The 230686-nt window shown below is 71.5% G+C and carries 179 protein-coding genes, 1 tRNA gene and 5 pseudogenes (1 of these 185 cut by a window edge); 98 read left to right on the forward strand and 87 right to left on the reverse strand.

Annotation, left to right across the window (positions count from 1 at the left end; all coding sequences use genetic code 11):
• Window positions 1–299 precede the first annotated feature (299 nt).
• Together IE272_RS23660 and IE272_RS23665 are read left to right on the forward strand one after the other, a co-directional pair.
• Window positions 300–1133 carry an MBL fold metallo-hydrolase gene (locus tag IE272_RS23660; protein ID WP_190007867.1) on the forward strand — a complete coding sequence of 278 codons (834 nt, stop codon included), beginning with the start codon at window positions 300–302 and terminating at the stop codon, window positions 1131–1133.
• 235 nt (window positions 1134–1368) lie between these two features.
• Window positions 1369–2244 carry an oxygenase MpaB family protein gene (locus IE272_RS23665; RefSeq protein WP_190007869.1) on the forward strand — a complete coding sequence of 292 codons (876 nt, stop codon included), beginning with the start codon at window positions 1369–1371 and terminating at the stop codon, window positions 2242–2244.
• A 140-nt stretch (window positions 2245–2384) separates the two neighbouring features.
• Here IE272_RS23665 and IE272_RS23670 read toward each other — a convergent pair whose 3' ends face one another.
• The gene (locus IE272_RS23670) at window positions 2385–3938 is read right to left on the reverse strand and encodes an alkaline phosphatase D family protein (RefSeq protein WP_190007871.1); all 1554 of its coding nucleotides are present in this window, start codon (window positions 3936–3938) and stop codon (window positions 2385–2387) included.
• Entirely contained in the window at window positions 3935–4513 is a 579-nt protein-coding gene (locus IE272_RS23675; RefSeq protein ID WP_190007873.1) for a phosphoesterase, read from the reverse strand. The genes IE272_RS23670 and IE272_RS23675 overlap by 4 nt, the downstream gene beginning before the upstream one ends.
• A gap of 299 nt (window positions 4514–4812) precedes the next feature.
• Here IE272_RS23675 and IE272_RS23680 point away from each other — a divergent pair, with 299 nt between their 5' ends.
• The 5 genes from IE272_RS23680 to IE272_RS23700 all read left to right on the forward strand — a co-directional run bounded on the left by IE272_RS23680 (window position 4813) and on the right by IE272_RS23700 (window position 10163).
• Window positions 4813–5214, forward strand: a complete 402-nt coding sequence (locus IE272_RS23680; protein ID WP_229897533.1) for a hypothetical protein — start codon at window positions 4813–4815, stop codon at window positions 5212–5214.
• An 860-nt stretch (window positions 5215–6074) separates the two neighbouring features.
• Complete coding sequence (gene efeO / locus IE272_RS23685) at window positions 6075–7223, forward strand: iron uptake system protein EfeO (protein ID WP_050362899.1); 1149 nt, start codon at window positions 6075–6077, stop codon at window positions 7221–7223.
• Between the two features lie 27 nt (window positions 7224–7250).
• Window positions 7251–8525 (forward strand): iron uptake transporter deferrochelatase/peroxidase subunit, encoded by a 1275-nt coding sequence (gene efeB, locus IE272_RS23690; protein ID WP_190007875.1) that lies wholly within the window; start codon window positions 7251–7253, stop codon window positions 8523–8525.
• 19 nt (window positions 8526–8544) lie between these two features.
• Window positions 8545–9450, forward strand: coding sequence for an iron uptake transporter permease EfeU (efeU, locus tag IE272_RS23695; protein WP_056704543.1), 906 nt, complete (start codon window positions 8545–8547; stop codon window positions 9448–9450).
• A 320-nt stretch (window positions 9451–9770) separates the two neighbouring features.
• Entirely contained in the window at window positions 9771–10163 is a 393-nt protein-coding gene (locus IE272_RS23700) for a hypothetical protein (RefSeq protein WP_159103724.1), read from the forward strand.
• Between the two features lie 739 nt (window positions 10164–10902).
• On the opposite strand, the gene IE272_RS23705 is transcribed toward IE272_RS23700, so the two are convergent.
• Window positions 10903–14157: an ATP-binding protein gene (locus IE272_RS23705; RefSeq protein ID WP_190007877.1), complete on the reverse strand. Its 3255-nt coding sequence runs from the start codon at window positions 14155–14157 to the stop codon at window positions 10903–10905.
• 517 nt (window positions 14158–14674) lie between these two features.
• On the opposite strand from IE272_RS23705, the gene IE272_RS23710 reads away from it, so the two are divergent.
• Genes IE272_RS23710 through IE272_RS23730 form a run of 5 tightly spaced genes read left to right on the forward strand, consistent with a single transcriptional unit; the run spans window position 14675 to window position 39432 of the window.
• On the forward strand, window positions 14675–15550 hold the full coding sequence (locus IE272_RS23710) for an ACP S-malonyltransferase (protein WP_073959230.1): 876 nt from the start codon (window positions 14675–14677) through the stop codon (window positions 15548–15550).
• A 3-nt stretch (window positions 15551–15553) separates the two neighbouring features.
• Window positions 15554–15811, forward strand: coding sequence for an acyl carrier protein (locus IE272_RS23715; RefSeq protein ID WP_057667672.1), 258 nt, complete (start codon window positions 15554–15556; stop codon window positions 15809–15811).
• A gap of 16 nt (window positions 15812–15827) precedes the next feature.
• Complete coding sequence (gene asnB, locus IE272_RS23720; RefSeq protein ID WP_190007879.1) at window positions 15828–17864, forward strand: asparagine synthase (glutamine-hydrolyzing); 2037 nt, start codon at window positions 15828–15830, stop codon at window positions 17862–17864.
• Window positions 17861–38476 carry an SDR family NAD(P)-dependent oxidoreductase gene (locus tag IE272_RS23725; protein ID WP_190007889.1) on the forward strand — a complete coding sequence of 6872 codons (20616 nt, stop codon included), beginning with the start codon at window positions 17861–17863 and terminating at the stop codon, window positions 38474–38476. The genes asnB and IE272_RS23725 overlap by 4 nt, the downstream gene beginning before the upstream one ends.
• Complete coding sequence (locus IE272_RS23730; RefSeq protein ID WP_056704533.1) at window positions 38473–39432, forward strand: LysR family transcriptional regulator; 960 nt, start codon at window positions 38473–38475, stop codon at window positions 39430–39432. Before IE272_RS23725 ends, IE272_RS23730 begins: the two co-directional genes overlap by 4 nt.
• A gap of 457 nt (window positions 39433–39889) precedes the next feature.
• On the opposite strand, the gene IE272_RS23735 is transcribed toward IE272_RS23730, so the two are convergent.
• Window positions 39890–40984 (reverse strand): NADH:flavin oxidoreductase, encoded by a 1095-nt coding sequence (locus IE272_RS23735; RefSeq protein ID WP_056704532.1) that lies wholly within the window; start codon window positions 40982–40984, stop codon window positions 39890–39892.
• Between the two features lie 313 nt (window positions 40985–41297).
• Between IE272_RS23735 and IE272_RS23740 the strand changes: the two genes are divergently transcribed.
• The 4 genes from IE272_RS23740 to IE272_RS23755 all read left to right on the forward strand — a co-directional run bounded on the left by IE272_RS23740 (window position 41298) and on the right by IE272_RS23755 (window position 47358).
• Window positions 41298–42086 (forward strand): oxidoreductase, encoded by a 789-nt coding sequence (locus IE272_RS23740; RefSeq protein WP_190007891.1) that lies wholly within the window; start codon window positions 41298–41300, stop codon window positions 42084–42086.
• A gap of 86 nt (window positions 42087–42172) precedes the next feature.
• Complete coding sequence (locus IE272_RS23745; protein WP_050363206.1) at window positions 42173–43366, forward strand: cytochrome P450; 1194 nt, start codon at window positions 42173–42175, stop codon at window positions 43364–43366.
• A 102-nt stretch (window positions 43367–43468) separates the two neighbouring features.
• The gene (gene car / locus IE272_RS23750; protein WP_190007898.1) at window positions 43469–46915 is read left to right on the forward strand and encodes a carboxylic acid reductase; all 3447 of its coding nucleotides are present in this window, start codon (window positions 43469–43471) and stop codon (window positions 46913–46915) included.
• Window positions 46916–46968: 53 nt separating this feature from the next.
• Window positions 46969–47358 carry a nuclear transport factor 2-like protein gene (locus tag IE272_RS23755; protein WP_098892118.1) on the forward strand — a complete coding sequence of 130 codons (390 nt, stop codon included), beginning with the start codon at window positions 46969–46971 and terminating at the stop codon, window positions 47356–47358.
• 324 nt (window positions 47359–47682) lie between these two features.
• On the opposite strand, the gene IE272_RS23760 is transcribed toward IE272_RS23755, so the two are convergent.
• Window positions 47683–48576, reverse strand: coding sequence for a S1 family peptidase (locus tag IE272_RS23760; protein ID WP_190007900.1), 894 nt, complete (start codon window positions 48574–48576; stop codon window positions 47683–47685).
• 1435 nt (window positions 48577–50011) lie between these two features.
• Here IE272_RS23760 and IE272_RS23765 point away from each other — a divergent pair.
• The 3 genes from IE272_RS23765 (at window position 50012) to IE272_RS38830 (ending at window position 53618) form a co-directional block, all read left to right on the forward strand.
• Window positions 50012–50173: an SflA family class IV lanthipeptide gene (locus IE272_RS23765; RefSeq protein ID WP_190007902.1), complete on the forward strand. Its 162-nt coding sequence runs from the start codon at window positions 50012–50014 to the stop codon at window positions 50171–50173.
• Between the two features lie 22 nt (window positions 50174–50195).
• Complete coding sequence (gene lanL, locus IE272_RS23770) at window positions 50196–52943, forward strand: class IV lanthionine synthetase LanL (protein ID WP_190007904.1); 2748 nt, start codon at window positions 50196–50198, stop codon at window positions 52941–52943.
• Window positions 52944–53333: 390 nt separating this feature from the next.
• Window positions 53334–53618 (forward strand): hypothetical protein, encoded by a 285-nt coding sequence (locus IE272_RS38830; RefSeq protein ID WP_229897558.1) that lies wholly within the window; start codon window positions 53334–53336, stop codon window positions 53616–53618.
• Between the two features lie 4 nt (window positions 53619–53622).
• Here the strand turns inward: IE272_RS38830 and IE272_RS23775 are convergent, their stop codons facing one another.
• From IE272_RS23775 to IE272_RS39440, 3 genes and pseudogenes are all read right to left on the reverse strand, one after another.
• Window positions 53623–54012 (reverse strand): hypothetical protein, encoded by a 390-nt coding sequence (locus IE272_RS23775; RefSeq protein ID WP_056712070.1) that lies wholly within the window; start codon window positions 54010–54012, stop codon window positions 53623–53625.
• 152 nt (window positions 54013–54164) lie between these two features.
• Window positions 54165–54319 (reverse strand): annotated as a pseudogene (locus tag IE272_RS39435) (IS5/IS1182 family transposase); the annotation flags it as partial.
• A pseudogene (locus IE272_RS39440) lies at window positions 54319–54464 on the reverse strand (IS5/IS1182 family transposase); the annotation flags it as partial. The pseudogenes IE272_RS39440 and IE272_RS39435, both read right to left, overlap by 1 nt.
• 120 nt (window positions 54465–54584) lie before the next feature.
• Between IE272_RS39440 and IE272_RS23780 the strand changes: the two are divergent.
• The 7 genes and pseudogenes from IE272_RS23780 (at window position 54585) to IE272_RS23810 (ending at window position 62070) form a co-directional block, all read left to right on the forward strand.
• Window positions 54585–55775 (forward strand): PP2C family protein-serine/threonine phosphatase, encoded by a 1191-nt coding sequence (locus IE272_RS23780; RefSeq protein WP_050362915.1) that lies wholly within the window; start codon window positions 54585–54587, stop codon window positions 55773–55775.
• A gap of 245 nt (window positions 55776–56020) precedes the next feature.
• Window positions 56021–57607, forward strand: a complete 1587-nt coding sequence (locus tag IE272_RS23785) for a PP2C family protein-serine/threonine phosphatase (RefSeq protein ID WP_229897596.1) — start codon at window positions 56021–56023, stop codon at window positions 57605–57607.
• Window positions 57604–58701, forward strand: a complete 1098-nt coding sequence (locus IE272_RS23790; protein WP_190007906.1) for a cobalamin B12-binding domain-containing protein — start codon at window positions 57604–57606, stop codon at window positions 58699–58701. Before IE272_RS23785 ends, IE272_RS23790 begins: the two co-directional genes overlap by 4 nt.
• The gene (locus IE272_RS23795; protein WP_050362917.1) at window positions 58698–59108 is read left to right on the forward strand and encodes an STAS domain-containing protein; all 411 of its coding nucleotides are present in this window, start codon (window positions 58698–58700) and stop codon (window positions 59106–59108) included. Before IE272_RS23790 ends, IE272_RS23795 begins: the two co-directional genes overlap by 4 nt.
• Before the next feature lie 49 nt (window positions 59109–59157).
• Window positions 59158–59661, forward strand: coding sequence for a MarR family winged helix-turn-helix transcriptional regulator (locus IE272_RS23800; protein ID WP_050362918.1), 504 nt, complete (start codon window positions 59158–59160; stop codon window positions 59659–59661).
• A gap of 1552 nt (window positions 59662–61213) precedes the next feature.
• Window positions 61214–61360 (forward strand): annotated as a pseudogene (locus IE272_RS23805) (IS5/IS1182 family transposase); the annotation flags it as partial.
• A 215-nt stretch (window positions 61361–61575) separates the two neighbouring features.
• The gene (locus tag IE272_RS23810) at window positions 61576–62070 is read left to right on the forward strand and encodes an SMI1/KNR4 family protein (RefSeq protein WP_190008061.1); all 495 of its coding nucleotides are present in this window, start codon (window positions 61576–61578) and stop codon (window positions 62068–62070) included.
• 663 nt (window positions 62071–62733) lie between these two features.
• On the opposite strand, the gene IE272_RS23815 is transcribed toward IE272_RS23810, so the two are convergent.
• Entirely contained in the window at window positions 62734–63396 is a 663-nt protein-coding gene (locus IE272_RS23815; RefSeq protein ID WP_190007908.1) for a DUF998 domain-containing protein, read from the reverse strand.
• A gap of 153 nt (window positions 63397–63549) precedes the next feature.
• Between IE272_RS23815 and IE272_RS23820 the strand changes: the two genes are divergently transcribed.
• The 3 genes from IE272_RS23820 (at window position 63550) to IE272_RS23830 (ending at window position 66506) form a co-directional block, all read left to right on the forward strand.
• Complete coding sequence (locus IE272_RS23820) at window positions 63550–63873, forward strand: YciI family protein (protein WP_050362922.1); 324 nt, start codon at window positions 63550–63552, stop codon at window positions 63871–63873.
• Window positions 63874–63922: 49 nt separating this feature from the next.
• Window positions 63923–65953 (forward strand): sigma-70 family RNA polymerase sigma factor, encoded by a 2031-nt coding sequence (locus tag IE272_RS23825; RefSeq protein WP_190007910.1) that lies wholly within the window; start codon window positions 63923–63925, stop codon window positions 65951–65953.
• Between the two features lie 307 nt (window positions 65954–66260).
• On the forward strand, window positions 66261–66506 hold the full coding sequence (locus IE272_RS23830; RefSeq protein WP_143202813.1) for a hypothetical protein: 246 nt from the start codon (window positions 66261–66263) through the stop codon (window positions 66504–66506).
• 857 nt (window positions 66507–67363) lie between these two features.
• Here the strand turns inward: IE272_RS23830 and IE272_RS23835 are convergent.
• The 11 genes from IE272_RS23835 to IE272_RS23885 form a co-directional block, all read right to left on the reverse strand.
• The gene (locus tag IE272_RS23835) at window positions 67364–68803 is read right to left on the reverse strand and encodes an amino acid permease (protein WP_050362926.1); all 1440 of its coding nucleotides are present in this window, start codon (window positions 68801–68803) and stop codon (window positions 67364–67366) included.
• Window positions 68804–68851: 48 nt separating this feature from the next.
• Entirely contained in the window at window positions 68852–70630 is a 1779-nt protein-coding gene (locus tag IE272_RS23840) for an LVIVD repeat-containing protein (RefSeq protein WP_229897560.1), read from the reverse strand.
• 67 nt (window positions 70631–70697) lie between these two features.
• Window positions 70698–71933: a kynureninase gene (gene kynU, locus IE272_RS23845; protein WP_190007912.1), complete on the reverse strand. Its 1236-nt coding sequence runs from the start codon at window positions 71931–71933 to the stop codon at window positions 70698–70700.
• Window positions 71927–72991, reverse strand: coding sequence for a 4-hydroxy-2-oxovalerate aldolase (dmpG, locus tag IE272_RS23850; RefSeq protein WP_050362928.1), 1065 nt, complete (start codon window positions 72989–72991; stop codon window positions 71927–71929). The genes kynU and dmpG overlap by 7 nt, the downstream gene beginning before the upstream one ends.
• Window positions 72988–73902: an acetaldehyde dehydrogenase (acetylating) gene (locus IE272_RS23855; protein WP_056704492.1), complete on the reverse strand. Its 915-nt coding sequence runs from the start codon at window positions 73900–73902 to the stop codon at window positions 72988–72990. The genes dmpG and IE272_RS23855 overlap by 4 nt, the downstream gene beginning before the upstream one ends.
• The gene (locus IE272_RS23860) at window positions 73899–74921 is read right to left on the reverse strand and encodes an amidohydrolase family protein (RefSeq protein WP_050362930.1); all 1023 of its coding nucleotides are present in this window, start codon (window positions 74919–74921) and stop codon (window positions 73899–73901) included. Before IE272_RS23860 ends, IE272_RS23855 begins: the two co-directional genes overlap by 4 nt.
• Window positions 74918–75490 (reverse strand): 3-hydroxyanthranilate 3,4-dioxygenase, encoded by a 573-nt coding sequence (locus IE272_RS23865; protein ID WP_190007914.1) that lies wholly within the window; start codon window positions 75488–75490, stop codon window positions 74918–74920. Before IE272_RS23865 ends, IE272_RS23860 begins: the two co-directional genes overlap by 4 nt.
• Window positions 75487–75924 (reverse strand): RidA family protein, encoded by a 438-nt coding sequence (locus IE272_RS23870; RefSeq protein WP_050362932.1) that lies wholly within the window; start codon window positions 75922–75924, stop codon window positions 75487–75489. Before IE272_RS23870 ends, IE272_RS23865 begins: the two co-directional genes overlap by 4 nt.
• Entirely contained in the window at window positions 75921–76694 is a 774-nt protein-coding gene (locus IE272_RS23875; protein WP_056704491.1) for a 2-keto-4-pentenoate hydratase, read from the reverse strand. Before IE272_RS23875 ends, IE272_RS23870 begins: the two co-directional genes overlap by 4 nt.
• A complete protein-coding gene (locus IE272_RS23880) occupies window positions 76691–77536 on the reverse strand; it encodes a 2-keto-4-pentenoate hydratase (RefSeq protein WP_079045438.1) in 846 nt (281 codons plus the stop codon). Before IE272_RS23880 ends, IE272_RS23875 begins: the two co-directional genes overlap by 4 nt.
• The gene (locus IE272_RS23885; protein WP_229897562.1) at window positions 77533–78960 is read right to left on the reverse strand and encodes a 2-hydroxymuconic semialdehyde dehydrogenase; all 1428 of its coding nucleotides are present in this window, start codon (window positions 78958–78960) and stop codon (window positions 77533–77535) included. The genes IE272_RS23880 and IE272_RS23885 overlap by 4 nt, the downstream gene beginning before the upstream one ends.
• 163 nt (window positions 78961–79123) lie before the next feature.
• Here IE272_RS23885 and IE272_RS23890 point away from each other — a divergent pair, with 163 nt between their 5' ends.
• Window positions 79124–80071, forward strand: coding sequence for a LysR substrate-binding domain-containing protein (locus IE272_RS23890; RefSeq protein ID WP_056704485.1), 948 nt, complete (start codon window positions 79124–79126; stop codon window positions 80069–80071).
• A gap of 553 nt (window positions 80072–80624) precedes the next feature.
• On the opposite strand, the gene IE272_RS23895 is transcribed toward IE272_RS23890, so the two are convergent.
• A complete protein-coding gene (locus tag IE272_RS23895; protein ID WP_229897564.1) occupies window positions 80625–81164 on the reverse strand; it encodes an SMI1/KNR4 family protein in 540 nt (179 codons plus the stop codon).
• Window positions 81165–81716: 552 nt separating this feature from the next.
• Window positions 81717–82101 (reverse strand): annotated as a pseudogene (locus tag IE272_RS23900) (helix-turn-helix domain-containing protein); the annotation flags it as partial.
• 334 nt (window positions 82102–82435) lie between these two features.
• Between IE272_RS23900 and IE272_RS39350 the strand changes: the two are divergent.
• The gene (locus tag IE272_RS39350) at window positions 82436–82795 is read left to right on the forward strand and encodes a hypothetical protein (protein WP_373304187.1); all 360 of its coding nucleotides are present in this window, start codon (window positions 82436–82438) and stop codon (window positions 82793–82795) included.
• A 72-nt stretch (window positions 82796–82867) separates the two neighbouring features.
• Here IE272_RS39350 and IE272_RS23910 read toward each other — a convergent pair whose 3' ends face one another.
• The 4 genes from IE272_RS23910 to IE272_RS23925 form a co-directional block, all read right to left on the reverse strand.
• Window positions 82868–84445, reverse strand: a complete 1578-nt coding sequence (locus IE272_RS23910; RefSeq protein ID WP_190007919.1) for an MFS transporter — start codon at window positions 84443–84445, stop codon at window positions 82868–82870.
• Window positions 84446–84457: 12 nt separating this feature from the next.
• The gene (locus IE272_RS23915; RefSeq protein ID WP_190007921.1) at window positions 84458–85684 is read right to left on the reverse strand and encodes an MAB_1171c family putative transporter; all 1227 of its coding nucleotides are present in this window, start codon (window positions 85682–85684) and stop codon (window positions 84458–84460) included.
• The gene (locus IE272_RS23920; protein WP_056704479.1) at window positions 85665–86192 is read right to left on the reverse strand and encodes a hypothetical protein; all 528 of its coding nucleotides are present in this window, start codon (window positions 86190–86192) and stop codon (window positions 85665–85667) included. Before IE272_RS23920 ends, IE272_RS23915 begins: the two co-directional genes overlap by 20 nt.
• 74 nt (window positions 86193–86266) lie before the next feature.
• Window positions 86267–86785, reverse strand: coding sequence for a hypothetical protein (locus tag IE272_RS23925; RefSeq protein WP_229897567.1), 519 nt, complete (start codon window positions 86783–86785; stop codon window positions 86267–86269).
• 192 nt (window positions 86786–86977) lie between these two features.
• Here IE272_RS23925 and IE272_RS23930 point away from each other — a divergent pair, with 192 nt between their 5' ends.
• From IE272_RS23930 to IE272_RS23950, 5 genes are all read left to right on the forward strand, one after another.
• Window positions 86978–88696, forward strand: a complete 1719-nt coding sequence (locus IE272_RS23930) for a class I adenylate-forming enzyme family protein (protein ID WP_050362945.1) — start codon at window positions 86978–86980, stop codon at window positions 88694–88696.
• On the forward strand, window positions 88686–88994 hold the full coding sequence (locus IE272_RS23935; RefSeq protein WP_143202812.1) for an acyl carrier protein: 309 nt from the start codon (window positions 88686–88688) through the stop codon (window positions 88992–88994). The genes IE272_RS23930 and IE272_RS23935 overlap by 11 nt, the downstream gene beginning before the upstream one ends.
• Before the next feature lie 47 nt (window positions 88995–89041).
• On the forward strand, window positions 89042–89638 hold the full coding sequence (locus IE272_RS23940; protein ID WP_056704475.1) for an SIS domain-containing protein: 597 nt from the start codon (window positions 89042–89044) through the stop codon (window positions 89636–89638).
• Window positions 89635–90276, forward strand: a complete 642-nt coding sequence (locus IE272_RS23945; RefSeq protein ID WP_050362948.1) for a class I SAM-dependent methyltransferase — start codon at window positions 89635–89637, stop codon at window positions 90274–90276. The genes IE272_RS23940 and IE272_RS23945 overlap by 4 nt, the downstream gene beginning before the upstream one ends.
• 70 nt (window positions 90277–90346) lie before the next feature.
• Window positions 90347–91567, forward strand: coding sequence for a glycosyltransferase family 4 protein (locus IE272_RS23950; protein WP_050362949.1), 1221 nt, complete (start codon window positions 90347–90349; stop codon window positions 91565–91567).
• Here the strand turns inward: IE272_RS23950 and IE272_RS23955 are convergent.
• On the reverse strand, window positions 91557–92321 hold the full coding sequence (locus tag IE272_RS23955) for a hypothetical protein (RefSeq protein WP_190007923.1): 765 nt from the start codon (window positions 92319–92321) through the stop codon (window positions 91557–91559). The genes IE272_RS23950 and IE272_RS23955 overlap by 11 nt on opposite strands.
• Window positions 92322–92554: 233 nt before the next feature.
• On the opposite strand from IE272_RS23955, the gene IE272_RS23960 reads away from it, so the two are divergent.
• From IE272_RS23960 to IE272_RS24030, 15 genes are all read left to right on the forward strand, one after another.
• A complete protein-coding gene (locus tag IE272_RS23960; RefSeq protein ID WP_190007925.1) occupies window positions 92555–93688 on the forward strand; it encodes a DegT/DnrJ/EryC1/StrS family aminotransferase in 1134 nt (377 codons plus the stop codon).
• Window positions 93685–94308, forward strand: a complete 624-nt coding sequence (locus IE272_RS23965) for an NUDIX hydrolase (protein ID WP_078961511.1) — start codon at window positions 93685–93687, stop codon at window positions 94306–94308. Before IE272_RS23960 ends, IE272_RS23965 begins: the two co-directional genes overlap by 4 nt.
• Entirely contained in the window at window positions 94305–95054 is a 750-nt protein-coding gene (locus IE272_RS23970; protein ID WP_079045436.1) for a sugar phosphate nucleotidyltransferase, read from the forward strand. The genes IE272_RS23965 and IE272_RS23970 overlap by 4 nt, the downstream gene beginning before the upstream one ends.
• A gap of 74 nt (window positions 95055–95128) precedes the next feature.
• Window positions 95129–96397 (forward strand): B12-binding domain-containing radical SAM protein, encoded by a 1269-nt coding sequence (locus tag IE272_RS23975; protein ID WP_190007927.1) that lies wholly within the window; start codon window positions 95129–95131, stop codon window positions 96395–96397.
• Window positions 96398–96448: 51 nt separating this feature from the next.
• Complete coding sequence (locus IE272_RS23980; RefSeq protein ID WP_056704466.1) at window positions 96449–97348, forward strand: glycosyltransferase; 900 nt, start codon at window positions 96449–96451, stop codon at window positions 97346–97348.
• Window positions 97349–97350: 2 nt separating this feature from the next.
• Complete coding sequence (locus IE272_RS23985; RefSeq protein ID WP_056704464.1) at window positions 97351–99087, forward strand: alpha/beta fold hydrolase; 1737 nt, start codon at window positions 97351–97353, stop codon at window positions 99085–99087.
• Window positions 99077–99541: a ferredoxin family protein gene (locus IE272_RS23990; protein WP_107103524.1), complete on the forward strand. Its 465-nt coding sequence runs from the start codon at window positions 99077–99079 to the stop codon at window positions 99539–99541. Before IE272_RS23985 ends, IE272_RS23990 begins: the two co-directional genes overlap by 11 nt.
• A 28-nt stretch (window positions 99542–99569) precedes the next feature.
• Window positions 99570–101042 carry a phosphohexomutase domain-containing protein gene (locus IE272_RS23995; RefSeq protein WP_198958508.1) on the forward strand — a complete coding sequence of 491 codons (1473 nt, stop codon included), beginning with the start codon at window positions 99570–99572 and terminating at the stop codon, window positions 101040–101042.
• Window positions 101043–101133: 91 nt separating this feature from the next.
• Complete coding sequence (locus IE272_RS24000) at window positions 101134–102228, forward strand: methyltransferase (RefSeq protein WP_190007929.1); 1095 nt, start codon at window positions 101134–101136, stop codon at window positions 102226–102228.
• Between the two features lie 94 nt (window positions 102229–102322).
• Window positions 102323–103291, forward strand: coding sequence for an FkbM family methyltransferase (locus IE272_RS24005; RefSeq protein ID WP_050362958.1), 969 nt, complete (start codon window positions 102323–102325; stop codon window positions 103289–103291).
• 101 nt (window positions 103292–103392) lie between these two features.
• The gene (locus IE272_RS24010) at window positions 103393–104118 is read left to right on the forward strand and encodes an HAD family hydrolase (RefSeq protein WP_056704462.1); all 726 of its coding nucleotides are present in this window, start codon (window positions 103393–103395) and stop codon (window positions 104116–104118) included.
• Window positions 104119–104217: 99 nt separating this feature from the next.
• Window positions 104218–105309 (forward strand): NAD-dependent epimerase/dehydratase family protein, encoded by a 1092-nt coding sequence (locus tag IE272_RS24015; RefSeq protein WP_056704460.1) that lies wholly within the window; start codon window positions 104218–104220, stop codon window positions 105307–105309.
• Window positions 105302–105967 (forward strand): D-glycero-alpha-D-manno-heptose-1,7-bisphosphate 7-phosphatase, encoded by a 666-nt coding sequence (locus tag IE272_RS24020; protein ID WP_073959197.1) that lies wholly within the window; start codon window positions 105302–105304, stop codon window positions 105965–105967. The genes IE272_RS24015 and IE272_RS24020 overlap by 8 nt, the downstream gene beginning before the upstream one ends.
• The gene (locus tag IE272_RS24025; RefSeq protein WP_057667745.1) at window positions 105964–106995 is read left to right on the forward strand and encodes a GDP-mannose 4,6-dehydratase; all 1032 of its coding nucleotides are present in this window, start codon (window positions 105964–105966) and stop codon (window positions 106993–106995) included. Before IE272_RS24020 ends, IE272_RS24025 begins: the two co-directional genes overlap by 4 nt.
• Before the next feature lie 98 nt (window positions 106996–107093).
• Complete coding sequence (locus IE272_RS24030) at window positions 107094–108845, forward strand: ABC-F family ATP-binding cassette domain-containing protein (RefSeq protein WP_057667747.1); 1752 nt, start codon at window positions 107094–107096, stop codon at window positions 108843–108845.
• Window positions 108846–109802: 957 nt separating this feature from the next.
• Here IE272_RS24030 and adh read toward each other — a convergent pair.
• The 5 genes from adh to IE272_RS24055 form a co-directional block, all read right to left on the reverse strand.
• Window positions 109803–111326, reverse strand: coding sequence for an aldehyde dehydrogenase (adh, locus tag IE272_RS24035; protein WP_190007931.1), 1524 nt, complete (start codon window positions 111324–111326; stop codon window positions 109803–109805).
• A gap of 240 nt (window positions 111327–111566) precedes the next feature.
• Window positions 111567–112826: a GAF domain-containing protein gene (locus IE272_RS24040; protein ID WP_098892142.1), complete on the reverse strand. Its 1260-nt coding sequence runs from the start codon at window positions 112824–112826 to the stop codon at window positions 111567–111569.
• Window positions 112827–112950: 124 nt separating this feature from the next.
• Window positions 112951–113535 carry an N-acetylmuramoyl-L-alanine amidase gene (locus tag IE272_RS24045; protein WP_073959194.1) on the reverse strand — a complete coding sequence of 195 codons (585 nt, stop codon included), beginning with the start codon at window positions 113533–113535 and terminating at the stop codon, window positions 112951–112953.
• Between the two features lie 301 nt (window positions 113536–113836).
• Window positions 113837–115240 (reverse strand): SWIM zinc finger family protein, encoded by a 1404-nt coding sequence (locus IE272_RS24050; RefSeq protein WP_190007933.1) that lies wholly within the window; start codon window positions 115238–115240, stop codon window positions 113837–113839.
• Window positions 115237–118299, reverse strand: coding sequence for an SCO1167/SCO6262 family helicase (locus tag IE272_RS24055; RefSeq protein WP_190007935.1), 3063 nt, complete (start codon window positions 118297–118299; stop codon window positions 115237–115239). The genes IE272_RS24050 and IE272_RS24055 overlap by 4 nt, the downstream gene beginning before the upstream one ends.
• A gap of 257 nt (window positions 118300–118556) precedes the next feature.
• On the opposite strand from IE272_RS24055, the gene IE272_RS24060 reads away from it, so the two are divergent.
• A complete protein-coding gene (locus IE272_RS24060; RefSeq protein WP_190007937.1) occupies window positions 118557–119648 on the forward strand; it encodes a fatty acid desaturase family protein in 1092 nt (363 codons plus the stop codon).
• Between the two features lie 59 nt (window positions 119649–119707).
• Window positions 119708–119890, forward strand: a complete 183-nt coding sequence (locus IE272_RS24065) for a tail-anchor membrane protein (RefSeq protein WP_050362970.1) — start codon at window positions 119708–119710, stop codon at window positions 119888–119890.
• Window positions 119891–119901: 11 nt separating this feature from the next.
• Here the strand turns inward: IE272_RS24065 and IE272_RS24070 are convergent, their stop codons facing one another.
• A complete protein-coding gene (locus IE272_RS24070; protein ID WP_190007938.1) occupies window positions 119902–120762 on the reverse strand; it encodes a hypothetical protein in 861 nt (286 codons plus the stop codon).
• Window positions 120763–120966: 204 nt separating this feature from the next.
• Between IE272_RS24070 and IE272_RS24075 the strand changes: the two genes are divergently transcribed.
• Entirely contained in the window at window positions 120967–121872 is a 906-nt protein-coding gene (locus IE272_RS24075; RefSeq protein ID WP_056704442.1) for an oxygenase MpaB family protein, read from the forward strand.
• 87 nt (window positions 121873–121959) lie between these two features.
• Here IE272_RS24075 and IE272_RS24080 read toward each other — a convergent pair whose 3' ends face one another.
• From IE272_RS24080 to IE272_RS24100, 5 genes are all read right to left on the reverse strand, one after another.
• Complete coding sequence (locus IE272_RS24080; protein WP_190007940.1) at window positions 121960–122562, reverse strand: class I SAM-dependent methyltransferase; 603 nt, start codon at window positions 122560–122562, stop codon at window positions 121960–121962.
• A gap of 58 nt (window positions 122563–122620) precedes the next feature.
• A complete protein-coding gene (locus tag IE272_RS24085; RefSeq protein ID WP_190007942.1) occupies window positions 122621–123196 on the reverse strand; it encodes a TerD family protein in 576 nt (191 codons plus the stop codon).
• A 218-nt stretch (window positions 123197–123414) separates the two neighbouring features.
• Window positions 123415–123579 carry a Sec-independent protein translocase subunit TatA gene (gene tatA, locus IE272_RS24090; RefSeq protein ID WP_050362973.1) on the reverse strand — a complete coding sequence of 55 codons (165 nt, stop codon included), beginning with the start codon at window positions 123577–123579 and terminating at the stop codon, window positions 123415–123417.
• 89 nt (window positions 123580–123668) lie between these two features.
• A complete protein-coding gene (gene mgtA, locus IE272_RS24095) occupies window positions 123669–126479 on the reverse strand; it encodes a magnesium-translocating P-type ATPase (protein WP_190007944.1) in 2811 nt (936 codons plus the stop codon).
• The gene (locus IE272_RS24100) at window positions 126463–126828 is read right to left on the reverse strand and encodes an ArsR/SmtB family transcription factor (RefSeq protein ID WP_007459400.1); all 366 of its coding nucleotides are present in this window, start codon (window positions 126826–126828) and stop codon (window positions 126463–126465) included. Before IE272_RS24100 ends, mgtA begins: the two co-directional genes overlap by 17 nt.
• Before the next feature lie 435 nt (window positions 126829–127263).
• On the opposite strand from IE272_RS24100, the gene IE272_RS24105 reads away from it, so the two are divergent.
• Window positions 127264–127845, forward strand: a complete 582-nt coding sequence (locus IE272_RS24105; RefSeq protein ID WP_373304189.1) for a GTP-binding protein — start codon at window positions 127264–127266, stop codon at window positions 127843–127845.
• Window positions 127846–127869: 24 nt separating this feature from the next.
• Here the strand turns inward: IE272_RS24105 and IE272_RS24110 are convergent, their stop codons facing one another.
• The gene (locus IE272_RS24110; protein ID WP_056704435.1) at window positions 127870–128298 is read right to left on the reverse strand and encodes a PPOX class F420-dependent oxidoreductase; all 429 of its coding nucleotides are present in this window, start codon (window positions 128296–128298) and stop codon (window positions 127870–127872) included.
• Between the two features lie 141 nt (window positions 128299–128439).
• On the opposite strand from IE272_RS24110, the gene IE272_RS24115 reads away from it, so the two are divergent.
• The 3 genes from IE272_RS24115 (at window position 128440) to IE272_RS24125 (ending at window position 130594) form a co-directional block, all read left to right on the forward strand.
• On the forward strand, window positions 128440–128853 hold the full coding sequence (locus tag IE272_RS24115; protein WP_050362976.1) for a roadblock/LC7 domain-containing protein: 414 nt from the start codon (window positions 128440–128442) through the stop codon (window positions 128851–128853).
• A 109-nt stretch (window positions 128854–128962) separates the two neighbouring features.
• A complete protein-coding gene (locus IE272_RS24120; protein ID WP_190007948.1) occupies window positions 128963–130066 on the forward strand; it encodes a DUF6397 family protein in 1104 nt (367 codons plus the stop codon).
• Between the two features lie 39 nt (window positions 130067–130105).
• The gene (locus IE272_RS24125; protein WP_050362978.1) at window positions 130106–130594 is read left to right on the forward strand and encodes a GNAT family N-acetyltransferase; all 489 of its coding nucleotides are present in this window, start codon (window positions 130106–130108) and stop codon (window positions 130592–130594) included.
• A gap of 76 nt (window positions 130595–130670) precedes the next feature.
• Here the strand turns inward: IE272_RS24125 and IE272_RS24130 are convergent, their stop codons facing one another.
• Window positions 130671–131372, reverse strand: coding sequence for a histidine phosphatase family protein (locus tag IE272_RS24130; protein WP_050362979.1), 702 nt, complete (start codon window positions 131370–131372; stop codon window positions 130671–130673).
• Window positions 131373–131619: 247 nt separating this feature from the next.
• Here IE272_RS24130 and IE272_RS24135 point away from each other — a divergent pair, with 247 nt between their 5' ends.
• Window positions 131620–132261, forward strand: a complete 642-nt coding sequence (locus tag IE272_RS24135; RefSeq protein ID WP_190007950.1) for an LAETG motif-containing sortase-dependent surface protein — start codon at window positions 131620–131622, stop codon at window positions 132259–132261.
• Between the two features lie 72 nt (window positions 132262–132333).
• Here IE272_RS24135 and IE272_RS24140 read toward each other — a convergent pair whose 3' ends face one another.
• Window positions 132334–134466: a SpoIIE family protein phosphatase gene (locus IE272_RS24140; RefSeq protein ID WP_050362981.1), complete on the reverse strand. Its 2133-nt coding sequence runs from the start codon at window positions 134464–134466 to the stop codon at window positions 132334–132336.
• Window positions 134467–134741: 275 nt separating this feature from the next.
• Between IE272_RS24140 and IE272_RS24145 the strand changes: the two genes are divergently transcribed.
• Complete coding sequence (locus tag IE272_RS24145; RefSeq protein ID WP_190008072.1) at window positions 134742–135845, forward strand: enoyl-CoA hydratase/isomerase family protein; 1104 nt, start codon at window positions 134742–134744, stop codon at window positions 135843–135845.
• Window positions 135846–135875: 30 nt separating this feature from the next.
• Here IE272_RS24145 and IE272_RS24150 read toward each other — a convergent pair whose 3' ends face one another.
• Both IE272_RS24150 and IE272_RS24155 read right to left on the reverse strand, forming a co-directional pair.
• Window positions 135876–136103: a hypothetical protein gene (locus IE272_RS24150; protein WP_047180342.1), complete on the reverse strand. Its 228-nt coding sequence runs from the start codon at window positions 136101–136103 to the stop codon at window positions 135876–135878.
• 65 nt (window positions 136104–136168) lie between these two features.
• Complete coding sequence (locus IE272_RS24155) at window positions 136169–136663, reverse strand: hypothetical protein (RefSeq protein ID WP_050362983.1); 495 nt, start codon at window positions 136661–136663, stop codon at window positions 136169–136171.
• Window positions 136664–136872: 209 nt separating this feature from the next.
• On the opposite strand from IE272_RS24155, the gene IE272_RS24160 reads away from it, so the two are divergent.
• Window positions 136873–137715, forward strand: a complete 843-nt coding sequence (locus IE272_RS24160; protein ID WP_050362984.1) for a pentapeptide repeat-containing protein — start codon at window positions 136873–136875, stop codon at window positions 137713–137715.
• 13 nt (window positions 137716–137728) lie between these two features.
• Here IE272_RS24160 and IE272_RS24165 read toward each other — a convergent pair whose 3' ends face one another.
• Together IE272_RS24165 and IE272_RS24170 are read right to left on the reverse strand one after the other, a co-directional pair.
• Window positions 137729–138247, reverse strand: a complete 519-nt coding sequence (locus tag IE272_RS24165; protein ID WP_050362985.1) for an SRPBCC family protein — start codon at window positions 138245–138247, stop codon at window positions 137729–137731.
• A gap of 276 nt (window positions 138248–138523) precedes the next feature.
• Window positions 138524–139186 (reverse strand): annotated as a pseudogene (locus IE272_RS24170) (NADPH-dependent F420 reductase); the annotation flags it as partial.
• Window positions 139187–139544: 358 nt separating this feature from the next.
• On the opposite strand from IE272_RS24170, the gene ctaD reads away from it, so the two are divergent.
• Together ctaD and IE272_RS24180 are read left to right on the forward strand one after the other, a co-directional pair.
• The gene (ctaD, locus tag IE272_RS24175) at window positions 139545–141218 is read left to right on the forward strand and encodes an aa3-type cytochrome oxidase subunit I (RefSeq protein ID WP_098892382.1); all 1674 of its coding nucleotides are present in this window, start codon (window positions 139545–139547) and stop codon (window positions 141216–141218) included.
• A gap of 41 nt (window positions 141219–141259) precedes the next feature.
• On the forward strand, window positions 141260–141601 hold the full coding sequence (locus IE272_RS24180) for a hypothetical protein (RefSeq protein WP_050362988.1): 342 nt from the start codon (window positions 141260–141262) through the stop codon (window positions 141599–141601).
• A gap of 97 nt (window positions 141602–141698) precedes the next feature.
• Here IE272_RS24180 and IE272_RS24185 read toward each other — a convergent pair whose 3' ends face one another.
• The 6 genes from IE272_RS24185 to IE272_RS24210 form a co-directional block, all read right to left on the reverse strand.
• Window positions 141699–142076 carry a VOC family protein gene (locus tag IE272_RS24185; protein WP_050362989.1) on the reverse strand — a complete coding sequence of 126 codons (378 nt, stop codon included), beginning with the start codon at window positions 142074–142076 and terminating at the stop codon, window positions 141699–141701.
• 75 nt (window positions 142077–142151) lie between these two features.
• Entirely contained in the window at window positions 142152–143753 is a 1602-nt protein-coding gene (locus IE272_RS24190) for a sigma-70 family RNA polymerase sigma factor (RefSeq protein ID WP_050362990.1), read from the reverse strand.
• A gap of 275 nt (window positions 143754–144028) precedes the next feature.
• Entirely contained in the window at window positions 144029–144223 is a 195-nt protein-coding gene (locus tag IE272_RS24195; protein WP_047180351.1) for an antitoxin, read from the reverse strand.
• A 323-nt stretch (window positions 144224–144546) separates the two neighbouring features.
• Window positions 144547–145572 (reverse strand): MASE1 domain-containing protein, encoded by a 1026-nt coding sequence (locus IE272_RS24200; protein WP_179890775.1) that lies wholly within the window; start codon window positions 145570–145572, stop codon window positions 144547–144549.
• 64 nt (window positions 145573–145636) lie between these two features.
• Window positions 145637–146470 (reverse strand): PP2C family protein-serine/threonine phosphatase, encoded by an 834-nt coding sequence (locus IE272_RS24205; RefSeq protein ID WP_190007954.1) that lies wholly within the window; start codon window positions 146468–146470, stop codon window positions 145637–145639.
• A 100-nt stretch (window positions 146471–146570) separates the two neighbouring features.
• Window positions 146571–147191, reverse strand: a complete 621-nt coding sequence (locus tag IE272_RS24210; RefSeq protein ID WP_190007956.1) for a DinB family protein — start codon at window positions 147189–147191, stop codon at window positions 146571–146573.
• A 111-nt stretch (window positions 147192–147302) separates the two neighbouring features.
• On the opposite strand from IE272_RS24210, the gene IE272_RS24215 reads away from it, so the two are divergent.
• Window positions 147303–147572 carry a hypothetical protein gene (locus tag IE272_RS24215; RefSeq protein WP_007459351.1) on the forward strand — a complete coding sequence of 90 codons (270 nt, stop codon included), beginning with the start codon at window positions 147303–147305 and terminating at the stop codon, window positions 147570–147572.
• Between the two features lie 15 nt (window positions 147573–147587).
• On the opposite strand, the gene IE272_RS24220 is transcribed toward IE272_RS24215, so the two are convergent.
• A tRNA-Trp gene (locus IE272_RS24220) sits at window positions 147588–147663 on the reverse strand.
• A 198-nt stretch (window positions 147664–147861) separates the two neighbouring features.
• Between IE272_RS24220 and mptB the strand changes: the two genes are divergently transcribed.
• The 3 genes from mptB to IE272_RS24235 all read left to right on the forward strand — a co-directional run bounded on the left by mptB (window position 147862) and on the right by IE272_RS24235 (window position 151960).
• Window positions 147862–149367, forward strand: coding sequence for a polyprenol phosphomannose-dependent alpha 1,6 mannosyltransferase MptB (gene mptB / locus IE272_RS24225; RefSeq protein ID WP_050362993.1), 1506 nt, complete (start codon window positions 147862–147864; stop codon window positions 149365–149367).
• A gap of 311 nt (window positions 149368–149678) precedes the next feature.
• Entirely contained in the window at window positions 149679–151355 is a 1677-nt protein-coding gene (locus tag IE272_RS39445) for an ABC-F family ATP-binding cassette domain-containing protein (RefSeq protein ID WP_190007958.1), read from the forward strand.
• A 35-nt stretch (window positions 151356–151390) separates the two neighbouring features.
• Complete coding sequence (locus IE272_RS24235; RefSeq protein ID WP_190008074.1) at window positions 151391–151960, forward strand: P-loop nucleotide/nucleoside kinase family protein; 570 nt, start codon at window positions 151391–151393, stop codon at window positions 151958–151960.
• Here IE272_RS24235 and IE272_RS24240 read toward each other — a convergent pair.
• The 5 genes from IE272_RS24240 to IE272_RS24260 all read right to left on the reverse strand — a co-directional run bounded on the left by IE272_RS24240 (window position 151945) and on the right by IE272_RS24260 (window position 156078).
• Window positions 151945–152169 carry a hypothetical protein gene (locus IE272_RS24240; protein ID WP_003964170.1) on the reverse strand — a complete coding sequence of 75 codons (225 nt, stop codon included), beginning with the start codon at window positions 152167–152169 and terminating at the stop codon, window positions 151945–151947. The two genes, IE272_RS24235 and IE272_RS24240, sit on opposite strands and share 16 nt — an antisense overlap.
• 116 nt (window positions 152170–152285) lie before the next feature.
• Entirely contained in the window at window positions 152286–152906 is a 621-nt protein-coding gene (locus tag IE272_RS24245) for a hypothetical protein (protein ID WP_050362995.1), read from the reverse strand.
• A gap of 75 nt (window positions 152907–152981) precedes the next feature.
• A complete protein-coding gene (locus IE272_RS24250; protein ID WP_050362996.1) occupies window positions 152982–153602 on the reverse strand; it encodes an L-threonylcarbamoyladenylate synthase in 621 nt (206 codons plus the stop codon).
• 125 nt (window positions 153603–153727) lie between these two features.
• Complete coding sequence (locus tag IE272_RS24255; protein WP_050362997.1) at window positions 153728–154744, reverse strand: hemolysin family protein; 1017 nt, start codon at window positions 154742–154744, stop codon at window positions 153728–153730.
• Entirely contained in the window at window positions 154741–156078 is a 1338-nt protein-coding gene (locus tag IE272_RS24260; protein ID WP_050362998.1) for a hemolysin family protein, read from the reverse strand. Before IE272_RS24260 ends, IE272_RS24255 begins: the two co-directional genes overlap by 4 nt.
• A 367-nt stretch (window positions 156079–156445) precedes the next feature.
• Between IE272_RS24260 and IE272_RS24265 the strand changes: the two genes are divergently transcribed.
• Window positions 156446–157429 carry a sporulation protein gene (locus tag IE272_RS24265; RefSeq protein ID WP_050362999.1) on the forward strand — a complete coding sequence of 328 codons (984 nt, stop codon included), beginning with the start codon at window positions 156446–156448 and terminating at the stop codon, window positions 157427–157429.
• Window positions 157430–157518: 89 nt separating this feature from the next.
• On the opposite strand, the gene IE272_RS24270 is transcribed toward IE272_RS24265, so the two are convergent.
• Together IE272_RS24270 and IE272_RS24275 are read right to left on the reverse strand one after the other, a co-directional pair.
• The gene (locus IE272_RS24270) at window positions 157519–157905 is read right to left on the reverse strand and encodes a DUF4180 domain-containing protein (RefSeq protein WP_050363000.1); all 387 of its coding nucleotides are present in this window, start codon (window positions 157903–157905) and stop codon (window positions 157519–157521) included.
• Window positions 157898–158410: a helix-turn-helix domain-containing protein gene (locus tag IE272_RS24275; RefSeq protein WP_050363001.1), complete on the reverse strand. Its 513-nt coding sequence runs from the start codon at window positions 158408–158410 to the stop codon at window positions 157898–157900. The genes IE272_RS24270 and IE272_RS24275 overlap by 8 nt, the downstream gene beginning before the upstream one ends.
• 171 nt (window positions 158411–158581) lie before the next feature.
• Between IE272_RS24275 and IE272_RS24280 the strand changes: the two genes are divergently transcribed.
• Window positions 158582–159016, forward strand: a complete 435-nt coding sequence (locus tag IE272_RS24280) for a hypothetical protein (protein ID WP_050363002.1) — start codon at window positions 158582–158584, stop codon at window positions 159014–159016.
• Between the two features lie 154 nt (window positions 159017–159170).
• Window positions 159171–159341 (forward strand): DUF6381 family protein, encoded by a 171-nt coding sequence (locus IE272_RS24285; protein ID WP_007453065.1) that lies wholly within the window; start codon window positions 159171–159173, stop codon window positions 159339–159341.
• Window positions 159342–159380: 39 nt separating this feature from the next.
• Here the strand turns inward: IE272_RS24285 and IE272_RS24290 are convergent, their stop codons facing one another.
• Entirely contained in the window at window positions 159381–160889 is a 1509-nt protein-coding gene (locus IE272_RS24290) for a hypothetical protein (protein WP_050363003.1), read from the reverse strand.
• A gap of 551 nt (window positions 160890–161440) precedes the next feature.
• Here IE272_RS24290 and IE272_RS24295 point away from each other — a divergent pair.
• A complete protein-coding gene (locus IE272_RS24295) occupies window positions 161441–161941 on the forward strand; it encodes a GNAT family N-acetyltransferase (RefSeq protein ID WP_050363004.1) in 501 nt (166 codons plus the stop codon).
• Between the two features lie 120 nt (window positions 161942–162061).
• Here the strand turns inward: IE272_RS24295 and IE272_RS24300 are convergent, their stop codons facing one another.
• Window positions 162062–162805, reverse strand: coding sequence for a transporter substrate-binding domain-containing protein (locus tag IE272_RS24300; protein ID WP_050363005.1), 744 nt, complete (start codon window positions 162803–162805; stop codon window positions 162062–162064).
• Window positions 162806–162936: 131 nt separating this feature from the next.
• Window positions 162937–163449: a DinB family protein gene (locus IE272_RS24305; protein ID WP_050363006.1), complete on the reverse strand. Its 513-nt coding sequence runs from the start codon at window positions 163447–163449 to the stop codon at window positions 162937–162939.
• Window positions 163450–163544: 95 nt separating this feature from the next.
• Between IE272_RS24305 and aac(3) the strand changes: the two genes are divergently transcribed.
• Window positions 163545–164399, forward strand: a complete 855-nt coding sequence (gene aac(3), locus IE272_RS24310; protein ID WP_050363007.1) for an aminoglycoside 3-N-acetyltransferase — start codon at window positions 163545–163547, stop codon at window positions 164397–164399.
• A gap of 112 nt (window positions 164400–164511) precedes the next feature.
• On the opposite strand, the gene IE272_RS24315 is transcribed toward aac(3), so the two are convergent.
• Window positions 164512–166926 (reverse strand): polysaccharide lyase 8 family protein, encoded by a 2415-nt coding sequence (locus tag IE272_RS24315; protein ID WP_190007960.1) that lies wholly within the window; start codon window positions 166924–166926, stop codon window positions 164512–164514.
• A 399-nt stretch (window positions 166927–167325) separates the two neighbouring features.
• Between IE272_RS24315 and IE272_RS24320 the strand changes: the two genes are divergently transcribed.
• The 5 genes from IE272_RS24320 to IE272_RS24340 all read left to right on the forward strand — a co-directional run bounded on the left by IE272_RS24320 (window position 167326) and on the right by IE272_RS24340 (window position 173050).
• Window positions 167326–168474: a substrate-binding domain-containing protein gene (locus tag IE272_RS24320; protein WP_098892375.1), complete on the forward strand. Its 1149-nt coding sequence runs from the start codon at window positions 167326–167328 to the stop codon at window positions 168472–168474.
• Between the two features lie 222 nt (window positions 168475–168696).
• Window positions 168697–170004: an ABC transporter substrate-binding protein gene (locus IE272_RS24325; protein WP_190007962.1), complete on the forward strand. Its 1308-nt coding sequence runs from the start codon at window positions 168697–168699 to the stop codon at window positions 170002–170004.
• A gap of 84 nt (window positions 170005–170088) precedes the next feature.
• A complete protein-coding gene (locus tag IE272_RS24330) occupies window positions 170089–171090 on the forward strand; it encodes a carbohydrate ABC transporter permease (protein WP_179890776.1) in 1002 nt (333 codons plus the stop codon).
• Window positions 171087–172016, forward strand: coding sequence for a carbohydrate ABC transporter permease (locus IE272_RS24335; protein ID WP_056704381.1), 930 nt, complete (start codon window positions 171087–171089; stop codon window positions 172014–172016). Before IE272_RS24330 ends, IE272_RS24335 begins: the two co-directional genes overlap by 4 nt.
• A complete protein-coding gene (locus tag IE272_RS24340; RefSeq protein ID WP_078961521.1) occupies window positions 172013–173050 on the forward strand; it encodes a hydroxyacid dehydrogenase in 1038 nt (345 codons plus the stop codon). Before IE272_RS24335 ends, IE272_RS24340 begins: the two co-directional genes overlap by 4 nt.
• 75 nt (window positions 173051–173125) lie before the next feature.
• Here IE272_RS24340 and IE272_RS24345 read toward each other — a convergent pair whose 3' ends face one another.
• From IE272_RS24345 to IE272_RS24380, 8 genes are all read right to left on the reverse strand, one after another.
• Window positions 173126–173995: a class II fructose-bisphosphate aldolase gene (locus tag IE272_RS24345; RefSeq protein ID WP_057667812.1), complete on the reverse strand. Its 870-nt coding sequence runs from the start codon at window positions 173993–173995 to the stop codon at window positions 173126–173128.
• Between the two features lie 48 nt (window positions 173996–174043).
• Complete coding sequence (locus IE272_RS24350; protein WP_032792601.1) at window positions 174044–174931, reverse strand: SIS domain-containing protein; 888 nt, start codon at window positions 174929–174931, stop codon at window positions 174044–174046.
• Window positions 174932–175117: 186 nt separating this feature from the next.
• Window positions 175118–177961 carry a DUF5682 family protein gene (locus IE272_RS24355; RefSeq protein WP_190007965.1) on the reverse strand — a complete coding sequence of 948 codons (2844 nt, stop codon included), beginning with the start codon at window positions 177959–177961 and terminating at the stop codon, window positions 175118–175120.
• Window positions 177958–179088, reverse strand: a complete 1131-nt coding sequence (locus tag IE272_RS24360) for an ATP-binding protein (RefSeq protein WP_050363015.1) — start codon at window positions 179086–179088, stop codon at window positions 177958–177960. The genes IE272_RS24355 and IE272_RS24360 overlap by 4 nt, the downstream gene beginning before the upstream one ends.
• Before the next feature lie 104 nt (window positions 179089–179192).
• Window positions 179193–180575, reverse strand: coding sequence for a VWA domain-containing protein (locus IE272_RS24365; RefSeq protein ID WP_056704374.1), 1383 nt, complete (start codon window positions 180573–180575; stop codon window positions 179193–179195).
• Window positions 180572–181975 (reverse strand): hypothetical protein, encoded by a 1404-nt coding sequence (locus tag IE272_RS24370; RefSeq protein ID WP_229897573.1) that lies wholly within the window; start codon window positions 181973–181975, stop codon window positions 180572–180574. Before IE272_RS24370 ends, IE272_RS24365 begins: the two co-directional genes overlap by 4 nt.
• Window positions 181975–182493, reverse strand: coding sequence for a hypothetical protein (locus IE272_RS24375; protein WP_050987787.1), 519 nt, complete (start codon window positions 182491–182493; stop codon window positions 181975–181977). The genes IE272_RS24370 and IE272_RS24375 overlap by 1 nt, the downstream gene beginning before the upstream one ends.
• 143 nt (window positions 182494–182636) lie before the next feature.
• Window positions 182637–195464, reverse strand: coding sequence for a non-ribosomal peptide synthetase/type I polyketide synthase (locus tag IE272_RS24380; RefSeq protein WP_190007969.1), 12828 nt, complete (start codon window positions 195462–195464; stop codon window positions 182637–182639).
• 144 nt (window positions 195465–195608) lie between these two features.
• On the opposite strand from IE272_RS24380, the gene IE272_RS24385 reads away from it, so the two are divergent.
• Window positions 195609–196154, forward strand: coding sequence for an AAA family ATPase (locus IE272_RS24385; RefSeq protein ID WP_190008076.1), 546 nt, complete (start codon window positions 195609–195611; stop codon window positions 196152–196154).
• A gap of 88 nt (window positions 196155–196242) precedes the next feature.
• On the opposite strand, the gene IE272_RS24390 is transcribed toward IE272_RS24385, so the two are convergent.
• From IE272_RS24390 to IE272_RS24400, 3 genes are read right to left on the reverse strand one after another with little or no spacing between them, the layout of a single operon-like run.
• Complete coding sequence (locus IE272_RS24390; protein ID WP_047180378.1) at window positions 196243–196572, reverse strand: antibiotic biosynthesis monooxygenase family protein; 330 nt, start codon at window positions 196570–196572, stop codon at window positions 196243–196245.
• A complete protein-coding gene (locus IE272_RS24395; RefSeq protein WP_190007970.1) occupies window positions 196569–197693 on the reverse strand; it encodes a sensor histidine kinase in 1125 nt (374 codons plus the stop codon). Before IE272_RS24395 ends, IE272_RS24390 begins: the two co-directional genes overlap by 4 nt.
• Window positions 197686–198384, reverse strand: a complete 699-nt coding sequence (locus IE272_RS24400) for a response regulator transcription factor (RefSeq protein ID WP_050363066.1) — start codon at window positions 198382–198384, stop codon at window positions 197686–197688. Before IE272_RS24400 ends, IE272_RS24395 begins: the two co-directional genes overlap by 8 nt.
• A 165-nt stretch (window positions 198385–198549) precedes the next feature.
• Here IE272_RS24400 and IE272_RS24405 point away from each other — a divergent pair, with 165 nt between their 5' ends.
• From IE272_RS24405 to IE272_RS24425, 5 genes are all read left to right on the forward strand, one after another.
• A complete protein-coding gene (locus IE272_RS24405; RefSeq protein WP_073959167.1) occupies window positions 198550–199152 on the forward strand; it encodes a M15 family metallopeptidase in 603 nt (200 codons plus the stop codon).
• 23 nt (window positions 199153–199175) lie between these two features.
• Entirely contained in the window at window positions 199176–200270 is a 1095-nt protein-coding gene (locus IE272_RS24410; protein WP_190007972.1) for an endonuclease/exonuclease/phosphatase family protein, read from the forward strand.
• A gap of 336 nt (window positions 200271–200606) precedes the next feature.
• A complete protein-coding gene (locus IE272_RS24415) occupies window positions 200607–201716 on the forward strand; it encodes a FecCD family ABC transporter permease (RefSeq protein WP_057667851.1) in 1110 nt (369 codons plus the stop codon).
• On the forward strand, window positions 201716–202498 hold the full coding sequence (locus IE272_RS24420) for an ABC transporter ATP-binding protein (protein ID WP_190007974.1): 783 nt from the start codon (window positions 201716–201718) through the stop codon (window positions 202496–202498). Before IE272_RS24415 ends, IE272_RS24420 begins: the two co-directional genes overlap by 1 nt.
• 16 nt (window positions 202499–202514) lie before the next feature.
• Window positions 202515–203537, forward strand: a complete 1023-nt coding sequence (locus tag IE272_RS24425) for an ABC transporter substrate-binding protein (RefSeq protein ID WP_050363073.1) — start codon at window positions 202515–202517, stop codon at window positions 203535–203537.
• A 12-nt stretch (window positions 203538–203549) separates the two neighbouring features.
• Here the strand turns inward: IE272_RS24425 and IE272_RS24430 are convergent, their stop codons facing one another.
• On the reverse strand, window positions 203550–204449 hold the full coding sequence (locus tag IE272_RS24430) for an NAD-dependent protein deacetylase (RefSeq protein WP_050363074.1): 900 nt from the start codon (window positions 204447–204449) through the stop codon (window positions 203550–203552).
• A gap of 288 nt (window positions 204450–204737) precedes the next feature.
• Between IE272_RS24430 and IE272_RS24435 the strand changes: the two genes are divergently transcribed.
• Window positions 204738–205316, forward strand: a complete 579-nt coding sequence (locus IE272_RS24435) for a snapalysin family zinc-dependent metalloprotease (protein ID WP_050363075.1) — start codon at window positions 204738–204740, stop codon at window positions 205314–205316.
• A gap of 202 nt (window positions 205317–205518) precedes the next feature.
• Here the strand turns inward: IE272_RS24435 and IE272_RS24440 are convergent, their stop codons facing one another.
• Window positions 205519–206703: a GDSL-type esterase/lipase family protein gene (locus IE272_RS24440; RefSeq protein WP_190007976.1), complete on the reverse strand. Its 1185-nt coding sequence runs from the start codon at window positions 206701–206703 to the stop codon at window positions 205519–205521.
• Between the two features lie 40 nt (window positions 206704–206743).
• Window positions 206744–207316, reverse strand: coding sequence for a TetR/AcrR family transcriptional regulator (locus IE272_RS24445; RefSeq protein ID WP_190007978.1), 573 nt, complete (start codon window positions 207314–207316; stop codon window positions 206744–206746).
• A gap of 82 nt (window positions 207317–207398) precedes the next feature.
• Here IE272_RS24445 and IE272_RS24450 point away from each other — a divergent pair, with 82 nt between their 5' ends.
• The 3 genes from IE272_RS24450 to IE272_RS24460 all read left to right on the forward strand — a co-directional run bounded on the left by IE272_RS24450 (window position 207399) and on the right by IE272_RS24460 (window position 209689).
• Window positions 207399–207890 (forward strand): FBP domain-containing protein, encoded by a 492-nt coding sequence (locus tag IE272_RS24450; RefSeq protein WP_050363078.1) that lies wholly within the window; start codon window positions 207399–207401, stop codon window positions 207888–207890.
• Window positions 207891–208235: 345 nt separating this feature from the next.
• Window positions 208236–209486, forward strand: a complete 1251-nt coding sequence (locus IE272_RS24455; RefSeq protein WP_073959163.1) for a cytochrome P450 — start codon at window positions 208236–208238, stop codon at window positions 209484–209486.
• Between the two features lie 5 nt (window positions 209487–209491).
• Window positions 209492–209689, forward strand: a complete 198-nt coding sequence (locus tag IE272_RS24460) for a ferredoxin (RefSeq protein WP_050363220.1) — start codon at window positions 209492–209494, stop codon at window positions 209687–209689.
• A 73-nt stretch (window positions 209690–209762) separates the two neighbouring features.
• On the opposite strand, the gene IE272_RS24465 is transcribed toward IE272_RS24460, so the two are convergent.
• The 5 genes from IE272_RS24465 to IE272_RS24485 form a co-directional block, all read right to left on the reverse strand.
• Window positions 209763–210317, reverse strand: a complete 555-nt coding sequence (locus tag IE272_RS24465) for a tellurite resistance TerB family protein (protein ID WP_190007980.1) — start codon at window positions 210315–210317, stop codon at window positions 209763–209765.
• Between the two features lie 147 nt (window positions 210318–210464).
• Window positions 210465–211121, reverse strand: a complete 657-nt coding sequence (locus tag IE272_RS24470) for a DedA family protein (protein WP_190007982.1) — start codon at window positions 211119–211121, stop codon at window positions 210465–210467.
• A gap of 332 nt (window positions 211122–211453) precedes the next feature.
• Complete coding sequence (locus tag IE272_RS24475) at window positions 211454–211795, reverse strand: hypothetical protein (protein WP_229897575.1); 342 nt, start codon at window positions 211793–211795, stop codon at window positions 211454–211456.
• 206 nt (window positions 211796–212001) lie between these two features.
• Window positions 212002–212547, reverse strand: coding sequence for an MOSC domain-containing protein (locus tag IE272_RS24480; RefSeq protein WP_073959162.1), 546 nt, complete (start codon window positions 212545–212547; stop codon window positions 212002–212004).
• A 70-nt stretch (window positions 212548–212617) separates the two neighbouring features.
• Window positions 212618–213235, reverse strand: coding sequence for a TetR/AcrR family transcriptional regulator (locus IE272_RS24485; RefSeq protein WP_056709156.1), 618 nt, complete (start codon window positions 213233–213235; stop codon window positions 212618–212620).
• A gap of 380 nt (window positions 213236–213615) precedes the next feature.
• Here IE272_RS24485 and IE272_RS24490 point away from each other — a divergent pair, with 380 nt between their 5' ends.
• Together IE272_RS24490 and IE272_RS24495 are read left to right on the forward strand one after the other, a co-directional pair.
• Window positions 213616–215004: a lipase family protein gene (locus IE272_RS24490; RefSeq protein ID WP_073959161.1), complete on the forward strand. Its 1389-nt coding sequence runs from the start codon at window positions 213616–213618 to the stop codon at window positions 215002–215004.
• A gap of 249 nt (window positions 215005–215253) precedes the next feature.
• Window positions 215254–216081: a class I SAM-dependent methyltransferase gene (locus IE272_RS24495; RefSeq protein ID WP_190007984.1), complete on the forward strand. Its 828-nt coding sequence runs from the start codon at window positions 215254–215256 to the stop codon at window positions 216079–216081.
• Between the two features lie 88 nt (window positions 216082–216169).
• Here the strand turns inward: IE272_RS24495 and IE272_RS24500 are convergent, their stop codons facing one another.
• Window positions 216170–216988 carry an APH(3'') family aminoglycoside O-phosphotransferase gene (locus IE272_RS24500; RefSeq protein WP_190007986.1) on the reverse strand — a complete coding sequence of 273 codons (819 nt, stop codon included), beginning with the start codon at window positions 216986–216988 and terminating at the stop codon, window positions 216170–216172.
• Between the two features lie 116 nt (window positions 216989–217104).
• On the opposite strand from IE272_RS24500, the gene IE272_RS24505 reads away from it, so the two are divergent.
• The 4 genes from IE272_RS24505 (at window position 217105) to IE272_RS24520 (ending at window position 220572) form a co-directional block, all read left to right on the forward strand.
• Complete coding sequence (locus IE272_RS24505) at window positions 217105–217728, forward strand: class I SAM-dependent methyltransferase (protein WP_057667865.1); 624 nt, start codon at window positions 217105–217107, stop codon at window positions 217726–217728.
• A 98-nt stretch (window positions 217729–217826) separates the two neighbouring features.
• Complete coding sequence (locus IE272_RS24510; protein ID WP_050363088.1) at window positions 217827–218510, forward strand: response regulator; 684 nt, start codon at window positions 217827–217829, stop codon at window positions 218508–218510.
• Complete coding sequence (locus IE272_RS24515) at window positions 218507–219979, forward strand: ATP-binding protein (RefSeq protein WP_190007987.1); 1473 nt, start codon at window positions 218507–218509, stop codon at window positions 219977–219979. The genes IE272_RS24510 and IE272_RS24515 overlap by 4 nt, the downstream gene beginning before the upstream one ends.
• The gene (locus tag IE272_RS24520; RefSeq protein ID WP_057667870.1) at window positions 219976–220572 is read left to right on the forward strand and encodes a hypothetical protein; all 597 of its coding nucleotides are present in this window, start codon (window positions 219976–219978) and stop codon (window positions 220570–220572) included. Before IE272_RS24515 ends, IE272_RS24520 begins: the two co-directional genes overlap by 4 nt.
• A gap of 138 nt (window positions 220573–220710) precedes the next feature.
• On the opposite strand, the gene IE272_RS24525 is transcribed toward IE272_RS24520, so the two are convergent.
• A complete protein-coding gene (locus IE272_RS24525; protein WP_190007989.1) occupies window positions 220711–224055 on the reverse strand; it encodes a S8 family peptidase in 3345 nt (1114 codons plus the stop codon).
• A 153-nt stretch (window positions 224056–224208) separates the two neighbouring features.
• Window positions 224209–224784, reverse strand: a complete 576-nt coding sequence (locus tag IE272_RS24530; RefSeq protein WP_190007991.1) for a GNAT family N-acetyltransferase — start codon at window positions 224782–224784, stop codon at window positions 224209–224211.
• Between the two features lie 120 nt (window positions 224785–224904).
• On the opposite strand from IE272_RS24530, the gene IE272_RS24535 reads away from it, so the two are divergent.
• Window positions 224905–225351, forward strand: a complete 447-nt coding sequence (locus IE272_RS24535; protein WP_050363093.1) for a TIGR03618 family F420-dependent PPOX class oxidoreductase — start codon at window positions 224905–224907, stop codon at window positions 225349–225351.
• A gap of 88 nt (window positions 225352–225439) precedes the next feature.
• On the opposite strand, the gene IE272_RS24540 is transcribed toward IE272_RS24535, so the two are convergent.
• Together IE272_RS24540 and IE272_RS24545 are read right to left on the reverse strand one after the other, a co-directional pair.
• Window positions 225440–226378, reverse strand: a complete 939-nt coding sequence (locus IE272_RS24540) for a sigma-70 family RNA polymerase sigma factor (protein ID WP_190007993.1) — start codon at window positions 226376–226378, stop codon at window positions 225440–225442.
• Window positions 226379–226388: 10 nt separating this feature from the next.
• A complete protein-coding gene (locus tag IE272_RS24545) occupies window positions 226389–227579 on the reverse strand; it encodes an NAD(P)/FAD-dependent oxidoreductase (protein ID WP_056709063.1) in 1191 nt (396 codons plus the stop codon).
• Window positions 227580–228106: 527 nt separating this feature from the next.
• Between IE272_RS24545 and IE272_RS24550 the strand changes: the two genes are divergently transcribed.
• The 4 genes in view from IE272_RS24550 to IE272_RS24565 are tightly spaced (each overlapping or abutting the next) and all read left to right on the forward strand, a layout consistent with a single transcriptional unit that may run on beyond the window.
• Complete coding sequence (locus tag IE272_RS24550; protein WP_087763719.1) at window positions 228107–228409, forward strand: urease subunit gamma; 303 nt, start codon at window positions 228107–228109, stop codon at window positions 228407–228409.
• A complete protein-coding gene (ureB, locus tag IE272_RS24555) occupies window positions 228406–228762 on the forward strand; it encodes an urease subunit beta (protein WP_078961525.1) in 357 nt (118 codons plus the stop codon). Before IE272_RS24550 ends, ureB begins: the two co-directional genes overlap by 4 nt.
• On the forward strand, window positions 228750–230453 hold the full coding sequence (locus IE272_RS24560; RefSeq protein ID WP_050363097.1) for an urease subunit alpha: 1704 nt from the start codon (window positions 228750–228752) through the stop codon (window positions 230451–230453). The genes ureB and IE272_RS24560 overlap by 13 nt, the downstream gene beginning before the upstream one ends.
• Window positions 230453–230686 carry the start of an urease accessory protein UreF gene (locus tag IE272_RS24565; RefSeq protein ID WP_056709057.1) on the forward strand. The gene runs 432 nt beyond the window's last position, so the window shows 234 of its 666 coding nt (coding positions 1–234); it begins with the start codon at window positions 230453–230455; the stop codon falls past the right edge of the window. Before IE272_RS24560 ends, IE272_RS24565 begins: the two co-directional genes overlap by 1 nt.

The raw sequence follows: 230686 nt of genomic DNA on the forward strand, positions 1-230686 counted from the left end.
GATGGGCCCCAACTCCTGGCGCGGCTTCAGCCGCTTCATCAACGCAGACGCCTGGGACCGGGTCGGCTAGGCGATTTCCTCCGGATCAGCTGGTCGTTGGTCCGGAGGTGCCGTCGATCGATGCGCGGTGGGCGTGGATCGAGCTGCTGCTTCCGTACCGGACGCAGAAGCGGGGAGGCCGCTGGAAGGGCAGGGGGCACAGGGAGGTGCCCGACACGATCGCCTTCAAGTCCCGGGCCGGTACTCGGTGGGACGACCCGTCTGGTCGTGGGCTACCCGCTGGTGGCACCATCTCTGGGATGCCCCCTTCCGTTCAGGTCGGCCCGTACACCGTCATCGCGCTCGCCGATGGTGAGGGCCCCTTCTTCTCTCCCAGGTCGGAGGCGTTCCCCGGCGCCACCACCGAGCAGTGGGCGGCGGCCGACCGGCTCGATCCCGGCGCGCTCGATGCCGAAGGTCGCTGGCGGCTCCAGTTCCGCGCGTTCGCGATCCGCAGCGACCGGGGTGTGACGCTGGTCGACGCGGGGATCGGCCCGGCCGACAGCCCGGCGGCCTCGTGGGCGCCCGTGCCCGGGGCACTCCCGGCATCACTGGCCGCCGCGGGCATCGACCCGTCCGACGTGGACACCGTGGTGCTCACGCATCTGCACACCGACCACGTGGGCTGGGCCGTCGTGGGCGGAGAGCAGATGCGGCCGTTCTTCCCCAACGCCGCATACCTATTGCAGCAGGCGGAAGTCGAAGCGATCGAGAGGATCAACCCGCAGCTGCGATCCAGGGTGATCGAGCCGCTCAGGGAGACCGATCAGCTGCGGCTGCTCGACGGCGACACCCCGCTGCGCGCGGGCGAGCGTGTATGCGCCACACCCGGTCACACCCCCGGACACCAGAGCGTGCTGGTCACGTCCGGGCCCGACCTGGTCGTCGTCACCGGTGACCTGCTCGTGCACGCGATCCAACTGCTTCACCCCGAACTCGCCTACGCCCACGAGATGGACCCCGAGCAGGCAAGAGCATCGAGGGAACAGGTGCTCCGCAGCCGAACCGCCGGCACCCTCCACCTCGCGACCCCGCACCTGACCGAGCCGTTCGTGCCACGCCTACCCACCCGGCGGGGCCGGCCGGGCCCGTAAGCGCGCGCAGCCGCTCGGCCGTCCGTGCCCCATCGAGCAGAGCCGCCGCCATGGTCACGCCGGATCGCCGCGTACAGCTCCGTCGTCGACGGGCATGCGCCCGGAGGCACGCCGTCGAGGTTCACGACCTGCGCCGCTCAGGAAGCAGCCGCCACACATCCCAGCTGCTCCGGAGTGGAAGCCCAGGTGTCGAGCAGCCCGGCCCGCGCGGACCCGCCCCGGCATACTGGATTGCATGGATAGGGTGACGCCAGGCCACGGAGTACGGGAACGGCTCGGCCGGATTCTGTTCTCCCGGGTGGCGGGGCCCGACGGACCGGAGAACCGGGCCCGTATTCACGGAACCCCAGGCCCCCGCTGGTTCGGCCCGGACCGGCCGGTGCGCCGGGTGCACGGGGACGCGTCCATGTTCATCGGCGGCTTGCGCGCCCTGCTCCTCCAGTCGCTGCATCCGCTGGCGATGGCCGCCGTCGCGGGCCACTCGGGCTTCCGGGGCGATCCGTGGGGGCGGCTCCAGCGGACCAGCACGTTCCTGGCGGTGACCACTTTCGCCACTGCCGAGCACGCCCAGGAAGCGGTCGACCACGTACGCTCCGTGCACGAGGGGGTGAGCGGATTCGCGCCCTCCGGCGAGCATTACCACGCGGCCGACCCGCACCTGTTGTGCTGGGTGCACATCGCCGAGGTGGACAGCTTCCTCCGCGCCCACCAGCGGTACGGGGCGCGGCCGCTGGACGGGGCCGGGTGCGACGGGTACATCGACGACATGGCCAGGGTGGCCGACGCCCTCGGCGTTCCCGACCCGCCGCACGACCGCGCGGAGCTGGCCGAACGCATCGCCGCTTACCGCCCGGAACTGCGAGCAACCCAGGATGCCCTGGACGCTGCCCGCTTCATCCTGCTGCACCCGCCACTGCCCTGGCCGGCCCGTCCCCCGTACGCCGTGCTCGCCGCCAACGCCGTGTCCGCGCTCCCGCCGTGGGCCCGCGAGCCACTGAGGCTGCCCCGGGCGCCGAGAATCGAGGAACTCTGCGTACGCCCCGCCGGGAAGGCCCTGACCAGCACCATCCGGTGGGCCATGAGCCCGCCGCCCGCACCTGCGAAGACCTGAATGCGGTGTCTTCGGGCCGGGCGACGCCGCCATGCTCGTCGGGCGGCCGTGAGGCCGAAGCAGGGCGCGTACGGGACGCGGCGGAACCGCACAACGGCGTGACACGCGCCGCGCCCCTACCTGCGCCAGGAGCCCGGCGGTCAGTCCCTCCGGTACTGCGCGGGTGACTTCTTCGTCGCCGGGTCCTCGTACGAGCCGACCGCCCCCCGGTCCACGTGGAAGGTGGTCAGGGTCGAGACGGGCGAGTGCGGGTCCCTGCGGTCCTCGATGACCCGCATGTGGGTGGTGAACCGCTCCGGTGTGACCTCGTACACGTCGTAGCCGTAGCGGTTGCCCTCGAAGTACTTGAGGTGCGGGTTGGCCTTGCCCATCAGCGGGCCATTGGCGGCGTTCCACTCTGCGGAGTACGCCCCCGATGTGACCGAGTGGGCGGTGAACTCCGTACCGACCACCGGCGATGCGGTGTCGTCGAAGTCCGTCCTGATGTCGTCGACGAACGCGGAGTGCCAGTCACCGGTGATCACCACCAGGTCCTCGAGGCCGCTCTTGTGCACATGGTCGAGCACCTCCTTGCGCTCGGCGAGGAAGCCGTCCCACTGGTCGGTGAACATGTACCCGCCACCGGGCCGGCCCCGCAGCTGGCTGAGCATGATCGAGTTGGCCCAGACGTGCCAGGCGTCCGGCGCCCGGTCGACGTTCTGCTTGAGCCATGCCTTCTGGTCGGCGCCGAGGATCGTCCCTCCGGGCAGGTTCTGCGCCGACCGGTACGAGCGCAGGTCCAGGACGCTGAGTTCGAGCAGGTCGCCCCAGCGGCGGTTGCGGTGGATCACCGGGTCGGGCAGCGCGGACTCGCCCCCGTCCCGGTGCGGCATGTGCTCGTACCAGGCCTGGTAGGCGGCAGCCCGGCGCTGCATCATGGGCGCGCCGCCGCCGGTGCCCGAGTAGTCGTTGACCACCTCGTGGTCGTCCCAGGTCAGAAACCACGGGTGGGCCGCGTGGGCCTCGCGCAGCGAGGCGTCGCCCTTGTAGAGCGCGTGCCTGCGGCGGTAGTCGGTGAGAGTGAGGATCTCGGGGGAGTCGTGGTCACGGACGTGGTCGCCGCCGACCGGGCCGTGCTCGTAGATGTAGTCGCCGAGGTGGACGACGAAGTCGACGTCCTCCCGGGCGATGGCGCGGTGCGCGCCGTAGTAACCGTCGTGGAAAGCCTGACAGTTGGCTGCGGCGAACCTGACCCTGCTGATCCTTCCCGAGGGAGCCGTCCTGGTCCGCCCTACCCGGCTGGTCTTCCCCAGGGCCCGGAACGCGTAGTAGTAGTGCGTGCCCGCCCGGAGCCCGCCGACGGGCACATGGACGCTGTGGCCGAGTGTCGCGGAGGCCGGTGCCTTGCCGCGCGCCACGACCCGCCGCAGCCCCCGGTCCGTGGCGACGACCCACTCCACCTCGACGACCTCGGGCAGTGGCTGCTCGGGGGCGAGAGGGTCGGGCGCGATCCTGGTCCACAGCACGACGCTCGTGGTCAGGGGATCACCGGAGGCGACTCCGAGGGTGAAGGGCGCCGGGTCGAACTGTGCGCCGAGGGCCTCGGCGGCCTCCCGGGCCTGCGCGGGCGAGAGCCCGGCGCTCAGCGGCCAGACGACGTTGAGCGCGCCGACCGCGCTCGCGGCCTTGAGGAGGTCTCGGCGGTTGAGTTTCATGACCAGTCTCCAGCGGTGCTCAGAGTGAGGGAGATGGCGTCCGCGTAACCATCGTTGGAGGTGCCGCTCCCGGTCCGGGTGAAGACCAGCAGCAGCCGTGCCGACCGGGCTCCGGGCGGCACGGCTGCCTCCCCGTCGCGCTCGACCAGTCCAGTACGTCCGCCCCGCTCGCCCGCTGTCACGGGTCCGAGCACGGTCAGCGCGACCGGCGTCCCCCTGCGGTCCCGGAACTCCACGGAGAGCCGTGCGCCGTCCTCCTGGGCGGCGTATCCGCCGAGCCAGGCACCGACGGTGTATCTGACCCGCCCCGCGTCGACAGCGGCCTGCCCGGTGGGCCCCTTACGGGGCAGCTGAACGTCCTGCATCAGCGCCGTCCGCTCGCTGGTGCCCCCGGAGAAGAACCGGCTGCCGCGCCGGGCGGGCCCGGGGTCGGACGGGGTCGGATAGCCGCCGCCCACGTCGTAGCCGACCAGAGCGGGGGCGCCCTGGGTGACCTTCCAGCCCGTGACCGACTCCACCGGCTCGGCGGTTCCGCCCGGCCCGGCCTCGGCGTCTCCGTTGACGACCAGATTCACAAGCGCCTCCTGGTTGGGGAATGTTCAGCGCTGGGAATCTCAGCAGTCCCGTATGAACCGCAGGTACCTGCTGGCCGAATATCGTGCAGAGCGTCCAAGTGCCCGGCACGAAAGTCCAATTCGGGCGGGCTCGTGAACCCAGGCCCGGCGGGCTCGTGCACCCGAGTCCGGTGGGTCCGTGAAAGCGAAGCGGGGGTGGCTCCAGCAGATTCGACGGACGAAAGTTGAACAACACGGTAAAGAGCGTTCTGTCCTGGCGGGAGTGTTCGGGAACGCAGTGCTGCGTGGATGATTGCGGGATGTTGGTCCAGGTGGAGGCGGTGGGGCAGGTCGCAGACGGGCGCGCGACGGTTCGGGTGCGCTCGGAGGTGGGTGCCACTACGGCGTTCTGGTGCGGCGATCCGACGGGAGTGGGGCGCGAGCATCATGTGGAGTGGACTGTTGACGAGGACGTGGCCTGGGGCGGCAACACTCGACCGGCCATTTTGTTCTCCCCCGGGGTGGCCGAGGTGGAAGGCGATCGGATTGCCTTTCGGGGGCGGCTGGGCCTGACGGGCGATGGCGGGGCGGTTCTGGAAGTAGCTGGAACCCGCATCCTGTTCGACCTCGCCGACCCGCCGCCATCGCCTGCTGTCGATGGGACGTGGGTCGAGGTTCGTGTGGAGCGCAACAGTGTCAGCGTGTGGCCCTACCTGCTGTGATTCACGGAAGTCCGATGGGCACCGCTGGTGCGGCTCCGCACGAGGCGCGCCTGGCCGGCGGCCTCCTCAATGCCGGGCGCCAGTGCGGTGGCAGCGTCGGTCCTGCCGCCCTCTCGACCATCGCGGTAGCCGTCACTGGCACGGCTGAGTCTTCCGGCGCCCCGAACGGCCGCCGCACTGGCGGAGGGGTACGGGCGTGCCTTCACGGTCACAGGCGGCCTCCTGCTGACCGCGGCGCTGTTCACTGCCGTCGCCGTCTCCCGGGTGCGCCCTCAGGACACGATGAAGCCGGTGTCCTGGCGGAGCAGGCCCGTCGCCCACGGGTTCGCCTCCCTCCTCGCCCCCGCCGGGGCGCAGATGTACTGGAAAGCTGAACGGCGTATGGCAAAACCTTCCTCAAGCGTAAGTCACGGGCGTCTTAGGTTTACCTAACCTCATGGTCAACTCTTGCTCGGCTTCCGATACGCAAACGGGATCGATGGCCTGTTGACGGGGCTGGAAGGCCGTGGATGCGGCGATGGGGAACCGGCCCACCGGCAGTGCGACCACAGGTGTGGCGCTGCCCCCCGGGGGTGACCCATGCGCTTCGGTCATCGGCCAGGTCCGAGCGCATTTTCGGGCACATCGCGTCGGGCGCGGGCGGGGCGGACGGCGGAAGTGAAGACGTGTCCGGAGCCCACCAGGAAGGCGACGCACTCCGTCTCGGGACGAGAGTGAGCGGGGCCGGGGCGACCGCACGGCGTGCCATCCGAACGACCGACGGCCTCCGGCGGCCGGGCTCTCCGTCAGGTAAGGGTCGGCTAAATTGAGCTCGCCTCGTCCGAGGTCAGAGCCCCTACTCACCATTTTCCGGAGTCCGTATGCGCCCCGTCCGCTTCTCCGCCGTCGCCACCGTGGCGGCCGTGACTGCCCTGACCGCTGTGACGGGGTGCGCCGAGAAAGCCGACGCCGGCGGCGACGGCGCGGTGAAGGTCACCGCCACCGACACCTCCTGCGAGGTCTCGAAGAGGACGTTCCCCTCCGGCCATCTCCAGCTCGCAGTCGAGAACAAGGGTTCGAAGGTCACCGAGGTCTATGTGCTCTACCCGGACGACCGCATAGTCACCGAGCGCGAGAACATCGGTCCCGGTACGAAGGCGAACATTACGGCAGAGATCAAGGCCGGTTCGTACGAGATCGCCTGCAAGCCCGGCATGAAGGGTGACGGAATCCGGCAGAAGGTCGAGGCGACCGGTGGCAAGGCCGTCAAGCGCGACCCCGAGCTGGACGCCGCGGTCGCGGCGTACCGCCAGTACACGCTCGATCAGGCGGAGGAGACCCTCCCCAAGGCCAAGGTGTTCGCCGACGCGGTCAAGGCCGGAGACGTCGAGGCCGCGAAGAAGGCCTACGCGGAATCGCGCATCGGCTGGGAACGCACCGAGCCCGTCGCGGAATCGTTCGGTGACATCGACCCGAAGGTCGACCTCCGCGAGGACGGGCTGGAGGAGGGCCAGGACCTGGAGAAGGACTGGACCGGCTGGCACCGCCTGGAGCGGTCCCTGTGGCAGGACAAGAAGATCACCGCGCGCGACAAGGAACTCGCCGACCTGCTCATCAAGGACCTGACCGTCTGGCAGAAGAAGGTCGGCACGGCGGAGATCACCCCGACGTCGATGGCCAACGGCGCCAAGGAACTTCTCGACGAGGTCGCCACGGGCAAGGTCACCGGCGAGGAGGAGCGCTACAGCCACACCGACCTGGTCGACTTCAAGGCGAACGTGGAGGGCGCGCAGAAGTCCTACGAGCTGCTGAAGCCGGTCGCCTCGAAGAACGACGCGGCGCTCACCGGGGAACTGGACACCCGGTTCGCCGAGCTGAACACGCTTCTGGACAAGTATCGCGCGGACAAGAGCAGTTACGTCTTCACCTCGTACGACAAGGTCGGCAAGGCGGAGCGCAAGGAGCTGTCCGACGGCGTCAACGCGCTCGCCGAGCCGCTGTCGAAGCTCGCCGCCGCTGTGGCGAAGTAACCGGCCGGCGAGAGCGGAGCAACGGGAATGACGGACACGTCGCACGGTGCCGCCGACGTCGGTCGTCCGACCGGGACGGGGCGCCCCTCACGGCGGTCGCTGATCGGCTGGGGCGGTGCCGGGCTCGTGCTGGGCGCGGGAGCCGCGGGCGGAACCGCGATGACGCTCGCCGGAGGCCCGGAGCCGGCCGAAGAGGCCGGTGCCGCGGTGCCGTTCCACGGCCAGCACCAGGCGGGAATCGCGACCGCAGTTCCCGACCGGCTCCACTTCGCGGCCTTCGACGTCACGACCCGGGACCGGGCCGCGCTCGTCCAGCTCCTCAAGGACTGGACGGCCGCTGCCGCCCGGATGACCCAAGGGCACGCGGTCGGCGACGGAGCTTTCGGGGGCCTGCCGGAAGCGCCCCCGGACGACACGGGCGAAGCCCTGGGCCTCAAGCCGTCCCGTCTCACCCTGACCGTGGGCTTCGGCCCCTCCCTGTTCGCCGCGGGCCGCTTCGGCCTGGAGCGCCGCAGGCCCGGAGCACTGGTCGAGCTGCCCAAGTTCCCCGGCGACAACCTCGACGCCGCACGCAGCGCAGGAGACCTGTGCGTCCAGGCATGCGCCAACGACCCCCAGGTCGCGGTGCACGCCATCCGCAACCTCGCCCGCATCGGCTTCGGCAGGGTCGCGGTCCGCTGGTCGCAGCTCGGCTTCGGCAAGACCTCCTCGACCACACCCGACGCCCAGACGCCGCGCAACCTCTTCGGATTCAAGGACGGAACCAGCAACATCTCGGGCACCGATCGGGCGATGCTGGAGCGCCATGTCTGGGTGCCCCCGGCCGACGGCCCCGACTGGATGGCGAAAGGGTCCTATCTCGTGGCGCGCCGGATCCGGATGCACATCGAGACCTGGGACCGCACCTCCTTGCAGGAACAGGAGGACGTCATCGGCAGGGACAAGGGCGAAGGCGCACCCGCGGGCAAGGCGCGTGAACACGACGCCCCGTTCCTCAAGGCCATGCTGCCCACCGCGCATGTGCGCCTCTCGCACCCGGACTCCAACGGAGGGGCGAGGATGCTGCGCCGCGGCTACTCCTTCACCGACGGGACCGACGGCCTCGGACGCCTGGACGCCGGCCTGTTCTTCCTGGCCTACCAGCGCGACGTGCGGGACGCGTTCATCCCCGTACAGCGGAACCTGGCGCGCAACGACGCGCTCAACGAGTACATCCAGCACGTGGGTTCGGCCGTCTTCGCGATACCCCCGGGCGTCCTGGACGAGGACGACTGGTGGGGCCGCGGGCTGTTCTCCACATGAACACAGCGGAGGGACCGACATGTTCGGCAACTATCTGATCGGCTTGCGCGAGGGGCTGGAGGCGAGCCTCGTCGTCTGCATCCTCGTCGCCTACCTGGTCAAGACCGAGCGTCGGGACGCGCTGAAGCCGGTATGGGCCGGCATCGGCGTCGCGTGCGCGATCTCGCTGGCCTTCGGCGCGGTACTGGAGTTCGGCTCCCAGGAACTGACTTTCGAGGCACAGGAGTTGCTCGGCGGATCCCTGTCGATCATCGCGGTGGGCCTGGTCACCTGGATGGTCTTCTGGATGCGGCGCACCGCCCGTCACCTCAAGGCGGACCTTCATGGGAAGCTGGACGCCGCGCTGCAGATGGGAGCGGGGGCCCTGGTCGCGACGGCCCTGCTCGCCGTGGGGCGCGAGGGTCTGGAAACCGCCCTGTTCGTCTGGGCCTCGGTCCGCGCCAGCGGTGAAGGTACTTCGGCACCGCTCATCGGTGTGCTGCTGGGCATCGCGACGGCGATCGTGCTGGGCTACCTGTTCTACCGGGGTGCGCTCAAGATCAATCTGGCGAAGTTCTTCACCTGGACCGGCGGCATGCTCGTGATCGTCGCCGCGGGTGTACTCGCCTACGGCGTCCACGACCTGCAGGAGGCACGTTTCCTGGGCGGGCTGGCCGACAAGGCGTTCGACGTCAGCGCCACGATTCCGCCCGACAGCTGGTACGGCACGCTGCTCAAGGGCGTTTTCAACTTCCAGCCGGACCCGACCGTTCTCCAGGTCGTGGTGTGGTCTCTGTATCTGGTGGTGACCATGTCCTTCTTCCTCGCGCCGCAGCGGCCCTCGGCGGGGAAGGCGCCCTCGACCGGGCCGACTTCGGTGGGGGAGCGCTCGATGCCGTCCCGTGTGACGTCGGGCGACGGGCCGATGGCCGACGGGAAGAACTGACGCCTTCGAATTGCTGCTCGGGCGGGGAGGAGAGCCAGGCCGGCTCTCCTCCCCGCCGCTTCTCTTGCCGTCTCCCGCGCTTGCACGCCCGGAGGTTCCTCGGACAGGAGCCACAGGGAGTGGCCGGAGGCGCTGCCGGAGATGGTCAACACCATCAACCACCAAAGCAACTTCGGCGGATCTCCCCTTCGCTCACCTCGGCCTGAAGCCGAAACCAGCTGTCACCCGACTCCCCGGCTCAGGAACCGCCGAGGCATCTCTCGTACCGGTCGACCTCACCCTGGGTGTGCTGCTCGGTGTCCTCCGGTTGGTGGCGGCCGGTGTCGCAGCCCGGTTCCATCCGAGCCCGGATTCCCGCACAGGCCGGGGACCGGGAGATCGTCATCGCTGGGCCGAGGGCGGCCGCCCGGCCGGCCCTCGTCTTCCTCGTCATCAATTGGGCGGTGAACAATCTCGCGGCACTGCTGGCCTTCCTCCCGATGATGTTCGCGGTGGTGGTCCGCACCGCGGGACGGCGGATCACCGGCAACCACACATGGTGGCTGACCGCCGCCCCTATCGCCGCGAGCGTTGTCCCGGTGGTTGCGGCGCTGCTGCTGACCGGCCTCGTCCCGTCGAAAGGCATCGCTCCGATCCCCTACTTCCAGGACACGCCGGGCCGTCTCTTTCGGATCATGCCTAGGCGTCCTCCCACTCTGCTTGCAGCCAGCTGAGTTGCGCCTTGCTGAGCGAAGGCTCAAAGCCTTTGGGGAACATGAGCGAGAGCGGCTGCGGCCACATGCTTTCGGGCCCATGCTCCTCACAGTGCAGAGCTACGAGATGCGGCCCTTCCCCGCACGTCTCGCGCCCGTAGAAGCGGTCATGCGTCTGACAGAAGTACGAGAACGTCGTGCAGTCGTCCTCGTCAGCCGGTTCGTGGAAACCGGGGTCCCGGACGATCAGCGTCACCGGTTCTTGGGGGTCGAACTGGGGGATGGGCCGAGGATCGCACCACAGCAGTCGAGGAGGAAGCACGCGATCATTCTGCGCCCGGAGCGGCTCCGAGTCAGCTTGCGGACCAGATGAAGATGCCCGCGGGATGGAGTGCACTCGAAGCCGCAGGCGCGGAGCGGGTGGGCGGACTTCCTCCTGACCCGCGGCGACGTCGCCCGAACCGCAGCGCCGGAGGCCCCGCCCGCGCCTCCGCGCGCGTACCGGGACGAACGGGTGACGGCCCTGCTGCACGACTGCGCGAACGGGGCCCTCGACGCGGACCGGACCGTCGAGGCGATCCGCGCCCTCGCCCGACGGGCACCGTGTGCGCCGCACGGCCGCAGGGCCGCAGGGCCGCAGGGCCAGCGTGCGAACACGTGGACGCCTCCCGACCTGCCCGTGTGCCGGGACCGCAGCGGTCGCATTCCACCGTCCGCCCCATGACCACCACGAGGAACCTCCTGGCTCCACGCCGACCGTCTACTCGACCGCACCTACGGCTTCACGCGTCTCCTTGCCGAGAAGTTCGTCGAGTAGAAGTGTGGAGGGCAGGGCGGAGTTGAGATACACGTACTCGCGGTGGTGCTCGACGACCGCGAGCAGGGTGCGCAGCGTGTCCACGGCGCCCTCCCGCTGCTCGGCGAGATGCTGGGCCTGGGCCAGCAGGCCCAGATGGAGGGGGAGGTGGATTCGCGTCCGGGACAGCCGCATCTCGGTCAGCGCGTTCATCATCTTCGGGATGCCCTCCCGCTGCCCCGCGTGCGTGAGGGCCCAGCCGAGCGGGACGTTCAGCATCGCCGACCAGGAGGACAGGCCGTGCTTGACGGAGAGTTCGACGCCCTGCGCACCGAAGTTTCCGGCCGCGTCCGGATCGCCCTCCCAAGCGGCCACTATCGCGTTGACGTAGAGGGCGTGGACCCGGTCCCAGGGCTTGTCGCCCCACTGCGTCAGCCTCAGGAGGCGCCGGCCCTGCTCGGCGGCGGCCGCGCGTTCGCTCATCAGCCAGCGGGCGAAGACGTCGTGGGCGCGGAAGTAGACGCGTGGATCGGAGCGGTACATTCCGTCCGGCAGCCGACCCTCGCGCGCCAGCCGTTCGGACAGTTCCACGCCGTGCTCGAACGACCGCAGCGCGTCGGGCAGCCGGTCGCGGATGAACATGGTCATCCCCTCGCCGTACACCGCGCCCAGCCGGGCCGCGGGATCCCCGGTGCGTGCGGCGATGGTCTTCAGCCGGTCGGTGAGCCGCCCCGACTCGTCGTAGCGTCCGCGGACGAGGAGCGACACACTCAGCATCGACAGGACCGCCGGGTCGTCGGACCGGTGCGGCGGCGTGCCGGGTGTGTACCCCCGGATGATCTCCGTCTCTGCCTCGGTGTCGCCGAATCCGCGTACGTGGCACAGCAGATGGGCCAGTTCACCGTGGAGTCGGGACATCAGCCCCCGGGCGGCCGAACCGTCGGGCAGCGAGCCGGTGACCGAGATGGCACGGCGCAGCCACATCTGGCGGTCGTTCGAGGCCAGGCGCGACCCGGCGTTCTCGGCCGCGCTCAGGAGCCAGGGAAGCGCCCGCTCCGGCGGCATGGCGCCTCCGGCGCGCCAGACGTGGTGGGCGATGCGGTCGCTCCGCTCCGGGGTGCCCTCCCCGGCGAAGCGCGGGGACAGGGCGTGCGCGTACGCGGCGTGCAGCCGCTGGCTCTCCTCGCCGGTGAGGTCGCCCACGAGCACCTCCCGGGCGCGTGGTGGGGTGAGCCGGGGGCGGCCGGCGGGCCGCGGGCCGGAGACGAGCAGCCCGTGCCGGACCGCCGACTCCACGATCGCCACGGCGCCGTCGCCGCCCGCGGCCCGGCACAGGGAGTCCAGTTCGATATCGGGTGCGGCGATGGCACAGAGCCGCAGTAGTCGCAGGACCGGTCCCGGCAGTTCGGCGAACTCCTGGCGGAGGACCTTGCGCGCGCACGGGACGACGAGGCCGATCAACTCGTCCGCGGTGCCGGGGTCCCGGAGGTCGCCGGCCTCGCGGAGGAGGGAGAGCATCTGGAGCACGAAGGAGGGGCTGCCCACGGACTGCCTGTGGAGCGCTTCCACGACACGACGGTCGACGCCAGGCCCGGAGTGCGCTTCGGCCAGGGCGGTGAGGTCGGGGAGAGTCAGGGCCCCGAGCCGCAGGATCTGCGTGTTGGGGCCCCTGAGTATCCCGGTCATCGTCGAATACCGGGAGCTGTCGGGCCAGGTCTCCAGGTCCCAGCCGGTCAGCACGATGCCGAGCGGATGCCCCTGGCGGCGGTTGGCCAGCAGACGGAGCACGTCCAGTGACGCCGTGTCCGCCCGGTGCACGTCCTCCAGCAGCAGCACCAGAGGTCGCCGCGCCGCCAGGTCGAGCAGGATCTCGCAGAGCGCGTCGTGGGTCCGGAAGGGGTTCTGCGGGTCGCCGGGCCCGGCGTCGCCACCCGGGCCCGGCTGCCACCCGGGCAGCAGCGGCGCCAGCAGCGCGCCGAACGGTGCGGCGGCCGACCGGAAGGCATCGGGCCGTGCTGTCGAGAGCCGGCGCAGCACCTGCGTCCACAGCCAGTAGGGCGGAACTCCCTCGCCGGAGAAACTGGTGCTCCGGATCGTTTCGATGTTCTCGTCCCGTACCCGAAGACGGTGGACCAGTTCCATCACGAGATGCGTTTTCCCGAGTCCGGAAAAACCGAGTACGCACGCGAGATGTCCGTGACCGGCAGCCGTTTCGGCCATGGCGGCCACAAGAAGATTCACCTCCCGTTCGCGGCCTATTAATGGAGGGGCGATCCCCGGTTCGTCGGGTGTGGGCAAAGGGACGGTGGATGCGGCGGGCGTCCCGCGTTCCCGACCGTCCGGCACCTCCTGGGCACCTACCGCCGGTCCTGCCGGTCCCGCCGGTGCGGAGGTGCGCGCGACCGTGCTGGACATCGTTGTCCGGACCTGCCGCGGGAACGCGGTCGCTCCCGGACGGGCAGGACCGCCGGTCGCGCCGCGTGTGCGCCCGCCCAGTTCCTGCCGGAGGAGAGCGGTGTGGAGCTTCTGGAGATCGGCGCTCGTGTCCACCCCGAACTCCTCGACCAGATAGCTCCGGGTGTACGCGTACAGCTCCAGCGCCTCGGCCTGCCGGCCGGACCGGAACAGTGCGGTCATCAGGTGGCCCACCATGCGTTCCCTGGCCGGGTGCTGACGGACCTCGCGCTCCAGTTCGGCGACCACCTCGGCGGTCCGCCCCAGGAGGAGACCTGCCTCAGCGGAGGATTCGAGGGCGGTGAGCCGCATCTGTTCGAGACGGGCGCTCTCGTCGGCGATCGACGGGTGGGTGTGGAACTCCGCGTACGGTGCGCCGTGCCACAGGGTGAGAGCCCGGGTGAGGTGGTCCCGGGCCGCCGGAGGGTTCTGGCCCGCGAGCAGTCGGCGGCCGGTGGAGATGAGCTGCTCGAAGCGGTACGCGTCCACCTGGTCCGACGCGAGCCGGAGGACGTATCCCGGGGCCTGGTGGCACAGGATCGCGGACCTGCCGGGGCCGGCCGCGGGGGTCAGGGCCCTGCGCAGGTGGGAGATATGGCTCTGCAGGGTGGCGACAGCCTGCTGGGGGCGGGCGTCCCGCCACAGCTCCTCGATGAGCACCGTTGTGGGGACGACGCGGCCCAGTCTGATGAGGAGGAGGGCCAGGAGCGCCCGGCGGCGCGGTGGTCCGAGGGGGACGTCGCGGCTCTCGTACCGGGCCGACATGGGCCCCAGCACCTGAAGTGCCGGCCCGGAGGGTGCGGGCGGTGATGAGGGCGGCGACGCTCCCTCGGCCTGATGCACGAACATATTCTCCTGCCCCATTCGTTCTCACGCCTAAGACTTCATCGGTGAATACACCTTAGAACAGTGATCTCATCCGCGGGGATTTTCCGGTTGGCCATGGGCGGCGGGTGCCATAGAGCGAAACGTGCGCGGATGTCAACGGCGCAGATTCGCCGGGTGAGGCGAAACCGGCCATGCGCATGGTGAATTCCCTAGGGATACGCGGAGAGCCCCAGGCATCCCGGATCCCCCCGCACGGGCCTTTGGCCGCACCCTTCGGGAACGCCCGGCGCGGTGCATCGGCAAGCGAACGGCAGGGATGTGGGCAAGCCCTTGCGCCGGGGTGTCAGCGAATCGGCCAGCGTCCAGCAAGGGGGATGGGCCAACATGATCGAAACCGGAATTTTTCGAGTGGCCCGAGCCAATCGCTCGGCGCGGATCCAGGAGGCGTCACACGGTGTTCGCGATTCTTTTTCCTGGTCAGGGCTCGCAGTTCCGGGGCATGGGCGCAGATGTTTTCGGCCACTACCCGGGCATCACCCGATTCGCCTGCGATCTCCTCGGATACGACCTCCCGGCACGCTGCCGCGACAACCAGGACGACGTGCTCTCCCGTACGGAGTGCACGCAGCCGGCTCTCTTCACCGTCAACGCGCTGCACGCCTTCGAGCGGGAACGCCGGGAGGGCCGGCCCGCCGACTGCTACCTCGGGCACAGCCTGGGGGAGTACAACGCGCTCCTCGCCGCAGGGGTCTTCGACTTCGAGACCGGTCTCCGGATCGTCCAGAGGCGCGGCGAGTTGATGGCCGCGGCTTCGGGCGGCGGCATGACCGCGGTCATGAACACCCCGGCCGACAGGCTCCTGGAGGTGCTGGGCGCCGATGGCGTCGAGGGCATGGAGGTGGCGGCCCACAACACCGACACCCAGGTCGTGATCGCCGGCGCCGACGGCGCTCTCCGGGCCGCCCACGCCTCCCTGCGGGCACGGGGCATCCGCTTCGCCCCATTGCGGGTCGGGGCGGCCTTCCACTCGCGCGCCATGGAGCCGGCGCGCACCGAGTTCGAGGTATTTCTCCGCCAATTCACCTTCGCGGAACCCTCGGTGACGGTGATATCCAACGCGAGTGCACGCCCCTACGAGGGGAGCATGATTCCGGAGATGCTGTGCCGGCAGATCGTCGAACCCGTTCGATGGGTCGAAAGCGTCCGACACCTCCTCGACCGTGACGGCTCCCTGGAGTACGAGGAGATCGGCGGCACATCGCTGCTCCGCATGGTGAAAAGCATCGAGAAAACCAGTCCTCGGGGCACTCTGACGAAAAGCGGGGTATGAGACATGGGGCGAACCCAGCGCCTGCGGAACATGATCGAGGAACAGTTTCTCGTTGAATTCGATGAAGAACTGACCGATCAGAGTGACCTCTTCAAGGCCGGAGTGATCGATTCCTTCGGATATGTCCAGCTCCTTGGTTCCATCGAGGAGGAGTTCTCGATCCAGCTGAAGGACGAGGACTTCCTCAAGGACATTCTCACCTCGCTGGAATCCATCGACGCCTTCGTGGCGAAGAAGATCGCCGAGCGCGGCGACCGCTGAAGCAAGGAGACCCCGCATGTGCGGAATCGCAGGCTTCGTCTCGCCCTCGCTCGACGCCGGGGCCACGCCCGAGGTCATGGCCTCGATGCTGTCGCTCATCCGCCACCGCGGCCCGGACGAGGCGGGCTACTACCTGGATGACGGGGTGGCCATGGGCACGGTCAGGCTGTCGGTCATCGACCTCGCCACGGGCGCCCAGCCCATGGCGGACCCGTCCGACCGCTACTGGATCTGCTTCAACGGCGAGTTGTACAACCACATCGAACTCCGCCGGGAGCTGCGAGGGCTCGGCCGGCGGTTCCGCACCCGCTCGGACACCGAAGTGGTTCTCCAGGCGTGGGCCCAATGGGGAGCAGGCTGTCTGCCCCGTTTCAACGGCGCGTTCGCCTTCGCCATCCGGGACGCGGTGTCCGGGGACCTCTTCCTGGCCCGCGACAGGTACGGCAAGCGCCCGCTCTTCTACAGTGGCCGGGGGAGCGGCACGGGCCGGGACGGGGATTTCCTCTTCGCCTCGGAGATGAAGGCGTTCCAGGCATTCCCCGGATTCCGCTTCGAACTGGACCCCGGAGAACTCGCCTCCGCTTTCGCGGTGTGGACCCCGTTGCCCGACCGGACCCCCTTCCGGCACATCCGCCAACTGCCCATGGGGAGCTTCCTGACCGTGCGCGGCGGACGCATGGATCTGACCACGTACGCCGAACTCGAAATCGATACCGACCCGTTCACCGGTTCCGCCCCGGAAGCGGTCGCATTCGTCCGCGACACCCTCCGCGAAAGCGTCGCGATGCGGCTGCGGAGCGACGTCGAGGTCGGTGTCTACCTGAGCGGAGGCCTCGACTCGTCCATCGTCACCGCACTGGCGACCGAACTCTCCCCGCACGCGGTCCGCACGTTCTCGGTCGAGTTCGACGAGGCGGCTTTCGACGAATCCGGCAGCCAGCACGTCGTCGCCTCGCACCTCGGGACGCTCCACTCGTCCATCGCCGTGCGCGGCGCGGACATCGCCGCGAATTTCCCGTCCGCCGTGTACCACGCCGAAGTCCCCGCGTTCCGTACGGCGTTCGTGCCCATGTACCTGCTCTCCCGTCATGTACGCGACGCCGGCATCAAGGTGATCCTCAGCGGCGAGGGCGCCGACGAGGCGTTCCTCGGCTACTCGCTCTTCCGCGAGACCCTGCTGCGCGCCGCGTGGCACGACCTCTCCGACGACGAACGCATGGCCGGGATCGGGCGCCTCCACCCGGAGCTGAGCCACTTCGGTCCCGCGAACCGGGCCCGGCTGAAGGGCCTGTTCGAGCAGTTCGCCGTCGAACGGCTCCCCGGTCTCTTCTCGCACGAACTCCGCTACCAGAACGGCCGCTTCGCCGCACGCCTGCTGAAGGAACGGGGTGATCCGTTCGCGGATCTCCTGGCGCTGACCGCATCGACGCCCGGATACGCCGCACTGAGCCCCGTGCAGAAGGCCCAGTGGCTCGAGTTCAAGACCCTGCTGCCCGGCTACCTGCTCTCCACCCAGGGGGAGCGCATGAGCCTCGCCCACGGCATCGAGAACCGCTGCCCGTTCCTCGATCCCGCGGTGGTCCGTGCGGCGGCCTCGGTCAATCTGCGGTTCGACGACGGCTCCGAGGAGAAGGCCATCCTGAAGGAGGCCTTCCGGGGCGAGCTGCCGGAATCGAGCCTCGCCCGGCGCAAGCAGCCCTACCGCGCCCCCGGCGCGGCCGTCTTCAAGGAGCACCGGCCCGACTACTTGGAGCTGCTGCTCTCGGACACGGAGCTGCGGAAGATCGACGGCCTCGACCCGGTGTTCGCGAGAAGGCTCGTGGCGAAGATCATGGCGACACCCAGCGAGGGGATCAGCACGAAGGAGGACCAGGCCTTCGTCTACCTGCTCTCGACGGCCGTCCTCCACCAGCAGTTCGCGGGCGGCCGGGACCGGGGGAAGGACGGCCCCCCGGAAGCGGAGCTGAAGGCGGGAACGATCGTCGATCTCCGGGGCTCCCGGGGAGCGTGGCCGGCCGCGCACGCCCTCCACGGGGCAGGAGGCCCCCGATGAGCGCGGTCGCACCGCAGCCGGCGGCGGACGACGTCGCCATCATCGGACTCGCTCTGCGCTTCCCCGGCGCCGAGACACTGGAGGAACTCGCCGGACACCTTCTTGCGGGCCGGTCGCTCATCTCGGAGGTACCGCCCGAACGCTGGTCCAAGGAAGCGTACTTCGGCGATCCCCGGCGCGGGGCGCAGAAGACCAACAGCGTCTGGGGCGGTTTCGTCGAGCACGCGGACCGCTTCGACGCCGACTTCTTCGCCATATCGCCGCGCGAGGCCGAGAGCATGGACCCGCAGCAGCGGATGGCGCTCGAACTCGCCTGGCGGGCAGTGGAGAACGCGGGGTACGCGGCGGGCGATCTGGCCGGTACCGCGACGGGCGTCTTCATGGGCGTCTGCCACGCGGACTACGCGGAGATGATGGAACGCGAAGGGGTGCGGACGGACGCCTACTTCCCCACCGGTACCGCTTACTCGATCATCGCGAACCGGATCTCCTACCAGTTCGACCTCCAGGGTCCGAGCATCACCAACGACACCGCGTGCTCCAGCTCGCTGGTGGCGGTGTACGAAGCGGTCCGCGCACTGGGTCACGGAGAGTGCGGCCTCGCCCTGGCCGGCGGGGTCAACCTGATCTGGTCGCCCAAGCACTTCGTCGCCTTCAGCCAGGCGAGCATGCTGTCGCGGACCGGCCGTGCGAGCGCCTTCGACCAGGGCGCCGACGGCTACGTACGCGGCGAGGGCGGAGCGGTGCTCCTGCTGAAACCCCTCGCACGGGCCGTCGCGGACGGCGACCCCGTCCACGCGGTCATCAAGGGGGTCGCCACGAACCACGGCGGCCGGACCAGCTCCCTGACCGTGACCAGTCCGACCGCGCAGGCGGACCTGATCGAAGGGCTCTACACCCGCACCGGAATCCGCCCGGAAACCGTCAGCTACATCGAGGCGCACGGCCCGGGCACGCCCGTCGGCGACCCGATCGAGGTCATGGCGCTCAAGACCGCGTTTCGGAACCTCCACGCGGCGCAGGGCACCGTCGCCCGGCCGGCGAGCTGCGGGATCGGGTCGGTCAAGACCAATATCGGGCATCTGGAAGGGGCCGCCGGGGTCGCGGGGATCGCCAAGGTGATCGCCTCCCTGGCACACCGGTCGCTGCCCGCCACTGTCAACTTCCGCAAGCAGAACCGGCTCATCAGCTTCGACGACAGCCCCTTCCACGTCGTCCGCGAGACCCGGCCCTGGGAGGCGCCGCCCGCAGGCCCGGACGGCAGCGTCCCGCCACGCCGGGCCGGGGTGAGCTCCTTCGGGTTCGGCGGCACGAACGCGCACGTCGTGCTGGAGGAGCACCTCGCTGACGAGACGCGCCGGACGGACCCGCCCGGCCCACATCTCGTGCCTCTCTCGGCGAGAACACCGGAGCGGCTGCGTGAGGTCGCCCGCACGCTGCTCACCCATCTGTGCGAGCAGCCCGCGCAGGCACTCGCCGACATCGCGTACACCCTCCGGATCGGCCGCGACCCGATGCGGGAGCGGGTTGCGTTCATCGCCGCGGACCGTGCCGAACTCGTCGCTCTGCTGGTGGCGTTCGCGGACGGTGAGCGGGCCGGGGGAGAGGTCCACCTGGGTGCGGCGGTGCGTGCCGACGCCGCGGACGCGACCGGCCTGAGGACGGCCGCGACGCTCTGGGCGGCCGGCGGGACGGCGAACTGGGCGGAGCGGCCCGGTGACGGCGACCCCGCGGCGGCCCCGCGACGCGTGCGCCTCCCCGGATATCCGTTCGCCCGCGAGCGCCACTGGTTCAGGGTTCCGCCGAAGGAAGGCGACGCGGGGAGGCCGAAGGAGGGGGATGCGGGCAGAGCGACGGCGAATCGTTCGTCCGCGCAGACCGCGCAGACCGCGCAGACCGCGCAGACCGCGCAGACCGCGCAGACCGCGCAGACCGCGCAGACCGCGCGCACGGAGCCGCCCCGGACGGGCGCGGAGAGGACGCGGACGGAGCCGGGAGCCGAGTCCCGGTCCGCGGTGCCGCACCCCCTCCTCCACGCCGCCGTCCCCGGCTCCGGAGGACAGCGCTTCACCTCGACCTTCACCGGGGAGGAGCCGTTCCTCGCCGCGCACCGGGTGCGCGGCACTCCCGTGTTCCCGGCGGCGGCGCAGGTGGAGATGGTGCGTGCGGCGGTGGCCCGTGCGGCGGGGCGGGAGGCCGGGGCGCCCCCGGCCGTCCGCCTCCGCACCATGGGGTGGTCGCGCCCGCTGGTCGTGCGGGACGGGCCGGCCGAGGTCCGGGTGGGCCTCACCCCGCGTGACGCCGGCGCGCTCGCCTTCGAGATCTCCACCGGAACGGCCCCCGGCACCGTGCACAGCTCGGGCCTGGCCGAGACCGTCGGGTCCGGGGAACCGGCCCGGCTCGACCTCGCCGGGTTGCTGGCGGCGTGCCCCCGCGAGCGCGGGCACGCGCAGGTGTACGCGGAGTTCCGCGACCGGGGGCTCGACTACGGGCCCGCCATGCGCGGGCTGAGGGAACTGCGACTGGGGCAGGGGGAGCTGGTCGCACGCATCGTCGAACCCGAAGCGGGTGGGGCCGGGGACACCGGATACGTCCTGCCGCCGAGCGTGCTGGACGCGGCCTTCCAGGCCTCCGTCGTCCTCCTGGCGGACACCTCGCCGGCCACCGGTGGCGGCCGGTCCGCCCCCGCACTGCCCTTCGCGTTCGAGGAACTCACGGTCCACGGTCCCTGCGCGCCCGAGACCTGGGCATGGGTGCGGCGGCGCGAGGGCCGAGGCCCGCTCGACATGTTCGACATCGATCTCTGTGACGGGAAGGGCACGATGAGCGTCAGTCTGCGCGGACTGGTCCAGCGGACGGAACCGGCCGGGGCGGCCCCCGGAACCGGCCCGGAAACGGGCGGGAACACCGTGACCGCCGCCGTCTCCTGGGTGCCGGCCCCCCTCGGCGCACCCGATGACGGGACCGGACCCGAACCCGTCGCACGGGGGTATCTCGGGGGACGCGCCGCCCGGCACACCGCCGACGTGGCGGACCGCACCGGATTCACCGTCGCACGGCTCCCCGACGTCGAACCCGGCCGCGTCGCCGAGGGCGCGGGGGCTGCGCTGGACCTGGCCTTCCGGGACGTGGCCGACGTCGTGCGGTCGAAGCCCGCAGGGCCCCGGCGGTTCGTCGTACTCGTGGACGACCGGCCGCCCCGGCACTATCACGCGCCCCTCACCGGCCTGTTCCGGACCGTCGTCCAGGAGAACCCGCGCGTCTCGGGCCGGGTCGTGCGGGTCGCTGACCTCGACGCCGCGCCGCCGGAGCGGATCGCCGAGATCCTGCGGGCGGAGGCCGCGGACCCGTCGGCCGACTGCGACATCCGGTACGGGGCCGACGGCACACGCCACGCGTCACGGCCCGGGGAACTGCACCTGGGCGACGGGGCCGAGGTCCCGCCGCTGAAGGAGGGCGGGGTCTACTGGATCACGGGCGGCCTCGGCGGGATCGGCCGGCACGTCGCCCGCTACTTCGGCCGGTACCCCGGCATCACCGTGGTCCTGAGCGGACGGTCGGAGCACGGAGCCGCGAGCGAGGCGGCCCTGCGGGAGCTGCGGGACGCGGGAGTCGACGCTCACCACGTCCCCGTGGACGTGGTCTCGCGCACCGACGTGGACCGGGCGGTCCGCGCCATCACCGAGGCCCACGGAACCATCGACGGCATCGTCCACGCGGCGGGCGTCCTCCGCGACGCGTACGTCTTCACCAAGGACGCCTCCGACCTGCGGGCGGTGCTGGCGCCGAAGGTCGACGGGGTCCTTCACCTCGACGCCGCGTCGCGCGGCCTCACGCTCGACTTCTTCGTCGCCTTCTCCTCGGTGGCGGGCGTGTTCGGCAACGCGGGTCAGTCGGACTACGCGGCGGCCAACGCCTTCCTGGACGCCTTCGCCCACCACCGCCAAGCGCTCGTCGACATCGGCGAGCGGACCGGCAGGACCCGCGCGGTGAGCTGGCCACTGTGGGCCGACGGCGGGATGTCCGTGGACGCGGTCACGCTGAGGACGATGCGACGGGACCGGGGCTGGGAACCCCTCCCCACCGAGGACGGCCTGCGGCTCCTGGGCCGCGTCCTGGGCGACGCGCCCCCGCACGTCGTGGTGGCGCACGGCGCCGCCGCGACGCTCACGGCCGCGCCGACGCCCCCGGAAGCGCCGGCCACCGGCCCCGTGGACTCCGCTCCCGCCGACTCCGCTCCCTCGGACACGGCCTCCACCGTCGCCGACGAAGAGCTGACGGAGCGTGCGACGGCCCTGCTGCGCCGGGTCGTGGGCGAGGCGCTCCACCGTGATCCCGGGACGCTGGAGGAGACGGTCGACCTCATCGAGTACGGCATCGACTCGCTCGCCATCCTCGACACGACCGCGGCGCTCGAAGAACTCTTCGGCCCGCTGCCCAAGACGATCTTCTTCGAGTACACCGACATCGCGGGCGTCGCCGGATACTTCGTCGCGGAGCACGCCGGGGTGCTGCGGTCCGTCCCCGACGCCGGAGCCCCGCACCGGGCCACCGCCGGTCAGGCGGCCGACGCCGCGGACACGGTCGCCGCGCCGGCCACGGCCGACCTTCCGGCCGCACCTGACGTTCCGGTCGCGGCCGGTCCTCCCGCCACGGCCGAACGTCCGGTGGCGGAAGAGGCCCCCTTGTCCGCGCGCAGCCGCAGCGAGGCCCCGGGCGCGCGCGACGACTACCACGACATCGCGATCATCGGCGTCTCCGGCAGTTACCCCGGCGCCGACACCCTGGACGAACTCTGGACGGTACTCGAAGAGGGCCGCCACGAGTTCCGCGAGGTGCCGCGCGAGCGCTGGGACCACGACGCGATCTACAGCCGCGACCGCGGCGTCCTCGGCAAGAGCACCATCCGTACCGGAACGTTCCTCTCGGACATCGACACGTTCGACCCCCGCTACTTCCGCATCTCCAAGCGCGAGGCCGAGAACATGTCGCCCGAGGTCCGGCTGTTCCTGCGGGCCGGGGTCGAGGCACTGGAGGACGCGGGCTACTCGCGCGAGACGCTACGCCGGAAGTACGACGGGGACGTCGGTGTGCTCGCCGGATCCATGAGCAACCACTACGGCCTCTACGGATTCGAGAACGGCCTCACCCGGGGGTCCGCAGCGAGCGGCAGCTACACGGGAACGCTGCCCAACATGCTGTCGTACTTCTACGGCTTCACGGGACCCTCCCTCTTCGTGGACACCATGTGCTCGGGATCCTCCACCTGCGTCCACCAGGCCGTGCAGATGCTCCGGGCGCGCGAGTGCTCGATGGCGGTCGCGGGCGGGGTGAACCTGCTCCTGCACCCGTACAACCTCATCAGCTCGTCCCAGGAACACTTCACGACGGCCACCTCGGAGGTGATCCGGAGCTTCGGTCTCGGGGCGGACGGGACGATCCTCGGCGAGGGCGTCGGAGCCCTGGTCCTCAAGCCGCTCGTCGAGGCCGAGCGCGACGGCGACCACGTGTACGCCGTCATCAAGGGGACGGCCCTCGCCAACGCCGGGGTGCGCAACGGGTTCACCGTCCCCAGCCCCCGGATGCAGGCGCGCGCGATCGAGAAGGCGATCGACGACGCGGGGGTCGACCCGCGGACCATCAGCTACGTGGAGGCGCACGGCTCGGGGACGTCGCTGGGCGACCCGATCGAGGTCAAGGCGCTGACCACCGCCTTTCGGAAGTACACCCCGGAGACCGGGTTCTGTGCGATCGGCTCGGTGAAGTCGAACATGGGCCATCTGCTGCACGCCGCCGGAATGATCGGCATCGCCAAGGTCCTCCTCCAGTTCCAGCGGGGACAGCTCGTCCCCTCGCTGCACAGCTCGGTGATCAACCCGGACATCGACTTCTCCCGTACCCCCTTCCGGGTGCAGCAGGAGCTCACCGCCTGGAAGCCGGCCGTCACCACCGTCGACGGACGCGAGATCACCCATCCGCGCCGGGCCGGGATCACCTCGATCGGCGCGGGCGGGATGAACTCCCACATGATCCTGGAGGAGTACCCGCGCCACGACGGCGCAGCGCGCGGCAGCGCACCCGGCGGGCGGGATGAGCTCCTCGTCTTCTCGGCGATGAACGACGCCGCGCTGCTGGCCTACCTCACCCGGTTCCGCGCCTTCCTCGCCGGGGCCGCGGCGCCGGACCTCCCCTCGGTCGCCCACACCCTCCGCGTCGGCAAGAACGAACTCCCGCACCGGTGGGCCTTCCTCGCGCGGACCGGGGACGAGGCGCTGGCCGCCGTCGACCGTCGACTGGCGGGCGACAGCGACCTCGGTGCCGCGCTCGCGGGCGGCGGCGCCCGCGCCGCGGACCTGCGCGACCTGGCGACCGCCTGGGTGGGCGGGAGCAGCGTCGACTGGCAGCGGGCCGACGCGCAGGACGCGCCCGCGCCCCGCCGCGTCTCCCTTCCCGCGTACCCCTTCGAGCGCGTACGGTGCTGGGTCGCGCGGGAGGACGGCGCGCCGTCCGTGACCGCGCCGCTCGCCCTGCGGGAGAAGCTGCACCCGTTCCTCGGCAGGAACGCGTCGGACGTCACCGGGCTGCGGTACGTCCTCGACGTGCACCTGGACGATCTCCTGGACTACGGCCGCACCCTGGGCGAGCGGCAGGACAGGACCCGCGGCATCGTTCCCACCTTCGCCGTCGACCTGGCGATCGCGGCCGCGAAGGTCTCCGGCTTCTCCGACGGGGCGGTCGTGCGCGGACTGCGTCTCCTCGGCCCGGTCGACTGGACGGCCGCGGCGCGCCTGGTGACGGTCCTGGACGCCGCCGGGGGGAAGCCGGCGGCGGGAGCCGTGCACACGGAGGACGCGTCGGGGCGACGGACGGCCGTGGCGGAGTTCGGCCTGCCGGCGGACGGGGGCGGCGGGACGCGGCCGTCCGGGCACGCCGACGCCGGACCCTTCGTCGGCCTGCTCCCCGGGGCGCTGGCACCGGACCTGGCCGAACCGCTCTCCCCGGCCGCCTTCCTCGCGGAACTGGCCGAGGGCGGAGTCGGGTACGCCCCCGAACTCGGCGGTGTCGAGGAGGTGTTCCGCCTGCGCGACGGACGCCTCGCGCTGCGGATCGGCACGCCCGAGCTCCAGCACGACCGGGTGAAGCCCGGTGTCACGCTCGCTCCGGAGGTGCTCCAGGCCGTCGCGCAGGGACTGCAGTTCGAGGCGAAGCGCACGGGTGACCCCCGGTGGGCGCGGAGCGCACCGCACCGGATCGACGAGATCCGGATCTTCGCCGACGGGGCGGACGGCCGGGTCCCGGTGGCGTACGCCGTCTTCGACGTGACCGGGTCCGGCGAGGGCATCGGGGGATCGGTCGGGCTGCTGGACCGGAACGGCGACGTGGTCGGTGTCCTCGCCGGCCTCTGGTGCGGCGACGACGAAGGGCCGAGGGAGGACCCGGAGGTGACCGCACGGACATCGGGCACGACCGCAGCAGGCGCTGGCGGCGGCAGCGGGGAAGCGAACGACGGGACACCGGGGGAGACCGGGCGGCTGCTGGCCTTCGCGGTCGACGAACTGCGCGGACTGGCGTCCGGCATCCTCAAGTTCGACCCCGACGAACTCGACGCCCGCACCGGCTTCGACGCCTTCGGCTTCGACTCGATCTCGCTCGTCGCCCTGGCGTCGCAGGCGAGCGAGCGGCTCGGCGTCGAGCTGACTCCCGCGATCTTCTTCGACCGCAACACCTTCGCGTCGCTGGGGGAACACCTGGTCGCCGAGCACGCGGCCACCCTGCACACGGCGTACGAACAGTCCACCGGGACTCCGGCCCGCGCCGATACCCCTGCCAGGGCGGCCCGGCCCTCCGAGACCTCTGCCAGGACCCCCGGGGACCGGGACGGCCGGGAGGAGGCCCGGATCCCCGACGCCGCCCCACGCCCGGCGGGCACGGACGGCGCCTTCCCGATCGCCGTCATCGGAGCGAGCGGCCGTTTCCCCGGCGCCCCCGACCTGGACGCGTACTGGGCCAATCTGGCGGCCGGGACCGACCAGGTGACGGCCTTCCCGGTCGACCGGTACGACGAGGAGTACGCGCGGATCGTGGAGGCGTCCGACTTCCCGCGCCACGCGGGCGTCCTCGACGGGGTGGACGCCTTCGACGCCGCCTTCTTCCGCATCCTGCCGCGCGAGGCCGAACTGATGGACCCGCAGCACCGGCTGGCACTGCAGACCGTCTGGAACGCGGTGGAGAACAGCGGGTACGCCCCCGCGGGCCTGCCGGCGAGCACCGGGCTGTTCTTCGGCGTCTCGGGCACCGACTACGCGACGCTGCTCGCCGCCCACGGCACCCCGCCGGACGCCTTCACCTCCACGGGAAACGCCCACTCCATGCTCGCCAACCGCATCTCGTACGTCCTCGACATCCACGGTCCGAGCGAGCCGGTCGACACGGCCTGCTCCAGCTCGCTCGTCGCCGTCCACCGAGCCGTCGAAGCGCTCCGGTCCGGGGCCTGCGACGCCGCGATAGCGGGCGGGGTGAACCTGCTCCTCAGCGTCGACACGTTCGTCAGCGCCGCACAGGCGGGCATGCTGAGCCCGGACGGACGGTGCAAGACCTTCGCGAGCGACGCGAACGGCTACGTACGGGGCGAGGGCGTCGGCGCGGTCGTGCTGAAGCCGCTCGCCGCCGCCGAGCGCGACGGGGACGCGATCCTCGCCGTGATCGTGGGGAGCGCCGAGAACCACGGTGGCCGGGCGAACTCCCTCACCGCGCCGAACGGGGCCGCCCAGGCGGACCTCGTGGTGCGGGCGATGGAGGGCATCGACCCCCGCACCATCGGCTATCTGGAGGCCCACGGCACCGGCACGCCCCTGGGCGACCCCGTCGAGGTGCAGGCGCTGCGGAGCGCGTTCCGGCGGCTGGGGAGCGACGGCGGAGGAACCTGCGCACTCGGCTCGGTGAAGGCCAACATCGGCCATCTCGAAGCCGCGGCCGGTATCGCGGGCCTGCTCAAGACGGTCCTCGCGATGGAGCACGGCACGCTGCCGCCCTCCCGGAACTGCGACGAGATCAACCCGTACATACAGCTCGACGGCAGCCCGTTCCGCATGGTCCGTGCGTGCGAACCCTGGGAACGGGCGACCGGCCCGCACGGTGCGCCCGTTCCCCGGCGCGCCGGGGTCAGCAGCTTCGGCTTCGGCGGTGCGAACTGCCACGTCGTCCTGGAGGAGTACCCGGGCAGTGCCCAGGAGGCGGCACCGGACCTGGACGTCACCGGGGGCCGCCGGGCCGCCGTGCCTCTCTCGGCGCGTACGGAGCGGGAACTGCGCGAGCGGGCACGGGGCCTGCTCGCACACCTGGAGGACGCCCGGCACACCGACTCGCTCCGTTCGATCGCGTGGACGCTCCAGACCGGACGGGAGGCCATGGCCGAACGAGTCGGCTGGGCCGTCTCCTCCCGCGGCGAACTCATCTCCCGGCTTGGGGAGTTCATCAGCGGCTCGGGGAGCGGACCGGATCCGGCCCCCGGTCAGGACCGGGACGGCCTCACCGGGATGATCGCCCGCTGGTGCGGCGGGGGCGAGGCCGAGTGGCGCCGGCTGTACGGGCCCGACGGCTCCGGAACGCCGAGGCGTGCGCACCTCCCGGCCTATCCGTTCGCACGCGACCGGTACTGGATTCCCCGGAGCCCGGCGCTGCCCGCACCCACCCCGGCCCCCGCCGCCGGCCTGGAGCGCCCCGAGGTCTCCGCGCCCACGGGGGGAGCCGCCCCCGTTCCGGCCTCGGCGACGACGCTGTTCGTGCCCCGGTGGACGCCGAGGGCCGCCACCGGGGCCCCGCGCCCCGCCGACGGCTCCCCGTACCGGCGTCACGTGGTCGTCCTGTGCGGAACACCCGCATCCCTGCGGGACGGCGTCGAGCGCCTGCTGCCCGGGGTGCTCTGCCACGCCGTCACGACGGCCGGGCAGCGCCCGGAGACCCGCTTCACCGACCTGTCACGGCAGGTCTTCGAGCTCGTCCGGACGCTCGTGGGGGAGGCGCACGACGGGACCACGCTGCTGCAGGTGGTGACGTCGGGCACCGAGGACGAGGAGGCTGCTCCGGCCCTCTCGGCGCTCCTGCGCACGACGGCCCTGGAGAACCCGCGGATCACCGGGCAGGTCCTCGTCCTCGACGGGGCGAGCGACCGCAGCCGGATCGCGGACGCGGTCCTGGAGAACGCACGGCACGCCGACGACCCGCTCGTTCGCCACCGGGACGCCGAACGCCTCGTCCGGACCTGGACCCCCCGCACGGCCGTCGGCGCGGGCACGCCGTGGCGTTCGGGAGGCACCTACCTGATCACCGGCGGCGTCGGCGGCATCGGAGCCGTCGTCGCCCGCCGCATCGCACGGGACACCGACCACGCGGAGCTCGTCCTCGTCGGCCGGTCGGCACCCGGCCCCCGTACGGACCGGCTCCTCGCCGAACTCCGGGAGGCGGGAGCGGAGGCCCGGTACGCCGTCGCGGACGTCTCCCGCTGGGAGGAGGTGCGCCATCTCGTCGCGGAGGTACGGGAGCGGAGCGGCGCCGTCCACGGCGTCATCCACGCCGCGGGCGTGATCCAGGACGCGTACGTCAAGGAGAAGACCCCGGAGGAATGGGAGCGGGTCCTGGCGCCGAAGGTCGACGGCGCGGTCCACCTGGACCGGGCCACGGCGGACCTGCCGCTGGAATCCTTCCTCCTCTTCTCGTCCGGCGCCGCCGTCACGGGCAACCCCGGTCAGTCCGACTACGCCACGGCCAACGCCCACCTCGGCACGTTCGCCGTCCGTCGCAACGCGCGCGTCGCCGCGGGCGGACGATCGGGCCGCACGGTCTCGATCGCGTGGCCGCTCTGGAAGGACGGCGGGATGGCGGTCGACGACGCGACCCGCGCGTACCTCCGGCGACACCGCGGCCTCGTCCCCATGGATTCGGACGCCGGGCTCGACGCCCTCCTGGACGCCTGGCGCCTCGGCGAGGCCGGCGAGGACCAGATCTGGGTGCACCACGGAGACCCGGAGAAGGCCGAGCCCGACCCGGCGGCGGCCCCCGCACACCGGTCCGCGCCCGCCCCTGCCGCCGTGGCGGAGACCGTGCCCGCGCCCGCCCCGGCGTCCGTACCGGACGCGGTGAACGGTGTGGCCCCCGGCCGGGACACGCTCCGGTCGGTGCTCGGGATCTTCGCGCGGGTCACGAAACTGCCCCCGCACGCCATCGACCTCGACCGGCCGCTCGACGAACTGGCCCTCGACTCCGTCATGGTCGTCCAGCTCAACCGGGAGCTGTACACCGTGTTCGGGGAGACCTCGACGACGCTCTTCTACGAAGCACCGACCCTGCGCGCCGTCGCGGACCACCTCGAGGGCCCGCCGATCCGGACCGGCCGGGAGACCGCCACGGCTCCCGGCGCCCCCGAAGCTCCCCGGGCCGCGCCCGCACCGTCCGGCGCGCCCGACCGGGACGACGCCATCGCGATCATCGGGATGAGCGGACGCTATCCGGGCGCACGGAACCCCGACGAGTTCTGGCAGAACCTCACGGCCGGACGCGACCGCATCACCGAGATCCCCGGGGACCGGTGGCCGCTGGACGGCTTCTACGAGCCGGACCGCGCCACCGCCGTGGCCGACGGGCTCAGCTACAGCAAGTGGGGCGGATTCCTGGAGGACTTCGACGCGTTCGACCCGCACTTCTTCCGGATCGCACCGCGCGACGCGTACGCCATGGACCCGCAGGAGCGCCTCTTCCTCCAGGCATCCTGGGAGGTGATCGAGGACGCGGGCTACACCCGCGAGGAGCTGGCCCGCCGCCATCAGCGGCGCGTCGGCGTCTTCGCCGGAGTGACCAAGTCCGGCCACGCACGGCACGGCGAGGCCCGGTTGCCGTCCGGCGAGCGGATCGCGCCCGCGCTCTCCTTCGCCTCGCTCAGCGCCCGTACCTCCTACGTCCTCGACCTGCGGGGCCCCAGCCTGACGATCGACACCATGTGCTCGTCCTCGCTCACGGCGATCCACGAAGCCTGCGAGCACCTGCGCCGGGGCTCCTGCGAGCTGGCTGTCGCCGGTGGCGTGAACCTGTACCTGCACCCGTCCGACTACGTTGAACTCTGCCGTTCCGGCATGCTGTCCTCGCAGTCGCGGGTGCGGAGTTTCGGCAGGGGCGCCGATGGGTTCGTCCCCGGTGAGGGCGTCGGCGCGGTGCTGCTGAAGCCGCTGGCGCGCGCGCTCGCGGACGGGGACCGGGTGCTCGCCGTGATCCGGGGGACGAGCATCAACCACGGGGGCCGGTCCAACGGCTACACGGTGCCCAGCCCGGCCGCCCAGGCGGAACTGATCGGCGAAGCGCTGACCCGGGCCGGGATCTCGGCGCGCGAGGTCGGCTACGTCGAGGCGCACGGCACCGGCACCGAACTCGGCGATCCGATCGAGGTGAAGGGGCTCTCGCTGGCCTTCGAGAAGTTCACCGGGGACCGCCAGTTCTGCGCGATCGGCTCCGTGAAGTCGGTGATCGGGCACCTGGAGGCCGCCGCGGGCATCGCCGGTGTCACCAAGGCCGTGCTCCAGCTCCGGCACCGCACCCTCGTCCCGAGCCTGCACGCCGAGGAACCGAACCCCGGCATCAGGTTCGAGGAGACGCCGTTCCGGCTCCAGCGGACCCTCGCGCCCTGGGAGTCCCCACGGCCACGCGTCACGGCGGTCTCGTCCTTCGGGGCCGGCGGCTCGAACGCGCACGTGATCATCGAGGAGTACGTGTCCGACGCCCCCGTCGACCGGTCCGCCGACGACGGCGAGCAGCTCGTCGTGCTGTCGGCACGGACCTCCAAGGGGCTGCGGCACTCCGCCGCGCGCCTGGCGGCGTTCCTCGAACGGGAGGAGGCGCACGGGCGGACGGTCCGCCTGGCGGACCTCGCGTTCACCCTGCGGTCCGGACGCGAGGCGATGAAGGAGCGCCTGGCGGTGACAGTGTTCTCGGTGCCGGAACTCCGTCGGGCGCTGGGCACGTTCGCGGAGACGGGCGACGGGACGGCGGTCCCGGGCCTGCACCGGGGCAGCACCGGGCAGGACCGGGGCGCGGCCGCCGGGATCTGGGCCGACGACGACCTCCGGGAACTGCTTGCCGAACGGTGGGGCCGCGAGGGCAAGTACGGCAAACTGGCCGCCCTCTGGGCGGACGGGATGGACCTGGACTGGCGGGCACTGCCCGGGGCGGTGCCGCCGCCCCGCCGGATCTCCCTGCCGACCTACCCGTTCGCGAGGGACCGGTTCTGGATCGGGGACCTGGAACCTGCCGGGCAGGCGACCGACACCGGTGCCCGCGCCGATGCCGACACCGGTCCCGGTGCCCGTACGGTCGCGGTCACCGGCACACCGGCCGGCGCCCCCGACGCCGTCACGCCGCACACCGCGCCCGGAGACCCGGCGGCCGTCGAGCCGCGCACCGCGGAGGAGCCCCGGGACCCGGCCGGCACCGCCCCCGGCGAACGGCTCGCGCGGCTGGTGCGCGCGAAGATCGCCGACGTCCTGGTCATGACGCAGGACGAGATCGAGGGCGGGCTCGCGTTCGCCGACTACGGCCTCGACTCCATCCTCGCCGTCCGTCTCGTCCATGTGCTCAACGAGGAGCTGGGAACCGACCTCTCGACCGATGTCGTCTTCGACCACAGCTCCGCCGACCGCCTCGCCGCGCACCTGCTCGCGGAGTACGGGCCCTCGGCGGCCCCCGCACCCGTCCCCCCGCCCCCCGCGCCCCCGGCCCACGGCCCCGCCCCGACGCGCCGCGGCATCACCGCCCCCCGCCCGGCAACCGCCGACGGCTCCGTTCCCGCCGGACCGCCGACCGGCCCTGAACCGATCGCCGTCATCGGGATGAGCGGGCGCTTCGCCGGTTCCGACACCCTCGACGCGCTGTGGACCCATCTGGCGAACGGCGACGACCTCATCACCGAAGCGACCCGCTGGGACCTCCCGGCCACCGGACCCGACGGGTCCGCGCGCTGCACGCAGGGGGGATTCCTCGACGGCATCGACCGGTTCGACCCGCTCTTCTTCGGAATCTCGGGCGTCGAGGCCGCCGTCATGGACCCCCAGCAGCGGCTGCTCCTGGAAGAGGCGTGGAAGGCCCTGGAGGACGCGGGCCACGCCGGACGGCACCTCAGCGGGTCCCGCTGCGGGGTGTACGCGGGCTGCTGGAACGGCGACTACCACGAGCTGGTCGGGGAGAACAGCCCGGCCCAGGCCTTCTGGGGGAACATGGCATCCCTGATCCCGGCCCGCATCTCCTACGTACTCGACCTGAAGGGTCCCGCGCTGGCGGTCGACACGGCGTGCTCCAGTTCGCTCGTCGCGATCGACCTCGCCTGCCGGGGGCTCCGGTCGGGCGAGACGGACATGGCACTGGCGGGCGGTGTCTTCGTCCAGACGACCCCCCGCCTCTACGAGCTGGCCGGGCGGGCCGGGATGCTCTCGCCGACGGGCCGCTGCCACACCTTCGACCACCGCGCAGACGGCTTCGTCCCCGGCGAGGGTGTCGGCGTCCTCGTGCTCAAGCGGCTCCGCGACGCGATCGCCGACGGGGACCATGTCCACGGCGTCATCCGCGCCACGGGCAGCAACCACGACGGTGCGACCAACGGCATCACCGCGCCCAGCTCCGTCTCGCAGGAGGCCCTGCTCCGCGAGGTCCACGCGTCCTGCGGCATCGACGCCGGGTCCATCCAGCTCCTGGAGGCGCACGGAACCGGCACCCCGCTCGGGGACCCCATCGAGTTCTCGGCGCTCAGCAGGGTGTTCCGGGCCGGCACGGAGAGGACCGGCTTCTGCGCACTGGGCTCCGTCAAGTCGAGCCTCGGGCACACCCAGTTCGCCGCAGGCATCGCGGGGGTCTTCAAGATCCTCCTCGCGATGAGGCACCGGCAGATCCCGGCCTCGCCGCACTTCGAGAAGCCCAACGGCGCCATCGACCTCGACACCAGCCCCTTCTACCTGAGCACGCGCCACCACGCGTGGGAGCCTCCGTCCGACGGCGGGCCGCGCCGGGGCGCCGTCAGCTCCTTCGGGGCCAGCGGCACCAACGCCCACCTCGTCATCGAGGAGGCACCGGACACCACGCGGACCCGCCCCCGTACCCCCGGGCCCGTGCGGCTGGTCGTCCTCTCGGCGCACTCGCGGGAGCAACTGGCCGAACAGGTCTCCCGGTTGGCCGAACACATCCGCCACGGGGACGCCCCGGACCTCGGCGACCTCGCGTACACGCTCACGGTCGGAAGGGACCGCTTCCCCCACCGGTTCGCCTGCGTGGCGCGGGACCGCGCCGAGCTGCTGAGGATCCTCGACGCGGGGCTCGACGGAACGGAGGCGTTCACCGGCCGGGCGGCGCCGGAGGGCGATGGCCGGCCGGGCGCGGACCCGAGCCGGGGCGAAGCGTGCCTGGAGCGCCGCGCGCGATGCGCCGCCGCCGCGACGGAAGCGGAGAAGCACGGCGCGCGGCCCGCCGACGTCCGGGCGGGCGCGCCCCGGGCCGGTGCCGAGCACCGCGGCGCGGATGTCGGCACGTACCGCGCGGACACCGACGCCTGCCGTGCGGACCTCACCGTCCTCGCCGATTGCTTCGTCCGGGGCGCCGCCCTCGACTACGGTGCGCTCTTCCCGGCCGGATCCCACCGGCGGGTCCCTCTGCCCACCTACCCGTTCGCCCGCGAGAGCCACTGGGCCGGCCCGCCGCCCCCCGCGCCGCGGCCCGTCCCCGGCACCCCCGGGAAACGCCCGGCGGCGGGCCACCCGCTGATCCACCGGACGTCGGAGGCACCGGACTCTCCCGGCGCACTGCGCGCCTCCGCGGTGTTCACGGACGCCGATCCCGTCCTGCGCGACCACACGGTGCGCGGACAGCACGTCCTTCCCGGCGTCGTCCACCTCGAACTGGCGCGGGAGACCGCTGTCCGGCTCTGGGGCGCGGACGCGACGGCCCCCCTGCTGATGCGCGACATCACCTGGGTACGGCCGGCCACCGCCGGAGACGGAGGGCCCCTGGACATCGACGTCCTGGTGAAGCCCGGCGAAGACGACCGGCTCACCTTCGAGATCACCACGCGTGCGGACCGGGGCACCGGCCCCACCGTCCTCTCCACCGGACAGGTGTCCCGCACCGGTACGACCCGTCCCGGCCGCGTCGACCTCACGTCACTCCGCGCGACCTGCACGACGACCGTGTCCGCGACGCGCGTCCGCGAGGCGCTCGCGTCGATGGGCATCGTCCACGGGCCGTCGCTCCGGGCCGTCCGCGAGGCGTACGTCGACACCGGCACCGGCACCGTCCTCGCCGAGCTGGAACTCCCGGCCGGCGCGGACCCCGCCGACAGCGGCGCCGTTCTTCCCCCGGCGCTGCTGGACTCCGCCATCCAGGCGTCCATCGCGCTGCACCTCGGCGACGGACCGGCCGACCTGGAGACCGCGGTGCCCTTCGCGCTCGACCGGTTCGAACTCCTCGCCCCGTGCCCGTCCTCGGCGCGGGCCGTCGTCCGCGTCGCCGAGGGGACCGGACCCGCGACCGCGCTGAGCCGGCTCGACGTGGACATCACCGACGTCCACGGCCGGGTCTGCGTACGGATGACCGGCTACACCTCGCGCCGCCTCAAGCAGCCGGTGCCCTCCCTGTTCGCACCCGTGTGGGAATCCGTGGCCGCGTACACCCCGGACGGACACGCCCCGGACCTCGCGGACCACGTGCTCGTGGTGGGAGGCACGGCCGAACAGCGGGCCGCGCTCGTCGGCCGGCACCCGGGCGCCACCCCGTGGGACCTCGCCCCCGGCACGACGACCGAGGAGATCGCGGCCCGGCTCCGGTCCGCGGGTCCGGTCGGACACCTCGTCTGGATCGCGCCCGGTCCCGGGCCGGACGACGGGCCGGCCCTCCTGCCGACCGACACCGCCGGCTTCGGCGCGGCTCAGGAGGACGGTGTGGTCGCGGCCTTCCGCACGGCCAAGGCCCTCGTCCGCACCGGACACGACGCACGCCCGCTCCGCATCACCCTGGTCACCCGGCGCGCCCTCGCCACGTACGACGACGAGCCGACCGCACCCGCCCACGCCGGGCTGCACGGCTTCTTCGGGTCGCTCGCACAGGAGTACGCGAACTGGTCCGTCCGCCGGGCCGACCTCGACACCGCCGAGCTGCCCGACGACCTCCTGGCGCCCCCCGGCCGTACCGGCGACGACCCCCTGGCGCACCGCGCGGGCCAGTGGCTGGCGCGCCGCTGGGCGCCGAACGAGCCCGGCGACACACAGCCCGTCCCGTACCGGCAGGGCGGCGTCTACGTCGTGATCGGCGGCGCGGGCGGACTCGGCACCCAGTGGACCCGGCATGTCGTACGGAACCACGACGCCCACGTGATCTGGATCGGCCGGCGACCGCGGGACGCGTCGATCGACGCACGGCTGGCCGAGGCCGGCGGCCGGGTGAGCTATCTGTCGGCCGATGCCGCCGACCCCGCGTCACTGCGCCTCGCCCACAAGGAGGTCAAGCGCCGCCACCCGCGCATCCACGGCATCGTCCAGGCGGCGCTCGACCTGCGGGACCAGAGCCTGGCGCGGATGGACGAGGCGACCCTGCGGGCGAGCCTCGCCGCGAAGGTCGACGTCGGGGTGGCCATGGCAGAGGTCTTCGCGGACGAGGCGCTGGACTTCGCCCTGTTCTTCTCGTCCGTCCAGTCGTTCACGACGGCGGCGGGCCAGAGCAACTACGCGGCGGGCTGCACCTTCGGCGACGCCTACGCCCATTTCCTCGACCGGCACTGGCCGTGCCCGGTCAAGGTGATGAACTGGGGATGGTGGGGGAGCGTCGGCAGTGCCTCGACCGAGCGGCACAAGGAACACATGGCGCGCTGGGGCCTCCTCTCGATCGAGGCGCCGGAGGCGATGGACGCCCTCGACACCCTGCTCGGCGGCCCCCAGCGCCAGTTGAGCTTCATCAGACTGAAGGACCTCGACGCCATCGAGGCGCTCGACCCGACGACGCGGGTCACCGTCCACCCCAGGGCGCGGACCCGCGTGGCGCCCGCCCTCGTCGCGTCGGCCGCGGCCCTGCCCGCCGCGTGGGAGTCGATGCGCGCGATCGCCGCGTGGCGGGCGGACGAACGCGACCCGCTGCTGGCGAGGATGGTCCGCGGCCACCTGCAAGCGCTCGGCGGGCTGAGCGGCCCCGGGGCTCCCACGTCCCCCGACGACATCGACCGGCTCCGCCGGCGCGCCGGGATCACGGACAGGTACGCGACCTGGCTCGACCACGCGCTCCGCTTCGTGCCGGATACGGCCCCGTCGCTGGACGCCCTCGTACGCGAGTGGGACGAGTGCCGCGCCCGGTGGTCCACCGACCCCGACAAGGCGGCCGAACTCACCTTGCTCGACGCCACGCTCCGGGCCCTGCCCGGCATCCTCACGGGTGCGACCAGGCCGACCGACATCCTGTTCCCGCGCGGCTCCGTCGAACTCGTCGAAGGCACCTACCGCGACAACCGGGTCGCCGATCTGTACAACCGCGCCATGGCCGACGCCGCGGTCTCCGTCGTCGCGGAACGGCTGCGCCTGGACCCCTCGGCACGAATCCGCATCCTGGAGATCGGCGCCGGCACGGGCGGAACGAGCGTCGGCATGTTCGCCGCGCTGCGCCCCTTCCAGGAACACATCGAGACCTACACGTACACCGACCTTTCGAAGGCGTTCCTGAACCACGCCCGTACCGCGTATGGACCCGACGTGCCGTACCTCTCCTACGCCCGCTTCGACGCCGAGCAACCGCTGGCCGGGCAGCAGGGGGTGGAGAGCGGGAGCTACGACCTGGTCGTCGCCGCCAACGTGCTGCACGCGACGCGCGACACCCGGAACACGATCCGCAACGCGAAGGCGGCCCTGCGCGACGGCGGGTGGCTCCTGCTCAACGAACTCGCGGCGTTCGACGTCTCCAGCCACCTCACGTTCGGCCTGCTGGAGGGCTGGTGGCTCTTCGAGGACGACGCGCTCCGCGTACCGGGTTCGCCGGCACTGTCGCCCGAGAACTGGCGGAAGGTGCTGGAGAGCGAAGGGTTCTCGGCGGTCGTGCCCGTCCTGCCGGAGGCACGGGAGCTCGGACAGCAGATCATCGCAGCCGAGAGCGACGGGCTGGCCCGGCAGGCGGTGGCCCGGCGGACCGACCGCGGGCCCGCGGCCCGGAAGCCCGAGCGGAGGCGGCCGGCCGGCCGGGAAGCCACGGGCACGCAGCCGGCCGACCGGGAAGCCGGTCACCGGCCTCCGGCCCACCGGGAAGCCGTGGCCTCGGTAGCGGTGGACTCCCCGTCGTCCCCGGCCGGCACGGGTACCGTCCCGCAGCGCCCCGCCCCCGTCCCCGCCTTCGTCCAGGTCCCCGCGCACCCCCTGGACGCCGGGGGAGCGGTCGCCCCGTCCGCCGCCGGCACGGGGAGCCGGACCGAGGTCCTGGCCGGGTACCTCCGTGACCGGGCCGCGGAGACCCTCGGCATTCCGGCGGACCGGATCGACCTCTCCACCCCGCTCAGCGACTACGGCATGGACTCCATCCTCGTGCTCCAGTTGACGAACGCCCTGCGGGAGGACCTCGGAGAGGTCTCGTCCACCCTGCTCTTCGACGCCGAGTCCGTCGGGGAGCTCGCCGACCACTTCGCTACGAGCGGCGGCCCGCGGGTGGACGCCCTCGTGGCGCGCCTGAACCCGGATGCGGGGGAGCGGCTCGTCCCCGGGCCCGCGCCGCGGCCGTCGGAGGATTCCCCCCGCTCGGTGGCCGCCCTGTTCCGCACGGTGCTGGAGACCGGCACCCCGCAGCAGGCGGGCGACCTGCTGTCGATGGCCGCCCGGCTCCGGCCGGTCTTCGCGTCCGGAGCGGGCGACGAGCCGGAGTTGCTGAGGCTGTCGGACGGCCGACGGGAGCCCGACCTGGTCTGCCTGCCGTCGCTGATCGCCCCCACCGGGGCTCACCAGTACGTGAACTTCGCCGGTGCGCTCCGGGGCCGCCGCCAGGTCTGGGCCGCCTCCCTTCCGGGCTACCGCCCCGGCGAGCCGCTGCCCGCGGACCTGGAGGCGGCGGCGGAACGGCTGGCAGCCACCCTGCTCCGACGTTTCGGGGGCGGCGGGTTCGCCCTCGCGGGCTACTCCTCCGGCGGCTGGCTGGCCCACGAGGTGGTGCGTCGGCTGGAGGCGGAGGGCGCACCCCCCGCCGGGCTGGTGCTGCTCGACACCCCCCGGACGACCGGAGCGGCGATGCTCGGGGGCATGACCGTGATCACACGGCGGCTGCTCGACCGGTTCCCGCGCCTGCTCCTCGCCGACGAACAGGTGACGGCGATGGCACGGTACGGGGAACTGCTCGACGACTGGCGACCGCTGCCGGTAACCACCCCGACCCTGCTGGTGGGAGCCGCGCAGGAAGGGCCCCTGCTGGAACTGCTCGGCGAGGACGCGCGGTCCGGCTGGCCGCTGGAGCACCGGCGGACCGACCTGGCGGGAGACCACTTCTCCCTGCTGGAGGAAGACGCGGCGGCGACCGCGCTCACGGTCGACCGCTGGCTGGACACCCTGCGGGCCCGGGCCGGAGGCACGCGATGAGCGACGGCCTGGGCTTCAGCCTCGCGCAACTGCGGTACTTCGTCGTCTCCGCCGAAGTGGGCAACATATCGGAGGCGGCGGAGCAGTTGTGCGCCTCGCAGTCGACGGTCTCCTCGGCGGTGATGAGGCTGGAACGCCAACTCGGCGTTCAACTCCTCCTGCGGCATCACGCCCGGGGGGTCTCCCTCACCCCGAGCGGCCGCCATCTGCTGCGGGAGGCCCGGGACCTGTTGGGGCGGGCCAGGAATCTCAAGGCGCGTGGCGACGCCCTGGCGGGGGGCGCCGTCGGCCGGCTAGACGTCGGTTTCCTCGCGTCACTCGCACCGTTCCTGCTGCCCGGCGTCCACCAGCTCACCCGGCAGCGTTACGCCGACCTCCGCTTGACCGTCCACGAGGAGCCGGCCGACCGGCTGGCGGCCCTCCTGGGCGAAGGGCGCTGCGAACTGGCGGTCACGTACGACTTCCTGGCCGGGGACGCCCGGTTCCACGCCCTGGCCGAACTGCCCGTCCACGCCGTGCTGGCCGACGGCGACCCGCTGGGCGGGAGCGGGCCGGTGGAGCTGGCCGAGCTGGCCGCCCGCCCTCTGGTCACCCTGAACACGCCCGACGACATCCGCCACGCCGAGAAGCTGTTCGCCAACGCGGGAGTCCCCTTGCCGCGGGTGATCGGGGCGGCGAGCGTGGAGACGGTGCGCGGTCTCGTGGCGGCCGGCTCCGGATTCGCGCTGATGTACCAGCGCAGCCGGGCGACGACGACCCTCGACGGGGGGAGGGTCCGCAGGGTCGGGATCGCCGGCGACCTGCCTCCCGCCTCCCTCGGCGTGGCCATGATGCCCGGCCTGGCGATGAGCGGCCGCGGCATGGCCTTCCTGGAGGTGCTCGGGTCGACGGTGCGGGCGAGCCGGAGCGGACCCGCCGAACCGGCGCACCCGGCCCTGGGCCGAGCGGGCCCGTGACGGCAGGACGGGCACGGGCTGCGGGGGACCGCCCACCGCGGGTCGGCGGCGCCGAGCAGACCGTCGTTCTCACGGTGGGGCTCCGGGAAACGAGCACGGAGCGTTTTCTCCGGCAGGGGTTCTCCCGGGCGCTCGGAGAGGATAATGGACCGCCGGCAGGGGAACCAAGACCCTCGGATTCCTTTCCGTGCGCCGGTGAGATCGCCCTGTTCGGGATATCCGTCGTCCGGGTGCGAGGAAAAGTATTTCTCGGTCCCGCCGCGAATGTATTCCACCCGCGAATGTATTCCACCGGGCCGCCGTACCGGGCGTGGCGGACATCCGGGACGCGGCCGTGCGGCACGTGTCCTGGGGAAACGAGGAGCGCGGGCACGGCAGCGGGTGCCTGCGCCGCCTGCCGCGACGCCTCGGGCCCGGTGGTGCGGCTCTCCACCGGGCCCCTCGGCCCCACCGCTGCTCAGGCCAGGGTCCGCAGGACGGACGGGTCGTAGGGGACGGCCCGGTCCAGCTCCCCCCGGAGCGCCAGCGCCGCCCAGTCCGGGTTGGCCAGCAACGACCGGCCCACGGCGACCAGATCGAACTCGTCACGGTCCAGGCGGGCCACCAGCTCATCGATACCCGTCACACCGGACGGCCCCGTGAAGCCCTGGGAGAAGTCGCCCTCGCCGTACTGCTGGTCCATTCCGACCGAGCCGACCGCCACGGTGGGCCTGCCGGTGAGCTTGCGTATCCAGCCGGCCAGGTTGAGCGTGCTGTCGCTGTCCTCGAACTCCGGCAGCCAGTAGCGCCGGGTCGAGGCGTGGAACACGTCGACACCGGCCGAGGCCAGGGGCTCCAGCAGCAGGCGCAGCTCGTCCGGGCTCGTCGCGGTGCGCGCCCCGTATTCGCCGAGCTTCCACTGGGAGAAACGGAAGAAGACGGGGAACCGCGGACCGACGGCCGCGCGGACCGCCCGCACGACCTCGGCGCCGAACCGGGCCCGGGAGGCCGGGTCGCCGCCGTAGCGGTCGGTGCGCCGGTTGGTCCCGGTCCACAGGAAGTCATCGATCAGATAGCCGTGCGCGCCGTGCAGCTCGACCCCGTCGAACCCCAGTCGCGCGGCGTTCGCGGCGGCCACCGCGAACGCCTCCACCGAGGCGTCGATGTCCTTCCGCGTCATGGCCCGCCCCGCCGGGGCGCCGTCCAGCCCGATTCCTGACGGGCCCTCGGCGGGCGGGTCGGTCGCGGTGCGCGCGGCCCCCGTGTGCCAGAGCTGCGGAATGATCCGGCCGCCCTCCTCGTGCACCCGGCGCAGCACATGGGCCCAGCCGGCGAGGGCCTGTTCGCCGTGGAACTCGGGCACGCCGTCGTACGCGGGGGCGGAGGGGTGGCCGATGTAGGTGCCCTCGGTGATGATCAGCCCGACGCGGTGGGCCGCCCGGCGCGCGTAGTACTCCGCCACGTCCGGACCGGGCACGCCGCCGGGAGACGCCGTCCTCGTCATCGGGGCCATCACGATCCGGTTGGGGAGCGTGAGGCCGCCCACGGTGAACGGTTCATCCAGCCTGGCCATGATGTCCTCCCGATTCGAGGGAGCCGTGGGAACGGCTTCCCGCACGTCTATTGATGACCTGTTCGACAGGGAATTCTCAAGCGATACGGGGAATGGTTCGGTCGCCCGACGATTGTGCACGACCACCGGCCTTGTTGACCACAGTTCCGCTGTATCGCAGAAGGCGATCCAATGCATCGGCAGAATGAATTTGACCGGGTTGAACGGACCAGGAATATTTGGGCCGGTGGCACAGCGTCATTCGGGCAGCGGAGCATAACGCCCAGTCCATTCCGGTCGTATGACGGCCCGTAAGGGAAAGTGGTGGAGCCCCATGGCGACGGAGAACAGCCGCACCCCCGCACCGTCCGGCGAGCTGGCGGGCCTCCGGGCCGTGGTCACCGGCGGCAGCCGCGGGATCGGCGCCGCCGTCGCGCGCAACTTGCTCGACGCCGGCGCGAACGTCGTCATCTCGGCCCGCCGCGGGGCCCCGGACGCCCCGCCCGGCGCCGCGTTCGTCCCGGCCGACCTCAGCACCCCCGACGGCGTGCGGCACTTCGCCGACACCGCACGGGAGCTGCTGGGCGGGGTGGACATCATCGTCAACAACGCCGGCGGTTGCCGTTCGTTCCAGAGCGTGCTGGAGCTGGAGAACGACTGGCAGTACACGATGGACATCAACTTCCTCGCCGCCGTCCGGCTCAACGCGGCCCTCGTGCCCGCCATGCGCGAGCACGGCGGGGTCATCGTCCATGTGTCGTCGATCGCGACCGTCGCGGCCTACCCGAACCTCCTGCACTACGCCGCCGCCAAGTCGGCGCTGGAGACCTACAGCAAGGGCCTGTCCGCCGAGCTCGCGCCGGACGGCATCCGGGTCGTCTCCGTCTGCCTGGGCAACGTGGAGACACCGGCGTCGGAGACGGCCCGCACCCGGATCGTCGAACTCCACGGCGGGGATCCCGACGACCTCACCGGACAGTGGGCCGCCGAGATCCCGCTCGGGCGGCTCGGCGAGCCCCGGGACATCGCCCACGCGGTGCGCTTCCTGGTCTCTCCCCGCGCGTCCTGGATCACCGGGAGCAACATCGTCATCGACGGCGGGAAGACCGCGAGCCTGTGCTGAGACCCGGCACCGAGGCCCCCGGCACCCGACGGCACGCCACCGAACACCCGCGGCACACCGCTCTGCAGCCCGAAAGGACGGACACGATGACCGCCGCAGGACACGAGATACGCGACTACCCGTTCGGCCCGGTGGACCGGCTCGACCTGGACCCCGCACTGTTCGAGGTCTGCGGCGAACACCCCGTGCTCCGGGTGCGCCTGCCCTTCGGCGGCGACGGCTGGCTCGTCACCCGGTACGCCGACGTCAGAACCGTCCTGTCGGACCCCCGCTTCAGCCGCTCGGCCGCCGCCGGCGACCATGTGCCCCGTACGGTGGCCGTCGCCCCGCCCCCGACCTCCATCATGGGCATGGACCCGCCGGACCACACCCGGCTGCGACGCCGGGTGATGCGCGCGTTCACCGTGCGCAGCATCGACGCGCTCCGCCCGCGGATCGCGGAGATCGTCAACGACCTGGTCGACACCATGACGGAAGGGGACGGCCCCGCGGACCTGGCGGCGGTCCTCACCTGGCCGCTGCCGATCACGGTGATCTGCGAGATGCTCGGCGTGCCGCGCGCCGACCAGGACCGGTTCACCGAGTGGGTGGACGGCCTGCTGATCCTCGACGACCCCGAGCAGTCCGCACACGCCCGCCGACAGCTCGGGGACTACCTCGCGGCCCTGATCGCGCGGCGCCGCGCCGAGCCCACCGACGACCTCCTGGGCGAGCTGGCCGCCGACAGCGGGAAGGACCCGCTCAGCGAGGAGGAGCTGGTCGGACTCGGCGTCAGCCTGCTGTCCGCCGGCCAGGAGGCCACGGCCAACCAGATCGGCAACTTCGTCTACACCCTGCTGACCCGGCCCGCCCTCTGGCGGGAACTCGTCGCCGATCCCTCGATCGTCCCCCGAGCGGTCGAGGAACTCTCCCGGTTCATCCCGATCAGCGCCACCGCCGGCTTCACCCGCGTCGCCACCGAGGACCTCGAACTGGGCGGACAGCTCATCCGCGCCGGGGACGCGGTGGTGGCCGAACTGGGAATGGCCAACCACGACTCCGAGGTGTTCGACCGGCCCGAGGAGATCGACTTCCACCGCGAACAGATCCCGCACGTCACCTTCGGGTACGGCATCCACCACTGCCTCGGCGCACAACTGGCCAGGGTCGAACTGCGCGTCGTCCTCGAAACCCTCGTCACCCGCCTGCCCGGCCTGCGCCTCGCCGTCCCCGCCGACCAGCTCGCTTGGCGGACCGAACGCCTCATCCGCGGCGTGGCCGCGCTGCCGGTCAGCTGGTGACGTCCGCACCTCCCCAGGGCTGACCGCCGGGCCGACGCGCGCACGAGCGGCCCGCCCACCCCGTACCGACCCCACCACGGAACCGCCACCGGAGGATCCATCATGGCCGAACCGCTGGACGCCGCCGCCGTGCCGGCGCACGATCCGGGCCAGGGGCTCGCCGAGGCCCTGGCCTCCGTCGAACCGGGCCGGGCGCTCGCCGAGGTCATGGCGTCCGTCCTGGAGAGCCACGGGGATCGGCCCGCCCTCGGCGAACGCGCCCGGGACCCGGAGACCGGGCGTCTCCTCCCGCACTTCGACACCATCAGCTACCGCGAACTGTGGTCCCGGGTCCGTGCGCTGGCCGGCCGGTGGCACCACGACCCGGCGTACCCCCTGGGCCCCGGCGACCGGATCTGCACCCTCGGCTTCACCAGCACCGACTACGCGACGCTCGACCTGGCGTGCATCCACCTGGGGGCCGTGCCCGTGCCCCTGCAGTCCAACGCCGCGCTGCCCCGGCTGGCGCCGATCGTCGAGGAGTCCGGGCCGACGGTGCTGGCCGCGAGCGTCGACCGGCTGGACACCGCCGTCGACGTCGTCCTCGCGTCGAGAACGATCCGCCGCCTCCTCGTCTTCGACGACGGCCCCGGGACCACCCGCCCGAGCGGGGCACTGGCGGCCGCCCGCGAACGCCTGGCCGGCAGCCCGGTCACCGTCGACACCCTGGCCGAACTCATCGACCGGGGCAGAGACCTGCCGCCCCCGCCCCTGTACACCCCGGACCCGGGGGAGGACCCGCTCGCCCTGCTCATCTACACCTCCGGCAGCACCGGCGCGCCCAAGGGCGCCATGTACACCCAACGGCTCCTGGGCACCGCGTGGTACGGGTTCAGCTACGGGGCGGCCGACACTCCCGCGATCAGCGTCCTCTACCTGCCGCAGAGCCATCTCGCGGGCCGCTACGCGGTGATGGGCTCGCTCGTGAAGGGGGGCACCGGCTACTTCACCGCCGCCGACGACCTGTCCACCCTGTTCGAGGACATCGCCCTGGTCCGCCCCACGGAGCTGACCATGGTCCCGCGCCTGTGCGACATGCTCCTCCAGCACTACCGGAGCGAGCTGGAGCGCCGGTCCGACGAGCCGGGCGACATCGAAGCGGCGGTCAGGAAGGCGGTGCGGGAGGACTTCCTGGGAGGGCGCGTCGCCAAGGCGTTCGTCGGCACCGCCCCGCTCTCCGCCGAACTCACGGCGTTCGTCGAGTCCGTCCTCGGCTTCCACCTCTACACCGGCTACGGCTCCACCGAAGCCGGTGGAGTGCTGCTGGACACGGTGGTGCAGCGCCCCCCGGTCACCGACTACAAGCTGGTGGACGTCCCCGAACTGGGCTACTACGCGACCGACCTGCCTCATCCGCGCGGCGAACTGCTGCTGAAGTCGCACACGCTCATCCCCGGCTACTACCGGCGCCCCGACCTCACCGCCACGATCTTCGACGCGGACGGCTACTACCGCACCGGTGACGTCTTCGCCGAGACCGGACCCGACCGGCTTGTCTACGTCGACCGCACGAAGGACACCCTGAAGCTCTCCCAGGGCGAGTTCGTGGCCGTGTCCCGCCTGGAGACCGTCCTCCTCGACAGCCCTCTGGTCCAGCACCTCTACCTGTACGGCAACAGCGAGCGCGCCTACCTGCTCGCGGTGGTGGTGCCCACCCCGGCCGCGCTGGCCGGGTCCGGCGGGGACACCGAAGCGCTCAGGCCGCTGCTCATGGAATCCCTCCGGAGCGTCGCCAGGAGGGCCGGGCTCAACGCGTACGAGATCCCGCGCGGCATCCTCGTCGAGCCGGAGCCCTTCAGCGCCGGGAACGGCCTCTTCACCGAGAGCCACAAACTGCTGCGCCCCCGGCTCAAGGAGCGCTACGGGCCCGTTCTGGAGCTGCTGTACGACCAACTGGCCGACGGACAGGACCGCCGGCTGCGCGAGTTGCGGCGTACCGGTGCGGACCGGCCGGTGCCGGAGACGGTCGTCCGGGCCGCCCAGGCCCTGCTGGGATGCCTGAGCTCCGACCTCCGGCCCGGCGCGCACTTCACCGACCTCGGCGGGGACTCCCTCTCCGCCGTGTCGTTCTCCGAGCTGTTGAAGGAGATCTTCCACGTTGACGTCCCGGTCGGTGTGATCATCGGCCCGGCCGCTGACCTGGCGGAGGTGGCGCGGTACATCACGGCGGCCCGCCGGCCGACCGGGATACGGCGGCCCACGTTCGCCTCCGTGCACGGGGAGCACCTCACCGAAGTCCGCGCCGGGGACCTCGTCCCGGAGAAATTCCTCGACGCGCCCACGCTCGCCGCCGCTCCGGGGCTGCCCCGCCCCGACGGAGACGTCCGGACGGTCCTGCTGACCGGGGCCACCGGCTACCTCGGCCGGTTCCTCTGCCTGGAGTGGCTGGAACGGCTGGCGCCCTCGGGCGGACGGCTGATCTGCCTCGTCCGCGGCAGCGACGCGACCGTCGCGACGAGGCGGCTGGAGGCAGCCTTCGACAGCGGCGACGCCGCCCTGCTCCGGCGCTACCGGAAGGCGGCCGCGAAGACCCTGGAGGTGGTCGCGGGAGACATCGGCGAACCGCTGCTGGGCCTGGCGGAGGACACCTGGCGGGAACTGGCCGGCACCGTGGACCTGATCGTGCACCCGGCCGCGCTGGTCAACCACCTGCTGCCGTACGGCGAACTGTTCGGCCCCAACGTCGTCGGCACCGCCGAAGTGATCCGGCTGGCGCTCACCGCGCGGCTGAAGCCCGTCAACCACGTCTCGACCGTCGCCGTCTGCCTCGGAACCCCCGCCGAGACGGCCGACGAGAACGCCGACATCCGCGCCACCGTCCCGGTACGGACCATCGGCCAGGGGTACGCCGACGGATACGCGACCAGCAAATGGGCCGGGGAGGTCCTCCTGCGTGAGGCGCACGAGCGCTACGGCCTGCCGGTCGCAGTCTTCCGGTCCGACATGGTCCTGGCGCACCGCACCTACGCCGGACAGGTCAACGTGCCCGACGTCCTCACCCGGCTGCTGCTCAGCCTGGTCAACACCGGCATCGCACCCGGCTCGTTCTACCGCACGGACACCCGCGCCCACTACGACGGCCTGCCGGTCGACTTCACCGCGGAGGCCGTCGTCGCGCTCGGCGCACGGGTCACGGAGGGCCACCGGACCTTCAACGTGCTGAACCCGCACGACGACGGCGTCTGCCTGGACACCTTCGTCGACTGGCTCATCGAGGCCGGCCACCCGATCCGGCGGATCGACGACCACGGCGCCTGGCTGACCCGCTTCACCGCGGCGCTCCGCGCGCTGCCGGAGAAGCACCGGCAGCACTCCCTGCTCCCGCTGATCGGCGCCTGGGCGGAACCCGACGAAGGAGCCCCGGGGCCGCTGCTCCCCGCCGAACGCTTCCACGCCGCCGTACGGGCGGCGGGGGTCGGCCCCGAGCGGGACATTCCCCGGGTGTCGCCGGACCTCATCCGCAAGTACGTCACCGACCTGCGCGCACTCGGGCTCCTCGTCGACCCCTGACCGGGCCGCGACCCTGCCGCGTCCTCGTCACCACATCAGGAAGGACAACCGCCATGGCGCACGACATCGACGACCGGGTGAACCTGTTTCTGCGGAGTCTGGAGGCGTTCGACTTCACCGTCGCCCGGGCGATGTGCACCGAGGCCGCCACGGTGCGGCAGAATGACGGCCGGGGCGAACTGCCGATCGGGGAGAGCCTGGACCGGCTGCGGTCCTTCACCGCCGACGTCGACTTGCTGCGCTACGACGTGATCCGACGGTTCCGCAACCCCGACGAGGTGCTCCAGCAGCACGTGCTCCACCTGACCGGGGCCGACGGGTCCCGCACCGATGTCCACGCCGCGGTCTACTTCCGGTTCCAGGACAGTCTCATCGACCGGATCGAGGAGTACGTCTACGCCGAACCGGCTCTGACGGGGGCCCGGCCGGACGACCCGGCGTAGTCGTCCGCACCGGCCGTGGAGATATCGGGAGTAGCCTCGTAGCCCGACCCGCGCCTGGCAGAGGATCGCGTACCCACACCATCGAGTGACCGGGTTCATCACGTGCTGCCCAGGGCCGAGGATGGTCGTTCACGCTGACCATCGCCGGCTTCCCGTCCGTGGGCGCGAATCCGGTCAACGCGCCCACGACTCATGCGACATGCCTCGGTGAGGTTCGCGGCACGACGAGGGCGGACCGCGCGAGAGCACGGTCCGCCGGGGTGGGTCGTTGCGCTGGGCCTCGGGCGCCCGGTCGGCCGTCAGCCGAGGACCCGGTGGCAACAGCTACAGGACTGTCGCCCCGTAAGCGCTCAGCGCCTCGGTGACGGGCTGGTAGAACGTCGTGCCGCCGGTCCGGCAGTTGCCACTGCCGCCGGAGGTGAGACCCAGAGCGGTGCTGCCTGCGAAGAGCGCGCCACCACTGTCGCCGGGCTCGGCACAGACGTTGGTCTGGATCATGCCGTACACGATCCCGCTGGAACCGTAGTTGACCGTGGCGTTGAGGCCGGTGACCGTGCCGCTCCGCAGCCCGGTCGTGCTGCCGCTGCGCTGGACGGACTGGCCCACGGAGGCGTTGCCCGCCGTCGTGATGTCCTGGTAGGAGCCGTTGTACAGGTAGACCCGGCCGTCGGCCGCCGCCGGGTTCGAGTGGCGGATGATGCCGTAGTCGTTGTTCGGGAAGCTGGTTCCGGTGCGCGTACCGATGGACCAGCTGGCGCTGATGTTGGTGCAGTGGCCGGCGGTGAGCGCGTGCGCGACGCCGTTGACCGACACGTTGAAGCCGAGAGAACAGCGGCTGCCACCGGTGGTGATGGCCTCGCCGCCGGCGATCAGCGGGGTGAACTTGCCTTCGGCGCGCTTGACCGTCAGCTCCGCCTTGGAGTTCGCCAGAGCATTGCCGATCTCGGCCAGTTCGGCCTTCGATACGGTGCTGTCAGCGGTGAGCACGATCGTGCCCGTGCTCGCCTCCGTGTACCAGGCGGTGCCCGCCACATCGGCGGCGAGGACGGCGGAGCTGGCGTCGGCGAGCTGCGAAACGGTCGCCTTGGACTCCGCCTCAGGAGCGGCGACGGCAGAGGGGGCGGCCAGGGCCACGGCGGCCACCAGGCCGGACGCCACGGCGAGGAGCCGTGCGTGTCGTGACGTGCTGCTGATCGGCGAGAAGCGCTTGAAGGTCACGAGATCCTCCGAGGTATGGGGGACAGCCTTGTTCGGGTGAGGTGGGGCTGTTGGTGCGCGAGGCCCCCACCCAGTGGGGTCTGGGCGTGAACCTGTCAAGCTGCACATGGGAATCGTTGACGGCGGCGGCTCCTGACGCAAGGCCGGATTCACGCCCGCGAGCCCGGAATGAGATGGAGGCCGACGAGGGGGCGGTGGGCCTTATCCATCTCGCGCAAGTGCCCCCAAAGGGGAATTTGGGCCATATGTGAAGGAATTCGTCGGACGGGCGTCGCTTTCGGATGCGGTACGAGGCCGCGGCGAGTTTCGAGCCGTGCCGAATTTGTCATTTCTTTACATTCTATTACTTTCAGTTACGCTATGGTTGCTTCGGATTCATTCCCCGCGGGGAGTCTCGCGGATGGCGTGCGTGAACCATCAAGGCGCATTGGCTACCAGCTTCCTTGGCAAAGTTATCGGGGAGATATGGTGATGAATTGCGCATTTGCTGCACCCTTTGAGTGGCTGAATGCTTGCCTCCGCCTGGGAGGAACTGGCACGCCGGTCCAAATACGTCCGGAGGCGCCCTCTTGTGGACCGGTCCGGCGTGTGCAGCCGGTCCCCGCTGACGGCCGTTCAGGCGTGCGCGGCATTGATCGGCGAGCTTGTCGAATCCGGTCGAGGACGTGCGGAACTACTTGAGGCTGGCGAAGCATCGTTCGACCCTTTGCGGTCGCGGTACGGACGTGAATCGCCCGACAGGCAGGCGCACCCGCCGAGCCCGTCCGCGACCGCGGACGGCGACCCCGTCGGGACGGGGCGACGCGACGGTGGTCGGTAGTGGCCGCGCCGGACAATCGCAGTGAGGGCGAAGCGCCGGGCCGAGGTTCCGGCGCCGGTGTGAGGGAGGGGTGAGGTGTTCCGTTCGAGAGAGAAGCGCAGGGCGTCTCTCGACGATCTGTCAACGGGAATCCACGCGTGGTCCTGATGTTCGACGTGGAGATCGCCGGCGGCATCTCGTTCCGCGGTATCGCAGACGAGGACCTCACGATCGTCGAGCTCACCCGACTCGCCCCGGGGCAGACGTTGCCCGTGAGCCGACCTGACCCGAAGCCGTCGGGAGTTCGAGGTGAGCTCACGTAGCCCGGCCGTCGTGGTCATGCTGCCACGAGGTGACCAGACTGCCGCCGTTGGGTGCCGGTCCCGAAGATGGCGGCCTGCATACGGGCGCTCGTTCATACACGCCCCGGCAGGCCCGCTGCAGGTTCCGCGAAGTTGCGGATACTTCGGCGTAATAACACGCAATGGTGACGATCGGTGATAGTGGGCATCACCCGAATGGCGGAGTCGGAAACGGCCGCCCGGTTCTACGCTGGTCGGTCGTGGTGGTGGGGGGTCGGTACTCGCCGACAGGACGGAACACCCACCTTCCTTCTTCGCAGAGGAAAGGACCGTCATGAGCTCTCTTGCAGTGCACATACGCGACGCCGGCCCGCTCGACGTGGCCGTGGAGGAAGAAGAGATCCCGTTCGAGGACCAGGCCGACCCCGGCCGCGGTGTCGAGGCGTGTCTGCCCGAGCCGTTCCCGACCGCGACGACCCGCGTTGGCTGCGACTAGGCGGGGACAGCGCACGTCGCCCGTGCCCGCCCTCGCCGGGGCGGGCACGGGCGACGTGCGCACGGCCTCGTCACACGGTGCTGTCGAGCCCGGCGGCAACCGCGGCGTCGGACAGCGGATCGAGATGTTGCTCGCCGACCGCGAGCGGCGACTCGTCATGGACGGTCAGTGGCTCTGCCTGTTCGCCCCGCGCCCTCTCGGGGATGAGATCCCGGGCCACGGCTGGAAGCTGCACATCTCCGCCCGCCCGAACGACCTGCCGTCACTTGTGGATCTGGTCGTTCCCGTGCTGCTGCGTTACCTCTGCGACGCCAAGTTCGCCCGTGATACCGAAGTGCTGGGTGCCATGAACAGCGGTGATCGGGACCCCGCGCTCGTCGGGAAGGCGATCACCGTCTATCCGCGCGTGGAGGATGTGACGGTACTCGGCACTGAACTGGCCGACCTGCTGTCCGGGCGGCCCGGCCCCCGCGTACTCAGTGACCGGCGGATCCGGCCCGACGCTCCCGTCTATTACCGCTACGGTCCGTTCCGGGCCACAGGTGTCGACGATGCCGCGCTTGCCATGACCGGCCCCGACGGATCGCGTTTTCCCGGGCGCGCTGGTACCCGCTACCGTCAGCCACCGTGGGCCGCCGACCCGTTCCGTCCTGCCGCCCCGCCCCCCGGCGGCCCCGCCCGTCTGATCGGCGGGCGGTACCGGCTCACCACGGGCATCACCCGTTCCGCGCACGGCGACGTCTACCGCGCGGTGGACATCGCAACCCGCGAGCATCTGATCGTCAAACAGGCCAGAGCCCACGCCGGTGAGGACACGAACGGTGTCGATGCCCGCGGCCGCCTGCGCCACGAGCACGCAGTCCTGGCGGCCCTGGCCGGCGTCGACGGCGTCCCCGAGGTCCGCGAACAGCTCCGGCACGGTGACGACGAGTACCTGGTCACCACCGACTGCGGTCCCCGCGACCTGCGCCGCGACGTACTGGCCCACGGCCCTTTCCCATCAGGTGCCGCCATGCTGTCTGCGGGCTCAGAACCCGCCGACAGGATCGCGACCGGCCGCGGAATCAACGCGCTGGCACGCCGTCTGCTGGGCATACTCGACAGCGTGCATGCCCGAGGCGTCTTGGTCGGCGATCTCAAACCCTCCAACGTCGTGCTCGGCGACAACGGTGCCGCGCACCTCGTGGACTTCGGCGTCAGCGCACTGCACGGCGACCGGCCCACCGGTGCGACCCCGGGCTACTCGATGCCGGTGTACCGCACAGACATGCCAGCCGAACCGGCCGACGACCTGTACGCGCTCGGAGCGACCCTGCACTTCGCTCTGACCGGCATGGATCCGGTAGTCGTCGACTGTGATGACGACGTCAACCGCGACCGCACCTTCACCTGTCTGGCTGCCGCACTCCCGGGCGCCGGGCACCGGCCGGTACGCGAACTGGTCGCCGGGCTCATGCACCCCGACGCGGCACAGCGCGCAGCCTGCGTGCAACGGTGGCGTGCGGAGGCACATCCCTTGGCCCCTGAGCGCAGGATTCCACGCCCGAGGGTGACTCCAGGCATGCTGGACGACCTGATCGCACACACCGTGGCGACCTGTGTGAGCGCCGTGGCCGAACTCCCCACAGGATCAGCCCGAGACGGGCAGCAAGGCTTCGGAGTGACGCTCTACGACGGAGCGGCAGGCGTGGGCCTGGAACTCCTGCACCACACGCAGCAGCCAGGCGTGCCCCAGGCGGTGGTGGACCTCGCCCACCGGACCGCGCACCACCCCACGCTGGCGACATTGACTGCCGCGCTCCACATCGGCCGTACCGGAGTCGACCTCTTCCTCGACTCCGCCACCATGCTGAACGACGCACCGGCACCTGCCACTCCGCAGAGCGTGCTCCCCTACGACGACACCGGTGATCAGATCAGTGGCGCGGCCGGTGCCGGGACCGGACTGCTGACGTTGGCCCAGCGCGCCCGGACGGCAGGTCGCGAAGAAGAGGCACGCGCGCGATTGGCCGCAGCGGAAGAGTGCGTCCGAGGACTGCTGGCCGCGCGGGCCGGGAGGGCGCGCGCCGAACCGCAGAGTTCGGCGGCGGACTCCGAAGCGGCGTTCACGTTGGGTTTTGCCCACGGCCGCGCGGGTGTCATCCACTTCCTGCACGCCTACCACCGCTTCACCGGCGATCCGGCCGCCGGTGCGGCCGCACGCCAGGATCTGGCCGAACTGATCTCGCACACCCCGAGGTTGCTGGCGCTGGCTGCCCGTCCCCAAGCCCACCGGCGCTATGGATCCTGGTGCCGCGGGCTCGCAGGTATCGGCACCCTGCTGATCGAGACGGGCAGGCATGAGGGGGACCTGCCCACAACGGATCTGGGCGTACGGTGCGCCTGGGCATGCCGTGATCTCGCACCCCGGATGAGCCCTGTCTCCCAGTGCTGCGGACTGTCCGGTGTCGGTGAGCTACTCATCGACGCTGCGGCCGTCACTGGCGATGAACGGTTGCACCGAGCCGCCGAGGACGTGGCAGGGCTGATCCTGGCCCGCAGTGGTGGCACCATGCGGAAGCCGCTGTTTCCCGACAACACCCTTGCGGCATCAGGACCGGGCTGGGCGACCGGAAGCGCGGGCGTCCTCTCTTTCCTGCGTCGTCTGCGCGATCGGGGCGGCCCGCGGCTGTGGACCGACACGTCGGCGGAAGCGCCTTCCCGGCCCGGCATCGGTCCGGTCGGCCGGCACGTCCTGGAAAGCACCCCCGCAGCACGCCACCGCACCTAGACCCGGCGCGAGGCGGGCCGTGGGCGGGTACGCCATGGAGAGCCGTGACGCGGGCGGTAGCCCCCGGCTCGCACCGACAGGGACACCGGCGGTAGACCCGCCCGTGCGGCAGTACGATGCATAGCCCTGACCGGCAGTCAAGGTCACCCGGGGCCCGGAGCTACGCTCCCTTCATACCGGTGCCGGTACGAGGGCGTGGCGGACGGGACCGCTCCCAGGAATACGTCTGCCGGGTCGCGATGCGCACCGACCTGGCCGCCAAAGCTGGGGACCAACTTTCACGCAGCGAGGCCAACCAGATCGAGGCAGGGAAGGCCCGCATGCGGCGCGAGCGAAAGACGGCAGCACCCGAAGAACGCGCGCAGCCCGGCGGCCGCCGCCGATGAGGTGGTGCACGGCCTGGTCGTGCAGTCGGCCGACCGGCGGCAGTCGATCGGCGAGCTGGGCCGCGCGCTCACCACGGCAACTGAAGCCCGGCCGCTACCCGGTTGGCCCACCGACGCCGGCCGCACCGAGAAGCTCGGGTGGTGCCAGGCCCGCACCACGCTGCTAGAGGCGGTCGTACGCCACCACCTCGCTCACCTGCTCGCCGCCATTGTCGAGCTCGGCGGTGAGCTGGAGCTCCCAGATACTCGTAGGGGGCGGTTCAGGCGCGCGGTCGTCCCGGAAGGCTGAGCGGTCAGCGTCGGCCGCCGCCGATGCGGCGGTCGTCGGCCAGTCCGGTAAGCGGGCCGAACTCGCAGGCAAGCTGGTTCCACGTCAGAACCTCGCCACAGCGGGCCGGGAACTCCTTCGGGTCGAACTCGGGCATGGTCCAGGTGCCGGTGCCCCGGTCCCGCAGCCACAGGTCCCCGTCACCGTCGACCACGGTCGGCGGGACCGGTACGGGCTCGGCCTGATCGGTGGGCTCCCAGGTGACCCGGCCAGGGTGGGAAACGCGGCGCAGCTCGGTCGTGGCCAGCCGCGCGGCCAAGTCACGGGTGGACTCTTCGGCCTCCTTGACCGACGCGAGTCGGAACGCGTCGTCAAGTACGGGCAGGGCTGGATTCTTGCTGCGCTTTGAACTCATACGCTGACTACCTCCGGTAGGGGGCGTCACATCCGTTATGGCACCCCGCAGAGGAACACGGTATCCGAGGCGGGAGCCGGGCCGGCTACGACCACTGTCCAGGTGGAGGCACTGGCACTCCGGGCGGCGGGGCTGGGTTCTCTCGTCAACTGTCACGCCCGGATCAGGAGTGATGCGAGGATGACGGCCGTTTCGTAGGACTGGGCGGCCTTGTCGTAGCGGTAGCGATGCCGCGCCACTGTTTCAGGCGGTTGGAGCAGCGTTCCACGACGTTGCGGTGCTTGCAGACCTCTCGGTCGAAGGCGGGCGACTGTCGGAGGCCAGGTGGATCTTGCTGGTCAGACCACCGCTGGACCGGCCGAGGGTCGGGTCGCGGAGCCCCCTTTTCGGGCCCTCACCGCATGCTGGTGGGCCCGGCCGATCGTGGAATCGACGGACACCAGCCACTCGATCGGAGGGAGCGAGGCTGCGTGCATGTGAAACTTCCGTGTGGGCTCTGTTGCCTGTTCCGGCTGGTCGGTGGTGACAGTCGCTTTGATGGCAGTTTGCGAAGGAAAGTTGGTTTGTTACCGGTGGACAGACCCAGCGCGGTCGAGCGTTCTCTGCGCGAGGCCGCGCCTCATGAGATCTTCGATGTGATCCGTTCCCTGATCGAGGGCCGCCACGGCGCCCTGGCGGTTGATCTTTTGTTGGTCGACTACGCCATGACGAGGTTGCAGCCCGTTGGGGTCCTGCCGTACACCCGCCCTCCGGTGCCGGTGTACGACAGTGCCCCTGGCCGTGCGTTCGGTTCCCAGGAAGTGCACTGCGTCCACGACCCCTCGGCATCAACGGCGGCGGTCTACCTGCCGGTCAGCGTCCGCGGTGATCGGCTCGGCATCCTCGGCGTCACCCTTCGGGTGGGCCAGGATCAGGAACTTGACGCAGCGGTGCTGGAGGATCTGCAAGAGTGCGCCGATGCGCTGGCGCACGAGGTGGTGGTCGCGGAGAGGGACACCGACCTCTTTTTGCAGGCCCGTAGGGCGGAACGTCTGACGTTGGCGGCCGAGATGCAGTGGCAGCTGCTGCCTGGGCGCTCATGTTCCCGCCCTGAGTACAGCCTGGGAGCCCAGCTGGAGCCCGCCTACGCTATTTTCGGCGACTGCTTCGACTGGTCGGCTTCTGCCGATGATCTGTACGTGACTGTCAGCAACGGCATGGGTGAGGGCATCGACGCCGCACTGCTGACCAACCTCTGCATCAATGCGCTGCGCAATGCTCGCCGAGCCGGCCTGAGCCTGAGTGACCAGGCGTTTCTGGCCGATCAGGCGGTGTACGGGCAACACGGGGGAGAGCGGTACCTTTCGACGCTGCTGTTCCGTTTCCACCTTCCGACCGGGGAGGTGGAGATCATCGATGCCGGGTCGCCCCGGGTGTGGCGGGTGCGTGAGGGGGTCGTCGAGCCGATCGAGCTGGAGGCGCAGATGCCTCTGGGGATGTTCGAGGACACCGTCTACGTTCCGCAGCACTTCCGGGTCGAACCCGGTGACCGTCTGCTGTTCATCAGCGACGGCGTCTACGATGCCCTGTCCCCGGGCGGTGAGAAGTACAGTCTTCGCGCACTGGCGTCGTCGATCAGCAGTACGCGTTTGCTGCCCGCCCCGCAGGTGCCGAGGGTGATGTTGCAGGAGTTGCTGGGGCACCGCGGCTCCGGTCCGGCGGTCGACGACTCCCTCGTGATGTGCCTGGACTGGCACGGCCGTTCTTCGATCCGCGACCGCTAGCCCTGCAGAACCGGGGTATGTGGTTCTCACGTGAAGAAACTGCAACCTTCTCCGCGCGGGGCCCGGGCAGAGGGGGTGGCAGGTTGTCAGGCAGCGACAGCATGAGTGATGGTTGCCTTCAGGCAATCGTCTAGTTGATGAGGTGAGGGGTCCGCCCAGCGGATCCTCAATATTTGGCTTCCACTCAAGCGCGAACCGTCGCGGACACGCGGCCGGACTCCCTGTGGGGCAGGGCCCCGTATCCGGTGCTGGTCGCTGACCTCCGGGGTGTGGTGGTGCGGTGCAACGACGCTGCCGGCCTCATTCTGCCCGCCGCGGCCCCGGGGGCATCCCTGACCGATGTGGCTCCGGCGTGGCTCTGTGCCGCCCACACCAGGATCGGCTCTCCCGGCCCCCATGCGGTCCCGGCGGACACCGAAGAGGCACTGCGCGGCACCATCGCCGGGCGCCGTTTCGAGGCGCACCCCACAGCACTGGGTGACGGCTCGGTGGCGTGGTGGCTGGTGGATGACACCGACCACCAGCTCGCCCGGGAAGCCCTGCTCATGGAGCGGGAGCGGACCGCGTTTCTCGCGAAGGCGTCCAACGTTCTGCTCTCCTCCCTCAACCTGGGGCGCTGCATGGATGTGACCGCGCAGTTGGCGGCCGAGAGTCTCGCGGACGTGGCGCTGGCCATCGCGCCCAGCCGCAGCAGCCGGCTCCCGGTGGTGACCTGTCTGCGCGGCGGTACGCCTGTCCTGGCGGACATGAGCGTGGACCCCGACGATGTGCCGGGCCTGGGGGAGGCTCTGCGCGGGTTTCCGCCGGTGCCCTCCCGCTGGATCGACCCGGCAGCAGCCCCCGCGTGGCTGGTGCCCGAAGGATTCGGGCCGGTCGGCTCGATCGTGATCACCCCGCTGCCCGGGCATGGCGTCCCGGCCGGGGCCCTGGTCCTGCTGAGGAAAGCGCAGACGGCCTCGTTCAGCTCCGAGGAGGAAGTCTTCGCCCGCCTGTTCGCCGCCCGGGCCGGCGCGGCGATGTCCGCCGCCCGCCTCTACGCGGAGCAGACCGCGATCACCGATGTCCTGATGCGCGAACTCATGCCCCCGGCCCTCCACCAGATCTCCGGAGTGGATTTCGCCGGCGGCTACCGGCCCTCCGCGGACCACGAGCGCATCGGCGGAGACTTCTACGACGTCCACCCAGCCACCGTCGAGGGCGAAGCGTCCCTGGTCTCGCTCGGGGACGTGTGCGGCAAGGGCCTGGAAGCCGCCGTTCTGACGGGCAAGATCCGAAACACCCTGCACGCCCTGCTCCCGCTGGCCGACGACCACTCACGGATGCTCGGCCTGCTGAACACCGCGCTCCTGAACTCCCACCACGCCCGGTTCGTGACCCTGGTCCTGGCCTCCGCCCGGCGCCGAGGCAACCAGGTGGACCTCGCGCTGACCAGCGCCGGCCACCCCAGTCCGTTGATCATCCGCGCGGACGGCACCGTCCACGAAGCCGACACCCGCGGCACCCTCATCGGCGCTCTCCCCGCCATCACCGCCGTCACCATCACCGAATCCCTGGCTCCCGGGGAGTCCTGCGTCCTGTACACCGACGGCATCACCGAGGCCAAGGGCGGTCCTATGGGCGATGACCTGTTCGGCGACGAGCGCCTCAAGCGCGCGCTCGCGGGCTGCGTGGGAATGCCGGCCGAGGGCATCGTCGAACACGTGCAGATGCTGGCCGCCCAGTGGCTGGGCAACCGCCGTCACGACGACATGGCCGTCGTCGTGATCTCCGCACCCCGCACCCACCACCTGAGCGCGGTGAACGGACACACCCGGGGCAGGTTCACCGCATGAGAACCAGTGCATCGCCCCGCCTCCCTCGGAGCGCGCCCCTGGACCAGCTCGCGGAGCAGCTGTGGGAGGCGGTCTCGTCCGCGGACGAGTACACCGCCACCGAGCTCGTGCTGCGCATGCTCGACGACGGCGCCGACCCGGAGGCGGTCCTGCTGGATGTGGTCGCCAAGGTGCAGAGCCGCGTCGGCGAGGAATGGGCGGCCAACCGGATCAGCGTCGCCCAGGAGCACGCGGCCACCGCCATCAACGAACGGGCCGTCGCAGCGGTCAGCGTGCACCCCGCCGCCCGCACCGCTGCCACCCGGGGCCGGATCACCGTGGCCTGTGTGGACGGTGAATGGCACGGACTGCCCGCGCGCCTGCTGGCCGAAGTTCTGAAGCTGCGGGGCTGGCGGGTGGACTACCTCGGCGCTCAGGTCCCCACCCCGCACCTGATCACCCACCTCCACAACACCCGGGCCGACGCGGTCGCGCTCTCCAGCTCGATCGCCACCCGGCTGCCCACCGCGCACGCCGCGATCACCGCCTGCCAGGCCATCGGCGTCCCCGTCCTCGTCGGCGGCGCGGCCTTCGGACCTCAGGGCCGCTACGCGAAACTGCTGGGCGCCGAGGCGTGGGCACCCGACGCCCGCGCCGCCGCCGACCACCTCGCCCAAGGGCCACTGCCCAGGCCACAGGCCGACCACCAGCAATTCGACGACCTGCCCCATCTGAGCGACCAGGAGTACACCATGGTCGCCCGCAACAGCACCTCCCTCGTGCGCCACGTCTTCACCGCACTGGAGGACGCCTGTCCCGCGATGCGCTCCTACAGCGACCTCCAGCGCGAGCGCACCGCGGAAGACCTCAAGCACATCGTGGACTTCCTCGCCACCGCCCTCTACCTCGACGACGAGGAACTCTTCACGTGGTTCATCACCTGGACCGCGCAGATTCTCCAAGCGCGAGGCGTCCCCGAAATGAGTGTGCCGCCGGCGCTGGTCCTTCTGGCCCGCGAGTTGGGTGACTTCCCCCGCGCCGCCCGCATCCTCCACGCCGCAACCCGCACCCTCGTCACCGACCCCACCACCACCGCCGCCGGGAACGCCGTATGACCACACACCCTCACCAGCTGCGCGTTACCACGCTCGAGACCCAGGACAGCGTCCGAGTAGAGGTCCACGGAGACCTCGACTACGACAACGCCGACCTCCTCGTCCACGAGGTCACTGCCCAGCTCACCGCCCGGCCGGGCCTGACCGACCTGCATCTGCACTGCGCTGAAATCGGAGCAGTCGACTCCATGGGCCTGTGCGCCTTGCTGATGATCAGCCGTCACACCGCCGCAGCAGGGGTGCGGCTGCACCTGGACGAGCGGTCCGCGAAACTCGACCGGCTCCTGGATCTCACCGGTACCCTTGACCACCTCACGGCCCCGCCCCCGACCGGAACCGTGAGGTCCTCAATGACGGGGGAGAGTACCACGGCTATCCGCCCTACCGAGCCGGACGGCCTCACCTGAGCCACTTCCCGGCTGTTCTCCGGGCAGAAGCACACACCGACGGGCAATCATGAGCGCATCAGATGCAGCCCCCAGCAGAATCCGGCAGGAGGCCACCCACTCGGCGAGCTCCATCATCGAACTCCTCGACGTCATGTGGGACCACGCCAGAAACGCCACCAAGGGCATGACGGCACCCGGCTCCACATCCCAGCTCCGCTTGATGTATGTCGTCGACCGCGAAGACGGCATCCGGATGCGCACCGTGTGCCAACGCCTCGCCTCCGCAGCTCCGACCGTGACCCGCATGTGCGACCGCCTGCAAGCCATCGGCTTCCTCGAACGCCTACCGAGCCCGGACAACGGCCGCGAGATCACCCTCCAGCTCACGCCCACCGGCAAGGAGCACCTGCAGCGCATTCGGGAACAACGCGACTCCATGCTCCATCAGGCCATCGGCAACATGCCAGCGGCTGAACGCCGTGCCCTGGCCCTGGGACTCGCGGGAATGCAGAAACAGCTCGACACCACCCACGGCGACGCACAGGCACCTGGCAGCCACACCGCAGCCTGAGCAACAGGAGCCACACCAGCGGCGACGAGCGCACACATCAATGAATACTGCTGTTCAGCGACGTTGAGCGCGTGGTGCCCCCAGCCCTGACCGGAAGCCGTCGAGCTGTGTTTTCCCCTACGTCGACGGGGCGCGCCGAGCGTGGCGACGTGGGCGAGGTCGCCGCCCCCACAGCCGCGAGGACGGTCATGGGTGTCGGCTGCGGGTCGGACCAGCTCGACGGAGACGAGCGAGTTGTCGTACGCGTGGAACGTCTCGCGCGGCCGCTGCTCGCGGTGCACGGTCGTGGGGGTGATGCCGAGCGACACGGGTCGTTCGCGTCGGGTGGTCCGGGCGACGAGTGCTGGGAACAGGGGCCGGAGGGGCTGGCACCGGCGGAGCCCGGACGTGTGAGCCACCCACGGCACGGTCCAGGTCCAACGAGTCTGCGCGGATCTGACGTTTTCGACCAGCTGCCCGAAAGGTGCACCGCGGAGCACGACGGTGAGGTCGTTGCGTTCGACGAGCAAGGCCGGAGCGATTTCGTGGAGGGTCCACGGCGACCGCACGGCTTACGGCGCGTGACCCATCGGGCACCGGTCGCTCCCTCGCCCCGGGCGGGCACCCCTCGGTCTGGCATGCACCTGTACGGCGGGAAGCGTCCCTGTCACGCTGAAAAGTCGGAGGCAGGTCTCGCCCGGCAGCTCTGACTGCCGGAATGGATCGCAGGGGGACGGTAGATGCCGGGCTTTCTATCCGATGTGCCGACGTTCTGGGCCTTCGCGGCAGTATGGGTCGGCGCTGTCACGATGTTCATGGTGTTCTCGTTGGTCCGCCTCCGCTTGGTGCTCCGGCGCGACCGGCAGGCCATCGGCCGCTTCTTCGAGGCCGGTGGCGCGATGCCCGTTCTCGCCCTGTATCACCTTGGGGGAGAGCGGGCAGCGACGTACGCGGGGATGCAGCTGCTCGCGGCCGGGCCCCGCTCACGGGCGACCGCCCATGCGGAAGTGCAAGAACATCCCCTGCTGGCATCACTGCGGACGGCTGCCGATAGCGCCCGAGGGAGCGGCACTCTGGAGGAGGTGAGAGCGTCGTCCCGCTTTCCGGCCTTCCGCTCCGAGCTGCGGCGGGCAGCGCGGCGTGGACTTCCCGCTCACCGGACACGCGGCGTGCCCGGTGTAAGGGAGGGCTGGGCAGCGGTGTGCGGTCTGGTCGCCGTCCTAGCCCTCGGCGTGGGCTTCTACGGCCGCCAGGCCGGCGGGAGCGGGCTGTGGTTCATGATCGCCCTGGCGGTACATGTGCCGGTGGCGGTCTGGCTCTTCGTGGCGGACGGACGGAGAGAGCCGGATCAGTGGCCCGAGTTCACGGCGCTGTGCCAGCGTTGCGCCACCGAGGCGGGCGTTCGTGCTTCTGGACCGGAGCGGGCCGCCGGTACGGGCTCCACGGCCGCCTCCGGCTGGGCCGGCGACGGCGGCGTTGGCGCGTCCGGGTCATGCGGCGGAGGATGCGGCGGAGGGACTTGAGCCGGTCCACGCGCGGTCGGCGGCACGACCTGCTGAGGCTGGATGACCTCGACCGCGCGTACGACCACGACATCTACCGCGATCAGGTTCGGCAACGCTCCATCGTCCCGGCAATCGCCCGCCGCGGCAGCCTCCATGGCGCCGGACTGGGCAAATACCGCTGGGTCGTCGAACGCGGCTTCGTCCGGCTGCGGCTCGGCCTGATGGTGCCTGTACTGAGGAGCTCTGTTGGTTCCCCGGTGCCTGGTCCTCGTGGGTCGCCTGTTTTCCCGCGGTAGTGGTCGACGACTGTGCGCGCGTAGTGGAATTCGTGGTCGAAGGGGATGGGAGGTCCCGTGCGGTCTCCTGCGCTGAGCGTTCCGTCGATGGTGTCGGCCATCCTGGGTGATCTGTCCAGAAGTGGGCAGATCTTCTGGACGAGGTTCAGCTGGGGGCTCTGGGTCGAGGGGAGCGGGTTGAGTCGTGGCTGGGTGAAGCCCCCGCTCGTGAGGAAGCTCTGGTCGCATCTGAGGAGCGGCTCGGAGCGTGGTTCCCACCCGGCCTGAGGGGGCTCTTCCTCGCGAGCGATGGGTGGAGGCATCTGGACGACTGCGTGGAAGACGTCCATCCGTGCGGCCGCGTCGTGTGGATGCGGGACAGTGATGTCGGTACGCGCGTGATCGAAACCTACGACTCGATACCCGGCAACGAGGACGATGTTCAGCTGTTCCGCCGGCCCATCGAGATCGCGCGGGGAGAGGACTTCAGGCTGCTCGATCCGACTGGCGTCGGGCCGGACGGGGAGTGGGCCGCCTATGAGTTCGCACCGAAGTACGGCGACACGACGAAGTACCCCAGCTTCTCGGCGCTGTTTCACTCCGCGTACGCGGACATGGGGGAAGACCAGGACGAGGAGGACATGGACTGAGTTGGTTCGTGAGCTTTCACGCGCATATCGCCCACCATCGCGTGTACGGTGCCGTCGGCTGCTGTTGATTGGTGCATACCAAGTCCTCCATCGTTGCCCCTCAGGTCTGTTCCGCGCTGACCGCCGTCCGTCAGGGGCGGTCCATGCCTTCCCGCAGGTCGAGGGCCCACCTGGCCCTTGAAGGGTGAGTCTCCGACGATTTCCGCGGTAGGCCCGTGGTGGCTGGCCACGGGCGGGAGCGCTCGGTGGTGGCGAAGCTGAGGACGATGTCGCGGATCCGGGGGCGCTCTGCCTGTTCGGCGCTGCGGCCCGGCGGTTTCTGGCAGACGAGGACGTTCATCTCTGAGCCGTGGACGGCAGGTTCGCCCTCTGCGTGGCCGATAACCAGGTGGTGAGCGTTGCCGCCTGCGTGGCGTGGGCCAGGGCGGCAAGGGGCAGCCCGCCGCGACCGCTACCCGAACGGCTGGTTTCGCTGTCACGTGTTGTTTCGTCCGCGTCCTGCCCGCCTTCCTGCTGCCACCTCCGTGGCCGCCTTCGGAGCGGCAGCGGCCACTATGGGCGGGGCTTGGGCATACGCCCGCCCGCGCGAGGTGGCCGTTCTTGTCGTAGCGGGGGCGCACGACGCGGTTGCGCGGCATCAGGAGCTCGGACCCGGCGGGGTGTTCAGGCTTCGCGGGACCGGTAGCGTGCCGCTACGGCGGAGATCCACATCATCGAGGTGATCGCGCCGATCGCCAGTGTCAGGGTCCCTGCAGCGCCTCCGCTCATCGCCCAGCCGTTGCCGAGCAACAGTGCGGTCGCGGCGACGCGGGAGCCGATTGCCCGTCCCCGCTCTGCGGTGCGGGAGAAATGCCGGCCGAGCACGTAGTTGGCGGCGATCAGCGAGGTGAAGGTCAGCGTTCCGGCGGCCATGTGCGCATAGCTCGGCCAGGTGAGCTCGGTGGGCGTTCCCAGCGGGGTGCCTGTCGGGAAGCCGTCCGCCGGGTCCATCACGAAGGCTCCGGCCGCTATCAGGCCGATTCCGCTGAGCAGGGTCAGCCGGGGTGCCCATACCCCTCCTGGGGTGCCCCGCAGGACCCGGCGGAGTCCGATCGAGCCGATGACGGTCAGGACCCCGGTGAGCAGGAAGGTGCTGATCTGGATCCAGCCCAGCGGGCCGTTGCTGAGGATGCTCAGTGGATGGCGGAGGAGGCTGAACCCTTCCCGGGTCGCCGCCTGGGTGAGGGAGAGCACGGCCCAGAGGGGGGCTGCTGCGGCGGCGGATCCCAGAAGGGCCCGGGTGGAGATACGGGCGTTCACGGTGGTGGTGTGTGCGGCGGTGGTCATAGGGGCGGGTTCCTCGTCCGTTCGATGGGTGATCGCTTGTTCTGCCTTCACGTCGATGAAGGCGATGTGACAGGGAATTCCGCCGTTCCCTGTCACATAGGATCTTCGACGTAGGGGCAGGACAGCGATCACCCCCGAGCAGACGGAGATCCCATGCGCTACCTGATGACGACCAAGCCGACCGATGTCGCCCCCGACGAGAACCTGTTCGCCGCGATGGGCGCGTTCGTGGAGGAGCTGACCGCCTCCGGTGTCCTGCTGGCCACTGGCGGGCTCGCCCCGAACGGAGTGCGCCTGGTCTCTTCCGGCGACGAGATCACCGTCACCGACGGCCCCTTCGCCGAGGCCAAGGAAGCCGTGGCGGGGTTCGCGCTGATCGAGGTCCGCTCCGAGGAAGAAGCCGTCGAACTGGCCCGCCGCTTCCGCCGGATCGTCGGCGACGGCGAAAGCGTGATCCAGCAGGTCTTCGGCCCGTGACCACGCAGTCCCCGCCCGCGGAAACCCGAGCGCGACGGATCTGCGCTCCATGAGTGAAAGCATCCTCCCGGCCGGTGTCCAGCCGGCGGAAGCCGGCCATCGGGACGATCCGCACCGAACCGTCGACGCGGTCTGGAAACGGGAGTCCGCCAAGATCATCGGCGGACTCACCCGGATGGTCCGCGATGTCGGCCTCGCCGAAGAACTGGCACAGGACGCGCTAGTCGCCGCACTAGAACAGTGGCCCCGGTCAGGCGTCCCGGAAAGCCCGGGCGCCTGGCTGACGGCCATCGCCAAACGCCGTGCCGTCGACCACATCCGCCGGGCCCGCCGCCTGGACGAGAAGCACCACCAACTCGCCCACGAACAGGACCAGAAGGAGCAGCGGGGCCGGTTCGCGGAGGAACCGGACCAGGACGACGCCCTGCGGCTGATGTTCCTGTCCTGTCACCCGGTGCTGCCGACCCCCGCCAGGGTCGCCCTCACCCTTCGCCTCCTCGGAGGCCTCACCGCGGGGGAGATCGCCCGGGCCTTCCTCCTCCCCGAGACCGCGATCACCCGTCGCATCGCCGACGCCAAACGCGGGCTCGCCGAGGCCCGCGTCCCGTTTGAACTCCCCGACGACAGCGCGGAACTGGCTGACCGGCTCTCCTCGGTCCTCGAAGTCATCTACCTGATCTTCAACGAGGGGTACTCGGCCACGTCCGGCGACGACCTGCTGCGCCCCGGACTCACCCTGGAGGCTCTGCGCCTGGGCCGTCTGCTCGCCGAGCTCGCTCCCGATGAGCCCGAGGCCCATGCCCTGGCCGCTCTGATGGAGATCCAGGAATCCCGGTCGGCCGCCCGGACCAGCCCCTCCGGCGAGCCGGTCCGCCTCCACGAACAGAGCCGGGGCCGCTGGGATCCGCTTCTGATCCGCCGGGGCTTCGCCGCCATGCTCCGGGCCCGCGACACCCAGCACGGCCGCCCGCCGGGCCCGTACCTCCTCCAGGCGGCGATCGCCGTCACCCACGCACAGGCGCGCACCGCCGAGGACACCGACTGGCCACAGATCACCGCGCTCTACGAAGCGCTGGAACGACTGATCCCCTCCCCGGTCGTCCGCCTCAACCGAGCGGTGGCTCTCTCCATGGCCCGGGGGCCCGAGGCGGGGCTCACCCTGCTGGACACCCTCACCACCGACCCGGCACTGCGTGACTACCATCTGCTGCCCGCCGCCCGGGGCGATCTCCTCGCGAAATTGGGGCGGTACGGGGAGGCCCGCCCCGAATTCGACCGCGCGGCGGCCCTCACCCGCAACTCCGCCGAACGCGCGTTCCTGAGCCGCCGCGCGCAGGAACTCGCCCCGGCCGAGCCTGAGGGCCCCACCCTGGGCGAAGCGGCGACCGCGTTCCTGGCCCGGGACGGTCTGGACGCCTCCACCGTTCGCGCATACGGCCAGACCCTGCGCCGTCTGTGTACCTCCTTCGGAGACCGGTACCCCGTGGCCGATCTCACCGCCGACCAGATCACCCGAACGTTCACCACCGCCTGGGGCGGTGCCGCCGCCACCACCTGGAACCGCCATCGCTCCGCCGCCCGGTCCTTCGCTCGCTGGGCCTCGCTGGGCGACCTGGCGGCCGGGCTGGAACGACGCACCGAACCCCCCTCGCGTACGCTCCCGATCCCCCCGGATCAACTCGCCGAGCTCTGGTCCCGACCAGGGCTCCCGCTGCGGGAGCACTCCCTCTGGCGCCTGCTTCATGAATCGGGTGCCACGGTGAAGGCCGTGCTGTTGCTGGACGTCGAGGACGTGGACCTCGACGACCGCCGTGCCCGCACCCCGGACGGGTGGGTGACCTGGCGGTCGGGCACGGCCCGTCTGCTGCCGATGCTGATCGCGGACCGCACCCGGGGCCCGCTTTTCCTCACCGACCGGCGGCCCGGCCCGGCCCGCCGCCCGCGCGACACCGATCTGGACCCGGAAACAGGCCGGGTCCGGCTCTCCTACGAACGCGCCGAGTACGTGTTCAAGCGGACCACCACCTCGCTCGACCCAGCGGGCGACGGCTGGACGCTGAGCCGGCTCGGAACCTGGTGACCGGGCACGTGTGGACGTGCAGCGAAAACAGCAATCGGCATTCATCCCTTCGATGGAGGAGAAGGACCGGGCCGGACAGGACGGGGAGCAGGCACCCGTGCCGACCGAGCTCCGTCCCGTCTGCTGCGCCCATGGATGGGGACCGGCTATGGGGCGGTTTCATACTCGACGACGGAGTCCGCGCACGGCTCGGCGAGTTCGAGGAGTGCGGTCTTCTCGGAGTCGTCCATGGGCAGGGCCCAGCGGAGTCTGGTGGCGGTCCAGTCGACGAGGTCTTTAGGAGTGTCCGGCGGACTTCGGTCTGTCCGTGCATGAAGACAGGGCCTCTGAGGTCGTGCGCGAAGCCGCCGTCATCACCGCGCTCATCCTCGCCGTGCACGCGCGCGCCGTCCTGGACACCAGCAGCGACGGCCAGCCCCAACCGGACCGCCAGACACCCGTCCCCAGCATCGGCCTCGTTCGGACGCACCTCGAACAGGCCCCGGAAACGCCAGGATCCCGCCCGATCAATCAGATCGGACGGGATCTCGTGAACTCTTCGTCAGCTAACTGAAGAACAGTCGCCGGCGCGGACGGGAGGGGGGTTCAGCCGCTCGGCCGTTCCAGGAGACCGCTCCCCGCCGAGCGCGACAGCGTGCGCGAGCGTCCGGGCCGGGAGAACGACCCGTGCCCCGTGCAGCAGGCGCCCCACCGTTTCCGGACGGATCCGCAAGGCCTCGGCGATCTCCGCTTGCCTGCGGCCCCGGGCGAAGAGGCGGAGCATGGCGAGTTCGTGATCGGTCAGCAGCCCTCCTGCCACGCCGGAATGCCCTGACCCGCACGGAACTTGCCTCCGGCCTGGCCAAGCGGCCCTACGGCCTCCCGCACGCCGGGATCTCGTTCTGGTTGTCTTCCGGAGCGGACCCGGCCGAACGCGCCCGCCGCGCGGGCCGGAGCACCGGGGTTCTCTTCCGCCACTACGCCAAGTTCCTGGATGGGCGGAGCTGGCGCTGCCGAGCCTGCTGACCCCGCTCGGCACCATTGGCAGAACCGACCTCGCCGGCCGAGCGGGGCAGCGGGACGAGCGGGTCGCACTTTCTCGACACGCTGGCGGAGTACCAGTGGGCGCGCGCGACGCAGCCGGGCGGATGCCATCCACGATCGACCAGCTGGTCAAGCCAGTGCTGGTGATCTACGAGCACTATGACCTCCTGCCGTGGCAGCTCTCTTCGACGATGCTGGACCGCTACTTCGCGGGACCGGGGAAGGCTACTTCCCGGGCTCCTTGCGTGGGTTCCATCCGGCTGCGTGATCGGCCCGGACGACCCGCGGGGCGCCGCCGGGGAACAGCGACGCCCTGCGGAGGCGAGACGCGTACCGTGCAGCTATCGAGGGGTGGATGAGTGGGGGTAGTGCCCTATGGGCGGGCCCCTACTTCTGCCGTGTCCGGCGCAAGGTGAGCAGGCCGTGGCAAGCGAAGAGCACCGCGGTGAAGGCAAGGCCGATACCGGCGGCCTGGCGCATGTCGGGGACCTCCACCGCCGTGGCGGCGACGGTCAGCACCCCGACCACGGCCACGACCGCCAGCTTTCCACCGCCCGGAACGCTGAATCCGGTGAACTCCCCGGGGTTCGCCTTGCGGTGGCGTCGGAAGGCGATGTATGAGGCGACGATCAGCAGCCATACCAGGAGGACGGCGAAGATGGCGATCGACATCATGATGGTGAAGAGGCCGCTGACGTCGTAGAAGGCCAGCAAGGCGGCGACGGCGATACCCAGGGACGAGACGGCCAGGGCGATCGCGGGGACGCCGCGCTTGCTCAATTTGGCAGTCGGTGCCGGAGCCAGGCCGTCGTCTCCGAGCGAGTGCAGCAGCCGGGAGGCGCCGTACAGGTGGGCGTTGGCGGCCGACATGGCCGCGATGAGCACGACCGCGTTGGTGAGGGTCGCCGCGGCCGGCACGCCGACCTCGGAGAAGACCCGCACGAAGGGGCTCGCCTCGACGCTCCCGTCACCCTCCGCCAGCTTGCGCCACGGGATCAGCGCGAGGACCAGGGTGATGGCGAGAAGGTAGAAGAAGCTCAGCCGCCAGGCCAGCTGGCGCATCGCGGTACGGATGGTGCGCTGCGGGTCGACCGCTTCCGCGGAGGCGATGGCGACGACCTCGAACCCGGCGTACGCGAACATCACCACGGACATGGCCAGCCAGATGGATTCCAGGCCGTGCGGCATGAAGCCACCGTCATCGGAGAGGTTGGCGAAGCCGGAAGCCTCCGTGTCGGGCAGACCGAAGAAGACCAGCAGTGCGGCGCAGAGGATGAACACGCAAAGCGCGACCACCTTGATGCTGGAGAGCCAGAACTCCGTGGTGCCGAAGGACTTCACACTGATGATGTTGACCGCGAGGACGATCGCGGCGATCACCAGGATCGCCGCGGACATCGGCACCTCGGGCCACCACCAGCGGATGTAGAGCGCGGAGGCGACGACCTCCGTCCCGATGACGACGACGGCGCTGAACCAGTACAGGTAACGGCTGAGGAACCCGGCCCACGGGCCGAGGTAACGGTGCGCGATGGTGCCGAAGGAGCCCTGGACCGGGTGGGCGGCGGACATCTCGCCGAGCAGGACGGCGATGATGGCGACCAGGACTGCGCCGATCGCATACGCGATGATCACGGCGGGGCCGGCCACGGATATCGCGGTGCTGGAGCCGAGGAAGAGTCCGGTGCCGAGCGCGGAGCCCAGCCCGATCATGGTGGTCTGCCGGTGGGTGAGGGAGCGGACCAGCCCTCCACCGGCGGGCGACGGTCTGGCGCCGTCGGCTTCGGAGGGCGGGGCGAGCGGTGCGGAGTCGCTGGGTGCGGCCATGGCGGTGGGGCCCTTCTGGAAGGTGACGGGGGTGGGAGGGGAAGCGACTCAGAACTCGCTGGTGCGGAACGGCTTCGCCGGGGCGTTCAGGTCCGGCTTGCCCAGGACCTTCGGCGAGGACAGTGCGTAGATGCCGTGGTTGGTCAGCGTCCATGCGATGTTGCGGTCCCACTCCACGTACACGCCGTGGGTCTGGTTGCCGTACGCGTAGTCCGCGGTGGAGGGGCCGTACGCCTTCGGGACGAAGTACGCCGATATCTCCGGCGACGCGGGCTTGGAGACGTCGAAGAACTGCACGCCCGCGTTGTAGAAGCCGTAGCTCAGGACACCGGAGGTGTGTCGGCCCGGGTTGGTGTAGTAGCCGGTGCGCTTGGGGCCGAAGCTGCCGCGGCGCTGGCAGTAGTCGTCGATGCCGGCGGCCTTCGGCGGGGTCGGGCGGGGGAGGACGCCGACGACGCGGGGCTTCTTCGGGTCCCGTGCGTCGATCTGGTAGATGTCCTTGTAGGGCTCGTAGCAGTCCTCGGTGAGCGGGTAGCCGGAGTAGTAGATCATTCCGGTCTTCTCGTACTGGGAGACGTCGATGTTGTCACCCTCCGTGCCCGCGACGGAGGCCGGCAGGTCCAGGTGGCTGACGGTCTTCATGTTCGAGGGGTTCGAGACGTCCAGTACCGTCAGGCCGTAGCCGCCCATGGCGGCGAAGGCGTAGCGTCCGCCCTTCTCGACCGGCTTGGGGAGGAAGAGCGGCATCCGGGCGCCCATCCAACTGGTCCGGTTCCCGCAGCGCGGGTTGTTCCGGTACGCGGCCTCCTCGCCGGTGCGCTGGCCCGGCAGGTGCCAGGTGTCGAGGAGCTTCGGGCGGGCCGGGTCGGACATGTCCCAGGACTGGTAGCCCGCCGAGTGCAGATTGGTGGGGTACTCGGTGCCGGAGTAGGAATCGTTCGGCGCCGCGGCGATGAACATGTACTTCTCGCCGGTCCAGTGCGGCACGTCGATCGAGCCGGAGCCCTGCTGTGCCGTGGCCGGGTCGGTGTTCAGAGGGTCGGCCTGCGTGGAGTCGGTGGAGACCGTCGTCAGCAGCTTCCAGTCCTTCTTGCGGGGGCCGTCCAGGCGGAACACCTTGAAGCCCTTGAGCCCCGGCTTGGCCCGCAGCTTCGCGACGCCCTCCGGGTTGTTGTACTTGTCCTTGGGCGGGTGGTCGGAGAGTTCCGAGATCTGGCGCCTGCTCTCGAAGCTCTGGACCATGACGTACGCGTTCAGCTTGTTGTTCCACTGGATGGTGGACGCGCCCCAGTAGTCGTGCGCCGCCCAGTCGCCGTTCGCCCGGGTCTCGTCGCCGCCCACGTCCTCGCGGCTCATCCTCTCGACCACCTTGACCTTCTTGACGTCGGTGATGTCGTAGACGCGGCCGTCGGAGCGGCTGTACTGGAAGAGGTAGCGGCGGCCGTCGAAGTCGACGATGTTCTGCCAGGTGTGGAAGTAGTCGGGGGTGAAGTCGGCGCCCTCGTAGGCGGCTTCGACCTTCATGTTCTTGATGTACGAACGGGTGTCGTACTTCTCGTTGCGGCCCGGGAAGGGGTGTTCGTTCTCCTCGTCGACCGGGGTGAGCGCGGGGTGCCGGAAGCTGCCGTCCAGTTGCATGCCGTACGAGCCGGGATCGGCCGGCCCGGGGCGGCGGTCCTCGCACGCGGCGAGGATGTCGGGGTCGGTGGCGGGGGTGGTCGTGGCGCTGGTGGTGTCCGCGCCGGAGACACCGGGAGCGAGGAGTGTGGCCGTGGTGGCGGCGGCGACCACCGCGGCGAGGGCGGCTTTTCTGCGGAGGGGACGCATCTGACGGTCCAATCGGAGCAGGAAGGGAGCGGGGTGTGCCGTGTGCCCCTGGGGCGGGCGGGCCGAATCAGGTGACGGTGGGGCGTTGCCGGAATTCGGGGCTGTGGTGCTCGCCGTCGGTCACGACGGCGAGCAGCGCGCGGACGGCGTGCAGGACGTCCGCGTGGGTGACGTAGAGGGCGTTGAATCCGAACCGGAGCAGGTCCGGGGCACGCATGTCGCCGATCACACCGCGGGCGGTGAGCGCGGCCACCAGCGGGTACGCCTCCGGGTGGCGCAGGGCGACCTGGCTGCCGCGGCGGGCCGGGTCGCGCGGGGTGGCCATGGTGAAGCCGAGGCCGTCGAGGAGTTCGTCGGCGCACTCCTGGAAGAACCCGGTCAGGGAGAGGTTCTTCTCCCGTACGGCCGTCATATCCACACCGTCGAAGGCCGTCAGCGCGGCTTCGAGGGCGAGGAGCGACAGCAGCGGCGGAGTGCTGATCCGGGCCCGGCTGATGTGTGCCCCTGGGGTGTACGTACCCGCCATGGCGAACGGCTCCGCGTGTCCGTGCCAGCCGGTGAGGGGGTGGTCGAAGTCCGACTGGTGCCGCTGGGCGACATAGGCGAACGCGGGCGCCCCGGGGCCGCCGGAGAGGTACTTGTAGCCGCAACCGACCGCGAAGTCCGCCTCGATGAAGTCGAGTTCGACAGGGAGGGCGCCCGCCGCGTGGCACAGGTCCCAGTGCATCAGGGCACCGGCGGCGTGCGCGGCGGCGGTGAGCGCGGCCATGTCGTACAGCTCGCCGGTGCGGTAGTCCACCGGGGCGTAGGCGGCCACGGCGACGTTCCCGGCTTCGGCGGCCAGCACCGCGGCAGCCTCGCGGGCCGGCACCCGGCGGACGTCGAGCCCGAGGAGTCGGCCCACCGAGTCGGCGATGTACTGGTCGGTGGGGAAGTGGTCGGGATCGGTCAGCAGCAGTCGGCGTCCGGGGCGCATCCGGGCAGCGGCCAGCAGGGTGTTGAAGAGCTGGACACTGGTGGAGTCCCCGACGACCGTCTGCCCGGACGCCGCGCCGATCAGTCGGCCGAGTGTGTCGCCGGTCCGGATCGGCGCCTCCCACCAGCCGTTGCCGTTCCAGGAACGGATCAGGTCGGTGCCCCACTGACGGTGCACGGCTTCCTCGACGACTGCCGGGACGGCGGCGGGAAGTGCGCCCAGGGAGTTGCCGTCGAGGTAGACGACGCCTTCGGGGAGGAGGAAGCGTGCGCGGACGTGGGCGAGGGGGTCGGTGGCGTCGAGTGCGGTGGCGCGTTCGGTCAGCATGGAGTGTCTCCGTCGTCGTGTGAGGGGGCGCGCCCGGGGGCAGGGGCGGCTTCGCGGTCCCTGGCGAGATCGAGCGCGATGTCCGTGAGCAGGTCCTCCTGCCCGCCGACCAGCCGCCGCCGTCCGGCCTCGACCAGCAGGTCGCGGGTGTCGAGCCGGTGGCGGAGGGCCGTGTTCTCGGCGTGCCGCAGGAAGCTGGAGTACACCCCGGCGTACCCGAGAGTGAGGGTCTCGCGGTCGACCCGCACGGGCCGGTCCTGGGTCGGTCGTACGAGTTCTTCGGCGGCGTCCATGAGCGGGAACAGCGCGCAGCCGTGTTCCCAACCCATGAGATCGAACACCGCCACCGTCGGCTCCAAAGGCGCGTTGCCGGCGCCGGCGCCCTGCCCGGCGAGGGAGGCGTCGACGCGGTACGCCCCCGCTTCCACCGCCACGATGCTGTTGGCCACGCCCAGGCCGAGGTTGTGGTGGGCGTGGATGCCGATCTCGGTGGCCGGGTCGAGGGCGTCGCGGTAGGCGAGGACCCGGTCCCGTACGCCGTCCATGGTCAACCGGCCGCCGGAGTCGGTGACGTAGACGCAGTGTGCGCCGTACGACTCCATGAGGCGGGCCTGTGCGGCCAGTTCGGCGGGCGGGGCCAGGTGGGACATCATCAGGAAGCCCGACACGTCCATGCCCAGTTCGCGGGCCAGGCCGATGTGCTGGGCGGAGATGTCCGCCTCGGTGCAGTGGGTGGCGACGCGCACGGAGGTGACGCCGAGGGAGTGGGCACGGCGCAGATCGTCGGCGGTGCCGATGCCGGGCAGCAGCAGGGTGGTGAGCCTGGCGCGGTCGAGCACGTCGGCCGCGGCTTCCAGCCACTCCGCGTCGGTGTGTGCGCCGGGGCCGTAGGTGACGGACGAGCCGGACAGGCCGTCGCCGTGGGCGACTTCGATGGCGTCGACACCGGCTGCTTCGAGGGCGGCGGCGATCGTCCGGACCTGTTCGAGGGTGTAGCGGTGCGACACGGCGTGCATGCCATCCCGCAGGGTGACGTCCTGGACGTAGACCTTGGTCATCGGGCCCGGTTCCGTTCGGCCAGGCGCTCGGCGGTGCGCAGCGCGGCGGAGGTCATGATGTCGAGGTTCCCGGCGTAGGCCGGGAGGTGGTGGGCGGCGCCCTCGACCTCCAGGTAGACGGAGACGAGGAGCCGCCCGCCGAGCCCGAGTGCCGTCAGTGGATCGTCGGACGCCAGGACGCGGAACTGCGGCTCCTGCTTGAGCCGGTAGCCGGGCACGTATGCGGCGACGGAGTCGACTATCGCGTGAATGGAGGCGGCCACCCGCTGCGGGTCGCAGTCGTCGACGACGCAGTGGACGGTGTCGCGCATCAACAGCGGTGGTTCGGCGGGGTTGAGCACGATGATCGCCTTGCCACGGGTCGCGCCGCCCACCTGTTCGAGGGCGCGGGAGGTGGTCTCGGTGAACTCGTCGATGTTGGCGCGGGTGCCCGGGCCGGCCGACCGGGAGGAGATCGAGGCGACGATCTCCGCGTAGTGGACCGGTGCCACCGCCGATACGGCGGCAACGATGGGAACGGTGGCCTGGCCGCCGCAGGTGACCATGTTGACGTTGGGTGCGTCGAGGTGCTCGTCGAGGTTGACGGACGGTACGACGTACGGGCCGATCGCCGCGGGGGTCAGGTCGACGATCGTCTTGCCGTACGGCGCGAGGGCCGCGGCGTTGCGGTGGTGGGCGGCGGCGGACGTGGCGTCGAAGATCACGTCGATCTCGTCGAATCCGTCGAGGGCCAGGAGCCCGGCCACTCCGTCCGCGCTGGTGGGCACGGAGAGGCGGCGGGCCCGTGCGAGCCCTTCCGACTCCGGGTCGATGCCGATCATCGCGGCGGCGGTGACGTTCCCCGACCCTCTGATGATCTTGATGAGGAGATCGGTGCCGATGTTGCCCGATCCGATCACGGCTGCCTTCATCGGACGGCCTCCTTCGCCAGCGGTGCCAGACCGAAGAAGCGGATGGCGTTGCCGCCGAGGACGGCGGTCCGCTCCGCCGGGGAGAGTTCGCTCTCCCGCACGAGCCGGCCGATCTCCTCCTCACCGAGCGGGAAGGGGTGGTCGGATCCGAGCAGCACCTGCTCCACTCCCATCACGTCCACGAGGAGCCGTAGCGCGCCGAGGTCGAAGACGGCCGAGTCCACGGAGAAGCGGTCGGTGTAGGACGAGGGCGGGTGCGGACTGTCGGCGCGTACGAGGTCCCGGCGGCGCCAGGCGTTGTCGGCCCGTCCCAGGAGGTACGGGAAGCTGCCGCCGCCGTGGGCGAACATCAGCCGGAGCGAGGCCGGGAGGCGCTCGAAGGCGCCGGACAGGATCAGCGAAAGGATGGTCAGATGGGTCTCGCCGGCCATGCCCGCGAGCCAGGCCAGCATGTACCGGGAGAACCTCGGCCCGGACGGCAGGTCCCAGGGGTGGACCAGGACGGCCGCGTCCTCTTCGGCGCAGTGGGCGAGAAACTCGACCAGCGCGCCGTGGTCGAGGTCGTGATCGCCGAGGTGGTTGCCGATGTGGACGCCGCGGAAGCCCTGTCCCATGGCGTCGCTGACCATCGCACAGGCGGCTTCGGTGTCCTGGAGGGGCACCTGGCAGAGCGGGGCCAGCCGGTCCGGGGCGTGCGCGGCGTATCGCAGCAGATGCGCGTTGACCGTCCGGCACCACTCGACGGCGCGCTCGGGTTCGAGGTCGTAGCCGAACAACATGGGGGTACTGGACAGCACCTGGACGTCCACGCCGAGCCGGTCCAGGTCGGCGACGCGCTCCGCCGGGTCCCACAGGGTGCGGCTCACCGGCCGGTACTCGGTGGAACCGGCCATCATCATGCCGGTGCCCGGTCCGTCCGTGGTGCGCAGCCAGGGGCCGTCGTCGGAGCCGGTGAGCAGCCGGGATTCGGCGCGCCCTATCTCCGGGAAGACGTGGGCGTGCACGTCGACGACGGTCACGCTCCTGCCTCCTCGTCGCGGCGGGTGCGTGGACGCAGCCGTTCGGGCCAGTCCCGGCCGGGGTGCACGGCGGCGCAGTGGGGGCAGGTGCGTGCGGCCGTGTCGGCGTAGAAGGCGCCGAACACCGGAGGCAGGTCGTCGACGATCGAGGTGAGCTGGACCTCGCTGCGGTGCACCAAGTGATGGCACTCCATGCAGTACCACTCGAACGCGTCGAGGTGCCCTTGCGGTCGGGCGAACTCTACGACGAGACCGATGCTGTCCTCCTCCGGCCGCTGCGGGGAGTGGCGCAGGTGCACCGGTGCGAGGAACACGTCCCCCTCGCGGATGTGGATGTCGCGCGGCGGCTGTCCGTCCTCCTCCATGACGCGGAGCACCATGTCGCCCTTGAGCTGGTAGAAGAACTCCTCGATGGGGTCGTCGTGGAAGTCGGTGCGCCGGTTGGGTCCGCCCACGACCGTCACCATCAGATCGGCGTCCTGCCAGATCTGGACATTGCCCACCGGTGGCTTGAGCAGGTGCCGGTTCTCCGCGATCCAGGACTGGAGGTTGAACGGTCTCATGGTCATCGGTGCTGTTCCTCGCTCTGGTGGAGGTGGCCGCCCCGGGGGAGGTGGGCCACGCCGCTGATCTCGATCAGGAGGTGGGGATGGGGCAACTGGTGGACGGCGACGGTGGTGCGGGTCGGCCCGTGCTCGTCGAAGTACTCGGCGTAGACGTCGTTGTAGCCTCCGAAGTCGTTCATGCTGACGAGGTACGTGGTGACCGACACCAGGTCGTCGAGGCCGCCGCCGGCCGCGGCGAGCAACGCCGCGATGTTGTCGAGCACGGCCCGGGTCTGGGCCCGGACGTCGAGGTCGGTCACGCCCATCGGGTCGACGTTCGCGCCGACGAAGGTGCCGTCGGGGCGCCGGGAGCTGGTGCCGGAGACGAAGACGAAGTCGCCCGCGCGCCTCAGGTGCGGGAAACGGCCGCGGGGCGGCGCGGCGCCGCGGACGATCACGCGTCCTCCTCGGTGATGGTCGGAGCGGTGGTGGCGGTGAACTGGACGGCACCGAGTCCTGTGACCGACGCCCGTACGTGTGCACCGGGGGGCAGCGGTACGGCGGCGGTCGCCGCCCCGGCGAGGATCACGGTGCCCGCTTCCAGCGAACCGGCGAGCCGGGCCGCCGCCGCGAGGGCGCGCAGCGGATGTCCGAGGATCGCCGCGGTGGAACCGGTCTCCACCGGGCGGCCGTCGAGTTCCAGCAGGACACCCAGGTTTCCCAGTCCGCTCGCGGCACCCGGTTCTCCCCAGGCCCCCACGGCGTAGGCCGCAGCCGAGGTGTTGTCGGCGATTACCTCGGGCAGGGAGAACCGGAATCCGTCGTACCGGGAGTCGATGACCTCCAGCGCGGGCGCCACGGCCGCGACGGCCGCCAACGGATCGGCGCCCGGACGCAGGGTGCTCCCCAGGAGGAACGCCACTTCCGGCTCGACCCGCGGATGGATCAGCCCCGAGATGTCGTACTGTCCCCCGTCGGGGATCTCCATCCGATCCGTCAGCCGTCCGTGGATCAGATCCGCAACGCCCATCTGCCGCATCTTGGCGAGGCTGGTGAAGCCGAGCTTGAAGCCGGTGAGCCGCTCACCGCGGTCCAGACACCGCACGATCAGGGCGTCCTGAACGGCGTACGCCTCGGCGGTGTCGGCCAGTCCGGTGGCACCGCCCGGCAGCGGACGCGCGTCCAATGCCGCACGGTCGAGGGACTCGGCCAGAGCCGTGATATTCATCGGACCGCCCCTTCCGTGTCGACGCGCCCGAAGGCCGCGCGCACCGATCCGAGCCCGTCGATCCGGGCCTCGAACACATCACCAGGCTCGACGACGGCCATGGGACCGAGCGCGCCGGTGAGCACCGTGTCCCCGGCCCGCAGCGGACTGCCGAGCCGGACGAGTGTGTCCGCCAGCCAGATGGCCGCGTGCAGTGGGTTACCGAGGCAGGCGACACCCACACCGGTGGAGACGGGCTCGCCGCGGCGCTCCAACACCATGCCGGCGGACCGCAGATCGAGGTCCCGAAGGAGTACGGGCCGCGTGCCCAGCACGTACGCACCGCTGGAGGCGTTGTCGGCGACGGTGTCCACGGCGGAGATGTCCCAGTCGCGGATCCGGCTGCCGACCACCTCGACGGCGGGGAGCACGAAAGCGGTCGCGCGGATCACATCGGCCACCGTGTGCCGCTCCTGTACGAGGTCACTTTCGAGGACCAGGGCGACCTCGGCCTCTGCCCTGGGCTGGAGCACCGAGCCCCAGGGGATCTCGGCGCCGTCCGGTACGGCGGTGTCGTCGAGGAGGGCACCGAAGTCCGGTGTTTCGACGCCTAGTTGTCGCTGCACCGCGGTTGATGTGAGACCGATCTTCCAACCCGTGATGCGCCGGCCCAGGGCGAGGCGTCTTTCGGTCAGGAGGGACTGGACGGCGTAGGCGGTTTCCAGGTCACCGGGCGGCAGGAGGTCGCGGACCGGTGCACACGGAACGCCTGTGCGGTGCGCCTCGTCGAGCCGCTCGGCGGCCCCCGTCACCGGGTCGGGTGGGGTGCCCGTCCCTGGCACGGTGTTGTCCGTCGTACTCACAGCTTCACGCACACATTCATCGGTTCGGAGAAGAAGTCGAGGGAGTGGTCGCCGCCCTCACGGCCGATCCCGGAAGCCTTCACACCGCCGAAGGGCGTACGGAGGTCACGCAGGTTCCAGGTGTTGACCCAGGCTGTGCCGACCTCCAGGGCGGGGGCGACGCGGTGGGCGCGGCTCACGTCACCGGTCCACACCGTGGCGGCCAGTCCGTACGGGCCGGCGTTGGCGAGGGCCAATGCCTCGTCCTCGGTGTCGAACGGCGCGAGGTGTACGACCGGGCCGAAGATCTCGTCCCGTACCGCCGGGTGGTCCTCTGGTAGTCCGGCCAGCACGGTGGGTTCCACCCAGAAGCCGCCGTCCCGTTCGTCCCCGAAGCGCGGAACCCCGCCGCCCGCCAGGACGTCCCCGTCGGTGGCGGCCCTCTCCAGGTGGCCCAGGACCTTGTCCCGGTGGGCGGCGGAGACCATTGGGCCGTAGCCGGAAAGTTCCTTCGCACCTGTGGCGAGCGCGGCGGCGAACGCGTCGAAGACGGGCCGTTGCACGTACAACCGCTCGGTGCACAGACAGACCTGCCCGCTGTGGGTGAAGGCGGAGCGGAGGGTGCCGGCGACCGCCTGCTCAAGATCCGCGTCGTCGAAGACGAGTCCGGCGTTCTTGCCGCCCAGTTCGAAGGAGACCGGCGCCAATCGCTCCGCAGCCGCGCGCATGATCATCGATCCGGTGCGCGACTCGCCTGTGAAGGCGACGGCGTCCACCCCGGGGTGCTCGGTGAGCCACTGACCGGCCGCGTCCGCGCCCGGGCCGTGCACGAGGTTGAAGACTCCTGGCGGAACCTCCGCCTCGGCCAGCACCTCGGCCAGCAGACAGGCTGTGCCGGGGGTGAGTTCGGACGGCTTGGCCACCACCGTGTTGCCGGTCGCGAGGGCGGGCGCGACCTTCCAGCTGAGCAGGAGCAGCGGCAGGTTCCACGGCGAGATCACCGCGACGACGCCGAGCGGCTTGTGGACGGTGTAGTTCAGCGCGCCGCGGCCGTCCGGGGTGGCGGTGTGCCAGGACCGTTCGCCGCGCCCGGCCAGGAGCTCCGCGTAGGAGCGAAAGTTGGCCACGGCCCGGGGGATGTCGACCGTCGAGGCCAACGCCCGCGGCTTGCCGGTGTCGGCGCACTCGGCCGCGACGAACTCCTCGAAGCGCCGCTCGATCCCGTCGGCGATCCGGTGCAGCAACCGCGACCGCTCGGCCGGGCTCCATACCGCCCACGTCCCGCGCAGCGCCTCCCGGGCCGCACGAACCGCCCGGTCTACCACCTCCCGGGACGCCTGCGGTACCTCGCCGGCAACACGCCCGGTGACCGGATCGACGAGCGGGATCGGCGCGCCGGACGCGTCGAACCCGCCTCCTACGTAATGCCGTACGGGTGAACTCACGCTGTGAACCTCCGTCATCCAGCCGGGGCATGTCCGAAACTCGCCCTCGGGTGTGCCGGTATAGTGCACCCACCCAGCTATGCCGATCCAATGCCAATCGGCGCGTCAGCTATAACAATCCTGGTATGGAACAGCCCTCCGTACCCGGAAGGAGCCCGTCGCGATGGACCTCCTGGACGGCCGGTTGAAGTTCCGGCACCTGATTCTGCTCATCGCGGTGTACGAGCGCGGGAGCGTCGTACGGGCCGCGGAATCGCTGCACCTCACCCAGCCGGCCGCGACCCGCACCCTTCGTGAGCTGGAAGCCCTCGCGGACCTGCCGCTCTTCGTCCGTGTACCGCGCGGGATGCGGCCCACCGTCTACGGCGAAGCCCTGACGGAGCACGCCCGCGCCGTGGTCGCCGAGATTCGCCGGGCCGGGGACCACCTCACCGGACTCCGTCAGGGACGGGACGGCACCGTGACCGTGGGCACCCTGCTGGCCGGAGCCAATGTGCTCCTGCCCCGGGCGGTCGCAGGGCTCAAACGGGAACGGCCCCGACTCACCGTCGTCGTTCGGGAGGGGACCCCGGACGTCCTCCACCCGGCACTGCTGGCAGGCGAACTGGACGTCATCGTGGGACGGGTGGGATCGACCCCCTCGCAAGGGGACGGGCTGCGCCAACGGAAGCTCTACCGGGAGCCGATCCGGCTCGCCGTCCGCTCGGGCCACCCGCTCCTCGACACCGCGGACGTCACACTCGCGGACACTCTCGGATTCCCGTGGATCCTGCCCGTCGAGCAGACCGCCCTGCGCCAGGAACTCGGTGCCGTCTTCGTCGACCGGGGCCTCACGCCGCCGGCGGACCGCATCGAGTGCACGTCCATCCTCACCATGCGGGCGCTGCTGCTCCAGACGGACATGGTGGCGCTCCTGCCCGAACTGGTCCTGCGCGAGGACGAGCACCTCGCCGCGCTCCCGGTCGAACTCCCTTCGGTGGGGCGTACGGTGGGCACCACCGAAGCAGCCCACCGGACACGCACCCCCGCTCTCCAAGCGCTGCTCCACCACCTCGACCAGGAAGCGGTCCTGCTGCGCGAGACGCTCGATGGAACGCCGGTGGTTGGTTAGCGGTGGTTTTCACCTTTTCCGTCCGCTTGCAGGTCGATTCTCGGAGCGTCGGGCTGCGGTACAGACGGGGCCGTCGTGGCGGGCGATGCCTGCAGGCCGGGTGGGGGGTTGCAGATGGGGCGGAAGGCTACGTGGGCTCAGATCGTGCGGCTGGGTTCAGGATCGCGGCGCATCGCGCAGGCGGCTGGTGTGCGCCGTTCCGGGTCCGCAGTGTCTGCGCTCGCCCTGGGAGCCGTCCAATGGCTGGCGGGCTTTCTGACTCGGGGCCGTTCCCCGGGTGGCATCCTCGCCGTCGCCGCGGTGGGCGGTGACCCCTTCCACGGCGGGGCACTGCCCGCCGTGTGCCTTCGACGGCACGTCCGTGCTGCCGTCGCTGATCAGCACCGATGCCGATTTCGCCCTGGAGGACAGGCTCTCAGAAATCACTACACACGGCGTGGTCAATCGTTCGCGGGACAGGTCGGGCGAACCCGCCCCGCACCCGGCACCATCCAGCCAAATCTCCACGCTCAAGCCCGTTGAGCAGGAAATACACCAAAGTCCGGTTGCAGTACTAGGAGTGCACTGCTTCCCGCGCCATGGCCGCGAAGTCGTGGTGAGGGTCGGGGGCGTCACCGTCACCGGGCCACCACACATACGCGGTCCACTCGCCGTTTTCCGCGATGCTGTCGGCGTGCAGCAGCCAGTAGCAGCCGCTGCCGCCGTCGTCTTGGCCGATCAGCAGGCAGCGCTTGAGCACGGCGAGCTGGTCCACGAAGGAGTCGCTGTCCGACCACGCTTCAATGAGGTCGGCGTCCAGGTCAGCGAACCAGCCGATGTCCCCGACCTGGAACAGATCGACGGCCCCGATGTCCTCCCAGCCGTCACTGACGTGGAGGAAGTTTCGGTACGAGACAGGAAGCCTCATCCCGAGCCGCTCCTCGGCGGCCACGATCGCCTTTTCGCCCGCCGGTTCGGTGCCGGCCCACCCGGCCTCCAGCCGCTCCTTGCTGATGACATGGCGCTGGTCCTCAATGGCCTCACGGACCTCGTCAGAATTGATGTGCCTGGTGTTGAAGTCGCTGAGGAACGCCCGCCATTCTGCGACCGTCAAGGGCGAAGGGGGCGTCGTCATTCCAGAACTCCGATGATGAGTAAGGTGGGTCCCGGACATGGTCCGCCACGGCCGCCCGGTACTGCTCGGGGACCGGTTGGAGCGCGGCGATGACGGCTTGAGCGATCGGACCCGGTTGGGGCGGGGCCTCCGTCATGGCGACGATCACGTCGATGCCCTGTTCGGTCGCCGCTACCGTGATCGCTTTGCTCACCGCAGACCAGAGAGAGCACACGTCCTCCAGGATGGTTAGTGACGGAGGTCTGGCCGACCGGAATCCCAGTCGCAACGGCCGCTCGGCGAGGACGTCGACGGAGGCTTCTCCGCCACCTGGGGTGAGGGCGGAAAGCGCGGCGTCGAGCACTGCTCGCGCCCGACCGGAGATGGGGACAGGAGGAAGCGACGGCAGGGTCTCCATCCGGCCCCGGTGAAGGATCCGCCAGTCGTCGGCGAGATCGGGCAGATGTCGGGATCGTCGGAGCCGAGACATCGGTAGACGTCGCACAACTGCGTCCCGCAGATGGCTGCCGGGTTGCAGGGGAAGGCCGAGGTTCAATCGATAGTTCTTCGACTGCGCGGCCACCGTGCGGTCGCGAGTGGGGACCAGGGTTCCGTCCACGATCAGCACCGTGTTCTTGCGGAACCGCTTGCGCGGCCGGAGCGCGAGCAAGGCGCCGAGGTGTCTGATGACTCGGTCGGCCGCGGACTTCGATAACCCGAAGAGCGGGGCAAGCCGGCGCAGCGTCACGTTTGTCCGTCAGTACGTCGTGACCAGCAGCACTCGGTCCTCCAGTGGCAGTCCCCACGGCCGGCCCCGCCGCACCTCGTCGGCCCCCTCACTGCGCAGCGCAGTTACCAGCTTGCCGAAACAGCGCAGGCTCAGCCCAGTGAAGGAGGCTGTCCAGGACGGGGCCGACGCCGTGATCACTCCAGTCACAGCAAGATCATGAAGCCGAGCCGGGGCCCTGCGGCACCATACCGTCACGGGCCGCCTGGTCAGGGCCTCGCCCAAGGCCGCACCATGCTCAAAGCACGCCAGGGCCGGCGCGACGATCTGATGAGGAGCAGGACGTGGGAAGTCTGTTGAAGGGCGTTTCCGGGGTCCGCTGGGGAGAACTACGCGACGCGACGGGTGCCACCGCCGGCGGTGGCACCCTCTCCTGTCCCGGATCGCATACCGGGATGAGGATACGGCTCGCATCGCCATTGATGACCTGGGCGATGCCCTATGTTCGCTGGGGTTCGTCGTTGGCGAGGTGACAGCTCCCACGGTGCCGTTCCTTCTTGAACTGGCCGGGTCTCCGTACGTGGCTTGCAAGGCTGAGTTACTGGACCTGCTGGGAAGCATCTGCCGGGCCGACCAGTGGCATTCTGCCGCTGCTGCAGTGCAGGACCGCAAGCACGGCGCGAGCTATCAGCAGCCACCCGGCTGGGAGGCAGCAGCAAGGACGGCTCTGTACGCAGGCCGGTCAGTCATCGAGGGCGCTGACCGGGTGGCGTTGGCAGGCATCATCTACGTGCTGCGCAGGGACGTGGCCTGGCGTGACGTTGCCGGGGTCTGGCCGGCCCTGCACCCGGCCCTGCTGACTGAGCTGCGCGCTGCAGATTCGTTCGCGGCGTTGTGGAGGTAGCTGTAGCCGCCGCCGTCCCTCGTGGCCACCCGGTGAGGGGTCGACTGCTGATGCCGTGCGTCGACCCCGGTTTCATGCCCCGTTCTGCGGCACGCCCGACTGCTCCGCGGCCTGCTCGGCGGCGCGTTCAGTCTCTGTGCTCGTCGGCAGGTGGCGCAGCCGTACCCCAGCGAGCACAGCGGCGGCCAGGACGATGACGACGGCCACCGCCGAGGTCTGGCCGAGGCCACTGGCGAAGGCCCCGCGGGTCGCCGCGAGGAGCGGCTCGGCGAGGTGCCGCGGAAGATCGGCGGCGGCTTCCGAGGCGCCGCCGAGAGTGGAGCGCGCGGCGTCCGCCGTCGCTGCGGGCAGTCCGTCGGGCAGGTGGTCGGTGAGGTGGGACCGGTACACGGCGGTGCCGAAGGTGCCGAGCAGCGCGACACCCAGAGCCACCCCCAGTTCTCCGCTGCTCTCCGACAGCGCGGAGGCCGCACCGGCCCGTTCGGGCGGTGCGGTACTGATCACGAAGTCGGCACAGAGCGCGATCATGGGGCTCAGTCCCAGGGCCACGAGTTCATAGCCGATGATGAGCAACGCCAGGTCGTCCGGGCCGACCTGGGAGAGGGCGGCGAACCCGAGCGCCGCGACGGTGAGGCTGCCGGTGATGACCTTCCCGGGGCGCAGGCGGCGGGCGAGCAGCGGGGCGAGCAAGGAGCCGACGATGGTGCCCGCGGCTGCGGGCACCATCCAGGCACCGGCCAAGAACGGCGACAGGTCGAGGACCTCCTGCAGGTACAGGGCGATGAACAACTGGGTGCCCCCCATGGCGAACAGGCCCAACAAGTAGGTGCCCAGCGAGGTGTTGATGACCCGGTCGCGGAGCAGAGAAAGGTCGAGCAGCGGGTCGTCCAGGTGGTTCTGACGGCGTACGAAGAGCAGGCCGAGGGTCACTCCGAGCAGGAGGGTGAGGGCGAAGACCAGGTCCGGGCGCGCTGTGCTGACGTGCTTGATCGCGTAGACGACGCCCAACACCGCGGCCAGGGCGAGCGCGGTGCTGGGCAGGTCGATGCGGCCGGCCCCCGGGTCGCGGTACTCGGGCAGGAGCGCGGGCCCGACTGCGAGCAGCAGCAGCATCACCGGAACACCCAAGAGGAAGACCGAGCCCCACCAGAAGTGTTCAAGGAGCATGCCACCGATCAGGGGCCCGGCAGCGGTGCCGACGGAGAAGCTCGTCATGATGACGGCCACGGCGAAGCTGCGCTGGGTCCCGCGATGGAACATCACGCGGGTCAGGGACAGCGCCGAGGGCATCAGGGTGGCACCGGCGATGCCGAGGAGAGCGCGGGAGGTGACGAGCATCGCCGCGCTGTCCGCGTAGGCGGCGATAACCGAAGCCACGCCGAAGAGGGCGGCGCCGATGAGCAGGATGCGTTTGCGTCCGATGCGGTCGCCGAGCGCGCCGGCGGGCACCAGCGCGCCGGCGATCAGGAACCCGTAGATGTCCATGATCCACAGGAGTTCCGTGGAACTCGGCTCCAGATCACTGCTCAGATGAGGTACGGCCAGGTACAGGACCGTCATGTCCATGGAGATCAGCAGCGTCGGCAGGGCCAGGACGACGAGTCCGATCCACTCCCGCCGGCTGGCTCGGGGCGGGGTTGCGGTGGTCATTGTGGTGCTTCCTCACTTGCGGGGTTGTGCGTGCGGGTGGACGGGCAAGGGTGCCGAGCGGTAGATCCGGGTCACTGTGATCAGGAACGCGGTCTCCTCGGGCAGCGTGTCGGCGCCGATCTGCGCGATGGGAAGCGCGACATGCTGAGGTTCGGCGCCGGACATTCGGGCCGCGCGGGCCCCCTTCAGGAGGACGGCGAGTTCCGCGGCCGGGAAGGCCCCGGCCGCGTCCGAGGCGTGGCGGCACGGATCGGGTCCGCTCGGGGTGCTTGCACTGCCGTCCTGGTTTTCGGCGAATTCACGCGCGTACTGGTGCAGTTCGGTCGTTGCATAGGGAGAGAGCGTGAGGATGGCGTCGCGGATCTCCATGAGCCGGCGGTACAGCAGGAGCCTGGGAGGACCCAGAGGTCGCAGGATTCCCCGGCCGCGCCGGGGAATGAGCAGCACGTGTGGACACGCCTCCACCAGGTCGCGCCACAGGGGCCGGATCCGCCACCAGTTCCTGACGTCGCGGAAGGTGCGGTGGGCTGCGGCTGTGGTGGGTAGGGCCAGCGTGGCGGCGATGAGGAGTCCGTGCAGCGCGAGGGCGAACGGCTGGGCGGTCCCACCCCGAGTGTGGCCGAGGAGGTGGGAGAGCGAGTTGAGCCAGAAGACGCCGGCCATGGCCGTACCGGAACCGAGCAGAAGCAGACCCGCTCTCAGGGATCGGTCGGCGCAATGCCGTCCCCGGCTCAGGCAGACGAGAAGGCACAGGGCGTTGGCGGCCAGATGTGTGGTGATGATGACAAGCCAGTACGGGGCGGGCGGTGTGGGTGACGCCGCGCCGTCCTGGATGAGGTGCCGCCCATGCGGGCCGTACAGCGCGTCCAGGGCGGGGAGGCCTGCCACTACGCAGCAGGCGGCGACCCGTAACCACACCAGCAGCGCCCGGCGTCGGGTGCCGGTGTTCAGGGAGAGGACCAGTTCGAGCAGGGCGAAGGCCGAGATGATGCCGCAGATGTTGCGGATCAGGTCCATGCTGTGCAGGCTGCCGAAGGTCCGGTCGAAGAGGGCGCCGACGCTGTCCAGGTCGAGGGTGTTCGCGGCGGCGGCGGCGAGGCAGGCCAGCCAGAGCTCGCGCTGCTGCCGCGAGCCGACGGTGTGCGGCAGACGCAGCAGGACGGCGGCCCACATGCACAGGGTGCCCAAGGTCTGCGCGGTGGCGCCCAGCGCGCCGACGTCAGCGGTCGCCGAGAACATGGAGGCCAAAAGCCCTTTCGAGGGCTTGTGTCGTGCCGTGTGTGGAGTGGCGGGCCCGGTGCAGAGTCTTGCTGAGGATCAGACTGGCCAGCATCTCGGCATCCTGCTCCTGCCGCGTGGTATGGGCGGCGCGGCGCAGCAGACGCCGAATCAGTTGCGGATCGAGGTCGGGCAGGACCGCTCGCGCCGGGCTGGTCTCGTCCGTGACGGGATGCTGGTGGTCGAGAAGCATGTGGCTGATCTCGTGCAGGATGATGTGGTCCTGGTGGGGGCGGGTGGTCCCCAGCTCGAAGAAGACGTGGTCGTGTGTGTCGGTGGCGAGCCATGCACCGCAGGCGCCACCGACGCGGCCCTCGGCCGGCAGCGGGTGCAGATGGATCGGGCGACCGCGCCGACGTGCAACGTGCCGGCACAGCTGGTGCACCGAGTCGGACCGGGGGAGCGCGAGTTCGTCGAGGACCGCTTCACAGCGCTGGCGTAAGGTGCGGTAAGGGAACAGCAAGTTCATGCGTCCTTCGGTGAGCGGCGGATCGTACGGACCGAGGCGCTCTTGGCTGCTGCGGTGAAGTTCTCTGCATGGCGTCAGGACTCCCCGTCGGCCGGGATGCGCTCATGGTCGGTTGGGGCAGGTGCCGCCGCGTCGTACGGCGGTGTCTCCTCGATGTCCGGCAGGTGGTGCAGCCTGCGGGCCTGGTCGACCATGGCGAGCAGTGCGTCCAGGGTCTCGCCGGAGAGTCCTTCGGCACGCAGCGCCAGAGAGCGGACCTTGTTGTCGCGCAGCGCGGTGGCGAGGCGCAGTTGGGTGTTGACGCGGTCGGCTACCTCTGCGCTGAAGAAGTACTCGGGAGGCACACCGAAGTACTGCGCGAGTACGCCGAGTTGATCGACGGTGACGTTGTGCTTCTTGCCGGTGGCCAGCTCCCACAGGTACGTGCCGGAGAGTGTGCCCCCGGTCGCCTCCCGGATGTCCTTGGCCAGGCGCGCGTAGCCCGGCCTGGTGCGCTCGTCGGGGTGGAGCGTGGTGATGAGATGCGTCAGACATTCGCTGATCGGCTTCGCCGACCGACGGTTCGGTGTCCGTCTGTCGTGGCTGTCCGTCATTCAGTGCCTCCGTGTCCGAACGCTTCACTCGTGAGCGGGCGACCTCCTGTCCGCTACAGCGGACGAGTCTAGCGGTGCGGGCTCGATCTGTGTCCGCGACTGTTGACAGACTGCGACAGCTTCAGCGTAAGCTGCGCGGCATGGCTATCCGCTTTAGCGGATGATCTGTCCAGTCGTGGAGGTGAACCACCTGTGGACACCGGAGAGTTGGTTCCGTCCGACACCGACGCGCCACCGTTGACGATCCCTTCCTCCTTCGCGCATTCCGCGACCGTGGCGCCACTCGCGCCCGCGCTCACCGATGGCCTGCTGTGTCTGACATACCGGCAGCTCCAGGGCGAGGTGAGTGATCTCTCCCACGCCCTCGCGCCCCTGGTGAGCGCGGGTGACCGCGTGGCATTGCAACTTCCGCGCAGCGCGGAGTACGTGGTTCTCTACCTCGCCGTCCTCTCGCTCGGTGCCGTCGTCGTCCCGCTCTCCCCTGATCTCAGCGCGCACGAGACCGGCGGTGAACTCCTGCTCTGCGAGCCGGTGTTGCTGCTGTGTGAACCAAGGGCCCCGGACGCCCGTCCCGGTCGGCGCGCCGATGCGACGGACCGGGTCGGCGGAACACCGGCCGCGGCGGCGCCCGCGGTCGTGTACGTCCCGGTGCGCGCCCGCGCCGACGGAGCCTTGACGGAGCTGCGGACCGCCTGCGGGGCGGTAGCGGTGGGGTGCGCTCCGCAACGCCGCGTGGACCCGGCGGCGGCCGCCGTGCTGCTTGCCACCTCCGGCTCGTACGGCCTGCCCAAGAGGGTCGTGCTCTCTCACACCGCCCTGCTCGCGAGCGCGCGGGCCCACCGGGCGTCGCTCGGTCTCACGGGGGGCCACGAGGTCGCGCTCGCCGTAGTGCCATTGAACTTCGGCTACTGCAACACCGTCCAACTCGTCGGCCAGTTCGACAGCGGCGGCCATCTCGTGCTGCTCGACGGCGACTTCCTGCCCAGCCGCTTCGGGCGGCTCGTCGAGCGGCACGGTGTCACCTCGACCCTGCTCGTGCCCGCCATGCTCCGCCTCCTCACCCTGGGCGACTGGGATCGGGCGTACGACCTGCATTCGCTGCGGCACATCGTGTACGGCGGCGCCGCCACCTCGCAGGAGATACTCGACCGCATCGAAGAGCGGCTGCCCGGTGTGGAACTGGTGGAAACGTACGGCCAGACCGAGGCCGGGCCGAGGGTGACCACGATGCGCCGCCGCGACCGCCACGACCGCCCCGGATCCGTCGGCCGCGCCCTACCCGGCATCGAAGTGAGCGTACGTGACGAGGAGTTCGGTGTCCTCCCCGCGGGCCGGAGCGGAGAGATCGCGGTCCGTGGCCCCGGGGTGATGACCGGCTACTACGACCGTCCGGAGGAGAGCGCGCAGGTGCTGCGCGACGGTTGGCTGCGTACCGGAGATCTCGGCCGCCTCGACGAGGACGGCTTCCTGTATCTGCGCGGCAGGCTACGCAACATCGCGATCGTCAGCGGGATGAACGTTTCCCTTGAAGAGGTCGAAGCCGCTCTCACCGCACACCCCGCGGTGGCCGAGGCCGTGTGTGCGGTGCGCGCCGACGCCCGGGCAGGGGAGACGCTGGTGGCATGGGTACGCCTCGCTCCCGACGCGCACGGCGCCTGCGGTCGTGCACCGGAGGCAGGTGCACCTGATCGGCAAGCCACCGTGCTGAAGGAGGTGATCGGCTTCTGCCGAGACCGACTCAGTGCCCACAAGCGTCCGCGGCGCATCGAGGCGGTGGCGGAGTTCCCGCGTACGCGTACCGGCAAGATCGACCGATCGGCGTTGCACACCCTCAGCCGGGATTCCCCGGCCGGGAGCGACGTACCGGCCCGGACGTGTCCCAAGTCGAGGAGGCAGGCCGTTGACGACTAACGAAGTACAGGACGAAGCCGCCGCCCGGATGAACGGCGGGCAGGAAGCGGATCGCGTGGCTGCCTGGGCGGTGCGGAAGCTGGCCGTGCTGAGTATCCCGCCGCGGCCCGAAGAGGAGATCGCACCCGGGCAGTCCCTCGCCGAGGATCTCGGGGTCGACTCGCTGGCCTTCATCGAGGCTCTGGTCTCCTTCGAGGAGGAGTTCGGTGTGCGCCTCGACGAGGACCGGCTGCTGCTCTCCTCGTACGACACGGTCCAGGACCTCTGCGACCATCTGCGTGCCACCCGCATCCGTTGACGACCGGCCGGGGAGCCCGGAGCCCCTCGGCGGAACCGGAGTACTCAGTGGAACCGGACAGTTATCTCAAGGCCCTCGCCGACGCCGCGCGCGGTCTCGACCCGGACGAGGTCACCGCGGCCGCCGACCGGATCGAAGCCGCCTGGGCCCGCGGCGCCACCGTCTTCGTTGTCGGGAACGGCGGTAGCGCTGCCACGGCCTCGCACATGGCGTGCGACCTGGCGAAGTCCGCTACGCCGGGCCTCGCGGCTGGGAACAGAGTGGTCCCGCTGCTCGACACCTCGGTGCTGACCGCCTGGGCCAACGACGTCTCCTACGAGGCGGTCTTCGCCGCCCAGCTCGCCACCCAGGCCCGGGCCGGCGACATCCTGATCGTGGTCACCGCCAGCGGAAACTCGCCCAGCATCGTGCAGGCGCTGACCACGGCGCGCACCCGCCGGGTGGAGACCATCGCTCTGCTTGGCTTCGACGGTGGCAGGGCGCGTTCCCTCGCCGACGACGTGATCATGGTGCCCGCGGACCACTACGGAGTCGTCGAGGACCTGCACCTCGCGGTCAACCATATGATCACCGAGCTGCTCGGCGCCCGCGCCCTCGCCTCGTCGTCGGTCGCGGCCTCGCCGACCGTGGGCGGTACGCGGTGAACCGGGGCGCGGCCGCTGGGGCGGACATCTGGGACGAGCGGGCGCGCCGGCCGGGCCTGCACGCCGTGCTCTCCGGGCGTTGGACGCCCGAGCAGTGCGCCGAGGTCGACCGCGAGCAGAAGGAGCTGATCGCGCGTCTCCTGCCCGACCTGACCCGGGACCGGGTGCTCGACCTCGGCTGTGGCGTCGGACGGCTCACCGCCTGGCTGAGTGCCCGTGCCCGCTGGACGGTGGGAGTCGACCGGTCGGCGGAGATGGTACGCAGGGCGGCCCGCGCCCTCGATGGCAGGTCGGCTCTCGCGATCCGCTCCGGCATTGACGAACTGCCCTTCGCCGACGGGTCCTTCCACACCGTCTTGGCTGTCTTCACGTTGCAGCACCTCACCGACGACGCGGTGTTCCGGTCCTCCGTGCGGGAGATGGGTCGGGTGGTGACGCCGCGCGGAGGCCGCGTTCTCATCGTGGATGGCCACAACCCGTCAGCCGTCCCGCGTGACGTCTCCAGTGCCACCACCTCCACCGTGACCCGGCCGATCCCCGCCTACGGCGACCTGGCGGCGGTCGCCGAGCTCACGCACGTGGAGGAGCTTACGTACGCCGGAGACCGCTATCACGTCCAGCTCTGGCGGACCACCTGACCCCCCGGCTCGCGACCGCCCATCGCCCAGCTCCGGCGGACACCCCTGCCCGCCGCAAGAAGGGAGCGCCGTGCGCATCTGGTTCCTCACCCCCACCTTCCCGCCTGTCCACGGCGGGTCGGAGACACAGATCTACACCCTCGCCGCGGGCCTGGTTCGGCGCGGCCACCAAGTCGATGTCCTCACCGAACGTTACGCGCAGACCGAGGCGCAGGAGGAAATGCTCGGCGTGCGCGTACACCGTGTGCGCACCGACGCCGCACGCTGGTCGGAGCCTGACCGGGTGCCGTGGGAGGAGCGGCTCTTCGGGCTGCTCGGCGACGCCGAACGCGTCATCGGCTCCAGCGGCGTCGACATCCTGCAGACCTTCTGCCAGGTCGGCGCCGTCCTCGGCGCGATGATGCGGGGCGGTCTCGACTGTCCGCTGGTTGTGACGATGAACGAGACCACCCCCGACGTCGACCCGTTCGGCGCCTCCCGCTCCCGCCTGGTCTTCGGGCAACTGCCTTACGACGCCATGGTGGTGGGCAGCCGTGCCTACCACGACCAGGCCATCGGCTACGGCGCGGCTCCGGACCACGTGCACCTTGTGCGCTACGGCATCGAGGCCGGCCTGTACGGCGGCGCCCACGAGCGGGAGATCCAGGACGCCCGCTCCTGGCTCGGCGTCGAGCCCGACGACCCGCTGGTACTGCTCGTGGGCCGGTACAAGGAACGCAAGGGCCAGCGCGAGCTGGTGCGGGCGATGGCCGACATCGTCGCCAGGCACCCCCGGGCCCGGGCCGTCCTGGTGGGCTCCCTGAACTCCGCGTCGGCCACCTACTTGCGGTGGTTGGAGGACGACATCGACGCGCTGGGGCTGCGCGGGCATGTGCTTCTGCGTGGTTCTGACCGGCCGTTCGGGGCGATGCGCGCGATCTACGGCGCTGCGGACGTGGTGGTGCAGCCCAGCCACGCCGAGGGCCTCTGCCTGTCCGCCATCGAGGCAGTCGCAGCGGGCCGTCCCCTGGTGGCCGCGTCGGTTTCCGGCCTGTCCGAGGTCCTTGAGTGCTGCCCGGGCACGGTCCCGGTGCCGCCGCACGACCCCACCGCGCTGGCCGACGCGGTCTGCGCCCTGCTCGACGCCCCGGAACGGGCGGCGGCTGACGCCCGCCGCGCCCAAGAGGCAGGGCGGCGGGAGTTCGCCGCCGAGGCTATGGTCGACGGATATCTGAAGGTCTACGAGCGGCTTCGCGCCGCCCCCGCGAGAACGACCCAAGGGACGGCGCGCACCGGGAGGGTCAGCCCGTGACCGTCAGGCCGGGAATGCCGCGCAGCTCGGGCAGGCCGCTGACGATGGCGGCCAGCTCGGGCGAAGCGAGCACGACACAGCCGCGCCGGTACCCGGTCTCCTCCCGCCCGGGGCAGCTCGGCCACAGAACACGGCTCTCGCCCAGAGCCGAGCTTCCCAGATATTCCACGGTCAGTTCGGTTCGGCCGTACGCGTCGAATCCGTAGCCGTCGTCGTCTGGGACTTTGAAATCGTCGATGACGATGACTGAGAGGGGCCAGTTCTGCAGAATGAAGGCCACTTCGTGGCGTAGTGGTAGATCAGCGTTCCAGTGCGCGTCCAAGTAGCACAGGAAAGGCTCTGAAGATGGAACGTGTTCACCTTGTCGCAGCATTAGCAGCGCGTCTCGTGAATCGCGATTGATAACTTTGATTTCGGGTACGTGGCGAAACTCCCGGGCTACGTAGCGGGCGAAGCCAGGGTTCTTCTCGGCGGTGTATACGGGTTTTCCCGAGACCTGCCACAGGAAGCGTGTCGATGCGCCCCGATAGCTGCCCGATTCGTAGAGGGCAGCCGGGCGCACTGCGCTGACCAGGGAGCGGAACATGTCCTGTCGGGCCCGCTGGCCGTTGAACGGCTCCAGCCAGGGGCCATCGACGGCGGGAATGTTCCGGCCGATGAGCTCGGCGACGGCAGGGTGCAGGGGACGGGACAGCGAGTCGTAACTCCTGGCCAGAAAAGCGGTGGCCTGTTGGGTTATGCGGTTGATCGCCATGGAACTCCACCTCCGAAGCGGACGGGCGCCAGTGTCCTGGCCCATTCTGCATTGATAAGAGATTGCGGGAGGAGTCGTCAAGTCCGCAAGAGGTGAATGAACTTCGAGCGGGGGTGTTGTCTGTTCGAAATTAGCTGCTACATTACTCAACCTGGACCCGGAACGTGACATGGGCACGTATTCCTGGCGCGGTGTTTCTCCGAGGTTTCGTGCATTCGAGAGGGGTTGGCAGCATGCCGTTGGTCCCGGCCGTCGAGATCGAGATCTCCGACGACGAGCGTCACGAGGTGCTCGCCGAGGTCGACCGGCTGCTGCGGTCCGGCAGGTTCTCCCAGGGGCGCAATGTCGAGGCGTTCGAGGAGGAGTTCGCGGCGTACACGAGGACGGCGAGCGCCCTTGCCGTCTCCAGCGGCACCACCGCCCTGGAGCTGATCTTCCGAGCCCTGGGTGTGGAGGGCCGTGAAATCGTCGTGCCGGCGGCCACCAACTTCGCGACGTACATCGCCGCCGAACGCGCGGGGGCCACCGTGCGCCTCGCCGACGTCGACCCGACCACCTTGGCCCCCACCCTCGAACAGGTGCGCGCGGTGTGCACCCCGCGTACGGCGGCGGTGACGGTCGTGCACACCGGCGGCCTGATCGGCCCCGAGACCGAGGCTGTCGCGGCCTGGTGCGAGCAGCGCGGACTCGCGCTGGTCGAGGACTGCGCCCATGCCCACGGCAGCGAGCGTGGTGGGCGCCACGCGGGCACGTTCGGCGTCGCGGGCGCCTTCTCGTTCTTCGCCACCAAGGTCATGACGACCGGGGAGGGGGGCATGGTGGTCACTGGAGACGGTCGACTGGCCGACGAGATCAGGCTGTTGCGCAATCTCGGCAAGCCCGAGGTGTGGGTGAGCACCCACACACGTCCCGGCTGGAACGCTCGCCTGCCCGAGTTCGCCGCAGTCCTGGGACGCGCCCAACTCCGGCGACTGCCAGAGGTGCTGGAGGCCCGCCGGGCGGTCGCCGTCGGTTACGCCGACGCCCTGCGCGGCCTGCCCGTCGGGGACTTCCTGCTGCCCGACCACTCCTACAGCGGGTACAAGGCGATGCTGATGCTCCCACCGGGCACCGACCGCGACGCCCTCAAGGAGCGGTTGCGCGAACGCTCCGTACAGGCGGCGGGGGAGGTGTACGCGATGCCGCTGCACCACCAGCCGGTGCTCGCCGGCCGGCACGCCGGTTTGCGGCTGCCCGGTGCCGAGCGGGCCTGCGCCGGGCAACTGTGCCTGCCCATCTACCCCGGCCTGGACGACGAGCGACAGGCGCACGTGGTGCGCGCGCTCTGCAACTCACTGACCGAACTCACGGAGGAAGGCGCACGATGACGGCGAGGCCCCGACCGAAGCGCGCGCCCGCCGAGGCACCGCGGGAGACCGCCCGCGCGCGCGTTGCGTTCCGCACCCCCTGGATAGTTGTTCGCGAGGCCCACGAGCCCGAACCCGAAGGGCCCGGGCGCAGTTGGCACTACCTGGACCATCCAGGCTGCGCCCTCGTGCTGCCGCTGACCGCCGACGGCACCCTGCTGCTCATCCGGTCCTGGCGAGTCGCGGTGGGCGGGTGGTGCCTGGAGGCCCCGGCCGGACGGTGCGAGCCGGGGGAGAGCCCGTGCGGGACCGCCCGCCGAGAACTGTCCGAAGAGACCGGTGCACGCGCCGGAGTCCTGCACCCCCTTGGCACTGTCCGGCCCTCCAGCGGCTCCTCCAATGAGGAGGTCCACCTGTTCCTGGCCCCCGACGTCCGGCCCGGCTCTCCCCACCACGACGACGGAGAGGTCATCCGCCCCTGCCCGCTCCCGGCGGCCGAAGCTCTCGAGCTCGCCACATCGGGCGAGCTCCAGGACGCCCCCACTGCCCTGGCCCTGCTCCGCGCCCACCGGCTCGGCCTGCTGCCCACCGTGAGCCCGGCGTCCACCGCCGCACCGACGGTCCTCGGGCAGCAGCGATGAGCGCCGTGTCCGCCCGGGACCGCGGTGTCCCCGCCGATGCCGCACACGGGATCCAGGTCGTCGTTCTGGCCGGCGGGTTGGGCACCCGGCTCGGCGACCTCGGCACCCGGCTGCCGAAGGTCTTGCTGCCCGTCGCCGGCCGCCCCTTCCTCGACCTGCTGCTCGCCCCGCTCATGGATGCCGGGCTGCGCCGCTTCCACTTCTGCCTCGGACACCTGGCGCAGCCCGTGCTCGAACACCTCCGCCGAGTGGCCGCGCCCATCGAGGTGACCTCGCACGTCGACACCGCCCAGCGCGGCACCGCCGGAGCGCTGCGCGCGGCCGAGCGGCACCTGGATGAGGTGTTTCTGCTGGTCCTCGGGGACACTCTGCTGGACCTTCCCTACGCCGACGCGCCCCACTGGCTGCACGACACCCGGGACGAGGCTGCCATGGTCGTGACCTCCGCGTACTCCGGCGTACGCCCCAATACCCGCGTCGAGGAGGGCCGGGTGACCGGATACGACAAGGACGCCACAGCGGACACCCGCACGCTCTGGACGGACACCGGCGTCTGTGTCCTGCGCCGCCGGGCCCTGCGGCGTCTGGGGGCCGAGCAGGACCCGGTGGACCTCGGCGTGCTGTTCCGCGCGCTCATCCGCCGCCGTTCGCTCGCGGCCCACCTGGTCGATCAACCGTTCACCGACATCGGCACACCCGAACGCTACAGCCGTTTCGTCGCCGTACCCGAAGACCGCACGTCCTGACACTCCGTACAGCGAACCACCTGCACAGCGAGCCACCGCACCGCCCGATGATTCCCAGAGACCCGAGGAGTCCCGTGCGTATTCTGCTGGTCGAACCCGCCGTCTACACCCCGGACGGCCTGGACAAACGCGAGATGCGGCCCTCGCAGCTGATTTCCCTCACGCTGCCCTACCTGGCCGCCATGGTGCCGCCCGACTGGGAGGTCGACCTGGTCTACGAGGTCTGCGAGGACCTGGAACGGGACTACGACCTCGCTTCCTACGACCTCGTAGGCATCACCACCCAGACCATCCAGCTCAAGCGGACCCTGGAACTCGCCCGCATGATCCGCAGGCAGGGTCCCCGCGTCGTCATCGGAGGCCCCGCCACCGTCGAGGACAACCACAGCCTGGTCCCGGTGATCAGCCGTTTCTGCGACTCCGTCGTCGTCGGTGAGGCCGACGTGCTGTGGCGTCACCTGATCGCCGACCTGGCCAGGGGTGAACTCAAGGAGATCTACCAGAGCCATGAGCCGGTGCCGATGGCGGGACACCCGCTTCCCCGCTTCGACCTGGTCGACTTCAACAAGATCGCGACGCCGCACGTGCTGCCGTCGTTTACCGCGCGCGGCTGCCCACGGCGGTGCACGTTCTGCAGCGAGGTTCTCTACAGCAAGTGGCGCTACCGTCCCGTCGACGACGTGCACCAGGAACTCCTCGCCTACCGCGACCGGTTCGGCATACCCCGCGTGGTGTTCCGCGACGACGACTTCCTGGTCTTCCCCAAGCGCTCCAAGGAACTCCTCGGCCGCCTGGCGGGGGAAGGCATCGAGTGGGGATGCCAGACCGACTTCAACCTCGCCCGCCACCCCGACGTCGTACAGTCGGCGCTCGACGGCGGCATGCGGGTGGCCTCTTTCGGCGTGGAGAGCGTCCGGGAGAAGAACCGCGAGTTCACCGAGAAGACCTTCTTCACCATCCCCGAGGCCGAGGAGCTGCTCCTGCGGCTGCACGAGGCCGGAGTGGAGACACAGGTCAATGTCATCTTCGGCTTCGACTGGGACGACCCCGACGTCTTCGAGGAGACCTACGAGTTCGCCCTGCGCACCAAGGTCTCCCGGCTGTTCCTGAGCGTCCTCTACCCGATCCCCGGCACCCCGCTCTACGAGCACCTCGCGCGGGAGGGACGACTGCTCGAAAAGCGTCCCCAGGGCATTGACGACCCGCTGGCCGTGACCTTCACCCCCAAGCTGTTGACGCCGGACCAGCTCGTCGAGGGCTATCTCGACGTCGAACGGCGCTTCGCCGAGACCGATCTGACCGGCCGCAACTACTGGCTCGGCAAGGACCTCGTCGTCGTCTGACCCCGTGCCGCGGAGCGCGTGCGCCCGAACCCTTTGAACGTGAGGAGATTCATGACTGCCGTCAGTGTGGTCGTGCCCACCCGTGACCAGGCGTCCCGCCTGGAGGCGACGCTGCACGCGTTCACCCGCCAGGATGCACCGCCCGGCGGCTGGGAAATCGTCGTGGTGAACGACGGTTCGAGCGACACCACCGCCGACGTGCTGCGGGCCGCCGCCCGGCACCTGCCGCTGCGCGCGGTCCACACCTCCGGCGAAGGCCGGGCCGCCGCCAGGAACACCGGCGTGCGGACCGCCGAGGGAGAGGTCGTCGTCTTCTGCGACGGGGACCGCGCACCGGTACCCGGCTACGTGCGTGCGCATGCTCACGCCCACGTCGACGGGGGACGGCGGGTCGTGGTCGGCGACGTCAAGGAGCTGTACCTCAGCGGCTTCGAAGAACGCCTTGCCGAGATCAAGGAATTGCTCACGGTCGACGGGGAGGCGCTGCGGCGCCGCTCCCGCACTCCCATGTTCGTGAAGAAGGTCTGCGACGTCTACGACACCTCAGGACGGACCGTGTCGCCGGTGCGCTGGCTCAGCTTCCTGTCCGGCAACGTCTCGCTGCGCCGCGACCTCTATGACCGGGTCGGTGGATTCGACGAGAGCTTCAGCGGCTGGGGTCTCGAACACCTGGAGCTCGGCTACCGCCTCGTCGCGCACGGCGCCGCGTTCCTGCACTGCGCCGCCGCCCGCAACGACCACTTCGCGCACGGCAGACCCGTCGGGTTCTACCGCGCGTCCCTGGAGAGCTCGGCCGCGCGGTTCGAGCGCAAGCACCCAGAGGTACCGGCGCGGCTGCTGCTCGCACTGACGCTGGACGGGATGTCCCTGACGGAGTTCGAGAAGGCAGTGACGGAGTTCGCGGAGCCTGCGTCCGTCCACGAGGACGAGCCGGCACGAGAGGAGCGGTGAGTATGCGGCAACGGCTGAGCCAGTACTTCCTGACGGCGCACGAACCCGCCGACCCGGTGTGCGTGGTGCGCCACCACCACGACGACGCCGCTCCCACTGTCGTACTCCTGACCGGACTCGCCCTGTCGATGAGCGAGCCGCGCTACCTGTGGTCGATCCTGGCCCGCAGACTGCGCGCACGCGGCCTCAACGTCGTGCAGTACGACCATCCGGGCCACGCGGACAGCGCGGCCACCGGCCGCCCGGCCACCTGGCCCGGGGTACGGCACGCGGCCCGCGCCGTCGTTGCACACGCCCGCGCGACCGGTGCCGGACCCGTGTCCGTGATCGGCTGCGGACTCGGCAACGTGCTGGCCGCCGAGCTGCTCACGACCGGCGAGGCCGCCTCGGGACTGCTCGTCTGTCCCGACCTCGCGCTGTGGCGGACCGGCACCGACGCCGCTCCCGGGGAACTCGCAGCTCTCGCCGCCCGGGGCCGTGCGGCTCCCGACGAACTCCAGGACAGTTTTGTCGCCGCGGCGCTCCTCGACGCGGCCGTGGGGGAGCCCTACCAGCCGCCGCAACCCGCGGGACCGGTCGACGCCGCACTCCTCGCGGCGGCGGCTCCCGCGGCGTGGACCGCCTTTGCGGCCCTGCCCGGCACCCGCACCCTGGTCGTCGCGGCCACCCCCGAGGACCAGCAGTGGACCCGCGCCGCCGGTCTGCCGCTGCGGGAGATCGTCCACCGGCCGGACAAGTGGGCCCCGAGCTGGCACTGGGAACACGAGCCGCGCGAGACGGTGATGACGGCCGCGGTGGACTTCCTGACCGACGGCGCCGCCGGACCCGTACCGGCCGAGGCTCCTGCCTCCGGACCAGCTGCCGCCGACCGCACCCCCTACACCGGCCGTACCGCCGACTCCGTTCCCGGACCCGGGAGTTCCGTCATCAGCTCGGTGCACTTCGGCTCCGACGGCGACGAACTCCTCGGCATCCTGCACACACCCGATCTCGGCGCGGCCTCCGGACCCTGGCCGATCTGCCTGATCTACGAACCCGGCAACCCCGGCCAGCGCGTCGACATCCACGAGTGCGGCACCCTCCTCGCACACGCGGGTGCCGAGCGCGGACTGCCTGTCTTCCGGTACGACAGCCGGGGTACCGGCGTCAGCGACGGCACCTTCACGCATACCACCTGGAGCCGCCGCCTGGCGGACCTGCGCGCGGCCGTGGGCCAGCTGCGCACCCAAGGGGTCGCCGAACGGTTCGTCGTCGTCGGCAACAGCGCGGGAGCCAGGCTCGCCGCGATGGCCGCGCACGCCTTGCCCGAGGTTGACGGCGTCGTGCTGTGGGGACCGATCCTCGACGAGGAGGACGGCGAGGGACCCGCTCCCCGGCTGCACCGCGTCGACGGCACCCTCGCCGCCGCCTGGTGCGGCCTGTGGCTGGGTGTCGCCTACACCCGCGACGACCGCGGCCGTGACTACCCCGCGCTGCTGCGCGACAGCGGCGTACCGGTGTGCGTCGTCTACGGCACCGAGGAACTGGACCACCCCGACGGCACCACCCGCCTCATGCTCGACGGGACCGGGACCCGTCCCGACTGGCAACTGCACGTCGTCGACGGCAGCCACGGCTTCTCCGCGAGCGGCCTGGCCACGGCCGTGGCGGCCACCACCGCGTGGACGGCCACCGCCTTTGCACCCGCCCGACCGGCCGGCGCCGAAACCGTGTTGGAGGTACCGACCCATGACCGATGACCACGCCGCGCAACACCACGAAGGGATCTCTGAACAGAACCCTGAACGGAGCCAAGAACGAAGTTCGTCGACCGGCCCGAAACAGGCCAGCGAAACCCCCCGCGGCCAGCGCGCCGTCGACCGCACCCGTCCGCCCCAGTGGCGCCAGGACCCGCTGCGCATCGAGCAGACCGAGTGCATCAGCTGCGACGCCTGCGTCGAGGCCTGCCCGTCCCAGTTCGGCGCCGTCTTCAACCTGGGTCGCGGCGGCATGGCGATCCTGCCCGAACTCTGCTCCGGCTGCGGCAAGTGCCTGCCTCCGGTGTGTCCCGTGGACTGCATCTACCCGGACGAGGAATGGCAGCCCGCTCCCGAACAGTGGTGGCAGGAGCCGTTCGGCCCGCACGACCCCTACGTGCTGGAGGACGGCACCCGCCGTCCCCCCGTACAACCGACCCGGATCCGGCGCTGGTGAGCGCGGCAGGGACAGCGATGAGGAGGCGATGATGCGCGACCCGGCCGCCGTGGTGAGGGCCTACGACATCCGTGGAGTGGTGGACGAGGAACTGGACGAAGAACTGGCCGAAAGATTCGGTGCGGGTTTCGTCGGCCTGGTGGACGAACCCGAGGTGGTCGTCGGACATGACATGCGCCACTCCTCACCCCGCCTAGCTGAGGCGTTCGTACGAGGTGTGCTGGGCCAGGGCCGCGACGTCGTACGCATCGGCCTGGCCAGCACCGACATGCTCTCCTACGCCTCGGCGGCCCTGGGCCGTCCCGGCGCGATGATCACCGCGAGCCATAACCCGCCCGAGTACAACGGCATCAAGCTGTGCCGCGCGCACGCCGCTCCCGTCGGCTGGGGCACCGGCCTTCGCACCCTGCTCGACGCCGCGCGCACTCCACCCCCGGCGCCCGCAGCCCGCACCGGCACCGTCCGGGACCGGCCGATGCTCGCCGCGTACGGTGACCATCTCCTCTCCCTCGCCGCGCCGGACGGGGTGCCGGTGCGGCGGGTGACGGCCGTGGTCGAGGCCGGCGGCGGCATGGCGGGACTCACCGTCCCCGCCGTCCTCGGCGGGTTGTCCGTCGACGTGATCCCGCTGAACTTCACCGTGGACGGGACCTTCCCGCACCCTGACGCCGACCCCATGAAACCTCGGTACACGGCGGCGCTGCGCGCCCGCGTCCGCGAGGCCCGCGCCGATGTTGGCTTCGCCTTCGACGGGGACGCGGACCGCTGCGTGGTCGTCGACGAGCACGGCGAGACGGTGCCCGCGAGTGCAGTCGGCACGCTCCTCGCCGGACGCGCACTAGCCCGGCAACCAGGCGCCGCCGTCGTGCACAGCGTGGTCACGTCCCGCTCCCTCGCCGAGGAGGTGACCGTGCTCGGCGGCCGTCCGGTGCGCTCCCGCGTCGGCCACTCGTACATGAAACGGGAGATGGCACGGCACCGAGCCGTGCTCGGCGTTGAGCACTCCGCGCACTACTACTTTGGCGACTTCTGGAACGCGGACTCCGGACTCCTCGCGGCGCTGCACGTCCTCGCCGCCCTGAGCGCCACCCCCGCGCCGGTGTCCACGCTCATCGACCGCCGCACCCGCTACACCACCCTGCCGGAGACCACGATCGGCGTCGCCGACCCCGACGAGCGGCTGCGTGAGGTCGCCCGCGTGGCCTCGATCCTTCCCGGCAACGTCTGCGACTGGCTCGACGGACTCACGGTGCACCGTCCGGACGGCGCCTGGTTCAACCTCAGACCCTCCAACACCGAGTCCCGAGGCCTGCTGCGGCTCAACGTGGAGGCTCCCGACGCGTCGGCCGCCAGATCGCTGCGAGCCGAGGTCCTCGCGCTCGTCGAGGCCGAGGCGACACCACCCGCGGCACCCGACCCTTCGGCGTCCCCGGCGCCACGCGCACCCTCCGCCTCGGTTTCCCTGACCGCTCCTGCTTCCCGGCTTCCCCGGCTTCCCTGACCACCTTGATCGCCCTGATCGACTCGTTCACCCCACCCGCCCCGCCGTCCGCGTCCGCGGCCCCGGCACAGCCAAGGAGTGCGATCACCTCGTGACCACGACCGACGGACCCACCACACCCGCGCAGTCCGGCACCCCGCAGGGTGAGGACGAGTCGACGGCCCGCCTGTGGCAGCTGGCCTTCGGCTCCATGCCCGCTCAGATCATCCATGCCGCCGTACGCCTCGGCCTGCCCGACCAGCTGGCCGAAGGACCCCGCACCTGCGCCGAACTCGCCCGTGCCTGCGGCGCCGACGAGACGGCACTGCGCCGCCTGCTGCGCGGCATGGCCGGCACCGGCATCGTCACACCCGACGGCGGACCCGACCGCTACGTCCTCACCCCGATGGGCCGACCGCTCCGCTCCGACGTACCCGACTCGCTGTGCGCCATGGTGCTGCTCTTCGCCGGTGAAGCCATGTGGCGCAGCTGGGGTGACCTCGCCGAGACAGTACGCACCGGCAGCAACGGCTTCGAGCGCATCCACGGCGTGCCCTACTTCACGTACTACACCCAGAACCCCGACGAGGACGCCATGTTCAACGCCGCGATGGGAGAGGACACCAAAGCGGTGGGCCCGGCCCTCGCCCAGGGATACGACTTCTCCTGGTGCGACACCGTCGTGGACATCGGCGGCGGTAACGGCGCCCTGCTCAGTCGGATCCTTGAAGCCCACCCCCGCCTGAAGGGCATTGTGTTCGACCGGCCCGAAGTCCTGCCGCAGACCCGGAAACTGATCGCCGACGCAGGCCTATCCGACCGCTGCACGGTCGTCGGCGGCGACGCCTTCGAAGCGGTGGTGCCTGGCGGCGACCTGTACGTGATCAAGAGCGTGCTGCACGACTGGGACGATGACTACGTGCTCAAGCTGCTGCGCAACTGCCGTGACGTCATCGCGGACGACGGCCGCATCCTCGTCATGGAGCCGTTGATGCCGCCCCGCACCGATGACCTCGGACCCGCCCACGGCATCGTCACCACCGACATGGACCTCCTGGTGACCACACGGGGACGGGTACGCACCGAGAGCGAGTTCGCGGAGCTCTTCGAGGCCGCCGGGTTCCGGCACACGATGACCCGCAAACTCGCCGACCACGGCCACCTCGAAGCCCAATACCACAGCGTCGTGGAAGGCAAACCCGCCTGAACACCGACTCCTCCCTGGACGGAACCCGCCCGCAGACCCCGCGGAACCCGTCCGGAACACCCCGCAGACCCCTGGAGAAAGGACGCGCATCCGCATGCCCGAAACCGGAAACCACGCACCCTACGGCGGACCCTCACCCGCGGACTTCGCGCTGACGGTGCAGCGCACCACCGCCGCCGCGATCGCCACCCTTACGAACGGCAGCGCGGCACCGGACGCGCAGGCGGCGGGCGAGGCCACCGCCCGGCTGTGGCGGCCTCTCGTCGGCGCGGCCGTCGCCGCACCCGGCACCCCGACTCCGCAGTGGCGGCTGCCCGCCCACGTCGACACCGACGTCGGCGTCCTCCAGATCGAGGGCGGCGACACCATCATCCGACCCGAACTCGCCGAGACCCGCCGCTGGGAGGCCGACGAGGACGCGGCGATCCGCAAGACCGTCACCGCCGGTACCACCGTCCTGGACATCGGTGCGCACATCGGCTACTTCAGCCTCCTGATGTCCCAGCTCGTGCAGTCCCACGGCCGGGTCATCGCCGTCGAGGCCGACGCCTGGAACCACCAGATGCTCGTACAGAACCTGGTGCGCAACAACGCGTCCAACGTCATCCCGGTGTTCGCCGCGGCCGGCTACCGGCCCGGCATCGCCCACCTGCGCCGTGACAAGGACGGCAACACCGGTGACCACCGGGTCCTCGACGAGCCCAGCGAACTCGGCCACCCGGTACCCGTGATCGCCCTGGACGACATCCTCGACGACGTCCCCGAGATCGACTTCATCAAGGTCGACCTGCAAGGCGGCGACCACCTCGCGATCCAGGGAATGCAGCGCACCCTGCGACGCTGCCGGCCCACCCTGCTCGTCGAGTTCTGGCCGCCCGGCATCCGCGAGCGCGGCGCCGACCCGGTGGAAGTGCTGCGGATCTACTCCGGCCTCGGCTTCACCCGCGACATCGTCGACGACCTTGACATTGATCCCGCCCTGCCCGACGAAGAGTTCGTACGCGCCGCGGAGGAGACGGAACGCGAGTTCGTGAACCTCTTCCTGACACCCGGCCCGCAGTAACCCCCGGTGCCACACGCGACCGCCGTCCCGCACCCCGGCGGCGGTCGCACCCGGATCTTCGGCCCGAGCCACGCTCAGGACCCTCGTGGAAGGGGAGCACTATGAGCACCAACCAGTCCCGCACCCCGCACCCCCGCATCGGCACCAGGCAACCCGAACCCACCCGCACCGGCACCCGTCCCCCGGCGCTGCTCCTGGACTCCGGAGGAGTGCTGATCCTGCTCGACGGAGAGGTCCTCGCCCACCACGGCAAGCGCCTCGGACTGCGCCTCGACGCCGTCACCGCACAGCACGCCGTGGCCCTCGCCGCCCGCGACCAGGACCTGGAGGACGAACCGGCCTCCGGCCCACGTCCATTCACCCACCGCTGGGCCGAACACGCCGGCTGCTCACCCGACGCCGCCGAAGCACTGTGGCGCACCGTGCGACACGAAGTGGACGACACAGTGCTGTGGAGTGTCGTCAACCCTGAGGCCGTGCCCTTCCTCGACGCCCTCCCCAGCCGCGTACAGCGCTACGTCGTCAGCAACGCCGACGGCCACGCCCACGCCGAACTCGCCAGAGCGGGACTGCTCGACCGCCTCGACGGCGTCCTCGACTCGTGTGCCGTCGGCATCGCCAAACCCGACCCGAGGATCTTCAGGATGGCCGCCGTTGCCCTGGGCCGACCCATGGAGCAGTGCCGCTACGTCGGCGACACCCTCGACGGCGCCCCCCACCTCCTGCCCGCCACGGTCCTCTACGACCCCCTCGGCATCTACCCCGACAACAGCGCGGGCTACGCCCGCATCCGCAAACTCTCCGAACTCCTCGACACCCTCGACTGATCCCTCCTCCGCCCCCGCGACCAGTTCGCCCGCCGACCCCACGGCGGGCGCCTGCCAACCGGACACCCCACCAGTCAAGGAAAGAAGGCCGGAACAGACATGAGCACACCAGAAGACATCCCCGGCGACACACCGCACGCCGTCGTCACCGGAGCCGCCGGGTTCATCGGATCGCACCTCGTGACCAGACTGCTCGCCACCGGACACCAGGTCACGGCGGTGGACGTCGCCCCCTGGCCCACGGCCCACCGGCTGCGCGCCGCCGCCCCTCACCCTGACCTGCGCTACCACGAAGCCGACCTCCGCGACACCCGCACCCTGCGACAGCTCACCCGCGGAGCACGCCGGGTCTTCCACCTCGGAGCCAACACCGAGAACCGCGCGGACCGATCCGGCCGAGCCGACCTGGACACCACGGTCGCAGGCACCGTGGCCCTCCTCGAAGCCCTCGCCGAACACCCCCCGCAGTGCGTCGTCATGACCTCAAGCCAACTCGTCTACGGTGACAGGGCCGCACACGACACACCACAGACGGAACGTCCGCCACGCCCCACCACCCGGTTCGGCGCGGGCAAAGCAGCCGCCGAGGCCTTCCTGAGCGCCGCCGCCCACGAGACCGGCTTCCGCGCCGTGTCCGCCCGGCTCTCCAACATCGTCGGCGCCGGCATGCGGCGCGGCATCACCCACGACTTCGTCAACCGGCTTCGCCAGGACCCGACACGGCTCACCGTCCTCGGCGACGGCAGCCAGACCCGCAGCTACCTGCACGCCGCCGACTGCGCCGCCGCACTGACCACCCTCGCAGAAGCATCCGGCGACCCGCGCTCCGCCACCTGGGAAGCATTCGAACCGTTCGACGTGTGCAACACCGACGCCACCTCGGCCGCCGACGTCGCCCGCATCGCCCTCGCCGAATTCCCCGGCACGGACGGACAAATCACCTTCGGTGCCGGACAGCGCGGCTGGAACGGAGACATCCCCACCCTCCGCGTACAGCCGAACCGGCTCCTCGCACTCGGCTGGCAGCCACACCTCACCTCGGCACAGGCCGTACGCAGGACAGTCCGCGAACTCATCGCCGAAGGCCCGCCCGAGCCACTCGAGCCGCTCACCGCACCGGCACCGTCCCGACCCGAACCGCCCACACACCGGCACGGTTCCTCCGCCTACCTCGGCCAGCACCATGGCTGACCCCCGGCCCAACCCGACCGCACGCACGGAACGGACACCACAACTACGAGTCGTCCTCCTCGACCGCGACGGCGTCCTCAACGTCAACCGACCCGACCACGTGACCCGCGCCGAACAGTGGCGATGGCTGCCCGGCGCCCTCGACGCCTGCGCCCGGCTCACTGGCCTTGGCCTGCACCTGGCCGTCGTCACCAACCAAGCGGCCATCGGCCGCGGCCTGCTCACCGCATACGAGCTTGACCGCATCCACGACCGCATGGTCGCGGATCTCGCGGCCGTCGGCGTGCCACGTCCGGTCATCCTGCACTGCCCGCACCCACCCGCCGTCGGCTGCTCCTGCCGCAAACCACGCCCAGGACTCCTCACCGGCGCACTGGAACAGCTCCAGGCCCTCCCGGCCCAAGCCCTGCTCGTCGGGGACCACGACAGTGACCTGATGGCCGCCGCCGCAGCCGGCTGCTGGTCGCTGCACGTACGCAGCGGCCGCGGCAGACCACCCGCCGCCCACCCCGGCTGCCTCGGGAGCGTGCCCGGACTCGCCGAGGCGGCAGAGCTGATCACGACACTCACCGCGACGGACTGGCGGCGCTCGCCGCTGCCCCGCGCCGAGGGGCGGCACCCCGGCACCACTCGGCCGAGGGAAGGGGCCCGACCGTGAAACGCGCACTGATCACCGGCGTCACCGGCCAGGACGGCTCCTACCTCGCCGAGCACCTCCTGGAGTGCGGATACGAGGTATGGGGACTGCTGCGAGGCCAGTCCAACCCGCACCGCCGCCGCATTGAGCGACTCGCCGCCGACCTGCGGTTCGTCGAGGGCGACCTGCTCGACCAGAGCAGCCTCGTCGCCGCGGTCGACCGCGTCCAGCCCGACGAGGTCTACAACCTCGCGGCGATCTCCTATGTCCCCATGTCATGGCAGCAGACCGAACTTACCGGCGAGGTCACGGGAATGGGCGTGCTGCGGATGCTGGAGGCCATTCGTATCGTCAGCGGCCTCAGCAGGTCCGGCGCCGTTTCTCCCGGCGCCATCCGCTTCTACCAGGCGTCGTCGTCCGAGATATTCGGCAAGGTCTCCGAGGTGCCGCAGGACGAGAACACCGTGCCGTGGCCCCGCAGCCCGTACGGCGTCGCCAAGACGTACGGGCACCTCATCACCCGCAACTACCGTGAGTCCTACGGGATGTTCGCCGCCTGCGGGATCCTCTTCAACCACGAATCCCCGCGGCGTGGGAAGGAGTTCGTCACCCGCAAGATCTCCCGGGCGGCGGCCCGGATCAGTCTGGGACTCCAGCACGAGCTCAGCCTGGGCAACCTCGACGCCGTCCGGGACTGGGGCTTCGCGGGGGACTACGTGCGCGCCATGCGCCTGATGCTGGCCCAGCCGGCACCGGGTGACTACGTGGTGGGTACCGGGCACATGCACTCCGTGCGCGACGCGGTGCGGGTCGCCTTCGAGGCGGTGGACCTGGACTGGCAGGCACACGTCGTCATCGACACCCGCCTGACCCGCCCCGCCGAGGTGGATCTGCTGTGTGCGGACCCTAAGAAGGCCCGTACCGAGTTGGGCTGGGAACCCGAGGTCGACTTCGAGCAGCTGATCCGGATGATGGTCGAGGCCGACCTGGAGCGGATACACGCCGAGTTGGGCCGCGGTTCGGCTGCGGGAGGCATTCAGGACTGGTGACCCCGCCGCCGAACCGCCGTTGCTTGCACATGCCAAGGGACGACCCGCCCGGCACATCCGCCACCGCTGCCGCATCTGCCCTTTCCGATACTGGAGCCATGGAACACCCCCAGCCCTTGCCGGCCACACAACCTCCCGACAGCCGCGACATCCTGGCAGGCAGCCGTGGCGCCGCCCACCTGGCGGTCGAGGGCGTATCCCACAGCCTGGGAGAGCGTCCCGTCCTGCGCGATATCTCCCTGACCGTCGCGGCGGCCGAACGGATCGGCCTCATCGGGGAGAACGGGCTCGGCAAATCCACGCTGCTGCGCGTCCTCGCCCGGGACCTGGTCCCCGAGCGGGGCGACGTGGTGCGCGCCGTCATCGGACACGTCGGCTTCCTGCCGCAGGAGCCCGGTTTCCCTGACGCCTGGACCATCACCGACGTCCTCGACCGCGCCTACGCCGAACTCGACGCGATCGCCGCGCACCTCACCTACCTCGAACAGCGCCTGGCAGACGCCGAAGGGAACCGGACCGCCGAACTCACCGCGCTCCTCGCCGACTACGGCCGCGCCCAGGAAGCCTTCGCCGCCCGCGGCGGCTGGCAGCGAGAGGCCCGCACCGGGGAGGTGCTCGCCGTCTTCGGCCTCAGCGGCGTGCCCTCGGCGCACCCGGTGTCCCAGCTCTCCAGTGGCCAGCGGGCCCGGCTCGCGCTGGCCGAACTCGTGCTCGCCGAACCGTCCGCGCTGCTCCTCGACGAACCCACCAACCACCTCGACGACCGGGCCGCGGACTGGCTTACCGACTGGCTGCGCCGCTACCGGGGCCCCTGCGTCGTCGCCTCCCACGACCGGAGCCTGCTCGCCACCGCCGTCACCGCCGTCGTCGACCTGGACGGGCCACGCGGCTCCGCCGTACGCCACGGCGGCGACTACCGCGAGTACCTCGCCGAGCGGCGTGCCGCCCGTGCTCGCTGGGAACGGCAGTACGCACAGTGGTGCGAGGAGATCGCCCGTACGCGCGAACGCCTCGCCCGGGCAGGCACCGGCGCAGACGGCGGCGGCCCGAAGCGGGACCACGAGAAGATGGGTTACGACCGCACGGGCGGCAAGGTCCAGAGCGCCGCCGCCCGCAGGACCCGCGCCGCCCGCCTGGAACTGCAACGCCTCCTGGACGCCTCCGTACCGCGCCCACCCGAGCCGCTCCGATTCCATGTCGGTGCCGAGGATCCCGGGAGAACCACCGCATCGCAGCACGATGAGGCCTCGGCGGGGCCTCGTCCACCCCTGCTGCACGCTACCGGCATCGCCTTCGCCGACGTGCTGCGAGACGTTGAACTCAGCCTCCGACCAGGTGACCTCACGGTGATCGTCGGCCCCAACGGTGCGGGCAAGTCCACACTTCTGCGCATCCTTGCCGGAGTCCTGCCCGCCGACCACGGCACCCTCACTCTCCGCGACGGGACACACGTGGGATACCTGCCCCAGGAGACGACGTACGAGGACGGTCACCGAAGCCTCCTGGAGGTCTACGCGAGCCGCCGCCACCAAGGCCACGAGACCGCGGAGGCCGAACTGCGCCGCTTCGGGCTCTTCCGGCGCGGAGACCTCGCGGTGCCGGTGGACCGCCTCTCCACGGGCCAGCGCCGCCGCCTCAGCATCGCGGAACTCTTCGCGGCCAGCCCCGACGTGCTGCTTCTGGACGAGCCGACCAACCACCTCAGCCTGCCGCTGGTCGAACAACTCCAGGAGGCCATCGAGGAGTTCACCGGACCGACGGTCCTGGTGACCCACGACCGCACGCTGCGGGAACGGTACGCGGAAAACGTGGTGGAACTGACGGACGGTGTCCTGCGCCGCCCAGGCTGAGAGCGATCCCCTCGCCGTCCACCGGGATCACTTCGCGGTCTGTGCACGGCTGGGTGCACCGGTCCTAGCGTGCCGGACACCGCATTAGTCCGTCCTGCTGACCGGGTGTAGTGCCCGGAAAGGTCGGCGAAACCGTTGTGGCTGCCGAGACGGCGGTAGCCGGGCCCTGCCCGCCCGGCAGCAGTCGGTGATCACTTCTCGCGCAGCGGGACCGAGAGATGACTCGGATCCGTTCCGGGCGAAGAGAAGGTCAGCTGCGCGCCGGTCGGGTTGGCCTCAGTTGGCTTGGCCTAGCTCTTGGTGCGACACCAGCCTTATCGCGCTGAGTGCTAAGAACGCGTTGTCCGTGCAGGTCCCATCGGAAAGCGTGACATTTTCGCCAACGATGCGCCTGTGTGTCTGCGCGGTTCGGCGAGAACCCGATTCAGCGCGAGGATCACCTTGATCGGGCGATCGTCTTGCACGTGGTAAACCTTCCAGAAGCTAAATCATGTGCAATCGCAGATGTAGATGGCCTACCGGACCGGCTGGCTTCCGAGAGGCGCAGGAAATGTGCAAGGCCGTGGCCTTGGCTGCTGACCGAGTCGGCGCCGGGACTCTCGTTGCTGCCCGGTGCCCGTCCCGCCCGTACTCGTCCGTATGTTGCGCGAGCACATAGAACGCTTCGGTGTCGCGCCTGACGGACGTCTGTTTCGCAACGCGGAGGGAAACTACATCGAGGCTGCGGTGTACGGCATCACATAGGGACGGGCGCGTGACGCCACACTCACCCTCGACGAGCACGCCCTTTCCCTGGCGAAGAGCCCCTACGACCTGCGCCACGCGCGCCCGAGTCGGACCTTGGCCCGGAAATGCCCCGTAACAGCTGGTCACTCGTAATTCGACCCACGGGTCCAATGTGCGCAACGATGGGCGCCTGCCAGGGAAATCCCCTGGTCAGGCGCCCTTCTGCGGTGTCTAGAAGAAGCCCAGCTTCTTCGGCGAGTACGACACCAGGAGGTTCTTCGTCTGCTGGTAGTGCTCCAGCATCATCTTGTGGTTCTCCCTGCCGATGCCCGACTGCTTGTAGCCGCCGAATGCCGCATGCGCCGGGTAGGCGTGGTAGCAGTTCGTCCAGACCCTGCCCGCCTTGATCCCGCGCCCCGCCCGGTAGGCCGTGTTGACGTCGCGGGTCCAGACTCCGGCCCCCAGCCCGTACAGGGTGTCGTTCGCCGTGCTGATGGCGTCGTCGAAGTCGGTGAAGGACGTCACGGCCACGACCGGACCGAAGATCTCCTCCTGGAAGACCCGCATCCGGTTGTTGCCCTCGAAGATCGTCGGCTGGACGTAGTAGCCGCCCGCCAGCTCGCCGCCGTGCTCGATGCGCCGGCCACCCGTCAGGATCTTCGCTCCCTCCTGCTGCCCGATGTCCAGGTACGAAAGGATCTTCTGCAGCTGGTCGTTGGAGGCCTGGGCGCCGATCATCGTGTCGGTGTCCAGGGGGTGACCCGGCACGATCTGTTCCGTGCGGGCGATGGCCGCCTCCAGGAACGCGCCGTAGTGGCCGCGCTGAATGAGAGCGCGCGACGGGCACGTGCACACCTCGCCCTGGTTGAGGGCGAACATGGTGAAACCTTCGAGAGCCTTGTCGAGGAAGTCGTCGTCGGCGCGCGAGACGTCGTCGAAGAAGATGTTCGGCGACTTGCCGCCCAGCTCCAACGTCACCGGCTTGATGTTCTCGGAGGCGTACTGCATGATCAGCCGCCCCGTCGTGGTCTCGCCCGTGAAGGCGATCTTCGCGACGCGCGGGCTGGAGGCGAGCGGCTTCCCGGCTTCCACTCCGAAGCCGTTGACGATGTTGACGACGCCGGGCGGAAGCAGATCCGCCACCAGATTCAGCCAGTAGTGGATCGAGGCGGGCGTCTGCTCGGCCGGCTTGAGCACCACCGCGTTGCCCGCGGCGAGCGCCGGGGCCAGCTTCCAGGTGGCCATCAGGATGGGGAAGTTCCACGGGATGATCTGGCCGACCACCCCCAGCGGCTCGTGGAAGTGGTACGCGACGGTGTCGTCGTCGATCTCGCTGAGCGAGCCCTCCTGGGCGCGCAGAGCCCCCGCGAAGTAGCGGAAGTGGTCGATGGCCAGCGGAATGTCGGCCGCCAGCGTCTCCCGCACCGGCTTGCCGTTCTCCCAGCTCTCGGCGACCGCCAGCTCCTCGAGGTGGGCCTCCATCCGGTCGGCGATCCTGTTCAGCACCGAGGCCCGGTCCCCGGCGGATGTGGCGCCCCAGCCCGGAGCCGCCGCATGGGCGGCGTCCAGGGCCAGTTCGATGTCCTCGGACGTGCCGCGCGCGATCTCGGTGAACGGGCGGCCGTTGACAGGGCTCGGGTTCTCGAAGTACTGGCCCCGGGCCGGCGGGACGTACGCGCCGCCGATCCAGTGGTCGTAGCGGGACGCGTACGTGACGATCGCGCCCTCGGTACCCGGCGCAGCGTAGCGGGTCATCTCAGTGGCCTCCCGGATCCGGTGCCGCCCGACGTTGGACGGCCCTCGGCGCGAGGCTAGGGACGGGGACGTTGCAAGGGCGTTGCAACGGCGTCGCGGAGGGGCCCTTCACCGGTCGTCTGTCGTCACAGTCCCGTGGTGGTCCGTCGTCACAGTCCCGTCGCGGCCGGGCGACGACAGGTCCCGGGGCGTGTTTCGAAAGTCCCGTCTGCTCGGCGACGCCTGGCACGCCCGCACGCCCTAGCCTCGCTGCTCGGCGTCCAGCCCCCGTACCCGGGCCAGCAACGCCGCCCGCTGGTCCACCGGAACCGCCCCGGCCAACGCCCGCCACACGGGCAGATCCTCCTCGCCCCACGGGCTGTAGGCCCAGTCGGCCAGCAACCCCGGATCACCCCGGGCGATCAGCGCCGCCCGCAACTGGTCCGAGATCCGCTGCCGCAGGCGTACGACCGCGGGGGCCCGGGAACCCGGCAGCAGCGGGCCCGCGTACGCGCCCAGCGCCGCCGCCACCGCGCCCGAACCCAGCCGGCGTGTCACCGTGTCGAAATCGGCGTCCACCGGGACGGCCAGCCGGTACGGGCGCGAGTCCAGCAGATCGGGACCCAACAGCCTCCGGAGCCGTGAGAGTTCGGCCCGCAGCGTCACCGGGGTCACCGACTCGTCCTCGTACAGCTCGACCAGCAGCTCGTCCCCGCTCAGGCCCTCCGGCCGGCGGGTCAGGGCCACCAGGATCTCGCTGTGCCGCCGGCTGAGCCGCAGCCGGCGCCCGTGCGTCACCAGCAGGGCCTCGTCCTTGCCCAGCGCGGTCAGCCGCACCGACTCGACGTCCGACTCGGACGCCGGCGTCAGCAGGGCGAGCTGCGACTCGGCGGCCCGGGCCACCGCCTGGACGAACGCCAGACTGTGCGGGTGGGCGAGCCGGTCGCCGCCCGTGATGTCCACGGCTCCCAGCACCCGGCCCGTACGGGGATCGTGCAACGGCGCTGCCGCGCAGGTCCACTGCTGGACCGGTCTCAGGAAGTGCTCGGCGGCGAAGACCTGGACCGGACGGTCCACCGCGATGGCCGTTCCCGGCGCGTTCGTCCCGGCGACGGACTCGGCCCAGCGGGCGCCCTCCACGAAGTTCATCAGGCCCGCCCGCCGCCGCGCCGCCGTATGCCCCTCGACCCACAGGAGGCGTCCGTGGGCGTCGCAGACGGCCAGCAGGTGTTCCCCGTCCGTCGCGTACGCACCCATCAGCTCGCGGATCACGGGCATCGCGCGGGCCAGCGGATGCGCCGCCCGGTACGGGCCCAGCTCGTCCGGGCCGAGTTCCACCGCGGGGGCGTGGTCCGGGCTGACCCTCGCCCGCGCCGAGCGTCGCCAGGACGCGCCGACCACCGCACGGACCGGGCGCTCCAGGCGTCCCGCCGAGGTGAACACGTCATGGGCGCGGCGCAGCACGCCGCTCCGTTCGCCGGGATCGGCGTCCGCCGCCAGGGCCACCCAGGGATCCGTCAACTCACCCTCCCGTCCAGGGCCGTCGTGCCCTCCCATCGTCGTCGCCGTCGGCCTCCGCGACAACCTGTGTGCGGAGAGTCATCACCACGGGGAGTCATCACCACGGGGTGGCGGGGGAGGTTGCTCAGGCGGTGTCGACGACGAGCCGGAGGTAGCGTTCCCAGTCCCAGTGGACTCCCGGGTCGGTGTGGTCGCTGCCCGGTACCTCGTGGTGGCCGACGATGTGCTCCCGGTCCTTGGGGATGCCGTGGCGGTCGCAGATGTCCGCGGTGAGCCTGGCGGACCGGAGGTACATGACGTCCGTGAAGAACTCCGGGCGGTCCACCCATCCTTCGTGCTCGATACCGATGCTCCGGGTGTTCCAGCTCCAGTTGCCCGCGTGCCAGGCGATGTCCTTCTCGCGTACGCACTGGGCGACATGGCCGTCTCCGGAACGCACGACGTAGTGGGCCGACACCTGCTTGGAGGGGTTGCGGAAGATGCCCGCGGTCGGCGTGAACAACTGTTGGGCGACATGGATGACGACGCGGTCGACCCGGCGCTCGGAGGGGTGGGAAGGGACCGTGTAGTTGGCGGGGGCGGCCGGAGCCCACAGGGCCGTCGCGTAGTCGGTGGGGCCCTTCGGTGCCGCCACGGCCCGCGCGGAGGCCGGCAGGACGGCCGCCGCCATCGTCGCGGCGGCGCACTGAATGATCCTTCTGCGGTGCAACGGCACTCCTGAGGCCGGGGCCAGGGGCCGAGGCACGGACGAGAACGGGAACGGAAGCGGGGCGGGAACGGAAGCGGGGTGGGGGAGGGAACAAGGACGGGGGCGGGGACGGGGGCGGGGGCGTACGGAGCTGAGCCGGAGCGGCCCCCCTCCCGGCTCGTGGATCCCCCGCCGATGCAGATGACGAGCCCGCCGGACATCCGGTTCCCCGCAGTAGGTGTCCGTCCCCGCCTCGGTTCCCGCACGTGCGACATCTGCGCCCCCGCCCCCGGCCCGGCCTCCGCCCCCAGGTCCGGACGGTTCAGACAGCCGCGTCCGGCGTCCCGCCGGCGGCCCCCGCCAGTGCTCCCGCCGGGTCGTCGTCCGCCGGTCCGGCAGGCACCCAACGACCGTGCTCCTTGCGGTAGGGCCACCACCGTCCGTTCCGGTCCAACCGGAGCTGGAGGTCGGCGCCCGCGACGGTCCAGCGGGCCCGCCCGCTCGCCCGCAGCGTCGGCCGCTCGCCCGCCTCCCACGCCTCGCCGAGCCGGGTGCGGGCCCGCTCCAGGTGCTCCGGGTCCGGCGTCCACTCCTCGTCCAGCACGGCGAGTGCCGCGACCCCGCCGTACCGCCAGGCGCGTACCGCCGCGTCCAGGTCCGCGGGCGGGCGGCCGGACCCCGTGGCCAGCCGGGCCCCGATCCGCTGCTCCGGCCGGGTGTCCGCGGCCAGCCGTACCGCGTCCTGCCGCGGAGTCAGCCCGACCGGGAGGGGCTGTCCTTCGTGCCCCGGGGCCAGCGCGTCCAGCAGCATCCGGTGGGCCCGCACCGCGCTGTCGGCCGCGAGCACCTCCAGTGCCGACGGGTCGATCCCGGGCGCGGGCTCGGTCTCCGTGTCCAGGGAAGGCCCGAGCCCCGGTTCATCGGGGACCGGCGGGGGAGTGGGGAGCGGCGGCAGGATCCCGGCCGCCGCGAACGCCTCGTCGGCCGGGACTCCGCGAACCTCCCGCTCCGCGTCGTCGGCGCCCTCCCGTGCCCCGGCGCCGCCCGCCCGGACCGCTCGGGCGGCGCTGCGCACCTGGAGTTCGTCCAGCAGCCGGCGTTCTTCGCGCCCCCGCATCAACAGCAGGACGAAGGGGTCCTCGTCCAGCAGGCGCGCCACCTGGTAGCAGAGTGCGCCCGAATGCGGGCAGTGGTCCCAGGCCTCACAGGTGCACTCCGGTTCCAGATCACCGATGCCGGGGAGGAGATCGACCCCGGCGCCCGCCGCGTCCTCCACCAGATGCGGCGGCATCTCCCGGTCCAACAGCGCCGCGATGTGCCCGGCCCGGTCCACGGCCATGTCCAGGAACCGGTCCCAGGCGCCCGCGCCGAGCTGCTGGAGCAGGACGTCGCTGCGGTAGGCCGTGCCGTCGCGGTCCCGCACCACGGCCGTGATCCGCCCAGGTCGTACGGAGACCGCCCCGACCCTGCCCTCCCGGGCCAGCCGCCGGCCCTGCTTGAGCTGCTGGCCGTCCAGCGCGGTGTCCTCCAGGGCCTTGAGCCACGCCAGTCCCCACCAGGACGTGGCGAAACCCCGGCCCTGCGCGGGGGGAAGCGCCGCGAACACACGCTCCGCTCCGCGCCCGCCGTCCCGCGACGCCCCGTCGTCGCCCCTGTCGGAGGCGTCCGCGTCGCCCGTCCCGTACTCCGCCCCGTACGTGTAGTCGTCCTCGTAGTCATCGCTCATCGTGCGCCCCCTCGCAGCTCGACCAGGTCGGCCAGTTCCGCATCGGTCAGTTCGGTCAGTGCCGCCTCGCCCGAGCCGAGCACCGCGTCCGCGAGGCCCTGTTTGCGGGTGAGCATCTCGGCGATCCGGTCCTCGATCGTGCCCTCGGCGATCAGCCGGTGCACCTGCACCGGCTGCGTCTGGCCGATCCGGTACGCCCGGTCCGTCGCCTGCGCCTCGACCGCCGGATTCCACCAGCGGTCGAAGTGCACGACATGACCGGCCCGGGTGAGGTTGAGCCCGGTGCCCGCCGCCTTGAGGGACAGCAGGAACACCGGTGCCTCGCCCGCCTGGAAGCGCGCCACCATCTCCTCGCGCCGGGCCACCGGCGTACCGCCGTGCAGGAACTGCGTGTCCACCCCGCGCGCGGCCAGGTGTGCCTCCAGCAACCGGGCCATCTGCACGTACTGCGTGAAGACCAGCACCGAACCCCGCTCCGCCAGGATCGTGTCCAGGAGTTCGTCCAGCAGCTCGACCTTCCCCGAGCGGTCCGTGATCCGGGGCTGCTCCTCCTTGAGGTACTGCGCCGGGTGGTTGCAGATCTGCTTGAGCGCCGTCAGCAGCTTCATCACGAGGCCCCGCCGCTCGAAGCCGTCGGCGGCGGAGATCTCCGCGAGGGTCTCGCGGACCACCGCCTCGTACAGGCCGGCCTGTTCCGGCGTCAGCGACACGGCGCGGTCGGTCTCGGTCTTCGGCGGCAGTTCCGGCGCGATGCCCGGGTCGGACTTCCGCCGGCGCAGCAGGAACGGCCGCACCAGCGCGGCGAGCCGCTCGGCGGCGCCCGGATCGTTGCCGCCCTCGACCGCTGCCGCGTACCGCGTACGGAAGGTGCTGAGCCGCCCGAGCAGTCCGGGCGTCGTCCAGTCCAGGATCGCCCACAGTTCGGAGAGGTTGTTCTCCACGGGCGTGCCGGTGAGCGCGACGCGGGCACGGGCCCCGAGGGTGCGCAACTGCTTGGCCGTCGCCGAGTGCGGGTTCTTCACGTGCTGCGCCTCGTCGATGACGACCATGCCCCAGGACACGGCGGCGAGCCGGGGGGCGTCGAGGCGCATCGTGCCGTACGTCGTCAGCACGAACTCGCCGTCCACCAGGCCTTCCAGGGAACGCGACGCGCCGTGGAAGCGGCGCACGGGGGTGCCCGGAGCGAACCGTTCGATCTCCCGCTGCCAGTTGCCCATCAACGACGTCGGGCACACCACCAGCGTCGGGCCGGCCGCGTCCCGGTCGCTCTGCCGGTGCAGATGCAGCGCGATGAGCGTGATCGTCTTGCCGAGGCCCATGTCGTCGGCGAGGCAGGCGCCGAGGCCGAGCGAGGTCATCGTGTTCAGCCAGTTCAGACCGCGCAGCTGGTAGTCGCGCAAGGTCGCGGTGAGCGCTTCGGGCTGTCCGGTCGACTGCTGGGCGGCGGCCTCCGGATCGGCCAGCCGGTCCCGCAACTGCCGGAGCCAGCCGGTCGCCGCCACCTCGACGCGGCGGCCGTCCACCTCCGTCGAACCGGTCAGCACCGCGCCGAGAGCGTCGATCGGGGTGACCTTGCGGTCCTGGGTCGCCCGGGCCCGGCGGGCCTCCTCGGGGTCGATGAGCACCCACTGGTCGCGCAGCCGCACGATGGGCCTGGTGGACTCGGCGAGCCGGTCCAGCTCCTCGCGGGTCAGCTTCTGGTCGCCGAGCGCGAACCGCCAGTCGAAGGACAGCAGGGCATCGGCGGAGAGGAACGAGGGCGCGTCCGCGGCGATGCGTTCCCGCGCCCCGGCCGTCCGCCCGTCGCCCTCCCGGTCCATGAAGTCCGGGTCCGTGGAGTCCCGGTCGTCCGGGCCGATCACGGCGCGCGCGGTGAGCTTCCTGGCGAGCTCCTTGGGCCAGTGCACCTGCACACCGGTGGCGGCCAGGGCACGCGAGGCCGATCCCAGCAGCTCGGCGATCTCCTCGTCGGCCGGCTCCACCGAGTCCGGCACCGCGGCGGACAGCAACGGCGCCAGCGGCGGCCACGCGCGGGCGGCCCGCCGCAGGGTGAGGAGGGCGTCCATCCGGGCCCGCGGCCCGAACGCGGCGGCGGTGCGCGAGTCGCCCGCCCACACCTCGGCCGCGTCGGCGACCAGGGAGGGATCGCTGACACTGTGGATCTGCAGTACGGCGCGGAACGACGGCGTGGCCGGCTCCGGACCGGACCCCGGCCCGACGGCATCGTGAGCGGCCCCGGGGCCCGCATCCGTGCCGCTGCGCGACGAGGTCACACCCGCGACCTCGATACGCAACGAGAGCCGTACGCCCGCGTCGTGACCGGCCGCCACATCGGCCGCCCAGGCCCGTCCCTCGGGCAGGTGCTGCGGCTGCTGGGCGGCGAACGCGGGACCGGCGGCGGCGAACCCGGCGGCCGGTGTACGGGGCATCGCGTCGGCCACGGCGTCGAGGAACGCACGCAGCAGGCGCTCCGGTTCGGGCAGCAACGTTTCGCCGACGGCGCCGTCGGCCGCGTTCCGCTCCCGCGTTCCGCCCGGCCCACCCGCGCCGTCCGTGGTGCCCGGCCCGCCGGGCCCGTCCGGCTGCTCGGCGCCCTCGTCCGGAACGGGGGTCGCGTGCGCGGTCGGCGGCATCGACGCCGCCAGCTCCCGGATCCGTCCGAGGTCCTCCGCGCTCAACGGCCCGATCCGCCAGGCGTCGTGGTCGGTCCTGCTCAGCCCCGGCAGCAGGAGGCCGCGGGCGACGAGCTGGAGAGCGAGCAGCGCGGCGGCGCCCCAGAAAGCGGTGGCGGGTGAGGCGTCCGCGACGGCGCGTGCCCGGGTCAGGACCGGCAGAGCGTCCCGTACGGGGAGGCACAGCGCCGTGACCGTACGGGGCCGCAGGTCGGTTCCGACGACGGTCAGCTCCGACAAGGTGCCGGGAGCGTCGGAAGGGGTGCTACCGTCCGGATTCCAGAACGCGATCCTGCCGGTACGGGCTGGATCCGCGGGGACGAAGACCGCGGAGCAGCGGGACAGTTCGGCGATCTCGGAGGGCGTTGCCGCAGGGTGCCTGTGCACAGCGATGTCAGATTCCTCAAATTTGACTAGTGAGCGGAGTCGCCGAGGGTACCCCATTTCGAGCGACGACAGGCCGTGGGTCTATGTGACGTGTGTCACTTCTTCTCTTTGCCCGGTCCCGATGGTGCAGCCAGCCCCACCATCGGGACCGGGGGTCTGCCCCAGGGGAACCAGGGTGGTGGCCTCATGGTCCCCACCGACCCCCGGTCCGTACGTTCGATGAGGTCAGCGCATATGTTCCAGAGACCGGAGACGTCATGCCCCAGGCGAAAGCCACTGTTGCGGATCCCGCCGACGAAAGCAGTCCGGACCTTCCGGCCGACGCCCGCGGGGCGGCGGCCGGAAGCGACTTCGCACCGCTGCTGCGTGTAGTGCGGGACCAGGGCCTGCTGGAGCGTCGCACCGACCGGTATGTGCTCGGCATCGCCGTCAACCTGGCGGCCCTGGGCGCGGTGCTCACCGGCTTCGTCCTGCTGGGCGACACCTGGTGGAGCCTGCTCCTCACCCTGCCGCTGGCGGTCCTGTGGACCCGTACGGCCTTCGTCGCCCATGACGCGGGGCATGCGCAGATATCCGGCGACCGCAGGACGAGCCGGCTGATCGGTCTCGTCCACGCCAACCTGCTCCTCGGTATGAACGAGGCGTGGTGGAACGACAAGCACGTACGCCACCACGCCAACCCGAACCACATCGACAAGGACCCCGATGTCGGTGTCGGCGCCCTGGTCTGGACCCAGAAGCAGGCGGCGCAGCGTGAGGGATTCGCCCGCTGGCTGACCAGGAACCAGGCCCGGCTGTTCTTCCCGATGCTGTTGCTCGAAGGCATCGCGCTGAAGATCTACGGATTTCAGTTCCTGCGCCGTCAGCCCCTGCGGGAGCGGGCCGTCTCGGCGCTGCTGCTGACCGCGCACTTCGCCCTCTACGCGACGCTGCTGCTCAGCACACTGTCCCCGGGCAAGGCGATCGTCTTCGCCCTGGTGCTGCACGCGCTGTTCGGACTCCACCTGGGTATGGCCTTCGCCCCGAACCACAAGGGGATGGAGATGCCCGACCCCGACGGCGAGCGCTGGGGTCACCTCCAGCGGCAGGTCCTGACCTCGCGCAACGTACGCGGCGCCGTCGTGACGGACTGGTTCCTCGGCGGGCTGAACTACCAGATCGAGCACCACCTCTTCCCGAGCATGCCCCGCCCCAACCTGCGCCTCGCCCAGCCCCTGGTCAAGGCGCACTGCTCCGGCATAGGCATGCCCTACGCGGAGACCGGACTGATCGAGTCCTACCGGCAGGCGCTGTCGCACATGCACGAGGTCGGAGAGCCGCTGCGACAGCGCGGCCCACGGGGAACGTAAGGACGCGCGGACGCGTTCACACAACAGGAGCGGCGCCGGCCGCGAAGGAGGCGTGGACCATGTCGAATGGTGCGAAGGTCGCTATCGGGGGAGTGCTCGCGGCAGCCATCCTGTGGCCCCTGATCGGATTCTGGTGGGCGTTGCTGATCGTGATCGGCGTTCCCGTGGCGGGCTATCTGCTGCTGGACCCGTCCCAGCGGCGCAGGCTCCGCAGGATCAACCGCAAGGAGATCGGTCGCTGAGCACGAGGGCGTCACGTGGGCTGGGCGGCCAGTCCGTCCAGCGCCGTGAGCAGGCCGGGCAGCGCGGCGCCACGGCCGACCGGAATCACCGTGCCCGGCTCCTCGTCCAGCAGGAACAGGGCGATGTCGTCCGTCCGGGCCACCATCGACCACCCCGGACCGTCGACGCGCAGGGTGCGTGCGTCGGCCGAGGCGTACGAAGAACGGATCCGGCCGGGCGGCGGCGGGGCCTTCGTATAGGCGGTCGCCTCGGACAGCGCCCTGCGCACACCGGGGTGCCGGGGGGACGAGGAGGGGTCGTTCTGCGGCTCGCCCTCAACGCCGTTCTCCGGCTCTCCCTCGTCGCCCGGCCGTGAGAACCGCACGTCGTCGAGCTGCTCGCGCCACACCGACCACTGTGCGGCGATCTCGTCCGCCCCCAGCCGCCGCTGAGCCGGGCCCCAGGCCTCCGTATCGGGAGGGGTCAGCGGAGCAGGGCCCTCCCCGTCCGTCTCCGGGTCGTGCGGTTCCGGCACGCCGGGCGCGGAGACGGCCAGGTCCATCGGCCAGCCCGGCAGCGCACACACCATGGAACGCTCGTCGGGGGAGAGGTCGTGCTCCATGCCGCAGTCCCAGGCGGCGATGGCGACGGCCACCTGGGCGGCGTCCTCGACGACCACGGTCCACCGAGCCCCCTCGCCGTCCTGACCGAGGACGAGCCCGTAGCCCTCCTCGTACGGTTCGAGCGCGAGAGCGCCGCACGCCGCCACGTAGTCGTCCCCCAGCACGCCGGGAAACCGGGCGGGCGTCAGCAGCATCGCGGTCAGCACCAGCAGCGCGTCGTCGGCGACCGCATCGTCCGCACCGGCCACGGTGTCCTCCCCATCGCTCATCGCCCGCCCGCCCATCGCTCGGTCCTGCGTCCCGTGGTCCGTCGGCGCACCCTAACTACTCGGTAACCCCCTCGTCGAGGCCCCGGCAGGCACGAGCGAACCGGAGCCTCGCCCACCCTGTTCGGGTGCGGGGAAGCCGAAGGCCCGGGCGCGGGGGAGGCCTCCGCGTAAGGTTGGACGTCCGGCCGAACGAGGGGGAACAGCGTGGTGAAGCGGTACGACCGGCTGAAGGAGATTCAGCGACTGGACCCCGAACGGGACTTCCTGGAGATCTACCGTCTCACCGTCACCCACGAGTTCCCCTGGGACATCACCCGTGCCCTCGAACTGGCCCTCTACCGCACCTATGCCGTGCCCAGCATCGGTCGACTCCTCGATGAGACGGCGGAGTTGACGGAGCGTTCCCAGAAACGCTACGACGACACCGCCCTGCTGCTCGACACGGTGGTGGAGCACGGCTTCGACACCGACGACGGCCGCACGGCCGTCCGCCGGATCAACCACATGCACCGCAGCTACGACATCAGCAACGACGACATGCGCTACGTCCTGTGCACGTTCGTCGTCACCCCGAAGCGCTGGCTGGACGGTTTCGGCTGGCGGCGCCTGTGCTGCCACGAGCGGCGCGCCTTCGCCGCCTACTACCGCACGCTCGGCGCCCGCATGGGAATCAAGGATGTTCCGGAGACCTACGAGGACTTCGAGCGGACTCTCGACGCCTACGAGGACGAGCATTTCGGCTGGGACGAAGGGGGCCGTCGGGTATCCGACGCCACCCTGGCGCTGATGGGATCCTGGTACCCGGCGCCCCTCGCCCCGCTGGTGCGCGGCGCCAGCCTCGCGCTCCTGGACGACTCGTTGCTCAGGGCGTTCCGCTACCCCCGGCCGGGTCCGGTGGCCCGCGGAGTGACCAGGGGCGCCCTCCGGCTCCGGGCCCGTGCCGTCCGGCTCCTGCCGCCCCGGCGAACGCCCCACTACGCGCGCCAGAACCCCGAGATCAAGGGATATCCGAACGGGTACGAGATCGCGGAGCTCGGTACGTTCCCCACGCCGGGCATCCGTGGCTGCCCGGTGCCCGGCCGTCGGCCGTCGCAGTCGTCCGCCGAGTGACGCGCCGGGCCCCGAGCGGTCCAGGCGCCGGGCCCCTACGGCTCGGATGCCTTCTGTACGGCGGCGGGCCCGGCCGCGCCCGCCGCCTCAGGCCTGCCTGGCGGCGAGGGCGAGAAAGCGGTCGTCCTCGTCGGTGTAGGACTCCAGCTCCCACCCCGCACTGGCCAGCAGCGCGCGCAGCCGGGGCTCGGCCCGCAGGTCCTCGTCGGTGACGGTGCGTCCCTGGCGCGCGGCGAGGGCGGCCCGGCCGATCGGGTGGAACAGCGCCAGGACTCCGCCCGGCCGGACCACGCGGGCGAGTTCCGCCGCATCGGCCTCGGGGCGGGCCAGATGCGAGATCAGCCCCGCTCCGAACACCGCGTCCAGCGCTCCGTCCCGCAGCGGCAGCCGCGCGACGTCGGCACGGACGAGTGCCCCGCTGTCCCCCCGTCCCGCCCGCACCGCTGCCTCCAGCATGGCCGGAGTGAGGTCGACGCCCAGCACCGTGCCCTCCGGCCCGACCACCGCCCGCAGCGCGGGCAACGCACGCCCCGTCCCGCAGCCCGCGTCGAGCACGGCATCGCCGGGACGTAGCCCGAGCAGCCCGGCCGCGGCGGTGTAGGCGGGGCCGTCGTCGGGGAACCGGCTGTCCCAGCCGGCCGCACGCGGGGTGAAGAAGTCCAGGACGTGATGGGTGTGCTCGTCGGCCATGGAGACATGATCGCCCAACCGGAACGGGCCGGCCATCACCGGAACCCGACCTGTCCGGTCAGACGTTGACGCCGTAGTCCGAGGCGATGCCCGCCAGGCCGGAGGCGTAACCCTGGCCGACAGCCCGGAACTTCCACTCGGGCCCGTGCCGATACAACTCGCCGAAGACCATCGCGGTCTCGGTGGAGGCGTCCTCGCTCAGGTCGTAACGGGCGAGCTCGACGCCGTTGGCCCGGTTCACCACGCGGATGAACGCGTTGCGCACCTGACCGAAGCTCTGGCCCCGGCTCTGGGCGTCGTGGATCGAGACGGGGAACACGATCTTCGCGATCTCGGCGGGGACCGACGACAGGTCGACCTCGACCGACTCGTCGTCCCCCTCACCCTCACCCGTCAGGTTGTCACCGGTGTGGCGGACGGAACCATCGGGGCTGTTGAGGTTGTTGTAGAAGACGAAGTGGCTGTCGGAGAGGACCTTGCCCGCCTCGGAGCACAGCAGCGCACTGGCGTCCAGGTCATGATCGGCTCCGGTCGTGGTCCGTACGTCCCAGCCGAGCCCGACCGTCACGGCGGTCAGCCCGGGAGCCTCCTTCGACAGGGAGACGTTTCCGCCCTTGGCCAGGGTCACACCCATGAATTTCCTCCAGTGTTCTGTCGGTCCGCACGTTCGATCCGGGCTCTGCGGCATCCCCGCGTCCGGGCCCGGTGACCGGTGCTGTCGTGCTGTCACTCTTGTGGCCGCTACCTGTACAAACGCTCCGCGCGACATCCCGGGTTCCCGGATTGCGCAAGCCTTGAAGTGAGCGGCGGCGGGAAGAGGTGGGCTGCCGCCCTGCCTTCCCCGTAACGCGGTCAGTGGGCGCTCTCGTCCTTCATCGCCTTGGCCTCGCTCTTGAGGATGCGCAGGGACTTCCCCAGTGCGCGGGCGGTGTCCGGCAGCTTCTTCGAGCCGAAGACGACGATCACGATGATCGCCAGGATCAGCAGGTGCCAGGGTTCCAGTCCGTTGCGCAACATGCTGGTCCCGCCTCTCTCTCCGTCGCGCGGCAACAGTTGCCGCTTTGCGCAACTGTACAACTGTCGCATCGCGTCGGAACGGGCGCCCCTCAACGTCCGGCGCGCTCTTCCTCGTCCTCCCGTACGAGGTCCTCCCGTACGGGGTCGGCGTCCGGCAGGTGACGGCGCTCGTAGCGGCGGCGGGCCGCCGTGAGCCCGATCGCGTACAGGCCCAGGACCGAGGCGAGCAGCAGGTAGTAGAGGGGCGGCAGGGCGCTCATGCCCAGCAGCGGCCCGAGCGGGGTGAGCGGGAGGACGACGCCGACCGCGGCGAGACCCGCCGCGGCGGTCCGCAGAGGCCCACCCGCCCTGCGTTCGGCGGCCGTGCGACCGGTCCGCAACAGGATCATGACGAGTGCCTGGGTGAGCAGGTTCTCCGTGAACCAACCGGCGTGGAACGCCGTCTCCCCGCCGTCCCCGGGCGCGTTGTGGAGGGCGAGCGCGAGCACCCCGAAGGTGGCGAGGTCGGCGGCCGCGTTGAGCAGACCGAAACCCGTGATGAAGCGCAGGAAGTCGCGCGGACGCAGCACGGTCGGGCGGCGCACGACCGACGCCGCCGGGCGCTCGAACGCGAACGCAAGCTGCGCCGCGTCGAAGCAGAGGTTCTGCACCAGCACCTGCGCGGGGAGCATGGGAAGGAAGGGCAGCATCAACCCGGCCGTCAGCATGGCGATGACATTGCCGAGATTCGACGAAAGGGTGATCCGCAGATAGGTGGCGATGTTCCCGCTGCTGCGCCGGCCCGCCAGCACCGCACGGTCGATCGCAGTGAGGTCCTTCTCCGCCAGGACGACGTCCGCCGCCTCCCGGGCCACGTCCACGGCATTGCGCGGGCAGATGCCGACGTCGGCGGCGTGCAGGGCGGGCAGGTCGTTGACGCCGTCGCCGAGGAAGCCCGTCGTGTGACCGCCGGCGCGCAGGGCCATGACGATCCGCGCCTTGTGCTCGGGGGTGCAGCGCGCGAACACCGAGGCCCGGTCCGCCACCCGGACCAGCTCCTTGTCCGACAAGGCGTCCACCAGGTCGGCCGTCACCACATCGTCGGGGCCGGGGCGCCCCTCCGGGCGCAGACCGAGGTCCGCGCACACCCGGGCGGCCGTGCCCGGATGGTCGCCGGTGAGCACCTTGACGCTCACACCCCGCCGCGCGAGCACCCCCAGCGCGTCGGCGGCGCTGGGGGCCGGGACGTCCCGCAGCGCCACCAGGCCCACGAAGGTCAGCCCCCGCTCGTCCGCCGGGGTGTACGCACCGGCCCGGGCGACCCGGTCGGCACGGGCCACGGCCACCAGGCGCAGCCCCGTCTCCGCTTTCCGGTCCGCCAGGGCGAGCAGCCGGTCGCGCTCCTCCCGGCCCACGACGCACCGGTCGAGCACGGCCTCGACGGCGCCCTTGGTGACCAGGGTGTGGACGCCGAGCCGTCCGGGCCGTCTGACCACGGCCGTCGCGACGCGGCGCACCGGGTCGAAGGGCAGCACCGCGACCCCCTCGTACGCCTCCGGATCCACCTCCCCGGCGGCGGACGGACCGCACTCCTCGGCGGCGTCCAGCACCGCTTCGTCGAGCGCGTCGGCCGAGGGCAGCTCCGCCAGCCGGAGCGTCCACAGCGCACTGACGGCCGCCCACCGCAGCACGTCGGGGTCGGGCCGGTCCATGCCGTCGGTCGCCTCCGCGACGACGGGCCGGTCCTCGGTCAGCGTGCCGGTCTTGTCCAGGCACAGCACATCGACCGCCCCCAGGTCGTGCAGCGCCGGGAGCCGTTTGACGATCACTCCGCTCGTACGCGCCAGTCGGGCGGCTCCCCGCGCGAGTGTCGTCGTCACGATGACCGGCAGCATCTCCGGGGTGAGCCCCACGGCGACGGCCACGGCGAACGGCAGCGTCTCCAGGCCCCGGCCGCGCAGCGCCGCATTCGCCATCAGCACCAGGGGCGGGGTCAGGAGCATGAAACGGATCAGAGTCCAGGAGATGCCCTGGACCGACCGGTCGAAGGCGCTCGTGCCCCGTTGCCCGGCCCTGCCGTCGTGGGCGGCGGCGAACCGGGTCGCCCCACCGGTGGCCACGATCACCGCCGTGCCGCTGCCGGAAGTGACACTGCTGCCCTGGAAGCACCACTGCGGCTGTGCGAACGGTCCGGCCCCGGACAGGGCGGGATCGGGGACGTCGAGGGCCCGCTTGGCCACCGGCGCCGACTCCCCGGTCAGTGCCGACTGATGCACGGTGAGGCCGTCGCGCAGCAGCTGCACATCGGCGGGGACGAGATCGCCCGGCCGCAGCCGGATCACGTCCCCCGGCACCAGGTCGGCGACCGGCGCCTCCCGTTCCAGCGGCGGGGCGTCGTCCGAGGCGCGACGCACCACGGTCGCCGTGGTCGCCACCAGTTCGCGCAGCGCGGCGGCCGACCGGTCGGCGCGGTGCTCCTCGGCCGAACGCAGTAGGCAGCTCACGCCGACGAGGGCCAGGATGACGCCCGCGGTGCCCCAGGCGGAGACGAGTGCCGACACCAGGCCGAGACAGAGCAGCACGGAGGTGAAGGGGTCCCGAAGGCTGCGCAGGAAACGGCGGGGCCAGGGCACGGGCCGCCGGGCCGGCAGGACGTTCTCGCCCGTCCGGCCGAGCCGGATCTCGGCCTCCGACTCCAGCAGGCCGCGCGGTCCGCTGTCGAGAGCGCGCAGCGTCTGCAGGGAAGTGGGCCCGGTGCCGGGCGCCGGAGCTGCGCTCGTACGGTCTCCACCGGGCCCTGCCACGGCAGCCGTGCCGCCATCGGCGACCGTGCCGGGAAACGGTGTGACGGAGGCCGGTGGGCCGGCGGTGACGTGTCCTCCGGGGCCCGCGGCCGAACTGCTCTCAGGCACCGAGCTCACGCAGGCGGACCGGCGTCCGGGCGGAGTGCCCGGCGCGCTCTGCCAACTGTCCGACCATGAGCCGGACGACCGTCACGACATCGGGATCGTCGACCAGATAGACCTGCCGACGGCCTTCACGGCGTGACCGTACGAGACCGGCCAGCTTCAGCTTCGTCAGATGCTGGCTGACCGAGGGAAGCGTCCCGCCCACCCGCTCGGCGAGCCCCGTCACATCGCTCTCGCCCTGGGCCAGCGCCCATACGATGTGCAGCCGCGCCGGTGTCGCCAGGAGCCCGAACGCCGCCGCGGCCTCCGCCAGCACCTCCGCGGGCGGATCCTGGAAACCGCCGCCGGAACCTGTCGACACCCTCGTATCTCCTCGTCCCCGGGCCGCCTGCGCGGACCCGGCACCGCCGCCCGTTCCGGACAGCCGAAAAGAACCAGTGTAGGGGCAGTGCCGGTAGGGCCCGAGGTCCGCGCGGGGCATCCGACCCGACCGAGGGAGTCGCAATGAGGTCGGGATGCAGCAAGGAGCGACTGCGGCGAAGCCACATCGGTCAAGAACGATCAACCCGCTCGAACGAAGTGGACCGGTTGCCATGCTGTCGGCCCATAGCGATGCGCGAGACGCGAGGAGATTTCCACGATCCCTGCGATCCCCGCGATCCCTGAAGTGTGCCCGCGATCCCCGCGATCCCCGCGATTCCTGAAGAGAGAGAAGGGACGCATGCTGCCCGAGCACATCGACAGCGACGAGAGCACCCGCGCCGACCGCCGCACCTCCGGGAGCGTCGGCAGGAGCATGATCGGGGAGGACATCGCGCTCACCCTGAAGATCGTTGTGGCCGGCGGCTTCGGGGCCGGGAAGACGACCCTGGTCGGCTCGGTCAGCGAGATCCGCCCGCTGTACGCGGAGGAGACGCTGAGCGAGAGCGGGCGGGGTCAGGACGACATCGACGGGGTGGCGGGGAAGGCCACCACGACCGTAGCGATGGATTTCGGCCGTATCACCGTCCACTCCGGCCTGACGCTCCACCTGTTCGGCACGCCGGGCCAGGACCGCTTCCGGTTCCTCTGGGACGACCTGTGCGAGGGCGCCCTCGCGGCGATCGTGCTCGCGGACACCCGGCGGCTCGAGGACTGCTTCGCCGCCGTCGACTACTTCGAGCGCGGGCGGATCCCGTTCGTCGTCGCCGTCAACCGGTTCCCCGGCGCTCCTGACCATACGGAGCACGACGTCGCCCGGGCCCTCGACCTCGACCGGGGCACGCCGGTCGTGCCGTGCGACGCCCGCGACCGGGCATCCGGAAAAGAAGTCCTGATCCGTACGGTCGAGTACGCCGGGCGCATGCACACCGCCCGGCTCCTCGCCGCCGTCGGCTGACGTCCCGGCATCGCGGTCCGTCCGTCAGCCGACCATGTCGGCCATCGCGACCACCTTGTCGATCCGCACGCGCACGACCAGTTCGCCGGGCACGCCGTTGCGCCGACCGAACTCCTCGGCGGCATCGGCCTCCACATATCGGTGGGCGATCAGCGTCGCCCACCTCAGGAGTTCCCCGGGGTCCTCGCTCAGCTCGGCATGCCCCTGCACCACCGCGAACGCGTACGGAGGCCGGTCGTCGTCGACGCAGAGGGCGACCCGCCCGTCACGTGCGAGGTTGCGCCCCTTCACGCTCTCCTTGCCGGTGTTGAAGACCACCGAGTCGCCGTCCAGAAGGAACCAGACGGGTGCGATGTGCGGACTGCCGTCGGCCCGCACCGTCGAAACCTTCGCCGTGCGCGTGCCCTTCGAGAGGAAGGCCCGCCATTCTTCTTCGGTCATGTGGTGTGCCATGGGCGCCATCCTCGGCCCGATCCCCGCATGGCGCGAAGCGGCGCCCCGAGAGGTGAGGGGCGCTTGCCCCCACGGGGCCGTTGCGCGAGGCTTACGCGCGTAGCGGGGTACGGGGAACGAGGGTACGGGGAGGACGAGCACATGCCGCTTGACCGGGGACTTGACTGGCTCCTTGACGATCTCACCAGCAGGGTGCAATTCATACGGCACGCCTTGGTGCTGTCGAACGACGGACTGGTCACCGGGGCCAGCACCGGGCTCGCCCGCGAGGACGCGGAGCATCTGGCGGCGGTCTCCTCCGGTCTGCAGAGTCTGGCGCGCGGCTCGGGGCGCCACTTCCGGGCGGGCCGGGCACGCCAGACCATGGTCGAGTTCGACGAGGCGTTGCTCTTCGTGACGGCCGCGGGCGACGGCAGCTGCCTGTGCGTGCTGACCGCGGCCGAAGCCGATGTCGGCCAGGTCGCCTACGAGATGACCCTGCTCGTCAACCGGGTCGGCGAACACCTCGGAGTCTCCGTTCGCCAAGGCGGGCCCGAGGATGTCGGACCCTTCTGACCTGCACTTCTCGTCGCCGGTGAAGAGTTATCCACAGGGGTGACGGGCGATGACTCCCTCGGGCTACCGTGATCACGGAGAGTATTCGAGCCGACGGGGGAGGACAATCATGACGGTCAAGGAAGTGCTCCGAGCGCACGCCGGGCACCAGGCCGTGCACGCCGGGACTCAGGGCGCGCGGGCCGAGTGCGGGAACGTCCGGGCCGACGCCCGGGCAGAGGACGTCAGCACGCGGGTGGAGGGCGACGGTGGGCCCACCTCGTCCGCCGCCCCGGCGGCGACGGTCGCGGCCGGGCGTGCGGCCCAGGAGCTGGGTATCCGGCGTGCTGAGTTCGAGCTCGCGGTGCACCTGGGGCTGATCGCCGTCGTCGGCGCACCGGGCGGCGGGCGGCCACGGGTGCACGAGGAGGAGATCGCGCGCCTGCGGGAGCAGCCGGGCTTCCCCGATGGTCTGGCGGAGCGGGTCCGCACCGTCGGCACAGCGGAAGGAGCGGCCCTGCTGGACATCGCTCCGGCACGGTTCACCCGGCTGGCCCGGGCGGGCTGCGTCTCACCGGTCACGTTCTATCTGAACAGGTATCGCGCGGTGGTCTGGCTCTATCTCGCGGACGAGCTTGCCGCCTTCGCGTCCCGGGAACCGGAGTTGCTTGCCGGACGGACGCCCTTGGGGATGCGCACGATGCTTGAGTCGGGCGCCGACTGGCGGCCGCGCAACTGGCGCTCGCAACGCATCGACCGGTTGCTGAACCGCACGAGGGACCCCTGGGTGCGAACGGCGGTTCAGGCGTCGGCACTGGACCCGGTGCAACTGGCGGAAGTGGTGGACGACCCCTACGAACGCGCCTACCTCGTACGGGTCAGGCCGGAGCCGGTCTTCGGACGTCCGGGGTCCATGGCGGCGAGGGAGGCGATGGGGGAGTTGATGCTGGCCGATGATCCCGACGAAATCCTCTGGCGGCGGGTCAACCTGACTCTGGAGCTGGACGGGGCACGCGAGGACCGGCCGGCGCCGCGCCCCGGGGACGACGGAGGAATCCGAACGCCGCCGACGGCCGGGGCCGGGTCCCGCACCGGGACCGTGATTCCGGCACCCGTCGCCGAGCCGGCGCCGCCGTCCTTCCGCCCCGGGGCGTCAGGCTCCCCTGCGGCGGGCGTGCCGACGGGGAAGGGGCTGCTCGCCAGGCTGGGGTGGCGGGGGCGGGGCGCCGGATAAGTTTTCGCGCCGATCGTTCGGATAAGCCATCCTGTCCGCATGTTGATCAGGGAAGCAACCCCCGAGGACTGGCCCGCCATCTGGCCGTTCTTCCATGCGATCGTCTCCGCGGGCGAGACGCTCACCTATCCGCTCGATCTCGGTGAGGAGGACGCCGAAGGCTGGTGGTTCGTCGCAGCGCCGAGCCGAGTCGTCGTTGCCGTGGACGATGACGGGACCGTGCTCGGCACGGCGAAGATGAACCGCAACCACATGGGCAACGGGTCGCACATAGCCAGTGCCACGTACATGGTCGACCCCGCTCGCTCCGGCCGGGGAGTGGGGCGGGCACTGTGCGAGTACTCGGTCGACTGGGCGCGCGCCGAAGGGTATCGGGCCATGCAGTTCAACGCGGTGGTCGAGTCCAACACCCATGCGGTCAAGCTGTACCGCTCGATCGGCTTCGATGTGATCGGCACCCTTCCGGAGGGCTTCAACCACCCGACCCAGGGCTATGTGGGGCTTCACATCATGCATAAGGCCCTGTGATGAGAGGGCGATGACTGGGCGATGACAGGGCGTCCTCACGTCGCCATGACCCCACCGGCGGGAGCGGGTGCGGCGATCAGCCGAAGGGATGATCCGCACTCGGTCCCAGCTCCGGGCCCGACAGCGTGCGCCCTGCCGGTCCACCGTCCGCCGCGCCGCTCGCGGTGACCTCCGGGACGACGGTCCCGGCCCAGGAGAGAGCCGTCCATCCCGCGTCCGGTGAGCCCTCGACCACGACCACGCCCGTGTTGTCCAGGCTGTGTTCGGCGGCGAATCCGACCGTGACGTTCCGTGCGCGGGCCGCTGTCCACACACGGATAGCGGCACCATGACTGACGAGCGCCACGGTCCCGGGCTCCCCGGCCCCCGCTGCCTCGGCCACCACGGAGTCGAAGCGGGCGAGCGCCTCCGTCCCGCTCTCGCCGCCGGGCATCCGGCGGGCGACGTCCCCGGCGGACCAGGCGAAGGCGGTCGTCAGGTACTGCCGCGCGGCATCCTCGTCGGCCCGCATCTCCAGGTCACCGGCCGACACTTCGCGGATCCCGTCCCGGATCCGGACCTCGATGCCCCGCTCTGCGGCGAGGGGTGCGGCCGTGAGTTGCGTACGGGTCAGGGTGGAGGCGTACAACGCGGCGATGTCCTCCCCGGCGAGGGCACCGGGGAGGGCGGCTGCCTGCCGCAGTCCCAGGTCGGTGAGCCCGGGGCCGGGCCGCGCGGTGTCCAGGAAGTGACCGACGTTGGACGGTGTCTGGCCGTGGCGGATCAGCAGCAATCGCATAGAACGGGTCATGCTCCAGGCTCAGGCGCGCAGGCGGCGGGAGATAGATGCACAACCCATCCTCTCATTCGGCCATCCTGGAGGACAGTACGACGTGAGGTCTGTCCGCATGGCCGGAAGTGGCGGGTCTGTGCCCTGAGTTGGTGCGACGGGTTACGCATGGGGCGACTGCGCCGTTCCTGGGCGATGGCAGTACTGTGCGCCCCACCGCCATTCGGGCGATGAGACGTATCTGGAGGAAGAATCCATGACCATACCCAGGAGATCGTGGCGTGGCGCGGGAGCACTCGTGGCCGCTGCGGTCGTCGGTCTGACCGGAGGCGTCATCTCCGCCGGTCCGGCCGCGGCTCACACCCCCACCTGGGCCGTGACCTGCTCCGAGGTGACTGTTGACCTCGCCAACTACACGAGTGACGTCCCCAATACGGTGACTGTCACGGTGGACGGCAAGGGCCTGCTGCCCACCGAGACGTTCGGCCGTGAGTTCCACAAGAAGCTGACGCTTCCCGAGCACGACGAGCCGGTGACCGTCCGACTGGTCGTCAAGGACGCCGACGGCGAAGGCAAGCACTCCATCGACGAGTCGAAGACGGCGGAGGTGTGCGACGAGGAGCCCAGCCCCACGCCGACCCCGACCGAGTCGGTCCCGAGCGAGCCGACTCCGTCGGAGACGCCGTCCACCGGGACGCCCGAGCCGAGCGCCACCCCCAGTGAGCAGCCTTCGGAGTCGGCGCCCGCCGTGCCCGCCCCGAGCCCGAGCTCGCCGGACCTGGCCGAGACCGGCTCGTCGTCGTCGACGCCGGTCATCGGCGGCGCCGCTGTCGCGGTGCTGCTGGCCGGTGGTGGCATCCTGTGGGCCGTCCGCAAGCGGCGTACCGCTCAGAACTGACGCTCCCGCGGTCGAGGGGTGTGCAGCAGCACCGCGTCACCGCGGTGCTGCTGCACACCCCCGTCTCGTCCGTCACCCTGCCGCGACCGTCGGTGGCGGCAGGGTGGCAGGCGGGGGAGCGGGGCCGATCTCGCACCAGACGGCCTTGCCCTCACCCCGGGGCTCGATCCCCCAGCGCGTGGCGACCGCGTCGAGCAGGAGCAGTCCCCGGCCGGAGGTGGACGTCTCGCCCGGCGTACGCCGTCGGGGCCAGGCGCTGGACCGGTCCTGGACCGACAGCCGGATCCGCCGTACCGGTTCGGGCAGCACTTCCAGCGTCAGGACGGCTCCGCCCTCCGTGTGCAGGAGCACGTTCACCAGCAACTCGCCCGTGACGAGCTCGGCGTCGTCGGCGAATTCGGCCATGTCCCAGTCGGCGAGGGCCTGGCGCACGATCGCGCGGGCGTCCGAGAGTCCTTCCGGGTCCGCCTGGTGAATGTACTGGTGCAGCCGAGGCGCGTGCGACGAACCCACGTCCGGGCTCCGGCGCAGGACGAGGAGGGCCACATCGTCCCCCGACCCCCACCGTTCCCACAGCCGTTCCGACAGGTGATCGGCCAGCGCCTCGGCCCCTGCGGGCCCGGTGCTCACCTCGTTGCGCAGCGCGTCGATCCCGGTGTCGAGGTCGGCTCCGGGCTCCTCCACCAGCCCGTCCGTGTACAGGACGAACGTCTCACCGGGCACCAGGTCCAGCCGGGTCTCCGGGTACTCCTCGTCCTGGAGGTCCGTTGACGTGCCCAGCGGCAGCCCGCCGCGCACCTGCGGGCTGCCGACCCGCCCGTCGAGGTGGCGGATCAAGGGGCCGAGGTGTCCGGCCCGTACCACTTGCACCGCTCCGGACGCCAGGTCGACCTGGGCGTAGGTGCAGGTGGCGAAGCGGTCGGTGTCCAGTTCGGCGAGGAAGCGGGAGGCCCGAGCCAGCACGGTGGCCGGCGGGTGCCCCTCGGCAGCGTACGCGCGCAGAGCGATACGCAACTGGCCCATGATCGCGGCCGCGTGGGTGTCGTGCCCCTGAACGTCCCCCACGACCAGCCCGTAACGGTTCTTGGGCAGGGTGATCACGTCGTACCAGTCGCCACCGACCTGTCGGCCGCTCCACGCGGCGTGGTACCGGACCGCGATCTCGCCGCCCTCGACGTCCTGTATCCGGGGCGGGAGCATCGCGGACTGGAGCTGGGTGGCGAATTCCCGCTCCTCGTCGAAGAGCATCGCCCGTTGCAGGGACTGGGCCACGATGGCGGCGAGGCCCAGGCACAGAATGCGCTCGTCCGCGTTGAATACCGTGCGCTCGCGGTAGAAGAGGGCCAGGCCGCCTAGCGACCGGGCCTGGGCCACCAGCGGAAGATACGCCGCCGCCCGGAACCTCAGCTTCCCCAGATGCGGCTCCAGCTCCGGGTAGCGACGGGCCAGCGCGGCGAGGGAGGTGATGAACCGGGGGCGTCCGCTGCGGATGGTGTCCGCGAGGGGGAGGTTGCGGTCGAGGCCACCGGAGCCGAGCCCGTCGAGCACCTCCAGCGACTCGCCGCTCAGCGCGACGATGTTCAGCGCGGAATTCTCCACGAGCCCGAGGGCGAGACCGTCGGCGCCGAGCCGGGCCAGCCCGCCGGGCCCGGTGAGGGCGGCCGTCACGTCGTCCACGGTCACCGCACGGGACATGGCGCTCGTTGTTCGTTCAACGATATTGGTCTGGCGCTGCCGCCGCTTTTCCAGATCGAGAACGAAGGCCGAATGGGTGACCTCCGCCGTCGCGTCCCGGACGACCCCCACGATCCGGTGGGCCCTGCCGTCCTTCGAGCGCAGAATGCGAGCCTGGACATGGGTCCACTGTGTGGTCCCGTCGTCCAGCGGCACACGGAAGTGCACGCTGTAGGAATTGTTGCCGCCGGTGATGGCCTCGTCGATCGTGACGTCGAGCCGGGCCCGTTCCGCCGGTTCCAGGTGCTCCAGCAGCGCGCCCGGGCGTGCGTCGAACGTCGCCGGATCCACGCCGAACACCATCAGCCCGGCCTCGTCGATGTCCAGGGTCCGGGCGTCCAGGTCCCAGTCGAAGCTGCCGGTCCCGTTCATGGCGAGGCGTTCCGTCGGCCGGATCTCACCGTTGGTCTTCCGGTCGATCCGGCGGAGCGGAGAGGCCTCGGCGTCCTGCCGCCGTTCGTCGTCGGTCATGCCAGCTCCGGAGGTCGTCCGGCGGGGCCGCACGTCGGCGGACCCCGTAGGCCTCAATTGTCGAGCCGCAACCATCGGAGTGCCACAGCGGCTCGCCCGCAGCCCTTGCACCCCGAGCCCCACGCTCCCGCACGCCCCTGCTGCCGCATGCCTCTGCGCCCGTATGCCTCTGTTTCCGTATGTCCCCAAGCCCGATCCGGGGGGCGCGGATCGGCAGCCGGGGACCGTCCGCGACCATGGACGTGTCCCACGAGTCCAGCGAGCGGAGCGCACGCATGAACGACGACCGGCCCGTCCTGCTGGAGACGAGGGGCACATGCCTGCACCTCACACTGAACCGCCCCCGGGCGCTCAACGCGCTCAGCCACACCATGGTGCGGCTGCTCGACGAGGCGCTGTCCCGCGCCGAGCGGGACGAATCGATCGGATCGGTACTGCTGTCCGGGGCCGGCGACCGGGGCCTGTGCGCCGGGGGTGACATTCGCGCCCTGCACGACGACGCACGGGCCTCGGGACGTGCGTCCTTGGAGTTCTGGCGCGACGAGTACCGCCTCAACGTCCGTATCGCCCGATTCCCCAAGCCGTACGTGGCACTGATGGACGGCATCGTGATGGGCGGGGGAGTCGGGGTGTCGGCACACTCCGGAATCCGTGTCGTCACCGAGCGCTCGCGCGTCGCCATGCCCGAGACCGCGATCGGCTTCGTGCCCGATGTCGGGGGTACCCGCCTGCTGGCCTCCGCCCCCGGCGAACTGGGCACACATCTGGCGCTCACGGGACGTTCCGTCGGGGCCGCCGACGCCGTTCTCTGCGGTCTGGCCGATCACCACGTCCCTGCCCGCCTCCTGCCCGCCCTGATCGAAGCGCTGGGCGAGCCGGCCGGCCAGGACGCGTCCGTGGCGGGCATCGTCCAGCGGTTCGCCACGGAGCCGCCTGCCGGAGAGCTCGCAGCGCAACGCGACTGGATCGATAGCTGCTACGCGGCCGACAGCGTGGAGGAGATCCTCCGACAGCTGCGCGGGAGCGGCGTTCCCGAGGCGGAAGCGGCGGCGGACGAATTCCTGACCAAGTCGCCGCTCGCGCTCAAGGTGACGCTCGCCGCTGTCCGCCGGGCAGCCCGGCTCGACAGTCTGGAGGCTGTCCTCGACCAGGAGTTCCGTGTCTCCAGCCGGGCGTTCGAGCACCCTGATTTCGTGGAAGGCGTGCGAGCCCGGATCATCGACAAGGACAACGAACCGCAGTGGAAGCCGGGCTCCCTCGCCGAGGTCGACGACCAGGAGGTCGCCCGCTTCTTCGCACCGCTCGGCCCCGGCGAGCAGGAGCTCGGACTCGCTCCTGGGCCCACGCACACCCCCGTCGACGAGGGGCAGGCCGGCTAGAACGTACCGGCGCGTGCCCCTCCGCCCCACCTATCTGTCGCTGCCGGAAAGACTCGGCTGCAGTGCCCGTACGAGAGCGAACAGCCGGTCCTCGTTGCCCGTCAGCCCAGCGCTGCGCAGGGCATGGTCGGCCTCCCGCATCGGGGAGGTGAGCAGCGGCAGGTAGACCGGTGCGTCGTCGGGGTCCGCGAGCGCTGCCCGGGTGGCTTCCAGCAGGCGGACGTACGCCTGCGCCGCGGCGAGCTCGTCGTTGTCCATCTCAGCATCTCCTCCTCAGAGCTGTCGGACCGTCAAGCATCCCCCATGGGTCTGACAACGCCGCCTCAGGCCCGGCCGCGCCCGCCCGACAGCCCGCTCGGCGGCTCCACCTCCAGGTAGCGCCGTCTGCGGGGCCCCCGGTAGAGCAGCACCGTCCAGCCCAGTTCCCGCAAGGCCGAAGCGCAGCCGGCCAGCGCCTCCTCCTCGTCGTGAGCGGCGCCACTGCCGGGCGGACCGGTCCACTCGACCCGTACCGAACCCGCCGACTCCCCGCTGCTCACCCGGTATCCGGCCGAAACACGGCGCCCCGACGGATCGACGGCAGACGGTACGGCCCCCGACCTCTCCAAGGCCAACGCGACCGCCCTGACCGGGCGGTTCACTTCCCACGGAGCAGGCGCGGCCACCGGGTCGGGACGCCCGGCGCCGGTGAGCCGACGGATCTGCAGCAGCCCCTCGAACGCGGTCCGCACCGAAGCGGCCCGTGCCGCCGCGGGCTCGGCGGCCGGTGGGCCGTCGCCGGTCGCGGGCTCGAATCCGGTGCTCTCCTCGGTGCTCATGCGTCCCCCTCGTGATCCCTACCGTGCCCAGTGTGCACCGGCAGTGGCCGGCAGCATCCGACAGGAGCCGCAGTGGCCGAGAGAGGAGCCGACAGGAGCTGACAGAGGGCAACGGGGCCGATGGGGCGTCGCTCTCCGGCCCCTCGGTAGACTCGTGTGCTCTGCACCCGTTGTTTCCGCAGCACCATCCACGCGAGGACCCGCCGCCCGTGCCCGACAAAGAACCGACCACCGTGCCCGGCGACGGACGGGAGACCCTGCGTGCGGACTGCGCGAACTGTTTCGCTCTCTGCTGCGTCGCCCTCACGCTGACGGCCTCGTCGGACTTCGCCATCGACAAGGACGCCGGGCGGCCCTGCCCCAACCTTCAGGACGACTTCCGCTGCGGCATCCACACCCGGCTGCGTCCGAAGGGTTTCTCCGGCTGCACCGTGTACGACTGCTTCGGCGCCGGGCAGAAGGTCTCCCAGGAGACCTACGGGGGCCGCGACTGGCGATCGTCACCCGACCTTGCCGCGCAGATGTTCCAGGTCTTCCCGGTCATGCGTCAGCTCCACGAACTGCTCTGGTATCTCACCGAGGCCCTGACCCTGCCGGACGCACGTCCCCTGCACGCTGAGATCCGCCGGGCCCTGGAAGCGACGGAACGGCACACCACGCGCCCGGCCGTCGACTTCGCGGAACTGGACGTCGCCGGTCACCGGGACCGGGTCGCCGGTCTGCTCCAGCGCACCAGCGAACTCGTCCGGGCCGCCGCGCCCCGCCGCAAGAAGCGCAACCACCGCGGCGCCGATCTCATCGGGGCCCGTCTGCGTGGCGCCGACCTGCGTGCGGCGGATCTCCGAGGGGCCTATCTGATCGCCGCCGATCTCACCGGCGCGGACCTCCGGCTGGCCGACCTCATCGGTGCGGACTTCCGTGACGCCGACCTCTCGGGCGCCGACCTCACGGGAAGCCTGTTCCTCACCCAGGCCCAGCTCAACGCCGCCAAGGGCAACGCGAGAACAGCCCTTCCCGCATCCCTGAGCCGCCCTCCGCACTGGGCGGCCTGACCGGCCGGCCCGCCTACCGTCCGGTGCCCCGGACGTCCTCCTCCAGCACCGCCTTGAGACGCTGGAGCGTCGTACGGATGTTGCCGCCCTGGAACTGCGCGAAGGTCTTCCCACCCGTCGCGACGCGGTCGAAGGCGTTGGCGAGGAAATCGGGCCAGCGACGCCGGTCGTCGGTCCAGGTCTCGGTGACCCGGGTCGCGCCGTCCACCGGCTCGAACCGGTAGTCCCACGTGGCGATCGGCCCCGGCAGCAGAGGGCGCCGCAGACCGATCGCGTGAACCCGGAAGGCGAAGCGCTCGCCGGGGTCGGCCGCCGTCACCGTGCACCGTGTCGTCCAGCGCGCTGCACCGCGTTTGTTCCGGCCGTCGAAGACCATGCCGACGTACGCACCACGCCGATCGCCGCGCACGGTCGCGCCACGGTTCTCGGGACTCCAACGCCCCATCGCCGTCGGGTCGCTGAGCTGTTCGTAGACCTGCGCCGGGGTGGCGTCGATGACGATGCTGTCCGCTACGGACATGGTGCGGGTCATGGCGCGACTCCCTTGTCCACGGCCGTCTACGGATCACACCCGGGCGCCGTACGGGCCGTGGGCCGGCATCCCGGAGCCACACCTTACTCGTGAGTAGATTCGAGGGGGAAGCGGGTGGACGAAGGTCCGGAGCGTCGAGGAGCCGGTGGTCTCGGCGCTCCGGACCTTCGTGACGGGTGTGGTCCGGGGGAGGCCGACGCTCCGGCCGGGCGGGTACCCCCGTTTCCCGCCCGGCCGGAATCGTCGACCGGCCGTTCCTCCCGCGTGACGCCCCTGTCAGGCGCGCCACTCCGCCGTGCGCTCCCGCGATGCGTCCGAGAGCGCCTTCACGATGGCGTCGACATCGCCCTGGCTGCCGTACACCGGCGTACCGGGCTGCTGGCGCCATGAATCGTCCAGGCCGCCGCTGTCGACCGTGTCGAAGCCCAACTCGTCGATGAGGTCGCGCACCGCCTGCTTGGCCCTCGGGTCGTCGCCCGCCACCGGGAGCGCCTGTCGGCCCGGAGTGCCCTGCGGACGGCCCCGGTCCAGGATGTCCTGGGCGTACGTGCCGTTGAACGCCTTGATCACGGGGTGGCCGATCTGCTGCTCCGTCCACCGGCTCTCGGGCAGCCCGTCCTCGATGGCGGCGATGCGGCCGTCGCGCTGCTGCGGGTAGTAGTTGCCCGTGTCGATGACCGCGGCGCCCTCCGCCGCACCGTCGAGAAATCCGGCGGGCAGGTCGGGCACGGCCTTCAGCGGCACGGTGACGACGACCACCTGGGCGCCCCGCGCGGCCTCCGACGCGTGCACCGGCTTCGCCCCGGTCTCTTCGGCGAGGGCGGTGAGCGTGTGCGGGCCGCGGGAGTTGGCGACCGCGACCTCGTGGCCGAGGGCGGTCAGGCGCCGCGTCAGGTTGCCGCCGATGTTGCCCGCGCCGATGATGCCGATCTTCATGGATCCGACCTTCCGAAGCTTGCCGAGTGGTGAGGAGTGGAGAGAGAAGTGGGTTCTGTCGGTTCACCAACTCCGGTGGCGGAGAAGCTATTCCGATCCCGGCGAGGGAATATCCGATCGGCTCCCTGACGTTGACACCCGCTTTCGGTCCCACCGATCGGGGGCGGAGCGTTCGATGTAGGCCATTTGAGTGTCCTTGTCGGCCGCTCGCCCCGGACGGGGAAGGATGTCCCACCGCACCGATCTCCGCGGGTCCATTCTGGTCGCCGAGTCCACACGGGCCGTCGACCGAAGGAGCGTCGTAGTGACGACGAGGGGCATCCCGCAACCGGTGGAGACCGATACCGCCGACCAGGACGAAATGCCGGTACGGCGCGGCGAACCCGGCAACGTGGTCATCAAGTGGATGACCACGACGGACCACAAGACGATTGGCACGCTCTATCTCGTCACCTCCTTCGCGTTCTTCTGCGTGGGAGGGCTCCTGGCGCTGGTGATGCGGGCCGAGTTGGCCCGGCCCGGTATCCAGCTGATCTCGAACGAGCAGTTCAACCAGGCGTTCACGATGCACGGCACGATCATGCTGCTGATGTTCGCGACGCCGTTGTTCGCCGGATTCGCGAACTGGATCATGCCGCTGCAGATCGGCGCGCCCGACGTGGCGTTTCCCCGGCTGAACATGTTCGCGTACTGGCTGTACCTCTTCGGCTCGCTCATCGCCGTGGCGGGCTTCCTGACCCCGCAGGGCGCCGCGGACTTCGGCTGGTTCGCCTACGCGCCGCTCAACGACGCGGTCCGCTCGCCGGGCATCGGCGCCGACATGTGGATCATGGGCCTCGCGTTCTCCGGCTTCGGCACGATCCTCGGCTCGGTCAACTTCATCACCACGATCATCTGCATGCGCGCACCCGGTATGACGATGTTCCGCATGCCGATCTTCGTCTGGAACGTCCTGCTGACCGGTGTTCTGGTCCTGCTGGCCTTCCCGGTCCTCGCCGCGGCCCTGCTGGCGCTGGAGGCCGACCGCAAGTTCGGCGCGCACGTCTTCGACGCGGCCAACGGCGGCGCCCTGCTGTGGCAGCACCTGTTCTGGTTCTTCGGCCACCCCGAGGTCTACATCATCGCCCTGCCGTTCTTCGGCATCGTCACCGAGATCTTCCCGGTCTTCAGCCGCAAACCGGTCTTCGGCTATATCGGTCTGGTCGCGGCCACCATCGCCATCGCGGGCCTGTCCGCGACCGTATGGGCGCACCACATGTTCGTCACGGGCGGGGTCCTGCTGCCGTTCTTCTCGTTCATGACCTTCCTCATCGCCGTGCCGACCGGCGTGAAGTTCTTCAACTGGATCGGCACGATGTGGAAGGGATCGCTCTCCCTGGAGACCCCGATGCTGTGGGCCGTCGGGTTTCTGGTCACCTTCCTCTTCGGCGGTCTGACCGGGATCATCCTCGCCTCACCGCCCCTGGACTTCCATGTCTCCGACTCGTACTTCGTCGTCGCCCACTTCCACTACGTGGTATTCGGGACCGTGGTGTTCGCGATGTTCGCCGGATTTCATTTCTGGTGGCCGAAATTCACCGGGAAAATGCTGGACGAACGACTCGGGAAGATGACGTTCTGGACGCTCTTCGTCGGATTCCACGGGACGTTCCTCGTACAGCACTGGCTCGGCGCCGAGGGCATGCCGCGCCGTTACGCCGACTATCTCGACGCCGACGGATTCACCGCGCTGAACACGATCTCCACCATTTCCTCCTTCCTCCTAGGCCTGTCGCTCCTGCCGTTCTTCTACAACATCTGGAAGACCGCCAAGTACGGCAGGAAGGTCGAGGTCGACGACCCGTGGGGCTACGGCCGTTCGCTGGAATGGGCCACCTCCTGCCCGCCGCCCCGGCACAACTTCGTCACCCTGCCGCGGATCCGTTCCGAGTCCCCGGCGTTCGACCTGCACCACCCGTCGGTCCGCTCCCTGGAGGAAGCCACCAACCGCCCCCAGAACTCGACCTTCGTCGCCCCGGGGGACAAGCACGAGTGAAGTCCGCCCGGCCATGACGACACGACGGAGAGGAGGTCGGAGTGAAACCCGACAAGGACTGCGCCCGGGGCCTTGCGCAACTGGAGGGCTTTCTGCTGTGGAACGCCGAGGTCGAGCGGGCGCGACGACAGGCGCGGCGATTCACCGACAGGCTGCCCTGGCTGACCACGGCGCAGCGTGAGGACGTCGAGCGGGTGTTCATCGCCGAACGCGTCGCCGCCTCCCGGGAGTCGCTCACCCGCATCCGCGACCGCACGGACGAACTGCGCGAGGAGTACACCGGGCGCTACGTCCGGCTAAGGGCCCGTTGCGTCGCCGTCTCGGCCGGCGCGGTGGGCGCGGCGACCTGCCTCGGCACGGCGCTGACGTTGGTCCTGCGCTGACGTCGGTCCTGCGCCGACCCGGTGGGATCCGGTGGGATCCGGTGCGGCCGGTCGCCGGCCGCACCGGAGGGGCCCGGGGCGCGCGGAGCCGGAACGGTCAGTGCCGTACCAGGCAGAACGGGTGCCCGGCGGGATCGGCGTACACACGCCAACTGCGCCCCCCGTCCCCGGCGTCGAGCAGCGACGCCCCGCACGCCAGGACCTCGTCGTGCGCCCGTTCCTGGTCGGTGACGCCGAAGTCCAGGTGGAACTGCTGGGGCGGGTCCTGGCCGGGCCAGCGAGGCGGCCGGTGGTCGGCCACCCGCTGAAAGGCGAGGACGAGTCCACCGGGCGTGTGGAGCGTGGACCAGTCCGCGTCGCACTCCCACCGCCGGTCGGGGCGGTCGACGTCGCCCCCGAGCAGCGACGCGTAGAAGCCGGCCAGTTCCCTCGGGTCCGGGCAGTCCAGGACCACGCACTCCAGTTCAGCGATCATGACCGCATCCTAGGACGTGTTTGGAAAGCCCCGCCCGCTCGGCGACGCCTGGTCGCGGCCACCGCCCGCGTGGACTCAGCGGGCCCCGAACACCTGCGTCCACACCGGACCGCCGCCGGAATCCTGCTTCCCCACGCCGATCTCCTTGAAGGAGCAGTTGAGGATGTTCGCGCGGTGCCCCGGACTGTCCATCCAGGACCGCATCACGTCGGCCGGGGTCCGCTGGCCCTTGGCGATGTTCTCGCCGTAGGTGGACCACTGATAGCCGGCGGCGGTGATCCGGTCGCCGGGGTCCCTGCCGTCCTGCGAGGTGTGCGAGAAGTAGTCCTTGGCCTCCATGTCGGCGGAGTGCCGTTGCGCGGCCGTGTTGAGCTGATCGTTCACGGTCACCGGACCGCAGCCCTCCTTGGCCCGCTCCGTGTTGACCAGTGCGGTGACCTGTCCGGCGGTCCCCGAGGGTGCGGGCGGCGCGGGTGCGGGCGGTTCCGGCTTCGGGGCCGGGGCGGCGGTGGTGGGCGAGGGCGGTGGCGGGGTGCTCTTCTTCGGCTTGGCCTTGGGCGTACGCGAGGGGCTCGGCGACGGGGAGGCGCTGGGCGACGCGGACGCGGAGGCCGAGGGAGACGGGGACGACGTCGGTGCGGCCGATGTGGGCAGTTCGGAGCGGGGGGCCGGAGCGTCGGCCGTGACGGTCGACGCGTCCCGGTCGTCGCCGTCGGTGTAGAGGTGCACCGCCGCGCCGCCCGTGCCCAACGCGGCTACCGCGACCACGGCGGCGACGGCCGAGTTGCGACGGCGCCGCCGGGCCTGCACCCGTCTGCGCTCCGCGCGCCCCGCACCGGCGCCGTGCGAGCCGGGACCGGGCGCTTGGAGGTGCGCGGCCGTGGTGAGCAGTTCGGGAGCGGCCCCCGCCCCCGCCGCGGCCACCGGGACCAGTGCGAGACCCACCAGCAGCCCTTCGGCGGGCACGAGCCCCGAGCGGTGCCCCGAGCACACCGTGCATTCGCGGGCGTGGCGGGCCAGCCGCTTGCGCCACAGGGCGGAGGGGACGCCGTCCCAGCCGGCGGCGATGTCCTCCAGCAGCACGCACGGAGGTTCGGCCGCCAGCGCGCCCACCACGACCCTCGCCGCCTCCAGCTGGGCCTTCATCCGCTGCACCCGTACGGCGGTGTGCTGCGGGGAGAGTTCGAGAGCGGCGGCGACCTCGGTGCGGGACAGATGCCCGGCGGTCTCCAGCCACCACAGCGAAAGCAGGGCGCGGTCGTCCTCGTCCAGCCAGCGTGTCGCCTCCGCGACCTGACGGCGCTGGCCGGTCAGGCCGAGCTCCAGGATCGTCAGCTCGACGAAGTCCGCCCGGGGATCCGGCAGGTCGTACGCGGCGTCCAGCCGGTCCGCCGGTATCGCACCCGACTGCCTCTCACGCCAGTGCGTGCGTATCTCGTTCATGGCTATCGCCACCAGCCAGGAACGGAAACGCTCCGGGTCGCGCAGTTCGGGCAGGCCCCGGAGCATCCGCAGCACCGTCTCCTGCACCACGTCGTCCACGTCCGCATGACCGTCCAGCGCGCGTCCGACGACGTTGTACAGCAGCGGCAGGTACGCCGAGACGAGCTGGTCCTTGGCCTGCTGGTCGCCGCCCTGCGCCGCGGCGATCAAGACCGTCGGGTGATCCTTGCCCATGCTGTGCTCACTCTTCCGGGGTCCGGTGCTGTCACTTCCCACACTCGGGAGATGGGGTGCGGGCGGGACGATAACAAGAATCCGGCGGGCAACCCCGGAAACCTTCGCCGCCGCCCTACGGCACCGGGCCCCGTCGGGCCCCCTGGCGGCATGGTGCGCGGTGGTTCCGGCGTACTCCACGCACCGGTCCGTGCCACGGAAAGTGATCCGTGGCACGGACCGGTGCACGGGAGTGGTGGCGGCCGGACGGTGACTGCCCGGTCACCGGCGGTGGCTCAGGCGCGAGGCGGACCGTCCTGGTCGCGCTCCGTCCCGAACTGCTGCCTGAGCTTGTCCTGGGCGGTGTCGACGTGGCCCTTGTACTTGCCCTTCGTACGGTCGTCGACCATGTCGCCGGCCTTGTCGATGCCCTTGCCGACATGCTCCTCGTGGCCCTTGAGCATCTTCTTGATCTTGTCCAGTGCGGACATATGTCCTCCTCGTCGACTCTGCGCCCCCTGTCAAGGGTCACCGCACCGGGCACCGCCCGCATCCGCGCCGGAAGAAGGCGAGGACGCCGACAGGTGGGACGGGGGAGGGCGGGAAGTGTGAAGCCGCGCCCACTGGGCACATACCGGTTGACCAGGAGGAGGTGGTGGCAATGGGCCGCATCCGAGTCGTCGTCCGTCGTCCCCCGCCCCCTTCGGGGCCCCCGCCGCTGGATCTGCGCACCCCGTCCGGCCGCCCCCTGCCGTACTGACCGCCGGGACGCCTCCGCCCTTCGGGGTTCTGGCTACGCCCTACGCACCGCGTGTCAGCGGTGATCCGGGTGGGGACCGCCGTCGAGCGGGCCGTGCCGCCGCGGTCTGTTTTCGTACCGTGCCGCGGCCGGCCCCGACATCGGCGCCAGTTGCTCCACCAGGGCCTCCAACTCCTCGACGGCGTATTCCGTCTCGCGGCGGATGTTCTTGTGCTCCGCGACGACGGCCCCGAGCAGCAGCGCGGTGAGCGCGACGCTTCCGTTGAGCAGCGAGAGATTGGCCATGATCTCCATCAGGCTGTGCCCCGCGAACGGCCCCAGGGCATCCGTACCGGCGATGATGGCGAGCACCGAGACGACCAGGGCGCACGGAGCGCTGCCGGGCAACTGGAAGCGCAGGGCCGCCCAGATGATCACCGGGAACACCAGATAGATCATCGACAGCGAGCTGCGCGTGGCGATCAGCGACGACGCGACCACGACGACCGCGAGGATCGATGCCTCCAGCCACCGGTCGGACGCGCGGGGCCACCGCACCCTGCGCAGGACCAGCAGCACGGGGGTGACCACCAGGACCCCCATCGCGTCCCCCGCCCACCAGGACGACCAGACCAGCCAGAATCGGCCCGGCGGAACCTTGCCGTCGAGCAGCAGCGTGAAACTCCCGATGGAGGCGCTGATCAGCATCCCCGCGAACGCGCCGAGGAAGACCAGACAGACCCCGTCCCGCAGCCGGACCAGCTCACTGCGGAAGCCGGCCCACCGCAGCAGGGCGTACGAGGCGAGCGGGGCGACCGTGTTGCCGAACATGATGGCCAGACGGCTCACGGTGAACGCGTCGCCGATCTCGACGACCGTGAGCAGTGTGCCCAGCGCGATGCCCGGCCAGACGCGGACGCCCAGGTACAGCAGTGCGGCCAGCGCGATGCCGGTGGGCGGCCACAGAGGCGTGACGACCGCGCCGTCCACGACGACCTGGCGCATCAACCCGAGATGCCCCGCCAGGTAGTAGGCGCCGGCCACGCCCAGGATCTGCGCCACGTACACGGCCCGACGTCTGGCTTTTTCGGTGCGGATCACACCACTCATCAGACACCGACCGCGGCGGGACCAGGCAGGTGACACGCTGCGGTACGGTCCGGCGTCACCGCGGTCCGAGGCGGGCGGCCGCATGCCGCAGGACCAGGACGGCGGCGTCGTCCTCGTGTCCTGTCACCTCCGTCGCGCCCAGGACCTCGTCGGCCAGCCGCGCCGCGCTCGCCCCGACATGCGCGGCGACCAGCTGCCGGACCCGCTCCAGGCCGTCCTCGATCAGCAGCGACGGTCCCTCGACGACCCCGTCGGTGAGCAGCACGATCGCCCCGTCGGAGTCGAGGGTGCGCCGGGTGACGGGATAGCTTTCGCCGGGCTCGATGCCCAGCGGCATGCCGCCCGGGTCCTCCGTGACACCGGACCGTCCCTCCGTGGTGGCCCACACACACGCCACATGCCCGGCCCGCGCGCTGTGCAGCTCCCAGGTCGTCGGGTCCAGCCGCATGAAGGTGCAGGTGGCGAAGAGGCCCGAGTCCACGGACACCAGCAGATCGTTCGTCCGGCCCAGGACCTCGCCCGGATCGGACGCCGTGCCCGCGATGGCCCGCATCGCGATACGGACCTGCCCCATGAAGGCGGCGGCCTCGACGTCATGACCCTGTACGTCGCCGATGGCGAAGCCGAGGGCCCCGTCCGCGAGGGGGAAACCGTCGTACCAGTCGCCGCCGATGTCCAGACCGTGGCGGGCGGGCGCGTAGCGTGCGGCGGCCTGGAGGCCGGGGATGGTGGGCAGCGCCGCCGGGAGCATGTCGCGTTGGAGCGCCTGCGCGAGTTCCACCCTGGCCTGGTGGAACTCCACCTCGCGCCGAGCGCGGGCGGTGAGGTTCTGCAGGGTGTTGAGCAGGTCTTCGGCGCTAGCTGAGCGGGAAGTCCGACGCCGGTTCATGTGCCGCTCCGCGGTGCGTTATGTCCCTGAATCATATGGCGGGCGGCCCCGAGTGGCGACTGCGGGCGCTTCCGCGTGCCCGCAGTCCCCTGGGTGCCGCTCAGGACGGGCGAGCGCGGTACAGATCGCGGAGCAGGGCGATCTCGGCACCGTGGTGCAGTACCTCCTGGTTGACCCACCAGACGATGTCGACGAAGGGATCCTCGGCGTCGCTGCCGTTCGGATACGTGCTGTACCCGACGGTGTCCAGGGCCGCGTCGTCGGCGGTGAGCAGGGCTTCGCGCCAGGCGGCGGACGCGGTCTCGAAGGCGGCCACCGCCCCGGTCGCGTCCCCCGGAGTGCGGTAGCCGTCGCGCGTGAGCGCCCTGCTGCCACAGGTGTGGTCGGCACGGAGGGTGAGCATTTCGGCGAGATGGCTCAAACGCCACGCGATGGTGGTGAACGGGGGAGGGAACGGATGCGGGGAGTCCGCCGAGTCCCGCCCCCAGTCCCCGGCACCCGCGAGAGCGGTCGCCCGCGCCCCGGGGCCGTCACCGCGAGGGCGTACGGACCAGCAGTCGGGCACCGGTTCCCAGAGGTGTTCGTCGTCGCCCAGCGGCGTGACGCCGATGTCGACGCCGTTGCCGCTGTCCATGACGGGACCGGCCAGGCGGGCGAGGAGCCGCTCGCAGGCGAAGTCGAACTGCTCAAGCAGCGGGATCAGACGTGGTGGGAGGGCCATCGGTGGAGCGTGTCACGGCCGACGGGCGGACGCGCGCCCATTTCCGGCGGACGCTGGCCGGATGGACCCTCGTACCGAGCCGTTGTCAGTGCTCGGTGGGATGCTGCCCGCATGGACGAGCTGATGAGGCAGCGACGGGTGTACGGCACCGACCACGACGACCCCCGCCCCGGGCCGAGGCCGGGGCACGACTACCGGGAGCTGGTCGGCGGCCCGCTCGACGGGCTGCTGCTCGACGTCACCGGCTGGGGCGAGGCGGAGCTGCGCGACGGCGTCGGGCTGGTCACCGAGATCGGCGCCTACGGGCCCGGCGGACGTGCCGAGTACGGTCCGCGGTCGCCGGACAGTCACCAGTGGGACTGGCGGGGCGACGTGCGGTGAAAGGCCGGGTGGTGATGGCAAGGGCGGCAGGAATCGAACCTGCGACATACGATTTTGGAGACCGCCGCTCTGGCCGCTGAGCTACGCCCCTTGGTGATGGGTGAAGCCTGGCACGTGCGCGCCCGGGCGCCAACAGATTTACGCGGCCGCGTCGTTGCACCGTGTCGCGCGGACGGACCCACGGTCGGCCGGGAGCCGACGCGGCGCGGTGCCGCCCCGTGCGGAATGCCGGGCAGGCCGGGGGAGGGGGCCGCGGGCCGGGCCCGGCCGTCCGATAGGTTGGCCGGTCATGTGGGCTTTGAGCGCGGTCGGGCACCGTCGGCTGGGTGCGGCAGGATCTCTGGCGATCGTCGGCGGCGGCTGGTTCGCCGGAAAGCTGCCGGTCCACGACCCCTGGGGCCTGTGGACCGACCACGGGTCCGCCACGAAGGCGGCGGCGGCCGTGCTCGCCTACGTCGGACTGACCGTGCTCGTCGTGGCCTGGTGGCAGTACGGCAAGAACGCCTCCACCGTCCGCGAGACCCTCGTCACCCTCGCCTGGTGGACGGTCCCGTTCCTGCTCGCGCCCCCGCTCTACAGCGCCGACGTCTACAGCTACATCGCCCAGGGCTCGATGGTCGTCGAAGGGCACGACGTCTACACCGTCGGCCCCTCCGCCCTGGACCCCGGCGGAATCGGCGGCGACGCCGCCGCGAGCGTCGGCAACCACTGGCGTGACACCCCGGCCCCGTACGGACCGCTCTTCCTGCTCCTCTCCGCGGCCGTCGCCTGGATCACCGGCGGAACGATCGTCCCCGCCGTCCTGGCGATGCGGATCGTCGCGCTCGTCTCCCTCGCCCTGATCGTCTGGTCCCTGCGCCGGCTGGCGCGCGAACACGGCCGCAGCGAGAGCCGCGCCCTGTGGCTGGGAGCCCTCAACCCGCTGCTGCTGATCCACGTGGTCGGCGGCGTGCACAACGACGGGCTGATGATCGGCCTGATGCTCGCCGGCCTGGTGCTCGCCCTGCGCGGCAGATGGATCGCGGGCAGCGCCCTGGTCGGCCTCGCCATGATGGTGAAGTCACCGGCGGCCGTGGCGCTGCTGTTCATCGGGGTCCTCGTGCACGCCTCCGCGACCGGCCCCCAGTGGCGCCGCTGGGCCAAGGGGCTGCTCGCGCCCGGCCTGGTCGCCTGCGCGGTCGCCGGAGGGGCCACGCTGGTGAGCGGGACCGGATTCGGCTGGCTCCACACCCAGGGCGTCGCCGCGAACATCCACACCGCGCTCTCCGTCACCAGCGACATCGGCCTCGGTCTGGGAGAGCTGGCCCATCTGCTCCTGGGCGTCGACGCGGAGCCGGTCAAGTCCGCCGTCCAGACCCTGGGCCTCGCGGCGGCGCTCGGCGTGATCGTCGTGCTGGCCCGGCGTGCGATGCGGGGCAGCATGACACCGGCCCACGCCCTGGGCCTCTCGCTGCTCGTCCTGGTAGCCCTCTCGCCCATGGTCCAGCCCTGGTACCTGCTGTGGGGCATGGCCGTCGTCGCCGCGACCGAACAGTACGGCCGCCTCTCCGCCGTCCTGATCGTGCTCTCGGCGGCGCTGGTGTACGAGACCCACCCCATGGGCGCCACCCCGCCCTACGGATTCGTGCTGGCCGGGCTCGCCGCGGTCCTCGGCACCCTCGCGCTGCGGCGTACCCCCGTCGTGCCGCCAGGCGTACGGCTGCCCGGCCGGCGGGACCCCGCGGACCCGGCGGAGAACCAGGAAACCCCCGCGTCCACCACGTCCCCTGCCCCGGCCCCGCAGAACGCTCCCTGAACCAATCCCCTCGACGCCCGGCAAGATCCTCGGCTACGCTGAGCGGGTCCTGTTGTCTCCGATAGAGGTGGACGTTGCGCATCTGAGGTCCGCGATCATCGCGCGGTACGGCCCTGGCCCGTACATGGTCACGACGCTGTCGGCATCTCTGCCGCCCGTGACTTCCGCGTGGATGCGACCTCGGTGCTGAGCCGTCCCTCACCTTCGCAGGACTGTTCTTCCCACCACTTTCCGGCCCCCGGGGCCGGGTCGCCGCGTGCTGTTCGCATACGAAGCCCCCCGATCCTCCCGCTTCCGACTGCGAGAACCACATGAGCCATCCCACCGCGCCCAGCGCCTCCGTGGCAGCCTCCAACCTCACCTTCCGGTGGCCCGACGGCACGAACCTCTTCGACGGTCTCTCCCTCACCGTCCCCCGGGGCCGCACCGGTCTGGCCGGAGCCAACGGCGCCGGCAAGTCGACCCTGCTGCGCCTGTTCGCCGGACTGCTGCGCCCCGCCGAGGGGTCCGTCACGGTCGGCGGAAACCTTGCCCACCTGCCCCAGAACATCACCCTGGACACCTCCCTGCGCGTCGACGCGGCCCTCGGCATCGACGCGCGCCGGGCCGCCCTGCGTGCCATCGAGTCCGGAGACGTACGGGAGGAGCACTTCGAGACCATCGGCGACGACTGGGACGTCGAGGAGCGCGCCCTGGCCACCCTCGGCTCCCTCGGGCTCGGCGCCGTCGAACTGGACCGCACCGTCGGGCAGTTGTCCGGCGGCGAGACCGTCCTGCTGCGCCTGGCCGCGCTGCTCCTGGAACGCCCGGACGTCCTCCTCCTCGACGAGCCGACCAACAACCTGGACCTGTTCGCCCGCCGCAGGCTCTACGACGCCGTCGACTCCTGGCGCACCGGGATCCTGATCGTCGTCAGCCACGACCGGGACCTGCTGGAGCGGGTCGACCGCATCGCCGAACTGCGATCGGGCTCGGTCAGCTGGTACGGGGGCGGCTGGTCCGCCTACCAGGAGGCCCTCGCCACCCAGCAGGAGGCCGCCGGGCGGATGCTGCGCGCCGCCGACGCCGACGTACGCCGCCAGCAGCGCGAACTGGAGGAGACCCGGATCAAGGTGGCCCGCCGCCAGCGCCACGACAAGAAGCTGGACGGCCAGCGGAAGGCCCCGCGCATCGTCGCCGGGGAACGCAAGCGCTCGGCCCAGGAGTCCGGGGACCGGCTGCGCGGCCTGCACGAGGACCGCCTCGACGAGGCCCGCGAGCGCAGGGAGGAGGCCGCCGAAGCCATTCGCCGGGACGCCGAGATCAAGGTGAGCCTGCCCCACACCGCCGTACCTGCGGGCCGCACCGTCCTGACCGTACGCGACCTGAGCCTCCCCTACGGACGGCTGCGCGAGGGCAGCCTCCAGGTGAAGGGACCCGAACGCATCGCCCTGGTCGGCCGCAACGGGGCCGGTAAGACGACCCTGCTGCGGGCGCTCACCGGGGAGCTCGCACCGAGCACCGGGGAGGCCACGGCGGCGGTGCCGCTGAAGTTCCTCCCGCAGCGGCTGGACGTCCTCGACGACGCGCTGAGCGTCGCCGACAACGTCGCCCGCACCGCCCCGGGCACCACCGACAACCAGATCCGCTCCCAGCTCGCCCGGTTCCTCTTCAAGGGGGCCCGCGCGGAGCAGCCGGCGGGCACCCTGTCGGGCGGCGAACGCTTCCGGGCCGCCCTCGCGGCGACGATGCTCGCCGCCCCCGCCCCGCAACTGCTGCTGCTGGACGAGCCGACGAACAACCTCGACCTGGCCAGCGTGCGGCAGCTGACGAGTGCCCTGGAGTCCTACAAGGGCGCGCTCGTCATCGCCAGCCACGATCTGCCGTTCCTGGAATCCGTGGGCATCACCCGCTGGATCCTGCTGGACGACACGCTGCGGGAGACCGACGCCGAGGAAGTCCGCGAACTGTTCGGGAGCCCGGAGTCCACCCCGGCGGGCACGGCGTGACACCGACCGCACGATCGAACGAGGAGGAGATCCGGATAGGCGCCGACCTCGGCCCCTGCGTCGTACTGATCACCGGAGTGATGGCCGCGGGAAAGTCCACCGTCGCCCAGCTCCTGGCGGAGAGCCTGCCACGAGCGGTCCATGTGCGCGGAGACGTCTTCCGCCGCATGATCGTCTCCGGCCGCGCGGAGATGACACCCGACGAGGCCGAGGAGGCACGGAACCAGCTCGACCTGCGCCAGCGGATCTCGGCACAGGTGGCCGACGCCTACGCGGACGACGGATGGACCGCCGTCGTCCAGGACATCGTCCTCGGCGACGACCTGCCCCGCTACATCGGCAGGGTCCGCACCCGTCCGCTCCACGTCGTCGTGCTCGCCCCCTCGCCCGGGACCGTGCGCGAGCGGGAGGAGGCACGGGCGAAGACGGGGTACGGGGAGTGGACGGTCGACGTGTTCGACGCGTATCTGCGGAGCGGGACGCCGCGTATCGGCCTGTGGCTGGACACATCCGGTCAGACGCCCGAGGAGACGGTTTCGGCCATCCTCGACGGGCTGCGCGGAGCGGGAGGTGTGGACGGTGCGGCCCCTCAGGCCGCCTCGTAGTGGTGGGCCCGCCCGCCCCGCCACTCCACCCAGACCGGGTTGTCGAGGATCCGGTCCGCTTCTTCGAGGCCGGCCTCGTTCAGGAACACGATCACGTCGTGGTCGCTGTGGGCCAGCCCGAGTATCTCGTCCCGGCCCTCGTAGTGCACGGTCACCCGGCGGCCGCCCGAGGGGGTCGGACGGTGGATGACGATCGGGGGATTTGCCATGGGTCCACCCTGCGACGCGCCCCGCACCCTCGCATCCCCGGCCCGCCCCCTCCGGCGGTGGGCCGAAGCCGCCCCGGAAAAGGCTCCCGCGCCCTCCCCGGGGGCCGGGGCGGGCCTCACCGCTCGGCGGATCCGAGTTCCACCGTTGTGGTGACACGCACCAGGCAGGGGCCGCGCGGGGCGGAACCGAACCCGAAGGCGACGGGCGGATCGAGCGGGGAGAGCGGCCCCAGATCCGCCCCGCCCAGCACGGCGTCGGCGGCGACGACCGGCCGCAGCCCCCGCGCCCCGTACCACTCCCGCCGCCCCGGACCCGCGCGGCCCAGGGTGCGTACGCCGGGCATCAGCAACCGGGCCGGCACATCGCACAGCGCGGCCCAGACCGGGCTGCGGGCGAGCGGGGCCGGGACCGCGGACAGCAGCACGCCGAGGGCGGAGCGGCGGCCTGTCCGCAGCCGCAGACGCAGCGGCCCCGCCTCGACGAGCCAGGTGTCACCGGCGACGGTGACGGTCACGGGCACCACCTCGATCCGGTCGAAGCGGTACGTGGCGGCCACGAAGTCCGCGATCCGCCGGGACGGGGCCAGCAGGACTCGTTCGCCGTCGCCATGCTCGACCATGACGTCGCTGAACGCCCCGAACGGCGAACGCGGCCAGTGGCCGACCACCAGCCGGGTGCCCGAGGCGGTCCCCACACCGGCGATCCAGCCGTCGAACCGCAGTCGCTCACGTGTCACGCCCGCCAGTCTCCCCCGTCACGGGCCGCGGGGGAGGACCGGCTGGCGGCGCGGCGGGCCCCGTCGCCGTACGGGCTACTCGAAGCGGGACGTGTCCCCGGCCCCGCGGCGTACGATCTCGGGCTCGTCGCCGGAGAAGTCGATGACCGTGGTCAGCTCGGTCCCGCAGTCGCCCGAGTCGATGACGGCGTCCACCTCGTGCTCCAGTCGCTCCTTGATCTCCCAGCCCTGCGTCAGCGGCTCCTCCTCGTCCGGCAGCAGCAGGGTGCTGGAGAGCAGCGGCTCGCCGAGCTCGGCGACCAGCGCCTGGGTCACGACGTGGTCGGGGATGCGTACGCCGACCGTCTTCTTCTTCGGGTGCAGCAACTGGCGGGGAACCTCCTTCGTCGCCGGGAGGATGAAGGTGTAGCTGCCGGGAGTCGCCGCCTTGATCGCCCGGAACACGTCGTTGTCCACGCGGACGAACTGCGACAGCTGCGCGAAGTCGTGGCACACCAGCGTGAAGTGGTGCTTGTCGTCGAGGTTCCGGATCGACCGGATCCGGCCCAGGGCGTCACGGTTGCCCAACTGGCAGCCCAGTGCGTAGCACGAGTCGGTCGGGTACGCGACGAGCGCACCTGACCGGATGCTGTCGACCACCGTGCTGATGGTGCGGGGCTGGGGATTTGCGGGGTGCACGTCGAAGTACTTGGCCATTCGCCGAGCTTACGCGCTCGGGCGGGACCGGTAGAGCCCTCCGCCGGGAAGCGTCGGAGGCGGCCCGTCGTGCGACGGGCCGCCTCTTCTTCCGCTTCGCGCGGTGGTGTTCACCGCCGGGCCGGTCAGAGCGCGGCGGCCCCCACCAGCTCGTCCAGTACGTCCTCCATGGTCACGAAGCCGATGACCGTGCCCTTGTCCCCGGCGACCGCCGCGAGGTGCGTACCGGCGGCACGCATCGCGGTGAGGGTGTCGTCGAGCGGGGTGTCGATCTCGACCCGGATGACGGGGTGGAGAGCGCTCGTGGGCAGCGCCTCGGTGCGCTCCGCGACGCCGAGGGCGTCCTTGATGTGGAAGTAGCCCAGCAGCCCGTCGTCGGGTCCGGTGACCGGCAGCCGGGAGAAGCCCGAGGCGACGGCGGCCCGCTCCAGACCCTGCGGGGTGATGCCCAGGTCGACGGTGACGGTCCGGTTCAGCGGGACCATCACCTCGCCGACCGGCCGGGTCCCGAGCTCCAGCGCGTCCCGCAGCCGCTCCCCGTCGGCCGGGGCCAGCAGCCCCGCGTCGCTGGAGTCCTTGACCAGCCGCACGAGCTCGTCGTCGGTGAACACCGAGGCGACCTCGTCCTTGGGGTCGACCTTGAGCAGCCGCAGCAGCATGTTGGCGAAGGCGTTGATGCCGAAGATGACCGGCCGCAGCGCCCGGGTCAGGCCGACCAGGGGCGGTCCCAGCGCCAGCGCGGTGGCGACGGGGGCGGCCAGCGCGATGTTCTTCGGGATCATCTCGCCGATGAGCATGTGCAGATACGTCGCCAGCGTCAGCGCGATCACAAAGGCGATCGGGTGGACCAGCGCCTCCGGCACGCCGACCGCGTCGAACGGCGGCTCCAGCAGATGGGCGATGGCCGGTTCCGCCACGGCGCCCAGCACCAAGGAGGAGATGGTGATGCCGAGTTGCGCGGTGGCCATGGCGGCCGACAGGTGTTCGAGGCCCCACAGGGCGCTCTTCGCGCGTCGGCTGCCCCGCATGGCCTGCGGTTCGATCTGACTGCGGCGGACCGAGATGAGGGCGAACTCCGCGCCGACGAAGAACGCGTTGGTGAGGAGGGTGAGCGCGCCGATGGCGAGCTGTACGGCGGTCATCGGGCGTCCTCCTCCACGAGGGCCGGCGCCGGTGCGGGCGCGCTGATCCGGACCCGGTCGGCCCGGTGGTGCTCGATGTCGAGCACGTCGAACTGCCAGCCGTCGACCTCCACCCGGTCCGTACGGACCGGGATGCGGGCCAGCTGGTTGGCGAGCAGCCCGGCGAGCGTCTCGTAGGGGCCTTCCGGCGCGCCGAATCCGATCCGGTCGAGCTGGTCCAGCCGGATGCTGCCCTCGGCCTCCCAGACCGGGCGCCCGTCGCCGAGCGGCTCGGCCGGTGCGAGGTCGGGGCGCTCATGGGGGTCGTGCTCGTCGCGGACCTCGCCGACGACCTCCTCGACGATGTCCTCGACGGTGGCGACCCCCGCCGTACCGCCGTACTCGTCGATCACCACCGCCATCGTCCGGCGCTTGCGCAACTGCGCGAGCAGCCGGTCCACGGGCAGCGAGTCGGGGACGAGGAGCGGCTCGGTCGCCAGGGCCGTGACGGGGGTCCCGGCCCGCTCGGACTCGTCCAGGGCGAGCACATCGCGGATGTGGACGGTGCCGATGACCTCGTCCAGGCTGTCCCGGTAGACCGGGAAGCGGGACAGGCCGGTGGCCAGCGTGAGGTTGGCGGCGTCGGCGGCGGTGGCGTGCGCCTCCAGCGCCCGTACGTCGACGCGCGGCGTCATCACGTTCTCGGCGGACAGCTCCGCCAGGTGCAGGGTGCGGACGAACAGCTCGGCCGAGTCCTGCTCGATGGCGCCCTCGCGGGCGGAGTGCTGGGCGAGCGCGATCAGTTCCTGCGGCGTACGGGCGGAGGCCAGCTCCTCGGCCGGCTCCAGGCCCAGGCGGCGCACGAAACGGTTCGCGGTGTTGTTGAGGTGCCGGATCAGCGGAGCGAAGCAGGCCGTGAAGGCCCGCTGCGGGGTCGAGACGACCTTGGCCACCGTGAGCGGGCTGGAGATCGCCCAGTTCTTCGGGACCAGCTCACCGACGACCATGAGGACCACGGTGGAGACGGCCACGCCGAGGAGGGTGGCGACCGTGGACACGGCGCCGGCCGGAAGCCCCGCACCCTCCAGCGGGCCGCGCAGCAGCACCGCGAGGGACGGCTCGGCCAGCATGCCGATGACCAGCGAGGTCACGGTGATGCCGAGCTGGGCGCCGGAGAGCTGGAAGGTGAGCCGCTTGGCTGCCTTGAGCGCGCTCTCGGCACCACGCTCCCCGGCCTTCACAGCGCGTTCGAGCTCGCTGCGCTCGATGGTCGTGAGCGAGAACTCGGCGGCGACGAACACGGCACAGGCCAGTGTCAGCGCGAGGGCGAGGAGGAGAAGGGCCACTTCGCTCACCGTGTCACCTCCGTCCCCCGGTGCGTGGGGTCGGGGATGACACGGTTCGTACTGGGAGGCTCACCCATTGCGGTGCGCAGCTCCTTCTCTGTTCGGGTCGTCGGGATCGACGGTGGAAGACGGGTGTGAACCCGCCCCATAGATAGTAAAGGGAACGCAAAGCAAACGGGAGTGGCGGGTGTCACACGGAGTGCGGCCCCGGGGTGGTCACGCCATCCGCGATCTTGATGGCCGGAACTGAGCGTAGTGGTCGCGGGCTTGGGAAAGTCTTTGCTTCTCGGGAGGTTCTGCCCGGCGAGGTGGCTCACGCACCCTCGATCACCCATCCGTAGAGATCGCCCATCCACAGAAGGAGCGGACGCCGCAAATGGTGTTCAAGAAGTTGCTCGGAGCCCTCGGGGTCGGTGGCCCCTCCGTCGACACCGTTCTGGAGCCCGGCCCTGCCCTGCCCGGCGGTCTCGTCACCGGAGAGGTCCGCCTGCGGGGCGGCGGATCGGACGTGACGGTCGACCGGATCTCGCTTCTCCTCGTCGCCCGGGTCGAGATGGAGGGCCAGGACGAGGAGCACGAGGGCACGGTCGTCCTCGAACGGTTCACCGTCGGCGGCGGGTTCCGGCTGGCGGAGGAGGCCGAGCACACGGTGCCGTTCACCGTCACCCTGCCGTGGGAGACGCCGATCACCGAGCTCCACGGCCAGCACCTCGGCCCCGTGCTCGGCATCCGGACGGAGCTGGAAGTCGCGGGAGCGCGCGACAAGGGCGACCTCGACGCGCTCGCGGTGGGACCGCTGCCCGCGCAGGAAGCGATCCTGGAGGCCTTCGGGCAGCTCGGTTACGCGTTCAGGTCGGCCGACCTGGAGCTCGGACACATCCGGGGCACCGGTCAGCAGCTGCCCTGCTACCAGGAGATCGAGATCCTCCCGCCGGCCGGCCACGCGCACGCCGTCAACGAGATCGAGGTGACCTTCATCGCCACTCCGGGCGGTCTGGAGATCGTGATCGAGGCGGACAAGCGCGCCGGACTGTTCTCCGACGGCCACGACACGGTCCACCGCTTCACCGCCTCGCACCACGCGGTCCCGCACACCGACTGGAACGCCCAGGTCGACGCCTGGCTGAAGGAGGTCATCGCCGGTCACGAGGCCCGTGCGACGCCGCCCTCGGGCGTCGAGCACCACGGTGACCAGCACCGGTCGGGTCCCAGCACGGGTGCGGTGGTCGCCGGGGTCGCGGCGGGCGTGGCCGTCGGCGTCGTCGGCGGCATGGTCGCCGCCGAAGTCGTCGACGAGATCGGCGACGCCTTCGAGGACGAGGAGGGCGACGAGGACGCGGGGGGCGACGACGAGGGCTGACCCTTCCGGCCGCGTGCGGTCCGGCGCGACGGGCGGGACGTCTTCCGCCCGCCGCGCCGCGGGTCCTCGCCGCCCCGGAGACGGCGGCCTCAGCCGGACGACCGTCCGACCACGTTCGGAGCCAGCCGTTCGGCGAGAGCGTCCAGATCCGGGACGAACCAGATGTCCCGGCCCCGGTTGGCCTCACGGACGAGGTCGGGGAGGGCCGAACTGGCCGACAGGTGATGGCTGATGTCCCCGAGGACGACGAGGCGGAGCCGGTAGTTCGCGAACTTCTGCAGGATGGCTCCGGCGAGTCCGGTGCTCAGGTCGAAGAAGCGGTCGTCCAGCCGTGCGGACGGCACCGCGACCACCTCCGCACACGCGAACGCGGCACCGATCAGATGGTCGAGTGCGTCCTGGACGTCGGCGATGGCGATCCCGTCGGCCTCGCACACCAGGACCGGAACGCCGTGGTGCTCGACCACCTCAGGCACGGTCCGCCCCCTGCGTGGAGGCGGAGGTGGAGGTGGAGACGGAGGCGGAGGTGAACAGGCCGCTGTCCGGGCCCAGCAGGCCGTCGATCATGTGGAGCAGATCGGCGGTGGCGGCGGCGCCGCCGAGAATGACGATCTTCATCCGGGTTCGCTCCTTGTCGTAGACCGTCTGGATGCGCAGGGGGTCCGACGCGTCCCGCGCGGACTGCGCGCCCGCCGTGACGAACGTGCTCAGCCGGTGCGCGGCGTCCGGACCGAGCGCATCGATCTGCACGATGCTGGACACCTCGACGTGTCCCGGCGCGGAGGTCGGTTCCGGGCCCGTGTCGTCGGTCGGCCGACCGGTCAGGGCGGCCAGATCCTTCTTGGCGATCCGGTACTGCTTGCCGATCCGGACGGCCTTGAGCCGGCCGTCGTGCACGTAGTTCCGGACGGTCCGCACATGCAGCCCCAGCAGCTCGGCCACCTCGCCGACCGAGTAGAGCTCCCGCTCGTCATTCCCCATAATTCCGCATCCTACGCTAAACAACTCCCACGGGACTCTGATGCACGAAGATAGTGTTGTTTGAGGAATGCCGCAGCTGGTGATCACCCGGCCCGGACGTACTCGACGGGTGCGACGAAGCCCCGGGTAGCAAGGTGGGAAACGAACGGCCGCCCACGGACAAGGAACCCCATGAAACCGGAATCCCGGCCGCCCGATTCGCGGCACCATCGACCCGAAGGCGTGAGCGACACGACCGTCGAGGCGCTCGGGGCCCTGTCGAAGGCGCTGGAGACCGCCGAGCGTGCCCGCGGCGCCCTCTACGACTTCCATCAGCTCACCGGGAGCGCCGATCTCGCGCTCGACGACGCCGTACGACTGCTCCGCGCCGCGGGGCACGGACCGCACGCCGATCTGGTCGAACGCGAGATCCTCGGCCGCAACGTGATTCCCGGGCACTGGACGTTCCAGATCGTCGAGGAGTACAACGCCACCTACTACGACGTGTTCCGGACGATCGAACGGCAGATCAGGCAGGAGCTCGCCGAGGGCCGCGACCACCTCTACGAGGCCGAGATGAAGGCGGTCCGGCGGACCGAGGGGCATCCGGACCACACCGCCGAGTGACGGGCGGTCGCCGTCGTCCCGGAACCCGCCTCCTCCCGCCGTCACCGAACGTAGCCGCACGAGATGCGGACCGGACCGACTCCGGTGACGCTGGGGCTCCGGTCGCGCACGCAACGGGTGTTGCCGACGGAGGGCCGATGACGGAGGACATCCCATGAACCTGTACGACACCCCGGTGGAGCGAGCCCGCCGCACCCGTGAACGCGCCGAGGAACTGGGCCGCGCCGCCGACCGGGCCACCGACCCCGAGCACCGGCAGCGGCTGCGGGAGAAGGCCCTGCGCCTGCTGCGCGAGGACCCCGCGGCCGACACCCGCCCCTCCTGAAGTGTGTTGCAGCGGTCGCGCCCGAAAGATGGCGACGTCCTAATCCCTGACTTTGAGGAAGCGCATCCGGGTCGCGCCGTTGCTGTCGGTGCCGCCGGCCTCGGCGTCGGAGATCTTGCCGCCGGTGAGGACGAACATCAGGTGCAGGCGTACCGTCCGGGGGCCGGAGGCGACCGCGTACTCGGTCATGATGTGCGTGGTTCCGCCTTGCTGCTCCTGCCTCGTCGCGTTGATCGCCGCGATCTGGGTGAAGCTCGTCAGGAGGGTGTCCGTGGTCTCGTCCCTGAGCCAGCCGATGATGTAGCCGCTGCCGCCGGTGGCGGAACCGAGCGCGTACCGCACGTCGCTGTCGATGTGGTAGACGCCGGGTTCCGGGAGCACGATGTCGGACTCGGGGATCGGCACGTCGGTACCGGCCCGGGCCAGGAGGTCGGCGTGCTGCCGCTCGGCGTTGAGGAACGCGCTCACCGGGGTGAGACGGGCGCCGATCGCCCACCTCTCGGGGCAGCCGGGCGTCCCGGTGACATCGATGTCCACCGACCGTTCGATGCCGCTGTTGCCGCCAGGAGCGAGGCCCGTCAGGTCGATTCTCGGCACGAGCAGCCCACCGGTCGTGTTCCGTGCGGCGTTGCACGGGGACGGATCAAGAGCAGGCGTGTCGGGCGCGTACAGACACCCGTCGCTGCCCCGGGTGACGGCGTTGCCCCGGTCGGTGGAGATGCACGGCGGGCGGGCGGTGGCGCAGCCGTCCCGGCAGGAGTCGACCGGGATGACCGGGGGGACCGGGGCGTAGGTGGTCGAGCCGTCGAGGGTGTCGGTCGTGCAGGTGACCGCGCCGTCGCAGTTGCGGCAGGTCGTGCGGAGGAACGGTCGGCCGCAGCCCGGGGCGGACGCCTGGACGGTGAGGACGAAGCTGTCGACGGTCCACTGCTTGGGGCCGACTCGGCAGGTGTCGTCGTTGCCCGTCTCCAGGTTGAGCTCGACGACGACCTTTCCCGCGAGGACGTCCGCGAGGGGCACGGTGGTCGGTGGGATGACGCCGTGGTCGTCTCCACCCGCCGGCAGATCGGGTGGGCCCAGGAGGTCGGTGCGGACCGGGGTCGTGCCGTTCCACAGGGCGAAGCGGCCGTAGAGTCGACAGGCGGTGCTCCTGCCGTCGTTGTGGACATGGACCGAGGCGCTGATCGTGACGTCGGTGGGGTTGCCGCGCAGGGACGCGGGGTCGATGTGCACGACGCCGGCGAGCCAGGTGTGCTGGCCGTTGTGCGTCCCGTCGTCGGCCGGGAACGTGCCTGTGCCGCTGTTCAGGATGGTCCGCGCGGCGGCGGGGTCCAGTGCGGCGTGCGTGTTGGCGATGGTGTAGTAAGGCGTCGGGTCGGTGCTGGTCGCGGTCGCCGCGACCCGGTACGGCGCGGAGTCGCGCAGGGGGGTCGTCTCGCAGTGCTCGCACGGCTTGGAGCCGGGGCAAGCGACGGGAGGGCAGGCCGGCTTGGAGGGCTGACAGCCGCCGATGGTGATCGGGGACTGCCCGCAGCCGCATCCGCTCATGAGTCAACTCCGTGAAGAAGATGGGGTGTTGGAAGTGCTCCTGCGCTCCGTGCCGCTGCTGCGCGGGTGGGCCACGAGGGGAGGGTGCGCCGGCTCGTCGGACGGAACGGAAGGGGATCGAGCTGAGGCAGGCCCATGGAAGGACCGGCGGAGGTGAAGCCGGCGGACCTGAAGCCGGCCGCCCGGCCGAGAAGTGGCGGAAGACCGTCCGGCGACCTTTCGCCGGGGTGCTTCTGACCTGATGTCGACCGCTATCCGGCTACGTCTTGCCGCGGCCGGTCATGTCCTTGGGGTGGGAAGCAGAAGCGGCCATGTCGGCCCGACTCCGCGATTCCGCTCCTGGGCGAACCGCGTTGGGCGCTCGGGCATGGGCCTATCTGAAGCTCAGTCACTTGTCTTCTTCGTTGCCGTCCCTAATGTACTATCCCGCGATCTGTCGGGCATTACCTCGTTAGAGTGGCTGATTCCCCCGCAGAGGTGACAGAGCGCTCGCGGGTCTGCTGGAAATGTCGATTGCCCGGGCGGTTGTCGCCCGGGTAGCGTCACGCGCCGTGACCCCGACGCTGCGTACCGAGAGGCTCCTGCTGGAGCGCTATGTCCCCGAGGACGAAGAGGCCTTCGTCGCTCTGTTCCAGGACGCCGAGGTGTCCCGTTGGATGGGTGACGGGCCTTCCTCCGAGGCGGAGGACCGGGCTCTGTTCGGGCGGGTCTTCACCAAGGTCTACGCCCAGGACCTGTTCGCCGTCTGGGCCGTCCGGCGCGACGGACTCCTCGTCGGGCACGCAGAGATCAAGCGGACCGACGCCGTCGACGGCCACGAGATCATCTACGCCCTGACGCCCACGGCGTGGGGGACGGGCCTGGGGACCGAGCTGGCACAGGCCGTCATCGCCCACGGCTTCGGGGCCCTCGGGCTGACCGAGGTCCACGCCACGGTCGCGGCGGCGAACGAGGCCTCGCTTACCCTGCTGGGCAGAATCGGCTTCGAGCACACGAGGGACATCGAGGAGGACGACGGCAGCACCACCCGCGTGCTGACCCGTCGCCGCTGAGGCGAAGAACGCGCCCTTCACCCGGCCGTTCCGCCGAGCCGCCTGAAGTCGCCCCCCGGCCGACCCGACGTCGGCCTCCCCGTCGCCACGCCCACGATCGACGGCCGCCCGGCGGGGGGTTCAGCCCGCGGGCGCCACGATCGCACCTTCGACGCCATGACGCTTCAGGGCATCGGCGACGAAGCCGACCGCCTTCATCTCCTCCACGAACGACGCCAGCAGCTCCTGTGCCGCGGCCCCTCGCCCGGCCGGCACCCCCATGGCCTGCCGGATCACCATGAACCGTCCCGGCAGCACCCGTACGCCTTCGGCCCGCGCGGCCTCGGCCTCCAGCAACTGCCGGATCCCGGCGGCCACCTCGACCTCACCGGCCCGCAGGGCCGCGAGCGCGCGAGGGGCGCCCTCCAGCCGGACGATCTCGGCCTCGCGGATCTCACGGGTGAGGAAGAGGTCGTACGCGGACCCGGCCCCGACCGAGATCCGGGTGCCCTCGCGGTCCACCTGGCCGTTCTCGGAGACCGGGGACGCCTGCGGCACCAGATACGCGCCCTCGATGAGGACGTACGGGGCGGTGAACCGCAGTCCCTCGCCCCGGGCGGGATCGACCGCGAAGAAGCCGATGTCCGCCCGCTCGGCCCGCACCGCGTCGACCGAGAGCGCGGCCCTCTCGAAGGCCACCAGCTCGACGGGCACCCCGAGCCGCCGCCCGAACTCCCGCGCGAGATCGACGGAGACTCCGGCCGGCTCGCCGCTCGCCGGATCCCGGTGGGCCAGGATCGGATTGCCGAGGTTGATCGAGGCACGCAGGGCGCCGCCGGGCGCGAAGGCGGGGGCGAGGTCGGGGGACGCGGGCTGCTGAGTCATGGCGCCGAGTCTACGAGCGCGTCGGCCGCGGTCGATGAGCGTACGGGACGGCCGCCCCTCGGCCTCGATGGACAGGGAGCCGCCCCTCGGCCTCGGTGGACAGGGAAGCGAGGCGGCCGCCATCCGCGCTCTCAGGCCCCCACCGTGCCGTCCACCCCTTCTCGCAGCAGGTCGGCGTGACCGTTGTGGCGGCCGTACTCCAGCAGGACGTGCACCATGACCATCCGCAGCGAGACATCCTTCTCCCAGCGCGGCTGACGCCCCACCAGATCCAGTGAGTCCGCCTCCCGTTCGATCCGGCGCGAGGTCTCCACCTCCGCCTCCCAGGCGGCGAACGCCTCTTCCCGGGTCGAGGTGCTCGCGTCGTACGCCGCCTGGAAGTCGAAGGCCTTCTCCGACCACACCATCGGGGCCTCCGCGTCCTCGAACACCCGCCGGAACCAGGCGCGTTCCACCTCGGCCAGGTGCCGCACCAGAGCCAGCAGAGACAAGGTGGACGGAGGCATCGACCGCTCGCGCAACTCCTCGTCGCCCAGCCCCGCGCACTTCATGGCCAGGGTCTCCCGCTGGTAGTCGAGAAAGGCCCGCAGCGTCTCGCGCTCGCTCCCCAGCAGCGGGGGCCCGATCCGGTCGTCGTTCGTCATGTGATGTTCCCCAGTCCGTGTGCCGGCCGACAGTATGACCGGCACACGTCCGCCCGGTCAGGCGGGTTTCCTCCGGACATCTAGGGTGGTGAGGCATGGACGAGAGGGAACTGCTGCGACGCTCCGACGGGCCGGTGACCCGGGACCGGATCCGGGACGACCTGGCCGGACTCGGCCTCGCCCCGGGCGACACCGTGATGTTCCATACGCGGCTGTCCGCGATCGGCTACGTCCCCGGCGGCCCCCAGACCGTCATCGACGCGTTGCTGGACGTGGTGGGACCGACCGGCACCCTGCTGGTCACCTGCGGCTGGAACGACGCCCCGCCCTACGGCTTCACCGGCTGGCCCCGCGCCTGGCAGGAGGCCGTGCGCGCCCACCACCCTGCGTTCGACCCGGAGACGAGCGAGGCCGAGCACGCCAACGGCCGGCTCCCGGAGGCTCTGCGCCGCAGGCCCGGGGCCGTGCGCAGCCGTCACCCCGACGTGAGTCTCGCGGCGCTCGGCGCCTCGGCCGCCGCCCTGACGGAAGCCCACCCGTGGGACGACCCGCACGGTCCCGGCAGCCCGCTGGCACGCCTGGTGGCCCTCGGCGGCCGGGTGCTTCTCCTCGGCGCGCCCCGGGAGTCGATGACGCTGCTGCACCACGCGGAGGCGCTGGCACAGGCCCCCGGCAAACGGTTCGTGACGTACGAACAGCCCATCGAGGTGCAGGGCGAGCGGGTCTGGCGCACCTTCCACGACATCGACTCCGAGAACGGCGCGTTCGACTACTCATCGGCCGTTCCCGAGGGGCAGGACCCCTTCGCGGCGATCGTCGGGAGCATGCTGGCGGCGGGCATCGGGCGGGAGGGCTTCGTCGGGGCGGCCGGGAGCCACCTGTTCGACGCGGGCCCGGCCGTGGAGTTCGGCGTCCGCTGGATCGAGGAGCATCTGAACCAGGCCTCCTGAACCGGGCAGCGTGCACCGGACGCCTGAACCGGGCCTCCTGACGTCCGGCTGCCGGAGAAGTCCCGTCCGGCGGGTCGCGCAGGGCGTGCGCCGCGCGGCCCGCCGGCGCGGCTCAGGACAGCCGTACCTTGATCGTCTGCGTCGCCCCGCGCGTCCCGGAGAGGTCGCCGAAGACGAGGCGCAGCGACGCCCCCGCGGTCGCCGACGTCACCGTCGCCGGCTTCGACACGACCGAGGCGACGGCCCGGTTCCACGTGAGGGTCAGGCTCGTCCGCATCCGCATGGGGTCGCTGACACACACCGTCGCCGTCCCGTCGGCGTGCTCGGTGACCATCACCGAGCACGGGGCGTCCGCAACCAGCGGCCCGACGCTCCCGCCGAACCAGAAGTTGACGGCGGTCAGCCCGAGCGAGTCCACCGCCACCCCCTGCTGGTCGTCGGTGTTGGCGAGCACGCGCAGCCAGCCGCCGTCCGCCGCCCGCGCCGCCGTGCGCTGCTCGGACGCGCCGGGCAGGAGCTGGTACGCGTACGTGGCGTCCGACGGGTCCTTCCCGTGGTCGAACCAGAGCGTGAGGTACTTCCGGGAGACCGGATCCGTGGAGCCCGCCGTGTTGATGTCGCGCCAGCGGCCCGTCCGGTCCTCCCGCAGCGCCTTCACGGTGGCCCCGCCCGGGAAGACGTAACCGCCGTGCCCGGCGAGATGCGCCCAGGACGTGCCGGTCAGCGTCGCCGACCAGGGGAACGTGAGCGGTTCGAGCGAGCCGTCGACGGTGAACGGGGCGTTGCCCGTCGGCCCGAGGTTGCGGTTGTCGACGGTGGTCTCCACGGCCGCGCCGTCGCGGCTGTGGATGCCCGCGCCCAGGCACACGACGGTGTCGTCGAGGAAGAACCAGGACTTCTTCGCCATCAGCGTGCTGGACAGCCCCTTGAGGTACTGCCCCACGGCGGCCCGCTTCCTGTCGGTGACCCCGCCGACCCAGTTCACATCGGGGAGCGATGTGCCCCAGTCGCCGCCCGCCCCGTCGGCGAGGACCTTGCGCGAGGCCGTGGTGCCGGGCAGCCGGTACGGGTCGACGGTGGGCCAGAAGGCGTCGCTGTACTGGCCGTTGGCGAAGGTGTCGCCCCACCAGTAGAGCATCCCCGACCCGGTGTGCCAGCCGCGCAGATTCTCGCCGTTGCCGACCTCGTAGTAGGTGATCCGCCGGTCCGCCATGCTCAGCGACGCCGCCCAGCCCGGACGGCGGTGCGTGGCCCGCGCCATGTCGGGGAACAGCCGGTGGCCGTCGGGCTCGGGGACCGGGGTGAGCGAGGTGTCGTCCAGTACGGACTTGAGGCGGGCCAGGGCGGTGAGCCCGAGCGAGGGGTTGCTCAGCGGCGGGCTGTAGTAGTCACGCTGCGCCCAGCCCTTGACGAGCGCCCGCCACCGCGCGTTCTCGGCGGCCGACGCGCCGCGCCCGAGCAGCACGACGGAGGCGAGGATGGGGTGCCCGCGCCGGTGGTCGTCGACCTCGCCCCGGCTGATCGCGCGCCCCGCGACGGAGTCCATGACGAGGCCGTTGAAGAGGAACGGCGCCCAGGCGTTCTCCACCGCGTCGAACACCACTTGCCGCTTGGGGTCGGTGACCTCCCAGGTGCTCTCCTTCAGCAGCGCGAACAGCAGGCCGAGCCCGCCGAGCATCACCGATCCGTAGCTGCCGGTGTACGGCACGGTGGTGTGCTGGATGAACGAGCCGTCGGCGTACAGGCCGTCGCCCTTGGTCACCAGCGGGAAGACGGGGGAGAGGGCGTCCCGGGCCAGCGCGATCTTCGCCGCGCTCCCTCCGACGACCCCGCGCAGGGCCAGCACCCGGCACAGGTCGACCCGGTTCGCCCCGGTGCTGGTCCCGGTGTACGAGGCGACGGCGGAGTCCGGTACGAAGTGGTCGACGGCGGCGCAGTAGCGCGCGCGCCGCTCCGGGGCGATGGCGTCGTACATCAGCACGCACACGTCCAGCAGGGCCTGCGGCGCGCCGATCTGCCAGCTGTACCAGTTGCCGTACCGGGTCTGGCCGTCGTTGTAGACCTGGGTGTTGAGATGCTCCAGGCCATTGAGCACCGCATCGCGCAGTCCGGCGTTCCCGGTGAGGCCGGTGCCCTGCTGGCGGTAGGCCTGGGCCATGGTGTTCAGGCGGATGAAGCTGTCGGCCATGCGTCCGGAGAGGACGTACGACTCGGCGTCCGTGTCCGGGTCCGGATCCGCGAACACCGCGTCGGGCCAGAGCGAGCCCTCCGCCGGCGCCATGGTCTCCAGCCATCGCGAGGCCTTCACGCCGAGATCGGCCAGCCGGCTCCTGAAGGGTTCGGCGGTCGGGCTGAACCCCTCGCCGAGGATCAGCGTGCTCCAGGTGGTGCGGAGCGCGGCGTACGGATCGTCCTCGGGAGCGGCGGAGGCGGCGCCGGGCGCGGCGAGCGTCAGCGCTCCGCCGCCCGCGGCGGTGAGCGCCGCGGAGGTGGCCAGGAAGGTACGGCGGGACCAGGCAGAAGTCATGGGGAGCTCCGGGTCGGTGACGTGTCTCCGCCGGGAACCCCGGGCGCAGGGTGCTGAGCTGTTCCCGGGATCCGACTGTTCTGAGCGGGCGGGCACTTTCTAGCAGCCGCCAGACGACTCGCTCAATGACTTTGGCCGAATTGATCGTATCGATCGTTTCTCGGGGTGTGTATGTCTGATCCGGGCGCGAACCGGCGTGCGCCCGTCGCACCGGGGCAAAACCCCGCTCGGATCGTTTCGAGCGGAAGTGATCGATATGGTTGAGGCATGCCGGACGGGTCCCGGGAGGCAGCCGCGCGGGAACCGTGTCCGAGCGGTTCCGTCGCCCGGGCGGCGGCCGATCGGCCGCCGGAACACCGTCGGGCCACTGCCCAGCCGTCTCCGAGTCCAGGGGGATCCATGCGACTGCACGTCGACCAGCGCCACGAGCGGGTGCTCGAGCTCGTCCGCGAGCGCGGCAGCCTGCGCGTCGCCGAACTCGCCGAGGAACTCGGCATGTCCGCCGTCACCCTGCGCCGGGACGTCGAGGCGCTGGCGGCCCAGGGCCTCGTGGAGCGGCTGCACGGCGCGGTGGTGTGGCCCACCGGGCAGTCCCGGCCCGCCCCCGCCGCCGCACCCCCCGCCGAAGGGCTGGTGGTGGGCATGGTGGTGCCGACCACCGAGTACTACTACGCCGACGTGGTGCGCGGCGCCCGGCAGACCGTCGAGGCCGCGGGCGCCCGGCTGACGATCGGGCTCTCCCGCTACCTCCCGGACGAGGACGCCGCCCAGGCCCGCCGGCTGCTGTCCACCGGCGCCGACGGACTCCTGCTGACGCCGAGCTGGGAGCGCGGCTGCCCGGAGCGGGGCGAGGGGCTGTGGACGGCGGAGCAGGAGGTCCCGGTCGTCCTGGTGGAGCGCTCGGCGCCCCTCGGCCATCCTGCGGCGGGCCTGGACCGGGTGCGCTCGGACCACGCGCACGGAGCCGCCGAGGCGGTGGCGCATCTGGCCGGGCTGGGGCACCGGGCGATCGCGCTCGCCGTGCAGGACAGCCCGACCGCTCCCCGGCTCCGGGTCGGATACCGGGCCGCCGTGGAGGCGCTGGGGCTGACCCCGGTGTCGGCCGCGCCGCTGGACGACGCCCCGTCGCGGTCGGAGGCGAAGCGTTTCGAGCGGACGCTGGAGTATCTGTGCCAGGCCGTGGCGAGCGGCAACGTGACCGCCGCGATCGTGCACAGCGACGCGGACGCGATCGTCCTCATCCCACGGCTCCAGGCCCGGGGCGTGCGGGTGCCCGAGGACCTCGCGGTGATCGCGTACGACGACGAGGTCGCCGGACTCGCCGACCTGCCGCTCACCGCCGTGGCCCCGGACAAGCACGCCGTCGGGGCGGCCGCCGCCCGGCTCCTGCTGGACCGGCTGGGCGTGGCGGAACCCGGTGGGACGGTCGCGGGTGCGGTGACGGGCGCGGGGGAGGTGGGCCGGGGTGCCGCCGCCCGCAGGCACCTGGACATCCTGCCCACCCTGCGGATCCGGGTCTCCTGCGGGGCGGTCGCCGCCGCCCCCTGACGGAAGAAGTGCCGCGCGAGGAGCCGTGCCCGGGTCAACAGGCCCTGCGGGAACGGCTCTTCGCATGCCCGGGGCTCGATGGCGCCAGGGACGGCTCCCGATCCATAGATGATCGATTTGATTGAATTGGTCATTTGCTCTTGACGGCGATCGCTTCCGCGCAAAATGATGTGTGCCGTTCACCTCATCTCCCGCAGTTCGAGGTCCCGTAGGAGCCGGCCCATGCCCTGTACCGCCCGCACGTCCCGTCTCGCCCTCGCGGCGTCCGCCGCCTCACTCGCCCTGCTCGCCACCGCCTGCGGCGGTGGATCGGGTTCGGACGCCTCGGGCCCCGGCGACGGCAAGCCCGTCACGCTCACCTTCTGGTCGTCCGCCCTGGGCGCCAAGGAGACGGCCGACGCGTTCAACAAGACGCAGACCGGCATCAAGATCAAGTTCTCCTTGGTCCCCGCGGGCCCCGAGGGCGTCACCAAGCTGTCCAACGCGGTCAAGGGCGGCAACGCCCCCGACGTGGCCACCATGGACTACTCCGCCCTGCCCGAGTACGCCAGCGAGGGCAACCTGGTGGACCTCACGCCCAGCTCCGGCGAACTGGTGAAGAAGGAGTTCCCCGAGGCGCTCCAGTCCCTGGTCAACCTCGGCGGCTCCACCTGGGCGGTGCCGTTCGACGTCACGCCCATCCAGCTCTTCTACCGCAAGGACCTGTTCAAGAAGCACGGCGTCGAGGTGCCGACGACCTGGGCCGAATACCGCACGGCCGCCGAGAAGATCCACCGGGCCGACCCCGACGTCACCATCACCAACTTCGGCGGCGGCGACCCCGCCCTGCTCTCCGGACTCGCCTGGCAGGCCGGCGCCCAGTGGTACGGCACCAACGGCGACGCCTGGAAGGTGAACATCGACGACCCGGCGTCCCGCAAGGTCGCCGCCTACTGGGACGACCTCCTCGCGGACGGCCTCGCCTCCAGGACCCCGCTCTGGGGCGAGGGCGAGGCCAAGGAGCGCTCCACCGGCAAGGTCGCCACCGTCATCGGCGCCGCCTGGAGCGCCGGCACCTTCCCCGTCAGCTACCCCGACAGCAAAGGCAAGTGGGGCATAGCCCCCCTGCCCACCTGGGACGGCAAGCCGAGCACCGGCATGTACGGCGGAACCTCCTACATCGTGCCCAAGGGCAGCGAACACACCGATGCGGCCGCCGAGTTCATCAAGTGGGTCACCACCGACCCCGCGGCCATGACCGCCCGCCTCAGCTCCCTCAAGGCCCCCAGCAGCGCCCTGCCCGCCAACGAGGGCATGCGCGCCGCGGCGGCGAAGGAGTTCGACACCTCCTACTTCGCCGGCCAGGACGTCTACGCCGTGGCCGGCGAGGCCGCCGACACCATCGTGCCCGGCTGGACCTGGGGCCCGGTGCAGCAGCAGGTCGTCTCGGCGCAGATGGCCGCGGGCAGCGACCACACGAAGATGCTCACCTCCGGTCAGGCGAAGGGCGAGACCGCGGTCACCGACCGCGGCCTGAAGCTCGACAAGTAGCCGCACGGCTGCCCGGGACACACCGTGCCGGGCAGCCCGCCTCCCCTCCCTCCCGCCCACCCCAACCAGCCGAAGGAGCATCAGGTGGCAGCCCCACTCGCCCGGCCGGCCAAGACCCCGGCACCCCAGGTAGCGCCGCCGCCCGCGGGGCCCGCCGGTCCGGCCGTTTCCGCCGGACCGGGAAAGCCGGGCGGCCCCGGCACCCGAAGCGGACAGCGCCGGGCCGTCGCCCTGTTCACGATCCCGTTCTTCGCGCTCTTCACCGCCGTCACCGTCCTGCCGATGTTCTACGCGGCCTGGATGAGCCTCTACCGGGAGGAGTCCTCGGGCCTGGGATTCGGCGGCACGGAGCGCGTCTTCGCCGGATTCGGCAACTTCACCGAAGCCCTGGGCAACGAGGCGTTCCTCCGTTCGTTCGGGAACATCGCTCTCTACTGCGCGCTCTACATCCCCGCGATGGTCGGCGGAGCACTCGTCCTGGCCCTGCTCGTCGACTCGACCATGGCCAGAGCCCGGCGCTTCTTCCAGATCGCCTACTTCCTGCCGCACGCGGTACCCGGCCTGATCGCCTCGCTGATCTGGCTCTACCTCTACACACCGGGGCTCAGCCCGATCACCGACGCCCTCGACGCGCTCGGCGCCCAGTGGAACTTCTTCGGCCAGGATGAGGCGATCCTCTCGGTCGTCAACATCTCCGCCTGGCAGTGGACCGGCTACAACATGATCATCTTCTACGCGGGTCTCCAGGCCGTTCCCCGCGAGGTCCTCGAAGCGGCGACCGTCGACGGGGCCGGGGCCCTGCGCACCGCCCTCCAGGTCAAGATCCCCATGATCCGGCCCACCGTCGTCCTGACCCTGCTGTTCACCTGCGTCGGCGCCATCCAGCTCTTCGACGCCCCCAAACTCGTCCAGCTGCGGGCCAACACCATGGGCGAGGACTGGTCGCCGACCATGTTCATCTACACCGCGGCCTTCAAGGGCCACGACTACGGCCTGGCCGCCGCGAGCTCCCTCCTGCTCGCCCTCGTCGCCGGCCTGCTGTCCTTCGTCGTCACCAAGCTCGGCAACCGGTGGAAGGCCTCATGAGCACCCAGACAGCCACCCCCGACGCACCGCCCGCACCCACGCCGCCCCGCCGCGCCGGACGCCGCTCCGCACCGCCGCCCGACCGCCGCGGCCGGGGGATCACCTCCCGCGTCGTGGTGAACGGCATCCTCGCCGTCGTCGCCGTCTACACCCTGATGCCGCTGACCTGGCTGCTCATCGCCTCCACCAAGAGCTACCGGGACCTGTTCGCCACCAACCCGTTCAGCCTCGGCGACTTCCGGTTCCTGGCCAACCTGACCGCCCTCCTCGACTACAACGACGGGGTCTTCGTCCGCTGGCTGCTCAACAGCCTCCTGTACACCGTCGTCGCGTCCGGGCTCTCCACCCTCATCTCGGTGGCCTGCGGCTACGCCTTCGACAAGTACGCCTTCCGCGGCCGGGAGAAGTGGTTCGGGATCGTCCTCGTCGGCGTCCTCATCCCCTCGACCGTCGTCCAGCTGCCGCTCTACCTGATGGCCTCCGAACTGGGCCTCGTCAACACCTACTGGGCCGTCCTGATCCCCAGCCTGGTGAACCCGTTCGGGGTCTACCTGGCCCGCGTCTTCTCCGAGGGGTACGTACCGGGCGAGGTCCTGGAAGCGGCCCGGATGGACGGGGCGGGAGAGGTGCGGACCTTCGTGAAGGTGGCCCTGCCGATGCTGGCGCCCGGCTTCGTGACCATCTTCCTGTTCTCCTTCACCGCGAGCTGGAACAACTTCTACGGCGCGCTCATGATGCTCAACGACGACCGGCTCTACCCGGTCAACCTGGGCCTGTACATGTGGAACCAGAACGTCTACCAGCAGCCGGAGCTCTACCCGCTGGTCATCATCGGCTCGCTCGTCGCCGTCGTCCCCCTGATCGTCGCCTTCCTCTGCCTCCAGCGCTTCTGGCGCTCGGGCCTCACCGCAGGAGCCGTCAAGTGAGCCACTCCGCCGCGCCCCAGCGGACCCGCCCCCGCACCGTCCTGGCGATGAGCGGCGAGACCCGTGCGGCGATCCTGGCCCCCGAAGCCCTCGACCGGCTCACCCGCGTCGCCGACCTCGTCCCCGGCCTCCTCGTCACCGACTTCGGCGCCGACGACCCCGCCCAGCGCACCGGGCTCCACGAGGCCGAGGTCCTGTTCACCGGCTGGGGCTGCCCGCCGCTCGGCCCGGCGGCCCTGAGCGCCATGCCCCGGCTACGGGCGGTCGTCCACGCCGCCGGCTCCGTCAAGCACCACATCACCCAGGACGTCTGGGACCGGGGCATCGCCGTCAGCACCGCCGCCACGGCCAACGCCTTCCCGGTCGCCGAATACACGGTCGCGGCGATCCTCTTCGCCAACAAGCAGATCCTGGAGAGCGCCCGCGTCTACCGCGAGGCCCGCTCCCGGGTGGACCTCCTGAGGCGGTTCCCCGCCGTCGGCAACTACCGCCGCACCGTGGGCATCGTCGGCGCCTCCCGCATCGGACGCCGCGTCGTCGAACTGCTGCGCCCCTACGATCTGCGCGTCCTGGTGCATGACCCGTACCTGGACGAGGACGGCGCCCGGACCCTGGGCGTGGAGCGGGCGGGCCTCGACGCCCTGGCGGCACGGAGCGACGTCGTCAGCATCCACGCCCCCGAACTCCCGGCGACCCGGCATCTGTTCGACGCCGGGCGTCTCGCCCTGATGAGGGACGGGGCGACCCTCGTCAACACCGCACGCGGCTCCCTGGTGGACACCGACGCGCTCGTGAAGGAGCTGGTCGCCGGGCGCCTGAACGCCGTGCTCGACCACACGGAACCGGAAGTCCTGCCCGCCGACTCACCCCTCTACGACCTGCCGAACGTCCTTCTCACCCCGCATATCGCCGGGTCCCAGGGCGGCGAACTCCACCGGCTCGCGGACGCGGCGGTCGACGAACTCGAACGCTACGCGCACGGCCTGCCGTTCGCCCACGCCGTGGACCCCCGCACCCTGCACCAGCAGGCCTGACCCCGTACCCGTACATCCGTTCCGCCCGCCGGCACGCTGCGCCGGGACGCCCCGTCGGGACGCCCCGGCGCAGCGTCACGCGGCGTGCGCCCGCCCGGCGGGCAGGACCGAGATCATCCGGGCCACCGTGCGGGCCATCGCGTCCCGGCCGTCCGCCAGATAGCGGCGCGGATCCACGCCCCGGTCGTCCCGGGCCAGCCGCTCCCGTATCGCGCCGGTCATCGCGATGTTGAGCGCGGTACCGATGTTGACCTTGCGGATCCCGCCCGCCACCGCGCGGGCCAGTTCCTCGTCGGAGGCGCCGGACGAACCGTGCAGCACCAGAGGAACCGGCACGGCCTCCCGCAGCCTGCCCAGCAGACCGTGGTCGATGACGGCGTCCCGCGAGGTCATCGCGTGCGAGGTGCCGACCGCCACGGCCAGCGCGTCGACGCCGGTGGCCGCGACGAACGACCGTGCCTCGTCGGGATCCGTACGGGCCCCGGGCGCATGGGCGTCGAGCGCAGGCTCCCCGTTCTTCCCGCCGACCTGCCCGAGTTCGGCCTCCAGCCACAGGCCCCGCTCGTGCGCCCATACGACGGCGGCGCGGGTGGCCGCCAGGTTCTCCGTGTACGGCAGCCGGGCTGCGTCGAACATCGCCGAACTGAAACCGCAGTCCGCCGCCCGGTGCAGCAGCTCGGTCGACTGCACATGATCGAGGTGCAGGGAGACGGGGACGGCGGCCTGGTCGGCCACCTCCGCCGCGGCGCGCGAGAGCGGACGGGGCCGGCCCCGGTGGTAGGCGACGGCGTTCTCGCTGATCTGCAGGATCACCGGCGCCCCCGCCGCCTCCGCGCCCTCGGCGACGGCTTCCGCGTGTTCCAGGGTGATGACGTTGAACGCGGCGACCGCACGGTGCTGTGCGGCGGCCTCGGCGATCAGATCGCCGGTTGCGGCGATGGACATGGCGACTCCGGGGTGAGGGACCGTCGGGCGGGAGGGGCGTCCGGGCCGTCAGGCCGTGCTGCTGAGGATGACCGAGCGGGTGAGGTGGCGCGGCCGGTCCGGGTCGAGACCGCGGGCGTTCGCGATGGCCAGCGCCAGACGCTGCACCCGGACCAGCTCCGCCAGCGGGTCGAGGCCGCCGGCCACCCACCGGGCGCCGGTCGCGTGCACCTCGTCCATCAGCCCGGACGGGGCCTCGCCGAGCATCCAGGTCGCGGTGGAGCGGGTGGAGATGCTGATCGGGCCGTGCCGGTACTCCATCGCCGGGTACGCCTCGGTCCAGGCGAGCGCGGCCTCGCGCATCTTCAGCGCGGCCTCGTTGGCGAGACCCACGCTCCACCCCTGCCCGAGGAAGGTGAACTGGCTGCACTCCACAAGACCCGTGGGCAGCGGCTCGGCGAGCGCGACCTGGGCGTCCTCGACGACCGCGTCGGTGTGCAGGCCCAGATGGGCGCGGAGCAGGGTCAGCGCCGAGGTGGCGAAGCGGGTTTGCACGACGGACTTCTCGTCGGCGAACTCGAGCACGATCGTGTCGTCGGCCATCGCCGCCATCGGGGTGTCGGGGTCGCCGATGACCACTGTGCGGCGGGTCGTGTCACCGATCTTCCCGAGAAGCCCGAGCACCTCCGTCGTGGTGCCGGAGCGGCTCAGCGCCACGACCCGGTCGTAGGGGCGGCCCGCCGGGAACTCCGAAGCGGCGAAGGCGTCGGTCTCGCCCTGGCCGCTGCCCTCCCGAAGCGCCGCGTAGGCCTGGGCCATGAAGTACGACGTACCGCAGCCGACCACGGCGATGCGCTCGCCGGCCGCCGGAAGCCGGTGGGCGAGCCCGTCCGCCATGCCGGCGGCCACCTGCCAGCAGTCGGGCTGACTGGCCAGCTCCTGAGCCACGTGCGTCATCTGTGCTCCCTGTTCCCGGCGATCGATGCTCGAAGCTGCATATTAGGCAAGCATTTCAAGCAATATCAAGCAGACGGGTGCCGGGTGTCCGTGCAATCCGCCGGGCGATGCCGCAGGCGAGGGGAACCGAGAGGCCGGGGGGCGCGGCGCCGGGGCGGGACCGGCCCCCGGCGCCGCGCCCCTCCCTCACGCGCCCGCGAGCAGCGACTCCCACGCGGTCGCGGAGTCCGGATGACGGGCCATCAGCGCGGCGCCGCCCGGACCCGCCGGACCCTCGCCGGGCGGGGCCCACGTGCCGTCGCAGCCGAGCAGCTCCGCGACCGCGTCGAGCGTCCGCGGGTGCGTGAAGAGCAGCGCGGCGCCTCGGTCCCCGCCGCCGGCCGGCTGCGTACCGCCGAGGACGGGCGCACCGGCTTCCGGCGCCTCGCGCCACGGCGGCACCCACGCGTCCAGCGCCGCGAGCCGGGCCGGGAAGATCCGCCCCGCCTCACGGATCAACAACGGGGCCAGGTCCGCCGCGCCGCCGCGCAGCGTCGTGATCAGGGTCGGCAGCCATGGCAGCAGCACCGGATCCGGCAGCCGCCCGAACGCGTTCGACACGGCCTCCACCACCACGTCCGCCAGCCCCGGCACCGGCACCAACGCGTGCACGAAGCCGCTGAGATAGCGCGGATACGCGGGCACCACCATCGGGTTCGCCAGCAGCTCGCCGCAGCGCTCCCGCAGCTCGGCCCGGGACAGGGCGCCGAGCTGCACCTGCGCCGCCCACAGGAGCGCCGTCCGCTCCGGGTCCGTGGGACGCGACTGGGCGACGGCCAGCTCCAGCTGCGCCCGGTCGCAGCCCAGGGACAGCGCCAGGCCCTCCATGCTGAACAGGAAGCCCAGCATCGCCGCCACCTGCCCAGCGGTGACGTCCTCGTCGGTGAACGCCGTCGGCAGCAAGGTGCAGTAATGCGCGTAACCGGCCTTGACGAACGACTCCACCCACGGCGGCAGGACCGGCTCGCCGGTCCGGTAGTACGCCAGCAGCCCCCGCACCCGGCGCAGCACCTCCGGGGCCCCGTCCACGGTGCGCTCGGCGGTGAGGACCTCCAGGGCGCGGGTGCCCAGCTCGTCGGCGAGACGGCGACTGCGGAGATACAGCGTCGCGTCCTCGACGGCGGCGAGGACGACCGCCGTCGTCGCCCTCGGCCCGTACGCGTCGCGGCGCAGCCGCTGTTCCAGGACCTGCTCGATGCTCACGCCCTCGTACCCGAGCTCGATCAGCGCCCGCTGATGGGTGCCCAGCGCCAGGTCCCACGACTCCTGGATCGAACGCTCGCCGAGCTTCCGCTCACCCATGATCGGCCGGGCCGCGCCGTGCGGCATCAGACGGCGGAGCATCCACAGCACGTCGGAGCAGGCCCCGAGCTCCGGGCGTGAGCTCATGTCCAGCAGGGCACGCTGCACACCACGCTGCTGGAGCTTCAGCTCCAGCGGCGCGAGCCGGTCGTGCACATCGCGGGCCAGCGGCGGCAGCGCGTCGTAGCCGACCCGGCCGATCCTGTCGCCGCCCATCATGATCTCGACGAGCCGGCGCACGTCACGCCGTCCCGGCACCGAGTCCTTCTCGATGCAGGTGATCGCCGCGTCCTGGAAGTCGTACGGAGTGGGCTTGGCCCGGTCCCGCATCCCGGCGAGCAGGATCGACGTCTCGAACACCGCGATGGCGTCGGCGGTGGACGCCAGATAGCCGCTGCGCCGCGCCGCGCGCACGATGTCCACCGACCAGCCGAGCAACTCGGCCTCGTCCAGCGTGTCGAGGACCGGCGGCCGGCGCAGAAACCCGGAGAGCCGGTCCGCTGCGGCCTCCGACGGGGGCGCGGGGGAGGCCGGGGCGGCCTTCTTCGCCGTGCGCGGCTTCTTCGCACCGTCCTGGCCGGCCAGCCGGTACGGCTGGACCCGGGTGCGCTTGAGGTTCTTCGCCCACTGGGTCGCCGCGATCGACACCGACCCGGAGGCCAGCCCGAACTGTGCCTCGATCGCCGCATGGCTGGACGGGATCAGCCCGTACTGCCAGGTGGTGGCGGAGCGCGGGGAGATGTCGAACGACCCGCCGCCCGCCACCCCGAACTCGTCGACCCGGCTGGCCGCGTGGAAGGCTCCGCACACATACAGGCAGTCCTCGGGGTCCGCCCCGCTCGCCGCCAGATGCTCGCGCATCCGGGTCCACATGTACCGCTCGCGGTCCTCGTCCACCCGGACCCGTTCCCCGTCGCCGGGGGCGAGCCGCCGGAAGAGGCTGCCGACGAGGAACATGACCTGGCGGTAGGCGGCGTGGTCGCTGTCGCCGAGCGGGACCTCGACGTACTGGTGCCACCACTCCGACCAGTGCCGTACCTTGCCGTGGCGCAGCAGATGTTCCTCCAGCTCCGCGAAGCGGGGCCGCAGGTCGCCGATCTCCACGCCGACGGCCTCACCGTGCAGCGCGGCTTCGGACTCCGGAGCCGGCTCCGCAGCACCGGCCGCCGCCTCCGGGGTGCGCTCACCGTGCCGGCTGTCCCCTTGGAAAACGTGGTCGGAGGACCGGTCGACGAGGACCAGCTCGACGCCCGGGGTGTCGAGGGCGTACGCGATGGCCTGGTACTCGGCGGAGGCCTCGGTGATCGGGGCGACGACCGACAGCGGGGCCCACTCGGCGGGAAACCCGTCGATGTCGCTCGCGAACGCCTGGACCGCCACCGGCAGGCGGCAGTTGCGCAGCTCGCCGAGGAGCGGCGCCATGTCCTCGCACAGCTCCAGATAGACGACCTTGGGCTGCTTCTCGCGCAGCCGGCGGGCCATGGCGAGGGCGGAGGCGGGCGAGTGGTGGCAGACCGGGAAGATCTCCAGGGGCTCGCGCACCGCACGGTCGACGTCGTCGACCATGCCGAGGAGGATGCCCTCCAGCGCGTCGGGCCCGTCGGCGAAAGCGGTGGCGGCCTCGTGCAGCTGCCCGCGCAGCGCCGCGAACGACGTTTCCCCGGGGCCGTTCGTGGGGGACCCGCTCATGACAGCGTGGCGATCGTGTCGCGGCCGCCGTCCAGGAACTCCGGCCAGGAGCCGCCCTCCTCCTTGCTGCGCGGCTCGACGACACCGTGCAGGTACTTGTTGAAGATGGCCAGGTCCTCCGGATCACGCCGGGCGAGCGAGCCGACGAGCGAGGAGGCGAGGGCCCGGGCGGTCAGTGTGCTCTCGCCGAAGAAGTTGCTGTGCAGGACGGCGTCCTCCAGCACGCCGATCTGCTCCGCCGTCGACAGCGCGGACTCCAGCTTCTCGTCGTCGCTCCCCGCGGCGGCGGCCGAGGCCCGCAGATCGGCGAAGCTCTGGAGAAGGATGTCGAGGAGCGTCGGCGGCACGTCCAGGTCGATCGCGTGGCGGCGCAGCAGTTCCTCCGTGCGGAAGCGGACGATCTCCGCCTCGCTCTTCCTGTTCGTCACGACCGGGATGCGCACGAAGTTGAAGCGGCGCTTCAGCGCGGACGACAGGTCGTTGACGCCCCGGTCGCGGCTGTTGGCGGTCGCGATGATCGAGAAGCCCGGCCTGGCGAAGACGATGTTGTCGCCCGCGTCCCCACCGTCGCTCTGCAGCTCGGGGACGGAGATGTACTTCTCCGAGAGGATCGAGATCAGCGCGTCCTGGACGTCGCTGGTGGAACGGGTCAGTTCCTCGAAGCGGCCGATGGCGCCCGTCTCCATCGCGGTCATGATCGGCGACGGGATCATCGACTCACGCGACTGCCCCTTGGCGATGACCATGGACACGTTCCACGCGTACTTGATGTGATCCTCGGTCGTACCGGCCGTACCCTGCACCACCAGCGTGGAGTTGCGGGAGATCGCGGCGGACAGCAGCTCCGCCAGCCAGCTCTTGCCGGTGCCGGGGTCTCCTATCAGCAGCAGACCTCGGTCCGAGGCGAGCGTGACGATCGAGCGCTCGACGAAGCTCCGGTCGCCGAACCACTTCTGTGAGATCTCGCGGTCCAGGCCGTCGGCGCGCTCGGACCCCAGGATGAACAGCCGGACCATCTTCGGGGACAGCCGCCAGGAGAACGGCTTGGGGCTGTCGTCGATCGACTCCAGCCAGTCGAGCTCCTCCGCGTACTTGGTCTCGGCGGGGGCGCGCAACACGTCGGACATCAGAAGGCCTTTCTGAACAGGCGGAAAAGTGCGGAAGGAGAAGGAGGGAGGCGTGCAAGGGGAGAGGGCGTGCCTGCGAGTGGGACGCCCCGTCCCGCAGGGCCTCAGGTCAGGAACGTCTTCAGTTCGTGGACGAGCTTGTTCACGTGCCCGGAGACCACGGGCGTGCCCAGGGCCTTGAACCGCTCCCGGAACCAGGGATTGACCTCCTGGCGTCCGGAGCTGGTCACCGAGCCGACGGGAATGAACTTCACCCCGGAACGGTGAACCGCCTCGATACCTTCGAACAGCGGCTGGGAGCGGTCGAACTCGTAGAAGTCCGAGATCCACACCATGACGGTGTTCTTCGGCTCGGCTATCTTCGGCCGGGCCATCGCCATCGCGACGGGGCCGTCGTTCCCACCGCCGAGATTCGTGCGCAGCAGCACGTCGAACGGGTCGTGCACCCACGGCGTGAGGTCGATCGAGCGGGTGTCGTAGGCGATGAGATGGACGTCCACCTTCGGCAGCCCGGCGAAGATGGACGCGAGGACGGTGCAGTTCACCATCGAGTCGACCATGGAGCCGGACTGGTCCACCACGACGATCAGCCGCTGCGGCGTCGTCCTGCGGACGGTGTGCCGGTAGTAGAGGCGGTCGACGTAGAGGCGCTCCTCCTCCGGACTCCAGTTGGTGAGGTTCTTCCAGATCGTGCGGTCCAGGTCGAGATTGCGGAAGACGCGCTTGGGCGGCACCGAACGGTCCAGCTCGCCGACGGTGGCCTTCTCCACCTGCGTACGCAGCACCTCGGCCACCTCGTCGACGTAACGGCGGATGAGCGACTTGGCGTTGGCGAGGGCCACACCCGACAGATTGCCCTTGTCCCGCAGCAGCTGCTCGATCAGCGACATGCTGGGCGTCAGCCGCGCGGCGAGCGCCGGGTCGGCCAGCACCTCCCGCAGCCGCATGCGCCCCACGAGATCCGCCTCGATCGCCGCCAGCTCGGGCCCCAGGCCGCCGGCGTCCAGCCCCGCGCCCGCCGCCCGCCCGCCGCGGAGCCCGCCGGGCCGGCCGCCCAGCGCACGCTCCAGCCAGCCGGCGTCGGACTGCCAGCGAGCCAGCTGCTCGGCGGTGACCGTGCTCGAACCGGTCGCGAAGACATTGAGCAGCACCTTCGAGACCAGCGCGGCACGCCGCACCTCCGCCGCCCGGTCGCGGGACCCGGCCGCATCGTCGTCCGGGGTCATCAGACCGTCGAACTCGTCGGCCAGCTCCGGATGGCGCTGCACGACCGAGTCGAGCGACGTCCCCGGATCCAGCAGCGCGGACGGCAGCCCGATGTCCTCGACCACCCCCAGGCTCGCCGACTCCAGGGCGGGCTGCTCCTCACCGTCGAAGAGACGGGCCAGGAGCCGCCAGTACAGCACCTGGCGGCGGTTGTCGTACGGGTCGGGCCCGGCCGGAGACGGGTCGGGACCGGGCGGCTGCCCGGTGAGGTCCTCGGTCATTTCCGCAACAGCCTTCCGGCGCGCTCGCGCAGCACGGCGACGGCGTCGGTGGCAGCCTTCTCCGCCCGGACCCCGGCCTTGTCGGTGGTACCGCCCGCCCACGCCCCGGCGTGGGCGGCGACGGCCTTCTTCCGTACGGTCGCCTCGACCGCGAGCGGCTGGAGCAGGAACTCCCCGGCATCCCAGCGCAGCAGCCCGACGCAGGCGTGGGAGGCCGCGACGGCCTCGGGCGTCAGCGGACCGGCGGCGGGCACCCGGTCGGTGTCGACGGCCAGAAGCTGCCCGGCCAGGTCGAACACGAGCCGGCCCTCCTCGCTCCGGGCGGTGTACCCCTCCAGCAGCACCGGCACGGCGATCCGGACGGGATGCCGGTCCAGCGGCGCGACGCGGGCGGCGGTCGCGGTGGACAGCATCACCCGCGCCGTGGCGAAGGCGTCGGCGGGCTCACCCGGGCGGGCACGCTCGTCGTCCCAGAGCAGATCGCCCTCGGCGGTCACCGGCATGGCGTCCAGCTCCATCGAGCGCCCTTCGCTCACGGCGCCGAGCAACGACATGCGGGGACGCAGCAGCTGCCACAGGCCGGCCCCGACGACCGTGTCGGGCTTGGGCGCCGAAACCCCGGCCCGCACCAGACGGGGCGCGCCCCCGTCCGCCGGCTCGAACACGGCGTGGATCTGGGCCTGTACGGCCGTCGCGTGCTCCTGCACATCGACGCCGAGGGGCAACAGGCGACCGGTCACCGCGGCGGCGGAACGGTCCCCGGCGGAGCCGGGCACCGTCAACAGCAGTGCGCGCGACCACAGATCGGCCCAGCGGCGCACCGGCACGCGCTCCAGGGTCGCCCCCGGGCAGGACGCCGCGAGCTCGGCGGCGAACCCGTCGAGCAGCGTCGCCCGACGACGCAGGCCCGGATCGGGCAGCATCGCGGAGACCACCGGTACGGCACCGGCGACGAGCTCGTGGTCGATGCCCCGCCAGCCGCCGCGCGCGAGGTCGCACAGCCAACTACGGGCCGCCGCGAGGAGGTTCGTCCCGGGGTCCGCCGCGGCGGCCCCCGGTCCGGCCCCCGCCGCCCCGTCCTCGGCGGCCGGCCGGCCGACGGCCTCGTCGATCCGCAGCGTCAGGGCGTCGTGCACGGAGCCGAGCAGCGCGCAGCGGGCGGCTGCGAGCGCCACGTAGTGATCTTCACCGGCGGCTCCGGCCGACGCCCGGCCGGCCGCCTCCGCGACCCGCGAGGCCAGCGGGGTCCCGGCGACGGCGTCGGCGAGCCCGGCAACCGCTGCGGCCTGGGCGGGCCCCGGTCGCAGCAGACCGGCCACCAACGCCTCGTCGAAGGCGTCCACGGCGGCGAGCGCCTCGTCGAGCCCTTCGACCGGATCGGACAACAGGTCGCCACGCATCAGGCCACCGCCCGCGTCGGCGGGAACCACTGCATCTCGGGCAACGGCGCGGTGACCGCGTCCAGTTCGAGATAGGCCAGCTGCCGCAGGAACCGGCTGAACACCTGGGCTGCCGCCGATGAGTCGCCCAGCACCGGCCGCGCGGCGGTCATGACGGCGGTGAGGGACCGCGCGTCGGGCTCCCCGTCCGGGGTCTCCACCGCGAGATAGCGGGCGACGCGCTCCGCACCGTACTGCAGCACCGCCTCACCGACGAGCGCCTGGATGTGCTTGCAGAACATGCCGCGCGCGCCGCCGCAGGGCCGGTTGTTGTTGGTGCTGCAGGCGAACGCGTACGTCCGGGCCGCCACGGACGACACGTACACCCGGCCGATGTCCGATCCGCTGGAGACGACTCCCTGCAACCGTCCGTCGGCCAGTTCGACGAACGGCACCTTGGCCAGCTTTCGCGGGCGCGCGGGCGGCATCACCCGCGCCGTACTCGATTTCTCCCAGACCGACAACGCGCCAACTCCCATGCATGCGAAAGGGGGACGTCCGCGCCGTCGCGGCGGGACAGGAACGAACTTAATCCCGACCACTGACAACGCGGTCGACAGCCCGTGACGCCCCGGCACCCGGCCCGCTCCGGCCCGCCCACGGCATCCCGTACAGGAGAGGGTCATGAACTCCAGGGGTGTCGCGTGAACATGTCCGGGTCGATGGTGCGGGTGAGCAGGTGCAGGGGTGCGGCGCGGATGCCGGTCGCCTCCGCCGCTTCCCAGTAGGCCAGTCCGGTGGCCGCGTCGACCGGACCGTGGACGAGCGGCACATCGGCCCCCGAGGCGTGGAGCAAGGACTCCAGCCGGCAGGACGCGATGGTGTCCGGCACCATCGGCTGTGCGAGGTATCCGGCCGCCGCGGCGGCCGGGAGCCCCTCCGCCACCCGCCGTTCCGTGGTGCCTACGCTCAGCAGCCCGCCGCCCACGACCAGGACGTCCTTCGCCCGTTCCATCCGGCCGATGGCGCGGGACGTGTCGAAGCAGTGCGGGAACGAGTCGTCGACCACCGTCGTACCCGGCGCGAGGCGGTCGATGTCCAGGAGTGCGCCGCCCCCGCTGACCGCCGCGACGATCAGGCGGGCGTCGTACACGGCGTCGGGCAGCCCCTGGCCGGACTCGACCACCTCCACGCTCTCGACGAGGCCGCGTTCCAGGAGGTCTTCCGCCAGTTCCTTCAGCCGTGGCCCGCTGCCCGGTACGTCACAGAGCAGCAGCCGGGCCGGCGGCTGCTGGGCCCGGGTGAGCAGCAACTCCAGCGAGGAGGAGCCGATCGAGCCGAGCCCCACGAACGCGACGGTGAGAGCGCCCAGTTGCTGCCCCGTCGCGTCGAGAGCCGCGTGCACGGTCCGGACGACGGACACGACCGTCGCCGCGTGACCGGTGGTGACGACGGGCGTGGCGGGGGCAGCGGATCCGGTGTGATCAGCAGGGCCGGTGGGCACAGTGGTGACGGCTCCGGTCGTGCCGACGGCCCGCAGGACGTCGAAGCCGTAGCCGGTGAGCGAGGGGATCATGCCCGCGAGGGACACGGCCCGCGCACCGAGCGAAGAGGCGAGCTCCACTCCCCGCGTGGTGTGCCCGAGCAGGTCGTCGCCGGGGGCGAGTTCGTCCGCGAACAGCGGGACGCACACGAAGCCCGAACGGCCCAGCGGCGTACTCAGCGTCTCCAGCAGCCGTGGCCGCCCGCCCGGAAACAACAGGGTCCGCACCTGCTCGCGCGGCAGCGCCTCCTCCGGCAGACCCGCCAGCCGGGCGAGGTCGGCCGGCGACGGCAGATAGCCGACCAGCGCGGCATCCAACCGCTGATCGCGGCCGGGGCGGCCCGTGCCGACGGGGCGGCCGGGGCCGGGCACGGCCGAGGCCGCCGCGTGCGCCAGACCGTCGCGCACCGAGTCCGCGAACGCGGCGAGCGCCTCCGGGGCGAACGCCGACGCCGCCGCCCGGACGGTGATCCGCAGCCGCCCGCCGTCCGGACCGGCGGCGAGGAACACATCCGTACCGGACGGGGGCGGTGTGTACACGCTGTCGCCGCCCTCCCGGGTGACCGTCAGCGTCCTGCCGCTCTCCGGGCCCAGGGCGGAGAAGTCCAGATAGGTGAAGAAGAACTGCCCCGTCATGGGCAGCCCGTTGGACAACAGGGGCAGGGGCCCCTCGTAGGCCCGCGCCTCGGCGGCCTCGGCGGCGACGCGCCGCAGATCGTCCTCGAAACCCGTGCCGTCGGAACGCCCGGACGCCGGACCCGCCGGACGCAGGGGAACCGCCGTGGCGAAGGGACCGAACACCCGGTGTGCGTCGGGCAGGGAATGGTCCCGGCCGCTCACCGCGAGACCGAGCACCAGATCCGCCCGGCCGGTGGCGGCCGCGAGCGCCCGGTAGTAGGCGGTGAGCACCGGGGCGTGGAGGGTGGATCCGGTGCGTGCGGCGAGCCTGCGCAGCGCCTCCACCTGGTCGGCTTCGACCGTGAACCCGCGGGTGTGGAAGAGCGGGTCGCCGGCGCTGCCGGGAGGCGTGCCGGTGGCGGGCGTACCGGCGGTGAGTACGGGCGGCCGGTAGGGCGCACTCAGCCGAGCCCACCGGTCCTCGCCGGCCGGGGCTCCCGGCCGAGGCGGAGCGGCCGACGTGACGGAGCCCGTCCCGCGGATGGTCCCAGGGGCGGCCCCGGGGATCGCCGCGGAGGGCGCGGTGGCCGTGTCCGCGCGCTCCGCCAGTTGGAGGGCGTGGTCGCGGAAGGTGCCGCGCAGGGGGACCGGCGCCGGTTCTTCACCGCGGGGCAGGGCGTCGTACACGGTCGTCAGCTCCCGCACCAGGAGCGCGGCGCTGTAGCCGTCGCCGATGATGTGGTGGGCGTGTGCCACCAGGACGTGTTCGTCGGGAGCGACCGTGAGCACCCGCAGGCGCAGCAGGGGCCAGGCCCAGGGTTCGAAACGGCGCGCACGTTCGGCGGTGATCCGCTCCTCCACCTGCCCCGGGTCGGTGAGGACCTCGAAGTCGACCGGCAGGCGCAGCGAGGCCGGAAGTTCCTGCTGGACGGCCGGGCGTGCCCCGGCGGGGAAGACGGTGCGCAGCATCGGGTGGCGCCCGACGAGCATGTCCACCGCGCTCTGGAAGCGGGCGGTGTCGAGGCGGCCCTGCAGACGCAGCCGCGTGAGCCAGGACGATGTCGCGCCCGGTGCGATGGCCTCGGCCAGCAGGAAACCCCGCTGAGTGGGTGTGAGCGGGAAGGGCGGGGGAGTGACGGCGGGATCGAGCGTCCCGGGGAGGTCGCCCACCGCATCGCGTTCCGGGGCCGACGGGTCCGCCGAGGCGTCAACGGCCTTGACGGTGGCGTCGGCGAGGCCGATTCCGGCGCCCGCCGCCGCGGCGTCCACGGCGGAGGCGAGGGCGGCGAGGGTGCGACTGCGGTAGATGACGGTCGGCCGGGGCAGCGGCCCGCCCTGCTTCTCCAGCCGGGCGAACACTTCCAGCACGAGCAGGGAGTCGCCGCCCAGAACGAAGAAGTCGTCCTCGCGGGACACGTCGTCGGCCTGGAGCAGGGCGGACCAGACGGCGGCCAGCCGGACTTCGGTGGGAGTGCGGGGCGGTGTACGGACGTCGCCCGTACGCGCGCCGCTGCCGGCGTCCGTGTCCGCCCCGGACGGTTCGGTCGCTTCCCGGAGGGCCGGAAGCCCACGGCGGTCGATCTTGCCGGTGCTCGTGAGCGGCATCCTGCCGACACGGGTGATCCGGGACGGAAGCATGTACGCGGGCAGTGACTCCGCGAGATGGCGCCGGAGCGCCACGGCGTCCGCGCCGGAAGACCCGGGCCCCGGCGTCACGAAGGCGGTGAGACGTCCGTCCTCGGCGAGGACCACGGCGTGGGCGACGTCCGGATGGGTCTGGAGCACCGCCTCGATCTCGCCCGGCTCGACCCGGTTGCCCCGGATCTTCACCTGGTCGTCCAGCCGCCCGAGGAATTCCAGGACGCCGTCCTCGGAACACCGCACCCGGTCGCCGCTGCGGTACCAACGGCGTCCGTGCCGGAGCGTGAACGCGGCCTCGGTGAGGGCCGGTTCGCCGAGGTAGCCCGGAGTCAGGCCGACTCCGGAGATGAGGAGCTCGCCGGCCTCGCCGGGCCGCCTGGGCTCCCCGTCGGGGCCGACGACCTCCACCTCCGTGCCCGAAACGGGGCGGCCGATGGGAATCCGCCGCACCTCGTCGCCGGGCCGGACCCGGATGATGTGGCAGCTCGTGTTGATGGTGGCCTCGGTCGGGCCGTACAGGTTGGCGATGTGCTGGCCGTCGCCGAAGAGGTCGAACCAGCGGCGTACATGGGCGGGTGACAGGGCCTCGCCGCCGACATGGATCCACCGGAGCGCGGACAGGTCCGGCGGTGGTGCGCCGTGCCGCACGCGTTGCTCGGAAGCGCTGAGGAGTTGTTCCCAGAGCGTGGGAACGGAGCTCCAGACGGTGATGCGGCCGCGTTCGACCTGGGACAGCAGCCGGTCGGGATCGCGCAGCAGGTCCCAGGCCACGGTGACCACGGTGGCGCCGACGAGCAGGGGGGCGAGGAGCTGGCGGACGGAGGCGTCGAAGCAGGGCGACGCGGTCTGGGCGAGCCGGTCGTGCTCGTCGTATCCGAAGGTGTCGATCGCCCAGTCGAGGTAGTTCTCCATCGACCGGTGGGTGATGGGGACGGCCTTGGGCCGGCCGGTGGATCCGGAAGTGAAGATCACATAGGCGACGTCGTCGGCGTCGACCGGGCCGTCGGGTGCGGGGATCGCGTCCGGGGACCGGACGGAACCGGCGGCGACACGGTCCGGGCCCGCGGCGGGCCCCGGAATCGCACTCCGGGAGGGCGGCGCCGAACCGTCGACGGAGACCAGGGCGACGTCGCCGAGCGCTTCTCCCACCGCCCGGGTGGCGGCGTGGCAGAGCACCGTACGGGCTCCCGAGCGCGTGAGCTGGTCCGTCAGCCGCGCGGTCGGGTGGCCGGCGTCCAGCGGAACCCAGCCCGCCCCGGCGCGCAGGGCCGCGACGACCGAGACGACGGTGTCGGCGCCGGGTTCGGTGAGAAGCCCGACGAGGCTTCCCGGGGTGATGCCGCGGGCCAGGAGAGAGGTCGCGAGGGCGTGGGAGGCACGGTCGAGTTCGGCGTACGTCAGGGTGGCGGCGCCGGTGTCGACGGCGACCGCGTCCGGGGCGGCCCGGAACCGCTCGACCAGTCGACGCACGATCGTGGCGGACCGGGATGGGGATCCGGATGGGGATCGGGATGTGGATCCCTGGAACCCCGCGCAGGTCGACCCGGTGTCCTGGCTCGGCCTGGACTCCGTGACCACCGGTGCGGCGGCACCGGGCCCACTCCGGACGACGGTCCCGGCAGCGGAACGCTGCCGATCCGGCCCGCCGGGCCGGGTCCGGGCCCCGGGAACATCCGGGACGCCGGACCGAGCCTCGACGAGCGCGGCCAACTCGTCGTGGAAGTCCCGGTCCAGGCGGGCCACCGTCGCCGGTTCGAAGAGCCGGGCGGGGAAGTTCCACGAGAAGCGCAGCACCGCCTCGTCCTGCCAGCACAGCAGGCTCAGGCGGGTCGCGGCGGTGGCGGTGCCGGCAGCGGTCGGCCGCACGCTCACCGGACAACGCCCGTCGAGAGCGGCGGGGAAGCGCGAGAAACTGAAGCCTGCCGGGCTCACCGTCCGGGGACCTGCCCCGGCCGGGTCCGCCGGCAGCAGCCGTGCCAGGTCCAGGCCGGTGAGGCTCGCGTGCTGCTCGCTTTCCAACCAGATCGCCGCCAGCCGCTCGGCCAGGGCCCCCAGCGACTCGTCCGGGTCCGTCCCGCACAGCAGGGGAAGGGTGTCGGCGAGCGGCCCCACGAGCCGGTCCAGGCCCGTCAGGCGGTCGTCCCGCCGGGCGCGGGCGACGTTCACCGCGATCTCCCGCTGTCCGCTCCACCGGGCCAGACAGCGCACGTGCACGGCGAGCAGCAGCTGGAACAGGCTCACCCCGTGAGCGGCGGCCAGCTGCTCCAACGCGGCGGTCAGCACCGGGTCGAGGGCGCTCTGGTGTGTGGCCATCGGCGCCGCGGGCAGGGCGGACGGATCACCGTCGTACGGCAGCCGCAGGGGCGCGCCCCGGGAGTCCAGCCGCCCCGCCCAGTACAGCCGGTCGGCGGCGAGGGCCCTCACACCGTCGGCCGAGGACCGCTCGGCGGCGGCGGCGGTCGCGTACCGCGCGAAGTCGGTGCCGAGCGCGGGCAGCGTCGGTGTGCGCCCGTCGACGAGGGCGGTGTAGAGCGACCAGAGCTCTCCGGCGAGGACGTTGAGGCTGTATCCGTCACCGGCCGCATGGTGGATCACCAGCACCAGATGGGACAGCTCCGGGCTCTCCCGGGCGAGGACCGCGCGCACGGGAGGCTCGGCGGAGAGGTCGAACGGCCGGTTGCACAGGGCCGTTTCGAGCTCCTCCACGCGGCCGGCCAGCTCACGGACCTCGTACCAGGCGGACAGCGCGGCGGGCGGCGCGACGTACTGCGTCGGCACCGCCGAGCCGATCGCGTCGCCGGTGTTTCCGGTGCTCCCGGTGTCCCGGGTGCTCCCGGTGCTCTCGATGCGGATCCGGAGCATGGTGTGCCGGTCGGCGAGCGCGGCGAGCGCCCGGCCCAGGAGCCGGGTGTCCAGGGGGCCCCGCACCGTCTGGCGGACGTAACCGTGAGCCGGGACGTCCGGGTGGAGCCGACTGCTGGTGTGCAGGGCCAGTTGGACAGGGGTGAGGGGAAATCCGGTCCCCTCCGGTACGGGAGGCGGGGCGGGCGAGAGGGTGCGGGAGGAGGCGGTCGGAGGTGCGGGGGAGGGCGTGGTGTCGAGGTGCGCGGCCAGTTCGGCGACCGTCCGGTACTCGAAGAAGAGCGTGGCGGGAAGAGGCCTGCCCAGCTCCCGTTCGAGCTGCCTGACGAGGTCGACGGCGGCGAGCGAGTCGAGGCCGAGGGCGAGAAACGGTTCGTCGTCGGCAATCCCGGCGTCGGGCAGGGACAACGCCGAGGCCAGCAGCCGCCGAAGCAATGCGGCCGTACCGGTGCGCGGCCCGGTCCCCGCGCGCGAACCCCTGCTCACACTCACACGCGTGCCGGAGTCGGCTGCCCGGTCCGGGGTCGCCGGTTCTGTTCCGGTTTCCGTGCCGGGGCGCGGTCCCCTGCCTTCCGCCCGCGAGGTCGGGTCCGCCACGACCGAGGACTCAGGGGACGGCGTCAGGTCGGCGATGAGCAGCTGCGCCGCGTCGACGCCGCACGCCGTACGGAGCGCAGCCAGCGCGGGAGCGAGGGCCACGGGCCGGCCCCCGGCGCTCCGTACGGTGGTGGAGCCCCCTCCCGCCCCGGTTCCGAGGGCCGCAGCCATGCCCGTCCCGGCGAGGGCTGCGAGGTTCACCGACTGCCACGGCCTGCCCGCGTGCCGCTCCGACGCGGCGAAGGCGTCGAGGAAGGCGTTCGCGCCGGCGTAGTCGCCCAGCGCGCCGGCCAGGCCGGGCAGCACGGCGCTGACGGAGGAGAACGCGACACGGACCGCCGGGTCGAGCCCGTGCCGGCGCAGGGCCAGCGAGAGCAGCAGACTGCCCCGGGTCTTGGCTGCCAGGGCGTCCGCCGTCTCCTCCGCGCGCCTGTTGCGCAGAGTGCCGGGTCGCACGGCTCCCGCGGCGTGGAAGAGACCGTCGAGGCGGGGCAGCCCGGCGATGAGCGCGTCGACGTCCCCCTCCACCGAGACGTCGGCCACGCGGTAGTGGACGGTGGCGCCCAGCGAGCGGAGTTCCTCGGCCAGCCCCACCGGAGGACGGGGGGAGCGCCCGGCGAGCACGAGGGTGGGGCGGCCCGGTCCGGCGAGGTCCCTGGCGAGCGCGGCGCCGATTCCGCCACCGCCCCCGGTGATGAGGAAGGTGCCGTCGGGCGGCAGCGGTGACCGCGTCGCCCCGGCCGGTGCTGTGGAGCCGCCCGTCAGCGGTGCGAAGCGGCGGATGAGCCTGCGCCCCGCGCGCCAGGCGACCTGGGCGGACCCGCCCGGGGTGCTGCCGCCCGGCGTCGGTCCGGCGAGTGCGGCCAGTTCGGCCAGCACGGCGGTCAGACGCTGGGACGGGGTGTCCAGCGAGCAGAGGTCGAGGGCGGTGGCCGAGGCGCCAGGAGTCTCCTGCGGCAGCGCCAGCAGCATGCCGCCGAGGACGGCGTGGGCAGGCCGCGGCCTTTCCCGTACGGTCCCCGTGGCGTGGACGTCCTCGGTCAGCACCAGCAGCCGGTCCGCGCCTGCCTCGTCGAACCGTGCGAGGGCTTCACCGAAGGCGGCCAGCGCGGCGTCCTGGGCCCGGCCGAGCGCGTCGGCGGTGTCCTGACCGGGAGCGGGACCCGCCACCAGGACCACGGCGTCCGGCGGCCCGTCACCCGTTACGTGCATCCGGACGCCCTCGGCGGAGAGCTGCGAGGCGAGCCGGTCGACGTACGCGGAGTCGGGCCCTGTCAGCAGCACCGACCGCCCGGCCGGCCCTGTCTTCCCGGGCAGCGCGGTCTCCTCCCACCGGACCCGGTGCAGCAGCGGGCTCGCGGGGGGACCGGCCCAGTAGCGGCGGCGCTGGAAGGGGTAGGTGGGCAGAGGAATCCCTCGGTGCGCCGCGTCGAGCGCCGTACGGTCGAGCGGCACGCCCAGCGACCACAGGCGGCCGATGGTTCCCAGCAGGGCCCTGCGCCCGCCGTGCCCGTCATCGGGGAGCCGTTCCGCATCTGTGCGGCCGTCGGAACGTCCCGGCAGGGCACACAACACGGTTGTCGCGCCACCGGATCCGCTGGGGTCGCCCGTCGCTCCGGATGTTCCGGCCCCGTCGGCGAGTGCCACCGGCGCGCCGGTCGCGTACGCCTGCGTCGTCGCGCGGACCGCGCCCGACAGGGTCGCACCGTGGCCGACCTCCACGAACGTGTCGTACCCCTCCCGGGCCAGGCGTTCCACGGCCGCCCCGAACAGCACCGGGCGCTCGGCGTGTTCACGCAGGTACTCCGGGCCGAGGACCGGCTGCCACTCGGCGGTGACGGTGCTCATGAGGGGGATAGACGGGTCCTGCGGGGCCAGCGCACGGGCCGCGTCGGCGAGCCGGTCGGCGACCGGCCGCATCAGCGGTGAGTGGAAGGCCCGGGAGACCCGCAGCCGACGCGTGGGGATGCCCAGGGCTTCGAGGCCGACGGCGGCGCGCTCCACGGCACGGACGCCCCCGGAGAGGACCTGGAGCCCGGGACCGTTGAACGCGGCCACGGCGAGCGCCCCTTCGGACCCCGCCACCGCCGCCGCGACGGCCTCCTCACCCCCGCGGACGGCGATCATGGCACCGGGTTCGGTGAACGCGCCCATGAGACGGCCGCGTTCGGCCGCGAACCGCACCGCCTCCCGAAGGGTCAGGACCCCGCCGACACAGGCGGCGGTGATCTCCCCGACGCTGTGCCCGGCGACCGCGTCGGGCTCCACACCCCAGGTACGCAACTGGCGGGCGAGCGCCACCCCGGAGGCGACGAGGAGCGGCTGCGCCACCTCCGTCGCGGCCTGCGCGGCCGGGTCAGCCTCCGGATCCAGCGCCCAGTCCAGCAGGGGCCGCCCGCACACCGGGCCGAGGAGCGCGGACGCCTCGTCGAACGTGTCCCGGAACACCTGCGCCGTCCGGTACAGCGCCCCGTCCTGGCCGGGGAACTGCGAACCCTGCCCCGGGAACAGGAAGGCCACGCGCGGCCGGGACCGGACGAAGCTGCCGACCTGCCCGCCCGCTTCATCCGCCCCGGCGGCGGCGATGGCGGCGAGCTGCTCCCGTAGATCACCGGCGGCGACGACGGCGAGCCGGTGGGGTCCCTCGTCCCGGGACGTGCTCGCCGTCCGGCAGACGTCGCCTTCGTGCAGACGCGGACGGCTTTCGAGGTGCGCGGCGAGCTGGGCGGCCGCGTCCCGCAGCGCGCCCGCACCGCGCGCCGCCAGGGTCAGCAAGTGGGGCCCACCGAACGCGACTTCGCGCGCGGCGCCCGGCGCCGGCGATTCCGGAGCGGTCGGGGACGGCGGCGGGGCCTGTTCGAGAACGGCATGGGCGTTGGTGCCGCCGAATCCGAACGCGTTGATCCCCGCGACGAGAGGCCCGGTGGACGTCCAGTCCCGGGCCTCGGCCACCACGGTGAAACCGGCGGGGGCGAGGCCCGGCGAGGCCGGGGCGTGGTGCAGCGAGGGCGGCAGCCTGCGGTGGCCCAGGGCCAGCACGACCTTCACCAGCGCGGGCAGTGCGGCGGCGTTCAGGAGATGCCCGATGTTGGTCTTCACCGATCCGACCAACCGGGGTTCGCCGTCGGGCCGTTCGGGAAAAGCGTGGTTCAGCGAACGCAGCTCGATCGGGTCCCCCACGGCCGTGCCGGTCCCATGAGCCTCCACATAGGTCACCGAGGCGGGATCGACCCCCGCCGCCTCGTACGCCCGGGTGATGACCTCGCGCTGCCGCAACGGATTGGGCGCCATGAGGCTCATCGACCGGCCGTCGTTGTTGACGGCCGTGCCCCGGACCACCGCGAGCACCGGATCGTTCGCGAGCCGGGCCGCGTCGAGGCGTGTCAGGACGACGGCCGCGCCGCCCTCGCCGGGCACGAAGCCGTCGGCGGCGGCGCTGAACGCGCGGCTGCGCCCGGTGGGGGACAGGGCCCCCGCCTGCTCCAGCAGCCGGTGCGGTGCCGAGGTCAGGTGGAGGTTGACCCCGCCGACGACGGCGAGGTCGCACTCGCCGTCCAGGAGGCTGCGGCGGGCCAGGTGCAGAGCCACCAGGCCCGACGAGCAGGCGGTGTCCACGGCGAGTGCGGGACCGTCGAGATCGAGGCTCTGGGAGACCCGGGCGGCGACGAGGGCGGGCAGGTTCCCGGTGAGCGCGGCGGGCAGCGGGGAGCCGTCGGCCGCGGCCCGCTCCAGGATCCCCCGGTAGCCGCTGTCCCCGACCGCGGCGAACACCCCGATCCTGCGACCGCGCCGGCGGGGGCCCGCGTATCCGGCACGTTCGAGTGCCTCGTGCGCGAGTTCCAGGAAGAGCCGGGCCTGCGGGTCGAGTGCGCGTGCCTCGTCCTCGCCGATGCCGAAGTAGCCGGCGTCGAAAGCGGCCGGATCCTCCAGCAGTGCGGCCCACCGCTTCCGGGGAACTGCCGGAACCGCATCGGCCGCCGTCCGAGCCCCCGGAAGTTCGTGGCCGTCGTCCCATCGTCCGTGCGGTACGGGGGTGACGGCGTCGTGCCCGTCGACGAGCAGGTCCCAGAAGGCCTCGGGGGTGTCGGCGCCGGGGAACCGGCAGGCCATCCCGATGACGGCCGCAGCGGTGGCGGCACCGACGGGGGCGTTGCCGTCGGGCCCGGTCGGGTCCACCGCGGTCGTTCCTCCGGTGCGTGGCTCAGCGCTCTCCACGGCTTCCGGGCCGGACGGCCCCGGACCGGGCGCCACGGTCAGAAGGTGACCGGCGAGAGCGGTCACCGTGCCGTGGTCGCGGATGACCGCCGGCGGCAGCGTCACACCGAAGGCCTCCTCCAGTTCCGCCAGCACCTCCATGGCCTTGAGCGACGTCCCCCCGAGGCTCCCGAACGGCGCGTCCGCCCCGATCGAATCGGCGGGCCGGGCCAGGACCCGCGCCCACACCTCCCGCACGACCTCGACGGTCGCCGCCCGGGCCCGGGGCGCCTTCGTGAGAGGTTCCGCCGCAGGCTGTGCGGCTTCCGCCCGACCGGGTACGGCAGCCGGGAGCCCACCGCCGTCACCCGCCGCGACCTCACCGGCCCCCGGCTCACCGGCCCGCCGCTCGCCCGGAGCGAAGGCACCCTCCTCGAACGCACCCTCCTCGAAACGCTCCCGCAGCCGCCGGCGCTGCAGCTTGCCACTCGTCGTACGGGGGAACGCCCCCGGAGGCAGGGCCAGCACCCGCACATCGTCATGGAGCAGCGCCTCGCGCACCCGGGCCGCGACGCGTTCGAGCACCTCCGCCGCACCGCGCGGAGGCCGAGCCCAGGGGACGAACACCACGACGCGCTCCGCACCGGTGACCGGGTCGGTCGAACCGACCACCGCCGGGGCGCCGGGAGGCAGCCCGGGTGTCGCGGCCGCGACCTCTTCCATGTCCGTGGCGTGGAAGGTGCGGCCGTTGAGGAACAGCACGTCCTTGTGCCGGCCCGTGACGCACAGCCGGCCGTTCCGCAGGAACCCGAGGTCACCGGTGCGGAGCCAGCCCCCGGCGAACACCTCCGCGCTGACGTCGGGAAGGCGGTGGTAGCCACGGGCCAGTTGGGGGCCGCTCACCATGATGTGCCCGGTCCGCCGGTCCCCGAGGACGGTGCCCGCGTCGTCGACGATGCGCACGGCGCAGCCGGCCACCGGCAGCCCGACGTCCATCAACTCGACGGCCGATGCGCCCGGATCGGCGTCCACCGCCACTCCACGGCTCAACGACGCCCGGTCCAGGACCAGGGGCTCGGCCACCTCCCCGGGCGGCGGGAAGGTCACCGCCAGCGTCGCCTCCGCCAGACCGTAGACCGGCTGGGCCGCCGCGGGATCCAGCCCCGAGGGCCGGGCCTTGTCGGCGAAGGCACGCCACACCGCGGGCGCGATCGGCTCCGCCCCGACCAGGATCAGCCGCACGGCCGAGAGGTCCAGCCCGGCCAGCGCCTCGTCGGGAACACGGCGTACGGTCAGCGCCAGGGCGAAGTTGGCCGCGGACAGCACCGTGGCACGATGCCGGGCCGCCACCTCGAACCACAGAAGGGGCCGCTTGGCGAACGACAGCGGACCGATCTTGACCTGCCTGGCCCGGGCGGCCAGCGGAGCGAGATGGGTGCCGATGAGCCCCATGTCGTGGAAGTACGGCATCCAGCTGACCACCACGTCGTCGGGGCCCAGCGCCGATGCGGCCCGTATCTGCTCCAGATTGGCCAGCACCGCGCCGTGCGTCACCTCCACCCCCTTGGGCGCACCGGTGCTTCCCGAGGAGAACTGCACGAACGCGACGTCGTCACGCCCTGCGGCGGAAGGCTCCCGCAGTGCCGGTCCCTCCCGCAGGTCATCGAGGGTCAGGGTGCGCACGGCGCCCGGGAGTTCACCGGACAGCGACGCGGTCGAGGCGTCCACGACGACGGGCGGCCGCCCCAGGTGCTCCCAGACCGGGAGCACCCGACGGGCGTCCGGCGCCAGCGGAACCGGAACGAGACCGGCCGCCACCGCACCCCAGAACATCGGCTGGAAGTCCTCGCTGCGGTCGGCGAGCAACGGCACGCGGGTCCCGGGCGCCACCCCCGCCTCCCGGAAGCCTCCGGCCACCCGCAGGGAATCGTCCAGGAGCTCGCGCAGGCCGACCGTCAGCTCGCTGCCGTCGCCGCGGACATGTACGACGACCTGCCCGGGAGCCTCACGGACCGCGTCCAGCAGTACATCCAGCAGTGTCATGTCGTGTCCCACCGGTCCGTCGGTCCGTTCCTCGGAGAATGATCTTAAAAACGCGCGGGTCGCGGGCGAATCAGCCGCCGGGAGGAGAACGCGTGCACCCTGGGGGTGAGCCGATGGGATGGGTCCGGCCGAGGGGCGGGCCCGGCAGCGGCTAGCCTGTCCACCGTGAACGTGGGGACCCGGGAGACCCGGCTGATCGTCCTGCGCGGCAACAGCGCGTCGGGGAAGTCGAGCGTGGCGGCCGGTCTCCGCGACAGATTCGGCCGGGGACTGGCCGTGGTCGGCCAGGACAACCTCCGCCGCACCGTGCTGCGCGAACGCGACCGGCCCGGGGCGGCGAACATCGGTCTGATCGACCTGACGGCCCGCTACGCCCTGGACGCCGGCTACCACGTGGTGGTCGAGGGCATCCTCTACGCCGACCACTACGGCGACATGCTCGCCCGGCTGCGCGCCGACCACCGGGGCCCGACCCACGGGTACTACCTGGACGTCCCGTTCGCCGAGACCGTGGCCCGGCACGCCACCAAGCCGATCGCCGACACGGTCGACGAGAACCGACTGCGGGACTGGTACCGCCCCCGCGATGTGCTGCCCGACGGTGTCGAGACCGTGATCGGTGCCGACAGCGTCCTGGCCGGGACCGTCGACCGCATCATGCGCGACACCGGCCTGTCCCGGATGCCCCCGGTCGACCGCTGACCTGCCCGGCACCCCGGCAGACGGCAGAGACCTGCCCGGCCGGCCACGTGGGCCGGACCGGGCAGGTCACCCATCTCCGCTCGCTCGGCTACGCGCCGGTCGGGGCGGCCTGCTGCACGACCTCGAAGGACCACACCGTGGACCCGCTCGCCGCCGGCTTGGGGCGCTCGGCGTTCCCGGCGTCGCCGCCCTGATGGGCCGACTTCATCGGACCCTCCATCCACGCCTGGAAGGAGGCCTCGTCACGCCAGCGGGTGTAGACGAGGTAGTCGTCCGTGCCCTCGACGGGCCGGAGCAGCTCGAACCACTCGAATCCGTCGGAGCCCTCCACGGCATGGGCCCGGGAGGCGAAGCGCTTCTCCAGCGTCTCGCGTTGTTCCTGGGGGACGGTCAGCACATTGATCTTGACTACGCTCATGACTCCATCCTGCCGTACGACGTCCGGACTCCGTCGGCGGGCGGGTCCGTCGCGGGGAGTTCCACCGTGATGAGGATGCCGCCGTCCGGGCGCGGGGCGAGGGTGAGCGTTCCGTCGTGTGCGCGGGTGATGGTCTTGACGATGGCCAGGCCGAGGCCGACTCCGGCGTGGTGGGTGCGCAACCGTTCGGCTCCGCGACGGAACGGTTCGGTGAGCGTCGCGACCAGCTGCGGGGTGACCTTCGCACCGGTGTTCTCGACCGTGAGCACCACGGTCTCCCGGCGCACGCCGGTGGTGACCCGGACGGTGCCCTGTTCGGGCAGATTGTGGACGATCGCGTTGTGCACGAGGTTCGTGGTCAGCTGCAGCAGCAGCGCAGGCGACCCGGTCGCGCGGGCGATCTCGCCGCGTGTCTCGACGGTGACACCATGTTCCTCCGCGAGAGGGAGGAGGGTCTCGGCGGCCTCTTCCGCCAGCAGCGACAGGTCGACACGTTCTCGGGTGAAGGAACGCCGGTCGGCACGGCTGAGCACGAGCAGCGCCTCAGTGAGATCGATCGCCCGGCCGTTGACGGCGTACAGACGGTCGATGATCTCGTCGGTGTCACGGTTCGGATCGGTCCGGGCCACTTCGAGAAGCGTCTTCGAGATCGCCAGCGGGGTGCGCAGCTCATGGGAGGCGTTGGCCGCGAACCTCTCCTGTTCGGCGACGTGCGCTTCGAGCCGGGCGAGCATCGTGTCGAAGGCGTCGGCGAGTTCCCGGAACTCGTCCCGGCGGCCCGGCAGCCGGATCCGGTGGGAGAGCGACCCGTGCGTGGCCGCGCGGGTGGCTTCGGTGATCCGGGTCAGAGGGGCGAGCATACGGCCGGCGAGGACCCAGCCGCCCAGGAGACCGAAGACGAGAAGGACCGCCAGTACGGTGGCCGCCGCCGGGGCGAACGTGTACGCGAGGAGCTGACGGTTGGGATTCTCGTGGAGCATCCGCTTGTCCCAGTCGTCGGGAACGTACTCCAGGAGGAACACCCACACCGCTGTGAGCAGCAGGATGCCGGCGACCATGAGGAATCCGGCGTAGCTGAGGGTGAGTTTGAGGCGGACGCTCAGCCCGGGCCGCCTAGCCACGGTCCCCTCCGTCGCCGTGACCGCTGCCGGACGCCGTGCCGATGCGGTAGCCGACGCCCGGCACGGTGGCGATGATCCACGGTTCGCCGAGGCGCTTGCGCAGAGCCGAGACGGTGATGCGTACGGCGTTGGTGAACGGGTCGGCGTTCTCGTCCCACGCGCGTTCCAGGAGCTCTTCGGCGCTGACGACACCGCCGTCGGCGGCGACGAGGACGTCGAGTACCGCGAACTGCTTTCTGGTCAGCGCGACGTAGCGGCCGTCCCGGTAGACCTCTCTGCGGAACGTGTCCAGCCGCAGACCCGCGATCTCCCGCACGGGGGGTCTGCTGTGGGCGCGTCTGCGGTCGAGCGCTCTGAGCCTGAGCACGAGTTCCCGGAGATCGAAGGGCTTCGTGAGGTAGTCGTCGGCGCCGAGCCCGAATCCGGAGGCCTTGTCGTCGAGGCGGTCGGCCGCCGTGAGCATGAGGATCGGCATGCCACTGCCGGAGGCGACGATGTGTTCGGCGATCTCGTCGCCGGACGGCCCGGGGACGTCGCGGTCCAGGACGGCGATGTCGTAGGTGTTGACGCTCAGCAGCTCCAGGGCGGTGTCGCCGTCACCCGCGATGTCCGCCGCGATCGCTTCGAGGCGCAGGCCGTCGCGGACGGCTTCTGCCAGATACGGTTCGTCCTCGACGATCAGCACGCGCATGGTCCGATGCTACGAGTCGGCACATATCGTCGGCGTATCGAAAACCGCATACGTGCCGGCAACACCGCACTGCCTTGACTCGGCGGTATGACTCGACCACCGCCGTCAGTGCGAACGACACCCCGCCGGACGCGCAGGCCCCTTGTCGTCGGCGCGGTAGCCGTCATGGCAGCGATCGCGGCAGCCCTCGGCCACGCCCTGCTGAACGCTTCGCCGGCACCGTCGCCCTGGGCCTCGCCGCGCTCCCCGTCCGCCGCGCCCTCCCAGGCGCCGGCACCCTTGCCCCCTCTTCACCGTGAACTCCGTGGAACGCCGGGAGAGGCCGACGGGGTCGTCCCCGACGGCGTGACGGTGCTCGACGACGGGATCCCGGCCGTCGCCAACCTCGAAGCGAACCTGCTCGAAGCCCTCCGCCGGGCGGCACGGGAGGGAGCGGACGACGGCGTCGAGCTCTCCGTCAACAGCGGCTGGCGATCACCGGAGTATCAGAATCAGCTGCTCCGCAAGGCGGTCGCGAAGTACGGGTCCGAGGCCGAGGCCGCCCGATGGGTGGCCACCGCGAAGACCTCTCCGCACGTGTCGGGGGACGCGGTCGACATCGGGCCGGCCGACGCGGCGGAGTGGCTGTCCGAGCACGGCGCCGGATACGGACTGTGCCAGATCTACCGGAACGAACCCTGGCACTACGAGCTGCGCACGGAAGCGATCGACCGGGGCTGTCCGCGCAGGTACGCCGACCCCACCCAGGACCCGAGGATGCGACCGTGACCGGCAGCGAGCGAGGACAGACGATGACACAGGTGGACACGGCCGGGACCGCACAGGGCGATCTGGACACGGCCGGGACCGCGCAGGGCGGCGCCGGCCTCCCGGATGCGGGCCCCGGGGAGAACGGCCCCGGGCGCACCGGCGCGCGGACGGGCCCCTGGAAGCGTGGCCGGGTGCTCGCGGCGGTGGCGTTGCTGCTGGGCCTGTTCCTGCTGCTGCACGCGAGCATCCCGAACCGGGTCGGGAACCTCGGCAGCCTGGTGGAGACCTTCCTCCCGTGGTTCGGCCTGGCCATCCCGGTACTGCTGGCCGGTGCGCTGCTGCGCCGCTCCGTCCTCGCGGTCGTCGCGCTGCTGCTGCCGGCCGTCGTATGGCTGAACCTCTTCGGCGGGCTGCTCACCGACAAGTCCCACCCGGGCGGCGACCTCACCGTGGTCAGCCACAACGTCGGCGCCGACAACCCCGACGCGGTGGGCACCGCCCGCGCCCTGGCCGCCTCCGGTGCGGACGTGCTGGCACTCGAAGAGCTGGACCCGCGGGCTCTGCGAACGTACGAGAAGGAGCTGGCGGCGGCGTACCCCCACCACGAGGTGCTGGGCACGGTCGGGGTGTGGAGCAGGCTGCCGCTGTCGGACACCCGGACGGTCGACGTCGAGATGGACGCGGGGCCGCTGGGGGACGCGAAGCCCGCCGACGTCAAGCTGGGGTACAACCGGGGGCTGCGAACCACGGTGGCCACGGACCACGGGCCCCTGGCGGTGTACGTGGCGCACCTCGGGTCCGTACGGGTGAACCCCAGGGCGGGCCTCTCCTCGGGCCGGCGGGACGCCGGCGCACAGGCGCTCGGCCGGGCCGTCGCCGCCGAGCGGAACGAGCGGGTGGTGCTGCTCGGCGATCTGAACGGCACGGTGGACGACCGCGCGTACAAGGACATCACCTCGCGGATGCGCTCGGCGCAGGAGGCGGCCGGCGACGGGTTCGGCTTCAGCTGGCCCGCCACGTTCCCGGTGGTGCGGATCGACCAGATCCTGGTCCGGGGCGTGGAGCCGGAGAGCTCATGGGTACTGCCCGCGACCGGCAGCGACCACCTCCCGGTCGCGGCCCGCATCAGCTGGTGATCACCGCGGAGGGCTCCGGACCCGTCCGGAGCCCTCCCGCTCCGCATCGGGCCGGGCGACCGGACCCTCCGCGTCCTGCTGCCGTTCACCCTCCGCCGGGGGAGGGTGAACGCACGCGCTAGGCTGCGTTCCGCCACGGGGGAAGTCCGGTCGAATTCCGGCGCTGACCCGCAACGGTAGACGGAGCCTTTTGGGTTCCGTGAGCCCGATCACCCGCGGCGGAGAAGGCTCCTGACGATTCGCCGTGGACTGCGAACGGGCGCTGCGCGGGGCGGCCGCCGTCCGGGGCCGCTCCTCATCGCGCGACGCACGGCCCGAGGCGAAAGCGACCGGCCTGTGGCCACGTCTCTCGACCGCATACCCTCCAAGCCGTCGCGCCCCGCGCCGGGTGGCACCGGACCTGCGCCACCCCGGCGCGTGCCCCTGCCGTTGCTCCTGGCCGGCCTGTGTCTGGCCCTGCCCCTCTCGCTCGTCTGCGGGGCGGCACTCGGGGCGTCGGGGCTCTCCTGGGCGGAGGTGACGCGCTACCTGTGGGCAGGGCTGACCGGCGGAGCCATCGGCCCCGACGAGGTCCCGGCCTACACCATCGTCTGGGAACTACGCCTGCCACGAGCCGTGCTGGCCGCCGTCGTCGGGGCCGGCCTGTCCGCCATCGGCGTCGCCGTCCAGGCCATGGTGCGCAACGCGCTCGCCGACCCGTTCGTGCTCGGCATCTCCTCGGGCGCGGCGGTCGGCGCCAACGCCGTCCTCATCTTCGGGGCCATGGGGGCGCTGGGCATCTGGGCCCTGTCCACGGCGGCGTTCCTCTCCGCACTCCTGGCCATGCTGCTCGTGTACGCGGTCGCCCGCACCGAACGCGGACTGACCCCGCTGCGGCTCGTCCTGACGGGGACCGCGATGTACTACGGCTTCTCGGCCGTCACCACGTTCATGGTGTTCGCGGCCGAGCGCGGGGAAGCGGCCCGCTCCGCGATGATGTGGCTGCTCGGCAGCCTGAGCGGAGCCAACTGGGCGGCCGTGCCGATCGCCGCCGGTGCCGTTCTCGCCGGCCTCGCACACCTCGGCTGGTCGGCACGGCGCCTGAACGCCCTCGCCATGGGGGACGAGACCGCCGCCGCGCTCGGGGTCGATCCCGGAAGACTGCGCAAGGAGCTCTTCCTCGTCTCCGCGGCCGTCACCGGAGCGGTCGTCGCGGTGAGCGGGGCGATCGGCTTCGTCGGCCTGATGGTCCCTCATGCCGCGCGGATGCTGGTCGGCGCCGACCACCGACGGCTCCTGGCCGTCGCCCCCCTCGCGGGAGCCGTCCTGCTGATCTGGGTCGACATTCTCTCGCGCGTGGTGCTGGCACCGGCCGAGCTGCCGGTGGGCGTCCTCACCGCGGTCATCGGCGTTCCCTGCTTCCTCCTCCTCATGCGCAGGCGCGCCTACTCCTTCGGAGGCATCTGATGCGGATCGACATCGACGCGCTCACCGTCGAGATCGCCGGTGCACGGCTGGTGGACCAGGTCACCCTGGGCGCGGCCGACGGGCAGCTCGTCGGCCTGGTCGGTCCCAACGGCAGCGGGAAGTCGACCCTGTTGCGCTGCGTCTACCGGGCCCTGCGCCCCTCGGCCGGCGCCGTCAGGATCGGCGGTGAGGACCTCCACTCCCTCAGCGCCCGGGAAGGCGCCCGGCGACTGGCCGCACTTCCGCAGGACGCGGTCGCCGAATTCGACTTCACCGTCGCCGAGATCGTGGCCATGGGACGTCTGCCGCACCAGGGACCGGTGGCCCGGACATCCGACGAGGACCGCCGCCTCTGCGACGAGGCGCTGGCGGGGGTCGGAGCGGGACACCTGGCCGAACGCGGCTTCCTCACCCTCTCCGGCGGCGAGCGGCAGCGCGTCCTGATCGCCCGCGCCCTCGCCCAGCAGCCCCGGGTCCTCGTGCTCGACGAGCCCACCAACCACCTCGACATCGCCCACCAGTTGGAAGTCCTCGCCCTGGTCCGCGACAGCGGCCTGACCGTGCTCACCGCCCTGCACGACCTGAATCTGGCCGCCCTGCACTGCGACCTGGTCCATGTCATCGACGGCGGCCGGATCGTCGCCTCCGGGGCCCCGCACACCGTCCTGACCACCGAACTGCTGGCCGACGTCTTCGGCGTACGGGCGCACCGCGTCGCGCACCCGGAGACCGGGGCGCTCCAACTGCTCTTCGACCTCCCCCCTGCCCGCCCCACCTCCTGAAGGAGCCCCGACCACCATGCTCAACCTCCTGCGTCCCGCAGCCCTCGTGCTCGCGGCCGCCGTGGCCCTCACCGGCTGCGGAGCGGACGTCACCTCACAGGCCGACGGGAAGGACCGCACGTCCGAGGACGACCGCCACTACCCGGTGACCGTGGAGAACTGCGGGGAGAAGAAGACGTACGACAAGGCCCCGCAGCGCGTCGTCACCAACGACACGGGCATCACCGAGATCATGTTCGCCCTCGGACTCGAGGACCACATGGCCGGGTACGTCATGCCCGACGACAAGGGCGACATGACGTCCGTCCCCTGGAAGGACGGCTACAAGAAGACCAAGTGGCTCTCCAAGGAGCGGATCAACAAGGAACTGGTCCTCGACGCCCGCGCCGACCTGGTCTTCGCCGGCTGGAACTACGGATTCAACGAGGGGGAGGGCTTCACCCCCGCCGAACTGGAGCGCGTGGGCATCGACTCGTACCTGCTCAGCGAGTCGTGCCGCAACGGGCAGGGCAAGGCCCGCGGAGTCATGCCCCCGCTCGAAGCGCTCTACACCGACCTGCGGAACCTCGGAGAGATCTTCGACGTCGAGGACCGGGCGGACACCCTCATCACGTCGTTCCGCAAGGAGGTCGCCGACGCACGGGCGAAGGCGGCCGAGGGCGGCGACCGCCTCCGTGTCTTCCTGTACGACGACGGGAAGGACAAACCGCTGACCTCGGGCGCGTACGCCGGACCGCACGACATCATCACCAAGGCCGGCGGCGACCACATCATGAAGGACCTCAAGGACAGCTGGACGACGGTGGGCTGGGAGACCGTGGTCGACCGGGATCCCGAGGTCATCGTCATCAACAACTACGGTGACACCGGAGCGGACGAGAAGCGGAGGTTCCTGAAGTCCTACAAGCCGCTCGCCGGCGTATCCGCGATTCGGAATGATCGGATCGTCGTTCTCGACTACGTGGATCTGGTCGAGAGCCCGCGCAATCCCGCGGCCATCAGCTCGCTGGCGGAGGACCTGAGGAAGTTCGCCCGGTAGCGCCCCGCCGGCTCACCCGGGCCCGGTCGTCCCGTCGTCGACGGGAACGCCGAGCCGGCCGGCCGCGGCGGTGAGGGCGTCACCCAGCGGGAGGCCGATACGGGTCAGGGCGTGCCGGTCGCCGCGGGTGGGGTCCCGGTTGACGATCAGCACCGGCACTCCGGCCCGGTCGGCCTGGCGGACGAACCGGAGCCCGGACATCACCGTCAACGAGGAGCCCAGGACCAGCAGGGTGCGCGCCCCGCGGACCAGTTCGCGGCAGTGCTCGACCCGCTGCGGGGGCACGGCCTCGCCGAAGAACACCACGTCCGGTTTGAGGACGCCGCCGCAGACCGCGCAGGGCACCACGCGGAAGTCCCCGACCTGCTCGTCGGTGAGGTCGGCGTCGCCGTCCGGGTTCATCGCGGCGGCCACCGGCGCGAACCCCTCGTTGGCCTCCTCCAGCCGCAGCGCCAGCTCGGGGCGCGGGCTGAAGGCGCCGCAGGACAGACAGACGACCCGGTCCAGCCGCCCATGGAGGTCCACGACGTCCGCGCTGCCGGCGGCCTGGTGCAGGCCGTCGACGTTCTGGGTGATTACACCCGAGAGCAGACCCCGCCGCCCGAACCCGGCCACGGCCCGGTGCCCGGCGTTGGGCCGGGCGCGGCCGAACGTGCGCCAGCCGAGATGGCTGCGCGCCCAGTACCGGCGACGGGCCGAGGCGTCGGCGGTGAAGTCCTGGTAGGTCATCGGGGTGTGGCGGCTCAGGCTCCCGCCCTCGCCCCGGTAGTCGGGGATGCCCGACTCCGTGGAGATGCCCGCACCGCTCAGGACCAGGACACCGCCACCGCGCAGCGCCTCGACGACCGGCTCCAGGTCCGTGGTGGCCGGCGGTGGCTCCTCGGCGGAGGTCCAGCTCAGGGTGGGTCGCATGCGCATGCCCTCAGGGTACGGAACACGCCCCCGATGGCGACGATGCCCGGCGGCAGGGCCGCGGGGGCGACCCGATGGGGCGAAGGCCCCGGGTCCAAGATCCCGGCAGGGTGCGTTTCCGGCCTCATTTGAATGACAGGGGCATGATCAAGCCGCGATCGCGGCATAGGTTCTGCGGCCCCGGGAGGATCGGCAACCGGCCCTTGCGTCCGTACGGTTCGCGGTGACCGTCCTCCCACTCCCTCGGTTCCGCGCGGAGCCGAGCCCCCCATGAGTGAAGGGACAGCAATGCTGGAATCCAGATGGCTCAAGGCAGTCGGTGTCGCCGCGGCGATCACCCTGGCCACAGCTACGGCGGCGCAGGCCGCCCCCGCGCCGAACCCGGCGGCGGAGGGTGCGTCGGCGGTGGTGACGCTCCGGTACGACGACAGCCGGGCCGGCGGCTGGGAGGCGGAGATCGCGGCCGGGGTCGCCTCGTGGAACTCCACCGTCGACAACGTCAAGCTGGTCGAGGCCGCACCCGGCACGCGTGCCGAGATACAGATCGTGGCCACCAGCGGCTGGCCGCAGGCCACCCTCGGCCCGGTCCGGCCCGGCGGCCAGGTCAGGGTGGAACTGGGCAGCCAGGCGGTCGCCCAGGGCCACGACAAGACCCGGATCGCCGCTCATGAGATCGGCCACAGCCTGGGGCTGCCGGACACCAAGCCCGGCCCCTGCTCCCAGCTGATGTCGGGATCCAGCGCCGGTATCAGCTGCAAGAACGCCCTGCCGAACGCGGCCGAGCAGTCCCGCGTCGAGTCCGCCTACGCGGGCGGCCTCGCCCCGCGCGTGCCGGCCGACGGGCGCGTCCTGGTGGACGCCCCGTAACCGGTCGTACGGGACACACGAGGTGCCGGCCTCGTCCTGAACCGGCGCTCGGTCACCCCGTTCCCGGCCGGCCCGCCGCCGGAACCCGGGAACGGGGTGACCGGTTCCCCTGTTCCGTGCCCACCCGAAACGGAGGTGCGGACGGGGCGCGGACGGCTCACCGCTCCTGCGCGCCCGTGCGGGCGTCGGTTCCGCCCCGGCGTCAGCGGTTGCACGGTGCGAACGGTCCGTCGTGACCGAAGGCGAGGCGGGCGAAGCGTTCGGCGATGCGCCGGTGGGCGGCGGGGTCCGGGTGCAGGTCGTCGGGCAACGGGAGTTCGGCGTGGTCGCTCTCGCCGTAGAGGTCGAGGCCGTCGAGGTAGTGCAGATGGGGGTCGGCGGGCGTGCGTTGCGCGACGATCCGGGCCAGCTCGTCGCGGATGACGGTGAGGGTCAGCTTGCCGGCGGAGCTCTCCCCGGGGTCGCCGATGGCCACGAACCGGAGCCGCCCCTCGCTCATCGCGCTGTAGTCCGGGGCGCTGGGGCCCGGTGTGGTCTCGTGGATGGGGCAGCAGATCGGCGAGACCACCAGGAGCGGTGCGGTGGGGTGGCCTTCGCGGATGGTGTCGAGGAAGCCGTGGACGGCCGGGCCGAAGGCCCGCAGCCGCATCAGGTCGGCGTTGACGAGGTTGATGCCGATCTTGACGCTGATCAGGTCTGCGGGGGTGTCGCGCATGGCCCGGGCGGTGAACGGGTCGAGCAGGGCGCTGCCGCTGAACCCCAGATTGATCAGCTCGGCTTCGCCGAGGTTCGCGGCCAGCGCGGGCCAGGTGCCGGTCGGGCTGGTGGCGTTGGATCCGTGGCTGATGGAACTGCCGTGGTGCAGCCAGACCGGCCGGCCGCTCCGCCCGGGGCTCCGGAGCGGCGCGTCGGTGCGCAGGGCGACCAGCTGCGTGGTCTCGTCGTGCGGCAGCCAGATCTCGACGTCCTTCTCCTCGTCCGGCAGGCCGGTGAACCGGAGCGTTTCCACGGGGCCGGGCCGGGTCTGCGAGGTCATGGAGGCCAGATCGACGGTGAGCGTGTCACCGTCGGGGGCACTGGCCCGGGCCGCGGGGCGGCCGTCCACGAGGAGCTCGTACACGCCGTCGGGGCGCGGCGGCGCGCCGGGATAGACCCGCTTGGTGGCCACCACGTCCAGCTCGACGGCGGTGGCCCGGGTGCGGAACGCCAGTCGGACCCCGGAGGGCTGCGACTCGGCCATGGCCAGCTGGTCGTCGGGAATCTGCCGCCGTGCCCCCGCGGGCAGCCGGTGCGGCAGCATGCCGCGCCCGGTCCGCTCCAGGTCGAGCGCGCCCCGCAGGATGTCGGTGCTGATGGGGGTCGTCGTCCAGCCGTGCCGGGTGGTCATGTTCTCGCTCTCTTCGTTCGTCGAGGGGCGGGAGGCGGGGTCAGGAAGGGGTGGGCCAGCTGCGCAGCAGGGAGTCGAGCGCATCGAGGATCTCCGTCCAGCTCTCCTGGGAGTCGGGGGAGCTGTGGCGGAAACCGCCGGCCGCCTCCAGCCCCACGTAACCGCTGAAGACGCTGCCCAGGAGCCGCACCGCGTGCGTCTGCTGGAGCTCGGTCAGGTCGTAGCCGCGCAGGATCGCCCGCATCATCCGGGAGTGCCGGACGCCTGCGCTCGCGGCAGCCGCGTCCGCGTCGAGCCGGAACCCGGCCGCGGCGAAGCGCCCCGGGTGCTGGAGCGCGTAGTCGCGGTAGGCGTTGGCGAAGGCGCCGAGCGCGTCCCGGCCCGCCCGCCCCGCGAGTGCCACCGACGCCCGGTCGGCGAGCTCCTCCAGGGCCAGCAGCGCGATCTTCGTCTTGAGGTCGTGGGCGTTCTTGACGTGCGAGTACAGGCTCGCGGTCCTGATGTCCAGCTTCCTGGCGAGCTCCGACGGGGTCACGTGCTCGAACCCGATCTCGTCCGCCAGGTCGGCCCCCGCCCGTACGACGCGCTCCGCGGCCAGTCCTGCTCGTGCCATGCGACCCTCCGAACGCTCACCTGCGATTACCTAAGAAAATATATGTTTGCCTAATGAGATTAGGCAAATTAGCGTGAGCTCCATGAAGCCCCTGACCGAGCAAGAGATCCGTACCGCCTTCGTGAACTGCACCAAGGGCGAGGCCAAGCGCCTGTCCGTTCCCCGCGACCTGGCCGACCGGCCCTGGGACGACCTGGACTTCCTGGGCTGGCGCGACCCCCAGGCCCCCGACCGGGCCTACCTCGTGCTCGCCTCGGCCGAGGGCCCCGTCGGCATCCAGCTGCGCTCCTCCGACGCCGGATCCTGGCAGACCCGCCGCAGCATGTGCTCGCTGTGCGTGACCGTCCATACCGGAGGCGTCTCCCTGCTCGTGGCCCCCAGGTCCGGGAAGGCGGGCCAGCAGGGCAACTCGGTCGGCGCCTACATGTGCAGCGACCTCGCCTGTTCGCTCTACGTGCGGGGGAAGAAGGACGCGGGCGTCGGGTCACGGCTCCGCGAATCCCTCACCCTGGAACAGCAGATCGAGCGAACCGTGGCGAACCTCGCGGCGTTCATCGCCAAGGTGACGGCATGACCCGACGCGCTCCGCGGGGGCGTCGTCGTGCGGCACGGGGAGCACGTGAGCGCCTCCGTCGATCGTGGCGGGCGAGGCCGACGGCAAGGTTCCGGACGCCGTGGTGAACGGTTCCGGCCGTGGAAGGGCCGGTCTTCGCCCCGGTGCCGCTCCGCCGCACCCGCTGGACCTGAGCGGATGGGAAAGCGTTCGACCGTGTGCGAAAGACACCGGCCAGATCCGCGGTCCCGCCGAAGTGGCCGGTCCGGACGTCGACCCAATAGGTGCCTGGGGCATCCAATTGGGGTGAGGGGCGGAGCGACCCGCTCCGCCCCTATCACCGAGCACTGCGAGGCGACCGCTCCCATGACGGAATCCACGACGGAACCGGCCCGCCAGGACCCCGCTCTCACCGGCCCTTCGACCCGAACTGCCTCCGCGACACCGTTCCCGCAGGACCGCGAGTGCCCCTACCACCCGCCCACCGGGTACGAACAGCTGGGCGCGGACCGGCCGTTGAGCCGGGTCACCCTCTTCGACGGACGTCCGGTCTGGGCGGTCACCGGCCACGCCCTGGCCCGTCGGCTGCTGGCGGATCCGCGACTGTCCACCGACCGCACCCATCCCGACTTCCCTGTTCCGGCCGAGCGGTTCGCGAACGTGCAGGGTCGGCGTGTGGCTCTGCTCGGCGTCGACGACCCCGAGCACAACACCCAGCGCAGGATGCTCATCCCGAGCTTCTCCGTGAAGCGGATCGCCGCGCTGCGCCCCCGCATCCAGGAAACGGTGGACGGGCTCCTGGACGCGATGGAACGGCAGGGGCCGCCGTCCGAGCTGGTCGCCGACTTCGCGCTGCCGGTGCCGTCGATGGTGATCTGCGCGCTCCTCGGTGTCCCGTACGCCGACCACGAGTTCTTCGAGGGCTGCTCGCGGCGGCTCCTGCGGGGTCCGGGCGCGGCCGATGTGGACAAGGCCCGGATCGAGCTGGAGGACTATCTGGGCGCCCTGATCGACCGCAAGCGGGTGGAGCCGGGGGAGGGGCTCCTGGACGAGCTGATCCACCGGGACCACCCGGACGGGCCCGTCGACCGCGACGACCTCGTCTCGTTCGCCGTGATCCTGCTCGTCGCCGGGCACGAGACGACGGCGAACATGATCTCGCTCGGTACGTTCACGCTGCTGAGGCACCCGGAGCAACTGGCGGCGCTGCGGTCCGGACGGACGACGACGGCCGCGGTGGTGGAGGAGCTGCTGCGGTTCCTGTCCATCGCCGACGGTCTGCAGCGGCTGGCCACCGAGGACATCGAGGTGGCCGGGACGACGATCCGCGAGGGGGAGGGCGTGTTCTTCTCGACCTCGCTCATCAACCGCGACACCGAGGTGTACGCGCATCCGGAGGCGCTCGACTGGGACCGGCCCTCCCGCCACCACCTCGCCTTCGGCTTCGGCGTCCACCAGTGCCTGGGCCAGAACCTGGCCCGTACCGAGCTCGACATCGCCCTGCGTACGCTCTTCGAGCGGCTGCCGGCCCTCAGGCTCGCCGTGCCCGCGCACGAGATCCAGCACAAACCCGGGGACACGATCCAGGGTCTGCTGGAACTGCCCGTGGCATGGTGAGCGGCATGCGCGTCGAGGTCGACAAGGAACGCTGCGTGGGGGCCGGCATGTGCGCGCTGACCGCGCCGGACGTGTTCACGCAGGACGACGACGGGTTCAGCGAGATGCTTCCCGGCCGCCCCGCGGGGACGGGGGACCACCCGCTGGTACGGGAGGCCGTACGGGCCTGCCCGGTCGGGGCGGTGTCCTTGACCGACGACTGACGGCCGGGCCCGGCGGGACGCAACAGGGTCACGCCCGCCGGGTTCCCGCGCTACGGGAAGCGCACCGGACGGATCAGAGGCCGAACTCCTGCGGGGACACCCCGAGCGCCATGCACGCTTCCCGCAGGACCTGCGCCTCGGCCGGGGCGATGTACCCGTCCGCACCGGCGATCACGAAGCCGGTCTGGACGACGGCCTTGGCCTCCACAGGCTTCTTCGCGGCCTTGGCGATCTCCTGCATGGCCTCGGTCTTGCCCTGCTGGAAGTTGAACATCATCTGATCGACATGCTTGTTGAACCTCTGCCGCAACTGCTCGGGAGGGAAGTTCTGCAGGACGTCGTTCTGCAGGATCAGCGTCTCCACGTGGTGCCGCTCGGCGGGGTCGACGGACCCGTCGGCGGCCGCGACCAGAGCGCACATCGCCATGCTGGCGTCCCGGTACGCCCCGCTCTTGAGCTCCGTCTTGAGGGAGCCGAGCTGCGACTTGAGCAGCCCCACCAGCTTCTCCTTCGAGCCGCCGGCGGCTCCCGTACCCGCCTGCCGCTGGCCGCCGGGGCTCCTCGTGCCCTGCGACTGCTGTTGCTGCAGCCCCTTGGCCTGGTCCTTGATGCGGTCCCACATAGCCATGCGTGCCACCTTGTCGATCGGATCGATGGTCCGCGCGACGTGCGCGGACTGTTGCAACCATTCTTCGTGGACCGCCCGTTGGCGGCCCTCGCCCGGTGACCGGTGAGCCACCCGGAGCCGACGGCTCCGGGCGCTCCGTCGCACCGGTCACACGTGGTCCCTCTGCCGATCGCCCCGACGGGAACGCAGCCTGCGAACGACCGCCACGGCCAGCGCTGCGACCACCAGCACCAGGACGACCTTCGAGAGCACCCCGACGTAACTCTCCACGAGCTCCCACTGGTCACCCAGCAGGTATCCGGCCATGACGAGGATGAAGTTCCATATGAAGCTGCCCAGGGCGGTGAGGAGTACGAAGATCGGCAGGGGCATCCGCTCGACGCCGGCCGGGACGCTGATCAGACTGCGGAAGATCGGAATCATCCGGCCGAAGAAGATGGCCTTCATGCCGTGCTTGACGAACCACTGCTCGGTCTTCTTCAGGTCGGACACCTTCACCAGCGGGAGCCGCTCCCACAGGGCGTACATGCGGTCCCGGCCGAAGAGCGCGCCGATCTGATAGAGGGCGACAGCGCCCACCACCGATCCCAGCGTCGTCCAGAACAGGGCGGAGAACAGGCTGATCACTCCCTGCCCCGCGGCGAAGCCCGTCAGCGGCAGGATGATTTCGCTCGGCAACGGCGGGAAGAGGTTCTCCAAGGCGATCGCCAGCCCGGCCCCGGGGCCGCCCATGGTTTCGACAAGGCTGGTCGCCCACCCTGCGATGCCGCTCGCCGGCTCCGAGGCGAGAGGGAAATACTGCATGTGCGTCTGCTCCAGGACTGAGTCGGGGGGCCGAGATCGGGGTGTTGGCCAACTCGGCTTCCTATCTTTTGGGGCCGGAATTCCACAGGGTCCGATCGGATTCCGAGAGAGGAATCCGAGGGCCGTTCACGTGCGAATTGCTGCGGAATTCCGCGTGACGCGGGACGTGATGGCACGTATCCGCGGGCGGGAGATCAACGGCAGGTCGCCGGGGGCCTGCTCACCGAAAGGGCCGAGCGTGCGCAATCCGCCGGGTCGACAGGGCGGAGTTGCTGAACGGCGTCGGGTGATACGGGTCCGGCGGGCTGCCGCAGGGTGATCGGAGAGTTCGCTCAGCAGCGAAGGATCTGGACCCGGGCAGGGCTTCGCGATCCCGAGTGCGAAGAATGCTGCCGGGCGACATCCGTCGCGCAGTCGTGAAGATCCGGTGATGCGGAGGGAATGCCGGCCTGCACGGGAGGCGAGGCCGTCGCGCTTCCCGCTTTGTGGCGGTGCTGGAGCGTGACGTCACCGTCCACGCCCTCCAGCGGCGTGTTCGGTCCTGACCCGTCGAATACGGACACGGCGTGGGAATGAGGTGCCGTGTCGACGGTCTGCAGGGTCTGAGCGGAGGAGCCGAGAGTGAACGCGGAAATCATCAGGAGCACGGCGATACCGGCGTAGAAGGCCAGCATCTCCCTGCAGCGCATTCCTACGCTCCCTGTCCCGGTCGATTCGGCTCGTAGGGCGAAGTGCCAAAGCCGCTCGGCGAATTGCCGCCGCAGGACTGCACTCTAACAGCCCGAACTGAAGCGAACCTGAAGCCCATTTCGCCGTACGGCCCACGCGCCGCGGCGGCCGTACGGCCGTGGGCGGCCCTCCGCCCGGTCGGGCCGGCCCTCTAGACGCGTTCCAGGCTCCGGTGAGGCGGCGGCGGCAGCTCGACCTCGACGGTGTCGCCCGCGCGGACCGTCCCGCCGGCGCGGACCACGGCCATGACACCCGACTTGAAGGTGAACTCGCCCGACACGGGATCCAGGGCGAAGACCTCGCCCAGCAGCCCCTGGCGGAAGTCGTTGATCTTCGCGCACGGATTGCGCAGCCCGGTCACCTCCAGCACCGCTTCCTCGCCGAGGCGCAGCAGGGTTCCGGTGGGAAGGCCGAGGAGATCCACTCCCGCGGTGGTGACGTTCTCGCCGAGCTGGCCCGCCGACACGTCGAAGCCCTTGAGCGCGAGCTCCTCGAAGAGTTCCTCGTGCATCAGGTGGACCTGGCGCAGGTTGGGCAGGTCCGGTTCGTACGTCATGCGGAACTGGTGGCGAATCGTCGTCCCCGCATGCACATCCCCCTCCACGCCGAGCCCGGCGAGCAGCGTGATGAACGGGTGCGTGGGTTTGCTGAACCCGTACCGCTCGTTGCGGCTCACCGCGGTGACCCGGCCGCCCATGGTGCCCTCCGTGTCGTCGTCCGTCGCTGCCCCGATCGTACGGAGGGCCCGTCCGGGGCCCGGACGCCGGTCAGTACGGCAAGCCCTCCGAGGCGGCCCGCAGAGCGGCCAGGACGCAGGTCGTGATCTCCTCGCCCGACGCCTCGGGACGGTCCGCGTACCGCTGGGCGAATTCCTCCGCCGCCGCGCGCAGCGCGCCGTTGAGCGTCGCCGCGTGCACCTTCGTTGCCAGCGCGTCGGCGCTGCCGCCGGAACGCCGGGCGAGGAGTTCCGCGAGGACCGGCAGGGCGTCGTCATGGGCCTGGAGCCAGACGGCCCGCAGCGCGGGGTCGGTGGACGTCATCCGGATCAGGTCGAGGACGGCCGGAGCCGCGAGGGGCAGCGCGCCGCTCCGGCTGGACCGCGTCACGAAGTCCAGCAGCGTCATCCCGGGCGGCCACGCGGCCAGTTGGTCCACCGCCATCTCGAGCCCCGCCGAGAGCAGGGGCAGGACGCAGCTCTCCTTGGTGGGGAAGTGACGCCACAGGGTGCGGGACGAGATGCCCACGGCCCGGGCGATCTGTTCGCCCGTGGTGCCGGTGACGCCCTGGGAGGTGAACAGGCGGACCGCCTCGCCGGCGATCTCGAGGCGGAGGGCGACCCTGCGTCGCTGAGCGAGCGTCGGCTTGGCGGCGGCCGCCCCGGCCATGAGCCCGCCTTCTGCGGACGGCAGTTCACGCACCCGCACCCCCGGCCTCGGTCCTGTCCCGGCAGCATAGCGACCCACGACGGAATTGGCGCATGCAGACGTCTTGTCACTGAGTGACACGCAGACCTACGCTGCCGAAAGTGACCAGCGAGTAACACGACTGTTCCCCAAGGAACTTGGCGTGAACCGCCGCATGGAGACGTGCGATCACGCCTGGTCCCACCGTCCCCACCACACCTGGCCCCCTCCGCCCCCCATCACACCGGATCCCTGTCGACACCCCCCAGCCGAGCCGCGCCGCCGCACCCGCCGTCCACGCCCGCGCGGCCCGTCGACCCGGCCACCCGACGACCATCCGTACGAGCAACGAGGAGCACACCGTGAGCCGCACGAGAACCCGTTCCCGTTCCGCCGCCACCCCCGCGGGACGCCACCGTCCCTCGGCCCGCCTGCGTCTCCTGGCCTGCACCGTGGCCGCCGGAACCGCCTGCGCGGGCCTGTCGGCCGTCCCGGCATCCGCCGCCGCGGCCCCTCCGGTCGTCTCCCGGGGCGTCACCATCCCGGAGTTCTACACGCCTCCCGCCGCACTGCCCGCCGACAACGGCGCGTTGATCCGCAGCGAGGCCCTGCCCCTCGGGCTGAACATCCCCGGCCTCGACGGCCGCCCGATGCCGGGAACCGCGACCCGCCTCATGTACAGGTCCACCGACTCGGCCGGAATGCCCGTCGCCGTGACCGGGGCCTACATCGAGCCCTCCGCGGCCTGGAAGGGATCCGGACCGCGCCCCCTGGTCGCGCTCGCCTCGGGCACCATGGGCCAGGGCGACCAGTGCGCACCGTCCTTCGCCCTTCAGCACCCGCTGACCCTCAACGGCGACACCGTGTCCGTGGGTTACGAAGCCCTGGCCGTCTACCGGATCCTGGCCACCGGGGCGGCCGTCGTCGTCACCGACTACGTCGGCCTGGGCGCCACGGACCGGCTGCACACCTACGTCAACCGCCTCGACCAGGGACACGCCCTCCTGGACGCGGCGCGCGCCGCGCGCTCCGTGCCCGGCGCCTCGGTCACCGAGGCCTCCCGCACGGGCCTGTACGGCTACAGCCAGGGCGGCGGCGCCAGCGCGGCGGCCGCCGAACTCCAGCCCTCCTACGCCCCCGACGTCCGCCTCGCCGGAACCTACGCGGGCGCGCCCCCGGCGGACCTGACCTCGGTCATGAAGGGCATCGACGGCAGTGCGCTCGCCGGCGCGCTGGCCTGGTCGATCAACGGCTTCGCCCAGGCCGATCCCGACCTGCGCGCGGTCGTCGAGGCGAACATCAGCACCACCGGGAAGGCCGCCCTGGCGGACGCCTCCACGATGTGCGTCGGAGACGCGCTCCTCGGCTACGGCTTCACCAAAAGCAGCAAGTGGACCACCAGCGGAAAGACCATCGGGGAGATCATCGCCGCCGAGCCCCGGGCCAAGGCCGCCCTGGACAGGCAGCGCATCGGCACGCTCAAACCGTCCGGTCCCGTGCGCCTGGCCACCGGCGTCCACGACGACATCGTCCCGCACTCCCAGGCCCGTCAACTGGCCGTCGACTGGTGCCGCAAAGGCGGCGACATCACCTATGACGCCGTCGTCCTGCCGAACCTCGGCGACAAGATCCTCACCAACCATCTCGTGCCCCTCCTCACCGACCAGGGCGACGCGATCGGCTGGCTGACCGACCGGCTCTCCGGCAAACCGTCCACCTCCAACTGCTGGTCCATGCCGATCCAGCCCTGACCCCAGGACCCGCGCACTCCCGCCCGGTCCGCATCGATCGGCCCCGGGCGCGGCGAGCCTCGGCCGAGCGGACGACCGCAGGTGGAGGATGGCCGGGGGCGGCCCCCGGCCGGGACCGCCCCCGCACCGCCCCGTCGCGTGGAGAGGCCCGGCCATGAGAACGATCGACGATCCGCTGATCCCCCCGGCCTGCGGCCGGGGGCCGCGGCGCAACACGGGCGCCCGACACGACGTCGTACCGGGGACGGCGTGAACGCCCCTCCGCCCGGGAGCGCGCCGGGCGACGGCCGTTACGGCGAGGCCTTCTTCCGCCCCGACCGGGCGGGGGAGGAGGAACGCATCGACTTCGGTGCCGTCGCGTACGACGACTTCACGATGGCCCGGCTGCGGGCTCTCGGTGCCGGCCCGGGATGGCGCTGCCTCGACATCGGCGCCGGAACCGGCACGGTCTCCCGCCGACTGCTGGCAGAGGCCGGGGTGGCGGGCGTGCTCGCCGTGGACCGCGACGTACGGTTTCTGAGCGCACGCCCCGTCCCCGGCCTTGAGGTGCTCCAGGCCGACATCACCCGCCCCGGCTTCGCGCCCGGCGGCTTCCAGCTCGTCCACGCGCGCTTCGTGCTGATGCACCTGCCCGAGCGGGACCGCCTGATCGGACACCTGGCCGAACTCCTCGCGCCCGGCGGTGTCCTGGTGCTCAGCGACGCGATCGACCTGACGAGCGACCGGACGCCGCCCACCCCGTACACCACGGCGATGCGGGCGATGTGGCAGGGGCTGCGGACCACCATCGGCACCGATGTCTCCTGGGTTCCGTCGTACCCCGGCCTCCTGCGCGGGGCGGGGCTCGAACACGTGGCGGCGGAGATCCACGTGCCGCCGCTGGAACCCGGCAGCCCCATCAGCCGCTTCTGGGCCGACACCTGGCAGCGCAGCAGGGAGGCGATGCTCTCCACCGGCCTGGTCGACGACGCGGCCGTCGACGCGGCGGTGCGGTACCTGGAGAGCGACGCGTGCGCCGCGCTGTCGGCCGGCATGCTCACGGCCTGGGGGCGGAAGCCCGAGGGACCCACGGGCTGACCGGCACGGGGCACCGGCGGAACCCGTGCGGGAGCGCCGCCGGACCGGACGAATCCGCCGACGCGGGTCCCGCCCCCTCGGGAGCTCCTCAGCCCCAGGTGAGCGGGTCGAGATGGAGGTAGAAGCGCAGCCGCTCCTGATCGAGGGGCATGCCGTACCGCTCGGCGAACTCCGCGTCCGCCACCCGTGCCCGCTCCTCGTCCACCCACGTCTCGCGCGCGTTGGCGAGCAGCAGCGCCAGGTCGGCGTGACGGTCGGCCGCTCCGAGGCGGCCCAGGTCGATGAAGCCCGACACCTCCAGGGTCTCCGGATCGAGGATGATGTTGGGGAGACACAGATCTCCGTGGCACACGACGGTGCCGGCGGCCGCCTGATCCCGTCGCCGAGGGATCTCCCCGGTGAGGCGGGCCAGCAGCTCCGCCGGGGGCACGCGTTGCTGCTCCACGGGGAGGAACTCCGGATTCACGGCGCCACGGGCCACGACGTCACGTGCGACGTCGACCACGGAGTCCAGGCCCCGGCGGAACGGACACGAGGCCACGGGCACCTCGTGCAGCCGACGGACCGCGTCCGCGATGTGCCCCCAGGAAGCGCGAAGATCCTCGCCGCGCACCTGATCGGCGGGTACGCCGGCGACGGCAGCGGTGACCAGGCAGGCGCCCGCGTCACCGGCGTACCAGTCGAGGACCCGGGGACCCGGTACGCCCCGACCGCTCAGCCAGGCGATCCGGTCGCGTTCGGCCTCAAGACCGGCCGTATCCGCGGCGGGCACGCACTTGGCGTACCGGGTGGCGTCCGCGGCACGGAAGACGGAAGCCCCCGATTCGCCGGCGGTGACAGGCAGCCAGTCGCCCCCCACCCCTAACAGCACCGGCGAGACGGCGCCGGGCTCGCAGTGATCACTCATGGCGGAAACTCTAGCCAGCCCGGCGTACCGGGCCGGTCCGGAGCCACCCGAACCGGACTCCGTGCGACCGGCTCGTTTATGCTCCCGCTGGGGGCCGACCGGAAGGCAAGCTGAACATGACTGGGCAACGCGACCGTTGGGCGGAACTGACCGGTGGACGGGCTGGGGAGGAATACGCCCGGCGGTTCGCGCGGCTCGCCGCATCGGGCCACGACATCCACGGCGAGGCCTCCTTCTGCGACGCGTTGCTGAAACCGGCCGCCCGGGTGCTCGACGCGGGCTGCGGCACCGGCCGGATCGCGATCCGGCTCGCCGAACTGGGCCACCACTGCACCGGCGTGGACGTCGACGCCTCGATGCTCGCCGTCGCACGCCGCGAAGCACCCACGCAGGAGTGGCTCCTCGGCGACCTGGCCCGGCTGGACGCCCTCGGTCTTGACCCGGACTTCGACCTGGTGCTCGCCGCCGGAAACGTCATGCCCCTGCTGGCCCCCGGCACCGGCGCGACCGTCGTCGGGCACCTTGCCGCCGCACTGCGCCCCGGCGGTCTGCTGGTCACGGGCATGGGACTGGACGCGGCACACCTGCCGCTCGACGAAGCGCCCTTGACCATCACCGAGTTCGACCAGTGGTGCGCCCGGGCCGGACTGACCTTGCGGCAGCGCTACGCGACCTGGAGCGGCGACCCGTACGACGGCGGCGGCTACGCGGTCAGCGTGCACACCCGCCCCGCCACGTGAACCTGTCTCCTTTACCGGTCCGGAGCCCGTTCCTGCCGCTCGCTCACCAGACGTCCCCCTTCCACGACCTTCCCGTCCCAGGACCTGGAGATACCGGCATGCCACGCGTCGTCCTCGTCGAAGATGATCCGTCCGTACGCGACGGCGTCGAGATGGGGCTGCGCCGGCGCGGGCACGAGATCCTTGCCACCGCGACCGGCGAGGCCGGCCTGGAGGCGCTGGACGTGTTCCGCCCCGACCTCCTGCTGCTCGATCTGATGCTGCCCGTGATGGACGGTGTCGAGGTGTGCCGCCGGGTACGCGCGACCAGCCAGTTGCCGATCATCATGCTCACCGCGCTCGGCGACGACGTGGACATCGTCGTCGGCCTGGAGGCCGGTGCGGACGACTACGTCGTCAAACCCGCCCGTACCGAGGTCATCGAGGCCCGCATCCGCGCTGTGCTGCGCCGCATCGAAGCCCCGGTCGGTGTGCGGCCCGCCGTCGAACACCACGGCGACCTGGACATCGACCGGGCCGGTCACACCGTCCTGAAATCGGGCGGGCCGGTCGCCCTCGCCCCTTCCGAGCTGAAGCTGCTGCTGTTCCTGTCCGCGGCGCCGGGAAAGGTCTTCAGCAGGCAGCGGCTCCTGGAAGAGGTCTGGGACCACAGCTACCACAGCGACGTGCGCCTGGTGGACGCCTGCGTGCGCCGACTGCGCATCAAGATCGAGGACCGGTCCGACAGCCCCCGGTACATTCAGACCCTGCGGGGGTTCGGCTACCGCTTCGGCCCGCTGTGAAGATACCCGGAGCGGCCGCCGCGTTCGGGGTGCGTACCCGGCTCGTGCTCGCGTTCCTCCTGGTGGCCGCGGTCGGCGCGGTCACGACCGCCGCGTTGACCTACCGGGAGGCGCGCAGCGCGGTCCTCGAACGCGCACAGGACACCGCCGTGGCCTCCTTCCGCGAGGAGGTCGAGCGGTTCGTCCCCGGCCTGCCCCTGGACCTGGAATCGGTCCGGTGGGAGCTGTACGACATCGCGGCGCGCTCCAAACCCCATCCGTGGATCGTGTTCGCCGAGTACGGCTCGGTACGCGTCTCCTCGGGCGACCGGCCCGTCTCCGGGGTGCTGACCGGGGAACTGCGCCGCGCCGCGCGGACATCGCCGCACGGCGGCTTCCAGCGGGTCGTCAAGGACGGGAGGGCGTACCTGACGATCGGGATGCCGGTGATGACACGGGTCGTCGCGGGCGGCGGCGCGGTGCCCAGCGGCCTCCTCCTCTTCGCCGTGATGCCCATGGCGAACGAGGAGGCGGACATCGACGCGCTGGTGACCGCGGCCCGTGACGGTGCGCTGCCGGGACTGGCCGCGGCCCTGGTGCCCGCGCTGTTCGCGGCGCGCAGCGTGCTGCGCCCCGTCCGTGAACTGCGGCAGGCCGCGCACTCCATGGGCGGTGGGCGGCTCGACACGCGGATCACGGTACGCGGCAGGGACGAAATGGCCGACCTCGCCCGGACGTTCAACAGCTCGGCGGCCCGCCTCGAACACTCCGTACAGGAACTGCGGGACGCCGGGGCACGGGCCCGGCGCTTCGCCTCGGACGTCTCGCACGAACTGCGCACCCCCCTCGCGGGGATGCTCGCCGTCACGGACGTGCTGGACGAGGACGCCGGGACGCTCGACCCGGACACCGCCCGGGCGGTGCGCCTGATCAGCGTCGAGACCGGAAGACTGGCCGCGCTGGTGGAGGACCTGATGGAGATGTCCCGCTTCGACGCCCGCGCGGCCGGACTCAACACCGACGAGGTGGACGCGGCGGAGACCGTACGCAGAACCCTCTCCGGCAGGCAGTGGCAGGACCGGGTCCGTGCGGAGCTGCCCGAGGGAGTCCGTATCCGCCTCGACCCGCGCCGCTTCGACGTCATCGTGGCCAACCTCGTCGGCAACGCCCTGCACCACGGCGCCGAGCCGGTCACCGTACGGCTGTCGTCCCGCGCGGGCGCGCTGATCACCGAGGTGCGCGACAGCGGCCCCGGGATCGCCCCCGACGCCCTGCCGAACATTTTCGACCGCTTCTACAAGGCGGACGCCGCACGTTCCCGCTCATCGGGCAGCGGCCTCGGACTCGCGATCACCCAGGAGAACGTGCGGCTCCACGGAGGCACGATCCGCGCGGAGAACACACCCGGCGGCGGCGCGCTGTTCACGGTGGAACTGCCCTTCGACGGGCCCGCGTCCACCGGCCCTGACCGCACGGAGGCCACCGCGTGAGGAAGCGGGCGTTCCGCGCGGTCGGGGCGGCCCGGATCGCCATGCTGCTGGTGCTCGCCGGAACGCCGCTCACCGGCTGCGGCATCCAGGAGACGGGGGTGGTCGGGGCCGGGAGACCACCGGTCGGCGACCTGTTGCCCCCGCGTGACTCACGGCTGCTGTTGTTCTTCTTCTCTCCCGACGACGAACTGCTGCCCGTGCCACGGAACGTCGAAGTCCCCTGGGAGGGCGGCCCCGGGAGTTCACCCGCGGAGGGCGGGGAAGCGAGCGCGTCCCTGTCGCCCCTGACGGCCGTCACCGCCCTGCTCCAGGGGCCGAACAAGGCCGAGCGGCGGGCCGGGCTCCGCAACGCCCCTTCGCTGCCCCGCGAGGCGTCCGCCGCGGAGCGGGTCGTGACGGGCGGCTCCACCGTCGAGGTCAGGCTGAACCTGCCGGTGAGGCGGCTGACCGCCCCCGCCCGCGACCAGGTGGTCTGCACGGCCGCCTATGCCGCGCACGCCCAGGGGGACCTCTCCGTCACGCTGGTGGGGCAGGACGGCGGTCTCGCCCCGGCCGACTGCTCCCTCCGTCCGGTCCCGGCTCCGGCACGCTGAGCCCGCACCGGGGGAGCGGAAAACGGCCGGCGGTACCGGCCGCCACGCCGACAGCAGGGCAGCGGCCCGCCGGAACTTCCGTTCCGACGGGCCGCTGCCCCTGGCATCACTCCGGGCGATGTTCCGCCCGGCGGGGCCTCACCTGCCGAAGAAGGCGTTGTGGATCGTGACCGCCGACTCGTTGTCGCTCGTGTCGGTGACGACGGCACGCAACGAGATCGCCTTGCCCTTCGCCGGGGCGTTCACGGTGATCTTGCCCGCGGTGACCTTGGCGGGCAGCCACTTCTCGTTGTCGTACGACACCGTCACCCGCAGCGACTTGAGACCGGCTCCGGCCGCCGCACCCTGCACCACGACGGGGAACGTCTGCTTGGTGCCCGCCACAACAGTGGAGTCCAGTGCGAGCTGCGGCTGGAAACGGACCGTGGAGACCGGCAGCGTCGCAGGGGTCTCGGTGCGGGCCGAGGTGAAGGTCCACGAGGCGTCGATCCGGGTGCCGGCGCGGTAGACCGCCGGGTTCCGTTCGATCGTGGTCGCCACCTTGTACGTGGCGGACTCCGGCGGCAGCGCGAAGAACCGCTCGTCGATGGCCGCGTCCTCCTTCGCGTACAGCACGCCGTCGCGGTGGATGGTGGTGGTCGCACCGGCGTACCGGGCGAATCCGGGATGGCCCGCCCCGTCACTGACCAGCGCCAGCGAACCGTAGAGGTTGTCGCCGTCGCGCACGAGCCCGTCGCCGGGCTTGATCTGCGGCCCCATCACACCGGCGTGGTAGGTCTCGGTGTGCGTCGTGCCCGGCTCGAACCGCCGTGCCGTGTCCATGGAGTAGGCCGCTTCGATCCGCCGGCCGCCCGCCGGGTCCTTCTCGCCCAGCACGCCCGCCGAGATGTTCCAGACGGCGTCGTCGTCCGTGGACAGGTACACCTTCCGGGTCCCCGTCAGGGGGTGCACGGTGAAGGCCGGCTCGATGCCTCCGTTGGCCAGTTCGCCGTACGCCTGGACGATGCCGTCGACCCCGGGAGCGGACGACCCGATCCGCACCTTCACCAGGGCCATGTTCTTGGTCGTGTAGGTCTTGCTGTAGCCCGTGGCCAGTTCCGGGACCATGGTGCCGGTGAGTGCGTTGTACTCGGTGGCCCCCTGCTTCCAGTGCGCGGACCACTGCTGGTAGAGGGAGGAGTCGCCGGTCACCGGGGAGCCCTGGTACGCGGTGCGGACGTTGTCGAAGCTGGTGAAGTCGCTCCACAGCGTGACGTTCGTCTCGGGCGTGTTGAGGTGGTACATCATTCCCGCACGCGTCGGCGTGGCCGTCGCGTCCGGCACCTTGAACGACACCGGCCGGGTGGTCCGGGCGTCGAGCTCGACCGTGGTCGGGCCGGTCACCGAGAACCGGGGGTTGTTGATGAGGTCGGCCCCCTTCCCCGGGGCCGCGGGGTCGACCAGCATGTCGGCCGACAGGTTGTACGTGCCGCGCGGCAGCCGGACCGTCGTCGAACCGGACGACAGATCCGGGAAGAACCGCAGGCCCGAGGCGATGCCGGTGTGCCCCTTCAGGTCGGCCTGCCAGCCGGTGCTCGGCGCGCCGTCGCGTCCGGTGGCCTTGAAGGTGACCTCGTACGTCTCCACCTCCCGGTCCACCGCGGCCGCGGTGCGCACGGTCTGGCCGCCCCCGGTGGCCACGACCGTGGCCGAGTAGGAGCCGTCGACCGTACCGCCGAGGCGGGTGTCGGCCGTCAGGTCCACGGCGGCGGTGCCGCCCGCCGGGACCGTGACCCGCTGCGCCCCGAGGGTGAAGAAGCCGGCCGGGGCGGGCTGTCCGTCCCCGCCGGTCGGCGCGGACAGCGACAGGTCCAGCGTCACGTCGGCGCTGCCGTTGTTGCGGTACGTCACCTTCTTGGTGACGGGGGTGTCGTCGGCGTGGGGCCAGGACTGGGTGCCCAGGTTCACGGAGACCGGCTCGGCGACGACCGTCTGGTCGATCGCCCTGTCGACGGTGAGCCGGCCCGCGCCCTGCTGGAAGACCGAGTGGGAGCCGCCCTTGGCCGAGCCCGTCAGGGCGGCCTTGATGTGGGCGCCCGTCCAGGTGGGGTTCTTCTGCTTGAGGATCGCCGCGGCCCCCGCGACGTGCGGAGTCGCCATCGACGTGCCGTTCAGGCTCTGGTACCCGGGCGGGTTCTGCCCCGCCACGCCCGCCGCGGCGGCCGCTGTGATCGACACGCCCGGTGCGGTGATGTCGGGTTTGACGGCCTTGTCACCGGTACGGGGACCGACGCTGGAGAAGTCGGCGATCCGGTCGTCGTCGTCGACGGCGCCGACGGTCAGGGCCGCGTCCGCGCTGCCCGGCGAAGCGACCGTGCCCCGGTCCGGCCCGTTGTTGCCCGCGGCTATCGCGAACAGCACGCCCTTCTCCGCGGAGACCTTGTTGACCTGGGCCTCCAGCGGGTCGATCCCGGGAGTGTCGAGGCCGCCCAGGCTCATGTTGATGACGTCGGCGCCCTGGGCGACGGCCCAGTCGACCCCCGCGATGATGCCGGAGTCGTCACCGACGCCCCGGTCGTCCAGCACCTTCGCGTTGATCAGCCGGGCTCCGGGGGCCACACCCTTGAACCGGGCGTCCTTGGCTCCCGTGCCGGCCGCCGTGGAGGCCACATGCGTGCCGTGCCCGTCACGGTCCTGGGCGTCCGGAGAGCCGCTGAAGTTGCGCTCGGCGGCCACCCGGCCCGCCAGGTCCGGATGGGTGGCGTCGATGCCCGTGTCCACGACGGCGATCTTCACACCGCTGCCGTCGAACGACCGGGCCCAGGCCGCCGGGGCGCCGATCTGGCCGGTGCTGCGGTCGAGGGAGGCCTTGCGCACACCGTCGAGCCAGATCCGTGCGATGCCGGACGCGGTGGCCGCCGAACCGTCCTCGCGCTGACGCGTCAGGGCGTCCCACAGCGCGCCCTTGTCGTCGGTGGCCGAGGCACTGGTGACGGCATCGGCGTCGAGGGCCGACAGGGTCCGGCGGACGGTGGTGCCGTCCGCGGACCGCACCTCGGAACGGGCGGACCCGGCCGCCGCTCCCCGGTAACCGACGATCACCTTGAGCCCGGCCCGGTGGGCCTTGAGGCTCTCCGGCTGGGCCAGCGCGGTGATGTCGAACAGCCGCCGGTCCAGCCTGCCGTCGGCGATCAGCTGCCGGGCGTCACGCGGCACCACATGGGTGCGGCCGTCGTGGATCTCGGTGAAGAAGGGGATGTCCTCCCGGCCCTTGGCCCGCTGGATGCCACCGACCCGGCCCTTGGCGTCCACGAGGACCCGGTCGCCGGTGATCAGGGTGATGGTGTCGACGGTCCGGCCGTCCGCGTCCAAGGCCTTCGCGGTGGTCGGGGACGCCGTGTCCGGGCCGCCGGTCTTCCCCGACGCCGGAGCGGTCATGCCCGCCGTCAGGGCGACCGAGGCCGCGGCGACGAGGGCGTACGCCCTCGTTGATCTTTTTCGCAAGATTGCCCCTGCTCAGGAGTGGTTCGGGCGGGCGAAGGCCCGGCCGCACGGGGCGCGTTCGGATACGCGTTCGGCCCCGGATTCCTGAGTATGCCGAGGCCGTTCGGACGCACTCAATGATCGTTGTGTAACAGCCGGGCACCCTGTTCCGGCTTACTCGCGGGGGCCTGCGGACCTGGATCGACCGGACGGCGTGACCGAACACCACACGCCCAACCACTGCTCGGCGCCGTACTCCTCGAACCGGGTCACCTCGGTGAACCCCAGCTTTCGCGCGAGGCGCATCGAGGGGCTGTTGGCGATCCGGGTGCAGAGCACCACCGGTTCACCGGGCCGCGCGGCGGCGAACCAGCCGAGCACGGCGGCGCACGCCTCGGCGGCGTACCCGAAGCCCCAGGCCTCCGGCAGGAACAGGTAGCCGAGCTCGGACTCCCCGGCATCCGGACGGAGATGGTCCGCGAGCTCCGCGGCCCGACGGCCGAGGGTGATCGTGCCGATCATCACTCCGTCGAGCTCCACGACGAAGAGGCCCCGCCGCCGCCCCGGCACCTCGGGGACGGAGCGTTCGAGGTCATCGCGCGGTCGAGCGCCACCGATGTGGGCGCCCACCTCCGGCGACGCGAACAATTCGATGAACGCCGCACGGTCCCGCGCCTCGGACCCGCGGAGCAGAAGCCGCGCGGTGCTGATCGGGTCAGGTGGCCAGGCGACGCCTCCGGGTTCCGTCATGGCCGGCAATTTATCGTGCCGGTGCCCGGAGGGCCGGGGCAGGCATCCGGGCAGCCCAACAGCGCCCGGTGTCCGGCTGGTTGCGCATCTCCCGGTGGATCTTGGTTGTAGCCTCGTGGGATGACTGCGACCTTCGACGAAGCCGTCCGCGCCCGGCTGCGAGCCGCCAACATCTGGTACGTCGGCACCGTGTTCGCCGACGGAGCACCGCAGGTCAGCCCCATGTGGGTTGACCTCGAAGGAGACGGGGAGCTTACGTTCAACACCTCGAAAGGCCGGGTGAAGGAGGAGAACCTGCGCCGCGACCCCCGTGTCTATCTCTCGCACGCGGACGCCGTCGACCCCTTCGACCGGGTGCAGATCAGCGGCGAGGTGACCCGCTTCGTCGAGGGCGACGAAGCGCACGAGCGGATGGACCGGTTGGCACGGAAGTACCTGGGCAGCGAGCGGTTCGAGTGGACCATGCCGGGGGAGCAACGGGTCGCGGTGATCGTGCGCCCTGTGAAGGTGCGGCACATCGTCGGGGTGGAGCGTTTCCGTCCCGGCGGCCCTGTCCCCGCACCCTGACCCACCCACCCGGAGCCGACCCGCCGGAGGCCGTTGCTCGGTCGACGGTGCCGGTCCCACTGGGGACGTCCCGCCGACACCGTGCGGGTCACCACCCGTCGATGACCGGTACGCCGGGGTCGCGCCGCTGCCACGCCTCGTCGAGGCGCGCGAGCCGGCCCGTGGCGGCGATGCCGTACAGGGACGCGACCTTGCCGTCGCGGACCTCGAACGCCACGGCGCCCACGACCTGGCCCCCGACCACGGCGACGACGGCCGGGGTGCCGTTGACCCGCGCGAGATGCATCGCGAGCGACCCGCCGGCCAGCCGCCGCTTCGCCGGCGTCGACGTGAAACCCGCCCGTACGAAGGAGGCGACCCGCTCGCGCGACTTGTACCGCAGCAGCCGCCTGGCCAGTCCTGCGCCGTCGGAGACCGCCGTCACGTCGTCGGTGAGCAGCGCCACCAGCCGATCGGTGCGCCCCGACGTGGCGGCGGCGAGGAACTCCTCGACGACCCGTCGCGCGGACGCCGGGTCGGCCGCGCCGCCGCGGCGGCGCTCCGCGGCGACGCGGGTACGCGCCCGATGGGCATGCTGCTGGCTCGCCGACTCGGTGATGTCGAGGATCGCGGCGATCTCGGCGTGGCTGTACGAGAAGGCCTCCCGCAGGACGTAGACGGCCCGCTCGGCCGGCGAGAGGCGCTCCAGAAGGGTCAGTACGGCCAAGGTCACCGATTCACGCTGCTCGAAGGTGTCGGCCGGACCGAGCATCGGGTCGCCGTCGAGGAGCGGTTCGGGCAGCCACGCGCCGGCCGTTCGCTCGTGACGCGCCTGTGCCGAGCGGAGCCGGTCGAGGCAGAGGTTGGTGGCGACCTTGGTCAGCCACGCTTCCGGTACCTCGATCCGCTCGCGGTCCGCGGCCTGCCAGCGAAGGAACGTGTCCTGCACGGCGTCCTCGGCGTCGGCCGCCGAGCCGAGCAGACGGTACGCGAGCGAGGCCAGCCTGCCCCGGCCGGCCTCGAACTGATCGACGGCTGCGCTGTCCATGCGAAACAGCCTAGGCGGCGACCCGCGCACCGGTCCGGCCGGGCGCGGCGGCCAGGCGGTGCCGGCGCTTCGGCAGGCCGAAGGTCGGGTGGGCGATGCCCCACCCGGCCCCCTTGAGCACGCCCGCCTTGAGCCGTGCGGCGGTCCGGCCGCCCAGGTACCAGGCCTTCGACCGGACGTCCCCGTCCACCATCTGGAAGATGGCGTCCCGCCGTCCGAGGCTGATGTGGTTGCCGAAGTACTTCAGCCCGGTGGCCGGGACCTCGCGGCCCGTCAGGCGCGCGATGATCGCGGCGGTCGCCTGCATGTTGGTGAGACCCGCCGAGGCACAGGACATCGGCAGCGGCCGGCCGTTCTCGCCGATCGCGTAGGCGCAGTCGCCCGCGGCGTAGACATCCGGATGAGAGACCGATCGCATGGTGCGGTCGACGACGATCTGGCCGGTCCCGGCGACCTCCAGTCCGCCGGCGGCCGCTATGGGGTGCACGGCGAATCCGGCCGACCACACGGTCACCTCGGCCGGGATGGACCTGCCGTCGGCGGCGATCACCCGTGTCGGCTCGACGGCTTCGACCGAGGTGTGTTCGTGCACGGTGACGCCGAGCCGGTCGAAGGCGCCGCGCAGATGACGGCGTGCCTTCGGGGAGAGCCAGGCGCCCAACTCGCCGCGGGCGGCGAGCGCGACCGAGAGCCCGGGGTGCGACTCGGCGAGCTCGGTCGCGGTCTCGATGCCGGTCAGCCCCTCCCCGACGACCAGGACGGTGCCGCCCTCGTCCAGGCCCGCCAGGCGCTCGCGCAGGCGCAGCGCCGAGGACCGGCCGGCCACATCGAAGGCGTACTCGGCCGCGCCGGGGACGTCATGGTGGGCGACGGAGCTGCCGAGCGCGTAGAGAAGGGTGTCGTAGGCGAGTTCACCGGAACCGCCCTCGCCGGTCACGGCGACGGTCCTGTGCTCGGGGTCGACAGCGGTGACACGCGCCAGACGCAGCCGCACCCCGGTGCCCGCGAATACGTCGGCGAGCTTGCGGGACGTCAGATCCTGGCCGCTCGCGAGCTGGTGGAGCCGCATCCGCTCGACGAAATCGGGTGCGGCGTTGACGACGGTGATCTCGGTGTCGGCGGGGGAGAGCCTGCGGGCCAGGTTGCCGGCGGCGAAAGCCCCGGCGTATCCGGCGCCGAGGACGACGATGCGGTGCTTCATGACATGGCTCCTGTCTCGTTCGTGTGCCCTCTGAACGAGATGGCGACCCGATTGCTGACAGGGGTCATGTGTGAGGCGCATCACCCGACGGCCCCATCCCTTCGGCGCCCGGCTCCGAATCACTGGTGAGGGCGGGACCGGACTTCCTCCGAAGGAGAAGGTGGGATCGATGACCAGGGCACGATCACTGCTCACCCCTGATCTTCCGCCCCGTTTCGAGACGCCGGACCTTCCGGGGGCCCGGACCGGCGACCCCGTTCGGTCACTGTCGCGCCCCGCGCGGAACCGGGCCGGACCGGGCGGGGCGCCCCCGGCGGAACCTTCCGGCCGGCCCGCTCCAGCACACCGATTCCGGTAGCCGACCGACCGAATTTTGTACGTTTTGCCCGTATGTAGTGGGTCGTAACCACAAAAAGGGACTTTTTGCCGTGCGCTGGAATTTGCCACGCCGCGAAGAGAAGAGCTATAAGAGGCATGTGGTTCAGGCGCCGCCGGGAATTCCGGGGAGGCCGCCATGGAGGTTTCCCATGTTTCTGACTCCGTCCGACACGGAGAAATTGCTGCTGAGTGTTGCCGGAATGATCGCCCGTGACCGACGGGCACGCGGCGTCCGTCTCAACTACCCGGAGGCCGTCGCCCTGCTCGCGTGCTGGGCGATGGAGCGGGCCCGTGAGGGAGCCCCGGTCAGTGAACTCATGACGGCGGGGAGGGCGGTGCTCACCCGCGCTGAAGTGCTGGAAGGCGTCCCCGAGATGCTGCACGACGTCCAGGTCGAGGCGACCTTCCCGGACGGGCGCAAGCTCGTCACGATCACCTCGCCGATCCCGTGATCCCGGGCGAGATCCGGACCGGCTCCGGAGTAATGCACATCAATGCCGAAAGCGCGGTATTGCCGCTCACCGTGGTGAACGACGGTGACCGGCCTATTCAGGTCGGATCGCACCTGCATTTCTCCGACGCGAATCCGGCGCTTTCTTTTGACCGGGCCGCTGCCCGAGGATTTCGGCTCGATATTCCCTCGGGCACGTCGCTGCGCTTCGAACCGGGCGTCGGGGTCGACGTCAGCCTCGTCGAACTCCGCGGCCGCCGCCGCGTCCCCGGCATCGTGCTGCCCGGGACCCGGACATCCGCCCCCGCCGCCCCCACACCTCGAACGGAGGACCTGGTGACATGGCCCAGCTGACCCGCGCCGCCTACGCCTCGCTCTACGGCCCCACCACCGGGGACCGGATCCGCCTCGCCGACACCGATCTCTGGATCGAGGTCGAGGAGGACCGCTGCTTCGGCGGCGACGAAGCCGTCTTCGGGGGCGGCAAGTCCATCCGCGAGTCGATGGCCCAGGCCACCGCGTCCCGTGCCGAGGGCGCACCCGACCTGGTCATCACCAACGCGGTCGTCCTGGACCACTGGGGCGTCGTCAAGACCGACATCGGCGTCCGCGACGGGCGGATCGTCGCCCTCGGCCGTTCCGGCAACCCCGACATCAGCGACGGCGTGCACCCGGATCTGGTGATCGGCCCCGGCACCGACGTGATCTCCGGCGAGGGCCGCATCCTCACGGCCGGAGCCGTCGACACCCATGTCCACTTCCTGATGCCGGAGACCCTCCACGAGGCGCTCGCCACCGGCACCACCACCGTCATCGGCGGCGGCACCGGCGCCACCGAGGGCTCCAAGGCCACCACCGTCACACCCGGCGCGTGGAATCTCGCCATGATGCACCGGTCCCTGGACCGCGTCCCGCTCAACGTCATGCTGTTCGGCAAGGGTTCCACGGTGGGCGAGGAAGCCCTGCGCGAGGCGGCCCTCAGCGGCGCCGGCGGCTACAAGGTCCACGAGGACTGGGGCGCCACCCCGGCCGCGATCGACGCCGCGCTGCGGGCGGCCGACGCCTACGGCCTCCAGGTGGCGCTGCACGCGGACAGCCTCAACGAGGTCGGCTACGTCGAAGGCACCCTCGACGCCATCGCCGGACGCGGTATCCACGTCTTCCACGCGGAGGGCGCGGGCGGCGGCCACGCTCCCGACATCATCACCGTGGCCTCCCACCCGAACATCCTCCCGGCGTCCACCAACCCGACGCTCCCGCACACCGTCAACACGGTCGCCGAGCACCTCGACATGCTGATGGTGTGCCACCACCTCAACCCCCGGGTCCCCGAGGACCTCGCGTTCGCCGAGTCCCGGATCCGGGCCACCACCATCGCCGCCGAGGACGTGCTGCACGACATCGGCGCACTCTCCATCACCTCCTCCGACGCCCAGGCGATGGGCCGCATCGGCGAGGTCGTCTGCCGCACCTGGCAGGTCGCCCACGTCATGAAGCAGCGCTTCGGCGACCGAGGCAGCGAACTGCCCGCCGACAACGAGCGGGCGCGCCGCTATGTCGCCAAGTACACGATCTGCCCGGCCGTCGCCCACGGCATCGACCACGTCGTCGGCTCCGTGGAGCCCGGCAAACTCGCCGACCTGGTGCTCTGGGACCCCGCCTTCTTCGGGATCAGGCCCGCCGCCGTCATCAAGGGCGGCATGGCCGTGTACGCGCCGCTCGGCGACGCGGGCGCGGCGATCCCCACCACCCAGCCGGTCCTGATGCGCGCCACCTCCGCCGCCGAGGCCGCGCCGCACCTGTCGGTCAGCTTCGTCTCCCCGATGGCGCTGGCCGACGGACTGGCCGAACGGCTCGGCCTGGTCCGGGAGCTGGTCGCCGTACGGCCCACCAGGCACCTCACCAAGGCGGACCTGCCGAACAACACGGCGCTCCCGGCCATCGACGTGGACCCGGAGACCTTCGCCATCCGCATCGACGGGGAGCTCGTCGAGCCCGCCCCCGCCACCGAACTGCCGCTGGCCCAGCGGTACAGCATGTTCTGATGGCGCTGCTCGCCCCCTACCTCCTCGCCGACGGGCGGCTCCCGGTCGGCGCCCACACCTACAGCGCGGGCCTCGAACCGGCCGTCGCGGCGGGCCTCACGCGCGCGGAGATCCCCGCGCTGCTGAGGGCCCGCCTGCACACCGGCGTCGTCACCGAAGCGGCCGCCGCCGTACTCGCCCTGCGGGCGGCCCTGCGCGATCCGGTGGACTACGCGCCCGTGCAGGAGGCGCTC

This window comes from Streptomyces anulatus (assembly GCF_014650675.1).
Lineage (GTDB): Bacteria > Actinomycetota > Actinomycetes > Streptomycetales > Streptomycetaceae > Streptomyces > Streptomyces anulatus.

What these genes read in the sequence shown, in the direction of transcription:
- IE272_RS24440 (WP_190007976.1), bottom strand. Translation starts at nt 206,703, where the DNA reads ATGACCACCCGGCACGGCTGGACGACGACCCCCATCAGCACCGACATC.
- IE272_RS24020 (WP_073959197.1), top strand. Translation starts at nt 105,302, where the DNA reads ATGGCTGACCCCCGGCCCAACCCGACCGCACGCACGGAACGGACACCA.
- IE272_RS23670 (WP_190007871.1), bottom strand. Translation starts at nt 3,938, where the DNA reads ATGAAACTCAACCGCCGAGACCTCCTCAAGGCCGCGAGCGCGGTCGGC.
- IE272_RS23980 (WP_056704466.1), top strand. Translation starts at nt 96,449, where the DNA reads ATGACTGCCGTCAGTGTGGTCGTGCCCACCCGTGACCAGGCGTCCCGC.
- IE272_RS23960 (WP_190007925.1), top strand. Translation starts at nt 92,555, where the DNA reads ATGCCGTTGGTCCCGGCCGTCGAGATCGAGATCTCCGACGACGAGCGT.
- IE272_RS23990 (WP_107103524.1), top strand. Translation starts at nt 99,077, where the DNA reads ATGACCGATGACCACGCCGCGCAACACCACGAAGGGATCTCTGAACAG.
- IE272_RS23820 (WP_050362922.1), top strand. Translation starts at nt 63,550, where the DNA reads ATGCGCTACCTGATGACGACCAAGCCGACCGATGTCGCCCCCGACGAG.
- IE272_RS23775 (WP_056712070.1), bottom strand. Translation starts at nt 54,012, where the DNA reads ATGAGTTCAAAGCGCAGCAAGAATCCAGCCCTGCCCGTACTTGACGAC.
- IE272_RS24425 (WP_050363073.1), top strand. Translation starts at nt 202,515, where the DNA reads ATGCTCAACCTCCTGCGTCCCGCAGCCCTCGTGCTCGCGGCCGCCGTG.
- IE272_RS23725 (WP_190007889.1), top strand. Translation starts at nt 17,861, where the DNA reads ATGAGCGCGGTCGCACCGCAGCCGGCGGCGGACGACGTCGCCATCATC.
- IE272_RS23740 (WP_190007891.1), top strand. Translation starts at nt 41,298, where the DNA reads ATGGCGACGGAGAACAGCCGCACCCCCGCACCGTCCGGCGAGCTGGCG.
- IE272_RS24190 (WP_050362990.1), bottom strand. Translation starts at nt 143,753, where the DNA reads ATGGGCAAGGATCACCCGACGGTCTTGATCGCCGCGGCGCAGGGCGGC.
- IE272_RS24470 (WP_190007982.1), bottom strand. Translation starts at nt 211,121, where the DNA reads ATGCAGTATTTCCCTCTCGCCTCGGAGCCGGCGAGCGGCATCGCAGGG.
- IE272_RS24165 (WP_050362985.1), bottom strand. Translation starts at nt 138,247, where the DNA reads ATGACCCGCACCATGTCCGTAGCGGACAGCATCGTCATCGACGCCACC.
- IE272_RS23815 (WP_190007908.1), bottom strand. Translation starts at nt 63,396, where the DNA reads ATGACCACCGCCGCACACACCACCACCGTGAACGCCCGTATCTCCACC.
- IE272_RS24535 (WP_050363093.1), top strand. Translation starts at nt 224,905, where the DNA reads ATGACTGCGACCTTCGACGAAGCCGTCCGCGCCCGGCTGCGAGCCGCC.
- IE272_RS23985 (WP_056704464.1), top strand. Translation starts at nt 97,351, where the DNA reads ATGCGGCAACGGCTGAGCCAGTACTTCCTGACGGCGCACGAACCCGCC.
- IE272_RS24015 (WP_056704460.1), top strand. Translation starts at nt 104,218, where the DNA reads ATGAGCACACCAGAAGACATCCCCGGCGACACACCGCACGCCGTCGTC.
- IE272_RS24350 (WP_032792601.1), bottom strand. Translation starts at nt 174,931, where the DNA reads ATGACGCACGTGGCTCAGGAGCTGGCCAGTCAGCCCGACTGCTGGCAG.
- IE272_RS24195 (WP_047180351.1), bottom strand. Translation starts at nt 144,223, where the DNA reads ATGTCCGCACTGGACAAGATCAAGAAGATGCTCAAGGGCCACGAGGAG.
- efeO (WP_050362899.1), top strand. Translation starts at nt 6,075, where the DNA reads ATGCGCCCCGTCCGCTTCTCCGCCGTCGCCACCGTGGCGGCCGTGACT.
- IE272_RS24375 (WP_050987787.1), bottom strand. Translation starts at nt 182,493, where the DNA reads ATGGGAGTTGGCGCGTTGTCGGTCTGGGAGAAATCGAGTACGGCGCGG.
- IE272_RS23970 (WP_079045436.1), top strand. Translation starts at nt 94,305, where the DNA reads ATGAGCGCCGTGTCCGCCCGGGACCGCGGTGTCCCCGCCGATGCCGCA.
- IE272_RS23855 (WP_056704492.1), bottom strand. Translation starts at nt 73,902, where the DNA reads ATGAAGGCAGCCGTGATCGGATCGGGCAACATCGGCACCGATCTCCTC.
- IE272_RS24130 (WP_050362979.1), bottom strand. Translation starts at nt 131,372, where the DNA reads ATGCGATTGCTGCTGATCCGCCACGGCCAGACACCGTCCAACGTCGGT.
- IE272_RS24115 (WP_050362976.1), top strand. Translation starts at nt 128,440, where the DNA reads ATGCCGCTTGACCGGGGACTTGACTGGCTCCTTGACGATCTCACCAGC.
- IE272_RS23890 (WP_056704485.1), top strand. Translation starts at nt 79,124, where the DNA reads ATGGACCTCCTGGACGGCCGGTTGAAGTTCCGGCACCTGATTCTGCTC.
- IE272_RS24430 (WP_050363074.1), bottom strand. Translation starts at nt 204,449, where the DNA reads ATGCGACCCACCCTGAGCTGGACCTCCGCCGAGGAGCCACCGCCGGCC.
- IE272_RS24290 (WP_050363003.1), bottom strand. Translation starts at nt 160,889, where the DNA reads ATGAGCGGATGCGGCTGCGGGCAGTCCCCGATCACCATCGGCGGCTGT.
- efeB (WP_190007875.1), top strand. Translation starts at nt 7,251, where the DNA reads ATGACGGACACGTCGCACGGTGCCGCCGACGTCGGTCGTCCGACCGGG.
- IE272_RS24420 (WP_190007974.1), top strand. Translation starts at nt 201,716, where the DNA reads ATGCGGATCGACATCGACGCGCTCACCGTCGAGATCGCCGGTGCACGG.
- IE272_RS23835 (WP_050362926.1), bottom strand. Translation starts at nt 68,803, where the DNA reads ATGGCCGCACCCAGCGACTCCGCACCGCTCGCCCCGCCCTCCGAAGCC.
- IE272_RS24365 (WP_056704374.1), bottom strand. Translation starts at nt 180,575, where the DNA reads ATGACCGAGGACCTCACCGGGCAGCCGCCCGGTCCCGACCCGTCTCCG.
- IE272_RS23680 (WP_229897533.1), top strand. Translation starts at nt 4,813, where the DNA reads ATGTTGGTCCAGGTGGAGGCGGTGGGGCAGGTCGCAGACGGGCGCGCG.
- IE272_RS24105 (WP_373304189.1), top strand. Translation starts at nt 127,264, where the DNA reads ATGATCGGGGAGGACATCGCGCTCACCCTGAAGATCGTTGTGGCCGGC.
- IE272_RS24505 (WP_057667865.1), top strand. Translation starts at nt 217,105, where the DNA reads ATGACTGGGCAACGCGACCGTTGGGCGGAACTGACCGGTGGACGGGCT.
- IE272_RS24005 (WP_050362958.1), top strand. Translation starts at nt 102,323, where the DNA reads ATGCCCGAAACCGGAAACCACGCACCCTACGGCGGACCCTCACCCGCG.
- IE272_RS24050 (WP_190007933.1), bottom strand. Translation starts at nt 115,240, where the DNA reads ATGAGCGATGACTACGAGGACGACTACACGTACGGGGCGGAGTACGGG.
- IE272_RS24320 (WP_098892375.1), top strand. Translation starts at nt 167,326, where the DNA reads ATGCGACTGCACGTCGACCAGCGCCACGAGCGGGTGCTCGAGCTCGTC.
- IE272_RS23715 (WP_057667672.1), top strand. Translation starts at nt 15,554, where the DNA reads ATGGGGCGAACCCAGCGCCTGCGGAACATGATCGAGGAACAGTTTCTC.
- IE272_RS24155 (WP_050362983.1), bottom strand. Translation starts at nt 136,663, where the DNA reads ATGAGCACCGAGGAGAGCACCGGATTCGAGCCCGCGACCGGCGACGGC.
- IE272_RS23915 (WP_190007921.1), bottom strand. Translation starts at nt 85,684, where the DNA reads ATGTTCTCGGCGACCGCTGACGTCGGCGCGCTGGGCGCCACCGCGCAG.
- IE272_RS24540 (WP_190007993.1), bottom strand. Translation starts at nt 226,378, where the DNA reads ATGGACAGCGCAGCCGTCGATCAGTTCGAGGCCGGCCGGGGCAGGCTG.
- IE272_RS23910 (WP_190007919.1), bottom strand. Translation starts at nt 84,445, where the DNA reads ATGACCACCGCAACCCCGCCCCGAGCCAGCCGGCGGGAGTGGATCGGA.
- mptB (WP_050362993.1), top strand. Translation starts at nt 147,862, where the DNA reads ATGTGGGCTTTGAGCGCGGTCGGGCACCGTCGGCTGGGTGCGGCAGGA.
- IE272_RS24370 (WP_229897573.1), bottom strand. Translation starts at nt 181,975, where the DNA reads ATGCGTGGCGACCTGTTGTCCGATCCGGTCGAAGGGCTCGACGAGGCG.
- IE272_RS24475 (WP_229897575.1), bottom strand. Translation starts at nt 211,795, where the DNA reads ATGCTGGCCTTCTACGCCGGTATCGCCGTGCTCCTGATGATTTCCGCG.
- IE272_RS24335 (WP_056704381.1), top strand. Translation starts at nt 171,087, where the DNA reads ATGAGCACCCAGACAGCCACCCCCGACGCACCGCCCGCACCCACGCCG.
- asnB (WP_190007879.1), top strand. Translation starts at nt 15,828, where the DNA reads ATGTGCGGAATCGCAGGCTTCGTCTCGCCCTCGCTCGACGCCGGGGCC.
- IE272_RS24305 (WP_050363006.1), bottom strand. Translation starts at nt 163,449, where the DNA reads ATGACGAACGACGACCGGATCGGGCCCCCGCTGCTGGGGAGCGAGCGC.
- IE272_RS24135 (WP_190007950.1), top strand. Translation starts at nt 131,620, where the DNA reads ATGACCATACCCAGGAGATCGTGGCGTGGCGCGGGAGCACTCGTGGCC.
- IE272_RS24070 (WP_190007938.1), bottom strand. Translation starts at nt 120,762, where the DNA reads ATGAGCGATGGGGAGGACACCGTGGCCGGTGCGGACGATGCGGTCGCC.
- tatA (WP_050362973.1), bottom strand. Translation starts at nt 123,579, where the DNA reads ATGTTGCGCAACGGACTGGAACCCTGGCACCTGCTGATCCTGGCGATC.
- IE272_RS24240 (WP_003964170.1), bottom strand. Translation starts at nt 152,169, where the DNA reads ATGGCAAATCCCCCGATCGTCATCCACCGTCCGACCCCCTCGGGCGGC.
- efeU (WP_056704543.1), top strand. Translation starts at nt 8,545, where the DNA reads ATGTTCGGCAACTATCTGATCGGCTTGCGCGAGGGGCTGGAGGCGAGC.
- IE272_RS24065 (WP_050362970.1), top strand. Translation starts at nt 119,708, where the DNA reads ATGTCGAATGGTGCGAAGGTCGCTATCGGGGGAGTGCTCGCGGCAGCC.
- IE272_RS24445 (WP_190007978.1), bottom strand. Translation starts at nt 207,316, where the DNA reads ATGGCACGAGCAGGACTGGCCGCGGAGCGCGTCGTACGGGCGGGGGCC.
- IE272_RS24485 (WP_056709156.1), bottom strand. Translation starts at nt 213,235, where the DNA reads ATGGCCGGGGCGGCCGCCGCCAAGCCGACGCTCGCTCAGCGACGCAGG.
- kynU (WP_190007912.1), bottom strand. Translation starts at nt 71,933, where the DNA reads ATGCTGACCGAACGCGCCACCGCACTCGACGCCACCGACCCCCTCGCC.
- IE272_RS23840 (WP_229897560.1), bottom strand. Translation starts at nt 70,630, where the DNA reads ATGCGTCCCCTCCGCAGAAAAGCCGCCCTCGCCGCGGTGGTCGCCGCC.
- IE272_RS23765 (WP_190007902.1), top strand. Translation starts at nt 50,012, where the DNA reads ATGAGCTCTCTTGCAGTGCACATACGCGACGCCGGCCCGCTCGACGTG.
- IE272_RS24530 (WP_190007991.1), bottom strand. Translation starts at nt 224,784, where the DNA reads ATGACGGAACCCGGAGGCGTCGCCTGGCCACCTGACCCGATCAGCACC.
- IE272_RS24360 (WP_050363015.1), bottom strand. Translation starts at nt 179,088, where the DNA reads ATGTCCGACGTGTTGCGCGCCCCCGCCGAGACCAAGTACGCGGAGGAG.
- IE272_RS24465 (WP_190007980.1), bottom strand. Translation starts at nt 210,317, where the DNA reads ATGGCTATGTGGGACCGCATCAAGGACCAGGCCAAGGGGCTGCAGCAA.
- IE272_RS24250 (WP_050362996.1), bottom strand. Translation starts at nt 153,602, where the DNA reads ATGGCCAAGTACTTCGACGTGCACCCCGCAAATCCCCAGCCCCGCACC.
- IE272_RS24390 (WP_047180378.1), bottom strand. Translation starts at nt 196,572, where the DNA reads ATGAGCGTAGTCAAGATCAATGTGCTGACCGTCCCCCAGGAACAACGC.
- IE272_RS24280 (WP_050363002.1), top strand. Translation starts at nt 158,582, where the DNA reads ATGAAACCGGAATCCCGGCCGCCCGATTCGCGGCACCATCGACCCGAA.
- IE272_RS23825 (WP_190007910.1), top strand. Translation starts at nt 63,923, where the DNA reads ATGAGTGAAAGCATCCTCCCGGCCGGTGTCCAGCCGGCGGAAGCCGGC.
- IE272_RS24255 (WP_050362997.1), bottom strand. Translation starts at nt 154,744, where the DNA reads ATGACCGCCGTACAGCTCGCCATCGGCGCGCTCACCCTCCTCACCAAC.
- IE272_RS24265 (WP_050362999.1), top strand. Translation starts at nt 156,446, where the DNA reads ATGGTGTTCAAGAAGTTGCTCGGAGCCCTCGGGGTCGGTGGCCCCTCC.
- IE272_RS39445 (WP_190007958.1), top strand. Translation starts at nt 149,679, where the DNA reads ATGAGCCATCCCACCGCGCCCAGCGCCTCCGTGGCAGCCTCCAACCTC.
- IE272_RS23730 (WP_056704533.1), top strand. Translation starts at nt 38,473, where the DNA reads ATGAGCGACGGCCTGGGCTTCAGCCTCGCGCAACTGCGGTACTTCGTC.
- IE272_RS24435 (WP_050363075.1), top strand. Translation starts at nt 204,738, where the DNA reads ATGCTGGAATCCAGATGGCTCAAGGCAGTCGGTGTCGCCGCGGCGATC.
- IE272_RS23925 (WP_229897567.1), bottom strand. Translation starts at nt 86,785, where the DNA reads ATGACGGACAGCCACGACAGACGGACACCGAACCGTCGGTCGGCGAAG.
- IE272_RS24460 (WP_050363220.1), top strand. Translation starts at nt 209,492, where the DNA reads ATGCGCGTCGAGGTCGACAAGGAACGCTGCGTGGGGGCCGGCATGTGC.
- IE272_RS24185 (WP_050362989.1), bottom strand. Translation starts at nt 142,076, where the DNA reads ATGATCGCTGAACTGGAGTGCGTGGTCCTGGACTGCCCGGACCCGAGG.
- IE272_RS24405 (WP_073959167.1), top strand. Translation starts at nt 198,550, where the DNA reads ATGGCAGCGATCGCGGCAGCCCTCGGCCACGCCCTGCTGAACGCTTCG.
- IE272_RS24120 (WP_190007948.1), top strand. Translation starts at nt 128,963, where the DNA reads ATGACGGTCAAGGAAGTGCTCCGAGCGCACGCCGGGCACCAGGCCGTG.
- IE272_RS23755 (WP_098892118.1), top strand. Translation starts at nt 46,969, where the DNA reads ATGGCGCACGACATCGACGACCGGGTGAACCTGTTTCTGCGGAGTCTG.
- IE272_RS24205 (WP_190007954.1), bottom strand. Translation starts at nt 146,470, where the DNA reads ATGAACCGGCGTCGGACTTCCCGCTCAGCTAGCGCCGAAGACCTGCTC.
- IE272_RS24010 (WP_056704462.1), top strand. Translation starts at nt 103,393, where the DNA reads ATGAGCACCAACCAGTCCCGCACCCCGCACCCCCGCATCGGCACCAGG.
- IE272_RS23660 (WP_190007867.1), top strand. Translation starts at nt 300, where the DNA reads ATGCCCCCTTCCGTTCAGGTCGGCCCGTACACCGTCATCGCGCTCGCC.
- IE272_RS24480 (WP_073959162.1), bottom strand. Translation starts at nt 212,547, where the DNA reads ATGGGCGGCCGGGTCACCGCGGTGAGCCGCAACGAGCGGTACGGGTTC.
- IE272_RS24110 (WP_056704435.1), bottom strand. Translation starts at nt 128,298, where the DNA reads ATGGCACACCACATGACCGAAGAAGAATGGCGGGCCTTCCTCTCGAAG.
- IE272_RS24275 (WP_050363001.1), bottom strand. Translation starts at nt 158,410, where the DNA reads ATGGGGAATGACGAGCGGGAGCTCTACTCGGTCGGCGAGGTGGCCGAG.
- IE272_RS23865 (WP_190007914.1), bottom strand. Translation starts at nt 75,490, where the DNA reads ATGACCATGAGACCGTTCAACCTCCAGTCCTGGATCGCGGAGAACCGG.
- IE272_RS24450 (WP_050363078.1), top strand. Translation starts at nt 207,399, where the DNA reads ATGAAGCCCCTGACCGAGCAAGAGATCCGTACCGCCTTCGTGAACTGC.
- IE272_RS24455 (WP_073959163.1), top strand. Translation starts at nt 208,236, where the DNA reads ATGACGGAATCCACGACGGAACCGGCCCGCCAGGACCCCGCTCTCACC.
- IE272_RS24215 (WP_007459351.1), top strand. Translation starts at nt 147,303, where the DNA reads ATGGACGAGCTGATGAGGCAGCGACGGGTGTACGGCACCGACCACGAC.
- IE272_RS24085 (WP_190007942.1), bottom strand. Translation starts at nt 123,196, where the DNA reads ATGGGTGTGACCCTGGCCAAGGGCGGAAACGTCTCCCTGTCGAAGGAG.
- IE272_RS23665 (WP_190007869.1), top strand. Translation starts at nt 1,369, where the DNA reads ATGGATAGGGTGACGCCAGGCCACGGAGTACGGGAACGGCTCGGCCGG.
- IE272_RS24510 (WP_050363088.1), top strand. Translation starts at nt 217,827, where the DNA reads ATGCCACGCGTCGTCCTCGTCGAAGATGATCCGTCCGTACGCGACGGC.
- IE272_RS24325 (WP_190007962.1), top strand. Translation starts at nt 168,697, where the DNA reads ATGCCCTGTACCGCCCGCACGTCCCGTCTCGCCCTCGCGGCGTCCGCC.
- IE272_RS24355 (WP_190007965.1), bottom strand. Translation starts at nt 177,961, where the DNA reads ATGAGCGGGTCCCCCACGAACGGCCCCGGGGAAACGTCGTTCGCGGCG.
- IE272_RS23875 (WP_056704491.1), bottom strand. Translation starts at nt 76,694, where the DNA reads ATGAATATCACGGCTCTGGCCGAGTCCCTCGACCGTGCGGCATTGGAC.
- IE272_RS23800 (WP_050362918.1), top strand. Translation starts at nt 59,158, where the DNA reads ATGAGCGCATCAGATGCAGCCCCCAGCAGAATCCGGCAGGAGGCCACC.
- IE272_RS24550 (WP_087763719.1), top strand. Translation starts at nt 228,107, where the DNA reads ATGTTTCTGACTCCGTCCGACACGGAGAAATTGCTGCTGAGTGTTGCC.
- IE272_RS24140 (WP_050362981.1), bottom strand. Translation starts at nt 134,466, where the DNA reads ATGACCGACGACGAACGGCGGCAGGACGCCGAGGCCTCTCCGCTCCGC.
- car (WP_190007898.1), top strand. Translation starts at nt 43,469, where the DNA reads ATGGCCGAACCGCTGGACGCCGCCGCCGTGCCGGCGCACGATCCGGGC.
- adh (WP_190007931.1), bottom strand. Translation starts at nt 111,326, where the DNA reads ATGACCCGCTACGCTGCGCCGGGTACCGAGGGCGCGATCGTCACGTAC.
- IE272_RS24060 (WP_190007937.1), top strand. Translation starts at nt 118,557, where the DNA reads ATGCCCCAGGCGAAAGCCACTGTTGCGGATCCCGCCGACGAAAGCAGT.
- IE272_RS23965 (WP_078961511.1), top strand. Translation starts at nt 93,685, where the DNA reads ATGACGGCGAGGCCCCGACCGAAGCGCGCGCCCGCCGAGGCACCGCGG.
- IE272_RS24150 (WP_047180342.1), bottom strand. Translation starts at nt 136,103, where the DNA reads ATGGACAACGACGAGCTCGCCGCGGCGCAGGCGTACGTCCGCCTGCTG.
- IE272_RS24545 (WP_056709063.1), bottom strand. Translation starts at nt 227,579, where the DNA reads ATGAAGCACCGCATCGTCGTCCTCGGCGCCGGATACGCCGGGGCTTTC.
- IE272_RS24300 (WP_050363005.1), bottom strand. Translation starts at nt 162,805, where the DNA reads ATGACTCAGCAGCCCGCGTCCCCCGACCTCGCCCCCGCCTTCGCGCCC.
- IE272_RS24030 (WP_057667747.1), top strand. Translation starts at nt 107,094, where the DNA reads ATGGAACACCCCCAGCCCTTGCCGGCCACACAACCTCCCGACAGCCGC.
- IE272_RS23955 (WP_190007923.1), bottom strand. Translation starts at nt 92,321, where the DNA reads ATGGCGATCAACCGCATAACCCAACAGGCCACCGCTTTTCTGGCCAGG.
- IE272_RS24285 (WP_007453065.1), top strand. Translation starts at nt 159,171, where the DNA reads ATGAACCTGTACGACACCCCGGTGGAGCGAGCCCGCCGCACCCGTGAA.
- IE272_RS24315 (WP_190007960.1), bottom strand. Translation starts at nt 166,926, where the DNA reads ATGACTTCTGCCTGGTCCCGCCGTACCTTCCTGGCCACCTCCGCGGCG.
- dmpG (WP_050362928.1), bottom strand. Translation starts at nt 72,991, where the DNA reads ATGACCAAGGTCTACGTCCAGGACGTCACCCTGCGGGATGGCATGCAC.
- IE272_RS23745 (WP_050363206.1), top strand. Translation starts at nt 42,173, where the DNA reads ATGACCGCCGCAGGACACGAGATACGCGACTACCCGTTCGGCCCGGTG.
- ctaD (WP_098892382.1), top strand. Translation starts at nt 139,545, where the DNA reads ATGCCGGTACGGCGCGGCGAACCCGGCAACGTGGTCATCAAGTGGATG.
- IE272_RS24080 (WP_190007940.1), bottom strand. Translation starts at nt 122,562, where the DNA reads ATGGCCGACGAGCACACCCATCACGTCCTGGACTTCTTCACCCCGCGT.
- IE272_RS23790 (WP_190007906.1), top strand. Translation starts at nt 57,604, where the DNA reads ATGAGAACCAGTGCATCGCCCCGCCTCCCTCGGAGCGCGCCCCTGGAC.
- IE272_RS24410 (WP_190007972.1), top strand. Translation starts at nt 199,176, where the DNA reads ATGACACAGGTGGACACGGCCGGGACCGCACAGGGCGATCTGGACACG.
- IE272_RS24560 (WP_050363097.1), top strand. Translation starts at nt 228,750, where the DNA reads ATGGCCCAGCTGACCCGCGCCGCCTACGCCTCGCTCTACGGCCCCACC.
- IE272_RS23735 (WP_056704532.1), bottom strand. Translation starts at nt 40,984, where the DNA reads ATGGCCAGGCTGGATGAACCGTTCACCGTGGGCGGCCTCACGCTCCCC.
- IE272_RS24145 (WP_190008072.1), top strand. Translation starts at nt 134,742, where the DNA reads ATGAACGACGACCGGCCCGTCCTGCTGGAGACGAGGGGCACATGCCTG.
- IE272_RS23995 (WP_198958508.1), top strand. Translation starts at nt 99,570, where the DNA reads ATGATGCGCGACCCGGCCGCCGTGGTGAGGGCCTACGACATCCGTGGA.
- IE272_RS23795 (WP_050362917.1), top strand. Translation starts at nt 58,698, where the DNA reads ATGACCACACACCCTCACCAGCTGCGCGTTACCACGCTCGAGACCCAG.
- IE272_RS24400 (WP_050363066.1), bottom strand. Translation starts at nt 198,384, where the DNA reads ATGCGCGTGCTGATCGTCGAGGACGAACCGTATCTGGCAGAAGCCGTC.
- IE272_RS24125 (WP_050362978.1), top strand. Translation starts at nt 130,106, where the DNA reads ATGTTGATCAGGGAAGCAACCCCCGAGGACTGGCCCGCCATCTGGCCG.
- IE272_RS24500 (WP_190007986.1), bottom strand. Translation starts at nt 216,988, where the DNA reads ATGAGTGATCACTGCGAGCCCGGCGCCGTCTCGCCGGTGCTGTTAGGG.
- IE272_RS23920 (WP_056704479.1), bottom strand. Translation starts at nt 86,192, where the DNA reads ATGAACTTGCTGTTCCCTTACCGCACCTTACGCCAGCGCTGTGAAGCG.
- IE272_RS24345 (WP_057667812.1), bottom strand. Translation starts at nt 173,995, where the DNA reads ATGTCCATCGCCGCAACCGGCGATCTGATCGCCGAGGCCGCCGCACAG.
- IE272_RS23705 (WP_190007877.1), bottom strand. Translation starts at nt 14,157, where the DNA reads ATGTCGGCCCGGTACGAGAGCCGCGACGTCCCCCTCGGACCACCGCGC.
- IE272_RS24210 (WP_190007956.1), bottom strand. Translation starts at nt 147,191, where the DNA reads ATGGCCCTCCCACCACGTCTGATCCCGCTGCTTGAGCAGTTCGACTTC.